Source organism: Pseudoalteromonas sp. J2K-J979 (assembly GCF_058169715.2).
On sequence record NZ_CM200281.1, the window covers coordinates 3,392,672 to 3,623,357 of the forward strand.

Consider the following 230,686-nt stretch of genomic DNA (forward strand, 5'->3'; position numbering starts at 1 on the left):
CGTAGGCCGCATCAACACGGTTCTTTGCTGATACCACCGCGGTACCTAATGTATCGCGGCCAATCGAAACGGGTTGCGAAACGCCTTGCGACTGGCCCTGACCAGATAAGGTAGGTAAGCTAACACTTAATACCCCGTAGATCAGCGCTGTTGTTAACAAAGCTAATAAAATTAGCCCTACTGTTATCCATTTAAATAGCCGTAGCATCATCGCTCCCTTATCTATTGTTATGATCTTGATTTGATTACTCACTCAAATTAACACACTTTCCTTTAATGTTAATACCAAGATTTAATGATCAAAATATGACGAAATTTTAATCTGTTGTGTGGGTTTTATTTTCTGGCTGATAACAATATTATCAGCAGCTGACACTTGCCAATTGCATCGTATCTGTAGCTCGTTTACAGTGTCAATTCAACGCATTAAGAGGCCTCATAGATGGAATTAATACTCACACCAATGCAAGCACGTGTTATTGGCTGCATGCTAGAAAAAGAAGTGACCACTCCCGAGCAATACCCGATGTCGGTAAATAGCTTAACCAATGCATGTAATCAAAAATCGAATCGCGAGCCTGTGCTCAGCTTAACTGAATCTGAAGTACAAAATGCACTCGATGAACTTGCCATGAGTCGACTTATAACAAAAGACGAAGGTTTTTCTGGCCGCGTCGATAAGTACACGCATCGTTTCTGTAATACGGAATTTGGCAGTCTAAAATTCACTGCACAGCAAAAAGCCATTATTTGTGTGATGTTACTACGTGGCCCACAAACACCGGGCGAATTACGCACCCGCACTAATCGCTTAGCTGAGTTTAATAACGTACAAGAAGTCGAACAGGCACTCAACACACTCATTGAGCAAGGGTATGTTGCCAAACATCCAAGAGAACCAGGGAAACGTGAATCTCGCTACAGTCAGCTGTTTAGTGAGACAGCACCAGCGCACACAGTAACTGAATCAGCTGAGCCAATTTCTGATCCAAACAATCACGCTTTGCATCAAGAGATCGGTGAACTTAAGCAAGAAATCGCCGAATTAAAACACCAAGTTGAACAAATTAAACTGAGTTTAGGGCTTTAACTTTTGACCATGAAGCCAGATAATACTGGCTCGTTTTTATTGTCCCCATCTATTAGGAGAGCTCATGCGCGCGCATATTTTAGCCGAAATGAAAGTGTTACCAACAATCGACCCGGCATTTGAAATCAGACGCCGTGTCGATTTTATCAAAACGAAGCTTTTAGCCTCCCATTCTCGCTCGCTGGTACTGGGCATTAGTGGGGGAGTTGATTCATCAACATGTGGCCGCTTATGTCAGCTCGCCGTTGATGAACTCAACACTGAACTCTCAACCGATAAATATCAATTTATTGCAATGCGGTTACCTTATGGTGTTCAAGCTGATGAAGATGAAGCTCAACTGGCGGTCGAATTTATTCAGCCTACAAAGCGTATTACAGTCAACATCAAAGAGGGAGCAGATGGCCTGCATGCACAAGCATTACGCGGTTTAAATCAAGCTGGACTACCTTTACCCAGCGAAAGCGCTGTTGATTTTGTGAAAGGTAATGTAAAAGCGCGTCAACGCATGGTTGCACAATATGAAATAGCTGGACTGACCGGTGGTTTGGTAGTCGGCACCGATCATAGCGCAGAAAACATCACCGGGTTTTACACTAAATTTGGCGATGGCGCATGTGACTTAGCACCGCTATTTGGCCTATCAAAACGCCAAGTTCGTTTACTTGCCCACTCCCTAGGTGCACCAGAGATCCTCGTTAAAAAAATTCCAACAGCCGACTTAGAGTGCGATAAACCAGGGCTTGCTGACGAAGAAGCGCTCGGGCTGAGTTATGATCACATCGACGATTTTCTTGAAGGGAAAGAAGTCGATAATGCGGTTGCAGACAAGCTAATTGAGATTTACACCCGAACTGAACATAAACGTCAGCCAATCCCAACGATCTATGATTAACCTTTATTCGTCCTAACTATAAGAAAGCTTGATAGTGCTGCTATCAAGCTTTTTTTTGGATAAAAATAAGGGAAATAATTCTCACAATAAGCAGGGCTCAACTACACTCAGTAACTGTAAGGATTGATTGTAAGAAGGATAACGCGTCATGTTAACAAACAATTCAAATTGGGATATCAATAAACAACAATATAATACAGTCAATCACTCTGCTGAATGCCTTCGTAAAGCTGTACCGCTGATGGTTAAATACAACATCGCAGTCACACCTGCTAATTATGCTTTATGGTACACCTATGTTTCTGGTAAACATCCTAATTTAAATGACAAACTCAATGATGCCTTAAAAAACTTCGGCACATGCCCACCGGCACTTTCTCGTGAACTATTTGAAGAATTTTTATCTGATAAAGATCTCGAACTGTATGATGAAGTCGCCAAAGAAGTCGATAACCTGGTGCAAAATATGAACGCCGATATTATCGATACCCTCGATCACACCAAAGAATTTACTCATGCGCTTAGCGAATGCAACACCAGTCTAACCGACATGAAAACAGGCACAGTCTCTACAGATGCGATTCTTGACTTAGTTTGCAAACTCAGTGAAGAGTCACAAGCCATGCAACAAAGCGCTTCAATGTTTCAAACTAAGCTCGATATCGCCCATAGAGAAATTTCTCGATTGCGGATTGAATTACAAAAAACCAAGCAAGATGCAACACATGACGCACTGACAGGCTTACTCAATCGAGGCTCATTTGATGAAGATATTGATTCATTATGTCAAAACCAAAATAAACAAAATCGGTTATTTTTAACTTTTGTAGACATTGATCACTTTAAAAAATTCAACGATGACTTTGGCCATCAAAAAGGGGATCAAGTGTTAAAAATTGTCGCCAAAATGCTCAAGGATAAATGTAATCTACTCAACACGGTTTATCGCTTTGGTGGTGAGGAATTTTGTATCATCAGTCAAAATAGCGATCCAAAAAGCTGTGAAAAATTTATCGAATCGATTCGGGTTGCCATCGAGCGCCTCACAGTCAAAGACAGTAAAACCGGCAAAAACCTCAGAAAAATTAGCGCTTCATTTGGTATTGCAGAGTACTTAAATGACAGCCCAGCTAATTTAATCGAGCAAGCTGACCAAGCGGTTTACAATGCCAAACAACAAGGGCGTAATCGGATTGAGTTTCATCGCGCCAACGCAACCCACTAATTTTCAGTGTGTTTAAACACAGTGATCGTATGTTTTTTAAACACCGTATAGCAAGATAGGTTCAACTTTGAAGGAACAGCTATGACAACCTTGATTGAAGTCCTCGCCTTACAAAGAGCGCAAAGTTTTGGCCGTGAAAATATCATTCAATCGGACATTATGTGGGCACAAGCGAATCTTGAAGAATTCGAATCCCAATGTGAATGCCTTGGTTTGCAAGGACTGGATAACGACATATTATTCGACTGTCAGCTGCGCCACTTACGCTGAACCCATTGCTTATTTTCATTTACTTTAAATGATTGAGAGCTTAGCCCACTCTAAAGCGGTAAAACCAACCTCAAGCACGATAAGCAGCAAGAGGAAACTGAGTAATGTCCCTGATTTGACTCGTGCACACACATAAGCACCAAGTGGCGCTCCAATCACTACAACAGGTATTGCAGCGAGTAAATAAGCACTTATCTCAGGCGTAATACTATCAAGGTAAAAAGCATTACACAGCGAGCCAACAATAGAAGTGACTGCCATGATCAGAACTGAGGTTGCCGTCGCTGCTTTGAGTTCTTTTTTATAAAATAGAACCATTAAAGCGAAAACCATTATGTCGGCCCCTGAGCCAACTAAGCCGCTCGCAATCCCCCCAAAAAAACCGACAATTATGATCAAATAAGGTTGAGTGAGAGACTTAGATTCCTTGAACCCTTTATGAGTAAAATGTAAGCGCAATAAGGTTAGCGAAAACAAAAGCAAAAATAAACTAAACACCGTTTTAGTTGTTAAACGTGGCAAATGTTCAGCTATAAAAATTAAACTCACTAACACGCCGGGCAACGCACCAAGCAAAGCACGCCATACAATTTCAGAATAATAGCGGATCCCGCCAAAAATAATTGTTAATGAGGCGGCCGTCATACCAAAACTTTGTATGGCCAATGAAAAAACTTTGGCTGTAGCTGGCTCGATAGCCAACAACTTAGTCATAACAGGAAACGCAACCGCCCCGCCTCCCAAGGCTGTACCGCCTGCAACGAATGACCCTACCAGCATGGTCAAAGCCACACTCATTTGCGCAACAAAATTTGCCAATGCTGATGACGGCCCTTGAGACAACAACCACCCACCATAAACCAGTAAAGTGAAGGTGATCGGTATCATTTTAGGGTTTAACTTTTGACCAACTGCTTTTAACACGATAACCATGACTACCAGATTAAGACACCGCTGTCATTATGCGTAATTAACCAACAAAATTACATCATTTATTTCACATCTATTCACCAAAAGATGCCTTCACAAAGAGATATCTCAAGATTAATTGATCGAAATACCCTGCATTGGCGTATCTTTCTCATTACAGCTAATAAACTAATGACCCATTTTGGTTTATAGTAATCAAATAGATAGAAAAGTTATTATTCATAAATGCAATCACCTATTTTAATTACAGGGGCAGGCCAACGTATAGGGTTAGCCATCGCAAAATCGCTTATTGCCCAAAAGCAGCCAATAATTGTGACCTACCGCACACGACACAACAGCATCACTGAACTCGAAGCTGCTGGGGCGGTATGTATTGAAGCAGACTTTACATGTGATGAATCCATCGTAAATTTTATAAAAAAACTAAAATGTGTAACCTCATCACTCAGAGCCATTATTCACAACGCATCGAGTTGGGATTGTGAACAAAACAATCCTGATTACGCACAACTCTTTGATAATATGATGCGCATTCACGCTAAAGTGCCTTACTTAATCAATTTAGCCTGCACAGAGTTACTACAAAATACATCGAATGGCCACAGTGATATTATCCACTTAACCGATTACGTTGTCGAAAAAGGCAGCCCAAAACACATTGCATATGCTGCAAGTAAAGCCGCACTTGATAATCTAACCAAATCATTTGCAGCCCAGCTCGCACCAAAAGTGAAAGTAAACTCAATTGCACCTTCATTAATTATTTTTAATGAGCATGACAGTGAACAATACCGTGAAAAAACCTTAAAAAAATCGATTCTAGGCCTTGAGCCAGGCAGCCAAGAGATCGTTAACACTGTGGCTCTATTACTTGACAGCCAGTACATAACAGGCCGAACTTTACCAGTCGATGGCGGCCGCCACCTTAAATAAATAATCGAATAACGAGTCTATTATGCACGACGAACTTAAAAAAAGTTACAAGCAAATCATTGAAAGCGTTGGCGAAGATGCAAACCGGGAAGGTTTACTCGACACTCCTAAACGCGCAGCAAAAGCCATGGAATATTTAACCAAAGGCTATAAAGAAACTCTCACTGAAATCACCAATAACGCAGTGTTCACCTCAGATGCAGACGATATGGTGTTAATCCAAGACATTGAACTCTATTCTATGTGTGAGCATCATTTACTGCCATTTGTAGGACGCTGTCATATTGCTTACATCCCGAATGGTAAGGTATTGGGCTTATCAAAGTTTGCCCGTATTGTTGATATGTATGCCCGTCGCTTTCAAATTCAAGAGCAGCTTACTCATCAAATTGCCAAAGCTGTAGAAGAAGTAACAGGTGCCAAAGGCGTCGGAGTTATTGTTGAAGCCAAACATATGTGCATGATGATGCGTGGAGTCGAAAAGCAAAACTCCAGTATGCGAACCTCCGTAATGCTTGGTAACTTTAGACAAGATCCAAAAACACGTAATGAGTTCTTACAATTGGTGAAAAACTAAGGATCATGATGCAAAACGCCATTATTAATATTACCAATTTGCGGCTACGAACTTTTATTGGCTTCAACCAAGAAGAAATGGAAAAAAAGCAAGATGTGGTGATCAACATTGAGATCCACTACCCTGCAGACACCGCGTGTGAGCTCGACGAAGTCGACCAAGCGCTCAATTACAAAGTAGTCACTAAAGCGGTCATCGAGTTAGTTGAGCACGGCCACTTTTTATTGCTTGAAAAACTGGTCGCTGAAATTTTAGCAGTTTGCCACCAGCATAGCAGCGTGACTTTTGCTAAAGCTCGTGTAGATAAACCCCATGCCTTACGCTTTGCTGATTCCGTGTCATTAACACTTTCTTGGCAAAAATAACCTTAATAACCTTAGCTTATCTAGGGCAGTGTCAATTAACTGAATAACTGCCCAAGTCCAACCACTGCAGCTATTACAGCCGCATAGCGAAATGCCTTTCCTATGGTGACTAACACCACAAAAAGATCAAATCGCACTTTCATAGTACCCGCGACAATTGTCAGCGGATCGCCAATAATCGGTACCCATGCCAATAACAAACTATACGTACCATAGCGTTTAAACCGCGCTTGTGTCTTTTCAAGGCTCTCACTATCGAGGGGAAACCACTTTTTATCTTTGAAACGTAAAAACTCACGCCCCAACCACCAGTTAACACAGCTGCCTAAGACATTACCTATTGTTGCCGCAAAAAAAAGCCCCCAAAGGTGATAGCCTTGAGTGACTAACCCTGTCAACAACACCTCTGAGGCACTAGGTAAAATAGTCGCGGCGATAAAAGCAGTTATAAACAGTGAAAGGTAAGGCATAGACATTTATCTACATAAAAAAGCGAGTATATCAAACTCGCTTTTTATAATTGAATTTAGTTGTGCTTATTTTATTAGTTGTAAGCTCAGCGGGTAAACAAAGCGTTTGCCATCACTGGCTTTCACCGTTGCAATAATAATCATCACTAAAGAAAACAGCCCAACTAGTGGTAGCAGTAATAACCCTATTCCAACAAAAACTAACACAAAGCACACCACATAAGCGATTAACATGGTTAATTGGAAATTCAATGAATCTCGGCCTTGCTCCGCCACTTCAACTATTTCATCACGCTTCATTAACCACACAACTAAAGGGCCGATCAATGCACCTAAAGGAATTAAAAAACCGACCAATGCACTTAAGTGGCAGGCCATACTCCAATTCTTGATTTCTGAGCGTGTAATTTCTTTTTGGACAATGATCACTTCGGGTTCTTGCTGATCCATAATGCTTCCTTTTCAATGGTTTTTAATGATTTGATAGTGCGATAATTTTTACCACTCGTCTACTAGTAAATGAATCAACTAGACACGGGTATAAAAAGCCTTGTACTCTCTCATTTAACAAAAATAATAACCATAAGCGATCACTAACAATGAAAAAAATCCTTATATTACTGGCAGGATTAACATTAACAGCATGTAGCCAAACTCCTAACTCTCCAGCTATTAATACGTCAAAATACGAAACCTATGTTGCTGCTGGCGATTCATTTAAACAGCGCACATTTACCACCATTAACGGTGATAATATCGATTTAAATGCCATCCCAAAGCGAAAGCTGGTCGTGTATTTTGCTACTTGGTGCCATGATTCCCAACGAACCATCAGCCAGATTATGGCCTCACCCTTAGCAAGTGATGAAGACTTACAAATTATCGGTATTGGTCGCGAAGAAAATTCAACAAACCTCGAAAAATTTAAACAAACGTATCAAGTAACTTTTCCACTGATCAGTGATGAAGATCGCAGTTATTATAACCTAGTTGCCAATGCTGGGGTCCCACGATTGATTCTGTTAGACAGCAATAACCAAGTGGTTAAAACCGTGATAGGTGAAATGCCCAATGCCATTGAACATTTAGTGTGGCAATAATCTAGTTCGCACACACGTCAGTCGCTCCAGCAGCCTGACGTGGCGTGCAGCCAAACCCTGTGATTAAATCAAAGTAAAATCGTGATAAAAACGTGATAACTCCGTGAGCCTTTCTTGATAGTTGTTTTGCATACTTTTTTGCACACCCACTTAAAAGGAAAACAACATGAAGGTCACCCCATTTTTAGCCGCCGGTTTTATTGCTGTTATGAGCCAACAAGCACAAGCCGCCTCACTCGACATCAAAATTACCAACCTGACCCAAGGAATATACTTCACCCCTTTACTTGTAGCCGCGCATACAAGCGAGCACCACTTATTTACTGCGGGAATGGCTGCATCTACAGAATTGCAAACCATGGCTGAAGGCGGAAATATTGCTGGCTTATCGGGCATTGTCGACGCCATTTCGGGCAATAAAGTCGAAAATCCTGCCAGTGGCTTGCTCGCCCCAGCCCAATCGACCATGGCCATGCTCGAAACCAGCGATGACAACCAATTTTTATCGATCACAGCCATGATGCTGCCCACCAACGATGGTTTTGTTGGCCTTGATAGCTGGATGATTCCGTCTACGCCTGGAAGTTACGATATTTACTTAAATGCTTATGATGCGGGTACAGAAGCCAATAATGAACTAATTATTGAAGGCTCAGGCGCGCCAGGCACACCGGGTATTCCAGCGGCTCCTGGCATGGGTGCAGGAATGAACGGCACCGGTGTCACAAACACAGAAACAAACCAGCAAATCCATATTCACCGCGGAAACTTAGGTGATGATGAGATGGAAGGTGGCCATAGTGATCTGAACAATACCGTGCACAGATGGCTTAACCCAGTCGCTAAAGTTACCGTAACGGTTAAGTAGGAGCACGATGATGAAGACGCTCAAAAAACTATGCTTACCTGCATTGCTGATCACCCTGTATGGCTGTGGAGGAAACGATAATAACAAGCCACAAGTTGTCGTTACTCCCCCTCCTCCGCCTACAGCGATGACTTATAGCTTTTCAGTATCGGTCACCAACCTCACCCACGGGCAACCGCTTTCACCCATCGGGATTGCGCTTCACCAGCAAGGTGCATTTTGGCAAATAGGCTCTGCCGCGTCGGTTGCGCTTGAGCAAATGGCTGAAGCGGGTGACCACTCCGCCTTACTTGCACAAGATAATGTGATTGCTTCGGTGAGCGACAGTGCCCCGCTAATGCCTGGCAATCAAGTCGAGTTAATGGTCGAGACACAAGCGCTTGAAAACTTAAAACTCAGTTTAGTTTCCATGATGGTGAATACCAATGACGGTTTCTCCGGTCTTAATGCTATAGATGTATCTCAGTTAGCATTAGGTGAAACGCTAAACCTGCGCACAATGGCCTATGATGCTGGCACTGAAGCCAACACTGAACAAGCAGGTACCATTCCAGGGCCTGCCGATGGCGGTGAAGGTTTCAATGCTGCACGTGACGACAATCCAATGGTGACCTTTCACCCTGGTGTGGTTGGCCAAGATGATGGTTTAACTGATTCCGTCCTCAATAATGATCATCGGTTCGATAATCCCTTGATGGCGATCACCATAACTCGGATGCAATAAACGAGGAAAACGACTGCAAGCACACCCGCTTGCAGTCGCTCACATTGGGTGACTTCCTCGCAGATCGGTAAGGTGAGGAAAATGACAGATCATATTTTGGTAGTAGAAGACGACCGCGATATTGCAAGGTTGGTACAAGTGCATTTAAATGAGTTATCCCTCAATAGCTACCATGTTGATTCTGCAGAATCTGCATTGCAATATTTGCAGAGCCATTCTTGCGACCTAATCTTGCTCGACATTATGCTGCCAAAAATGGATGGGCTCACCTTATGTCGCAAACTGAAAGATCACTCCCCCGAAACCAGCATCGTATTACTGACCTCACGTAGTTCGGAAATGGACCGCGTGATTGGCCTCGAAATGGGGGCCGATGATTATATTTGTAAACCGTTTAATACCCGAGAATTACAAGCTCGAATCAAAGCGCAATTGCGCCATATTCATTTATTACGAAACAAACACCAAGCACCTGACATTGCCAAAGTTATTGAACTAGGGCCTTTAATCATCAACCAGCAATCACATGATGTTTTCATTCACCAGGAAACTCTCAACCTCACTTCAACTGAATTTGATTTACTTAATTTTTTTACCTCTCACCCTAATCAAGTGTTTAGCCGCACACAGTTACTCGACTCAGTTTGGGGTTACCAACACAGCGGTTATGAGCATACGGTTAACTCACACATCAATCGCTTGCGGGCTAAATTAGAGCCGTATCAACTGGGTGCCGTGATCGAAACCGTGTGGGGTGTCGGCTATAAACTCAACCCATTAACCCTCACCTGTATGAGCTAATATGATGCTAAATCGCTTTTCTCTTTATCAAAAACTCGCAGCTTCATTATTTATTATTTTTAGCGCTGTGATCATACTGATTGTTAGCTGGAGTCAAACACTCGAGCAAGTCTCTCAACATCAAGCGCAACAGAAACTTCATTTACAACTCGCCGAACATTTAGTCGCTGATAATCCATTACTCAAAGAAGGCGTCTACGATTACAATGCATTGGAAAACCTGTTTCACACCTTAATGGTACTCGGCCCTGCATTTGAGTTTTACTTTGTTGACCCGAGTGGAGAAATCCTCACGTATTCAGCCCCGCAAGGAAAAGTGAAACGCAAAGATATCGATCTGGTCCCACTATTGGCACTCATCGAGCATCGCGACCAACTTCCAGTTTATGGTCAAGATCCACGCAACCTCGATAAACAAAAAATATTTTCGGTTGCGCCAGTCTATAGCCATGAAGAAGAACTACAACAAAAGCACTTACAAGGTTACCTGTATATCATTATTGGCGGCGAAGCCTACGACACGATTTTTAGTCGGATCCAAGCCAGCGATTCGTTAACGATCACTGCAATGTGGTTTGCCGCCGCTTTGACCTTTTTACTTTTGCTGCTGCTAGCCATCTTTCGCACCTTCACGAAACCGATCCAGCAACTTGCCGAGCAATTAATACAAATCGAAGCAACCCAATTTGATTTAAGTGAAATTAAATTAAAACCATGGCCTGATCACACTCACAATGAAATTCACCAATTAGGGCGTAGCGTAAACCAAATGCTGACACGCATTGATAATCAGCTTACACAACTTAAACAAAACGATTCGCAGCGCAGAGAGTTATTAGCACATTTATCGCATGACTTGCGCACGCCATTGGCTTCATTGCAAGGGTATCTAGAGCTCCTAAATCAAGCCATGCCGAGTGATGCCTGCGCACAACAAGCTGACTATTTAACGATCAGTCTCAATAACGCTAAACAACTAAAAAACCTGATCGACCAAATTTTTGAACTCGCGCACCTTGAGTCTGGCCACGTCGCCATTAATAACGAGCGCTTTAACCTCGGCGAGCTCATTTACGATTGCTTGGCTAAATTTGCCCTTAAAGCGGAGCAAGCGGGAGTGACGCTAAAAGTAGAGCCCCACATATGTGATTTTATGGTCTTAAGTGATATTGCCAAACTTGAACGCGTACTGAGTAATTTAATCGACAATGCCCTACGCCACACACCATCAGGAGGCAGCATCACACTCAGAGTCACTCCTCAGGGGCAAAAAATAAAACTGCAAGTATGTGATACCGGCAGCGGCATCAAAGCCGAAGAAATCGATTATATTTTTGATGCCCGCTACCGAGCTAGCAACGCCCAAGGTTGCAAAAAGACCCATGGCGGCTTAGGTCTCGCCATTTGTAAGCAATTACTTAAATTACTGCATAGCGATATTCAGGTGTATAGCCAATTAGGCAAAGGCACACAGTTTGAAATGGTCTTGATGAAGAGCTAAATTCATAAATTAAGCACTGCTGATTATATTACAATACACGAGTGGCACCGTTAAAAATAATCGACAGCCTATGTTTGTTCTCTAAATTAGGCTGTCTTTATGATGTTTTAAACAGATTGCTTTTTAAAGAAACCAGCTGCAAAAAATAACACGGTTGCGATAGAACTAGTAATTATACTCGCAACGATCACTCCCACTATTACCATTGGCGCATCATTACTTTGCGTCGGATTGATACGTTCAATAATGAGTGAAAAACAGTAAATGCTCATAAAAGGCAATAAGAGCAAAGTCGTAACTTGAGCAGCCTTTTTCTTAAAGTAACGAGCTAGTAGCGCGATAAACATTGCTAATATTAACAATAATAATTTACTCATTTAACATGCTCTCCTGACGTTATAATTATTTGTATTCGAATTTGGCAACTCTTCCTATTTTCTTCTAACTAGTTCACGTAACTTATATAATAACTCTCTTTCATACCCATCTAATGCCAAACAACCTTTAGCAACAAGAGCACCATTTTCATTAAATAGAGCAGCTTGGGCGGTGCTAATATATATAAATAGCACTACAAAAGTAAATTTTAAAAACTTCATAATTATTCCTGCAATCAAACCACAACCAAAAAAGGTACAGAAAGAAGGGACTTTAAACTAAATTGAAAGAACATCAATATAAATTAGAGAGATATGCGCAAATACACTTTGTATAAAAAAGCCAACCTCATTTTCATAAGGTTGGCTTTTTAAAATCTAAATTTACAACAAATTTTAAAGCGTGTTTTTCCCGGCTAAATCAAGAATAAACGCATACTCTAACGCGCTATCTTTTAAGCCTTTGAAGCGTCCAGACGCCCCGCCATGACCGGCTTCCATATCCACTTTAAATAGCAGTTTATTGTCATCGGTTTTATGCTCACGAAGCTTGGCCACCCATTTAGCTGGCTCGAAATATTGTACTTGTGAATCGTGTAGGCCCGTCGTAACTAACAAGTTTGGATACGCTTGTTTTTTAATTTGATCGTAAGGCGAATACGACAGCATGTAGTCGTAATAGGTTTTATCATTTGGATTGCCCCATTCGTCGTATTCATTGGTCGTTAGCGGAATAGTTTCATCAAGCATGGTTGTCACTACATCAACAAACGGCACATGGGCTGCCACACCTTTATACAATTCTGGTGCTTGGTTGATCACTGCCCCCATTAATAAACCACCCGCACTACCGCCTACAGCAAAGACTTGATTTTGACTCCCATAGCCCTGTGAAGTCAGCGCTTTAGTGACGTCAATAAAGTCGTTGAAGGTATTTTGTTTAGTCAGTTTTTTACCATCATCATACCAAGGACGGCCGAGCATTTGTGAACCGCGAATATGGGCAATCGCATACACAAAGCCACGGTCAAGTAAGCTTAAACGATTGCTTGAAAAGCTTGGATCCATGGTTGCACCATAAGACCCATAACCATATTGATACAGCGGGTTCGTGCCATCTTTTTTGAATTTATCTTTTCTATACACCAATGAAACAGGCACTTCGACGCCATCACGAGCTTTGATAAAAATACGTTCAGAAGCATAGTTTTCGGCATTGAAATCACCCAGCACTTCTTGCTGCTTCAGCTGGTCTTTTTCGCCGCTGACTAAATCAATGTCATAATGTGTGCCCGGTGTCGTCATGCTGGTGTAATAAACACGTAATGATGAGTTATCGAGTTCTGAATTTCCATACATATAAGCTGCGAACGCAGGGTCATTAAACGATAAACTTTGCTCTTTTTGCGTGGTTAAATCACGCACTTTAATGCTTGTTTGGCCTTTTTCACGCTCTTGATACACTAAATGATTATTAAACAGTGTGATCCCTTCTAGCTTAATGTTGGCACGATGCGGGATCACTTCTTGCCAATTAGTTTTATCACCTAGCTGATCTTGGCGCACTTTCATTAATCGGAAATTCACGGCGTCCCAGTTAGTCGTAATATAATAATACTCACCGAGCTTAGCAGCATCGTATTCTAAGCCTTTTTCACGTGGAACTAAACGCTGCGGCATAGCGGTAGGGCTATTCGCATCAATCACCGATACACCTGCAGATTCAGTGCTGCCATGGCTGATGAAAATGACGCTGCCATCTTTGCTTTTACCAATGCCGGTATAATAGCTGTTGTCTGTTTCTTCATACACTAATTGATCTTCACTTTGCGCTGTTCCTAACGTATGACGAAACACTTGATAACCCAGCAGGGTTTGAGGATCTTTTTTGATGTAATAAACCGTTTTATTATCATTGCCCCACACCACACTGCCTTGAGTGCCTTCAAGCACATCTGGCAGCATTGCTTTGGTGGTTAAATCTTGAAATTTAACTGTATAAATCCGGCGACTGACTTTGTCTTCACCATACGCCATCAACTGACCACTTGGGCTCACATTTAAACCGGCAACCTGATAATAAGTATGCTCTTTTGCTAACTCATTTACGTCCAATAAAACTTCTTTATTCGCACCTTTTACATCACTGCTACGCACATAAATTGGGTATTCGTTATCCCCGCGCATTTCTGATGAATAAAAATACTGACCTTTTTTGACCGGGACTGAATCGTCGTTTTTCTTAATGCGTGCTTTGAGTTCTTCAAACAAATTCGCTTGCAGTTTTTCGGTGTGTGCTAATTGCGCATCGGTGTAATTATTTTCAGCTTCCAAGTGCGCTAAGATTTCTGGATCTTCACGTTTGTCATCACGCATCCAATAATAATCATCGACACGTTTGTCACCGTGTATTTCCATTTCAAAAGGGACTTTTTTCGCAATAGGTGCCACGACTTGTTGCGAACTAGCAACAACGGTCGTTTGCTCTTTTTGAGCCGCGGTTTGTGTTGGAGCTTGATCTGAACACGCACTGAGTAACGCTAAAGAAAGAACAGTGAGTGAGAAAGGTAGAATTTTTGCCATGATGAGAGTGCATTCCTATTTTTATTTTTCATCGAAATTTCATCATAGAACAGAGTGAGGATTCATACTATAGACTGATGTAAATGGTTGTAAATTATTTCCTTCAACATATAAAAGGCCCATCTAAAAGATGGGCCTAATTCAAATAATTAATTAGTTATCAATTATTTTTGTTTTCTGCGGCGTAACCAAGCAAATGGTGCGGCCAACAATACAAACCAACCTAATGAACCTGATGATTTTTTGTAAACTTTAGGTGGCTCTGGCACAACTGGTTGCTCTGACGCTTCATCTAACTCGTTCGTTAGCATAATCATCACTGTTGCAGCGTCTGATGCATTACCTTGCTTATCGATTGCAACAACTTTCAGTGTAATTTCTTTATCACCTTTGTCGTAATCCAAGAAATCAGTATCAGTCACCACAACTTCACCGTTGTTATTAACACTTACACCTTGCGTTGTTTGTGAATGAACATAATATTCAACCACATCCAAATCAAGTGCTGATTCCTTAATCACTAACTGGCCAATAACCGTCCCATTAGCTGCAGTTTCAGACACTTCGAAACTCGCATCTTCTAGCATTGGTGACGCTATGCTTGGTAATGATGCTAAATCACTCGCTGTCACAACTTGAACAATATCTTGTAGAGAATTTGTGTTTAATGCAAAACTACTGTCTGCAGACACAATCGCTTTCTCACCTGGAGCAAGTGTATTGACCATTGTTGACCCGTCAGCAGTACTAAGTAATGCCACTGAAGTCGGTGAAGCAAAAGCCGTTGAACCTGACAGGTTATCTGTTTCATAGTAAACACCTAGCGTATAACTTGGGTAACCAACAGATGCATGGATATTAATTGGCGAACCAAGCTGATCAGCAGTCAAACCAATTAAATCGCTACACGCAGAGAATGTAACTGTATCTGAACCTGAAGAATGATACATTGGCGTCACATATGTCCAGTTGATGACATCATCAACAATCGGGCCTGACACTGTACGGCTTCGTCCAGGAATCGCTGCGCTGCGACCTACATCATTGTAATTTGCGAATGCATAATCGAATCGACCATCATTATCGATATCAAATAGCATCTGCGCACCTACCTGGCGTAAGTGTGCAACTGCATCACGCATCTTAATTGAGGCTGTAACCAGTACCCCAGTTGAACAGCCATCTAATGCCAAAGCATTAAAGGTGGTCGATAAGATATTAAAATCTTTACTTGCGTCAGCGTCAGCTTTAGCCACTAAGTTTTCTGCAATTGGGGTAACATCAGTAAAACCAGTATTTTCAACCACCCATTGCACTTTATCATTCACAACTTCTGCATTAACAGTTAATGCTGTCGCCGCTTTTGGTAAAACATGATAAACGACATGTAAATCATGGTCGCCATCAGTAGCCGGATCATCAAATACCAACGCACCGTCAAACTCAGAGCTTGTTAATGCTGGGCTACGTGCAGCTAAATCGTCTGCAGAGAATGGGTTTTCTAATGTCCATTCTGGTAATTTAGCAGGATCAATTGTTAATGTTACATCAAAGTTGACTGACTTACCGGCCGGTACTGTAACCGAAGCAGGTATATTCCACATCAGTGCACCGCTTTCGTCATCATTACTGTAACGCGCTTCTGTACGCAAGTTGTAAGTTTTCTCTTCTTTAGAGAAGTTTTTAACTGTGACAGTCTTCGTCATTGATGTTGTTTCTGTTAATACTTCTAAACCAAACGATAACGCTGCTTGATTTGTATCGAACTCAGCATGGTGTACCCAAGCTGCAACAGGTAAATTGACTGCTTTTTCAACATCAACTAAACCCGCACCTATCATACTAATTGGCGCAAGCTCTGACTCAGGGTTAATCTCAAGTGGCTCATTGGTCACGTTAAGGTTCGCTGAGTTCATGATTGTTGCTTTGATTTCAAATGCATTGCGATCTGGTAATGCTTCACGAATTAGCGCAACTGCACCTGCAGTCATAGGACCTGAGAATGAAGTACCTGTCGCTGGCGCTAACTGATCTTGTGTTCCCGTTGCAGCAACCAAAATACTTGTACCCGGAGCGGTGATTTCTGGCTTCAATAATCCGTCCATTGACGGGCCACGAGAAGAGAAACCAGCAACAGCACCGGCTGTTTTCTTAAGTTCAACTTTAAATGCAAATTCTGGTGCTGCCGCATCTTTAAGTGCCATACCCGCTGCATAATTTATCCCAACTGAAGGAATCGTTACTGCATCGCTAGACCCCCCCATAGGAGCTGGTGTGCCATCATCATTATTATTTGCGATGATTACAAATGCCGCACCTTTCGCTTGTGCAACAAGTACTTTAGTAACAAACGCACATGCACCACGATCAAGCAATACAGCTTTACCTGTAAAATCAACTCCATCAGCAAAGTCTTCACAGGCTGTTTGGTTCATGTCTGGATAAACAAGTTCAATTGTTTCATTGGTAAATTCAAACGCTGTTTGAGGACCAAAGCTCGCACCTTGTACAACGGTTTCTTCGCCTGCAACTTGGCCAGAGCCAGCTGCAATTTCGTTCGCAGGATGCGTCATTGCACCTACAGATAACGCGTTAGGCGTAGTACTCGGGCCACCAATACGAAATGGATGATCGCCGTCATTACCCGCAGAAATCACCATGTTCACGCCTAAATCCACTGCGCGCTGGATTAAATACTGCGTACCACCACCCGTCCACGTATCACCAAACTCACCACCTAGAGACATATTGATAACATCGACACGGTCAGAAATATCACCGTCACCATTGGGATCCATCGCGGCTTCGAGTGCTGCAGCTTGTGCTGCACCTGGGCAGCCTCCGCCACACACAGAGTACACATACAATTCAACTTCAGGCGCAATACCAGTCACTGAATGTGATACTGAGGTACCATGACCTGTTGGGGCACTTTCTGGATCGCCAAACGCTGGATCATTTTCAATTGGGTCAGCATCGTCACGCATAAAGTCGTAACCGCCTTTCACTTGGCCTTGTGGCCACGCAACACTGGCTGGATCTGATTGCGCGGCTTCATACGCTTCAACCGTTCCTTCGCCACCGAAAATGGCATGAGTATAATCAATACCCGTATCAAGAACGGCTACTTTCTGCGTCGCACCCGTCGCAACGCTACTACTTACAACCGGTGTCGCTTTGATGTAATCAGCTGATGCAGCAATGTGCAACTCACTGTCAAACATAGGTAGAACACGCTCAACACGTGCATCTTTAGCAATTGCATCAAGCGCTTCTGGCGTTGCTTCAACAATCAACGACGATGCCAATACTTTGGTGCGACCAATCACTTTAGCGTTAAAATCTAAACTCGATAACTCAAATGCAACTTCGCGCTGAGCCATTTCAATCGCCGCGATACTCGCTGAACCTTTCGCTGCACTGTATGTACCTTGATTAACCATATCCACTGATGTGGTAGCTTTTAGTACGATCATATGTGCAGATGGTGCTTTTGTTTGAATATCTTGTAATGACACCGCGGTTTCTGAATAGTGCTTAGTTACCGCTACCGCCTGTGCTAACTCAGCTGATACATTGGCAGCAAATAGCCCACCAGTGACAGCCAAAGCGATTGCTGATTTTTTCATGATTCCCTGAGACATACTTAAACCCCTAAGTAGTTTGTTAATTATATGTAGAATAATTTGCAGGTAACCACTATATAATTGCCGACTATCACAAAGCAACAATTTAGAGACAAAAAAACACAATAAAGAAACATTAAATTAACAGCGGTAATATAAGTAATAAAATAAAAAATCTAACACATTGTTACTAATCAATAATAATTGAACTCCTAATACAAAAAAGCCCAAAATGATAATAACCATTTTGGGCTTTTCAAGTGCCGGTTCAGACCGGTAAATTAATTAAACCATTAAAACGCTTGATTTAGATTTTCTAATTTCTCTAGCTTTACCGCTGTGACTAAACCAGAAGCGGCAATTTTCCCTTGTAGTTGCGTAAGATCAACTTGACTCACAGGCTTCACGATCACCACATCAATATTGAGATCTTTCACAACAGCCAAATTAAACTGCTCTAATAATGCGTTTAGATTCGCCTGATTATCAACCAATACCGCAAAGTTGCCAGTTACTACTGCAAACCCACCAGAGATATGATTTTTCATCACATCTCCTGCAAATAACCCCTCTTCAGTCGTTGGAGTTGTTCGCGCTGATTTTACAAGTGCGTACTCACCTTGCTTGCCAATCACTTCGCTTGGAGTAGCCAAAAACTCAGGAACTGCCTTCATATCAAGTACTTTTTTATAACCATCAGAGATAAGTTGGCTATCATGTTTAAAGTCACTTGCTTTGAATGTTGGTAAGTTTACATTCACATTCGCTTGAGCATCTCGTTTAAACTCAGCTGGCAGTTCTGTTGCCAATGATTGAAATGCAATACCCGAAATAGCTAGACCACTCGAAAGAGTCAGTATATTTTTAAATTTCATAATCTTAATTCCTTACTCTACACGACCAGTCACACGAACGCCCCAACCTTCAAGTACTGAAGGCGCTTCATTCGGGAAAACAACGCTTAATTGATCATTACCATTTTCATACACGATTTGCTCAGGGCTAGCGGCGTCAACCACTTTAACCGTCCATTCACCTTTACTACTTTCACCGTAAAACGCATGTGATAAGAAGCTCACACTTGGGCTATGTATGTAACCATTTAAGTAGTATTTAGAACTAGCAATTGCAGGTGTTAAGTTTGCCTGACCCGATGATAAGATGATTGCTTTCGTACCAGAAGGTGACGTTACTTCAATCGCTAAATCTGTTGCTGCAGATGACTGAATATCGCCTGAAATTTGCTCGTTACTGTAATCAAAACGTGTTTCAGGGTTAGCAATTGTGAAGCTAAATTGCATCGCCTCGACCGTTAAATCAGCATCAACCACCATTGTATGCGCTGCACCTACAACTGAGTTATTCGGTACAGTTAGTGCTAAAGACTCACCTACCGATACAAACTCAGGGCCAGCTTCACCAATAACAACATCAACAGCTTGGCCATTAAAGTACCAGTCACTTTGTACTTGTGGTGAAAGCGACGTAAAGTTTTTAGCCATTTTTACTGCTTCACCAGCATTGACACGACCTAACCCATAAAAGTTATTAAATTTATACCCTGCTGCGTTTTCAACCCAACCTAAATGAGCTGTAAAGTCGCCATCAGCCGTTTCACGAATAATAGGAGCATTATCAGGATCGGTTTGTGATGCTGTTGACGCTAAAACATGCTTGATATCACGTGCTGTTAAAGCTGGATTTGCTTCCATTACAAGTGCTACCACTCCAGAAGTATTCGGAGCCGCAGAAGACGTCCCATTCATACTATTGGTATAGTTACAGCTTGGGTTTAGTGGGTGCCCTGGAGCATCAAAAAAGTGATAGCTATATGCAAAACCTGCTGGAGTACCCCAAAATTGGCCGTACAAGCTATCCATAAAACTCAAGAAAGGAAAACCTGATGAGCCATTTAAACACGTCATATTATCAGTGGTGATCATGGCAGGTTCCCATTGACCATTTTCACCAGCTGGTGCGGTAACAAATAAGCCACTGCCTGATGTAGAATAACTGGTGCGTTTTCCATTGGCTTTTAATGCGCCAACAGTGACATGGTTTAAGCTTCTGTTTGATGCTGATACATTCATATCAATACAACCTAAGCCCAACTCATTTGTACCCGCCATTTTACAAAAATCACCATCACTGTGGCGACCCGATTCAAAGTCATTACCTGAGGCATTAACACTAATCGCCCCTTTGCCATTTCGAAGTACAGTTGGCGCATACGACGTCATCATTTCTTCAATTTGATCGTCAGGTAAAAACAACGCCGGCGTATACCCATAGCTTCGGTTAAATAACACTTCTTCGTCAGGAGTAATACCACTTCCTGGCAGGCCATTAACAATTGCTTGAACAGTAAAATCGCCCTGATTAGTCTTTTTATGAATAAAGTTCATGCCGATTAGCTGCGCATCAGGAGCCACACCGCGGCCCCCTTTTCCGTTCCAACCTTCAGCAGCAATCAAGCCAGCAACTGCAGTACCATGATCGCTGTAATCACCAAATGATTGGTAAATTCCATCTTCCGGCACCGGTTTTGTTGGATCCGTTTGGTCAAATGCACCTGGATTAAAATTGAGTGAGCGATAAGGAACAACGTTATCATCTAAGTCTTCATGGCGGATTTCTAAACCCGAATCGACCACGACAGCAATAACACCTTGACCTGTAACGCCGTGCTGATAAGCCTCAGCAACATTCATGTCTGCGCCAACACGTGTCAGATTTTCATTAAAATAGTCCAGACGCGACTGCTTATAGGCTGCAATCTCTTCATCTGTTTCTAAGCCATTTATTTTAGCCATCGCTTCTAAGAATTCATTGCTACGAGCAAAGGCACGCTGACCAGTATTGCGAAGGTGCCACTGCTCATTCGCTAACGGATCGCTCGCAACACCTGAAATATTGATTTTTGCAGAGGCTGATTTTCCATTTGCTGTTACTGTGTAGTCAATGGATGCATCTTCACCGGTTAATGAGGTATAAGTAAAGTCACGTCCATCCAAGGTCAATGTGCCGTGACTAAAGTGGTATACACCTTCAACGCCTATCACTTCTTGACCATTTTCAGCAAAACTAAAGCTTAACGCATCGCCATTAGAGTCAACGGCTTTTAATGAATCTTGAACAGGAACCCAATGCTTCAAGCTAGTTAATTCGACATTGCTTGCACGAGGTGGGACATCTTTAATTTCGACTTTTTTATCGTTATCGCCACCACAACCGGACAGCGTAACTAGGATGGCTGCAGACAGTGCAGACATTTTAAATACTGAATGTTTCATAAATTCCCTAAGATTTTATTATTTTGAGCCAAACGAAGGTACACCGCCCCTGATTAACATACAACACGCTGTTTACATTGGTTTTCAAAAAGGTTCACTCCTAAATACATCCCATAACAGCTCAATTGCAGTCCACTTACAAACAAGGCATAGTGGGATGATATTTACTAAGGCTCATATAATGACTCCTGATGCTCTGAACATTCTCACCATGGCTAAACTTATCCAAACAGCGGTCGCTCCAGTGTTTTTAATTACGGGTGTCGCTGCCACGTTAGGGGTGTTATCAAACCGTTTAGCTCGGATTACAGACAGGGCGAGGCAGCTCGAAAAAAAAGTTCGCACGACTCCAGATGATTCTCTTAAAAAACAGCTGACAATAGAGCTTCGCGCTCTTTGGAAGCGAGCTCGCTGCATTCATATTTCGTTTAGCTTAAGTGTGCTCAGTGCCTTACTCGTGTGTACTGTTGTTATGGCACTGTTTATTAGCCATTTACTTGAAATGAACCTCAACACGACAATTGGTATTAGTTTTGTGGGAGCAATGCTACTGTTAATATTCGCAATGCTGTCTTTGTTGGTTGAGGTATTTCTCGCAACTCGCTCAATGCGCAGAGGCATGATATTTACTCATATCGACCTTGATGATTAATACCAACTACAATTTCTTTCATTATGTTAAGGTAATGTATTAAACGTATTTTATTGCAGCCTTTACACGCTTAGGGTAAAAAGGTTTGTCGATTAAATAATTATTAGTTCAGGGGTGAATCTATGAAAAAAACACTTATTTTATTGGGCGCGTTACTTAGCGCACCCACTATGGCAGACACTGTATTTGAAGAACCAGCCGACGCGATTGAATACCGCCAAGCGGCCTTTTCAATGATCCGTGTCCAAATCAGCGATATGGGTGACATGTTAAAAGGAGCCGTCCCTTTTGATGCAAAGCGCTTCCAAATGCGTGCCGACAATGCCGCTGCATTATCAAAAATGCCATGGGAAGCATTTGGCCCAGGTACAGACAAAGGTGAAACCAGTGCATTAGCCGCTGTTTGGTCACAAAATGACGAGTTCATGAAAAAAGCGACCGCTTTTCAAGACTATGCAGACAAGCTAGCCGTAGCAGCGCAGTCTGGCGACAAAGCTGCCATAGGTAAAGCATTTGGCCCATGGGCGAAAGGCTGTAAAGATTGCCACAAAACATTTAAAGATTAAGCTCATTACTTAACCTTTAAATGCAGATATAAAAAAAGCGCCTAAGGCGCTTTTTTTTATATCTGGTGACCCACTAACCGATTAACGTTTTAATCGATTCCAGCCCCCAGGTTGATACTATGATGACTTCAAGAACCAGCCAGATAAAAAAGGCAACCCAGCCTGACTTTATATTGATCGCATCTGCGCTTATTGAGGCCGAAGCCGAGGTATTCATTTTGCCGGTGATCATCGCCTTAACCAGTGGCTTGCCACGCAAACGATAAATAACAATGGCCAAAATATGCAAGCCAATAGCAATCAGTAATCCATCAAAAATCAAACGATGCAAACTACTCGCCTGCTCAACCCAAGCCGAATCGACAACCGATACCAATGGACCATCTGTCAAAATATCATCGGTGGTCATCAGACCGCTGACCGCTTGAGCCAACACTAAAACAAAAAATAACAACACCATATAGCTACCTGCAGGGTTGTGGCCTATGCTTTGTTTGCCATGTTTGATTGACTGCCAGACCGCTTTGGGGCCATGAAATAAAGCACTCAACCTTGCAGTATCACTGCCGATTACCCCCCAAATTAATCGCGTAATCACTAATGTAAGGACACTAAATCCAGCAATAAAGTGAACCGCCATCCACCCCTCTTCACCACTGAAGTAAAGTAATGCAATCAAACTCACCAACGCCCAATGGAAAAAGCGAACAAATCCATCCCAAACTTTAATCGGTTGTGTGTTATCTGTATTCATATTTCAAATCTTGTCATCAAACCTGTATTTATAGTGCCATGAACTGCTGTGATTGCCTATTAAGACGCGATTAACCCGCATATATTTTCGTCGTATTGCGCAATTTTCTACAAGCTTTGTCAATTTGCTTCGATATACTGAATGTCAGCTAATCAATCGAGAGAGTGGAGTACGCATGAGTTCAGAACAATCACATTTCCATTACCATGCAGATCTAAATGGCTTAGAAGTGCTGCAAGCCAGTTTTAAGCATCAAAATTTCTCTCGCCATTGCCATGAAGGTTACACCATAGGTTTGATTGATTGTGGCGCACAAAAGTTTTTTCGTAGCGGACACGATCATATCGCCCCACAAAATAGTATTATTTTAGTCAACGCCGACCAAGTGCATAATGGCCAAACAGCTACAGAGCAAGGCTGGTCTTATCGTGCCATGTATCCAACACCAGAGCACTTTGACCAATTGGCTCATCAGCTCAGTGGCAGCCGCTGTGGCGCGCCATATTTTGATCAAGCCGTATGGCATTCACCAACGCTTGCGAACCAACTGAATGTTTTATTAGAAACACTAACTCAGCCCAGTAACACCTTACTTAAAGAAAGTTTATTCCATACCTTTATGGTGCAATTAATGCTTGCGAGTAAACACACACCACGCTCACTTAAACCTATGCCTCACAAAGCTAACCTCACCCGCGCTCAGCAGTTTTTAGATGAGCACTGTACTCAAGAAGTCAGTTTAGAACGCCTTGCTACTTTATGTCATTTGAGCCCATTTCATTTTATTCGCCAATTTAAAAAGCAGTTCTCACTTACTCCGCACGCATATCAGATCCAACGACGGTTGCATCAAGCCAAGCAGCTTTTAAAGCTCGGTAGCACGGTGATAGACACTGCAATCTCGTGCGGATTTCACGATCAAAGCCATTTTCATCGTCACTTTAAAGCCAATTTAGGCATTACACCAGGTCGATATAGCCAACTATTCAAGACCAGCTCAGTAAGGAGTGGTGAATGAAAAAGGCACTCTTAAAAGGCTTTTTTGACATGCTGCCACTCAATTTGGCTGTCATTCCATGGGGCATATTATGTGGTTCGCTCGCCATTCAAAATGGTTTTACCGCACTTGAAACCCAACTGATGTCCTTACTGGTTTTTGCAGGCTCTGCCCAATTAGTGGCGATTGAGTTGATTAGCCAAAATACCCCATTAATCACCATTGTATTTACCACCTTTATTATTAGTTCTCGGCATTTTTTATATGGTTTAAGTATTCGCCACAAAGTAATTGCACAACCTTTGCGCTGGCGACTTCCTGTTAGTTTTGTTCTTACCGATGAACTCTTTGCTTTTTCACATCACCGAAAAGCATATCAAACAAAAACCCGATTAATTTACGCACTCAGCGCCGGATTCAGTTTTTATATTTGCTGGAATATCTGGACGTTACTTGGCATTGTCGCAGGTTCTTTGCTTCCTGATTTAACCAATATGGGGCTCGACTTCGCGATTGCCACCACCTTCATTGCTTTAGTGATCCCGGGCATTAAAAGCTGGCCAATATTTGTCACGGTCTGCATTGCTGGGATCGCAGCAACCTACTTAAAATCCCTCGGCTTTGAGCTTTGGCTAGTGGGGGCGGCTTTGCTGGCAATGAGTGCGGGTTATGGTTGTGAACAATTAATTAAAAAATACAAGGCAACGCTATGCTCATCACTATCCTCTTAATGGCCTGTGTCACGTTTACGAGTCGATATTTATTTTTACATCGCGCCTTACCCTTCACTGTCGGGCAAAAGCTGCAACAGTTTTTAAGCTACAGTGCGCCTGCAGTACTGACCGCTATTTGGGTGCCGATTGTCTTATTAGAAGATGGTGCGTTAAACCTTACATGGTCTAACCCATATATTCCGGCAGCCATAGTGGCGATTGCCGTTGCAGCCAAAACAAACAATATCTACTACACATCACTGGCAGGACTGGCTGTATTCTTTTTATTGCGTTAGCATTCGAACTCTACAAAAAACGCCCTAAAACATCTGTTTTAGGGCGTTTTTTGTTTTGATCTACATGATGTTATTTAAACACTGGCTAAAAGCACTGCCTTGCTTTTTGCAAGCGTAACATCTTGATGCTCACCTAATGCAGTCATGCCATGGCGTTCAAGTTGCGTCACTATAACATCGGCGACTTCAGTCCCTAATTGGTAATCACTAAAACGAGTTGGCATTTCAACACTATGGAAAAACGCTTCTGTTTTTAAAATTACTTGGTCAATCACGGTATCAATATCTGACTGCTTGTCTGAGTCTGGTGTTAACTGCCATACACGCTCAGCATATTGCAGTAACTTACCTTGTTTGACTTCGCGTTGCGCTGCCAACATTCTGGGCAAAACAATCGCTAAAGTTTGTGCATGATCTAGCCCATACACCGCTGTAATTTCATGACCAAGCATATGGGTAGACCAATCTTGTGGCACACCTGCACCAATTAAGCCATTAAGGGCCATGGTCGCTGCCCACATCACATTAGCTCGTACCTCATAATTTTTAGGGTCACTAAATACTTTTGGCCCTTCTTCAATTAAGGTCAACAATAGCCCTTCTGCGAATCTATCTTGTACCTTAGCATTCACATCGTAAGTTAAATATTGCTCAATTGTATGAACAAATGCATCCACAATCCCATTGCTTAGTTGGCGCTGCGGCAGTGAAAAAGTCACATTTGGATCAAGAACAGCAAATTTTGGCTGCACTAATGGGCTAGCAAATGGGAGTTTGTCGTTTGTTTCAAGGTTTGATACTACGCTAAAAGTGTTCGATTCCGAACCCGTTGCCGGGAGCGTTAAAACCACTCCTAACGGGAGTGCGGCATCAATCTGGGCCCCTTTAGCTAAAATATCCCAAGGTTCGCCATCAAATAACGCGGCGGCGGCAATAAACTTGCTGCCATCAATCACTGAGCCACCACCCACAGCCAAAACATAATCAAGTTGGTGTTCTTTTATCAATGCCACCGCTTTCATTGTGGTTTGGTAACTAGGATTAGGCTCAATCCCGGAAAACTCCTGCCAAGAATGATCTTTTAATGCAGCCACAACCTGATCATACACACCATTCGATTTAATACTGCCTCCGCCATACGTCAGCAATACGCGGGCGTCTTTGGGGATTTCATGGGCTATCTGTGCGATTTGCTCGGCGCCAAAATGAATGTGCGTACTGTTTACAAAACTAAAATTTAACATGACCATCCTCAGAGTTTAACGGTATTGATATTTTTCCAACCAAATTGTAGCTGTCAAAAACAAAATGATAAGACGTAATTATGCGAATCAGTTTTGCACAGCTGCAACAATAAATGAGTTACACTTAATAAATCACGTTTTCATCAATAATAAAGATTAAGTCATGTGGCAAGGTATCGAAGAATTTTTTCATGTCGTTGAGCACGGCAGCTTCACACTAGCAGCCAAACAGATGGATGTGTCAACTTCACACATCAGCAGACAAATCAGTCAGCTCGAGCAGCGGCTCGGCACCGAATTAATCAAACGCACCACACGTAAAATTCATCTCACTGATGCCGGCCGCCAATATGTTTCAAAACTAAAAGCCATTCGCCAAGAACTCCTTGATGCCAATGCTTTGCTGCAAGGTGAGCAGCAATCTCCAACTGGGCATATTCGCATTACCGGGGCAGGTGAATTTGTCGCACGTACAGTTGCACCTTTATTGGCCGAATTTATAAAGTACCACCCACAAGTCAGCATCGAAATGGATTTTAGTAATCGCAATGTCAATTTAATTGAAGAAGGATTCGATTTGGCGATACGTTTTGGCCGGATGCAAGATTCAAATTTAATCGCTAGGCCACTGACCCATCGAGCCATGACGCTTGTTGCCAGCCCAGAGTACCTTGCATCTCATCAAGCCCCTATCCATCCAAGACAGCTCAAAGATCATAATTGTCTCATTGCGATCGGTAATCGTTGGCGTTTTAAAATAGATAACAAAATTGAAGAAGTAAAAGTGCAAGGAAACTGGCGCAGTAATCATGGCGATGCGTTAATGCATGCATGTTTAGCCGGCTTAGGCATCGCTCATCTTGCGAAAGATTTGGTCGCAGATTACCTGCAAGAAGGTCAACTTTGTTCACTGCTGGATGAATTTCAAGTCACCGACAACGCCACCTGGTTAGTCTATCCACGAAAAGACCTGATGCCCCATCGAGTGCGTTTATTAATCGAATTTTTAACACAGCACTTTAGTTAAGTTCAGTAATCACCTTAGAATCAAAAAAGAAGAAGTAGAACCATGACCACAATTTATCAATTTAAGAGTACCAGTTTACAAGGTGCATCTATCGACTTATCAGCTTATCAAGACAAAGTCGTACTGATCGTCAATACGGCCAGTCAATGCGGGCTCACGCCTCAATACGAGGGATTAGAAGCTCTTTATCAACAATATAAAGATCAAGGGTTGGTGATCCTTGGCTTCCCATGCAACCAATTTCGACAGCAAGAGCCAGGGACTGCTCAAGATATCGCTCAAGGCTGTTTGATTAATTACGGCGTAAGCTTTCCCGTGATGGAAAAAGTCGATGTGAATGGCAAACACGCAGATCCTATTTTCCAATACCTAAAAAGTGCATTGCCTGGTACTTTCGGAAATTGGATAAAGTGGAACTTTACAAAGTTTTTAATCGGACGAGACGGGCAGCCACTAAAGCGCTATGCCCCCACCACAGCACCAGAAAAAATAGAGCAAGACATCAAACAAGCGCTCAAACAAGTGACAAAAAGCTAAATAAAGCGCATGAAAAAGGGGCTATTAAAGCCCCTTTCTATAAAATTTTAGTCATTTAAGTAACTGTCGAAATCATCGTCACCGAGATTCTTTCTTAAACGCTTTTGCTCTAAGTAATCATCGATTTTACGCTTTACTTTTCGCTTTTGATTATCGTTTTGCGCCTTATTAGTTGGCTCAAAATCATCATCGCTATCGTAAGCATCATCAAAATCGTCATATGAATACGTTTTACCCACACCTATCTCCAAAAACAGGAATTTATACAGTTAACTTCTAAGTTGAATAAATAGCGCCAAATTAATAATTAGCAAAGAAAAATATTTTTATCGTATTGATAAAAATATTAAATCGAACTGTTTTTAATGACCAATTTAACTAAAAAGTAGTCAAACACATCACTTAAATTGAGTTCCTGCTTATCTAAAAAAACAATAACCAATTGAAAAACATATTAAAATATTTGTGGCATCGATATTGAAACACTCCTAACAACAAAACAGCTAAACGAACAAAATACAGGACTCGCAATTATGAAATCAATTATTTTACTGAGCTCAGCTTTAATGGTCGGATCGGCAATGGCGCACTCAAATGTGAATAACCTCACCGTTTCATCTGATTCATGCAATATCGACATTCAACAAACCCTAAAAATTACACCCAATATGCTTGAAGTCGAAAATAATGAACACCAAGTAATGCAAATCGACCAGCACGGTCAGTTATACATCAATCAACAACAAGTAAATGTCACGTCAGCTCAGCAAACAATGCTTCAGCAATATGCTGAAGGCTTACGTACTAGCATGCCACAAGTGGCCGAAATAGCCTTAGAAGGCGTTAAGATTGCAGGTGTCGCGCTTGATGAAGTCAGCACCGCCTTCGGGTTGCACAACACAGACAGTATGACGCGTTTAATGGATGAAGTGTCGGTCAAAATTAATGAGAGTTTCTATCAAGATGGGACGTTTGTGATTGATCAACATAATTTTACCAACATAGAAAATCATTTCGATGAGCAATTTGATCAAGAAATTGAACGTGCGATGGAAGAAGCCGTAATGAATTCAATTGGTAGCTTACTCGTCTCTCTCGGCTCAGAGTTATTGGGTGCAGGTGGCAATATGGAAGAATTCGAAAACCGCATGACACGTATGGGTGAACAAATTGAACTAAAAGTTGAAGCTCAAGCCCATCAACTTGAAGCCCGAGCTAATGCGTTGTGTGGTTCGATAGAACAACTCGCACAGACAGAAAAAACGTTGCAACAAAGCTTACCTATACTAAAAGGCTATGATTTATTCGCTGCAAATCACCACTAAAATAAACGGTGTTCACCAGCAAGCCTTGTCAGTCATCAGCAAGCAGCAATCGGCCACATTACGTGGCCGATTGCTTTTTAATTTGTAATGATGCAGCAAGTCCACCAAGCGTCACCAGTGCCTGCTCAATGCCTACGTGCCATGGTAAACCATAACTCAAGCGAACACAGCGTTGATATTTATTACTGGCCGAAAAAATACTCCCAGGTGTAATACTTATGTTGTGTGCGAGCGCCAGATGAAATAACCCTGTCGCATCAATGCCCGCGGGTAGCTCCACCCACAGTACACATCCTCCTTGAGGATCGCTGACACAGGTTCCTACTGGGAAATGTTTCAATACAAAATGAATCATTCGTTCTTTATTTGAACGTAAGATTTGCCGCAGCTTAACCAAGTTTCGATCGTATTCACCGCTGGCTAAAAATTCAGACAATGTCCATTGATTTAATAATGGCGAAGAGCAGCTAAACGCCCGTTTTAATCCTAGTGCTTTTTGTGCATATCGACCTGCAATTAACCAGCCGATGCGATAACTCGGAGCGGCTGTTTTAGAAAACGAAGCACACGAAATAACCAAGCCTTTTTTACTGTAATATTGAGCTGGTTTACCTCGCGGGCCATTAAAATACAAATCACCATAGACATCATCTTCAATCAATACCACATCATGGGATTCTAACAATGCAACTAAATCAGCACGTTTTTGCTCTGGCATCAACGACCCAACGGGATTATTCAAAGCTGTGGAAAAAACACAAGCAGTAATAGCGTGTTGCTGCAATGCATTGCTTAAATCCTCAAGCCAAATCCCTTTTTCACTACAAATTGGAATCTCAATCGCTTTGAGCCCAAGGTTTTCAATTAGCTCTATGATGCCAAAGTAAGTCGGCGATTCAATTGCAATCACATCTCCTGGCTTTGCGACACATTGCAACGCAATCGCAAGGGCTTCTTGTGCTCCATTCGTGATAATTAGCTCATTAAAATCCACGCCAATACCGACATCTAAATATCGATAGATAAGTTGCTTTTTTAATGGGGCAAACCCATCCATTGCACCATAATTAATGCCTTGATGCCCTGACATCGTCATCACTCTACGCATCGTACGCGCTAATGCTTTGTCGGTTGAGCAGGCCGCGATCGGATTGGCGATACCAAAAGGCACAACACCTCTACGATGTATTGCTTCATAGACTTGCTCAATCAGAGATTGTTTATTGACAGCAATGGGATGCGAAGATAAGCGGCGCCGTTTTGGTTTTTCAAACTGTGAATCCATCGCTTTTAGAAAATACCCAGATTTTGACTTAGCCTCTATCAAACCTTGGTGCTCTAATTCTAAATAAGCTTGTTTTACGGTTGGAATACTGACATTTAATTTTGCGGCCATATTGCGTAAAGAAGGCAGTTTTTGCCCTGCCTGCAAGGTATTTTGTGCTTTCATTTCACGAATGAGCTGGGCCACTTGCTGGTATAAGAATTCTGTTTTTTCACGATTAACAATAGTCGACATAAGCACAAATCTGTATAGGTCACATTTTCATTTATCTGTATATGTTAACTATACACAAAAACGGTAAACTTCCCACCATCTCCCCTGAAAAGATAAATTACGTTATGAAAACGACTTTGCTCTACCTTGTTACAGTCCTGATTTGGGGCTCAACTTGGTTCGCGATTGAGTTCCAACTCGGTGACGTTGCTGTTGAAGTGTCGTTATTTTACCGATTTGCACTCGCGGCTGCGTTGATGTGGATATTTTGCACAATCAAAAAACTGCCCATGCGTTACCCACTCAAACAGCATGGCTTCTTTGTCCTGCTTGCAGTATTTAACTTTGGTGCAAATTATTTAATCCTATACTGGGCACAAGCATACTTAACTTCAGCCATGACCTCTATTGCATTTTCACTACTGTTATTGATGAACATCATTAATACACGGATCTTTTTTGGCAAACCCATTGCGCTGAGAATTTATTTAGGTGCGTGCTTGGGTGTAATTGGGATCGTCGTACTGTTTTGGGCTGATCTGGCTGATTTAACGCTTTCGAATGGCGCAGTGATCGGGTTACTTTTATCACTGGCTGGCACATTTGCCGCATCACTTGGCAACATGATCAGTGTTCGCAATTCACATGCTCACATTCCAGTGTTGCAAGGGAATGCCTGGGGGATGTTTTATAGTGCTGTTTTATTAATGATTTATATCACTCTCAGCGGTGCTCAGGTATCACTCCCAACGACCCCGAGCTATCTTATTTCACTTGTTTATTTGTCTGTGTTTGGCACTGTAATTGCTTTTGGCTGCTACTTTGCGTTACTCAAAGAAATAGGGCCTGAAAAAGCCAGTTATGTGATTGTGCTTTTTCCACTTGTGGCCGTGGTATTAAGCACCTATTTTGAAGGGTTTATCTGGACGACGAATACGATTCTCGGCTTCAGCTGCGTGTTATTAGGCAATGCAATTGTGCTAACTCCGGTTAACAAACTCAAAGCACTCTTAGGCTCATCCCCAGTGAATGCCATAAAAGTGCATTAACCAAAAGGGCTTCGGCCCTTTTTTACGGTATCTGCAATTTAAGACCATGAGCAATAACTGTAATTGTGGCGGGGGTAACCCAACAAATTCACCATCGGCCTCTATAGCCAATCCTGCAGCATCGATTTTAAACATAGTTGCATCGCATGTTTTAACTGCACGTGCGCGCAAATGAGCACCAAAATACACTTTCATTAAATAGAGTATTTTTTTCACAACGCTCAGCTCTTCAATCATCACACAATGCATATACCCGTTCGATAGATCTGCTAACGGTGCTATTTTCATGCCGCCAGCAAAATATCGGCCATTCGCAAACACCGTCATGAAATTACGATAACGATATTGTTTATCCATTAACTTGAGGATGATACTTACCCCCTTATAAACAGTAAGCTGTTTTAATGCCAACCGTAAATAGTGAAATTTAGGCCATGCTGTCCGCTGATAACCCCCTTGGCTCGCTACCACCGCGCCATCAAAGCCAACCCCCGCAATATTAATAAATCGCCGTTGATTTATCACACCAAGATCAATGAATTGAAACTGTTCAGAAAAAACAGCTTGTTTAAATTCGGCCAAAGACCAACCTAATCCTCGGGCAAAGTCATTGCCTGTACCACAAGGAAGCAGCGCCAAAGGTACATTAAAACCAGCCATTGCGTTAATTGCAAGATGAAGGGTGCCATCCCCCCCTAAAGCCACCACTTTACAACAACGAGGTAAATGTTGAGAAAAATAGCGCTGATTTTCACTTAGCTCAGAGTGAGTTTCATAAAGCAAATAACTCAACTTCCTCACTGATAATTCATCGCATAACCAATTAAGTAAATGCCGTTTTCGGGCATGATAAAATGGGGTTGTGACAATTAAATAAAGTTCAGCCTGCACTCGATTAGATTTCTTAGCCAGTAATAAAACATTTTTAGCATACCGAGTTATGTAACAAATGCGACCTCTTTTATTGAGTAGAGATTTACTTATGCAGTTTTAAAGCTTAAAAACAGACTTTTATTCATAAAAAAACGTTAATTATTCACCTAACAAACCACCCGAAAAATCATTAGATTTTCTAATACCTAAAAAGTAAATATTCTCATTAGTAATGCAATGAACTTGTGTGCAAAATAGTCAACAAGTTAACCAACCAATATGAGAAAAGTAATGACATCAATGAATATAAATGCGCAAGATCAAGGTATCAACCAAGTAACTAAAAGCAATAGCAAACGTGCCAAGTTAATTTTAAAATTAAATAGTTATGGTAGAAAGCTTGCTTTGGCGAATGCTGTAAAATACAAATAAAAAGTAATACCAAAATTACTTTTCTTGACGATGTAATCTCGTGTGAGTGAATAATCCGCACCCAACCACAGCGATCATTCACCACATACTCCACAGGTTACATCATCATTATTTTATTTAAGGACTAACTCGTCCAAAATCAATAAATAGAATCTCACAATTGCGCTTATAAGTTTATGTCATTTCGCACAACAAAGACCCATAAAAGGTACTTTATCTCGATCATTTAAGATAAGTTTACTTTGCCATTAATAAATTTTAATACTTTCAACAAGCTATATTTACATCTTGGTCATATACTTTTGCCGCGTTCCTGTATTACCTCTCATTTTCAATGCGTAGATGTATCCCATATACACATTGATTTTGAGGGGTATTTTCAGGGGACAGGAACGCACCTAATTTTTTAATACAAAGTTACACAACGGGGAACACACCATGTCTTTTAATAAACTTGTTTTAGCGGCAAGCCTAGGGTTAGGTTTATCGATTTCATCATTTAGCACTGTTGCTGCAGTTCCTGCACAAACAGCCGCTTCACAAAGCGCAATCTCACCGGATCAAGCGCTACAAATGTTAAAAGACGGCAATAAGCGTTTTGTTTCAGGTTCAATGGTAGAGCGTGATTTAGCAAAACAAGTTGCAGCAACAGGTGCCGGCCAATACCCATATGCGACTGTTATTGGTTGTATCGATTCGCGTGTACCACATGAATTAGTGTTCGATGCAGGCATTGGTGATATCTTCTCTGCACGTATCGCAGGTAACTTTGTAAATACTGACATTCTTGGGAGTGTTGAATTTGCAACAGCAGTCGCGGGCTCAAAGGTGATTGTTGTTTTAGGCCACACTGAATGTGGCGCAGTTAAAGGCGCATGTGACAATGTTGAGTTAGGTAACTTAACTCACACTCTTAGCAACATTGCACCTGCAATTTACGCAACAACCGACATCCCAGGTGTACGCAGCTCTAAAAACAAAGCATTCGTACAAGCTGTTGCCGATAAAAATGTTGAGTTAACAGTACAAAACATTTTAGATCGCAGCCCTGTTATTGCTGATTTAGTAAAACAAGGTAAAGTAAAAGTAGTCGGTGCAATGCATAACGTAGCTACTGGTGAAGTAACATTTAACTAATTATTACTTGCCCATCAACTCGTTACTGCGCCAAATTGCACTAATGCAGTAACGAGTTTTTTATTTAATGTGCGGAACCAAGATTGAAGCCCAAACAAAAAAAACATCACCATAGTCGCCTCACACACAAGTTATTGTTTGCTTTTAGTGTGATTTTTTTGTTTAGTTGCCTGATTGGCTGGCTATATTTTGATAGTTCAGAGCGCTACAGCAAACACGCCAAACAATCAGACCTCACTCACGAGGTGCTCACACAATACTCCGAAATCGCAAAGTTAAGCCTCGAAAAGCTAATAGCCATGGGCGAAATCGTGCGCACAGGTCGAGTACAAACCCCACAATTACGTGAAGAAAACGAGCAGCAATTACGAGCCGCATTATTTTCTGTTCGAGATAACTTATTAAAAAAAATCGCCCTCAGTCATTTAGATAGCGCTAATAAAGAGCTACAAATGCTCGATCTCATCACCCAAAAAGTCGAGCAAATCATCAATACAAATAACGAAATAAAATTATTGGTCGCACAAGACAAACTGAGCGATGCAAACCAACTGTTTAATTTATTGCAAAAACAAAATGTCGACGCTGAATTCAATCAATTAATCGATAAAGCTGTTTCTCAAGAACAAGCGTTGGCTCAGCAAATTCGCAACGACGTGAATACACTGTACCACTTTAGCAATCGCGCACTCGCTGCTGCTTTGGCAGCAATGAGCTTGTTTACTTTGATGACGTTTTGGTATTTCTGGCGTCGTATTAACGATGCGACCAAACAATTACATACCGCAACCAGTCAATACAGCGAAGGCAACCTCGCTCATCGAATTAATGCCTTGAGTGACTTCGAGTTCCAATATTTAGGTGACGCCCTCAACAGCATGGCCGCACAATTAGCCAGCCAACAAGCGCAATTAAATGAAGCGAAGCGCTCACTTGAAGAAAAAGTCGCACAACGGACACACGATCTCGAGCACTCAAACCAAAAACTGGCATTAGTCGATCAGCAACGCCGCCAATTTTTAGCCGATATTAGTCACGAGCTGCGCACCCCTCTGACCATTATTCGTGGCGAATCAGAAGTGTTATTACGCAGCCAGTCTGCACAATTACCAGACTATAAAGAAGTCCTCCAACGTGTGGTTGATGAAGTCCAACATACTACAGCCTTAATTGAGGATTTAATGTTGGTTGCCCGCTCAAGTGCAGGTCAATTAAAACTCAACATTCATCAATTTGATTTAAAAAATCTGCTCAGTGATATTCTGCAAGTCTACCAACGCAAAGCCAGCACTCAGCAGCAAAAAATCACCCTATCTTTGGCTAGCCAAGAGGCGTTTATTGATGCTGATGAACGCCGTTTACGTCAGGTAATGATGATTTTATTAGAAAATGCCTTGGCTTATTCTCCCAGCCACAGTTGCACTGAAATTCATTTACTGATCCGAGAAGAGCTAATGGTTATAAAGGTTATAGACCAAGGTATGGGGATCCCAGAAGAAGAACAGCAGCAAGTTTTTGAACGCTTTTATCGTGGTAATCGTGGTCAAACCCCTGGTTCAGGGTTAGGATTACCTGTAGCTAAAGCCATTATTGATGGTCATGGCGGCCATATTTCACTACAGCCCAATAGCCATGGTCGAGGCTGTACTGCAACAGTATTGTTGCCCATTTTAGGTGTAGAAACAGCATGAGAATATTATTAGTAGAAGACGATGATCGTGTTGCGAGCTTTTTAGAGCGAGGCTTGCGCGCAGAAGGGTATTTTATTGTTCGAGCCTGTGATGGTCGAGAAGGCCTTGAATTAGCCCAAGAAGGTGACTTTCAGCTTATCTTGCTCGATATCATGTTACCAAGCTTAAATGGGCTCGAAGTCTGCCAAGCACTTCGCATCAAAAAAAACCAAGTGCCTATCATTATGCTAACGGCCATGGATGAGTCGCAAGATATTATCAAAGGTTTACGTTTAGGGGCGGATGATTATGTAACGAAACCCTTTGCATACGATGAATTACTAGCCAGAATTGAAGCTGTGACTCGGCGGACGCCTAACGAAATCAAAAATACAGATACCCTCGAATTTGGTCCGCTAAATTTTGATCGCGCCAGTTACATAGTCTCTTTGGATAATGAAGAAATTTCACTCACCGTTAAAGAGATGGCCATCTTAGAGTTATTAATGACAAATACAGGAAAATACTTAAGCCGCGAGCGTATCTTAAGTAACGTTTGGGGCATGGAAATGGACCCCATGACCAACGTAGTTGATGTCTATATCGGTAAATTACGCAAAAAACTCACCATTGAAAGCAAAGGTGAGAGTATGATTGAAACGAAACGAGGCATTGGATACCGTTTAGTGCTCGTTGATTAATGGACGTTTGCCAGACATGATTTCAACTTGCTGGCATTCGTTTTACCTATCTTGTTTTTCTATCACCACACATCGTTCGATTTTTAATATAAAACTGATTAAATTCAATAAAATCACTTTATTTGTGCAAAGTTTAAGCAAACAGTCGCTTTGACTATTTACATGCCCATAGAGGATAAGTATTATCTTCACCCACGGAGAGATGGCAGAGTGGTCGAATGCACCGGTCTTGAAAACCGGCATAGGTTTGTAGCCTATCTAGGGTTCAAATCCCTATCTCTCCGCCACATTCTACAAATTAAACGCCGGAGAGGTGGCCGAGTGGCCGAAGGCGCTCCCCTGCTAAGGGAGTATAGGGTTTGTAGCCCTATCGAGGGTTCGAATCCCTCCTTCTCCGCCATTTAATCTTATAAGGCTCAGTTGCAAATGCACCTGAGCTTTTTTGTTTCCGCCACGCTACAACACCTCAGTTTTAGAGTTAATTGCTGATTAGTTATTGCTTAATGACTAGTTGTGAACTTGAATTAGGTTAATGTACCTATCGCCATTCTATTCAATCCGGTTTTATTTAAGGCTAGCAGTGACGCAATAATGATAGAAACAAACCTTAGCGAATTGGCTGTTGGCCATTATGTTGTCAAAATCGTACAGCAAAGTGGGAATTATCATCTTGCTAAACCGAGCCATATCAAAAGCCAGCATGTGATCGATCAACTCGCAAACAAAGGCGTACAAACAGTATTAATTGATCCCGATAAAACGTTATCTCAAACTTCCCTTAACAGCCCCGCTTTAGCCAGTGATAAGTCAGATAAAAACTCTCGTCGCCAACAATTAATCAAAGCCGATGTCCTTCGCGCCAAGATGATCTTCGACGACTCGAAAGCCATTTCATCCAAAGTATTTAATGATGTGCAAAGCGGTCGCGAAATCGAACTGGCTCCAGTGTTAGATATCACTGAAACCGCCATGAAAGAGATATTTAAAAACTCCAGCGCACTGGCTTGTGTTATCAACATCCGCGAGAAAGATCATTATTTATTAGAGCACTCGGTATCGGTATCAGTGTTAATGTGCATATTTGCGCGCTATTTAGGAATAGATGCCGCTACCACACACCAACTGGCTGTTGGTGCCTTTTTACACGACATCGGAAAAATCAAAATACCCAGTCACATACTTCATAAACCTGGCAAGCTCACTGATGATGAGTTTGCAATAATGAAAACTCATGTAAATCATTCAATTGAGGCTATCGAAAAAACGCCCAATGTCAGCCAATTGAGCTTAACCGTCGCTGCGCAACATCATGAAAAACTCGATGGTAACGGCTATCCTTTCAAACTCAGCGCTGATGACATCACGTTATACGGCCGAATGATATCGATTTGCGATATCTTTGATGCACTTACGGCAAACCGCGTCTATAAAGAAGGCTACTGCCACATTAAATCATTTAGTATTTTACGAAATCTCGCCAAACTCAATCACCTTGATTCTGAGCTGGTCGATAAGTTTATTAAGTGTATGGGGGTGTATCCAATTGGATCATTAGTGGAATTACACTCACATAAACTGGCCATAATTGAAGAACACAATGCTGATGATCCGACTCGGCCGATGGTGAAAACATTTTACGATGTCGATCAAAAAGGGTACCAAGCAGCCAAAAGCATCGATTTAACCAGTGATGAAGACTATATTGTTAAAGGCGTTCGTCCTGATGATTTCAATTTAGATATGAATCAAATCGTTGAATTTTTATTAAAACAAGGTTAAATATTCGTGCTCAACTGAGCGCTTTCTCTTTGCGTCCCTGACTCATAAATGCTTAAATGTTGCCCTCCTTGATATCGCAAGAATTGGAATAATGAAAAAACTACTGATTTCACTCGCATTCACAGGGCTCAGTTTGCACGCTTCAGCCGAAGCGCTTTTCAATCAAACTCAGCTTGACCAAGTCGCGAAAATTCGCCATCAGGCCATGCAAAGCCCGCTCGCCTATGAAATATTAACTTCTTTAACGACAGAAATCGGCCCCCGTTATCCGGGCACTGAAAATGACAAGCTTGCAGTAAAATGGGCGCAAGAAAAATTCAGTAGTTTAGGCTTTGATAAGGTGTGGCTAGAGCCAGCTCATTTCCCAGATTGGCGCCGCTACAGTGAATCAGGAAAGATCATGTCTCCCAGTGAGCAGCCGCTTCATTTAACAGCTTTAGGCAACAGTGTCAGCACACCCAAAGAAGGTATCACAGCACCTGTTATCATTTTTGAAACGCTGGAAGAGCTAAAAGCCGCCCCAAACAATGCTGCCAAAGATAAAATAGTCTTTATTAACTACCGTATGAACCGCCATATCGATGGCAATGGCTATGGCCCCGCCGTACAAGCTCGAAACTCTGGTGCTGTAGAAGCGGCTAAAAAAGGCGCTATTGGTTACATGATGCGCTCAGTTAGCACATCGCATCATCGCTTTGCCCACACCGGTGGCAGCCATTACCAAGAAGGCACAGCGAAAATCCCGACCGTAGCGATTGCAAATCCTGATGCTGACCAAGTCGCACGTTTGATTGAACTAGGTAAACCGGTCACTGTGAATATCAATGTACAAGCTGAAGATCTTGGTCAAGGCAGTGGCTTTAATGTTATAGGGCAATTTAATGGCTCTGATATACCAGAGCAATACGTCCTCATTGGTGGCCACCTTGATTCATGGGATCTTGGCACTGGCGCTCTCGATGACGGCGCCGGCGTTGCCCTTACGATGGCAGCGGCCAAATTTATCAGTGATGTGAAACGGCCAAAACGGAGCATTCGGGTTGTTTTATTTGCAGCCGAAGAGCTCGGGCTGTGGGGTGCAAAAGATTACGCAAAAGCACATAAAAAAGAGCTGACGAATATTGTTGCAGCCGCTGAGTCTGACTTCGGTGCCGATGTAGTGTATGCATTTGAATCAAATGTTTCAGCTAATTCATTGCCTATTGTACGTGAAATAGCAAAACAATTGGCCCCGCTAAACATTGACTATATTGGCAAAAATAAAGCCGGTGGTGGGCCTGATTTAATCCCATTAAAAAAGACAACATCGATTCCTGTGTTTGATTTACACCAAGATGGTACTGATTACTTCGATTATCATCACACGGCTGATGATACCTTAGATAAAGTCGATCCAGACAAGTTGCAACAAAACGCTGCCGCCTATGCCATTTTTGCATTTATGGCTGCTGATGCTCCATATGCAATGCGTGGTAAGTAAGTCTTATTAATCCTATAAAAAAACCAGCTTCAGCTGGTTTTTTTATATTTAAACAAAAGATTATTAGTGCTGCTTACATTTTAATACTGCGCGTTAAGCCAGTCGCAAAACAGCCTGTTTCACGGCAAATGCCTTGACTCCTTTCGCTGACTTTAAAATCCTCACTATCACGATGAACTTGCCCAAAACTGCGCACCACAAACGGTTTAACCTGCTGTGTCGCCGTTTCAAACATTGGCAATAAATCAGCTTGTTTTAACGCTGTTACGTGCGTGATAAGCTGTTCATCACTATCAAAATTAACGGCATTGGCATTAATTTCTGACCAATAGTGAGCCGTGCGCTCATTGAGGTTTTTATCTTTGGCCGATAAATCTTTAATCAAGCCCTGCTTAAAGTCGTCGTACTGCTGCGCTGTCATTTGCGCTAGTTGCAACTTAAATTCCGTAAAAAACAACTCGACTCGGCGCTGTAGCTCAACCGGCCCGACTTTCGGGGATTGAATTAAAAAGTACAAACCCGATAAATCATCTAAAGTGGTTGCGCGGCCAGCTACAATATATCCAAGCTGCTGCTCTGTTCGAATTGACTTAAAGAATGGCGCATTAATAATGCTACCAAGTAATGCATACTGTGCTTTAGTTGACAGTGATTTATCTGGATTGACATAACTCATGATCAAAGATGAATCAGGGTGGTCAATATCTAGTTCACGGATTAGCGCGTCGCCACTTGTGTTTACGCGCACTTCTTTTGCAGTACGCATTTTAGGGGTCGCTTGAGCCATATTAAACTGATAGAGATCTTGGGCTAACGCAAGAGATTCTGAGCGCTGAATATTACCATGTGCAAGCACTTCGACTTCAATTTCCTGATGAAACGCATGAATATACGACTGTAATTGCGTGATGGTAACATCTGTCAGGGCGCTCGCTAATTGATCGGGTGAATACATTTGATTGCGCTGAATTTCGCGAAGCACAGATAACCCTTGAGAATATGGTCGATTAAATTTTGCATTACCCCAGGCACGGATTAATCTATTTTTATGTAGTTCAAATGCCGCTGGATCAATCGTTAAATTGCGCACGCGCTGATTGATTGTTGTTAACAAGTCGATTTGCTTTTCATCATAACCATTGACGCCAAAACCCATTCCTTGGTTTGTCGACCATAGGTTGTAGTTCAAACCAGCTTGTTTTGCTGGGTAACCAAACTCATTCAGGCTATCTTTTAACAGGGCATTGTACAAAAAATTCTTCGCACGAGAACCTGCATCAAGCCCAGCAAGGTCTGAGTAAATTTGCACATTGATGGAAGCTTTGGGGACTAAAAACTCACTATCTTGCTTGTGCCATAATTTAAACCCCGCTTGCTCAAACACGACTTCTGGAATGGCATTATGCGCATCGAGTGGTTTCATTGCTAAGTTTTTCGCAATAAATGGATTCGCTTTGGGTAAAGCGAACGCTGGATTGATCGCATCACTTTGATAGTAGCTCAATTGCTGCTCAGTTAACGACACCATCGCATACGGTGTATGGTATTCAGGCTGAATTTTATTAGTTTCTAACCCTTTGGCGATCAACACTTGACGCATATTCTCTGGTGTTAAATATGCCAAATACTCTTTAACTAAGTCAGCTGAAAAACGCTCATAAATATAATCTGAACTCAGTACATATTTCGGAGCAAAATATTGTAATTGCGACGAGATACTGCGGGCCGTATTGGCGGCGGAATATTTTTCTTGGAAATCAAAGTTTGTTTTAGCTATCGCTTTGAGCTCTTCAAAATACAATGGCTTTAAACCTTGCTCTGCAATCAAACGTAAATAAGAAAACATCGCCTGGGTAATTTCTTCATACTGCTCGAGCCCTAACTCAGTTAACGTCATCGTTACGGTAAACTGCTCAAAGTCATCAGGGCCATAATAATAGCTATTTAACGACTCTATAAACCCTTTGTGCTTTAAATAACTGTACAAACTTCCTGAACCTTCATTAGCCAGTAAATCGCTGATTAAGGTCAGTGGCTTTTCTTTAAAGTATTGCTGAGACGTTGGAACAGGAAAATACAACGTTAGCGCTCGGGTATCTTTCATCGGTTCAATATTGATTTTCACACCCAGCTGCTCAGGCAAAAAAGGCGTCATTTGTGACGGAGCAGACACAGTGCCATTTGTGGGCACTTGCGAAAACTTCGCTCGAACCGAGGCCTCTAGTGTGTCTAAATCTTCTTTTGCAACTACAGATAATGCCATCCGACTGGCCGAATAATAAGTCTGGTATTGTTGTTTTAAATCATCGATTAATAGGCTGCCCTCTCGATCCGCTAATGTATCAAGATTGCCGACAGAAAACTGGCTCGCAGGATGCGCTTGATTTGAGGTATCTTTAAGGACTTCACGAATACGACGTGCATCATCTTTGATTTTCATATTGTATTCTGAATCAACCGCGTTTTTTTCACGCTCAACATATTGTGGATCTAACGTCGGCGAGATAAAAAATTGGGCAAACCGGTCCAATGCTTCATCAAACGCATCTTCGTTTACTTCAAAAAAGTAATTCGTATGTTCTTGCCCAGTTCCTGCGTTAGACCAGCCGCCATTTTCTTTTAAATATTCGTTATATTCACCCACTTTAGGGTATTTTTTAGTGCCTAAAAAAAGCATGTGCTCTAAAAAGTGCGATAAGCCTTCGCGGCCTTTAGGGTCGGACATATGGCCAATGTGCACATCGAGTGATGCTGCGGCTTTATCTGCTTTGTGGTCTGAGACTAAGACCACTCTTAGGCCATTATCTAATTCTAAATAACGGTATTGGCGTTGATCATTTTGGCTTTTGATTATTTCTTGTTGTGAAGGATCTATGGATGGAGAGTGAGCACAACCGACAAGTGACGTGCCTAAAGCTGTTGCAACTAGCGCGGCGACTAAGTTTAATTTTTTATGTTCCATTCATACCTCACGTAGATCAATGAAAGACTTAACACGGCGCAATAACTCGTTACGCACTGAAAAGCAAAGACAATTTGTCCGTTTGCTACTAAGCAAAAACGAAAGGAAAAAAGATACACGTAGACGATAAAAGACGAGATGGACTACATAAAGCCCGTTTTTTACTGATATTTTTTAGTGTGTCCTACATAACAAACCGACAAATTAGCTAGGCATCATACCACAGTGATTACTATTTGTCCCGCAGCATGTTGCTCGCCAACCAAGCTGATTCTTTCACGACTCTAAATCCAGCAGGCACGCTTTACACAATTGAAGGTAATCTTGCAGGGTATTTCGCTGCCAAAGCTGTTGTTTATGCTCACTTTCTTGCGATAAAAACTGGCTAAAATCACCATAACCATATTGACCTGATTTATTAACGTACTCTTTAAACGCTTCGATAGCCGTTTTGTCATTCATACTCGTTTGTGCAATCACATGTTCAGCAGCTTCAAACAAAATAGTCGTAAAGCGTAATGTTTGGATATTGGGTGAGCCGCCCGTTTGAATTCGTGTAAAACGTTCTTTAAGGAGCACAAAATCTGCTTTTGCAAAATCATGGACTTGTTGTGCTAATCGACGCCCCACCTTTGACGCACTATCAGCTTTACGTCGATATGTAGCCAGCTCTTTTCGATAATTTTCAGCTCGAAAATATAAATAAACCAATGCAAACCCAATCACGACTGCAATGCCGACATACGTTATATTCATTTTCACCTACGCTATTTGTTGGTCCAACAGGTTTAAAACTAGACCTAAATCAAGTGTATGTCAGCAAATTACCAATTAAAAATTCCTTTTATAAACAAGCGCATTAGAGCTTAACAAACCAAGTAGCCTTCATTTTTGCACAGCCCATGATGCAGGTAACAACCACTAAACCAACTACAAACCTATACACCTTATTGAGGATGGCAAGAGCCAACCAATGTAGCAATATCGTCGAGCAAAGAAAATAAACTTGCGCCAACCATAAAAAGCCTATATTCCAATAATTGAAAATATTTCAGATACACAAAGCGTTGATAATCAGCGAGCTTTAGTGAACATTTAGTAAGCAGTAAGCTAACTCACTTTTTGAACACCCCCTATCAAATCGACAGGAATCCACCATGAATAAATCTCGTAATCTGACACTCTTACTCGCATTACTGTGCCTAACCTTACTCGGCTGTCAAACCAGCCCAAAACAAGATGACACAAATACCGTAAACACACCCATCACAACTTATGTCTACCGGTGCCCACCTGAAATTGAATTTGTTGCACGACATTCTGATAACGATCATATCTGGCTCTTTTTACCACAAGAAACTCTAAAACTCCCTCGGATGAAAAGTGGCTCAGGAGTGAAGTATCAACGCGATAACGTGATGTTTTGGCAGCATCAAGGCGACGCAATGCTTTCTATTGGTGACTTTGTCTATAAAGACTGTAAAAACAACCCAAGCGAAGCAATTTGGCAAGCTGCAAAACTCAACGGTGCTGACTTTAGGGCTGTTGGTAATGAGCCAGCTTGGCACCTCACTATTGAACAGCAGCAAAATATTACGCTGACCACACAATACGGCCAACAAATTGATCTTTTTACCAATGCAGAGATACAAACCAGCAAAACTCAAACCATTTACCGAGCAAAAAACAAACAAGATCAGTTAATTATGACTCTCTCTTTAGGCCCTTGCAAAGACAGTATGAGTGGAGAAACATTTTCAACACATGTCAGCCTAATCTTGAATGAACATTCGCTAAAAGGGTGCGGAAAATCATTACATTGAAGCACGAATATAGCGAGCCAAGCTTTCAGAATAACCCTGCTATAATAGTACAAAGGGTAAAAGTTGAGTTTTTGCTCAAAAAAAGCGTATCATTGCTGCCCAAAATAGAAGATTAACAATAATTTAAAGAAACGATTATGAGCTCAATACAATTAACTATTCGGCAAAAAATCACGCTTGGCTTTAGTACTATTGCCATTTTATTAGTGGCTGCAAGCAGTTTCTTTTATATTTCTTTAGGGCAAATAAGTCAGGCGAATAATAACGTCAAAACTATTGCTATTCCGGTTCAAGATCAAAGCAAAGCCTTACAAATCCAACTGCTAACAATGGTTAAATTGGGAGCGCTTGCTTACACCCAATCCAATCAAGCCCCGCTTTCACAAAGCCAAAAAACATATAATAATCTCGAGCAAACATTTACCCATCACACAGAAGACTTGTTAACTCGGGTACAAGACCAACAACAAATGCGTCATGAGCTAGAGCAAGCTCACACCAGCTATCAAACCTATATCAGTAATACAAAAAACATGTTTGATGCTAAGTTGCAGGCTCTAGCAGCACAAGGCCAGTTTTCTCAATTAAGCCAAAAGGTCGAACAAGCACGAATTGAGGCTAGCAGTGCCATGTTAGATTTAGAAATCATCGACCCGCAAGGGCAAGCTCGCCTATTAGATGAAGTCATCGGTACAGGAATCCGCATCGACGATTTATTATTTACTCTCGCATCATCGCTTGGAGGAATCTCACAACTGGCAAACGCCGAAACACTCCGCACCCATCAGGCCGATGTACAATTTTTACTGGGCAATATTCAAACTAATTTCGATTATCTGGGTCAACAAGCGGCCGGTCTGGATGCCGCGGAACAACTTAATCGCTTCACGCTAGCCATGAAAACGCTGACAGACGCTTTAGCTCAACCGGGTCAATTATATCAACTGCAACAGCAAAAATTACTCCAAAAGGACAACGCCGAACAAGCATACTTTCAAGCAGAACAGCACTTTACTGCTAGCTACCAATTTCTTGATAAGCTGAATGAGCTCGCTAATCAGCGCTTTGAAAATCTCCAAGCTGCAGCACAAAATGCCATCAGTCGTGGCGAAACATTAGCTATTGTCATCGCGATTGTATTTCTCGCGTTAGCCAGTTTTATTTCTTATGTGACATCAAAGGCTATGCTGGGACCGCTAGCGCTCGTTAACAAAGCGTTAGGTCAAATTGCAGCAGGCGATTTACGTCAGCGATTTGAGCAAAGAAGCAATGATGAGTTCGGTAATTTAATTTCAAATATTAATAAACTCTCAGATGACCTCACTCAATTATTAGGGGTAATTGAGCATAACGCTATTACGCTCGATCAATCAGCCAGTCAATCAAGCGAGCAAAGCCTCACCATTTCGACAGCTGCAGCAGCGCAAATTACCCGTGTTGAAAATGCCAAACATTTAGCAGAGCAAATCCAACATAGCTCTGAAACGGTACATAACGAAGCCAGCACTAGCGCACAGCATGTATCAGCAGCGTCTCAATCAAGTCAAGAAGTTCGTAATATTGCCAGTGCCAATAGCGAAAGAATTAATGCCCTTTCTGACAATTTAAAAACCACCGTTGCGACAATGAATCGTCTAGCCAATCATAGTGACAGCATTGGCAGCATTCTTGATACTATCGGCAGTATTGCTGAGCAAACAAATTTACTCGCCCTTAATGCGGCCATCGAAGCAGCCAGAGCAGGTGAACATGGTCGTGGCTTTGCTGTAGTGGCAGACGAAGTACGCTCTTTAGCCTCAAGAACACAATCTAGTACCGCTGAAATCCACGCGATGATCACCAACCTGCAAAAGGAAACCGATGGCGCACAACAGGCTATCCATCAAGGGCAAATGCAAGCAACTGAATGTGCAGAACAAAGTGTCGAATTAAATCAAGCGATTATGCAAATCGAAGCAGCCTTACACACCATAGATCAAATGAGTAAAAGCATCACTGTCGCAGCCCAACAGCAACTCGGTTTCAGCACCGATATTGCCTCGACTATGGCGCAAACCGAAACGGCAGCGCAAGGAAACGCCGAGCAGGCTAAGGGAATGACAGTGACCAGTGAAGAAGTCAGTCAATTAGCCCACTCTTTATCCTCATCGATACACCGCTTTAAACTAAATTAAATCGATTGCACATTAAAATGATCGAATAAACCTCCAGTTCGTATAAAAAGCAATAAATTGGAGGTTTTTATGCTGATACATCAACTAAAGTCATTTTTACAAGACAATCAATTCCAAGCCATTATTTTGAGTTATGCCGACAGTAACCATTACCTGGTTGGGGCTGAAGATAGACAACACAACTATTTTTTATTGCAAAACAGCAATGGGAAAACGAAACAGTTTAATTCGGTGCGCGAAGCAGAAAACGTATTAATGACTCAAGGAATTGAGCAAGTAAACCTTGTAGTCGAAACCGCCTATGATGAAATGATAGGGCGAGAATGATGCCAAGCTGTTTCCACAAAAATATCGCTCCATCCATAAACCCGTTTATTTAGTGAATGGGAGACTTCACACAGTTTCGACCATGTCGCTTTGCTAAATACAAGTGCTCATCTGCTGACAAAATAGCCTGATTTAATTGTTCAGCGGTCTTAGCTTCTGCCACTCCTAAGCTGACTGTGATATCAATACAACATGCTTTATCTTCTGTGCATCGGAATGGGTGAGCAGCGATACAAACGCGAATTTTTTCGGCCACATTCAATGCATCAGACAAGTGCGTGTAGGGTAATAGTATTAAAAACTCTTCTCCGCCAACTCTGGCGACCACATCTAAATGCCTCACATGGGATTTAAGCAAATCGGCAACATGGATCAATACCTTGTCACCTATATCGTGTCCATAGTTGTCATTTACTTTCTTAAAAAAATCTAAATCCGCCATCATCACCGTCATTGGAAAACTATTGGAGTGCTCAGCTTTCACTTTATTGAAATAGACTGAATCAAGAAAACGACGATTGGGCAACTTGGTAAGAGGATCCATATTCGCTTGTTTTTGGCGATGAAAATTAATCGATGATAATTCCTGGTGGCTACGAAAACGAAAATATTCAGCAACAAACCCCAAAAACATTGTCACTAAATAAGAAGCGATAAACCGAGATTTTTCATCAACACGGTAATCAGCAACCAACCACATCGGCTGATAAAGAAGATGAAAAATAGCAATAAATAAAATTAAGTTAATCGCCAGTCCCAGCCGGTAACCAAATAAGATGAAATACACTAATGGAAAAGGAAACAGCCAGTATAAAGCTGTATTTTCGTGCCCGCCAGTGAACACTAAGCCCAAAACTAATCCAGAAACCCCGAGCCCGGTAATGTATACAGACAACTTGAAATAATGATGGAAGTGAGAAAGCACAACATTACTTAAAACTATTGCCGCACTGGTCAACAAAATAGAGAATAATAAGCTGTTTTCATTTTCAAAATGCTGTAAAGAAAACAGTAATAAAATGAGCCCCCCAATATAGCTAGAGAAATACATAACCAGCTTCTGTCTTTTAATTTCAACACCTTGAGATGATTTCAAATCAATAAAGCTCGCCCACCAATCAGGTTTCATTTTTGTTTTTCTCTGTTATGTTTATAATTTTAGGGAATACGGTGCTCATCCTAGCGCCCCTCTGCAGTTAAATTCTCTTCTGTCGGTGAAGACTTGCCGTGCCTAGTTACACCACCCATTCTAATAGCTGAGGTGTTTGAACGCCAAATGATAAATTTTAATTTCCTTATTGTGAAAAACTCTCTAATAAGCTCTGCTATGCTGATTAAATACTTTGCAATAAAGCTATAACTGTATGACTTCCCACAGTGATTTATTTGATAATTGGATCCGTCATGACTTTATCGAACTCAATTCAGAACTTGAACAGCTTTATTGGCAACAAAGCGATCGAGCAAACGTCGAATCTGTCGGAGAAAAACATAAGCTTGCTCTCGTGCAGCAAGGTCTGCACTTTATCAATGACTTATTGGCCGAAGGAAATACGAATCAAGGCTTTGATCAGGCTTTTAACTTACTAGGGAATGTGGGTTTATATATGGCGGCCTGTCGCCGCCATGAAATCACCGAGCCCTCCAGAGAAACTCACTCTCCATTAATTGAGGCATCGACATTAGCAATGCATATTGGCGCTTCTATTGGGGTCACTCCTCGTTTTGCCACTGCTCATTTAACTACACACAACCAAGCTGTTGAGGGGGAGTATAAACGTTTTACTCATTTACCTGATGAACGCCTTTTTATCGACTTTAATACTAAAGGGATTTTAGCCTATAAACAGGCCGCTGATGCATTGATTAGAATTCAGCCTCTCGGAATATCACACCCTGCGACCGCGGACTTACTCCTTACCGCCATTGCCGCAATAAAAACAGTCCAAACCCACAACCAAACCCTCTTTCATACCTTAGATGCTGACCGTTTTTTCTATTGCGTCCGACCGTATTACAAACCGTATCGGGTTGGCAGTGTCGTCTACCGAGGAGCCAATGCCGGTGACTTTGCTGGAATTAATGTAATTGATTTACTCACAGGGCTCTGCGCTGGCAATGACAAAGCCTACTCTCAAATGTTAGTGGATAAATTTTTATATATGATGCCTGAAGATCAAGCCACACTGCGTGACTGCATGCGTCGCCCCAGTATGCTTGACCTATTTTTGCAACATCAGCACTGTGCACATCAACCTTGGTATCAAGAAAACGTGCGTTTATTTTTACGGTTATGTCACGCTCATGGACAAGCAGCTACAGAGCATCATGATCAACTCGTCGATAAGTTTATCAGCCAGCCTTCTTGCTCCTTACCTGCTCAACACCTAGATAAACTTACCGCCAGCGGTCCTGCACTCCCAACCTTAATTGACGCACTGGAAAAACTCAGAGATCGCCGAACAGCAGCCCCACGAACTGATATCAAAACTCGCTTCGATGATCTCAAGACATTAAAAGCGCTGCTCGGTAAGCACCATGGACTATAAACAAGACTTTGCCTTGAATCATCACCCCTATCTACTTAGCCATTCAGTAGGGCGGCCGCTAAAAACGGCCGAACACATCGCACACCAACAGTTCTTTCAGCCTTGGCAACAATCAACCCGTGATCCTTGGCTACACTGGCTGACTGTCATCACACAATTTCAAACTGCATTAGCTCAGTTATTTAATGCTCACTCTAATGACTTTTGCCCTCAAGTGAATTTGTCCAGCGCATTGTGTAAAATAATTACCGCGATTCCTTCTTTCAAGTCCCGAAGACCTACCATACTTATGGCTGAAGAAGACTTCCCTAGTATGGCGTTTGCCTTACAGCATGCTCTGAACCACCAGCTCGAATTACGCTTCATCCCCAAAGGCTCAGACCTCACTGATATCAGCTGCTGGCAGCATCACCTCAACTATGACATTGATCTCGTCTTTATCAGTCACGCTTATTCAAATACTGGTCAATGCGCCCCCATTCAGGATATCCTTGTTCTTTCACAACAATTTAACTGTATTAATGTAATTGATTGCGCACAATCAGCTGGGGTCATTCCATTAGACTTAAGCACATTGAAAGCCGACTTTGTCATTGGGTCATCAGTGAAATGGCTATGTGGCGGACCTGGTGCGGCATTTATATGGGTGAATGCGCAGCGAGTACTACATTGCACACCTCAAGACGTCGGCTGGTTTTCACATTGCAACCCATTTGAATTTGATATTCATCACTTTGAATTTCACAAAACTGCGCTGCGGTTTTGGGGAGGAACACCTTCGATTTTGCCTTATGCTATCGCAGCTCAAAGCATCGCTTATTTCGCCGCTATTGGGGTTAAGCAGGTACGCCAGCTTAATTACACACAATTAGAAAAAATTCACGCCGCTTTGCCAGCTTGGTGTGTGTCGCCAAAAAAGCAAGAATCTGCATCGGGCACATGTATTTTAGATTTTCAACATCAACAACCTGATGTGCTCGAAAAGTTACAACACCACAATATTAGTGTTGACGTCAGAGCCAATGGTATTCGGGTTTCCCCACATATTTATACCGATATGGATGATATAGAATTATTCCTCGCTGTCATAGCTGATGCGTTACGATAACTCAGGTGCCAAGTTAATGATAATGGCGCTCAGTAAAAGCCCAGCTGAGCCCTATGCTTTGATAAATATCTCGCGTGGCTTGTTCACCATACCATTTCACTAAAATCTCATAATAAATGGGCGAGCCTTGTAATATTTCAAATGCCTGTGTGTATTTATCGACTATTTGCTGATCTGTCTGTTTATTAAATGCCAAATAAATATCACTAGCTTTCACTTCAAGTGCGACCTCTAAGTGTTTTGGATCTTGCAAAGCAAGCTCAGCTAGGCGCTCTACGCCTAAGTTAGAGGTCAAAATCACATCATTATGATTGGCATACAATTTACGCATCCGTCCGATGTTATCTTCAGACAGGTCAAGATTTTTGAAACCCAGTGACAATAGGTAGTCTGCTTTGGCATCGTTACGTGTTGCAGCAATAGAAGCAAGCTGCTTCGCTTGTTCCAAATTGGTAATCGAAACATCTGAATCCCGATGTTTATACAAGACCCATTTAACCTTTAACAAAGGGCCAACCCAGTGAAATAACTCTTCCCGATCTGGGGTGCGAGAGATAGAAAAAATCGCCGCATTGGGTGTTTTTTGCACCTTTTGGTAAGCACGCGTCCATGGATACACATGATTCTTTACCCGATAGCCAGCCAAGCGGTTAAGTTCTTCAATCATCTCTACGCTCGAACCGACCAGAATACCCGACTCATCAAGGTAATTACCCGGAGGTGAGATTTCAGTGAAAAAATGCAATGTGGGTTTTGAAGCATAAGCAGGCAAAGCCAACCCTACCACACACATTAAAAAGACGAATCTAATCATTGTTGTCTCATTTAATTTATCAACACTTTGATGCTTGGATTTTATACATGTTTGTTAAAGATTCAGCAAATGTTTCCCCCTTTACGGGGCAGGGCATGTCTTAGGCATCCATTGCTCTGCCTCGTTGGCATACATTTTCAGCCAAAGTTGGGCCGCTTTATTTTCATCATGACCATCAGCCACCATCAATGCCGAAGCATTGGCAATCATGTCACGGGTAAAGCGCAGGTTTTTAACTAATTGATAAGCACAAGACGAATGCGAAGCTAAACCTGACCACGCAACTTTTTTTAACTGGCTTTGTGGTGGTTTACCACAATCATATTTCATGTGTGTATTAATCCCCCAACTCACATCGAGCTCACAGGCTTGCTCATACTTAGGAAACTCTACGAACTGCCCTTTCACTCTGACATCAGTCCAATTCGGCGTCCAATTCAATAACAATATCGGTTTTTCTTGTTCAACGGCTTGTTTTAGCGCAGCCCAAAGCGGACGCGCTTCATCATAGCGTTCGATGCGATACTGTAATTTTAATGCGCGAATTAAGTCTGCATCGTGAGGGTTCCAAGGGCCTGTGCGATACACGCCAACACCACGACGCTTTTTCTCTGAAAAAACATCCACACATTGATTTAATGCGCGCCAATCAGGTAAATTTGGGCACGACTGCAAAACATAAGAGGGAAACCACCAATCTTCTCGACCTTTTGCATCATGCAGGCCTAAATCTTCAAACCAATTATCAGCAAGCGCTTTCATCAACGCATCGTTTACTGAGCTTTGCCACACCTCGACTTGTATATGAACAAAGCCTTGTCTTAGCGCTCCCCATTGGTGTGAAACTGAAATATCTTGATACTCAACTTGCACTCCCATACCACTAATCATCGAGCCTACTGCTTTGGAGAGCACTCGCTGGCTCGCCCATTCATTCATCGCCATGATCACAGTGGGAGAAGAACGATCTGGTGACACAGGCGCAGCGATCGATACCTCACTCCAGCGACAGGCAAGCAACAAAATACAAAAATGCACCAACTTAACTTTATTCATCATAATAATCGAAAGATGACATCATCAGAGTATAGTCATAGATAGCATTTTACACAGGCCGGTCTGGTTTGATTTTACACTCGATGCAAACTGACATTAACCCGAGTTCCCACTCCATCTGGGTTAGGTATAACCATTAATTGGCCGCTTTGATTACGGATCAACTCCCGACTGATCACTAAACCTATACCTGCTCCTTGTTGCTTAGTTGTATAAAACGGCACAAATAAGTTATCTGGGTTTTGAATACCGATGCCTTGGTCGATAATATCAATCTCAACAGTGTTCATACCTTGTGACCATTTCAACTGCGGCACTGTTTGACCGCCCGCCTCGTAAGCATTTTTGATCAAATTAATCAGCGCTTGCTCTAACTGGCCAATGTCGACAGAAAAATAGATAACAGCTTGACAGCTAATTTCTAAATCTGGGTAGATTGCTTTTAAACGTTGGTTAATTAACTCACTACTGACTTGTTGAGGCTGCGCAGTGCCCACTTTTGAAAAAGCACTGTAGCTGGCCACGAAATCAAGTAAATTCAATGCTCGTTTTTCTATCACTTGCAGCATATCGCAGGCTAAATCATCCTTTACACCGAGTTGGCCGTTGGCTTTCATTTGCAATAAAGACTGACTCATCGAGCAGATGGGCGTTAAAGAATTACGGACCTCATGATTAATTACTCGAATAAGGCGCTGCCAAACCCGCTGTTCGTTTGCACGTAACTGCTCTTCTATCGAGAAAAAAGCCAGCAGTTCGTAACAGCGGCCCGCGCGCCAAAATTGATGGCTCGATATTTGATACCGCCCAGCTCTAGAAGCGCTTTCCACAAGGTGCCACCCCATTTCATCCTGATAAAGATCCAATGACGCAACGTCAACCCCCTCAACCTGTGTTAACTTTAAGGCGCTTAAACACGCTTGATTGGCAAAATAAACATGCTGGTGTGGGTCAATAATTATAATTGGCAGGTCAAGCATGGTCACAAATTCAAAAACAAACTCTTCAGTTTGGTTATGCTCACGTTTTTTGTCGGCTATCGTTTTTGCCACTTGATTAAAATCCGCTTTTAAACTGGCCACTCGACCACTGGAGTATTGCGCCAAATGCCAGCTATTGGTTTCTTGATAGCGCAAGGCGTCAAGTTGTAGACCGATTCGCTCAATTAAATCGATGATCCGCTGATAACCTTGCAACAATGCCCAGCCAACCACGACAAAAAAAGGCATTAATAACGTCGCACTGGTAAACCAATCAAATGACCATGAGTAAGCCAGCAAGCTACCCATTATCATCAGCACGATTAACACGATTAGGCCAAGCAAGATTAAATGCCGCTCGAAAGAGTGGACCCGCGCCATTTAACACGCACTCCCTTTGAGGTCTATAGCAAATTTTTCGATACGCCGATAAATAGCCGATTTACTGAGCCCTAAAAACTCGCCTGCCGCAATAACATTGCCATTAAATTCAGCGATGGCTTTGAGGATCATTTGTTTTTCTAGCTCATCAAGTGGCAATAGCGGTAATTCAGGCGAAGGTGACACCGCTGTTTGTTGTAGCGATAAGTCATTCTCTGTTATCACATTGTGTTCACACATAATCACCGCCCGCTCAATACAGTGGCTCAACTCTCGTACATTACCCGGCCAGCTGTAAGACGTTAAGTTTTGCTGCGCTGATGGCGAAAAAGACATGCCATTTCGTTGATATTTTTTACTATGTTGTTGCAATAAATGCAGGCTGAGTGCCTCTACATCTTCAGGTCGTTCACGCAAAGGTGCAATGTGAAGCTCGATTGTATTGAGTCGAAAAAACAAATCCCGACGAAATTCACCTTGCTCAATACAGTGCGCAAGTTCCGCATTGGTCGCGGCGATAATTCTGACATTAGCTTGTTGGGTTTTGCTCGAACCGAGCACTTCAAACTCTCGACTTTCGAGGACTCGTAACATTTTACTTTGCAGCTCAAGGGGGAGCGTGGCAATTTCATCTAAAAATAACGTGCCATCTTGTGCGATTTCAAATCGCCCGAGACGGTCTTCTTTGGCATCTGTAAAAGCCCCTTTTTTATGACCAAAGAGCTCACTTTCAAATAACGATGGGGCAATAGCACCAATATTAATGCTCACAAAGCGTTGCGTATGACGCGCTGAATGCTGGTGAATATAATGGGCAAGCAAGCTTTTTCCAGTGCCATTTTCACCCGTTATCAAGATACTTGCATCTGTTTTAGCTGCTCGACGGGCTTGCGTGAGTAACCGAACCATTGGGTCAGATTGAGCAATGTACTCCTCGGATACATCTGACTGTAACGCCTTTAAACAAGCATTGTCATGGTTGATCTGTTGCTGTTTCAACTGTTGTTGCACAATAGATATCAACCTCATGTTATTCCAAGGCTTTTCAATAAAATCAACCGCACCCAACTGCATTGCTTGCACCGCCACATCGACACTTGCCCAGGCCGTCATCACGACAACAGGAAGAGTGATGTCGTGCGCTCTCAATTGTTTTAAAAACCGCAAACCTTCTTCGCCCGATGTGGTATCGAGCTTAAAATTCATATCAAGTAAAATCAGACTGACACGGGTATGGGCTAACACCTCAAAAGCATCGTCTGGGCCTTGCGCTTCGACGCAATGGTAACCCATTTGATTCAGTGCAATAGTTGCCGACATACGTACATCAGCCTGATCATCTACAATTAAAATAGTGTCCATTTATTATTCTTTTTCTATACCAAACAACACGCAATGCGTGTTGTTTGGTGATTTAAGAACGCTAAAATCTGCCTATTCGCTTCGCAGCGAGGCCATAGGTTTAGCCTTAATTAAAATCAGTAGCGGCCTAAAACAGGCTACCAACGCAATAGTTAGCGTGATCACCCAAGCGATAATTTGCATTTGCCATTGCATCAACAACCAATGACTTAGCTGAGCTTGAAAAGCATAATAACCACCAAGCACAACCACAATGGCGACACTAAAGCCAAGCAACACTGGTACAACCGCCTCTTTACTCATCAATTTTATTAAGCGACTTTTTTTAGCTCCGAGCGCCATGCGAATACCAAATTCATAGCGACGTAAACCTAAGTTATAACTCAGCACCCCAAAAATACCGATGGCAGCCAGCAGCAAAGTAAACACCGCCAACGTACCACATAAAGCAACCGTCAAATGACTCATATACAACAAATTATCATACTCTTGTGCTAAGTCTCTAAATTGCCATAACGTCAGATGACTATTAGCCTCTGATAGCAAACTCAACACTTGCTTGCCCGTTAACTGAGCATTGTCATTTGTTTCGATGACAAACATATAACTCCAAGGTTGCGATGGCCACCAAATATGACGCCCAAATGACTCATCATAAAATTTAGGATGGTTAAAATCATCAGTGATCCCAACGATTTCAAACACTTTATCTTCTAATCCTTTGTAATTTTTGCCGATAACTTGGTTATATTCGAGATCAGGATGCAACCACTTTGCCACACTGACCGACACTAACATTTCATTTACTTCGCCCCGAATCGCCTGCTCACTGAAGGTGCGTCCAGCAAGAATACTGCTGCCGACTAAGTCAAAGTAATCAGGCCCAACCCACTGACTGGGAAAAAAAATCGAGCTTTTGCCTTCCATGTCTGTAATGGTGTTGGCGTTTTGCCTGGCTGTCACAGGGCTTTGCCCCAGCGCAACGCGTTTTATCTCCGGGCTATTTTGCAGCACACGTTGATAATGCTTTATATTGTCATAGCGCTCAGCGAGAGTCGCTTGGTTATTCGCTTGAAATAGCTGGGCAAAGTATAAATTTTCTGTCTCACTGCCTAATGGGCGATTAATGGTCTCAGTCGACTTACCCAGCACCATCATTGAAAAACTGACCAATAATGCCGCGACACACATCTGACATGCAATTAACACTTTAACCGTGCGACCAGACACTTGCGACACCCCACCTTTACCACTGTGCTGCATTTGACTATTCAGTGCTTGATAATTCACTAAGCGCGCCGTAATCAAGGCAAAGACATATGCAAGCAATACACACAAACCTATAGCCACCATGACCAAGTTTCCATCCACTGCCAAGCTATTAACTAGAGGTAAGCGTCCTTCTGCGAGGGCTTTGAAAAGTCGGATCCCCCACACAGATACAAACAGTGCGACACCGATGGAGACCACCATTAACATTAACGATTGTAACAATAAGCTCTGGAATAATGTTCGGCGCTTTGCCCCAAGCACCGCTTGTAACGCCAAGGTTTTATTCTGTGCTAACGCTCGCGAGAAAAATAAGGTACTGACGTTTAGAACCGCGATGACCAATAGCCCAACAGCGCCTGCAAGCATCATTAAACTAAGTTGATCATTATTGCCGAGTTCAACTTCGCGATACGGTGTAACAACGGGGTTTACATCCGTAATGCCGCCATTATTAAGCCACTCAGATTTAATGGTATCAATTTGGGCTTTTAAGTCGGTTTTTACTTGCTCGTTAGTGACGCCCGGATTTAATACTGCAATCAGTTTTAGATTTCTAAACGTGTTGGTCCACGGGCTTTGCCAGTCATCATTGTGGAAAAATCGACGGTCAGAACTGGTAGGATACCAAACATCAACAGAGCCTGCTTTTATCATATAGGGTGGACTGAAATTATCCGCTATAACACCTGTAATTATATGCCCATCACCTTCAATTTCACTGGCTGTTTTTAAGGATTTACCAATGACATTAGGGTCACTGTTAAAATGTTCTTTCCAAAACTTCTCTGAAATGACCGCACTATTATCAGCTTCCTCTAAGGTTTCACCCTTTTTAAAGCCATGCCCAAGTAAAAAAGGAGTATGTAAGAGCTCAAAATATTCGCCACCCACATACAGCACATCCTTTTTTGGTTGCCCGTCTAAATTTAAAAAAATATTTTCAGCGGCATTGATTATAAATGCCCGATCAAAACTCTGGTTATTCTTGAGCCAATGCACAATAGATTGATAACTCTGAAACCCTGATGAGCTGTTATCTTGATAAGTCGTTTGTTGCTCCACAACCACCATGCGGGTTTCATCAAACACATCCAGAGGCTTTAAAAAATAGCTGTTTACTAAACTCAGCACGACAAATAAACACGCCAAAGTCAGTGACAAAGTTGCAATAACCGCTGCAACAAACCCCGGCGCACTTTTTAACATCGCCCATGCAAGGCGGCATTGGCTTTTCAGTTTGACTAAATGGATCATATTACACCGCCTCAGCGACTGGGCGAGTGTTACGAGCCGTAGTGTGGCCGATAATTTCGCCATCTAATAACTTCAGTTGCGTGGTCGCACGTCCTGCATAACGTAAATCATGGGTCACCATACAAATCGTGGTGCCTTTTTGATTCAGCGCGTCGAGCAAATCCATCACTGCATCACCATTTTTTGAATCCAAATTACCGGTTGGTTCATCCACTAATAAAATGCTTGGGCTACCAGCAAGTGCCCGTGCAATGGCGATACGTTGCTGCTGTCCACCCGATAGTTGGTTGGGTTTATGTTGTGCTCGGTGACTCATTTCGACATCGCTTAATGCTTTAATGACCGCTTGTTCAATCTCTGCAGCGCTCATCGCTGGTTCACGATAAGTGAGTGGCAAAGCGACATTGTCGAACACACTCAATTCATCAATCAAATTAAACGACTGAAAAATAAAGCCGATGTGCAAATTTCTTAATTCTGCTTGCTTGTCCATATCCAAGTTAGCTGTATCAATACCTTTAATCAGATATTGCCCAGCACTTGGGCTATCAAGCAGACCAAGCAACGACAACAATGTCGATTTTCCACATCCTGAAGGGCCACTGATACAGAGGTAATCCCCTTGATTAACTTCAAGATCAATGTGCTTCAATGCATAGGTTTCAACATTTTGACTGCGGTAAACCTTGGCGATTTTTTTTAATGAAATAAGTGTCTGGGTATTCATAAACTGTCCTGTTCAATTTTTATTGTTGCCAAATGCTGCCATTTCGATAAATCAGAAATGATCAGTTGCTCACCCACCGCTGCCCCCTGAAGAAGCTGAATTTTATTGTCGCTTAGTGTACCAAATTCAATCATTTCAGGCTGAGCCAAATGGGAGTGAGGGTTAAGTTTAAAAAGGGTATTTTTAGAGTGTGCCTTGATGCCATGCGGCACATTGATGATCAGCGCTCGAGGGAGCACTTCACTAATCACATAGCCTTCAATGCTTAAATCAGGCCGAGCATTGGCTGGCAGATCCCCGTGTAAATTAAGTTCAATCAACACCCGTCCGTCGGTCACAACGGGGTCAATACGACTGACAGAGGCATCAACCTCTCGACTAAACGTGTTAACTTTAGCGGCCATATTGAGGCTAATTTTTTCGGCATCTGCCTGCTGAATGAGCAGCTCTGCTTTTAACGCAGAATCTGAGCCCACCACAGCTAAACGGGTACCGGGGGATAAGTTTTGACCGATTTCAACATTGAGCTCTTGCAGCATGCCATCGATCCCCGCTTTAACATGTAACTGGTCAACGGCCTGCTGCTGCATGGCATAATTGAGTTCAAACTGCCTTAATAACTCTTGCTGCACTTTAATGCGTTCGCGATGCATTTCTTGTAATTGCAGTGAGCGTTGCTGTTCAATTGCAACCCGTTGATTAAGTTGCTTAACATGTAAAAGGCTACGCTTGTAATCTAAACTGGAGACTATTCCTTGTTCGATTAACTTGCTTTCGGCCTCAGTTCTTAGCTGCGCATTTTCTAACTCACTTTGCAATAAAGTTAAGGTCGACTCTCGCTCTAATAGTTGACTTTTTTGGTTAATAACTTGCTCGTTATACACAGCTTTTTGCCGAGCAAGCTCCAGCCGCGCGACCGACAAGCGCTGCATTTGTTCGGGGTTTGCCAAACTCACAATCACAGTATCTTTAGTCACCCGAGTGCCCGGATACACATGAATAGCTTCGACGGTGGCCATATGTGAATTGGTTAAATAACGTTGCTGTTTAGCTTTTAAGCGACCAAACCCGCGAATTTTCACGGCAAAGTCAATCTGCTGAACCTGTGCTATTTGGACTGAGGACGCCAATAATCTCACTGGGCTTAGCCACTGTTTCAATCCATATGCAAAGAGCGCTAAACACACAATCACCATCGCCGCGATCATTTTATGCCGTTGACCTGGGGTACGTTGGCTGTTGAGCGTTAAATCAATATCCATAAAAAACACTGCTATAACTGTAAAAGTAATAACACTAGGCGAACTTCGTGCCAAACATTAAGTTATTGATAAGTAATTAATTGTTATTTTAACACTGACAAATCATTCCCTCTAAAGGGAAAATAAAATCAAAAATGGGAAGAAACTTAGACTGATTATGTTTGCTTAAATTTACTACGTAGTAAACGCAATAACTCTGATATAATAAGGGTTAAATTTTTCCCCATGCTTATCAATACAGGATAACCGCCTTGAGCCAATTAGCATTTTCATCACTCAAGTTACAACCTGCGTTACTTGAGAATTTATCGTCACTTGAATACACCTCAATGACGCCAATCCAAGCGCAAAGCCTACCGCATATTCTTGAAGGTAAAGATGTTATCGCCCAAGCCAAAACAGGCTCAGGCAAAACCGCAACATTTGCGTTAGGTTTACTCGAAAACCTCGATGTGCGTAATTATCGTATTCAAGCGCTCGTATTGTGCCCGACTCGTGAACTTGCTGACCAAGTAGCACAAGAAATTCGTAAACTCGCGCGCGGTATTCCAAATGTCAAAGTATTAACTTTATGTGGCGGGATGCCGATGGGGCCACAAATCGGATCATTAGAGCATGGTGCGCACATTATTGTAGGCACACCCGGGCGCATTGAAGATCACCTCAGCCGCCGCACTCTAAACCTACATAATGTCAATACTCTCGTGCTCGATGAAGCCGACCGGATGCTCGATATGGGTTTTGCTTCAGCACTTGATGCCGTTATCGATCAAACGCCTCATGATCGCCAAACGCTATTTTTCAGCGCGACATTCCCTGAAAAAATTCAGTCGATTGCCAATCGCACTATGCGTAGCCCGATTAAAGTAACGGTGGAAACAAGCCATAACAATGTCAATATTCGTCAATACTTTTATAAGCTAGAGCAAAACAAACAGCGTATGACCGCGTTACGCTTATTGTTGCTCAAGCATCGTCCTGAAAGCTGCGTGGTATTTTGTAATACCAAAGTAGAAACGCAAGCTGTTGCTGATGAGCTGTCTGTGTGTGGTTTTAGTGTTTTAGCCCTCCACGGTGACTTAGAACAACGAGAGCGCGACCAAACATTGGTTCGTTTTGCGAACAAAAGCATATCGATCTTGGTCGCTACTGATGTAGCAGCTCGCGGACTCGATATTAATGAGCTTGATATGGTGATTAACTACCATATCACTCAAGACCCTGAAGTGCATGTCCATCGAATTGGTCGGACAGGCCGCGCAGGCAGTAAAGGCACCGCTCATTCATTGTTTACTGACAACGAAAGTTACCGTGTTGCCGCCGTGTCAGAATACTTCGATAAACAGTTTGATATCACAGCTTTGCCTCCATTCAGTCTACTGGATAAAATTGCAGAAAAACCCCCAATGATTACCCTACAAATCGATGGCGGTAAAAAGCAAAAAGTCCGTCCGGGAGATATTTTAGGGGCGTTAACATCAAAAGACGGTATTTCAGGCAAACAAGTCGGAAAAATCAACGTACTGGATAATTTTGCTTATGTCGCTGTCGCGCGTGATGCTGCTAAACCAGCTTTACGTAAGCTTGGTGAAGATAAAATCAAAGGCAGACTATTTCGCGTGCGTCGCATAAGTTAATGCACACTTATGATGCAGCTAATCTCTGGCTGCATCACTCTTTTAGCTTCTTCTTCAATCAGTTGAATTAACAATAAACCTAACTAAACTCAAAAAGCAGCCGATACCTTAACCAGACAAAATTTGCTGATAACTCTGATTTCCCTTATTCTTGATAATTATTGGTTTGCATTAATTGCTTAATCAGCAGCATCACCTCCAACAGAGGCATTACAACCTGCGGTATGAATAAAAACAAAAAAACGTATCAAACAGCTCGCTTATCCGCTATTCCTAATATGGCCAGTGCGGTGTCGAAAAAAATTAGCTTATTTCAACAGCAACACCGCAAAGTGGTTGAAGACGCAACGCTCTTTTTTAGCACTTACCCCGATGAAATTAATCAATTAAAAAAACTAAAAAAGAAGCTTAATGCTTATGAGCAACAAATCGATATTATTGTTAAATATAAAAAAGAGCACGGTCACTTACCGACCATTGCTGGGCAAAAATCATCCGAAAAATACTTAGATCAACTGTATCGCTACGAGCAACACGATAAAAAACAATTTCAAACGCTGCGTCAACAGATGATTACCATGCAAACAAAGCGTTATGAAAATATCGATCACCTTACAGACAACATGCTCGACTTACTCAATAACCAGCGAATTTTCAGCCAGTTTTTAGGCACGATCGTACTGTCCACGCCCTTGCCTGATGAAAAAATACGCTGCGTGCGCAATGAGAAATTCAAACCGATCTATATTGCAGGTTTAATGGTGGCGCTATTTGAAGAAATCCGCATCACTCATGGCTTTAAAAACAATTACTTAAAACTTGCCATGGATGACATGTTTACCGATCCCAAAGCCAGCTTTATGGATATCGAACAAAACAACTTGTCTAACGAAGAAATGGCCGCCTACCGTGAAGAAGTGCTTAAACCTATCGCAAAAGCGGCACTCCTCCTTTCAATTGGCAGTTACTCACCTGAGGTTGAAGAGATTTTTGCCGGCGATCGCTATCGCTTATTAAGCCCAAGTGAGCGGAGCTTATTAGTCAGTACCATTAAAGAAAAATCGATGATGTATTTAAAATCTGGTATTGGTATTCCGCCTAAACGTTTTAATACACATCAAGAAAAAATCGAATATACCGACTACGAAAAAGCCAAACTCGACTTTATGCTGTCTTTTTTCAATGAAGAAGATCGCGATAACGCCGAGCTGCAGCGTTTAATGAAAATTCCTGTGGTGTATTCATCGTTTATGGTCTCAACAAAACCTGATTTTGACTATCGCCGCATTTACGATGCCTACGATACCATCAAAAAGAGCGCTGTGGACGGTGAATTAGACAGCCAATACAGTAAGCTATTTTTAGCCATGGTCGGACGGTTTCCTTTAGGCAGTGGGATCTACTTTTTAAACCCCGAAACAGAATCAATAGAACAAGCGATTGTTTCTTCCTTGTACCCAGACAATCCACACAGCCCCATCTGTAAACAAATCACCCGACGCCAGTTAAAATCGATGATGCAACAAGAAATTATTATCCCACCAGCTAATAATATATTTTTTGAAACAGCCCGACAAAACTCAGGTTACGATGATGAATACTTTCAATTAAAATACAAAGGGACCTTTGTGTGGAATGCCAATGAAGTCTGGGAAATACAAATCCCTGCCCTCGATTTTTGGAAAAAAGATGGCACCCGAAAAGTATGTACTCCCCCACCGCCTATCGAAGAGTAATCAGACCACACCTTCAAAATAACGGTACGTTAATTGCTTTATTTTGCATATATTTAGCCAAATAAAGCAATTATGAACTTAATAAACCCTTACCAGCCTAGCGCATCCGACCCTAACTCTGCTCTGCTCGGGCAAACCAAACAACCGGATCAAACACGTGCGACAAAAAGCACTCCACAATCAGATCCTCACAACTCAGCCACCAACAATCAGCACATTCATTTATCTGAGCGTGGCAAAAAACTACAGTCAATCAATGCACAGTTTTTTCATAACAACAAAATATCGTTTGACCAGTTGCCAAGCTACATCAATGAGCTACATAAAAATGGGTTGATTAATGCGGATCAATATCAGCACTTAAATGCTCACAATCCATCTACCGAACAACCAGCGAGTAACACCTCCCTGAGTGGCTTTGTCACCGAGCTTCATTCTGAACTACAAAAAGAAAACCCTAAACATCCATTGCTAGCGCCGCTGCAAACCACGGCCAATTTGTTTGAGCAACTCGAACAAGGCAAAACGATTCAAAGTGAAGAGGTGAAACACGCACAACATGGTTTCAGTCAGTTTTTTGCCTCTGATGAGTTCAAATCCCTCTCGTCTTCAGCGCAACAAGGGCTACTGAAAATAAATGAGACATTAAGCCTCATAGGGGCAACAGGCCCCTCTGCCAATGATAAAACCAGCGTTTATAAAGATATTGCCAACTTAAGTTAAACGTCGCTGAATTTATTTAAAGGCCCTCTGCTTACATAGTCTATACTGCTCTAAATAGGGTTTATATTTATAAACTTACCAAAGCATGTGCCCCACTAAATGGCGTACACGACATGGAGCGAGCCTTGCCAAAAATAAAGCTATCCCTTCATCAGCACACCTTGCTCTATACTTGTTTAATGCTCGGTTATTTTTACGCGGGCTCTGTCTTTTCTGGGCTTTCAACACAATCTCAAGTTGTTCTGATTTGGCTACCTGCTGGGGTTGCACTTTTTGGGGTGTTCTTGTGGAGCTGGCGGTTTTTACCGGCCATTTTTTTAGCCTCGGCAACATTCAACTTTACAGCTCATGAACACCTTCAATTGTCTTTGTTATTGACTCCATTAGGTGCAGAGATTGGCCTTATTGCACTGGGTTCATCGTTACAAGCCGCAGTTGGGGGGGCACTCTTACGCAAGTACATTGGTGACCCTTTGGTCAGTACCTCAAGCTTAAAAATTCTAGTCTTTATTTTTATCATTGGCATCGGGGTTAATCTCATTTCGGCCAATATTGGGGTGTATGCGCTCAGCACCTTTAACCCTAATTATAGTCAAGAGCATCATTGGCTAAACGTGCTAAATTGGTGGTTAGGGGATTCACTAGGCGTTTTGCTCGCCACTCCCTTTTTGTTCGCTTTATATCATTTATGGTTTCGACCTAAAGGTAATAAAAAAGGGCATTGGCTCATTGTTGCAACCGTGAGCATTGCACTGATTTCAGTGACTTTTACTACTGTTATTTTTCAAAAAAACAGTGAACTCAATTCACTGAAATTAAGCCAGCGTGAAACCAAAGTGATTGAAAACAGTTTATATCGGCAGCTCAACAATAGCCTTGTTCACATTCATAGTCTTGCCAGTTTCATTCAATATAGTCCTCAATTAACTTCCGAGATATTTGATAATTATGTGACCCAACTCATCGCTGATGACCCCAGTATCAAAGCGATGTCTTGGAATTCAATTAACAGCAAAGACGCCTTACCAAACCTCCAAGCACGCATGTTTGAGCACTATCAACGCCCTATTTCAATCCAAGGAGACCCCTTGGCCGACAACGACCCCTATATTGTGGTCGAATTAATTAGCCCGCTATCAGGCAATGAAAAAGCACTTGGCTTTAATGTTAACTCCAACCCGAAACGTAAGCATGTGTTATCTCAAGCTGAAAAAAAGGGAGTCCCTCAAGCTACCGCGATTATTCAACTGGTGCAATCTGATTCCCCCGAAGCCGGATTCTTATTATTTGCTCCAGTCTATCAATTAACTAGCAGTGCCAATAATACAGCAAATAAAAAACAATTAATTGGTTATGCTACTGGGGTGTTTTTAGTAAAAACATTAATTAATAACGCCCTTAGTCCTTATCAAGAACAAATGTTTCATCTCGAGCTCTATGAGCCAGGTAAAAATCGCACTTTTTATGACAATTTTGAAGATTCAGCTCATTCCGATGTGCAACGCTTGCAGTTACTCGGCAAAGAAAATGCTACCTCTCTTACTTTTAATTTCTCAGGACAAACTTGGTTAATGAATCTTCTGCCTAAAGACGATTACTTAGCGCACGGTCCAAACTATTTTTCTGTTTTATTAATTTGCTTTCAAGTGGCGATTGTTGCTTTTATCGTATTGCTGATTTTATTAATGAATAATCGACAAACTATTCTCAACCATCTTGTATCGGTGCGCACTAAAGATTTAATGCACCAAAAACAACTTTCCGAGCAAGCGAGTAAAGCGAAAAGCCGTTTTTTAGCGAATATGAGTCACGAAATTCGCACTCCACTCAATGCGGTCATCGGCTTTTCTCAATTAGCAAAAAAAACCAATGATACCGACACCATCGCGGACTATATTGACAAAATAGCCCTTTCATCGAGTTCATTGCTAAATATCGTGAACGATATTTTAGATATTTCAAAAATAGAGTCTGAAAAATTACAACTCGAAAACATCCCCTTCGATATGCTTGCAACACTCCAACGAATCGACGTCCTTTTCTCTCCTCTTGCGCAAAACAAAGGATTACAGTGGCAACTGAACAACTCACTCCCTCAGCCTCTTTGGTACTTAGGCGATCCGGTTCGAATTGAGCAAATTCTAATAAACTTATGCAGTAATGCGATTAAGTTTACTCACTCAGGAAGTGTGATGTTAACAGCGAAATTGCTTTCTCAAAGCAGTTCACAGCACACGCTTATCCTATCCGTGAAGGATACTGGAGTAGGTATTAAACCTGAAATTGCTGCGACACTTTTTAATGCCTTTATCCAAGCCGATGATTCAACATCCCGTCGTTTTGGTGGCACAGGCTTAGGTTTAGCCATTTCAAAAGAACTGGGCCTATTGATGGGAGGAGATGTCACCTTAATCAGCACTGAGGGGCAAGGCAGTACATTCAGCTTCTCTGTTACTTTAACTCCTACAGAACCTCAAATGATTCAGCAAGATGAGCCAGATATCGACTTATCGAATATGCGTATTTTAGTTGCAGAAGATAACCCTGTTAATCAAATTGTCATTCAAGAAATGTTGCGAACATTAAACATCGAAGCCGTTTTGGTAAATAATGGCCAAGAAGCTATCGATACCTTGCAGCAGCATAACTTTGATTTAATCTTGATGGATTGCCAAATGCCGGTACTTGATGGCTATGATGCAACTAAACTCATCCGCGCACTCCCAGAGTTTCAATATATTCCGATCATTGCTTTAACCGCAGATGTGATGCCAGAAGATAAAGCCCGCGCGCTTGATGTCGGGTTTAACTTCCACCTTGCTAAACCGCTTGATATAAAAAAATTGAAACGCTGCTTAAGTCAATTTAAAGTTTAATTCCTACATATACTTTGCTTAAGCAATCTTGCTAGCATTGGGATATTTAATTGCTTGTGACTGAACTTTAAGTGTTTATTATTCACACTTAATACAACAAATAGATGATAGTTTTAACATGCTCCACCACCAATTTATTGATGACCTAGCCAACATTGACCCGACTCTGTGGGATACCTTGTTTAACTCTGACCCTCTAGTCAGTCATGCTTTTTTATTGGCTTGTCAGCAAAGTGGCGCTGCCAATGAACTATCTGGCTGGCTTGCACAACATTTGGTGATTTATCAGGATAATGTAATTGTTGCTATCTTACCGGGTTACCTGAAAACTCACTCATATGGCGAATATGTGTTTGACTGGTCATGGGCTGAAGCCTACCAACAACATGGCTTAACTTATTACCCCAAATGGGTGTGTGGAGTGCCATTTAGCCCAGTGACAGGTACTCGTATAGGCTGCCAGCAGCTTGATGAGTCTTTAATCCAATATATTAGCAACACACTGCACCATCAGTGTGAACAACACGCCTGGTCAGGCTGGCACATTAACTTTTTACCTCAAGATCAAAGTACTCAGCTCAGCCATTACATGACAATGCAACGAATTGGCGTGCAATTTCAATGGTTCAACCAAGGTTATACCGACTTTGATCACTTTCTAGATCGCTTTACTGCTCGGCGACGCAAAACGCTCAAAAAGGAACGGCAAAAAGCCCTGGCTGACAACATTTCGGTGTCATGGCTTGAAGGTGACGACATTACGACCGAGGTAATGGATCAATTCACTGTTTTTTACCAGCAGACATATTTAAAACGTTCTGGTCACTTAGGTTATTTTAATCAGGTTTTTTTTCGGCAACTACAGCTAACACTACGTGATAAATTAGTCATTATGGTCGCGAAGAAAGAACAAGAGATTATCGCTGCAACCTTAAGCTTTAAAAGTCACGACACCTTGTTTGGCCGCTATTGGGGAGCAAAGGAGCACTACGATTTTCTTCATTTTGAGCTGTGTTATTACCAAGGGATCGAGTATTGCATTAAGCATGGGTTAGCCTGTTTTCATGCTGGAGCACAAGGCGAACATAAAATCATGCGCGGCTTTGCAGCAGTATTAACCTACTCCAATCATGCCATTGTCCATCCTGAATTTAAAACGGCGATTAGTCACTTTATTGATCGCGAAACCACTCATTTACACCACTACCAGCAGCAATGCCTAACTTTACTGCCGTTTAAAAAAGATGCACCTATTTAATTTATACTGCTAATGTACATATCTCTAATATCATGGAACGACAAGCGCGAATAGTGTTAATGTGTGGCCCCTTCATTCATTTATTTTTATTAATGCAGTTTGGATTAATAGCCCGTGATTTATACGACAGATTTCGACAACAAACCCGGAAAACCAGTTAAGCGCGCGTTTTCTCAAACACCAATAACTGGTTATTTGCTGGCATGGCCGTATCACTAATAAAAACTAAGCCCGCTTGTTCTGCTAAAGCAATGATGGCCTCGATATCACGTACTCCCCTTGCAGGATTATGTGATTTGAGCCACACATCAAACTCGGCGTTGCTGTCACTGGTAAATTGTCCTTGGTACTTAAAGGGACCATAAATAACCAAGCGCCCACCGCGCTGTAAATTCTCACCCACTCCTGCAAAAAATTGCTCCACAAGTGACCAAGCCATAATATGCAGCGTATTAGCACTAAAAATACCGTCAATATCAGTTACAGGCCAATCATGTGCCACATCTAACTCAACTGGTGTTAATAAGTTTGGACTTGGATGTTGTGCTATCCATGTATTAATTGCGTCATGATTAATCGCTAAGTCGCTGGTTTGCCATTTTAAGTGAGGTAAGTTTTGGGCAAAAAAGACCGCATGCTGCCCAGTGCCTGAACCAACTTCCAATACATGACGAGTATTATCCAGAACTTGAATTAATATAGATAAAATTGCACGTTTGTTATTTTCACACGCTTGAGAAAACGGAGAGAGAGACATGACAGCTTTCTTATAAAAATAACAACGAGGTTAACATAAAAAAATCAGTTCCTTGGCAACATATTTGACTGTTGGTGCACCAAAATAAATGCTGATTGCACTAAAAAATTGCATTTTTACTCGCATATTCCACTTCAAAAAAAGCATCATGATGTAAATCAGTTGGTTAGACAGTGGCACAGGATCTGCTACTGTTTAAAGGTGAATGACTTAAAAATGTCAATAACTGAGGAGCGTCATTATGGTACACATTTCACTTTGCCAAAAATTAGAAAGCTTTTACCCATTAGTCGATCAAAACTTATTTGAAACGAGCAGCGAATACCGCACCGAAGTGCTCAACCTTTTTGCCGCACAAGAGCAACAGCTTGAAGCGTTAAAAGCAGCTTATAGCGGCCAAACTTCTACTCCAGAGACTAAAGAGCCCGTTTGTGTTTTAGGATACAACTAATTGAGCCGTCAAATCTGAGCCAAACGCGCAATTTGGCTCAGTGATTTTGTAAAATATCACGATTAACTTGCTCAACATTTTCACAGCCACATAGCGCCATCGTCATTAATATTTCATCTTTCAAAATACGCAACATATGCGCTACACCGAGCGGGCCCGCAGTGGCAAGTGCATACATCAAAGGCCGCCCAATCATCACAGCATCGGCACCTAATGCTAACGCTTTTACCACGTCGGATCCTCGGCGGACCCCACTATCGAGTAACACCGTCATCTGCTGACCCACCGCTTCGCGAATCGCAAACAGAGTATTAATACTTGCAACACCGGTGTCTAAAACTCGCCCGCCATGGTTAGATACGACTATCCCTGCCACGTTAAGCTGTTTAGCCAAACATGCGTCTTCAACGCACGTAATACCTTTGAGAATAATCGGCAACTGAGTGACTGCTTGTATCTCTTTAATCGTTTGCCACGTCGGCGCTGCCGCTAAACATTGCTCAAAGCCACTTGGCTGACTCATGCCTTTGATATTGCTCGCCTCTATACCTTCAGGCAGACAAAATCCAATCCGCTGTTCACGATTTCTTAAACCATTAATAGGGGCGTCCACAGTAATCACCAACGCAGAATAACCCGCCTCTTCGGCTTGCTGAATAAGACTCAGAGTGTGCGACCAATACGGCTGTATATACAACTGAAACCAAGCGGCGTTTTTGCCTTTGTATTGAATAACCTCCGCCAACGGTGTGCTTGCCAGTGTGCTTAAAACATATCCTATGTCTTGCGCTGCTGCAGCTTGCATCACCCCAATCTCACCACTTGGATGAGCCAACTTTTGGTAAGCGACCGGGGCAAGCAATAAAGGGAACGCATGTGCCTCGCCAAATAAGCGTGTACGCGCATCAACCTGTGTTATGCCATTCAGCACCCGCTGTTTTAAATTAAACTGACTAAAAGCCTGTTGATTGCGCAGTGCCGTCACCTCATCGCCACTGCCACCATCAATATAGTGCCACGCATTAGCAGGTAAAATTTGCTCCGCATAACGACGGTAATCACTCAGCGAGGCAATGTCTTGAGGCAACGTTTGAAATGGTTTCATTAACTAGCCTGATTTTGTAGCCGCTGTAAGATCGCTATATTTTGCTTCAAATCGAGTCGATTGGGGTTATGTGCTAATACTTTATTAAGCAAAACAATCGCGCTACCATAATCTTGCTGGTTTATTTCTAATTGTGCATGACCCAGCAATGCGCGTTCTTTGACCTGATTGATCACTGCTGCGCGAATGAAGTATAACTCGGCACGACTATAAGCATTTTGCAAAGCAAAGTGCTTAGCCATGGCCAATAATACTTCACCGTTATTACCATCTAACAACAAAGATTTTTCGTACCATTTCAACGCTTGTTTGACTGCTTTTTTCTCAAAGGCTAGCTGCCCTTTAAAAGCATAATACCGGCTCTGATCAAATACGGTCAACGAGGCCACATCGCCAATAGAAGTCAGCAGTTGCTCAGCCTGTTCATAGTGATGATGCTGTAATAACCAAGCAAACGTCGTGTGTAATTGACTAAACTGTAGCGCATCTTGACCTAACACTTCTTTTAATAATGTGCTGGCACGGGCCACTGAGCCATACTGAATGTGAAGTTGAGCCGTCAATAAACGGTTGTTTAGTTCATTGTCACCTAAACGAATCGCCATTTCGAAGCTTGATAATGCATGTTCAAACTGCTGCAAATTTAAAGCTATTTGCCCACGCCTGAGCCATAAATTAGCATTGTTTTCATCCTTAGCAATTAAGTCCATGACTAATGCGTGTGCCGATGCATATTGCTGAGACTGAATGAGTGACGCCATCAGCCCTTGTTGCCATTGCGAGTTGTTTGGTTCCAATAATAATGCTCGCTGATAACCACTAATTGCCGCCCAAGGCTGATGATTTTGGATATTAATATAAGCAAGCTGACCAAATAACTGAGCATCATGATGACCCAGTGCAATCGCTTGACTAATGTGCTGCTGCGCTTTGTCATACTGTTTTTGTTGCAAGTAAATAACCGCTAAACTCCGATGCGAACGGCTTAAACCAGGATCTTGCTCCAGTGCTTTTAATAACGCTTGTTCTGCCAATTCATAACGCTCAAGCGCCAAATACACTTGCCCTGAAACTTGCCATAATGCAGAACTTTTATTGAGGTTCTGATCACTTTGTAGCACCTTTAATGCGCCTTGATAATCAGCGTTAGTCAGTAGCGGTTTGAGCTGCTCAGCAAGATATTGTTCTTGTGGCGCTAAACGAGCCTCGTGATTAGGAATGACCACGGTATCGGCTTTAAACACCCATGTAGGGGGTGCTAACGTTACGGTAACCCGCTCTCCTTGCGCGATGACAACACTCGATACTACACACGCAAGTGCGCTCAATAATCGTTTTATAATATTCAATTTCATGATTTTTTAAATTCCACTGGCCAGATAAAACGCGCTTTTACCGCTTCACCATTTTTTTTCGGGGCACTAAAACGTGATGATTTGATAATACCTTCAATCGCACTGTTTAATTCAGGGTGTGGGTTATGTGCAATCGAAATTAAGCTGATCTGGCCTTGTTCATCAATAAACACATCCAATTTAACCACAGCTTGATACACCCCTTTTCTCACCAAGCTATTGGGAAATAACGCTTTGATCGGTGTCAATAATTGTGGCAATCCATCTAGGTCATCTAAGCCAAATGCTTGCCAATCAATATCAAGTTGGCTATGCCAATCTGATTCTGTGTGCAACTCAGGAGTGGGCACATGTGCATCCATTTTCAGTTTTGGGGGAGTGACCAAGCTAATTTCCACCGCCGGTCCTTGCCCTTCAATGGCCAATGTCAAAGCTTGTGGCGGCGTTTGTTGGGACGTTGTTGGTGGTGGAGGCGGGGGGGGTGTTAATGCCACCATTTTAACCTCTCTCACCATAACGGTACGCTCTGCCTGTCCACTAAACCATTGATTAATAAATAACAGCGAAACTGCCGAGCTGACACATAATAAGGCCAGTAATACGGCATAAAGATGATGGCGCTTAAGTTTCATATTAAGGGATCGTCGCAATACTTACACTGGCTGCACCAGCCAATTTACTTTCATCCAACACTTGCACTAACAACTCGGTGGGTACCAATTTATCAGCTTGAATGACCACAGGTTGGGTACGATTTTTCAATAATTGTGCCACGGTATTTCTAACGCCTGCGACACCAATATTACTGCCATCGTAAATGACTTCACCATTGTTAGTGATGGCCAACATAATAATATTGCGCTCTAGCTTTGCCGTCGAAATAGCTTGTGGCTTGTCGACCTCAACACCCGTTTCTTTGACAAATACGGTCGTCACAATAAAGAAAATCAATAGAATAAACACCACATCCAGCAACGGTGACAAGTCAATATTCTGCTGCTGTTGCTCTAAACGATTTTTTAAATTAGCGCGCATTAGCTAAGCTCGCCTTTTGCACTAAATTATTAAAATAAGTCAGCATTAACCAAGCTGGCACCGCCAAAACTAACCCTAATTGCGTTGTCCATAACGCATTGGCAATACCTTGGCTAAGCACACTACTGGCCGAAAAACTGTCTCCCAGCGACATCGCATAAAAAGACTGCAATAACCCCATAATAGTGCCAAGCAAACCAAGCAGAGGTAACGCATTAATCAAACACCCCACTGTTTGTGACCACTGCTGCTTCTGTGCCGTAGTCAAGCCGCTTGGCCTAATTACCATCAATAAACACAACTTGTAATACACAAATAAAGCCAGTGCTAACATGGCCCAGACCACGATATTATCGAACGATTGCATTATGCTGCTTCCTGTAATGTTTGATGAGCCGATGAACCGAGTTGGCTTAAGTTCACAGCGCAACTTTCCAAATCACCGTAATACGTTTTTGCACGACGAGATAATAATGCGTGGCACAACAGCGCAGGGATCGCGACGACCAAGCCAAGTTCTGTGGTGACGAGCGCTTCGGAGATCCCACCAGAGACAGCAGCAGGATCGCCGGCCCCAAATAAGGTCATCAGCTTAAAGGTTTCGATCATGCCACTCACTGTGCCCAATAAACCCAATAAAGGCGCGACAGCTGCTGTAATGGCAATCGCCCCGAGCCAGTAGTCTAAGCGATGTTTATGATGCAATAGCGCAGCAAATAGTTGATCATCCCGACTGGGACCTATTGGCGTTTTACTTGTTATATCAAGCAATTGCCCTTGCATCGTTTCTCTTAACTGATGTTGCAGCTGCCCAAGTTCATCACTCACTTGTTGGGGATCGGGCAATGCAAAAATATGCTGTAAACGCGTGCTCAAGGCTGGCTGAACTGCAGGTAAACGCCAAAGCTGGATGCTTTTAGCAAAAGAAATGAACAAAGCAAATGCACCAAATATCAAAATCGGTAACACCCATACGCCGCCTTTTTCAATATGATCTAAGATAGATTCTTCGGCTATTTTGATGGTCAGCGCACGATCTAAAGTCGGGTCAAACAAAACGCTGCCTGCCTCCCCTTGCTGTAAGCGCTTTAGCTGCTCACTATTGGCACCATCAAACTCAAATACCACTTGCGCGATATTATTTTTCATCTGATACAGGCCGCCAATCTCTGTTTTTGGATCTATATACCAATGAACAGGCCCTAAAGATAAGCTTTGTACTTGCGTTAACTGGCCATCATTTTTTGCGAGTTCCAGCGCTTGGAAAGTCGGGCTGCTACGTAAGACTAATTGATCAAAGTGGGCACCGACCGCTGACAACGTGCGAGTTAGATCAGCCTCAGCAGTGAGACTATTTATTTTTACTTGCTGCGCAAAACGCTGTAGTTGATTATTTTGGTAACTATCTTGTTGGCGCCAGTCTTTCAAACGGGTTTGTAACTGCTCAAAGCTTAAGGTTTGCTCATCAGCGGCACGGCGTGCAACAGCCGTTTGCTGCTGTAGAGCCAACACTTTAGTTTCTAACCGTTGTATTTGCTCTCCATACTGACTACTTTTAGCAAAGATCGCCTGTTCAGTTTTATCTAAACTACGTTGAGCTTGTTTAATATCATTGAGCAGATCTTGCTGAGCAAAGGCCGCTTTCCCCCCCCAACTACAGAGGAAAAATGGGCAAGCCAACAGTAAAATCCAGCGCTTATTCATGACCACTCTCCAACTGTAATAAATGATCTTTTGGGTTTAGCGAGACTGGTAAGCGAATAAAGTCGGCTTCTTTACGCTGCTCAATCATGGCAATCGCATCACGAATATCGTCAGCTTGTAAGGCGGAATTTGAACGCCACTGCCAACCATGATCTGTGGCGAGGCCTTCAAACACTTGTTGTCCATCTAGACTGATATACCAGCCACGAGAAATCCCTAGATACAGTTGCTTCACCAATCGATGCTCTTGTTCGCCAACCTGAATTTTTGATTCAAAGGAAGCAACTCGCTGGTCAAAATCATTCAATTTCGTAAATAAACTCAATAGCAACGTCAGCTTGTCACTATTACTGGCTTGCTCTAAAGACACTGCATCAATTGCTGTTTGCCATTGCAGTGCCAGTGGGGGTGGCAATCGATAAATAATATTGTGCACTTTGCTTAATTGCTGGCTCAACCAGCCACTCATTATTTGTTGATTGGCCTCCATGTTAGTTTGCAAGGCAAGCAGTTGTTCGCGCTGCTGCTCAACCTCGCTACCTTTTTGTTGGTTGTCCGCCACCAAAGTGCTTAGCTGTTTGATTTCTTGCTCGAGTAAACCAACCCGCTGCTTTAACATTGGCTCTTGCTGGCGCCATTCACTCTGTAGACGACTTTGCTGTTGTGAAAGCCCGAGCCACTGTTGAATCAATTGATCAGCTTGATTAACTACGCCTCCATTCTGTTGCGCATCGGTTGAAGTGCTATAAAAACTCAGCATCATTGCTGTTAAACACACGACACCAACAAACCTAAACTGCTGTATTAACACCATTTTACTGTAATTCCTGCCTAATAATTTTCGTTAAAGTAAAATTTAAATTATTTTTATTTTAGATAATTGCAAATGATAACGATTAACATTAAGATGCGCAACAAATTAAATATAAATGATAACTATTATCAATTGAGTTTGGAGAAACTATGCGCGTTGTAACCAAAGGACACCCACTTCCCTTCAATAAAAAAATGATGGTTCAGGCTATTGCTGTTGGCCTAACAACGATGGCCTTTACAGCTCAAGCCAATGAGCCTGTGAAAGAGCTTGCGACCACCAAAGTAAAAGAAGAGAAAAAAAGCGATTATAAAGTTGAGAAAGCATCTTCAGAAAAATACCAAACTTCCTTATTGAATACGCCAAAAACCATTACCGTAGTCAATGAACAAGTGCTCAAAGATCAGGGCGTCACAAGCCTAAATGACGCGCTACGCAATGTTTCTGGTGTTTCTACTTTTGGTGCTGGTGAAGGCGGCGGCGGAAATGTCACCACCAATGACAAAATCACCATTCGTGGGTTTAGTGCCAATGACAATATTTATATTGATGGCATTCGTGACATTGCGGGTTATTCACGCGATATGTTTAACTTTGAGCAAGTTGAAATCACCAAAGGTGCCAGCTCAAGCATTACTGGTAAAGGGTCATCTGGCGGTAGCATCAACCTTGTCACGAAACGTGCTGAGCAGGACGAGTTTAGTATTTCTGAAGCCAGCTATGATAATGCAGAGCGCCTACGCTTAACTGTGGATCATAATACTCAAATCAATAACACTGCTGCTGTACGAGTAAACGCCTTATACACTCAAGGCGGTGATACCTTCGATAATGGCGTTGAAGAGTATCAAACCACGGCGATTGCACCGTCATTTCGTGCTCAATTAAGCGAAAAAACGGTCATTAACGCTGATCTTCTCTGGATGGAGCAAAACAACGATCCAATGCTTGGATTACCCTGGGTGAGTGCCGATGTATCCAGTCAATTAGGCTATAAAGAAGGCCCTATCGCCACTCAGTATTGGGATAATTATTATGGTGTTGCTAAACGTGACTATGAAGATGTATCGGTCAATTTAGCGACGTTATTAATTGAACATCAACTTGCTGACAATATCATGCTGCACAGCCAAACCCGTTTAGCTAAGAACGAAAAGCAATCAGTACTGGCACGCCCAATGTTTGCCAACACACGCGACCCTGAAACTCGCGAGCGGACTTATCTAGACAAAATAGATTTACGCCCGGTGCAAATTGTTGATCAAGAAAATGAATTATTTGTCACTCAGCTTGATGCAGTGATCAGCTTTTCAACCAGTAACATTAAGCACGACTTAGTGGTTGGAACGGAATATTATCAAGAATCGACCACACGTTTCACCACTCAAAATGAGATTGAACTAGAACAAAACTATGTTGATTTAGACGCTCCTCGCCCAGACATGCCCTATACAGGTGCGATCACCCGTTACAATCGACCTACCGAGGTTGAAGGCACAGGGATTGCGTTTTATGCACTCGATAGCATTACCTTTAACGACCACTGGCTGGCAACGGTAGGTCTGCGTTACGAAGACTATCAAGCCGAAGGGTCTGCTTATACCTGGAATCGAGTCGATGGTAATTGGGAGCGTTTGTTAGTCGAAGGACTTAAAGCAGACAGTGACTTTTTCAGCTGGAATAGTTCTTTATCTTATAAAGCAGACGAGCAAACCAATTATTATCTGGGTATCTCAAACTCACAAGATCCTGCTGCCGGTGATTTAGCCTTTAGCGGTCGCGGTGCTGAAGGGCTTAAAAGTGTCTCAAGCCTCGATCCTCTTGAAGCAAAAAGTTATGAACTAGGCGCCAAGTGGGATTTATTTGACAGTCAGTTACAGTTAAATGCAGCACTCTTTTTAACCGAAAAAACCGTGTTAGACCGTGATGACGATGGCAGCTACTTCTTAGCGGGTGAGCAAGAGGCCAAAGGCCTTGAGCTATCTGCAAGCGGCTCACTCACTGAACACCTCAGTGTACTGGCCAGCTATACCCATCAACAAACCGAGGTAACGAAAGATTTCAACCCAGATACCCAAGGGAACGGATTAAGCGCCGCACCTGAAGATTCTGCCAACATCTGGTTGAGTTATGAATTAGATAAATTGAGCTTAGGTGCCGGTGCGCAATATTCATCAGGTAACATTTATTGGCGTCGAAATACCGCTTACTTTGATAGCGGCAGCCAAACCTTATTAAATGTCATGGCAGGTTATGATGTGAGCGATAAATTGGCTGTACAGTTCAATATTGATAACTTAACCGATAAAGAATACATTACCGATTACAGTGCCAGAGGTCATTTCCGTCCAGGAAATCCGCGCACGATGAAGCTCACCCTACGTTATCAGTTTTAACTGACTCAATAGACAGGCAAAGCAGTGCTGCTTTGCCTGTTTTAGTAATAAAAAGGCACGTTATGCTAGTAAAAATCCCCGCAGTTTTATCCAAATCACAAGTGATTGAGTGTCGTGATATGCTGGCAAGCACACAATGGATCGACGGCCAAAGTACAGCCGGTCACTTAGCAAAAAACTGCAAGCACAACCTGCAATTACCGCAGACTGACCCAATAGGTATTGAAATAGGCCGTTTTATAGAAGCTCGGTTAGCAGACAACCCACTCTATATGGCTGCGACCTTGCCCAATAAAATTTATCCACCCATGTTTAATTGTTACCAACAAGGCGGTACGTTTGGCGAGCATGTTGATAATGCCATTCGTCGTATCAATTCAAATACCCATTCAACCACTCAAATCCGCACTGATGTATCGGCGACCTTATTTTTAAGTGAACCAGAGAGTTACCAAGGGGGCGAGCTCGTGATCCAAGATACTTATGGGGAGCAACGTGTGAAGTTAGCAGCTGGCGATATGGTTATTTACCCCTCGACTAGCCTACATCATGTGACCCCAGTCACCGAAGGACAACGTTTAGCGAGCTTTTTTTGGATTCAAAGTTTGATCCGCCTTGATGAGCAACGCAGAATTTTATTTGACCTTGATAATAGCATCCAAGCACTAACAGCCGCAGATCCATCGCAGCCAGAATTGGTTCGTTTAGCGGGGGTTTATCACAATTTACTTCGCCAGTGGAGTGAGGTTTAACCTGCATGCAACCCCGAGGCCTTTCAGCTAAGGGACTGCTACTTCAGCTTGAAACGGTAAACCGATAGGCTTTTGCATCACCTTCGTATTGCCATACGCTATAACAATGTGATTATTCTCGACTTTAATCCACTGCGCATCTTCTTCTGTCAGTGGCTCTGAACAAATCATAATACTTTGACGTTTTGGATCATCACTATAAATGACATCAACAACATCATCTATTTTGGTTACTTCTCCATGCGCATAAAACAACGAGGCTGGCTGCGAGGTTTCTAACGTCGCAAATCGGGTCGCAACGGTATGAAAACCATCAGTGATGGCAAAATTAATAAACGCGTTCGTATTTGCTCCTGCTTGCTTGCGCAACACCATAATTTCACGAATAGTCTCGACCATGGCCTGCTCAAGATCGTCGGCACTAGCTGACTCTTTAAAGCCTAACTTATCCATAAACAGCGCAAATGCATGCTCAGAATCAGTATTGCCTTTAATAAGGTTAAATGCCCGGTCAGACAACCCGTTGATTAACGCACGGCGAAAGCTATCAAACAGGTCTAAACGGCCATTATGCATCCATAAATAATGCATACACTGAAACGGATGACAATTTCCTTGGCTAACAGGCATCCCTTTTGAGGCATCACGAACATGGGCAAAGTAATGTCGAGTCGGGACTTTTTCAGCAATCGTTTTAAGGTTACGATTACTCCAAGCAGGATCGACATTAACAAACGTCGCTGGTATTACATCGTCATGCAACGCATACCACCCTAAGCCAAATCCATCAGCATTAGTGGGAACTTTGCGCTTTTGAGCATATTTACTTTGCATCACCAATGAATTTTCAGCTTCAAAGATCAATGGTGACATTAACGTTTCAGGACCCGAATAAGTTAAAAACCGACACATGCTAACACTCTCATTCTGATGGAATATTTTTTTGCAAATTTAGCCCGTTCCTCACAGAACACCAAGAAATAAAAATAGTTTTTATCCTGCCAAGCCTGCTAACACGTAAAAAGTATCATTACGCGCAAAAAAAAACCTGCTTAGCAGGTTTTTCACAAAACAATCAAGTTATTGATTTACTTGTTTATGTAATTCATTTAACGAGGCCGCCATAGTAATACCCGGAATATTTGAGCCGATAGTCGCCACAAATGAACCTTCTACTTTACCTGTTTTATAGGTAGTAAACGCTACGCGGTATAAGCCTCGTACTAACGCTTTTTCAGGCTGACTCACTTGTGATTCAATCCGAGCCAGTGAGTTATACTTAGCATGGCGTTTTTCATCATAAGTATCATCACCATCATCATCTGTATCAAGCACACTAAAGACTGATTTAGCTTCTTTTATTTTTTCTGGGCTAATGACATCCATGCGCTCGACACGGATCCAGGTATCAAACCATTGCTCTTTATCTGCTTTTAATTTCTTTTCAAAACCATCTTGAACAAAATCGTCCTTTTCAGGCGAGGCTAAGTCACCAACAGGTGAAATCATTCTCACACCCAATTCATCTAACGCCGCTGGGACCCAAATATACAGATAATAAGCCCCTTTACCTTTGATAGTCTCATCGGGTTTAGAGTCTTGGTCAATATACCCAAAATAATTGACTGTATTTGCATAAGGCACAGCCACTTTGGTAAACCCTAAGCTTTTACTCTTACTTGAAGTAAAGCTCGGTAACCCTTCGCCATCCACTAAACTATTTAAATTAAACCCTGCAAATGCAGAGCTACTCATAAATGCCATGGCAACAGCCACTAACTTTAATTTCATGATCGCTTCCTTTTTTATTTGATATGCATCCAACTGCAACCTGGACGTAAATTATCCAGCGGTTATTCTACACACTTTTTGCCTTTAGAGGATTGTTTTTTAAGACTGTTCAAAAAATTGGCATTGATTAAAATAGCCCGACAACTGATGATCTCGCAATTGATTATCTTGCTGATTCACCGGATGCGGTGGTAATGGAACCTTAATCAACACAGCAATTTGCTCGATTAAATACACAATACTGTCATTTTCCACCGCCAGATAATCATCCACAAGTCGCGGATCAAGTTGCACAGTTTTAGGTGAACTTAATACTTGATAGGCGGCATTGAGCCAAGCTAAATAAGTGCTTTGCGCTGATGATAATTGATACCGGCTTAATTTACTTTTATCTAAACGGGCAAATTCAGCTACATCATGATTAAGCAGCAAGCTACTCATCAAATTGAGAGTACTAAGAATTTGGCTATTGATTCGATTCTGCCCTTCACGTAAAAAAATCGCTTTAGTGAATAAATTCGACGCTTCCTCATAGCGTTTCTCACTGAGTAGCAACATACCTTCATTATTAGCAATACTTGCTTCCATCATTATATCAGGCTGTATTTTTAGCAGTGCTTTAGCTTGTTTAAAATACTGAATGGCTAATTTTTTATCGCCTATATAACGCGCTGCAACGGCGGCATTACTAGCATACTTAAGCTGATCTTTACTATTTGTAGCAACGTTAAGTGCACATTGATATGCCCATAATGCTTGCTGACTGTACCCAGATTTTCTAAACCAAATACCGGCTAAATTATAATAGAAATCAGTTTTAGGTTTACCGGTTGCTTGGTAACTAGGCAGCATTTCTATAAGAATCCGATGAGCATGTTTAAGGTTTCCTTGATTAAGAGCCGCACGCGCTGCGGAGGTATGCCAAAGCAACTGAATTTTAGCGGGCATCTTGGGAAGCTGTGGTTGGTATTGTTGATACAGCAATAATGCTTCGGACGGTTTATCTGCAGCCAAGACTTCAGCCCTTTTTAAATCCGCCATTATTTCACTATTACTGAAAATCAAATAAAAGAACAACGGAACAATCTGCATAACCGACTTCTTTTTTCTAAAACAATGTTTGAGTATAGACCAAGGAAAGTCTGCCTATCCGCTCTTTCATCTCTCTTTAAAAAAGATATAATCCCCCTTTGAAATCGCAGCATATAGAGAGACATCATGGCACGCCGGATCAGCTACAAATTTAAAGACCAAGCTAAAGTAATCAATTTCGCTAACGATAAATTTCACGATATGTATGAAGCCATCGCAGCTGCTGAAGGTATAGACCTAGGTAATTACTTGGCAATGGAAAAACAAATCGCCATGACCTCAAAAGGCTCTGCAGCGATTAAAAATTTTCGTGACCAAGAATTTGCTAAGTTTGGCTTTAGCGATATTCAATTCATTAAAGATGAGAAGTAATAAAAAATTTAGTAATATCAACTTGAAACTTGGATTGAAAGCTTGGAACTTGTAAAAATAAATAATAAAGACTCTAGATTGCTTTATATGCAAAAAGAGGCTTTTAACATGTTAATACACTATTTCATTACTTTAGTCGTATTAATGGCATTTAGAGTTTTTTATATTGTTAATTTTTCTGATGAAATTAAATTAGAACTTAACCCCGAAATACTATCATCATTTTTTTACATGTCTTTGAGGTTCGATATGGCTACTTTTAGCTACATCGCATTACCAATAACAATAATAAGCATTATATTAAACTCCCTTAGATTACATCAGATTTCAGCTTCAATATCAAAGTCAATATTAATATTATTTTATTTCACATTAGTAACAACCTCTATCTTATCGATTTTTTACATACAAGAATACAACTCGACATTTAATCATTTTATTTTCCTAGGAATCTATGACGACAAATGGGCTTCGTTATTAACTTTTATAAAAGAGTACAAACCAACTTTAAGTTTAATGACTATAGCATTACTCATTTTCACTCTGGTAAAAATTGTCATTTCAACTTCAAATCAGACACTATTAATACCAACAAAAAACAAAAAAATCGCAATTTTAATTTTAATTTCATTTCTTATTTTGATATTGGTAACTAAAAGAGGTGGAATATACCATCGAGAACTTTCAAGGAAATGGTCAGGTGTAACTACAGACCCATTTTTTAATAACTTAATATTAAATCCAATTAACAGCCTTTACTTTTCAATAAATGATTATAGACAGCTAATCAATGAAGGTGGCACGAGTCAAAACCCATATGCACTACCTCATAATTATCACTCTATATTACATAGAGAAACTCTAAATTCTAATTTAGAAAGACCTTCTCATATTTTTTTAATTATAATGGAAAGCTATGACTCATGGCCAAAACAGGATAAATATCGAAGCCTTAACATTAGTAACACCTATCATAATCTGTCCGAAAAAAGCAGCCATACTTTAAATACGACTCCAGCGTCTCATAGCACGTTTAATTCAGTTGCAAGTATAATCTCAGGAATACCATATTCTGGAGTGAATATGAGGCATTTTATAGGTAAGAATAGTGAGAATCCATTATCACTCCCTTCACAATTGAAAAGTCTAGGGTATTCATCACACTTTTTTTATGGGGGCTTACTGTCCTGGCAAAAGATAGGTGTATTTATGAATGAACAGGGTGTTGATCATTTACACTCTGGAGAACTATTAAAAGAAAGAGAATCCTCAGACATTTGGGGAATAAATGACAGACAACTATTTGAATTGGTCGAAGAAAAGCTAAGTAATAATAGCTTAAATATAATACTCACATCTTCTTACCACCCACCTTACAATATAGATTTATCAAAAGAAGGGTTTAACAGTAAAAAATTTAAGGAAGAATACTATAAAAACTACTCTTCACTACATAGTTTACTAGATTACAACACCCTTGGTCATCACTGGTATTCAGACAATATCCTTGGTGACTTTATAAATAAAACAAAGGAAAACCACCCCAACTCATTATTTATTATTACTGGTGATCACTATAGCCGAAGGTACCTTCACAATCAGCCAAATCTATTTGAGCTAACACAAGTCCCTATTATTTTTCATGGAAATAATTTAAAGGAAGACTGGAGCAAAAAAAATGCAAGCCATCTTGATATAGCTCCCACATTAATGGATTTTATCACACCAACTAAATATAAATATTGTAGTTTTGGCACTTCCTTATTTCAACATGATAGCAAGCCAAAAATTGGATTTAAAACTATGAGGGTTGGTAATAAAATATGGAAAGGTGACTTTAATCGACAATATAGTTACTACGACCATAAAACAGAAAATGAGAAATCATTCTACCCACCTAAATACACATGGGAACCAATAAGCGACGCCGATTTAACATATTATAATTCATATATGGGGTTAGCATGGCAGATGGTTGTTAACCCTGAAAAAGTAAACACCATGAAATTATGCAAATAGCGCAATTAGACTTTGTTAAACCAATAATTAACCCAAGGACAAACCATGACCACCATTATAATCTGTGCTTTTATTGCCGCTTTACTCCCTTATTTAGCTAAAGCGCCTGTTGCCTATGCGATGCAAAAAGAAGGCGGCTACGACAACCAGCACCCAAGAGCTCAGCAAGCGCGATTAACCGGCTTTGGGGCAAGGGCATTAGCTGCCCATCAAAATAGCTTTGAGTCCTTATTGGTTTTTTCGCTCGCTGTTGCGGTTGTCTTAGCAACCAATACAGTCGGCAACTCAGTGCAAATACTTGCTATTGTCTACTTAGTTGCGAGAGTGTTATTTTGTACTTTTTATTACCTAAATATTGATAAATTGCGCTCTTTGGTCTGGCTCATCAGCTTTTTGTGCCCACTAGGCATGATTTGGCTCAGCATCCCATAAAGCAAGCTGAGTTTTAGCTCTGCCACTCTCTGGCTTTTGGTCTGTATGAAGGTGTTTCTCCCTCCCTTCATTCATACCAAAGTGCCTGGTTAGCACTGGCTCTTTATTTGCTCCTCGTTTAGCCTTTTAAAATTGTTGGCTCACTCAAACGCGCCTACTTCACCAGGAAACACCACCGGCGATTCAAAACCATCTTGACTGACAGCAGCCACCCCAAACGTGTAATTATCTATCACTATGTTTTCGAGTGTTGCCTTATGAACCTTGCCAACATCACGGCTAAACTGCCATTGCGGCTCGCTAGTATAGCGCCAATAAATTCGGTAGCCCGCTATTGTTGGATCATTCGATTGCCGCCATGCAAAATGTGTACTTGCTTCAACCGCACCACTAATTTTCACTTCTGTTGGCGGCGCTGGCGCCCAAGCCATTGAGGCCATACTCACAGCATTGAGGGCTGTTAATTTTGCGGCATAATCAAAATCAACCCCGTCGATGGTATCGCCATAAACACGACCATTTTCTGTGCGTAAATCTTGATGTTGACGATCGTAATGCTCATTTGTTTCCATAATTCTAACAGCTGCAAAACCGACATCATTAAATGGGCGATGATGACCACCACGACCAAAGCGGTCGAGACGATAAACCAGCATTGTATCGAGGTTAGGAATATAGCGATCAGCTATAGTATCGATATAACGAGCGAGATTTCGACTCGCAGAATCAACTTCCCCGCCTGTAAAACGCCTCACTCTTGCTTGCTCTGGCGTTTCAGTAACGCGCGTGCCCTCAGAAAAAATACGTGCAGTTGTATTATCGGTTACACCATTAATACCCGTAATATTGCCAATCATGTCGTTATTAAGTACGCCATGGACTTGCCAACCTTGCTTTTGAGCGTATGCAGCAAGAATTTTTCCGCCAAACAAGCCTTGCTCTTCTCCCGATAAGGCCGCATAAACAATCGACCCATTAAATCGATGCTTTGATAACACTCTCGCAGCCTCCAGCGTGCCAGCCACTCCCGATGCATTATCATTGGCACCTGGTGAATCACGGGTAAAATCCATGACATCACTCACTCGTGAATCAATATCTCCCGACATCATCACCATCCGATTAGGCTCAACTGCACCGCGCTGAATCGCTATAATGTTCACCACTTTGGTAGGATTCGGAATGCGTTTTTCACCTGAGATTATATCTGATACTTCAATCACCTCTAAACAACTGCCGCATTGCTGAGAAATTTTTTCAAACTCTGTTTTTATCCAGCGCCGAGCCGCCCCAATCCCCCGAGTGTTTGATTGCGTCTCAGATAACGTATGGCGTGTACCAAAATCAACTAATGTTTGAATATCTTGGCCGATTCGCTCTGCAGATACAGCCTGTGCAATTTGATGAAGCTGGGCCTGATCGCGATAATTCATTTCATTCGCCAAGAGGCTTTGACTCAATATAACTGAACCGACCGTGACCGAAAGTAAAGTAATAAGTGGATACTTGGACGATGACATACAAAAGCCTATGCAGTAATTTTTATTATGTCATTTGAGACTATCGCACCTTAAATAAACGACAACTTTTTTGAGATGAACACAAAACAAACACCGTTTAAGTGGGTTCATTTGAAAAAGTTATCAGGATGATAAGTTGCAAACAAAAAATAGCCACACAACTTTCATCCGATAATCATGTCCTGTAAAGACAATTACGCGTCATCTTCAAAAATGTCTTCTATCGCTAAGCCAAATAAACGGGCGGCCTTAAATGCTAATGGTAAACTTGGATCAAATTTCCCTTTTTCGATGGCATTAACGGTTTGACGAGACACATTGAGTAGCTCTGCAAGTTTTGCTTGAGTCCAGTCTCGTTCTGCGCGCAATACTTTTAAACGGTTTTTCATTCTTCATCCTCATCACAACCATATTGCTTTTGTAAAACAAAGGTCGATATCAGATAGGTCAAGCCCATAAAAATAACTAAATGCGAAATTTTCGCATCAAAGGCAATGATATGCACGTTACTCATGGTTTCATAAGCAATTCCCATCACCAGTACTGAGCCTAAGGTAATGCCCATTGCATGCAGTTGCAGCTTTTGCTGCATCTCATCTAGCCCAAGCAGCTGACGCTTATTCGCCAAAATCATTCCCACACCAATTGCAATATTCATCAATAACGCAATCACACTCATGACCACGCTTTGCTGCCAAATAAATGTTGGCCCAAAAGACACCAAAGCTAGGCTCACTAACCATGCAAACGTCCACTTAGCTAAATTCACGGTATTGTATTTATGTTTTTGCTGCCAATTCAATTCTGTATTCATAGTCACACCTTTAAGTAAAGTAAACTTGACTAAACTATTGCGTATCGAATACATTAAGTCAAGCTTGCTTTACAAAAAGAACAGTTAATTATACTTTTATCGCGACTGAGAAGATAAAGCTTGTAGTAATTGCGCTAAATCATTGTTCACCCATTGTGGATCAAGGCACTGCGCCAAATTTTGCTCGGCAAACCGCAAAAAGCCCAATGCCGCATAGGATAAATGGCGATCATTGCGCACTATGAAGTACCAGTGGCTCTCAAGGGGCAGTCCTTCAACTGGTAAAGTGACAATGCTATTATCGTGGGCCGGTAAAACATGCCGCGACAATAACGCAAGCCCCATTCCTGAGCTAACACCCACTCGGATCGCTTCATTGCTGGCCATTTGCATACTACTCGCTAAGGTTAGTCCTCGACTTTGCAAAAAGCTTTCAAACAGCATCCGAGTCGCAGAACCTGGCTCACGCAATAAAAAACGCTCTTTCATCACATCCGGTAAACGCAGGCTCGGTTGCTGCGCCAATGGATGATTCTGCGCAGCAACCAAGACTAAGGGATTACGTAAAAAACGACCCGCGAATGCATGCTCGAGTGAAGGTGGGTGGCTAAATACATATACATCATCCATACCTTGCTCAAATCGCCTTAATACTTGCTCACGATTCCCGATTTCAACAGTCACATCAACATTAGGGTGCGATTGGCTATAAGGCCCTAGTAACCGGGGCAAGATATACTGTGCAGTATTAACCATGGCAATACTAAAGCGACCCCGCAGGCCTTCTTGCAAGGCGCCTAAAAACGAATTGTATTCAGAAAAACTCGCTAAGGTTTGCTGACAAATACGGTATAACTCTTGTCCTGCCTGCGTCACAACCAGTTTGCTATGTTGATTTTCAAATAAAGGTTCACCAATCGCTTCTTTTAAGCGTTTTAGCTGCAATGACACCGTCGGTTGTGTCAAATGTAAACGGCGAGCGCTTTCTGTGATAGAACCAGTTTGTGCAACATCGACAAACACTTGCAGTAATCGAAAAGTTAAATGACGAATATTCATTGCAACACCTATAGATAATTATCTATAACATGTTATCAATGTTTTAATTTTCATCAATTGATAAAAACTCTTACACTGCATCTAATTTCTATCTATCTCTGAGGGGTCGCATGCCTGATATTGTTGTGATGTTTTTTCTGTTAGGGTTGTTTGCGGGGATTGTCCGCTCTGATTTGAGTATTCCTAAAGCAACATATGATACGCTCAGCCTACTGTTAATGCTGACCATTGGCCTTAAAGGTGGCATGGCGTTGCATGGCAACTTAAGCTGGGGCTTACTTCCTGAGCTCCTCACTGTCGTATTACTGGGTGCGCTGATCCCGCTTACTTTATTCCCTATTCTTAGAAAATTGATTGGCTTAAGCCTTGCAAATAGCGCCAGTATCGCAGCTCATTATGGTTCAGTCAGTGCAGGAACGTTTGCGGTTGCTTTAGCTTACACCCAAACCAACAACTTAGTGATCAACCCAGAAATTACCCTTTATTTAGTCTTGATGGAACTGCCAGCGATTATTGTTGGCTTACTGCTGTACCGTCGTTATAGCGCCGCACTCCCTGATGCTAAAACAGTCTCGATGGCTGAGTTGTGGCATGAAGCCTTAACTAACAAAGGTGTGATATTACTTGTCGGTGGTGTCATCATCGGTTTTATGTACGGCCCGCAACAAGGTGCACAAGTGACCGATCTGCTAATGGGCGGCTTCAAAGCGGTGCTGGCATTATTCTTACTCGAAATGGGCTTAACAGCTGCACAAACCTTGCGCCCCTTACCACTTAAACATTGGAAATTAATGATTTTTGCCTTGATCGCACCACTTTGTTTAGGTGTGCTCGGCGTGGGAGTAGGTACTTTTCTTGGGCTAGAACAAGGTTCGATTGTTATCTTAGCCAGTTTAACAGCCAGTGCCTCATACATTGCTGCACCTGCAGCGATCAAAGCATCCATCCCAGAAGCGGATATTGGCTTAGCCATGCTTAGCTCTTTGGGTCTCACCTTTCCTTTTAATGTGATCATTGGTATTGGTCTCTACCACCAGCTCGTGCAATGGTAAGCTAACTCTCACCCAAAATTCACTTACACAACTGAAAATGGCTGACAAGGAAGGCGTCAGCCATTTTTACTTCACGTATCTTTTTTATTGGCGACTCCATCAATCATTTTCACTAAGTTCAACATATGATCAAATTTCGCATCTACTGGCTCAGCGACCTCATCACTTCGCGCTTTTATCTCTGCCAAACTTTGCTGTAATCGCAACATACTGTCTCGCAATGCGGCTATCATCGGACTTTCTTCATTCCCTGATTGAGCAAAAAAATCTCGCTCTGCTGCCAATTTGGAGTGGCTCAACTCATTGACTGCATCAATCATCTGATTGAGCTGTCCGAGTGTTTGTTCATCATTTAGCCATTCAGTAAAGCGCGATATAGACTCTTTTTCTAAGCGGGTTAACTGACTATTCTCTGGAGAAAATGGGGTCGTTTGGCTCAGAAAGGTCGTGGCTGCACGCTCGGCTAAATCAACTTGCACCATTGACGCAGCCAAACCATCTTCGCGTAAATACACGCCACTACGCTGGATAATGCCCAATTCCTGATTATGTTGATCTTTGAGCGTATAATGTGCGGCTTCACTGCCTAAATAAAGTGCGCCAACACCCGCTTGCGCTAACTGCGTCAATGTTTTTTGCCCGTGTGAGTCTAAATGCCATATTTGCAAGCGTTCAAAGACTGCGTCATTTTCATCGATCCAGCCATTCCCATCGTCATCATAATGAGCAAGCTCTTTAAACGCCTCGCCTGTTAACCCGCCGAGTAACTCTGAGCCATTATTAATGTCACCATCTTGATTTTTGTCCAGCACTAAAAAACCTGAGCCTGCAGCCGCAAAGGCTAAGGTTTCTTGTTGCCCATCAAGGTCAATATCAAAATCAAAACTCACCGTACTTAATTTGGGACCTTGCCCGGATAAATCCAGTACAAGTGGATCGTAGCGCAGAGGCTGTGTTTGCTGAGATAACTGTAGATTTTCTTGCTTAAAATAAGCCTGATCCATCTTCAAACTAAAATTAAAATCAATCTCCCGACCATCAGCCAAACTCACTTGGCCTTGAGCCTGAAACTGAAGACTACTTTGCTCATATTCTAAAAAATATGATTGCATGGTGAAATCAGCTTGGTGACTCATTGATTGTATATTTATTCCTGTGGAGCTTTGCGTGACCAGAGTCGAGGAGTTTACCGGCTCTGAGTTGATAGCTCGCACTGATATCTGTTGAGAAATCAAATTTGAAAAAAGCTGGCTGAGTTCATGCTCTTGGTGAACAACTTGCTGGCCTTGCGAGCCACTTACCTTACTATTACTCGATATGTTTTGCCGTTGGGCAGCCAATTCACGCGCTGAATAAGTGTACTCGGTCGCTGTTTGTGTACCTCGCTCTACACCTTGTTGACCAAACAATGTTGAAGGGCGACTCTGAAGCTCTGTTTGAGTTGCACGATAGGTATGCGAATCCTTCGCTAACTGTGTTGAGAGCCGATAAGTATCGATTTTCATATCAGGTTTCCTAGCTTTATCTGTTACCTAATACATCGACCGTTAAGGTTAAATATTGAGCTGTTAATCAAGGTGAAAATTAAATGGGTAGGACAAGGTATCAGGCCAATAATCGCTAGCAACATACACTCATTATCCGTTTGTTCTGTAAGATGCTAACCTACAACGAGAAAGCTTAAATTAAGGATGAAATTTGCTTGTTGTAGGTTTTTATTTGCCTTACGAATATCGTTCGTCTGTGTTTAGTACATTAATCCAATAAACCGATAAAAAAGGCCATCTCTAGTGCGCGTTCTCGCAAACTTTTAAAGCGCCCCGAAGCACCACCGTGGCCTGCATCCATATCAGTTTTAAACACTAAAACATTATTATCCGTTTTCATTTCACGCATTTTTGCAACCCACTTCATCGGTTCCCAATACTGCACTTGAGAATCATGAAAACCCGTAGTCACTAAAATATTTGGATAATCTTGGGCGCATATATTATCGTACGGTGAATAGGCTAAAATTGTCTGATACGCAGTGAGTTCATTCGGGTTACCCCATTCATCATACTCATTGGTTGTCAGTGGAATGCTTTCGTCAAGCATCGTAGTCAACACATCTAAAAAGGGCACATGACAACCGACCCCTCGATAAAGCTCTGGCGCTTGATTGACCACAGCCCCCATTAATAACCCACCCGCACTACCACCTGAAGCAAATACTTTATCGCAATGGCCATATCCCTGTGCGATCAGCGCACGAGTCACATCAATAAAGTCATTAAAAGTGTTTTGTTTGTGGGCTTTTTTACCTTGCTCATACCAATCACGACCGAGCATTTCAGAGCCGCGAATATGGGCAATCGCATACACAAAACCACGGTCAAGCAAACTTAATGCATTACTTGAAAAGCTCGCATCAATGGTGATGCCATACGCCCCATAGCCATATTGAAACAATGGATTCGTACCGTCTTTTTTAAAGCTATCTTTGCGATAAACTATCGAAACGGGCACGCGCGCACCATCTCTTGCTTCAATAAAGAGCCGCTCTGACTGATAGCGACTTGCATCAAAATCACCTAACACTTGCTGTTGTTTTAATACCGTTTGTTCGCCAGTTGCGAAATCAAACTCTAAGAGTGAACCAGGGGTCGTTAAACTTGAATAATATAGGCGTGCACATGTCGCGCTTGGTTCTGGGTTTTCAGCCATGCCTGCAAAATAACAAGGATCATTGAATTCAAGAGGAAAGGAAGTGCCATCTTGACGATAAACGATAAACTTTAATTGCCCCGCCTCGCGTTCGGTGACCACCATATACCGTTCGAACAACTCCACACATTCCAACATGATGTCATCGCGATGACCGATCACCTCTTGCCACAAAGACTGATCACCGATTTCAGATTGGTGCGCGGTCATTAAACGAAAGTTTTTCGCCTGCCAATTTGTCACAATGAAAAAAGTTTCGCCTAATTTATCCGCATCATACTCATGACCTTTTTCTCGAGGACATAATTGCACAAACTGGCCATTGCAATCGTTGGCATCCAACACCCAAGTATCACTGGTTTCGGTAGACTCTAAATCAAGCATGATTAATGATTCATCACGACTTTTACCCAGCCCCATAAAAAAGCTGGCATCCTGTTCTTCAAATACCAACACATCATCGGCTTGCTTAGTGCCAAGCACATGGCGATATACTTGATAGCCTAAGAGGGTTTTGAGATCTTTTTTTACATAAAACACGGTTTGATTATCGTTCGCCCACACCGCTTGCCCTTCAGTGTTTTCAAGCACGTCGTCAAGCAGCAAATCTGTGGTTAAATCTTTAAAACGAATTGTGTAAATACGACGGCTATCAGTGTCTTCAGAGTACGACATTAACTGATCATTGGGGCTAATAGAAAATTCCCCTAAGTCGTAATATTCATGTACTTGAGCCAAAACATTGGTATCGAGTAATAATTGCTTATTGCCCCCGAGGGCATCTTCTGAGCGATAATAACGAGCAAATTCGTCATCACCACTTATTTCAGAGTGATACCAAAACGCCCCATCTTTAACTGGCACCGTACTATCATCTTTAACGATTCGATCTTTAAGTTCATTGAATAACGCATCTTCCAGAACCTGGTGTTGCTTAAGTACAGAGTCACAATAGCGATTTTCGGCTTCTAAATGCTCGATAATCTGAGGGTTTTTTCGCTCATCATCCCGCATCCAATAATAATTATCGCATCGCGTATGCTGATGGTGAGACATTTCAAACGGTTTTTTTATCGCTATAGGTGCACTGATACTCGGGTTAGCCACAAACAATTTCCATACAGAAGATCAAATTGGCGCATATTTTAACGCAATCCATAAAAAAAGCCCGAGTTAATCAAGACTCGGGCTTTGGCTAAACCATCATAGAAATGGTTACTCAAGGGAAAAACATTATGAGAGAGCTATTAATTTTTACTCTAGCCGCTGCCAAGCTAACGGCCAATTTTTACCCACGCCGGGTTCATACTGTTCGTCCATGTGCCCTCCTAAGCGGCAAAATTCGGTATATGGCCATGGCCGACACATATAAATGGCATCAGTTTTACGATGATAAACACGATCGCCTGCGCGATAATCACTGCGGTATTGAGGAAAAATATAATCATACAACGAGTCCAAAATGACTTGTTGTCCTTTACACGTATCGGCATGCATAAAACGAACATCAACACTCACAATCCCGCTGGCTTGCAAAGCAAAAATACTGTTTTGACCATAACTTGGGATGATGCCAATTTCAGGGTAGTGCCGCCCCGCCTGCAACACTTTAAAATGTTTATTAATGTACTCGCAGAGTAGCTTAGGCCAAACATGAGGCTCTCCTTCACTCGCTTGAGCTACTTCATACTCAAACGACAGTTCAGGTAAATTACCTAATTGATCAAATAATGCAAAGTGAACTCTGTCACCTTTATTTAACCGATAATCCGTCACAAACGTATGAATAATATGCCAATCACCAGGTAATAAACCTGCCAATACATTAACCATACAAGCACCTTTTAAGGTTATTTTGTTTCATGCAACATGCCGCCAGCATACAAGTACACCTTCTAATCCTTTAATAACACGTGAGTTTATTTGGCGACCAAACACTAACAGTGCATGCACTGTGAAGGCACAATGAAGAACTCATTGCGGCAACCCCGCTGTCGTAGCCATGCAACAAGACATGACCGTAGATCGGAAGCTTTGCGTCCTAACCTTTCGATTAGTTTGCCAATATAAGCGCAGATCATAGCTTAAGTGCCATCAATATCAAACTAAAATACTACCGACAAAAATAAAACCACACTTTAGAACCAGCTAATGACCCCTTTCAACGCTATGAATCAACCCTATAATTGCATACAATAGACCAAAATAACAACCTATTGAGCATCCTATGCCGTTATATCCCCTGCTAATTGTGCGTATTTGCTTGTGCCTTTATTTACCCTTCGTATCAGCCGCTGACTTGCAACTCAATCGATACGGTTCGCCTTCTGCGATGCAACAGTTTGATCAATATGGTAATCAGCAGTTTAATCCTTTTTTCGATCTCGGTAGCTGGCATGGCTTTCTGCAACCCGCCACCACCAATGAATATGGTGGCTTTACAGGGCCAATGTTAATTGCTCAAGAATATGGCATCTTTATCGCCAAGCAACTCGAGCAAATTTCATTGCATCATCAAGACACCCAACGTCGTTTTGATCTAACAAACGCAAAGCACAGCATACAAACGTTGCCTGGCCAACTTATCCAGCACTACAAATGGCCAACGCTACACCTCTCCCTCACACTGCAGTTTATAAACTCGACCACTGCCTTAATTGAAACTCAGTTTACTAACCTCACTCAGTATCCACTGTCATTGAATCTGCAATGGCAAGGAACCTTACACAAGACATTTTCCAAAACACAAACGTACCAAGCACGCTATCCTGATTGGCAGATGCATTTTGACACAACACCCGACGTGCTTACGGTCAAGTTTTCTAAAATGAGCGCCCCTTGGCAAATGTTGTTTTCTGGCCAAGAGCAGTATCAAATTACCCGCTCTATCCGTTCTAAGACGCAGCTCAGCTCACAAAAAAACAGCTATCTCAGTCAGGCAGTTCTGGAGCTCCCTCCCCATCAAAGCAGCACAATTTATACTCAACAACGCTATATTCAACACCCTAATGAGACGCCCGCAGTAGCTTGGAAAAACATTACAGAATTAAACAACCAGCAACAAAAACGCTGGGCAACCTATCAGCAGCGCCTCAACCCTCAGTCTCAGATCCCCCTCGCGTTACAAACCAAAGCTGTTGCGACCTTAATGGGTAACTGGCGCAGCCCTCAAGGTGCTATTTTGCACGATATCGTCAGCCCTTCGACCACAGCCCGCTGGTTTAACGGCGCATGGGCTTGGGATTCATGGAAACATGCCTATGCCTTGGCCAAAATCGATCCTGAATTAGCTAAAAAGACCGTTATTTCAATGTTTGATTATCAAATCAGTGCACATGATCCAATTAGACCGCACGATGAAGGCATGGTAATAGATGCCATTTTTTATAATAAAGATCAGCAACGTGGTGGCAAAGGTGGCAACTGGAATGAACGCAATACTAAACCTCCATTGGCCAGCTGGGCTGTTTGGCAAATATACCAACAAACGCACGATCGAGACTTCATCACACAGATGTTTCCTAAACTGCTCGCGTACCATCAATGGTGGTATCGCAACCGCGATCATAACCAAAACGGCTTAGTTGAATATGGCGCCACCTTGCACCCACTTCAAACGAATGAACAAGGCGAATTACGCTTCACAGTCGATTACTTATCACCAATCACCAACCTTGCTTTAAGCCAGTGTGCACTGGAGTCTGCCACAGAATATTTTCGTTACCAATGTAGTGGTAACAACTTGTATAAACAAGTGCTAGAGGATGCGAATTACATAGCGTTAGATATCCCTGTTCAACATGGTGCTGGTTGGGAGTCTGGTATGGACAATGCTGCCCGGTTTGGTTTTATCAACCCAGAACAGCTCGCACGTTATGCCACAACCTTCCACCATGGCGACCTAAAAAAAGCCCGTCAAGACTGGCAAGTGCAGTTTTTACCCAACCAAAATAATCAGCAGCTTGTCGGGTACTCAATCAACCAAGAGTCAGTTGAACTCAATAGCTATTTAGCACAAGAAAAACGACTTCTCGCAAACATGGCGTCATTACTCGGCAACCCCCGCTTTGCACAGCAACTCAACACTGATGCCCGCACACTCACCGATAAAATTAACGCCTGCTTTTTTGATGCCCAAACTGGCTTTTATTACGACCGACAACTGAGCACTTTGTCATCCGACACCTTGTGTAGCGGCCAACTTCTCAGTCATCGCGGTAAAGGACCTGAAGGTTGGGCTCCTTTGTTTACTAAAGTGGCCAGCCCACAACACGCGCAACGCGTAGTTAAAAATATGCTCAATCCAAAAGAGTTTAATACTCATGTACCATTTCCAACCGCAGCCCTGAGCAACCCTGCCTATGATCCTAATATTTATTGGCGAGGCAGAGTATGGCTGGATCAAGTCTATTTTGCTTTAATCGCACTGCAAAACTATGGCTATTCGCAACAAGCTCAACAGCTATTAACACGGCTGATAAATCACGCAGAAGGGTTACTCGATTCGCAGCCGATTCGTGAAAATTACCATCCAGAAAACGGCCAAATGCAAGGTGCAACTAATTTTAGCTGGAGTGCTGCTCATCTGTTAATGCTAGCACAAGAGGTCAATTCACCCACCTTGCTGCCCGAACAAGTAAAAAATCAGTAAGCACTTACAATTAATTACAACTTTTCAATAGGGTGTCAGCGTATAATCGCGCGCTACACTCTATTAGTACATAACCAAACGCGGCCTCATAACATGAAATTCTATCTCTCACTTTTATTCAGCTTTTTTCTTGGGGTTATTCTCTGCTACAGTTATTTTTCTTTTTTGGGTGCCAATTCAACAACTGACGTCACCAGACCTTTTCACTCCAAAACAACAGAAACGCTCTCTCACTCCATCGAGGTCAATCCACCTTCTGAGTCTGAATCACTTAGCAATCGAGCCGTGAAAGCCAATATGCATCACTCTCACGAACGAGATGAATCGACTGATGACAACAATCACAATAATGCTGATAGCCAACAGCCCACAGGCACGGTTCCTGAACTCGACTTTACGGCTCTCGATACCCATTTTCAGAGCCTTGAGTTTGCAAAAGCAGCTGCGACCATTGAAGTCAATTTTGCTCTCACAGAAATCAGCCACACTTTATCTTTGACTGAGCAACAGTTAAGCGCACTCAGCACACTGCTACACGACAAAAATAATGCTGAGATCGAGCTTATGACACCGTATTACCAACGTATGGCCACAAATAACAATCCATTTTTATCCGCCGAACAAGACCAAATAGAACTTGAAGCAATCAACCTCGAACGCGATGCAATCCAACAACAATTCGAGCAACAATTAACTCAATATTTATCGGCTAAACAAATCGAAAGTTATCAAGCACTAGAAAAGCAGAAAATCATCCAACAACATGAACTTGAAAAGTTTTATAGCACACAAAGCTACTTTGCCATGTTGCCAGACCTACAAGAGAGTCAAAAGCAGGTCATCTTAGATATTTACCAACAAAGCTACCAACAAAACATGGCTAACTTAGACGTGAAACTTGGCGCATTTGGTACTGCTCACCGTCAGTTTTCTCAAGGTGAACACCCGATGCAAGCCGTTGAACCGCAAATTGAACAAATTTTAACGCCTGAACAATTAGCAAAAAAGAAACAGTTTGAAAACCTAGAAGCTGGGTACTAACACTCCAGCCGCTTATTTACATGCTTGTTGATATTGCTTTGGGCTTTGGCCGAACATCGCTTTAAAGCGACGACTAAAGTGACTCGGATCATTAAACCCACTATCAAAACAGGCTTGTGTCACGCTTAAGCCCTGTTTAATTTTTTTTGCCGAAAATTGTAGCCGCTGCTGCAGTAAAAAGGCCTGTGGCGTGCAATGTAAATGCTGCTTAAACATCGCATACAAGCGGCTACGACCCATACATGCCACTTTACACAGTTGTTCAATTTCGATTGGGTGCATTAAATTTTGCTCGATAAACTGCACCACAGCTTGCAACGCTGAGCCTGTAGGATCTTGTCGAGCATGGTGTAACAACATCTGTGAACTATTAAAGCGTAGCAATCGCACAATGAGTTCAGTAATCCCTAAATCAATCAGCATGCTTCTATCTGATGGTTCCTCAATAAAAACCTGACTTAGCTTGTGATACAAAGCTTGTGTAGCGGAGCTATTATCCAGCTGCATAGTCGAATACATTTGTTTAAAATCAGCTGTTTGCTCAAGCGCCATTTTATCAACGACCTGTTGAATTCGTTTGCTGTCGATCTCGATGGTTAAACAGGATGTTGGTTGTTGCCAGCTAGCCGTAGGGAAATCGATTGCGACCTGTTCACCTTGCGCAATAATGAAGCTCTGCCCGGGAAAAAAACGCTGGCCTACTTGCAAACTATGGTGATGCATCACTTTTTCGCCCTGAGTCATCGCACACAACATCAATTGCTCAGCACGAAATGGCACCGCCTTAGCCGCTTCGTAAGTATCATACACACACAACTGCACGTCATCAGCATTAAACACCGTACAGTTATCAATTAAGGTTTTGATTTTTTTATTATTAAGTTGGCTACTTCCGGTCAAAACGTGCATGGATTTTTCCTTTGTTACCTGTCGCTAGCATGGATGAGAAATGTACAAACAGTCAAGTTTTTTGCACCGAGCGACAAGTTATCGCCTTTGTTAGCTTCTAGTCTGGTAGGTCAAACAACACACAATTGGACACATAATAATGATTTATAAAAATCCAGGCCAACCCGGCGCTCTTGTTTCTTTCAAATCACACTATGGTAATTTTATTGGCGGTAAATGGATTGAGCCCGTTGACGGCCAATACTTCGACAATACGAGCCCTGTGACAGGCGAAATTATTTGTAAAATTCCACGTTCGAATGATAAAGACATTAACCTCGCACTCGATGCAGCCCATGCAGCTAAAGAAGCGTGGGGAAAAACATCCGTAACAGAGCGGAGCAACTTACTACTAAAAATAGCCGACCGAATAGAGCAAAATCTTGAGATGCTCGCCGTTGCAGAAACGTGGGATAACGGCAAAGCGGTGCGTGAAACCTTAGCGGCTGATCTGCCTTTATGTGTTGATCATTTTCGCTATTACGCAGGATGCATTCGTAGCCAAGAAGGATCGATTGGTCAGATTGATGAGCAAACAGTCGCCTATCACTTTCATGAACCCCTTGGTGTGGTCGGGCAAATCATTCCATGGAACTTCCCATTATTAATGGCCGCATGGAAACTGGCTCCTGCATTAGTAACCGGAAACTGCGTTGTGCTTAAGCCTGCAGAGCAAACACCTGTTTCAATCTTAAAGCTCATTGAAGTAATTGAAGATTTACTGCCTGCTGGCATATTAAATGTTGTTAATGGCTTTGGTAAAGAAGCAGGTGAAGCACTTGCAACCAGTAAACGTATCGCTAAAATCGCCTTTACTGGCTCAACACCTGTCGGGGCGCATATTCTTAAATGTGCAGCCGAAAACATCATTCCTTCTACCGTCGAATTGGGCGGAAAATCACCAAATATCTATTTCAACGATGTGATGGAACAAAGTGAAGAATACATTAGCAAATGCGTTGAAGGGGCAGTCTTGGCGTTTTTCAATCAAGGTGAAGTGTGCACTTGCCCGTCGCGTTTATTGATTCAAGAAGATATCTACGATGCTTTTATTGCCAAAGTGATCGAACGCACAGAGCAAATAAAACGGGGTAATCCACTGGATAGCGAGACCATGGTCGGCGCTCAAGCATCACAACAACAGTTTGATAAAATCTTAAGTTACCTTGAAATCGGTAAACAAGAAGGAGCGCAAGTTCTTGCCGGTGGCGGCATTGAAGCCATCAGCGATGATTTATCTAAAGGCTACTACGTACAACCCACGTTGTTTAAAGGCGATAATTCAATGCGAGTATTCCGCGAAGAAATTTTTGGCCCTGTCGTCAGTGTAACCACCTTTAAAGATGAAGCTGAAGCCATTGCAATTGCCAATGACACTGAATTTGGCTTAGGGGCAGGGCTGTGGACGAAAGATATGAACCTCGCTTATAGAATGGGTCGCGCCATTGAGGCTGGTCGAGTTTGGACTAATTGCTACCATCATTACCCTGCCCACGCTGCATTTGGTGGTTACAAAAAATCTGGGGTTGGCCGGGAGACCCATAAAATGATGCTTGATCATTATCAAAATACCAAAAACCTTTTAGTAAGTTATGCCGACAGCCCGCTTGGTTTTTTTTAGACCCAGCAATACGCGATAACCCCCTTTATCCCTAGTTTAAAACGTCAACGCCATGTAATGCATGGCTTTGACGTTTTAAAAAATTAAACAAACAAAAAAGCCTGCTCATTTCTGAGCAGGCTTTTTGTCCAATGCTAAAATAACCGCTAAGCGCTAGGCTTTTTGTTCTTGCGGGCGAACAGTTTTATTACGCGATAATTTAATTTTAACCCAGCTAAAAGGCTTGCGCAGGTCATACAATATTAAGTACAAGCACGGTACCAAAATTAAGGTCACAATTGTGGCAAACAGCACCGCAAAACCAAGCGCGACCGCCATAGGAATTACAAATTTTGCTTGTAAGCTAGTTTCAAACATAATCGGCAAAACCCCCACAAATGTGGTGATTGAAGTCAGGGTTATCGCCCTAAATCGCGCACAACCCGCTTCAATGACAGCCTTTTTAATCGCATAGCCTTCTTCGCGTTTTTGGTTTACATAGTCAGTCATTACCAAGCTATCATTGATCACCACGCCTGCAGCGGCAATCAAACCAAATGTCGACATCATGCTGATATCTAAACCAAAGAAGAAATGCCCCCAAATCGCACCCGTCAAACCAAACGGAATCACCGACATAATAATCAGTGGCTGAGAATAGCTCTTAAGCGGCACCGCCAGCAGAATATAAACAATGATCATGCCCGCTAAGAAAAACAGCATTTGCTCATTAGCTTGCGCTTGCTGCTCCTCAATAGCACCACCGAGCTCACTTTTCACTGAAGGGAACTCAATCGCTAACTGAGGCAATAAATCATCTTTGACCTTTTTAACTACTTCATTTGGTTCAATCACTTCTTCGTCAATTGCACCATACACATAAACGGTACGGTAGCCACCTTCACGACGAATGTAACTAATCCCTGGTTTTTCAGCTAATCCAACAACATCACCCAACATCACTTCTTGGCCACTTGGCGTGGTTACAACTGTGTATTTAAGCGACGAGAACGCTTCCCGGGTTAATTTAGGATAACGCACCATCACACGGACTTCTTCGCCATCTCGTAACACACGTTGCGCTTCACCGCCGTAAAAACTAGCGCCAACTTGATTCGCAATTGATGACAAGGTCAGGCCTAAATCATACGCAACCGGCAGCAACGTAATTTGCACTTCTTTGCTAGCCGGATCGATCGTCGAGCTAACATCGTACAAGCCTTCTTGCTGTTGCAGCATATCGATTAAACGACGACCCGCGGCATTGAGGGTATTGATATCTGAACCATACAATAAATAACCAAATTCACCATCACCACCACTACCATTAACATCATCTTGAATGCTAAATGATTTCATCCCGGGGATCTCTGGTAACGCTTCCCGCCAACGGCGTGATAACTCAAAGGTGTTAAATGGGCGCAATTCCTCATCGACCAACGGTGCTAGCAAGCGCGCTTCGGTACGCCCTTGGTTAAACGCTAAAATATCGCGGATCATACCTTGACCATATTCAGCCTTTGTTTGCTCATCAATGTCTAAAATAATCTTTTCGATGGTTTTAAGCGCATCAATGGTTTGTTGATCTGAGACATTTTCATTCATCTCAATTTCAATGCCCGGAAAGTCATGCGGCACTTTGGGTGTCGGGACCGTGCGTACATAATTGGCACTGATCAACGCAATACTAATTAAAAAGAAACCAATAAAACCACTAAACACCAACCAACGCCACTCGGTGCATTTACTTACAAAGCGTTTGTACGGGCCATTGACGAAACTAAAAAAGTTGCGGTTAAAGCGGGCACGCCAGCTTGTTTCAGGGATCGGATCAAATCGGCTATGTGCTAAATGCGCAGGCAAGATGAGTTTTGATTCAATCAAACTAAACACCAAACACAGCATGACCACCACAGCTATCCCGTAAAAAAAGGCACTTTCAGGGCCGCTCGACAATGTAAAGGGCGCAAAAACAGCGATAGTCGTCAACACCCCAAAGGTGGCAGGCGTTGCCACACGTTTAGTACCGCGTACAACGTTTTCAACTCCTCCGCCATTTTTTTCGATTTCGGTGTAGGCACTTTCACCTATGACAATCGCATCATCGACCACAATCCCAAGCACCATAATAAATGCAAAAAGAGAGACAATATTAATCGTGACACCAAATAATGGCATCATCATCACTGCACCTAAGAAACACACAGGCAAGCCAACCATCACCCAGAGCGCGAGTTTAAAGCGCAAAAATAGGCTCAACATCAACATTACCAACACAGCTCCTTGGAAGAGGTTTTTTAACATCATATCGAGGCGAGCATTAAGGTAATAAGTCATATCAACCAAGGTTTTTAGCTCAAGGCCCGGCGGCAGTGTTTTGTTGCGTTCAACAATAAAATCTTTCACCGATTGCGCAACCGGAATCATATTTTGGTCTTTGGTTGCCTTCACCGCGATATAAATAGAGTTTTGACCGCTGTACTTAAAGTAGCGCTCACCCTCCGTAAACTGATCTTTAATAATGGCGATATCTTGCAGCAACACTTTGGCACCGTTTTCACCAATTTTGATTGGTATTTGACGGAACTCTTCGCCACTATAAAACTGGTTTTCAACCCGCACAGAAATAATTCCGGCATCTGTACGAAGCTGCCCGGCTGAAAAATTGGCTGAATAACGACGAACCGCTGCAGAGACATCATTTAAAGTAAGATTATACTTACGCAGTGTTTCTGGCTGAATCTCAATGGCAATTTCATCAAGTGGCACGTCTAAATCAACTAACGAGACATTATTAAGTTGCAGTAGTTCGTCTTCGATTTTTTTCGCGATGGGTTTGAGCTCCGTGAGCGGCCAATCACCGACTAAAGACATCTCGATTACTTGCTGGCGAAACTCCGCTTGGTAAATAGTAATCGGCTCCATATCGGCTGGAAACGTCGCAATACCATCAACCCGAAGCTTAATTTTGTCGAGCACTTCTGGTAAATCTTCATCAGGGTTAATTTCTAAAGAAATTCTCCCTGAGTTACGAAACGCCCGTGACACTCCTTTTTTAACTTCGGTAATATCTTTAATCGATTCTTCGATTTTAATTAAGATACTTTCTTCAATTTCTTGTGGCGAGGCCCCAGGATAAGAGGCGTTGATATTAATGTAGTTAATTTCAACATTAGGAAACATCTGACGCTGAATCGTAAAATAACTCACAATTCCCATTACAATGATGAAAAACATCATTAAGTTTGCCGCAACCGAGTTATTGGCAAAATACGCGATAATACCTGTTTGTTTTTCAGGGGCTGCTTGAATGGTCACAATAGCGCTCCTTATAAACTATCAGTTTGGGTCGGTGCATTGACCTCTGCATTGGCGATTTTCACTTCCATGCCTTTTTGTGGGTATTCAGGTAAGGTCAACACCAACTTATCTTGACTGTCGAGACCGGCATTAATTAAGAAATACTCACCTTCTTCGCGTAAAACTTGTACTTGTTTCGGCTGTAACTGTTGCTCGTCATTGACAATCCACACCGTGCTGTTATTAACAAGCTCTTGCGGTAAACGGTAAATCTGATTTAAGGTTTGACCAGCAAAGTTCACTTCAACATAGCTGCCGAATTTAAGCGGTGGCACATCATGGGTTAATCCATAAGGATCCTCAATGCGAACCACTAAATTACTCATCCGTGTGGCACTATCAATGATCCCGAGATCACGGGCAATAAACGCTTCGCGGGTAATATTAGCGATACCTTTTTGACTGACCGTCGCTTTGAGGCCTTTAATTTGACGCGGTAAAAATGCACTATCAAACCCAGCAATAGGGATCAGCACTTCGGCAGTTTCTATATTATTGAGCGTAGCAACATGTGCACCCGTACTCACAAATTGACCCAATCCTAGGTCGCGGCTAATCACTAAGGCATCAAACGGTGCACGTACTTGGCAATTATCTAAATCGCGCTCTGCACGTTTTAAATTGGCTTGTGCAGATTTAACCGCAGCTTGCGCACTGAGAATTTGTGGTTTACGAAGATACAAATCACTATGCGCCAAGTTTGGTGAGCGCATAGCTTCTTTACGCGCCACTTCACCGGCCGCTTGCTCTTCAATTAATGCCGCTTGTGCACGTGCCAACTCCGCTTGTGCTGAGTACACTTGAGCTTGATAGTTATCTGGTTCAATACTAAACAAAATCTCGCCGCGCTTTACGAGTCCACCAGCCACAAACTCTGGGTGCCAATTGATTATTTCACCAGACACTTGTGCAGATAATTGCGTCCGTTCAAGCGGTCTGACTTCGCCATAACTCGTGATAACCACTTGGTGATCACTAGCTGCAAGCGCTTCAATTTTCACTGTTGGGCGTTTATCGACAACTTTATTTTCTTCTTTTTCGTTTGCGGTCGCGTTAATCCCGCTAAACACGCCAATCGACCCTACTAACACCACTAAGGGCAATAAACCTTTCATCCATTTACTGTTCATGTGTGACACCCTAAAAATTAACTGCTCAGATAGTAACAAATCTATGATAGTTAAAGATATTGACAATTGTAACTAGGTGTTACATTTGTCAGCGTAATTCAGATCATTTTTAAGCAATTGATAGCCACTCGCGGTGAACTTGAAACAAAACAGTAGTGAAATATTAATAAAGCAGGTAGATTTTAATCATTTGGCAGGAGCAAGCACATCTATGCGTATTTGTTTTACCGTACTTCTATTTACTTTATTGGCAGCATGTAAAAGCACACAAGCGCCCGTACCTACACCACTTAAAAACCCACTCAGCTTGGTCAATGCAAACCTTTTTACACCGGTCAGCAACCTTAATGAAAATGAGATTTTTTACCTAACAGCAGAGCAACAACAAGAGTTTTTAAACTTTTATCACCTACAAAAAAGCAAAGAGTTTCCGAGTAGTAATGAGCGCATTATTCTTAACTTTTTAGATGAAAAGCTCACCGGCTTTACTTTCCACGGCGATACGCTTAACGCTCAAGACGCTTTCGCACAAAACCGCGGTAACTGTATTTCTCTGGCCGTTTTTACTACAGCACTGGCTGATTTAATCAACAGCCCAATAGATTACCAACTCGTAATCAACGAGCCGGTCTATTTTAAAAAAGGCAGCCTCATTTTAAGCTCAAGCCATTTACGTAGCCGGGTGTATAACACTGATAATTCAGCACCGAAGGACACCCTCTTTTATATTCCCAAAAGCGTTATCATTGATTATTTTCCAACCCGAGGACAAGTCAGGGCTAAAAAGGCTCAAAGACCGCAATTAATTGCGAAGTATTACGCTAATTTAGCGGCCGAGGCGCTCGTCAAAAACAAGCTAGATTTAAGCTTTTCATATTTATTCAATGCCATGCAGCATGACCCTTACAATAACGAATTAATTAACTTACAAGCAGTATTACATCGCCGTGCGGGAGATACTGATACTGCCTCTGCATTATATCAATACGCTGTTGAGAATGACTTAGCCAATATCAACTTATATCAAAACTATTTACAGCTGGCACAAAGTCAAAACAACCAAACCTTAGTACAGACCTTAAACACCCAAATAGCGCATATTAACGACCCAAACCCCTATTCTTGGTTAGAGTTGGGGCAGCAAGCACTTAATAATCAAGATATTACCTATGCTAAGTTTTATTTTGGTAAAGCAATAAAAGCCGCGCATTATATTCCAGAACCTTATGTTGAATTAGCTAAAATCGCTTATAAAAATGGTGAATTAACACAAGCAAACCAGTTATTAGCTACCGCCATAGAACGCACTTACGACGATGAAAAGCTCACAATTTACCAAGCAAAATATCAAGCATTGCAAACTGTAGCGACAGAGAAAAATTAAAACGATAAAACATGGGGTAATTACATCAAGGGCCGCTACTCGCAGTTGTTATTCATAATTGCGCCATCCCCCGCAACTTCTATTGCTGCTACCGCGCCAAGAATGTTCGCTGCGATATCAGTTTGTGAGCATAGTGCGTTTAACACTATGCTCACAAACTGAGCTGTGTCTCGTGTTAAAACTGACTATTAAATGATAAAGCTAGCCAGCTTTGATTTTGATTCATATCAAGTCGAACATCTTGAAGTGGATGGCTATAACCCAAAGTCAGCTCTGTATGTATTTTGTCACTCAAGGCCCAATGTAAACCAGCGCCAAATTCAGCATGGTTGAGACCATCATGCTGATCAGATGCATACCCAAAATCTAAACCTAGTCCCACACTCGAGAAAAACGACAGCTGCTCATTAATCAATACAGGCTGCAAATTGGCCATCAACATAACAAAGCCCCCCTCTGCCTCGGTAGAATACACATAATCAATGCTCGGGACCCACAGCTGATAATTTGAAAAAGCCAACCCAAAAGACAACTCCGTGTCGTATTGATTAACTTCTGTAAACGCCAAACGAGCAAGACCAACGTACCCTTGCCAATGTTCATGCTGAATATTTTGCACCACACTAAGGTTAACTTCTTGATATTGTTCTTTTGTTCCTTGGCCAACCCAAAGATGTATATCAGTCTGCTCAACTGCCACACTACCTAGCACATAGCGCAATCCACCTTCAGCTAAGTTATTGCGCCCCTCCGTCACATATTTACTTTGCCACCCTGCAGATAATAACCATTCAGGTTTGAGTTCACTGGCTTCAACCCAACACATTGGAGTAATAAGTACACCTGATAACATTGCACTCTTATAGTTTTTTACATTAATCATTACTACCACCAAACAGAGTAATCATAAAAATACAGCACACTTTAACTATTACATAATTTTAACATATACTCTGATATCAACCGAACCATTTGCAACTTCAATTAAAAAATAACAAAGAGAACAATATGGATAATCAAAACGTACCTAGTACCACTCCTAAATGGCTTAAACCCTTTGCTTGGATAATGGTGATATGGAACTTACTCGGTTTGATGGCGTTTTTCATGCACATCACGATCACCCCAGAACAACTCGCCGCCTTACCTGAAGCTGAGCAATTGCTTTATCAAAACGCAGCAAGCTGGGTCGTAATTGCTTTTGCCCTTGCTGTGTGTGCTGGTACAGCCGGCTCTATCGCTCTCGCATTGGGTAAAAATCTCGCCTTCCCGTTACTTAGCTTGTCGCTGATTGGTGTGTTGCTCCAAAACTTTCATAGCTTTATATTGCAAGACAGCCTCGCAGTATATGGCACTACCGCGTTGATTATGCCTGCTGTGGTAGTCTTTTTTGCTATCGTGTTGGTGATTGTCGCAAAACAACAACACGCCAATTCTTAAACTACACCTATCATTTAAACTGCCGTCTTTTGTAACACCTAATCGTCACCCGTGTTACAAAAGCGCCTCTCATTCAAATTTTTCCATAACTCTCTCTCTGCCCTACTCTACATCACACTTACAAGCAACATGCTGTAACACTTTTTGACCCTATAGGCGTTCATCACAGCTATTGGTGCACTTAACGCAGCGAGTTTTTGTCCGTATATTGGTTCAGGTACAATTTTGAAAGTATGAACAACACACTATTAATAATAACGAGGAACTGCGCGTGAAAATTTCAAACATCGCGTTAGCGCTTACTTTAGCGTTAAGCGTATCAAACCCAGCGCTTGCTGCAGATAAAAAAGCCGATAAGAAAGATAAAAAAGAAACCACCATTGCTTCTTTAATCAAAGATAAAACCGAGTTTTCTGGTTTATTTAACCTCTATCAAGATGCCAAAACGGGCGAAAATTTGATGGTGATTAACGAATCACAACTTGATACACCGTTTGTTTATTTTGCACACACAGTTGATGGTGTCACGGATGCGGGTCACTTTCGTGGCTCATATCGTGAAACAAAGCTCATTGAGTTTCGCCGCCACTTTGATCGCATTGATATCATCAGCAAAACACCGCGTTTCTTATTTGATGAAAACAGCGCCATCGCCAAAGCCAGCGACGCCAATATTTCTGAAGCGGTGCTAGCCAGCATCAAAATCGAAAAAGCCGAAAAAGGCCAAATTGCGTTTAACGTCGATAAACTATTTTTAAGCGAAGCACTTCATAAAGTGTCACCTTGGAAAAATCCTAATGATAAAAATGCTAAAAAGCGCTTTAACCCAGGTAAGTTAGACGACAAAAAATCACGTATTTTATCAAATCGTACCTATGCTAATAATCTCGACGTAGTGGTTGATTATGTGATGAGTAACGCCAACCCCACTGTTCGTGGCTCAAGTGCAGTCTCCGATCCACGCACTGTCTCAGTGAAAGTGCAACACTCATTTGTTGCCCTGCCAGAAAACAGCTATCAGCCACGTTATGATGATGCTCGTGTGGGTTACTTTACCAACCAATTCGACCAAATGACTTCAAGTGATTGGACACCGTATCAAGATGTAATCAAGCGTTGGGATCTGCAGAAAAAAGATCCAAGTGCTGCGGTTTCTGAACCGGTTAAACCGATTACTTGGTGGATAGAAAACACCACGCCAGTCGAATGGCGCGATACCATTGAGCAAGCGGTACTGGCATGGAATACCTCGTTTGAAAAAGCAGGGTTTAAAAATGCTCTCGAAGTAAAAGTCCAACCAGATGATGCAGATTGGGATGCCGGTGATATCAACTATAACGTGTTACGTTGGACTTCTTCGCCACGCCCACCTTTTGGCGGCTATGGCCCTGCGCTAGCTAATCCATTGACGGGTGAAATTTTAGGCTCTGATATCATGTTAGAGTTTGTTTTTATGAAAAACCGTTGGATTTATGACTCGTTATTCTCACAAGGTGCCACCAGCCTAACCGACCACACCGATGATCAAGCCAACCAACTACATTGCTCATTAGGTCATGAACTACAACAAAATATGATGATGGCCAATACGTTAGCATCGGGCGCTGACATCGAAAAGAAAGCCATTTTAGCTGAAGGTTTGCGTCAACTCGTGCTACATGAAGTCGGCCATACGTTAGGTCTGAACCACAATATGAAAGCTTCAATTTTGTGGAACGAAAAAGACATTCACGACAAATCAAAAACACAAGGCGTGCTAACAGGCTCGGTGATGGACTACAGCCCAGTAAACGTTGCGCCGCTTGGCCAAACTCAAGGTGACTACTTCCAAACCAAACCAGGTCCATACGATGACTGGGCGATTGAATATGGTTACTCTGCCGCGTTAACCGATAAAGCCGCTGAGCAAGCTCGTTTAGACACGATTTTATCTCGTTCAAATGAACATGCTTTAGCGTTTGGTAACGATGCCGATGATATGCGCGCACCAGGTCGCCATATTGACCCGCGCGTGATGATTGGTGATATGTCATCTAACGCCGTGGCTTATGCAAGCGATCGCATGGATTTAATCAATCATATGCTCGATGAGCTAATTGACACTGCGCGCGTACAAGGTCAATCACATCAACAACTATTAACCTCTGCCAATATGCTGTTTGGTCAATATCGCACCCAAGCGGGCGTGATTTCTCGCTACATTGGTGGTGTGTATGTTGAGCGTAACGTGGTAGGTACGGATGATTCAGTCAAACCGTATACGCCTGTGCCAGCTGATATTCAAAAAGCAGCCATGAGTACCCTTGCGAAAAAGGTCTTTGCACCTGATACCTTAGCTAACATGAAACCGCTGTATAACTACATGCAACAGCAGCGTCGCGGCTTTAATCATTATGGAAAAAATGAAGATCCTAAAGCTCACAAAATGTTGCTTAGCCTACAGACAAACGCATTGAACCAATTGCTTCATGCCAATGTTTTACAACGGATTTCAGATACGGCCCTATACGGAAATACCTATAGCCTCACTGAATTTATGAACGACTTGACCACCAGTATTTTTGTTGAAGGCAACAGCAACTCAGTCAGCCAAAACTTACAAGTAGAGTATGTGAATCGCTTAATCGCGATAGCAGGTTCTGGTAAAGCATCTAAATATGATTACCTTGCACGTGCCGCTGCGTTAGGCCAACTTCAAGATATTGCCGATACCAGCACACCGTGGGGCGCCGATAAAGCAACCAAAGCCCATAAAGCTTACCTTGATTTGCTGATCGAAAAAGCCCTTAAAGCGTAAATAAAATGATGTAATACATTATTTTATTTAGCATCAAAAAAAACCGAGGCGCATACCATGCACCTCGGTTTTTTTCATTCCAAGCGCTACCTACTCTCAAATACTTGGAATTATTTAAGGAACAAATTACACTACCCCCGAAAAAATAAAAACATAATAATATGGATTAATATTAAGGAAAATAATGCGTTATATATTCACACTTCTCTTCGGAGTATTGATAAGCTTACCCAGTTTCGCCTCTGTTCTACCAATCGAGCTATTTAGTAAAGATGTTCGCTTTTCTAACGTCAAAATTTCACCCGATGGACGCTATATCGGTGCTATCACTAAAGAAACACCCGGGAAGGAAGGCAAAAACACCTTAATCATTCTTAATAGGGAATCCCTAAAACCTACATACCTTGTTCATTTCCCTGGTAGTGCACAAGTTGGCAACTATCAATGGTCAAACAATTCGAGGGTTGTTGTTGCCAAGGAGTACATCAAAGGTTGGCAAAATCACCCTATTTATTATGGTGAAATTTTTGCCGTCAATGCGGATGGCACACAACCACAATATGTCGTGGGCTATATTCCTGAACAACAAACCGGTTCTCACATTAGAAAACGCAAGGCGCTCAGAGCGACCTCTCATTTATTTGATCCACTTATTGATGATGAAAAACACATTTTGGTTACTGCGATTCCTTGGAACAACCAAGAAGAACCATATATTGATGTGTATAAAGTGAATACTTTTAATGGCAAGCGTAAGAAAGTTACTCGCGCACCTGCGCGGATGGCTAATTATTTAACCGACGCACAGGGTAATGTCAGGTTAGCCGTTTCAAGTGCAGATTACATTAATCAAGAGCTTTATGTTCGCGATTTAAAATCTGGAAAATGGCAGCTTAATCAATCTTTTGAAAAAACATTTAGTAATTTAACACCACAAACTTTTGATCTTTCAGGCGAGCACTTATTTGCTACTGCGTCTAAGCACGGAGAGCCTGAAGGGCTCTATAAAATCAGCCTCAAAACAGGAGAATCAACCCTAATCAGCCAGCATGACAGTGTTTCTCCAAGTAATATTTGGCTTGATAATACCAGTAAAGCAATCTGTGATGAGTCAGCGTCTAAAAAATTTACTCGCTTCACTAACCGGTCAACAAGTACGAATTGTCAGCAATTCACGCAATAATGACCTCAGTATCGTGTATGCCTTTAGCGACACTAATTCTGGTGATTATTACCTCTATGATGCCAAATTAAACAAAATGAGGTATCTGGTGTCCTCTCGTCAGGAGTTAGACCCTGCGCAAATGAGTGAAGTGAAACCACTTACTTACACTGCGCGAGATGGCTTAACTATCCATGGTTACTTGACCATCCCTAATGGAAAAAAAGCACAAAACTTACCACTTGTAGTGTTACCGCACGGAGGCCCACATGGCCCGAGAGATTGGTGGTCATTCGATCCTAAAACACAATTACTCGCCAATCGTGGCATGGCGGTTTTACAAGTCAACTTTCGGGGCTCAGGTGGCTATGGCCTTGCTTTCGAACATGCAGGACATCAAAAATGGGGCGCTGAAATCCAATATGATATTTTAGATGGCGTTATGCATTTGATTGAACAAGGCACCGTCGATAAAAACAATATCTGTATCATGGGCGCAAGCTTTGGAGGGTATTCCGCCTTACAAAGCGCAATCCTTCGACCTGACTTATTTAAGTGCGCAGTTGGCGTAATCGGGGTCTACGACTTGCCGCTGATGTTTGAGGAAGGTGATATTTCAGAGCGTGACTCAGGTCAACGGTATTTATCTAAAGTGCTCGGTAGTGATACTGAACAATTACGCAATTTTTCACCCAGTTTTAATGCTGATAAACTAAAAAGCCCTGTCCTTATCGTCCATGGTGGTGAAGATGAGCGCGCCCCTATCGAACAAGCTGAATCATTAATTAATGCCCTCGAAAAACAAGCGCACCCTTACGAATACTTACTACTTGAAGATGAAGGCCATGGTTTCTATTTACCGAAGCATCGGCAGAGATATTACGAAACGCTGCTCACTTTTTTAGACAAGCACCTTACTTTATAAGCCACAGCCTACAAAACTTGCAGGCTTAAAAACTAAAAAACCGAGGCGCATACCATGCACCTCGGTTTTTTTATCTCTCTTTCTCAGCCTGAAGCGGCAGCTTGAATAAATTAAGCCGCTTTTGCAGCGTTTATTGCGTGACGTTTAGCTTGCCAAATCCCCATGGCTCGGACCAAAAACGAGCCGCTGAGTAAGCCATACCATGCACAAACAATCAGCATAAAGAGTGGTTCGGTGGTCAAAGTGTGATCTGTTGCTTGCAAAAAAGCCACGGCGTATTTAGTGAAAAAGATTATCATCATCAGTAACAACGGGACCCAGCTTCCTTGAATCGAAAAGGTATCCTTCTTTAAATCATATTCAGCGTAACTGGTGAGTTTAAAGATCCGATTAAACAACTGCGACAGCACTAATCCCACTAACCAAAAGACTATACTTAATAAGGCGATGCCAAAACCAGAAAGTACGCCAGCTAGTGATAACACTAACATCGCAACTGGCAATGCAATGACCATTAATTGTGACACGTGGCGCGGTCGACTTTGTTTAACCCCAAAAAATACCAACACTGCAAACAGCCCATATACCCAGATTGGGGTATGAGATAAAATACCAGCCATGTTTACTTCCTCTTATTATTTTTATCATCGCTACATCACTAGCCATGTCGCATATTTTCAACAATGACCTTTGTTTATAACCTAACTTAGCGATAAAAAACAGAAAATTTTATCCCCACCTAGCGCCGCCAGGTAAAACTCACAGCTATTGCGATTTGATGTTTTGAAGACTTATAGCAACGGACGTTTTAATTACCAGCTAGCTTATTTAGCCTCAATACTGGATAAAATATTTTAACGATTTCTGAGCGGATTAACGCGTTAATGGCTGCTTGATGAGGTTAATTATTCCGTATTGAGCTTGCTTAGTTTGTGTGAGGGGGTAATAAACAATTCGTCATAAAAAAGGCCCGACCACAGCGAGCCCTTTTCTGACAATCTGAAAGCTGAGTGTTATTTACCAGCCATAAACTGTTCATCTTCAACAATGCGAAGGGCCATACAGTCACTTTTACCATTAATAATCATATTTTTATCAACACGCACACCAGACCCAGCGTATTTACCTGCAGCAGTGAAGCTGCAAATTTGCACGAAATAATCTGTCACTTTCGGTAATGCGAACAGCTGTTGGTATATTTGGTCTTGTGCCACAAAGTGCCCCTCTGTTTGCTCTAACAGGTTTTTATTTTCATCGATCAATTGGATGTTGGAGCCACAGCGTCCCACGATGGGCTTAACCACATACCCGGTTTCCATAAGCTCATCCGTCAACTTAAACGAAGTATTAAGTAGATAAGGGTGGTTTGGAAACAAGTTCCATAACACAGGCAAAATCGCTTTATTACTTGGGATCAATGTCCACAATGGTTCATAAACCATAATATGCTTGCGCAGTAGGACATCGACCAAACGAGGTACCTCTCCCACTTGCCAAAGTGGCTCAAACGTTTCAGTTTGTGGATGCTCAGACTCACATTCTTGCCTTATTTGGTCTAAAGCCGTTTCCCATGACCATGTTTTCCAAACGAAATTCAGCGTATCACCTTGACCATCAATAATACTGCCATCGGCTTCCCAGCGCAGCTCATTAAGGCCGATAATGATTCGACATTCATAACCTGCCGCTTCGATGACTCCTTTCATAAACAACGCATGATAATGCTCTTCCGCTTCATCATCTTGTAGGATATGAACGAGGCCTTTAACATCACTTTTTCGCCAAGCTTTGACCAAGTCTTTAAACAGATCTTGCCCCGCATCCACTCCTAATTTAACGCCAAAATGTTTACCCCATTTACCTTGAATCTTACCACTTTCCATATAGCATGATGCGGAGTCACAGTTGTATTCATACACTTTGAGACCTTGGGGAGTTAAGGCAAAATCAAATCGGCTAGTAATTAATTGGTTTAAACGATTATCCCAAGATTGGCGAATTTTAGGTAAAACCACATCGGGAAGATTAAACTTTTTCAAAAGCTCTGGGTGCTGCAGCACATAATCAGTGGCATGCATAAATAGCCCATGCAATTCATTAGTTGCGTGCTCAATGGTTTGCTCTCCTGTTTCTGAAACAGTAAAAAATCGATGCTGATCAGCTAAGACGGATGTCAATTTATGACCTTGCATCATGTCCACATAAGCAGCTTCATCATCATTAGCAATATTGAGCCACGACTTGGCGGTTTGCCCTGTGTCATGGCTCTGGTGAGGCTGAATGTTGAAAAGCTGACTCTCCACTTGGGGAGTCGGCTCAGAAAATTCAGTCTGGTCTGTTTGGATCATCCAACCTAAAATAGTAGCGTCACTGTACGAGCATTCGATCCAGTACTCACCTTGCTGCGTTACTTTAGCCTTTAACTCTCGGCACCAATTTTGACCTTGTGGCCACACCTGATGCCCTACATTTTGCTCGGCTAGGCGGATTTTATCAGCATGAACCTCAACAACGACCGCAACATGCCCGGTCTCTTCAAATTCCCCCCCTTCTTCCCAAATCAGTAAACTTCCCACGGTAGGATGTTGTTTTGAGCCATTTCGAAAAGCGTGTAAGGGCAAGCGATGCTGACTATTTACATCGCGTACAGATCGTAACTCAAAAATATCATACGCCATGGCGATATCATCAAAAATGTAGCCACAGTTTATGTACATCCAGCGTCTAGCAAATTCAACACACTGCCATTTATACCCCATATAAATACCGTCAAGATAACTACGAAATGCACCTCGATTTGGATACATTTTATCATCGGCACTCTCATAATCAGAGGAATAAACAGGCACATGACCAGGGGCATACCCTAGCAACTCACCAAACACACTTGCGGGGGCTGAAGATTTCATTAACGTCGCTTTTTATTTCAATAAATTATCAGCGAATATAGAAGTGAAGTGTGTTGATAGCAAGCGAAAGCAGTGCAGCTAAAACAAAATAAATGGGCCGTACTTTTAAGAGCTTAATGGCTTAATGTACATTAGCGTCAAACGCATCATCGCTATCTGTTTTTGTCGTCGCAAATTGAATGAGCTCCACCAATAAACGCCCATGCATAGGGGGGAAGCCTGTTTAGGCGAGTTTCTTTTCTAAGCAGCTTAAGACATGACTTAACCGTTCTCGGTAACTTCTCTGCTCGGATTTTAACTCACTATTTTCTTTTTCTAACTGTTGGATTTGCTCGCTACTTACACCCAATTGCTGCTCTAGAATGGTGATTTTTCGTTGTGCACTATGAAATAAATCTCGTGTATCTTTAAGCTCATCCAACATACTGGCATTTTTTAGCTTGATCCCTTGCTCAGTCGAAGCGGGCAAAGGTTTGTTGTCTTCCAAGTTTCAGTATGCTTGCGACAATGTTTGTTGAATTTTCCGCTCAATCACTTGACCCGACTTGCTACCTTTGAGCTAGACGTTTAATTCAGCAGAAATATGCTTTTGATACCACAGCTGGATCTGCTCACATTGCACTTGAGATAAATTAGCAAATGGATTTTCAGCACTGATGGGCTTATCAGACATACACATTCCTTGTTCAAATAAGGGGAAGCAACACACTTTTTACCAGCCCTGATTATACGATAGCTTTTTTAAAGTATGGGGATAGATTAACCCCAAGCTAAGAATATGCTCAGGGATGGTTCGATTTATCAATAAATACTGAAAAACGCTCAGATGACGTGAGCCATTATTTTTTAGCCATCACTTGATTAAACTCTTGTTGCACCCGTGTTGAAAAATAAGCACGCTTAATGATCTGAAATATCGTTTTCATTCTCTTTTCCTTGTGTAAGTTGATTGCCTGACACCTTAAAACCACAAGTTAACTTGAGGTAAAGCGCTTTATTCGCTAAATTAACTTTTTAGGGAGAAGAATATGAATAATGAAGCTAATTTAAGTGTGGGGCAGATCGCCAAACGTACAGGAGTCGCTGTATCAGCGCTGCATTTTTACGAGCAAAAAGGCCTGATACACAGCTTGCGAAATCACGGTAATCAAAGACGATATAAACGCGAGGTGATGCGCCGTATTGCAATTATCAAAGCAGCGCAAAAATTTGGGGTCACACTCGAAGAAATCAAACTCGCGTTTGATTCATTGCCACAAAAGCGCGACCCTACAAAAGATGATTGGTCACAACTCGCTACTCAGTGGCAAGCCATGTTAACTGAAAAAATAATCGCAATGACCCAGTTAAAAAACAATATAACCGACTGCATTGGCTGTGGGTGTTTATCACTTCATCACTGCCCCATCTACAATCAGGATGACACTCTCGCCGATCAAGGCGATGGGGCACAGCTATTATTTACTGAACATGGCCACAGCGATGAATAACACAATAACCGAGCGCCTGTTAATGGCTAAGTGTTTTACTATTAATATAATCAGTTATAGAAAACAGCACACCAGATACAACAAAGGCCATATGAATTAACACCTTCCAAAAAAGTTGTTCTTCGGTGTAATGCTGCCAATCAATAAACACTTTTAATAGCTCAACGGCCGAAATGGCGACAATAGCGCTGATCAATTTTATTTTCAAACCCGAAAAACCCACTTTCCCCATCCACGCAGGGCGGTCTTCATGTTGTTCAATATTGAGTTTAGAAACAAAGTTCTCATAACCACTAAAAATAATAATCAGCAGCAAACCAGCCAGCAGTGCGGTATCAACCAAGGTCAAAATGTTAATTAGCATTTGCTCATTCGTTGCATGAAACGTATTGAGCACCATAGTGCCCAGCAGCTTTACAAACTTAACCAATAAAAGTAAGACCGCAACAAATAATCCAAAAAAGAAAGGTGCCAGTAACCAGCGTCCAGAAAATATAAGTGCTTCAAAATTCGATTCAAGTTTTTTTCGCATCGATTTCCCTCAAAAAAGTATATGGCTGCACAATAACGAATGTACATCACAAAGCAATCTAATTTATAGATAACTGAAGCTGTTTTTATTTCTTAACTATACTAAACAATAATTTCGTGTCTTTGCAGCATTTTAGGTGAAACTGATGGCTTATTTGCGAATCTTATTATGCCTTCTTATTGTCGCAACATCACTTTGCTTACCCGCAAAAACCATTGAAGTGTATGACAAACAAATAGAACAAGCTCAAGGTGAACAACGCTTACCGCTGATCATTGCATTTCTTTCAGAGTACGCACGTTACTCAGCCCAAAAATCCATTTTGTATGGACAAGAAGCCCTTAAATACAACCCAACGCCTGAACAAAAAGCAACGATTTATGCCTATCTATCAAGAGCATACAATTATGCCGGCAATCATGCCGAGGCCCTATCGTTAGCTGAGCAGTCTTTGGTACAAGCAAAAGCAATCACCAATCTCAATGTCCACATCTTAGCTTATGATGTGAAAAGTGAAATTCAGCTAGAGCTAAGATTGTACGACAACGCACTCGATAATTTATCAGCCGCGATGGACATTGCAGAAAAACTTAACCAAACAGAAAAGCTGGCCGATCTGATTGCCAGAAAAGGGACGGTGTACCGGCAAATGACCCGCCTCGATCAAGCGTTAAAAGAATACTTAACAGCCCTAGAAATATACCGTTTTAAAGAAAACAAACTGCAAACAGCAAAAGCATTAGGCTACATAGGATCGATTTACCGTAAATCAGGGGATCACGAAACAGCCTTAAAATACCAACTTGAAGCCCTCATGCTCAAACAAGACTTAGGAGACATTCGAGCGCTCGCTATCCAATATAACAACACCGCGATTATTTATAAGGATATAGGCGATTATGATAATGCAATTGACCTCCACCTAAAATCACTGAAACTGAAAACCGAACTCAACTATCAGCGAGGGATGGTGTTTTCTTATAATAATTTAGGTGAAACTTCACGCTTAGCAGGCAAAATTGACGAGGCACTCAATTACCTTAATCAGGCGAAAGAGCTTGCTGAGATTCTCGATAATGAAGAGTTGCAAGGCTCTTCCAATCTCTACCTCGGGCGCTTATATCGTGATGAGAATCAGCTAGCAAAGGCAGAAGAATACCTCAATGCGGCTTTAAATATTTTCATCACAACCCAAGAACTTTCTCGCTTAGCTGAAACCCATCTTGATATTGGTAGGCTGCGCTTTGCACAAGGCAACTACACGACAGCCGTAGAACACGTACAGCAAAGTATTGAGTACGCAGAAAAATCAGAAAAAAACGTCGTATTGCTTGGTGCATTTAAAGCATTGTCCGAATTTAACGAATCGATGGGAAATTACCAACAAGCCTTGATGTTTTTCAAAAAGTACACCGTAAAAAATGAAGAGATATTTAGTAAAAAAGCACAATTACGTACCGGAGCGCTTAAAGTCGAATTTGAGGTTGACCAGAAACAACGCAAAATTGAAGCTCTAACCAATAAAAACACCATTTCTGGCTTACAGCTCGCCCAAGAAGCCTCAGAAAAAAACACCTTATTGTTAGTCAGTCTGTTAATCTTTTTAGCGGTGTTGTTTGGCACATTCCTACTGATCAAGTTCAAACAAGAGCAAGCGCATGCCACTATCTTAGCTGCAATAAAAGAAGGAAAAGAGCGACTCAAACTTGCACTTTGGGGCAGTGGTGATGAATTATGGGATTGGAACTTAGTGACAGGAACTATCTCCCGCGAAAATACATTCAATAATACTACACTCCCGCAAGATAAAATTGGTAGCTCAATGAGTGCAATGCAAAGCAATATCCACCCCGATGACTTTGAGCGTGCTAAAACACTGTTTGAACAACACTTAAATGGTGATGGTTGTGATTTTTTTGAGGCAAGCTACCGGATCAAAAATACACTAGGGGAATGGGTCTGGGTACTCGACCGAGGTAAGGCCGTCGAACGAGATGCAACCGGCCGAGCCACTCGAATTTCGGGTACATTAAGAGATATCTCTGCTCTGAAAAAGCAAGAAATTGCACTTATGGAACTGAATAATGAACTGGAGTTACGCGTAGAACGTCGCACTGCCGACTTGCAGGCTACCAATTCGGAGCTATCACTTACCTTAGCTGTACTGACTGATACACAAGAAAAACTTGTCGAAGTTGAAAAAATGGCCTCTTTAAGCAATTTAATCACAGGTATCGCGCACGAAATGAATACTCCAATCGGTACATGCGTCACCGCGACCTCGGTATTAAGTGATATCATCGAAGACATTGCTACGCGTGTCGAAACCAATCAGCTATCTAAGGAAAAACTTAAAAACAGCCTAACCCAACTCAAAAATAGTGAAGCGCTCATCACTAAAAATATCCATAAAAGTGCTGACTTAATCCTACAATTTAAGCAAATAGCCAATACTGACCCAACCGTTTCTGAATTTTGCCTATCAGCGATGTTAGCGCAAAAACTGCAACTCTTTGAAAAGCAACATACCCCCAATGTGAAGCTACAATTTGATTGCCCACATCCCCTAACCATCACCAGTTTTGCCATGAGCTTTGATATAATTTTAGATATTTTACTGCTTAATAGCCTCCAACACGGGCATGATATCAACTCAGTGTTAAATATTTCGGTGTCTTTAACAGTCAAGGACACCAACTTACTTTTAACCTATCAAGATGATGGGAAGGGCATTAATGAAGAGGTGGCAGATAAGATTTTTGAGCCTTTTTTCACCACTAAACGTAATCAAGGCAATATAGGCTTAGGACTCCACATCGTATACAACCAAGTCACCCAGCAGCTCAAAGGAAATATCCAATTTAAAGAAAACCATCCACAAGGTGTTATTTTTCACATTGCGGTCCCGCTGAAGCACACTTAGTTCGCATTTACCGCAAGGCGATGCTGCAAGTTGTTTTTGACAGCCAACCACTCACTATCAAGAATTGAATAGACAACAGTATCACGCACAGAACCGTCAGGCATAATCTGATGTTGTCGCAAAATACCATCTTGTTTCGCACCAAGCCGCTCAATCGCAGCTCTAGAGACATGGTTAAAAAAGTGAGTGCGAAATTCAACCGCAGAGGCCTTATGCTCTTCAAACGCAAATTGCAGCATCAACAATTTCGCTTCTGTATTCATCCCTGTTCGACACGCTTGCTTGCTGTACCACGTATAACCCAACTTAGTTCGCCGATGTGCGCTTTCTAAATCATAAAAGCGCGTTGTACCAACTAATTTATTGCTCGCTTTGCAATACACTGCATACGCAATATTGCCTGTGCGCATTGCCGCAACAGCTTGTTCTACATAATCTTTCATCTCATTTGGATGGGGCACGTTTGCGTACCACACTTGCCATAAATCGCCATCTTTAACCGCCTCAATCAATGGCTCAATATGGATGCTATCCAAAGGAATTAACTCAACGAGTTCGCCAGATAAAATCCGTTTACTCAATTTCATATACGTACCCTATAACCAGTACCTTTTATAACGGTACATTTAAATCAAAAACGGCATAGACAGTTGCACTAAACGTCAACGTTTCAGGTAAGTAACGCCCTTCAACCTGCTGTGATGCCGTTTTATATATCCCGTCTTCAAGCATGGCTCGGTTTTGTCCATATTGAAACTGTGGCGCTTGAATTTCGCTATTGATACTATAAATTTTACCCAATGAAGCATTAAATGCCTTTGCTAAAGCTTGGCCTTTTTCTGTAGCATCTTGCACCGCCAACGCGCTTGCTTGCTGCTGAAATAACTTTGCTTCGGACGATTTAAATTCAATATGATTCACCTGATCAATTTCAATACCAAGAGCAAAATTAATTAACTCACTGACTTGATCGATATGACTGAGCGATATCTTTAAATTACGATTCGCACGGTAACCCGCAACCCGCTGTTCACCGTTATCTAGATATTGGATGATGGGCGAAGTACTCAGTTGTGACGCTGACACATCGTCACTGGTTAATTTAAACTGCTCAAGCCCAGCTAAAAACAGATTCACTTTTTTATCAATTTCTTGCTTTGCAGCCAAGCTAGTTTTTTGTTGGCTTTTCACTTCTAGGTTAATCATGGCTAAATCAGGCTTTGCCTTAATTTGCGCATAACCACTGACCGATATATGACGATTATTTGGCAGCGCGGTATTCGCTAAGCTATTGAAGCTCAGAAGCATTAAGCAAAGAACAGTTATTTTTTTCATGTCACTTGTTCCTAAAAAATTTCAAACAGTATAAGGATTTGTATTATAGATGACATCAAATTAGCACAAGCTGAACAATAATTAATAAATTCCCTTTACACTGAATATAAATTCACTATTATTGCATTTTATTTCATTTGTTATTTAGGTTTGCTTTACATGGTTATCAATGCAGGTCGCACCACAGAGTTAGTTGAAGGGTTTCGCCAATCAGCGCCTTATGTGAATGCTCATCGTGGAAAAACATTTGTCTTAATGCTCGGTGGCGAAGCCGTCAACCATGCAGGATACCGCAGGATAATCAATGATATCGCGCTCCTCAATAGTTTAGGCATTAAAACGGTGCTAGTTTATGGCGCACGTCCGCAAATTGATCAAACCTTACAACAAGCCAATATAAAAAGTGAGTTTCATCAAGGGATCAGAATTACAGACGATGAATCTTTCACATTAATCAAGCAAGTGGCGGGGGCGTTACAACTCGACTTAACAGCCCGCTTATCAACCAGCTTAAGCAATACCCCGATGTCTGGCGCGCAGTTGAACGTCGTCAGTGGTAACTTTGTAATAGCGCAACCTTTAGGTGTCGCCGATGGGGTGGATTACTGCCATTCAGGTCGCGTACGCCGGATTGATGTGGATGGCATTCGTCGCCAACTCAACAACAGTGGTATCGTCTTGCTCGGTCCCATTGCCGCCTCCGTGACTGGCGAAAGCTTTAACCTAACGGCAGAGGAAGTCGCCACACAGGTCGCCATCAAATTAAAAGCCGATAAAATGATTGGCTTTTGCGCCGAAAACGGCATTTTAGACATAGATGGCGAAGTCATTCCTGAGCTTATGCCCGATGATGCCGATGCAAAACTTGCCCAATACCAAGACAAACACGACGCCTGCACCAGTACAAAAACATTTTTGTCTGCCAGCATTGAAGCGTGCCGTAACGGTATTTCTCGCTGTCATTTAGTCAGCTACCACCAAGATGGTGCACTGTTGCAAGAGCTCTTTTCTCGTGAAGGGATCGGTACGCAAATCGTAACGCAAAGTGCCGAAGTATTACGCCGCGCCACGATCAGTGATATTGGCGGTATTTTAGATTTAATTCGCCCCTTAGAAGAACAAGGCTATTTAGTTCGTCGTTCTCGTGAACAACTCGAAATCGAAATCGAGCAGTTTACTATTATCGAAAAGGAAGGACTAATTATTGGCTGCGCTGCGCTAAACCCATTTGATGAAGAACAAGCCGGTGAGTTTGCCTGTTTAGTTGTTCATCCTCACTACCGAGATGCCGATCGGGGATCAGTATTGTTGCGCACCATTATTGCACAAGCTAAGTCATTGGGGTATCAAACACTTTATGCGCTAACAACGCGCAGTATTCATTGGTTTTTAGAGCATGGCTTTGATTTTGCTTGTGTTGAAGACTTACCTGAAAAGAAAAAATCTCTGTACAACTATCAGCGTAAATCAAAGATATTAGCATTACAGCTCAGATAACCTCGGTTTATCCGTCAGGACGAAACAAACATAGCCGCTTTTGCGGCTATGTTTGTTTGTGAGGAAAAATTAAAGACTATACCACAACCCTAACCACCCCCTTATCTCATCTTCGATGGTCTCCCCTGCGACCTTGACCACACCAAAATTAATATTCAAATCATTAATCGCTGCAGGGCCTAAATCAAAGCTGACTCGCTCTTGCCATTTCACTCCATAACTATCAGCAAATTCTTGGCCGTTAATCTTATATTGTTGATAGTAAAACCAAGGCTCACCGAGGTCATAACTTATTCCAGCAGAAAATGATTCAAACTCCTCACCGGTCACTGAGAAAAATGGCAGTTCAGGCGCAATGACATATTCTGCATGCACATTCGCTTTAATTAAACTCGACTCAAAACCACCTAAACTCAGTTGACTATCAGTTCGCGAGCGCTTTTGATATTCACTGTACATAGGTAACTGCCACGCTTGACCAAATAATTTCGCCTCCAAGTCATAACCGTGCCAGCTTTCCCCTTCGATATCTCCTTCATAAACACTGGCACTAACAGACTGACCAATCGCAAACGTTTGCCAATCACGCTGCCAGCGCTGATCTATTCCGGCACGCAACCACATCGCATCACTCACCTCATAGTCACTGTAATTGTATGCTACATGGCTATTGAGTGTGAATTGATCATGGCGGTACGGGTAACTCATTTGTGTGTATATACCCGTTGCTTTAACATGCGCATTACCTGCATCTTGATGCTGATATTGCTTGTTTGCATCAAGATCGTAGCTAAAAATATGTGCGCTAAGATCTACCGGCAATGCTGAGTATGTTATTTCTGCAAACCCGCCAGATAAGGCACTTTTTGTATCAAATGCCCCTGCGAGTTGCCAGGTCAATTGGTTGAGAAAATCCCCCCCTTTGACTCCGATTTGGATTAAGGCCGTTGATGCACTGGCATAGTGTTCACCTATGCTCAATGTGATGTTTTGATCGCTTGGGTCGTAAGGCTTGGTCTCACCAATTGCTTGCTGATACACGTTAGCAGCAGGCAAAATATGTGCTTGAGCTTGGCTAGTATCTGCTATTAACATTGTCGTCCGCTCAGTCACTTCAATAAAAACAGCATCTGCGGCTAACTTATATAAATCAGGGCCATCGGAATTTACGGCCTGATATAAAAGACCGCCATCTTGCATCGGCATTGGGTAAGCGGTGACTTGCTGCCCTTGTGTCAATTGCACTAAACGATCACTGGCAAACTCATAACGATAGATATTAGTTTCGCCCGCCACACCCGCGACATAAAAAATACTTTGTCCATCAGCAGACCAAGCTGGATACGATAAAAACTGATAGCCTGCAGGCATAGGAACTTGACTGATTGTTTGATCATCAAGATTTTTAACCCACAGCGCCCAATTTTCATTTAAAGCTGTTTTTAAATAGGCTAATTTATTTTGCTGGACGACAGGAAAGTCATACACAGTGGCTAAATCATTTGAAGTGATGTCAGTCACTTGCCCCGAAGCCAAATCCACTTTAACCAACTCTGAATAACCCTGTTTCGCCCGCTCTGCATACGCCGTCGTTTTATCTTCAGTAATTGAAAAGCGGCGTATATTTGCAAACTCGGTGAGTTGCTCAACTTGGCCTGATGTCATGTCATAACGAAATAAATCTTGATGACGCGTTGATAACTCATTATTCGCTACGCTAAACGCGCCAAAGATGAGCGTCTCGTTATCGAGCCATTGTGGCGTCACTATGCCTTTTCGATCAATTTGTTGTAACGTCTTCTTTTTTTCACGATCAAACACGGTCGGAGCGACATCTACAATATCTTCAGGGTCATCTGCTAAGGTTTCTTGCTGTTTTTTATTAAATTCTTCGGCTGCCTTCTCGTTATCTGCCGTGGCATAAATATTAAGCTGAGTGTTTCCATCTCTATCCACGCTCACTAACGCGATTTTATCCTGTTGTGGTGACAAACTTGGGCTTTGTTGTACATAGTCTAAATCAAACCATAAATCAGTTTTCAACTCCGTTTGAGCTTGCTCTTTTACTAACGCTTTATGAGTATATTCAGCCACAAAACGTCGATACAACTTGTCGGGTGACCGACCAAACACCCCTGAAAACGCCTGGTTAAAATCACGGTTTTCCACTGCGCGCAAGCGCGTCCACACAGCATCAAGAGTCGCTTTATCAAAGTTGTCCTCTAACCACTGTAGATAACGCACCCCCATCAAATAGGCCATCGAGCCAGCCATATATCCGCCATCAACTGCATTGAGCTGACCATACGAAGGGAGCATGCCTTCTTTAGCAAATTGGGTGAGCAATGCCTCAACATAATTATCGTGTAAACGCCCACGACCTGTCATTTGTGACTCAAGTAAAGTCGCATAACCTTCAGCAGCCCAACGTGGTACTTGCATACCTTGTGCAACATCATACAAACCCGAGACCTCTCTTAAGGTCTGTTTCCATTCACTACGGCTTGGCTGCGCTAAGTGCACTAAATGAATATATTCATGTAGGGCAAGCAGTTGCTGCCAACCAGAGCTATTAGAAATGACTGTATCGGATTGTGGCGGAGAGGCATACAGTGCCATTAACGGATTATTACTAGCTGGAATGGCAAAACCATTGGCACGGTTAAGTGGATCAAATACCAACACATCAACTTTGGTCTCTAACGCCCGGTTTTGCTGTTCCAGCACTTTGCTTCTGACAATCTCGAGCTCATTCGCAGCTGATCGTGCCCAATCTTGATACTCTTGACTAAAGTGCACTTTAAAATTATCTGTTTCAATTGTTTGCCAGTGCGTTTGAGCTTGTGTGGTAAAACTCAATGTCAAACTCAGGGCGATGAGGGATTTTTTCATTATTATCTCGTGATTTAAAAAGCAATTAGGGCAATGCTAACCAACTAAAAAATCGAGGTAAAAACAAAGTGACAAGCGGTAATATAGATTGATAAGCGGTGAGAATGGTTTAATCCTCACCGCGGGTTGGGGGTGTGTTATTAAAATAAGTAACGGACTTTGAGGGTTAATTGATCTTGGTCTCGTTGTTGCCACATTGAATTGAGCTCACTGAGCCATGCTTTTGAACCCACTTCTTGATCAAATTGCATCGCACCTCGGTTATATACAACGTAAATGTCGGAATAGGCACCTAAGCGATAGCGCAACTTTATTTGGCTAGTAAAACGCTGATCAGTAAAACTATTATCGATTCCAGAAAGTGGATTAAGATGATTTTGACTAATGTCGTACACTGTTTTGGTATCTGCATCTAAAATCGCCCATTGCACAATTAGGCTCAGTTCTAATTGGTCGCTCAGTAAACCAGACACATTAATATAATTATGGAACAAACGACGATCATACTCTGTGATTTGACTCGGCCCTGACGCAATCACCATGCCATCGCCTTGGCGATAGAAATTATTGAACTTTAGGCTCCAATTTTCATGGGGCATCCACGTCATATCAACTGCATATTGCTGTGCAAGACCATCGATCCCTTCCTCATCAAGGCGAAAACTAGCTGCCCAACTGAACGACCCTGTATAAGGACTGCCATAAAAAAACCAACTTCTTAATAAACCTCGGTTTTCATACATGCCTAATCCACCTCCAATCAAATCATCCCAACCTGAGGTTTGATAATCAAAAGCAGTATCAAAAGAGGACCCATTATCTAAAATGAACGACGCCCAATACGATTGGGTTGCAGGCAACTTTAAACCACGATCATTGCTCTCGTAATTGAGTTGCACGTTATGTTGAATACGGTTAATAAAACCCCTGTCATAGTTGACTGACTGGCTATAATACAACTCATTAAAGCGCCAATTATTGCGCTGACGATACCCCAAATCGTTATTATCAAATTGATCATCAAGGCGTAAAAAGCGCCCTTTTAAACTCGTATTAGCATCAAATTGATAATTTACATTGGCACTGAAGCCATATCCTTGAGTGTCATGATCGTCCACAGACACATCCGACCCTAAGATAGCGGTTTGCCACGACCAAGTTTCACTTTGATATTGACTATCCCATGCCGCTGTTATCGCCTGACGATCTAACCAAGGGCGATCTGTTTGAGTCAATAAAACACCACTTTGCCAATTGTTTTGGCGATAACGAGCTCGCCCAACATAAAAGTCTTTACCTGCATCGGAATCAAGACTATCTTCAAGCGCTGCAAACCCTGCAAATTGCCAACTTTCACCTTGATGCACAAACCGCATTGCCGCATCGATAGGCGTGATGATTTTGCTGCCGTCATCACTGCCGGCACCAATTCGTCGGGTATGGATTAATTTTGTATTTTGTTCCGCATTAACGTTCAGAACTCCAATATCTTGAGTAAAAAAAGGACGTTTATCAGTCACTAAGGTTTCGACTGTTGAATAATTCAAGTCCAGCTCATCGCTATCAACTTGGCCAAAATCAGGGTTAACCGCCACACTCAGCTTTTGGTGATGATCGGGTTTATAGACTAAGTCAAAGCCAATATCAGTCTGATCATTGTCACCCACAAAATCTTGCTGATGTGTGACATAAGGAACAAAGCCCCATTGTTGTTTTTTAGGAATGGCAGCAGCGATTTGTGGCATATTCAAATAAAAATCACTATTGCCGGTTGTTTGCGGCTGAGAGCCATAAATATGGTTTGTAGCCAGTTCATACAATTGCAATGATACCCCCACATTCGCGAGGCCATTATCTGCAAGGTTGGGTTTAAAAGAAACGGATTGCCAAGGAATGAAGACTTCGGTACTCCAATAGTCTGCATGCTCATAAAAAGCCGACTCCCAAATGCCATCCCAATCATAATCAGTATTGAGTTGAGGAGTGAGAACCGCATCTTGGATACCCCCACCTAACGTCACAGCAAAAAGATAAGCGCCACTGCCATCACCCGAAAAATCGATCACAAAGCGATTAAAATCAGCCTGCATAAACGCATCTTGTAAATTGTATTGTTTTTTACGCTCACCTTGTTTTTGCCAGTTCTTAAATCCGATATAAATCCCTGCTTCTGTAGCTAGTGCGCGCCCTTCAACTTTGCTTTGAGTTTGGGTAAGTGTTGCTGGCACCACTTGATAGAAATCTTGATAAATCGTCGCTGTTTGCCATTTTGTCTCATCGAGCTTGCCATCAATCACTATTTCATTGGCTAATACGGATTGCCCACTTGCTAAAGCTAGTACAATTAAGCCTGTTCGCATCTCATTTTTCCCTTCAAAAACTTTTCTTTATCAGAGCAAATAACCACGAAAAAAAAGCTGATGATTTCCTGAATAATACTGAGTAAAGACTTATAAACATTGACTTTATGATGAATCACGGTATTTTTGGCGAACAATGCAGAGCAGGTGTGATATGACGGCGAACAATAATTTAGAACCCACTCAGTCACTCGCCAAAGAGGGGCTGCCACAGTTTCAATTTGGTGACTATACGTTTGACTTGAGTCAAGATGAGCTCAAGCATAACGAGAGCCTCAACATTACTAAGTTAGAGCCGCAAGTTTCTCAACTTTTGCACTTATTTGTGACCAACCCAGGAGAGGTGTTAAGTAAAGAATATTTACAAGAAACACTCTGGCCCAATACTGTCGTCGAACAAAATAGTTTGTATCAACTATTAACTAAAATTCGTCGCTTATTAAACGACTCTAGCCGCTCACCTAAATACATCAAAACTCTCCCCAAAAAAGGCTATTGTTTTATTGCAAGCGTCAGCTTTAAAACCGAAAACAAGTCGCAGCAAGCAATAAAGACTGACAGCATTGCTTCACCTCCAGCAGAGCCAAAGCACATTTGGTTATGGCTGGTGCCTGCTTTGATTATTTGTTTTAGCGCCTATGCTTTTTTCAGTCGCTTTGATAGTGAGCCAACAGTTCCTCGGTATGAGCTGCAAGATGTGAGCTATGATTTAGGCCTCGAGTCTGATGTCGATGTTCACACCACGGAAGATCTCATGGCCTACGTGAAAGACATTTACAGCCTGCAAATAGCGAACAAACAAGGTGAAGTTTTACATCAACTTGATTCGCCTTATCGGGTTGCGTTTCCGACCTGGCAAAAAGCTGGCAGCTTATTGGCCTACTGGCGTTATAAAGAAGACCAATGCGAGCTATTTATCATGACACCTCAAGGTGCGCAAAACCATCAAGCACCGCCCATCGCCTGCGAATCTGCCATTCGCCCTGTGTGGAAAAACACTGATGAATTAGTCTTAAGCGTACTGCAAAAAGGCCAGCTCACCCCATATTTATATCGCATCAGCCAGCAAGACTTTGTCAAACTCCCACTCGCAATGCCTCGCCAATCACTTTATAAAGGAGCGGTGAAAGCATGGAATAATGATGTATTTTATTTACTCAATCACGCTAACCATAGCAGTAGCTTAATCAAGCTCAATGGCGAAACTGTTATGAATTGGGACTTTCCAGTATGGCTGGCAGCGTATAATCCGCACACTCAAGCCATCATCAGTAATGACAGTAGTCAACGCCATGCATTAGTCGCCACTTATTTAGACGGACGTCAGTATGAGGTCTTTCAAACAGCCCAGGGACTCTTTACCAATGTGTCGATTGACCAACAAGGTGATGTTTATACGGCCATTGAAAGCTGGCAAGTGAATATTCGAGACAAAGACCAACTACCCATTTTTTCGACGTCGAGTATCGACTATCTTCCTGTTAGTAATCGCTTAGGCGAAACAGCCTTTATGTCACGCCGCAGTGGTGTGTGCGAAGTGTATTTACATGCCGATGATCAAGTGGTGCGGCTCTCTCATCATAAAGGCTATGAATATGTGCAGTTTCTTGAATGGCGACCCGATTTATCTATGTTGTTATCGAATCGAGATTTAGACTTGGCGCTATACGATAGGCAAGGTCAAGTGCTGCAATTTACCACCGAGCTCAATGAAAGAATCCGCAATATTGGTTGGTTTAATAACGACATTGTTTTTGCATTTGACGGCCACCAGCTACACTTTTATAACTTGCAAGGTCACCTGACCCACTCGCAAAATTTAGATGCGCAACTGGTGTATTTCGACGTTGCTGCACAGCGGTGGTTAGTACTAAAAAATCGCACCTTGTATAGTTATGATGAATTAAGCAATACCGGGATAAAACTGGCTGAGCTCTCAAACCAACAAAGCAATTTACTGCATAACATTCGACTTAAAAATAATACCTTGTATTGGCAATCATCATGGTCCAAACAAGATTTTATTTGGCGCCTACCATTAATAACCAAGAGTCAGGTCGAAATGGTTAAACAAGGCAACCTGATTTGGCACTTTGATATCAGTCCATATGAAGAGCTCACCATAGCAAAAATGGAGGCACTCGAAGGTGATATCAAACGTTTAGTAGTGGTAAAAAGCCCCCCTTAAATCATAAAAAAACCTTCACTCTGTGAAGGTTTTTTTTCAACTCAAACTAGCCTTAAAGCCAGTAGACAACGGTGCTTAAACGGTGGCTTTGCCCTGGTTCGAGTACCACTTTATCTTCCATCACATTGCCAGCTTCTAGGCACAGCATCGTTTTATATTCATCATCTTGAAAATTAGATAAGCGCTTAGCTTTCTCAATCCAAGGATTCCATAAAACACAGGAAGTTGAGTGCTCTCGACCCACAGCAATCGTACCCTCAGGTGTACGAATATGCTGCATTGGTGTGGCTTGGGTATAGACCATGTCTGTTTCACGAGCAAAACTAACCACATCATTTTGAGCAAATGGTCCTTCTCCAAACTCAATAAACTGTGAACCTTGCAAACCATCAACTTGAGTCGCCGTGATATCGGAGGTTGGGAAGTAAGTATGTAATGCTTGGGTTAATTCAATCGTCGACTCACCTAAATTGGTATTAATGAGCGTCACTTTTAACTGTGTTGATAAGTGAAAAACAACTTTCAACTCTGTGTTGTGTGGCCAATATGTTTTATCGACTGCACGCATTGGTAACGACAAGCTCACTTCGATATGATCATCATATTCGTTTACTTCTTCTGCACGCCACAAACTCGTACGTGCAACCCCATGAATCGGCCAGTCCTGCGTTTGACTCACTCCAAACCAAGGCCAACAAATTGGAATACCACCTCGCAAGCCTTTACCTTGTTGATAATCTTCATCTTCAGACATCCAAATTAAAGGCGCTGCGCCTTGTGGTGTAAACGATGCTAATTGTGCGCCTTGCAAAAAAATCGTCGCGCTACAAAGCGCGCTTTCAATGGCTAAATATTCAAGGCCGGTGTCGGTTTGTTGGATGGAAACGGAGGGAGATAATTGCATAAGGCATCCTATAAATAATGAGTCGACTTAGTACCAAAACGTAATTTCGATTGTGCCGTTTAGCGCCCCGAACGACAAGCTTTAGTTCACACAGTGATTTTTATTCATGTTCATTGCGCGTTACAGCATCGAAATATTCATTTTTTCAGCCAACATCTCCAACGCGTGTAAGCCAGCCACCGAATTACCATATTCATTCAACGCAGGAGACCATACACACACAGTAAACTTACCTGGTACAATCCCTATGATTCCACCGCCAACACCAGATTTACCAGGAATGCCAACACGAAACGCAAAATCCCCAGCTGCGTCATACAAGCCACTGGTAAACAATAAAGAGTTCATTTGTTGCGTCTGTTTGGCACTGAGCATGCGACGCCCACTTTGCACACACACTCCTTGGTGAGCCAAATAACTAAATGTTTTTGCCAACTCAATACTACTCATTTCTATAGCGCAGTAGCTAAAATATGCCTTCAATACGTGGTCAACTTCGCTGTTGAAATTACCAAACGATTTCATTAAATGCGCCATCGCAGCATTACGATGACGGTGTAAATATTCCGAATCCGCCACCTTTTTATTGATCAGTATTTTATCATTACCAGCCAATAAACGAGCCGTTTCAAGCATTTGATACACAGGCGCAGAAACACGCCCAACCAATGCATCACACACCACTAAAGCACCAGCATTGATGAATGGGTTACGCGGGATCCCTTTCTCAAATTCTAACTGAGCGAGTGAATTAAACGCTGTACCAGAAGGTTCTTTTCCTACTCGCTGCCATAATGCATCTCCATGATGACGCAATGCCAATGTTAACGTTAATACCTTTGATACCGATTGAATGGAAAACCGAGCTTGGTCATCTCCGGCACTGTAAGTACGGCCATCAACGGTATGGACAGCAATCGAAAATTGTTCAGGGGCCACTTCAGCTAACGCAGGAATGTAATTCGCGACCTGACCTTGCCCAAAAAATTGGCGAGCCTGTATATTAATCGAGTCGAGAATTGGTTGAATATCTTGCATTATATACGTCTATAAACCGAGTAAGAGTGAAGATAAGAGTAACAAGTTTACTCTGCAAGTGGGAGAGGCAAGCCTTTAAAATTAATCGACTGAGCCAGCTTGGTGCTCAGGTAACTGTAATGGCACACGCATTTTGACTTCAATCCCATGCCCCGGTGAAGAATAGCAGCGAATATCCCCCTTAAATAACTGCGTGATTAAGTTAAACACAATATGCATCCCAAGTCCGCTACCACCTTGACTGCGTTTTGAAGTCACAAAAGGAGTAAAAACCTGATCAACCATTGATGCAGACATCCCATGGCCGTTGTCAAAATAATCAAAGCAGATCATTTCATCGAGCACACTCACCTCTAAGCGAATGCTGCCTTGATCTACCCCCTCAAACCCATGAATTATCGAGTTATTAATCAAATTTGTACATATTTGATGCAAAGCTCCAGGGTAAGTTGTAAACAATAACTTTTCTGGGCCATTCATTTGAATGTGAATGTCTTTTTTATTCCACAAAGGCTTTAAAGAGTACACAACATCATGTAAGTATTCGGTCAGATTGATTTCACGCAAACTTTCTGAACTTTGATCCACCGCCACTTGCTTAAAGCTCGATATTAGCTGATTAGCCCGCTCAAGGTTCTTCATGATCAGTTCATAACCATTGCCTTGCATTTCTATCGATTGCTCAAGATCTGACTGTTTCAATGCTTTGTTTTCTAATTTTGCTTTTAAACTAGCCAAGCAATCTTGATTGTAAGAAATCGCGGTAATAGCAATGCCCAAAGGCGTGTTTATCTCATGAGCGACCCCTGCAACTAACCCACCTAACGAAGCCATTTTTTCACTCTGGATTAGCTCGTCTTGAGTATCTTTTAGCTGCAACATCGCTTGTTCTAACTTCAAGTTTTTACTCGAAATTTCTTCAGTACGCGCAGCCACTTTCGCTTCAAGCTTATCATTAAGCTCTTGCAAATTGTTTTCGTGTATTTTCAATTGGTTAATATCTTTGAGTGCACCGACAACTCGTAACGGCTTATGATTTTCATCTCGTTCAATCACCCGCCCTTTATCCATCACCCAGACCCAATTACCAAAAAAATCTTTAACTCTAATCGCCACCTCATAATCATCACTTTGATTTTCCATACAACGCTGCACGTCTTCAGTTAACTTTGCTCTATCTTGTGGATGAACAAAGTGACTAAATGTCGCCATATCAAAGGTATCGGTTTGGTCACCATAATCAATTCTTGAAGTGACACAATAGCGATGAATTTGATGCGAAGTGACATCCCAATCCCAAAGTTCATCACCACTGGCCCACAATGAAAGTTCTAAACGCTGCTTGAGCTCTGCCATAGCCCGGTTATCCGCAACTACTTTACGATAGGCTTTTTGCCGACTTGTAACAAATAGCCCGAGGCCCATTAGCACTGACACTAAATAGAAAAACTGACTGATGTTATTCCACCACCAAGGAGCCAGCAAATGAATGGATAGAGTGTGAATGTCCGATTGATTACCAAACTGATCGATCGCATAGGTCTCTACCTGATAATTACCTGCGGGTAATTTTAACAAGTTAACTTGACGACTCCCTTGCTCCATTTGTAGCCATGTATCAGATAAACCTAACACTCGGTAAAAATAAGATAATTGTTCAGTAGCCGAAAAGCTCAATGAGGCATATTTGAAAGACATAATATTTTGATAATAATCAAGCTTGATAGATTTTACTTGATCAGCGGGTTGCTTAATTAACGCCCCTTTATCGGAAGGGGATATGTTTTGCCCTAGAACAGAGATATCAGTGAGCACCAAATTAGCCGGCGATAAATCTGGAGCAATATCATTGGGATAAAATTGATTAAATCCTTGTGATCCACCAATAAATACCCGGCCATCATCAGCTAACCATGCTGCGCCAAAGTTGTACTCTAACCCTTGCGCACCATCACTTGGCACATAGTTTTCATAGCTAAAATTGGCCGTATTAATACGAATTAACCCACCGCTACTTCCTAACCAAACACTGTTCTTTTTGTCATATACTAATGACCAGATCGCATCGTTTTTCATGCCATCTTGCCGACTGAAAACCCGATTTAAGGTAAAATCTGAGTTAATTAAATTCACGCCCACTTCACTCGACGCCCAGATACGCTGCTGGTCATCCATTGCTAACATTAAAATCAAATTTGAGACTAAGCCATCTTCTGAGGTCAAGCGGGATAACTGCTGATCTTTAAAGCGATAGATGCCTTCACCTAATGTCCCTAGCCAAAGCACTCCCTCTTTAACCAACATGTCAGTTACTTGATCAGGCGCTGCTAATTGATCTGAAAAAAACGGCTGCAACCTTTTTTCATTCGCATCATAAAACAACACGCTATGACTGCGGGAACTCAATAGGATTTGCCCATTAAATTTCGTTACACGATTAAAATCAAGGCTAGGCGCGTTACTTAACCGAGATGAAAACAATTGTAATTCACCGCTACTTAAATTTACTGACACCACACCATCACCACGGGTAGTCAACCACATGATATCCTGATCTAAATAAAGAGAAGAAACAAACGAATGGCTAAACGGGACGAGTTGCGGATAAAGTTTTTCAGCCTTAACGAACAGGGCGCCATCGAAAATATACATCCCTCGAGTCGTTGCCACCCATAAACGGTCCTGCGGATCAGAAGCAAAACCTCTGACATCAGGGTTAATTAATGGGCCCGGTGCATATTGAAACTGGCTGATATAGCCCAGTTTATTTGCTCGAGAAGTCAAAAAATTAAGCCCACCTGACTCCGAGCCAATCCACAAATTATCGCGGTCATCAAATGCGAGTGACAACACCATGTTATCAGCTAAGCTATCAATCATGGCGGCATTATGCTGATACTGATGTTGTTGCTCACCTTGCATGTCAATTGCAAGCACCCCTTCATTGGAGCCCACCCAAATCAGGTCTTGATGTAAGATCAGACTGTGAATAACATTACTTTCTCGCTCAGTATGATCTTTCAGCCAAATCCGCGCATGAGGTGCAGATTTACTATACATTGCAATTAACCCATCATGCCGTCCGAGCACGATTTTATCTTCAACTAACAATACACTCGTTGTCGCCGAGCCAGAAAGCTGAGTCATGGTTTGCTCAAGTAAGTGAACAACCTGCACACCATCAAAACTAGCGACATACAGCAGATCATTTTCAAAAGCTAAGCTATTAACTTTCCCTTTTTGTGCTAACGATATCGGGGAAACTTGCTCACTGTGTGGCAAAAAGTGATAGACGCCATCACTTTGAGTGCCAACAAATACTTGCTGTGTATCGCAAGCAAGGCTGGTAACCTGATCAGACGGAATCGCAGGGTAAAACTGCTGCAAGTAAGATTGAAACACACCCCGATTAAAATCATAAAAGCTCAACCCAGTACTGGTACCGATCCACAAACCCACACCTTTAACCAAACAAAAATCATTAATGAAGTTCCCTGCAAGTGCGTTTTCAGTATGTGGCGTGGCAAAAAACTGCTTAAATTCATACCCATCAAAACGGTTTAATCCGGCTTGTGTTCCAACCCAAATAAACCCTTGTTGATCTTGAATGACAGCCGTAACCGACGCTTGAGATAAGCCCTGCTTCTGGCCAAAATTCACCATTGTTTGGTGGACTTCATCAAACAATGGTGAAGCAGCGAACACATTTAAGCTAAAAAATAACACGATAACGAGTTGGATTTTCAAGGTATTATCGACGTATAGGTAACAGTCAACTAACTATAGACTAAAATTCAAACAGCCCCAAAAAGTCGCATTGCTTCATGAGAATCAAAAAAGTACACTGAAACTAAGCACAGGTTGTCGTTTAATGTGGTCACAGATGACGAGTGATTTATGTTTATTTCATGTTGTGCTTCGCGATTAATTGCTAAATACCCATTTATATAACGTAAAAAGAGACTGTGCATGCCCAATAAAATGACCCTTATTACCTTACTTACTTTAATCAGTGGCTTCGCGACACAGAGCTCAGCAAAAGAAACGCAATATCAATTAACGTTTGGTGGCTTTTATGCTCAAACCGATTCCCAAATAACAGTTACAGACCCTATTATCGGTCAAGACTTTGACTTAGATTTTGAGCGCGACCTCAAGTTACGCAAAACACAGGCTCTGCCTTTTTTTGAGCTTACTTACCGCCATAATCAATCCCATAACTTTTACTTCGACTGGAAAAGCCTACACCGCACCTCCGAACAAGCTGTCATTGCCAAACCCTTTCAGGTCGAAATAAAAGATAAAATTTACGACATTCGAGCGGGCGGAAAACTACAGTCGTCACTCAACATAGACATTGCTCGCATTGGTTATGGCTATGACTTTTTACAAACCGACCATTATGCCCTTGGCATTTCGGCAGGCGTTCATGTCATGCTCATTGAAACGATCTTCAAAGGGGATATCGCAGCCTGTATTGAGAGTGAGTTAATCGACAAACGCTGTGGTAGTACTTCAACTCCGGCATTAGTCGATAACAAGTTAAGCGCCCCACTACCTGATTTTGGTTTATACGGATATTATGAATTTCAACCAAATTGGCGCTTCAAAGCTCACAGTCAGTATTTTTATATGAAACTGGATGATGTTAAAGGTGGATTAATCGACATTCGTGCCGGTTTAGAAGTTGATTTTGCCGATAATTGGTCTTTAAGCGCAGCTTACCACTATTATCAAGTGGACGTTGATATGGAGCAAACTAAAACCAAACTTGATATCCACATTGCCGACTATAATATTTATTATAGTTTTAGCGGCCCAGCCTTAGCTCTGAGCTATCACTTTTAAAGCGCCCCTCGGCGCTTTAAATTTTCTCAAAAAACCGCATGATTTGTGTATGGATATACCGACTAGTCGCACTGTACTTATAATAAGAAAGGCCCGCCACGATCGCACTCCCCCAAGCTAAAGCAGCCCCTAAACCAAGCTGCAGTTGCACTACACTATTTATCGCTAATAAAGCCAGTAACAGGGCAAACATATAATAACAATTCAAAGGTTTCTGCATTCTACAACCCCTTATTTAGTCAATGTTACTTTATCGTTAAAGTAAATGTAGCAAACACTTAAGCCAATCAATGTGTTTAATGATTAAAGGAGATATGTCGTGAAAAAAGGCAAATAACCCAATGCGAAATGACTTATACAACCATGACTGTTTAGTAAAAAATACTGATGACGAACGCAGATACAAACCAAATAAATGAGCTGACAGCCTAAAGTAACGGCTCTCAGCTGTTCATCGATGTTTTATAATGTAATGGATTTAACCGCTAACTCAGCCTTACCACCTTGTTCATCTGTCAAAGCAGGAACCAAATAAATAGCAGAGATATTAGCCAAGTTTAGGCCTTTATCTGGCGAGGTGTCAGGTGTCCATTCTGGGCGTTTAAACTGCTCAAATGTTAACGTGTGACTTTGCCATGTAGGAGCTTTGGGTAATATCGCTTGATAATGAGCATAGCTTTTATCCCCCTCTTTGCCGTAATCTGATTGCGATAATTTAACAATTAACGGCTGATCACTTTTATAATGAATTGCTATCGACCTCGCAGCACTGAGATCGCCAGCAGGTAACGTGTATATTAATTCAACCCATGAATTATTTTGCTTATCAACACGAGGTACTCGCTGAAAATCTATTGCTATCGCTTCATCTTTCAGCCCATGAAAATGCGCAGTACTACCATGAGGATCTGTCGCATAACTCCAATCATTAATATTCAGTGTCGAATGTCCATAACTGGCCACACTGCACAGTGCTAGCCCAGCTAAAAAAAGTGTTTTCAATGCCATTATTCAGTCCTTTTTATACATTTAGTCGCACTTTATCATGATTTATAGCCCACTAAAATCGGGTTCAGAATGATGCTCCAATAAAAAACCCGCCAAATGGCGGGTTAATTTACTTCAGGTTATAGCATTCGCTCTTAAAGCTTAGCGGTGACACCTGTTAAATCCGTTTTAGCTTTATAACGCGTCAACTTGGATGAAATCGTGTCAGCACCATGTATTGCTGCAAAGTCCTTGATATTAACACCATTACACTCGACACTTTTTGCGATATAACGCATGCTTTGCTGACTTTGACGTACAACGCGATGAAACTTTGCATTGTTTCCTGACGCTGCTGCAACACAGAGTTGCGTTTCAATACTATCGTTAGTTCCGGCGATGTTTGCGGCATGCGCCCCCATTGAAAGGCTTGCTGCTGCGATGGCTAATACTGCTACAGTTACTTTTTTCATATTCATTCCCTCGTTTTAAAAATACTTATGTTTTAAAGTGTTGAAGCATGTTGCTTCGTTGTTGAGGTAAGAATAGGCCAGCTTTTTCAACTGGATTTAACTTAAGTGAGTAGCGGTTAATTTTGGTGATTGAGGGTCATTTTGAGTGATAAAGCATAACCTCTATCAAAATAAATATTGATATAACCATGCTCCTTGGGTTTCACCATGATTGGTTTCTTTATCATAGTTGGCACTCAGCTCTTCAAGTTGTGCTAAGTAGTCATAACCAAGCTGATTCGCGTCCTTTTTTAACCGCTCACAATTATCATACCCAGTTAATTGATTGAGAGAATCATTGAGTTCCTTAGCTATTTTCTTAGCAAATTCGCCATGGCCTAGCTCATGTTTGTGTAAATTCACATACCAACGTTGCCAAACTTGTGTTACTGATGGTTCATCCGTTATTAATTGTGGCATGGTGTATTCCAGCGTTAAATTTGTTTCAACTTGAACTAATTTACAACTTGCCCTCGACCTCAAAAAATTATATCGCCATCGAATTGACCACTCAGTTAAGCCGTGGAAAACATCCCCATCACTTTTAATGGGGGATGCTTGGCTCACTGAAGACCCCAATTCAGATACGGAGTTAGCTTTGACGCTATAATATTGGTAGTTTTCAGAAACAATTAATTGTGCAGATAAAGAAGAGCTTGTCAGTGCAATCGCAACATACGGTAAAATCACTATCCTTCTTAAAAAGAAGTGAAATGAACGCCCATTCATTTTATAGCCCACCCGCTAAGTCTAAAAAGTTGCCGGTAGAGAATGACGCTCGATCACTGGCTAACCAAAAAATAGCCTCTGCGACTTCTTCTGGCTGCCCACCTCGCTGCATAGGAAGGGCGCTTTTGAGGCGTTCGACCCGGTTTTCTTCTCCGCCATCAGCATGCATTTGAGTATAAATCAGGCCTGGCCTGACACAATTAACACGGATCCCCTCACTCGCTACTTCTAATGACAATCCTTTAGTTAGCGTATCTATCGCCCCCTTAGAAGCAGCATAATCAATGTATTCATTTGCAGAGCCTGTACGAGCTGCTGTTGATGAGACATTCACAATCGCTCCCCCTTGCCCTCCTAATTGCGTCGACATACGCTTCACCGCTTCGCGACAACACAAAAAATAACTAGTCACATTGGTACTCAGGAGCTCATTGATGCGCGCAGCACTCATATCAACTAAGCGTGATTGAGGCTTTAAGATACCGGCATTATTAACCAAAACAGTTAAACGGCCATTTAACTGATCAATTTGAGCAAATAACTGTTCAACCACCTGCTCTTGGGCAATATCGGCCTGTATCAACATACACTGACCTCCAAGCTGATGAATTTGTTCAGCCGTCGCCTCTGCTGCGTGATGATTACTTTTATAATTAATCACCACCAAAAACCCCTGTGCAGCAAACAATTTAGCCGTTGCAGCCCCAATACCACGACCTGCTCCAGTAATCAGGACTATGTGTTGTTTTTCGTTCGACATAATATGGATCAAATGACTCCGTGGTATTACAACCAGCTTCGCTGACTGGATTCTGTTTGATAGAGCGCCAAATTGATAAAATCTGTCACTAAACAATTAGGCAAATAGGGGACGCGCAAGCGCCCGCTCGCCAATTGAATGGTCAAGGTACTCAGCCCTGCTTTTCGCATCATTGGCGTTTGGGTCTTTTGTATTTTCTGTACTTTATATAGCGAGAAAATCGTCACGGTATGACCTATAAATCCAGTACGTACAAACACTTTTTCACCATCGCAATAAAAACCATAACGCTTATATCGAACAATACAAAGAGCTAAACCCAGCAGTAACCCGATCGCGCTAAACCACCATGCCCCTTGGCTGGTTAACAAGTAATGTAATGTTGTGGCAACAAGCACAGGAAAGGCACAAAATAATACAAAGTTCTTTCGCCAAAAGTTGCTATGAATAGCAACAAAAGGAATAGCGCCAGGGGTACAGTCTTGCTTAAAAAACGATAATATTTGCTTTAGTTGTTCTTTGCTCAACGACGGAACAATTAAGCTTTGCCCTTTTTTTGCCGCAGGGTTCTGACTATTTTCGACTTGCTTACACGTGACAACAAAACGACGTAACAATAAACCAACCCAATTTTTCTTTATCTCTACCGCCTGAATTTTTGATGTGCTAATGGACATTTGATGACGCTCTAACAAGCCCGAAACCCGCTTAATTTTAACGCCCTCTACAAATAGCTGATAATTATAAAAGCGAAGTACAGCGCCCAAAACCGAAGCGCTGACAAACACAGCTATCATGCAAGTAATGACAACGACCACAGCGACAACCGATGCCCCCTTATCAGAACCCATAATTGGTCCCAAAACCGCACTTAACGGTTCAACAAAACTTGATTTACTAAACTCCACAATGTGTTCGATGAAAGGTGCAAAACCAGCCAATACCAAAAAAATCATCGAGGACATCAAACCAAATTTAGCGACTTCCGTATTGCTTAAGCTAAAAGTAGGCTGAATATCAGTTTGCTCAACGTCCACTCGATCCGTTTCGGTTTCGCTCAGTTGATATTGTTGCTTATAATTAAAAATCGTTTCGCGCATTAAGTGCCCCGCAGAGCTGATAATCCCGGGTAACCCCACTTCTTGCCCAGCAGATCCCGCAGCATCAAAGGTACAATTAACCAAATTAAACGGTGCAAAATAAAACGGTACAGCAATATTCACATTTTGAATTTTGGCGAAATTCAATGTGACTCGCTCTTTTTTGAACACACCTTTACGCAAAATCACTTCATGATCGGTGACTTTAAATCGAAAATTAAGGTAATACAGGGCGGAGTAACTAAGCAGCCCAACCGCAAATACGCCAAGTGCTATCGCGCCCCAAAAAAGTTTATTTTCTACTTGAGTAACAAAAATAACCCCGGCAGGCGCTAAATTCAGCAAACCATCTTTGACAAAACGCACAACAAAGTGCAAAACAAAATACACCAATGACAAAGGCGAGAGCTTTTGCCAAGGTTGCCCTTGAGTTTCAACGCGCGTAAGCTCACTCATCGCTTGCACCCTGTTCTTTTTTCAAGATAAATTGCCTGATTTTGCTAGCTCGATCTACATTAATGCCATTTATTTCTAAATCGGCTCCCATACCTCCGGCAGTAAACAGCTTTAAGCTCGCCAGCCCAAGTTTTCGCTCAAAAGGATTACGATGGGTTTCAATATGCTGAACCCGATTGAAAGGAACAATAATAGTTTTTTGCCAAAATACACCTTTTCGTAATAAAAAATCATGCTCCCTTAACGCGATCGCTGTTTTTTTAATGGCCAAGCTCACATAAAAAAACACCCACACATTCACTGCAACCGCTATTGCAGCCACAATCCCTACCACATCCTTTGGAACATCGGTTAAAAACCAGAGCAATAAACTCACCGCAACAGAAAAAGGCAATAAAAAAACAAAGATACTAAGAAGCGCCTCGCTCTTTGCGTTATCGTCAAGCGGGCTAAACTGCACCTCATTAAGGTGGGGTAACGTATCGAGCGCAACAGCTGAATTAGAAAACATGGGTATTCCTTTTTATTTTGATTGTTTATAACCCGTTGAAAAATGATAGCAATTAAAAATAACGATATAAATTAAACGGTTACAATAATTTCACTTTATATCGACCGTAGTTTACTGTTCAGCACTCTGCGGTGTTAACACTTGTAATTTAAACTGCTGATCTAAATAGCTTTCTTCTAGAGCTTGTGGCCATAATCCTGTGCTTCGCCCTTTGGCTCGAGCTATTTCGCCAATTCGGCCGGGATTGTACGGCAGCACCTCATCACTGATAAATGTCGCGATTTCATCTTCGTAAGCATCAAGCGGGGAAATAATTTGCCAGCCTTTACGCTTAAGCTGCGTGATCAAATCCCCCATAAATAAAGCGGTAATATCCATTTCATGCATCAGCAAAGTATGTTTTGGTGAACGGCCGAGTGCCTCAACCGCCATGGCATCATAAGCTTCGATACTCTGCATCATCATGTCGACGTAATAGTGACTCATGCGAGCTAAGTCAATATCCGTACCTTGCGCGATTGCTTGTTGAAACTGATTTTCGATGTACCAATCGTATGTATTAATCGTCACATATCCATTACGGTAGCCATTCTCTGCCAATACTTTTCGCATGCCATCACGCTTTTCTGCCGTATTTCCCTCGCGTAAATAAGGAAATCGAAATAACTTGGTCATCGTCTTAAAGGGCGATAAAGCACGGTCAGCCTGCTCAAAATTCGCTTTGTACTGCGCTAATGTTAAGGTATTAAAGTCAGGGTGATCGTGGGTATGATTGGCTATTAGATGACCGGCTTCACTGTAAGTATGTAAGCGCTCCAACCCTTCCCCTTGTAAATGGGTGCTCACACTAAAAAATACCACCTCTGGCACATCATGCATCGCTAACGCAGATAACAACATTTTGGCTCGGGCTGGGCCTGCCAAATACCCTCCCGCAGCACGCGGTGAATCATCAAGCGTCAACGCTATTTGTTTACTCGGTGCGCTGTGCACCGTTAGGCAGCACACAACTAACCAACAACCAAGGAGTAATTTCATAATACCTAGCCAAATCAAGAGTCAAAAATACAAGGTTGTATGCGTAAAATGACTAGAAACACCTAGCAAAGCCTGAAAATGTCGAAGTCGACACCAACAAACGGGTACGGTTTCACATGCCTTTTTTATTTTAAAAACACACAGCGAGAGCAAAAGATAAAAGGAATACCAATAAAAAACAAGAAAAGTTCACACACACCAACAGACTTAGCTGTTGATGTATTTGAGTTTTATTTAAAAGTTAAGCGCTGGCTTAATGAGGCTCAAAGCAGGTATAAGCTGAGGATGATGTTGATTAAACTGCTGTTGGTTTGAGCCCATAACAGGGAACTCAAACAAACTGTCTGCGTAAGTTTTTTGCGTGGTTTCTGTCAATAAGAACTGCACAAATCGATTGGCATTCATGACGTTAGGCGAATAACGAGTAATCGCAACTGTGGTGGTCGAAACAGGCGTGCTCCCTTGCGAAGTTTTAAGCCAGTGCAACTGCAACTGAGAGGTCACTTTTTGGTCTTTTTTGTTGTCAGAGGCTTTGAGCATTTCAAAATAATAGTGGTTCGCTAAAGCAAACTGACACTTCCCTTGCGCTAGGGCTTTTAACTGGTCGCGATCTCCGCCTGAAGGCCGCTTAGCTAACAAAGATTCCTTTGCACTAAGCCAAGCGATATCGTCTACATGTTGTGTGGCTTTTAAAGTGCGGATCAAGGTGGTGTTGTAACTGTGCTGCCAATCACGAATGCAAAATTGCCCCTGATACATTGGCTCACTTAACTGTGAAAAAGACAGCGGAATGGGTAAGCGAGTGTCTTTGCTCGAAAACAATGCACGACCACGAATCGATACACTGACCCAATAACGTTGCTGATCATAAAGTGCAGGGTTGAGATCTGACAACAGAGAAAATTGCTCAAACGGCTGTATCAAAGCATGTGCATGGTTCAGCTGTGCTAAATCAGAAGTTAATAACACATCGGCTTGACTGCGAGGGCCATCTTCAGCCAAGCGAGACAATAAATACTCGGACTTGCCATGAACAATATTCACCCGGATCCCTGTCTGCTGTTCAAAAGCCGACACGACAGGAGCAATCATTTCCTGCTGACGGAACGAATAAATGTTTAATTCTTGTTCCTGTTTGCTTATTGCTTCAGCAGTTGGCAGTAAAAAGAGGGTAATTAGAGATAAATGGCTTTTATTCATTGCAAATAGTAATTATTATCAATTGCAACTAGCATACTGATGAAATTGAATAAGTCTAGATCATGAGCGTATTTTATTTGAAAATGAAAAAGTTTGGCTTAGCAATTGGGTGCTACTTTAGTTTTTGTGTGATCGTTATTTACAGCGCGTACCGCCTAAACAGTCATTATCAGCAAGTAGAACAACACACATTAAACAACCAACTCATTGCCCATGCTCAGGTGTTTCAAAGCACATTAGATCATGCCGCAAATCAGCTATATGCTTTTGACAGTTACCTGATCGGTAAAGATGCGTTGACCAAAACGAGTCGCCAATTCAATCAACTTGCCGAACCCTACTTACACGGACTCAACTTTGATGCGAGTTTCGAAAAGTTAGTGGTCTTTACCTATCCGCAAATTCCACTTATTGATGAAATCGCTCAACAAAGCGGCCATTTTGATTTTCGCTTATCACTGCCAGAAAACCTAAACAACCCGCTGCTAACAATTATCAATGCCGCCCCCATGACTGAATACGGCCACAACATTGGTCAAGTTGCAGCCATTAATGCGCAACTATGGCAGCAGCTTTCTAACAAACAAAAAGTGCGCTCAATTCGTTGGCCAACACAGCAAGCTCAGTGGAGCTTACTCCTCAATCACGCCAGCCAAGATGACCTCTCTGTAATATTGGGTATCCGACTCGAACTAGCTAAGTTGTTTGAAGGTTTATATCAGCAAGTTTTTGCTGAACATCATCACCATATTCGGGTACTTGAACACGACCAAGAAATTTTTAACTCAGATTGGAACAACGCCTTTGAGTTAATGACCTTACCGGCGGCGACGCAACTCAAACTTAACTTTTTTGGCCAAGAGCTCGAATTACAACTTTATACGCAAACGAGTTTGCACCCCCCTTTGATTGGTGAGCGAATGCTGACGATTATCATCGCTACTATCATTGTACTTTTTACTGGCTTTATGATGCTCGTCTACTTGATATCACTGCATGGTCGCAACGATAAAATTAATCAACTAGTCATCGAGCGCACCGCCTCCTTAGCTCAGGCCAACCAACGGCTTACGCAATCATCTAATCAACGCGTCCATGCCCTAGAGCTCAAACTCACTGCTGAGCAAAAGTATAAAAAGCTCTTTTTAAATACCCAAGAAGGGCTTTTTTTATTGAATCAAGATGGAAAAATAATTGAGCACAATCCTGCATTTAGTACGCTACTTTTAGCGCAATACCCTCATGGTGAGCACATATTGAGTGATTTTATCTTCTGCAGTGAGCAAAAATCACAGTGGCAGCAAGTCATGCAACAAAAACAAGCCCATCCCGAAGTTGAATGGCTGGCCAAAAAGCACAACGGCGATACCATTTGGTTACGACAAAATGGTAGTTGGATCCAACAAGACGATAAATGGTTTTATGAAGGTCGTTTAACTGACATCACCCAAATTAAGCTATTTAATGAGCAATTAAAATACAAAGCTGAACACGACAATTTAACTAACCTGCTGAACAGACATCGCTTTTTAGATGAAATTAAGCGTTCGCTAACCCAAACAAATACCCGCTTTTATCTCATTTATATTGATTTAGATCGCTTTAAATTAATCAATGATACCTTAGGCCACTTAGCGGGCGATAAACTCTTAATTGAATTTGCTCGTCGGATAACATTATTGATGGGCCATTACTCCGAAATCGCTCGGTTAGGCGGCGATGAATTTGCAATATTAGTCAACGCCAAGCTCCTGCCCAACCCCATAGAAATTTTGTGTGAAGACATTTTAATTCAAGTTAGAAAACCTTTTATTTATCAAGAAAACACTTTAACCGTCAGTGGTAGCTTAGGGGTGCGATGCTTTTCCGTTCCTTGTCACAACGTCGATGCTGAAAAATTATTACACGATGCCGATATCGCCATGTACGAAGCTAAAAAAGCTGGCAAAGATGGCTTTAGCATCTTCTCTAGTCACATAGCGCGGACCGTCACTCGAAAATTGACAATTGAAAAAGCACTTCAGGATATCGACTTTAATAACGAATTATCTCTGCTCTTTCAGCCTTTATTTTGTACACGGGCAACTCATCATGTTCTAGGGTATGAGGCGCTACTACGCTGGCATCATCCAACTTTGGGCATGATCAGTCCGTGTGAGTTTATTCCTATTGCTGAGGAATCAGGCAAAATAATTCAGCTTGGCCATTGGATTTGTGAACAAGCACTCAGCTTTTATCAGCAAGCCAAACAACAAAGTCAACGCAATGATCTTTTCATTAATATCAATGTATCGCCCAAGCAACTAGAGCATGAAGGCTTTGTCGGGCACATCATCAAACAAACACAAGCACACGGACTAACCCCTCATGAAATCAATATCGAGATCACCGAATCAGCTATGATGTGTGAAGAAGATAGGCTTATTACACCGCTGAGCTATTTATATGAGCAAGGTTTTGGGATCCACATTGATGATTTTGGCACCGGCTATAGCTCATTAGCACGTTTAAAAGCCTTACCATTAAGTGGGATCAAAATAGACCGAAGCTTTATTCAAGATATCGCCCAGTGCAAAGAGTCGTTGCAATTGGTACAAGCCATTTGCGCGATTGCCGATACCTTCAATTTAAAAGTAACGGCTGAAGGCGTTGAAAATATTGAACAAGTAAATATTTTGCAAACTCTTTACTGCCAACAATTGCAGGGGTTTTTCCTAGCAAAACCACTCCTTCCAAACAGTGCGCAAGCGCTACTGCGCGTAGCCCCAAGGCTAAGCGCTTAACCTAAGTCAAACTCAGGCTAAACCTTCCCTTTGGCGCTCCATGGACGGATGCGCAGGAAAAAAACCTTGGCTAAAAAGATCCGCGCCGCAGCATGCATACTGCTTGAGCATAGAAACAGTATTGCCTACAATGACGCACAATTTATTCACTACAGATAAAGACAATGAACGATACAACAAAACCAGCCTTACCTGACCGCCTGTCAATTAATCCTCGTAGCCCATTTTATAATGCTGACGTGATCGAACACGATATCGGTATTCGCCTTAACGGCAAAGAGCGTAATGATGTTGAAGAATACTGCATTAGCGAAGGGTGGGTAAAAGTAGCCGCCCCTAAAGCACTTGATCGTCGCGGTCAGCCTCTTTTAATGACAGCTAAAGGTACTGTAGAAGCATTTTATCGTTAATATTGCGACGTTTAACCTGTTTTCGGCGATGTTACATCAAATGTTTTATCGCCGATGTTTCGGTTTTTAGTGCTTTCACCCGCTTTAGAGCAAACACTGTTGCCAACGACGACAACCAATATCCCATTCTCGCGTTTATTTATTCTCAAGCGTAAACGTCACCGCACAGTGATCGCTTAACATTCCCGCTTCGCTATTATCAGCAAAATGACGCATTTGCACATTCGCGGCGCGCATAAGAGTGAAACCACCTGCAAACAGATGGTCGATTGGCGCAGGATAACGAGGATGGCAACTCACAATCTTGTTAGTGATATGCGTAAGCGTTGATGCCGAACCATTGCTATTGCTGGCCAGCTCTTGCATTAATCGGTTATTGTCTGTTGCGAGGCGATGATTAAAGTCACCCATCACAATGTAAGGGTGTTTGCTGGCTTCTTTTGTTTCAAACCAGTTATCTAGCCAAACAGCTTGTTTAGCAAACGTTGGGCAGGCTTTGCGATCGCTTTTTTCGTAGTCATCAACAAAACAGCCACTTTTAAGATGGACATTCATCACTTCCGTCGCCCCATCAGCCGTTGCTAACGTCACAGACAAACCATAGCGTAAGCCATTTAAACCCAACGCTAAATCATCGTAGTGATGTTGTTTGAGCACTGGAATCGACTTTCGGATTGCAAAGGCGACTTTTTGCTGGGTAGATGTGTTACCGTTTTCGCGGCAACTATAGGATTCGCTGTCTGCGCGGTCAGATAAAATAATTTGCCACTGCTCAGCAGGGAAAATTTGCGCGACGGCTTTTATCGATGCGACTTCTTGCAATGCAACAACATCCGCGTTCAGCTCGGCGGCATAGGCTTTTAATGCAGCGATGTCTGCTGAAGTACGCGGTTTACATCCTGAGTTTGCAGGATAAGCCAAGTGCTCAACATTCCAAGTCGCAAACCTAAGCGCCTGCGAGGATTCATCTGGCTTAACCAATACATTGTTTTGATCCGACTCTATTGGCCCAAAACAAGCGGTCACTTGTGACAATGCCAGAACAGTGAAAAACGCTTTAATGCATTTTATCTGAGTATTTTGCATGATTTTTTCCATAAAATAAGTATCGCTGTTTGCGAACAAGAATCACAATGTACAAAGATTTTTTCTCAACCTCTCACTTTTGCGACCAAGTTAGAAGCACAAACTGTTAATCACAGCGTTTTGAAACAAAAAAGGAGCTAGCGCCCCTTCGTACTGGCGTTTAATAAACGCTAATTAATTTATCGAGTGAGATACATTATGGGTTAGTTATTACGCCAACCCGCCCAAACATCGTCTTCGGGATTGATTTGATTTTTACGTTTTTTCTTACCGGTTCCGGCAGGTTTAGCCATTGGTTTTTCAAGCGCCAACTGAGCCTCTTCACTCAACTCTTCAAGCTCGAAGCCCGCCACTTCTTCTCGCTCTAAGCGAATTTTATTTTTCTTTTCAATCACCTTAAAGTGATGCGTGTCTTCGTGATCAATCAGCGATAGAGCCAAACCGACCTCACCTGCACGGCCACTTCGACCGATGCGGTGCATGTAATCTGCAGGGCTGCGGGGTAAGTTGTAGTTAATCACCACTGGTAGCTTTTCAATATCCAATCCTCGGGCAGCGATATCGGTGGCAATTAAAATGTCCACCTCTCCGGCTTTAAATTCCTCGAGCACACGCGTTCGCGCTGATTGACCTTTATCACCATGGAAGACTTTGGCGCTAATGCCGCGCTTTTCGAGTTTTTGCGCCAAATGCTCGCAGTGCTTTTTCGCATTAACAAATATCAGTGCTTGTCGCCATTGATGCTGTTCAATTAAATGGGCGAGCACTTCGGTTTTTTGGCCTTTATTTACCGTGAAAACGCGCTGTATAACTGTGCTCGCATCAGCACTTTGTACTTGAATGTTGACCGGATTATTCAGCAAGCTTTGGGTTAACGTGTGTACTTGTAACGGAAAAGTCGCCGAAAACAGTAAGGTTTGTTTTTTCTTCGGCATTAAAGTCAGCAGCTGAGTCAGTTCTTCTGTAAACCCTAAACCTAACATGCGATCGGCTTCATCCAGCACTAAGGTGCTCACCTTATCAAGCTTTATCGCATTACTTGAAATCAAATCAAGTAATCGCCCTGGCGTCGCGACTAAAATATCCGCCCCACCGCGAAGTGCAAGCATCTGTTTATTAACCGACACACCACCAAATATCGCCACCGTTTTTATGGCTCCGTTAAAGTGCGCCGCATACGATTTAATGCTATCGGCCACTTGCACGGCCAACTCACGAGTCGGAACCAACACTAAACCTGTAACAAAATTTCCTGATTGGTCTGCCGCGATAGACTGTTTAGCCTGTAACTGTGACAACTGCTGCAACATAGGTAAAGCAAACGCCGCTGTTTTCCCCGATCCTGTATTCGCCCCAGCAATTAAGTCACGCCCTGCCAATACACTTGGAATAGCCTGCGCTTGAATAGGGGTCGGTTGTTGGTAGCCCAGCTCAGTGAGTCGCGCTAATAAAGAAGAAACAAGGCCTAGTTCGGTAAAGCTGCAGGAGATTGGGGCTGAGGTCATGGGTCAAAAGTGCTCAATGCTAAAAAATAGCCGTTAATTTTAGCGTATTTCGCCTCAGTTTGGTTAGTACTATTACAAAAACCCCGCTTTAAGAAGCGTAGAACTAGTTTGTTAATTGTTCCCCGCTAATTTATTAATGTAAAAACAGAGGGGATTGAAGCACTCGATTGGCTTTTCGATACACACTGGGTGTCATGCTTATTTTTTGGAACAGATTAAAGACCTTTAGCTATCCGGTTATCAATGCTTGTGATAGTTGCTTACGTTTCGCTTTAAAAAAAACATACTCAACAATAGCCACGTTAATCGCTATAGCCACAAGTCGTCCATAATCTTGTTGAAATTGCTTTACCACAGCGAAAGTATTGTCAAACTGGCCAAATAACAACAACTGAATAATCTCCACAAATGCCGAGGTAACAGCCGCAAGCGTGATTGCAACCGCCCTAGCCATCCATTGACGATGTAACTGAACATTACCCTTAAGAATATGTTGTAAGGCGAATGAAAATGCTAAACACATAGTAATACTCATGAGCACAAGTGACAGATAACGTGCACTAAATACGCCACCATACAACACATAATGCAGCCAAATCGCAGATAACCCCATCACATAACCTGCTATCAAAGCGACCCGCCCTGCTGCTTTATGACGCTTTACGTTATTCAACCGTAATGCTGGAGAAAACTGAAATGGCATCGTTAAGAAAAACAAAATGCCTGAACTACCATGAACAAAAAGAGCCGCATTAGACCAGTCTATCGTGGTGGAAGCGAGTATAAATATCGCGGGTATGCCTGGGATTGCGGTCAAAAAAAGTAGCATCCCAACCACTGGCCAATTAAAAGGTATGCCTTTGCCACGTTTATTTACTTCGACATCATTAATTGTCATTAACGATTCAGACTCTATGTTCATTGATAACTCCATATACAATATCTTTATAAAACCCACTTAGCAGTGATTTAAAGGGAGTGTCAGTGATAGCTTTAACAGGCCTTCAAAAAAAAGCGCTTAAATATGCATGGCGACTATCCTGACTAGATAAAAGGATATATTTTATAAGGGGTTATATCGTCCGAGACTAGAAGCACGGACACTTTTTTGTAGGGCATAAATAAACAATAGCGTAGTATCAGGTGCTTAATAGGTTAACTAGATACACCAAAGTACAATATAGCAGCGTAAATAAAAGGAGCTAAATTGACCGACCCTATAGTAATGACCCTGTCGATGATTATGGTAGGACAAATTTTATTAAGTGTTCCTATACTGCTGAGCAGGGTAAAAAAATCGCTGATATGCTTACCTTTGGCGCTATTTCTACTCGCAAATGGCGCGCTCGCAATGCTGCCTATGGTGAGCGAAAATTTCCCCAATGGTTACCAACTTTATAGCGCATTAGCCTTTCCAGCGCTTTTTGTATTATGTCCCGCGTTATGGTTTTACGTAGAAGGCATTACCGCTGAAAAACCTTGGCGATTTCACTCAAAAAAAGCCCGTCATTTTATCTTGCTGTGGCCAGCGCTATTAATCAGTATCATGATGCTGTTGTTACCAAACGACATGCACACGGCAATATTTATTGATGATGCAGATGTTGCTGATCCTTTTGCGATTACCTTAATGGTGAGCATATTAATCATCATACTGCTTTGGCTTGGGCAATGCGTATATACCATTTATCGCATTGTTCGCCGTCTGATCACCTTTAGGCAGCAACTCAAAAATGTCTTTTCAAATAACGACGACAAGGAGCTTAACTGGATAAACTGGTTAATGTTTGTTGCCATTAGCGCTTGGTTCTTTACTTTAGCTTCCTTGTTCTCTTCAAACCTGTTTGACAACTTGCTGTTTAACTTACGCACCGAGAGCTTATTATCGTTATTACTGATCTGGAGCTTGGCTCATTTTGGTTTGCAGCAAAACCCCATACTTGCTGAGTACTATGAACAATGTCATGACAAAGAGCGAAATAATGAATCCAGCGATGATGGAACTAACACCAACTTAGCGCTTGAACAAAACAATGAAAGTAAGAAGAGTAAAAATGAGAATATCGCCGCGCCAGCAAAGAAGTATCAACGCTCGGCATTAAGTAAAGAGCAAGCAGCGCGAATCGCCGATAAAATTAACCGCGTAATGAAAAACGACAAGCTCTATTTAGACGCCAGTTTATCGTTACAGAAACTCGCCAGCCATGTCGCCATTTCACCCAATTATATCTCGCAAACTCTTAATGAAACCCTCTCAATTAACTTTTTTGATTTCGTTAACCAATGGCGTATTGAAGCTGCAAAACCGAAAATAATTGCCAATGAAAATACCGTACTTGATATCGCCCTTGAGGTCGGTTTTAACGCCCGCTCTTCTTTTTACAAAGCCTTCAAGCAAGAAACAGGTCAAACACCAAGTGAATATAGAAAAATTTTAAAGGATAAATAACTTTTATCGTAAACCCACCAAGTTTCACCTATAGCGACAGACCCAGTTAAAACGATCATAAATCGTACCTCAGAGCTAACATGTAAAGCACCTCTTATTGGTGCTTTTTTGTGAACATTAAGTGCAATAAAAAAGCGACTGCTCTTAGGTTAGTCGCTTTATTAACTTTCAAATATTAATTTGCATTAAACAGTTTACCGTTGAACTGTTTAATGCACCACGAGCCATTTTATCCCTTATTGAACCAAGCAGTCGTGTTATTGACATTAGGTCAAGTCGAGGTTAATTAGCGGTGGTTAAATATTGAAAAATTTGTTAGAAAGTAAGGATGAAAAGAATATGGAATTGATATAAATGGAAATTGTTGGTGGCTTCTACAGGGAAATGTCTTTAGTTCCAGAAATTGATCAGATATTTGGTTCTGGAGGCAGGGCTGCTGCTATATTAAGTGAAATCACAAATGATGTAACACTTCATACATATACCGACAATGATTCAGATATTGCGGAATTTGAAAAAAAGTACGCTATCGAAGTAAAAAAATATCGACGAGATGATCCAATATCATTCTCATATTTTCATCCTTTATCCACACCACATATATCTAAAAGTAAAAATTTTCAGTCTTCAATCAAAGTTAGCGGTGAAGTTGTCCTTCACTTCGGTCTTATTGAAGGTGATGCGGTCGTAGATGCAAAAAGAGTTGTTTTTGACCCTCAAACATGGAAACAAAAGGCTATTTATTCAATAAATGGGTCTAAAGCTAATAACCTCGTCATTGTTCTCAATGAGTTAGAGTTAGCCCACTCGACATCCTCCAACAGTGTTATTGCACAAGCACAAGAATTGCTGGAGCTAAATAAAGCGGAAGCCATCGTAGTAAAAAGAGGTGTTAAGGGATGTTTTGTTCTGGAAAAAAATGGAAGTAAGTATTCAATACCATCATATTTATCAAACAAAGTAACCAAAATAGGCACAGGGGATGTTTTTAGTGCTATTTTTGCTTTTTATTGGGGTGTGAAAAAGAAACATCCTAGCCATGCAGCTGAATTAGCTTCAAAACATGTAGCATGTTTCTGCGAATCTGGAGGAGTAGACCTAGATTATCAGAAAATAGATAAGCTGATTCCCATAAATTTTGAATCATTTCAACCTGTCACTATATTTGCTGATCAAACAGGTCTAGGTAAAAGATATATTTTAGAAGAAGCAAAATATTTGCTTTTACAATTTGGTATCACTGCTCAGGTAGAGGATACTTTGGACAATTTAGCGAAATACAAAAACCCAATTTTAATTTTAGGGGAAACTTTTCGAAATCTAATAGCAATAGAAAATCAATTGAAAAAGAATAAATCTAGAATAGTAGTGTTTGATGCAAGCTGCGATGATTGGTTTACAGGCAATTCAACACCAGAAAATATCACTCTTGTGCAAGATTTCACTTCTGCTATCTACCAGATTGCGTGGGCTTCAGCTCAATAAATAAGTATAAAGGGAATTTAATGTGGCAGATATCTTCATAGCCTATTCAAGTAAAAATGAAACAATTGCAAAAGAACTGCATGATTGCTTGGAGCATCAATGGAACGTAGTTTATGACTACTATTCAGTTGGAGATTTTACCGAATTTATTGAAAATGAGATAAAAATTTCTAAATGTTTGATTGCTATATTTTCAGAACAATCAAAAGAGAGTCAAATTTTTAGAAATGAACTTTTATTCGCTCAAGACTGCGGTATACCTGTTCTAGGAGCAAAAATAGATGAAAGTGAAATCTCACTTATATTTCGAAGCATCAGTTACTGCGAATTTATCGACTGGGACGGTGATCTTACGTATCCTGAATTAAATAAATTAAGAGCTAGAATATCAAAAGTAATATCACCCAAATCCCCCCCACAGCGGTTAAAGCATGTTATCAGCGATAAAATACCTCTTCCGATACTCTTTCAATCAGTTTCATCATTTGAAACTCAACTACCAACACATGAAGCGGTTGAAGCTTTAGATATTTTTAAATTTCCATCGATATTGGTTTCTGCATACGATTTGGAAGAAAGAGAAGAATACAATCAAAGAGAATTTATTGAAAATATAGTAACTTACAAAGAAACTGGTGGAGTCATATTATTAGACTCAGGTAGCTATGAAAAGCATCGAAACAACAATAAATCTTGGTGCAGAGAAAAATTTCACAATTTAATAAGATCAATACCATTTGACTTAATGTTTTGTTTTGATGAATACGACTTAAAGCAAGATATACCTGAACTTGCAGCAGAAATTATTAATTCAGTTGTTAAAGACCAACAACAAACATCCGTGCCCGTTTTACCAATTATCCATGCAAGAACTAACAAAGATGGGGAGTACATATTTGATTCCTTACCTAAACTTGTTTTGGAGGTAACTAAAAGACTTAGCCCCCCATTAATAGCGATACCTGAAAGAGAATTAGGTGATGGTTTACAGGAACGCATCAAAAATATAGTTAAGATTAGAGCATTATTAAATACACTTGCTTATTACCAGCCAATTCATATTTTAGGAACCGGAGACCCGATTGTAATTCCATTTTTTATCGCAGCAGGTGCTGACAGTTTTGACGGATTAGAGTGGTGCAGAAAAGTAGTGGATAGAGACCAACATCGTCTTCATCATTTCCACCATTTTGATTTGTTTGCTTATCAGGCTGAATATGCTGACTCATCTGTAACTAGAGATGCAATAAATCAAGAAGGTGTAAAATTTATTGCCAAGGTCATCTTTCACAACTTAGATTTTTATACCGATTTCATGGCTAAACTGAGAAAATCAACGGCAAATGGCAGTATAAGAGGATTTATTACTGAAAACTTACCTAAACCAATATGGAGTGAGTTAATGAATAAGCTAAATGGAATTCTAAAAATATGAGGACAAATATTGAAAGGTTAAATGATGCAATTCAAGCTATTTATCCTGACATCGAAAATGAAGTCCAATCTGATTCTTCGACTTGTGAAATTCGTTTATGGTGGGAGCTATCGGCGTGTGTTCTAAGTAGCCAAGTTTCTTATGGTTTAGCAATTGCTATGGCAGACGAAATTACCAAAAGTAACTTATTAATCAAAAAATATTCGGACATTGAATTGTTATATGTGCAACTCAAAGAATTATTAATTACACCTGTTCGAGTGGGTGAAAAGTACATGCGACATCGCTTCTATGATGTAAAGGCAAAGCAGCTAGCGAAATGTAGTGAGCTAGTTTATGAACATGCCGGCTCTTTGCGCATGCTACTTGATAGTTTTAATAATCATTTTGAAGCGCGAGAATGGCTAGTAAAAAATATGCCAGGGCTAGGACCAAAACAAGCAAGTATGTTTTTACGAAATTCTGGTACAACATATGAGTTAGCAATTCTTGATAGGCATGTACTCAACTATATGAGTTTACTCGGAATGTATAACGAACCAGAAAAATTTATATCTAGTAAAAAAAAGTATCTATATTACGAGAAATTATTAAGCGAATATGCTGATGGTTTAAATTGTAAAATAGGACTTTTGGACTGGGCAATATGGGTAGTTATGAGAGTTATTGAAAATAAAAAGGAGTTTACCCCGCAATGCGCATAGTTACATTAGTTTCTGGAGGCCTTGATTCTACTTTGGTCGTCAAATTGGCAAAAGATGAAGGTGTAGAGATATATCCCTTATTTATCGATTACGGTCAAATTGCAAGGGAAACGGAATTAAAATCCTGTAAAGAAGCTTTGGCCGCGGTTGGTGTCCATAAATTCGAAATTGCTGAATTATCAGGCTTTGGCAAACTTATCAAATCAGGGCTGACAGATCCTATTTTAGATATAGTTAATGATGCATTTACCCCTGGTCGAAACATGCTATTTCTCTTAACGGCTGCGGCGTATGCATATCAAAATAACGCTGATGCTATATCAATCGGACTGCTCCATGAATCAACATCTTTATTTCCTGACCAATCCACTGAATTTCTTGAAAAAGCCGAAGAATTAATAGAAGTAATAATGGGCTATAAGATAAGAGTATTAGCTCCATTAAGAGAGTTTATGAAGCCTGATGTTATCGAGTTAGCAAAATTAAAGGGAATAACTAAAACATATTCATGCCATACAGGTAATTTAGAACCATGCGGTAAGTGTATTGCATGTAAAGAATTTGAGATGGAGGTATAGAGATGGGAGGCAGTTCATCAGGATCTTGGAGTAGGCTTGGCAATGTAAGAGCACTTGAAGAGAAAGCAAAGTTAGCGCTTCAGCCTAAAAAGAAAAATGTATTCATTAGCTTTTCTTCCAAAGATATGAACGAAGTAAACTTACTTCGAGGCCAAGCAAAAAATGAAAATAGTGATATAGAATTTAACGATCACTCAGTGAGAGCTGCATACAATAGTGAAGTAGCCGAGTACATAAAACGGAAAATCACAGAACGCATAAACAGAACTTCAACAACAGTTGTTTACTTGACTGAAAACATTTCTAAGAGCCAATGGGTTAAATGGGAAGTTGAAAAAAGTCATGCTCTCGGAAAGAAAGTAATTGCAGTCCATAAAGGCGATAATTTTAACGGGAATATCCCTAGCTGGCTTAACGCGTCAAAAATAGTCTCCTGGTCAAATTTATCAAACGCTCTAGATTGAGGAAAACAAATATATGGATCAAAAAGTTTGCTTTGTTGTAATGGGATTTGGTGAAAAGACAGACTATGAGTTAGGTAAGACTTTTGACTTAGATGCAACTTTTGAAGCTATAATTAAGCCCGCCGTAGAAGAGGCTGGGTTAAAGTGCGTTCGTGCTGATGAAATAGTACATTCAGGTATTATTGATACAGAAATGTATATGATGCTTTATCAAGCTGACTTAGTTATAGCAGACATCACCACTGGAAATGTAAATGCTGTATATGAGTTGGGAGTGAGGCATGCATTAAAGCCAAGTTCAACAATAATAATGAAAGAACAAGATGGAAGATTTTCATTTGACCTTGACCATACTAGTACATTCCAGTATGAACATTTGGGTAAAGATATTGGCTCAAGAGAGGCTAAACGGGCTTGTAGCGCATTAAAATGTTTAATTTTGGCTGCCTTTGATGAGCAACAAAAAGTTGATAGTCCTGTATATACATACCTTCCAGCTCTTAAGTATCCCATGCTATCTGAACAACAGTTCCAAGAAAAAGTCGAAGAATTGGAAAAAGAGGGTGATCATCTACATATGTTGTTGGAATCAGGAAAAACAGCATTGAATAATAGCGACTTCAGCTCAGCAATTGCCTTTTATAAGGCCGCAGCTGAAATGGCACAACATGAACCAAGTGTACTCCAAAAGTTAGTGTTAGCTACCTACAAGTCAGAATCTCCAACCAAAGAAGCCGCTTTAGCGAATGCATTGGACATAGCTAAACAGCTGGCTCCTTATCAATCCAATGATCCTGAAACATGTGGGTTAACGGGAGCGATTCATAAAAGGTTATGGCAAATCCATCGTAATGCTGATGATTTAAAGTTAGCAATAAAACAATACGGCAGAGGGTTCGAAATCAGGCGAGACTATTATAATGGAGAAAATTATGCCGCATGTTTAGATATGCTAGCTGATCACAGCAATGATTCAAATGAAATCATATACAACAGGATGAGAGCATATAAAGTCAGATTGACTATTATAGAATCGTTGGAAAAAATAGTCGACGACGATGAAGAGCTCGCGGAAAGAAGTGATAGAAAGTGGATATTAGCGAGTTTATCCAACTGTTTGTTAGCTGTAGGCAATAATAAAGAAGCTAACGCTTATGAAAAGCGCTTTTTAGCAGAAGAACTCGCTCATTGGGAACAAGAAACCTTTATTGAAGGAAAAGCTAATGCTCAAGAAGCATTTGCAAAGTTTCAGGGGTTGAGAAACTAATTTAATAATATCAGTATTTTACTTACATAGCATAACTAAAATAAAGTTGAAATAGTGGAAGCTCAATCAGAACTTCCACTTTCCAACTTTATTCAGTTGTTTCCATCTTTATTTAGACATTTCCAACTTTATTCAGAATCTACAGCACAAAAAGTCAAATAATTAATTTATTCAACTGTTACAGACTTTGCTAAGTTGCGTGGTTGGTCAACATCCGTACCTTTAATCACTGCTACGTAGTATGAAAGCAGTTGCAACGGAATTGTATAGACAACGGGTGCGATGATGTCATCAACGTGATTCACATTAACAGCACGCATGGTGTCATCTGATTTAAACTCTGAGTCGCTGTCAGCGAATACATAAATGATGCCGCCGCGGGCGCGCACTTCTTCAACGTTTGATTTAAGCTTTTCGAGTAACTCGTTATTTGGCGCAACCACGATGATTGGCATGTCAGCATCAATCAGTGCCAGTGGGCCGTGTTTAAGCTCACCTGCCGCGTAGGCTTCGGCGTGAATGTACGAAATTTCTTTAAGTTTCAGCGCGCCTTCCATTGCAATTGGATATTGCGAGCCACGACCTAAAAATAGCGCGTGATGTTTATCGGCAAACTCTTCGGCTAAGTCTTCAATCGACTCAGCTAAGCCCAGCGCTTCTTCTAATTTATTTGGTAACGTTTTGATGGCATGAACAATATGACTTTGTTCAAGGCCTTTTTCTTGTGCTATCGCAGCAGTTAGCATCAGTAAACCGACCAATTGCGTCGTGAAGGCTTTGGTTGACGCCACACCAATTTCGGCGCCTGCTTTGGTCATAAAGGCCAAATCAGATTCACGCACTAATGACGAGCCAGCCACATTACAAATGGTCATTGATGCCATGTAGCCTTGCTCTTTTGCCAAACGCAATGCCGCTAAAGTATCAGCTGTTTCGCCCGATTGTGAAATCGTCACAAGCAAGCTGTTTGGGTGCACATACGATGAGCGATAACGAAACTCAGAAGCAATTTCCACATTACAACTGACACCTGCGTACTGCTCAAGCCAGTAGCGAGCCACCATGCCTGAGTGATATGAGGTACCACAGGCAATAATTTGCACGTGTTTGACGTCTTTAAAAATATCGTTGGCGTTTTTGTTTTGGTTACTGCCATCAGAAAACGAGCCAAACGCATCCAATGCCACACCGTTATCAGTTAAACGGCCTTCCAAAGTATTACGCACAGCAACAGGTTGCTCATAGATTTCTTTAAGCATGTAATGGCGGTAGTCGCCTTTGCCTGAGTTATCTTGCGTGATATTTGACTCAATGATCTCACGCTCAACAACTTGACCTTGCGCATCAAAGATTTCAACTGATTCTTTAGTAATACGGGCCACATCGCCCTCTTCTAAGAAAATAAACGAACGCGTGACGGCTAATAACGCTAACTGATCAGAGGCGATAAAGTTTTCGCCTAAACCTAAACCAATGACCAACGGGCTACCAGAACGCGCAACAATAATTTCGTCTTGATTGGCTTTATCAAAAATAACCGTGCCGTACGCGCCTTCAAATAACTTAACCGCCTGTTGAACAGCGGCTAGCAATGAATCGCTGTTTTGACGTAACTGATGAATGGTATGCACCATCACTTCGGTATCGGTGTCAGACAAAAACTCATAACCCGCTGCTTTTAATTGCGAGCGCAACTTATCATGGTTTTCGATAATGCCATTATGAACCAAAGCCAACTGGTTATTTGACAAATGTGGGTGAGCATTCGCTTCGGTTACACCACCATGTGTCGCCCAGCGTGTGTGAGCAATACCAGTAGTGCCTTTTACGCCCGCTTCATTCAGCGCGTGCTCTAAATTCACCACTTTACCTACAGCTTTAACACTACTGAGCTCGCCCATTTGGCATAGCGCAACACCCGCAGAGTCATAACCACGGTATTCAAGGCGCTTCAAGCCTTCGACTAAAATTTTATTAACTGGACGTTCTGCAACGGCCCCAACGATTCCACACATAGTTTGTTCTCCTGCACGGTATGTGTTTGGTTTTTTAGTGGCAGTGTTGTCGGCTGCTCAAAGACTAAAAAACGATTTAATTAAAATATTCAGTAAAACAATGCATGCACATGCATTGTTTTATTTAGGTTATTCTGTCACCTCTGCGCAAATTAATTGCACGCCACAGTCACTAATGGCAGTTTGCATGCTCAGTGCTAAGTGGCTGTCTGTAATTAGGGTGGTCACTTTGCCCCACGGTAATTCTAAGTTAGGAATTTTTCGACCAATTTTGTCCGATTCAACTAACACTATTACCTCACGTGCCGCATCAGCCATCACTTGGCTCAGCCCAATAAGTTCATTAAAGGTTGTAGTGCCTCTTTCAACATCAATGCCATCTGCACCAATAAAGAGCTGATCGAAGTCGTATGAACGTAAGACATTTTCGGCAACTTGGCCTTGGAATGACTCAGAATGCGGATCCCATGTGCCTCCGGTCATCAATAAAGTAGGCTCATTTTCGAGGGATAACAGCCTGTTAGCGACATTAATAGCATTGGTCATTACCACTAATCCGCGCTTGCTAGCAAGCTCTGGAATTAAGGCGGCGGTTGTACGACCACTGTCGATAATAATGCGGTTATGATCTTTTATCAGTGCTGCCGCAGCTTTTGCGATTGCCATTTTGCGAAGGGAGTCGCGTTTGTCGTTGCTTTTTGCGACGATTTCTTGCGGAAGCGCCATCGCACCGCCATATCGGCGCAGCAATAAGCCACTTTTTTCAAGAGCGGTTAAATCCTTTCGAATCGTAACTTCTGACGTTTCAAATTCGACGGCTAGTTCATCAACACTCACTTCACCATGCTGATTAACACGACTTAGAATGGTATGACGACGCTGCTGAGTATTTCGTTTTGTCATAGAATAACAACTATCACCAATGAACAGATAACAAAAAATAAGAACCAAATTCAAAGCGAAATAGCTAAGTTTCGATTCGAAAGAAAAAGAGTTTAAATGAAACAAATTAAATGGCAAGCAAACGATCAAAAAAAGCGCAATAAATGCGCTTTGAATTTGAAACATCGTTGTAGGATGGATGTATACAATGACTAATACTGAATTTTAGGTACTTCGTACTCATTCAAGCCCATCACACTCCGTTGCTTTTTGCTATGGGCATTGACAAAAAGCGAGGCGATACAACCCAAATCAGTAAATTAAAAATTACATTAGTCGTTTTAGTTAAAGCAGTGCTACGTCAAGGAGCTATGGAGGTCGCAACATTTAGCAGCTACCGCCTTAACAAGGCAACGTATTACTACGCAGCCGATTTCAAAAATAAAGGATAAAACAGATTAACCGTTGCTAGATGCTGACTCACGCTTTTCACAAAGACGTGGAGAGATATAGCAAAGCTCTTGTACTTGAGAGTCTTCAACGACTATTGGCTCATTTGGGACTGGTGTAGCTGCAGTAACTAAAGGAAGCAGTACTGTAATAATAATTTGGTGTAGCATATAAATTACCTTCTTTTAAGTTGTTATTCAAAAACATCTCTGAGGTTAAATTTATTTGTAAAAGGTCAAATTAACAATAACTAAAGCGTAACTAACATCAAACTTATTGGTTATTTTATGAATCGCTAACCTTTCTGCTAATCAACTATCAATTCTACTACTTCTGAAGTCATGTTTTTTGTTTGTGACATTAAAAAACGCTTATTTCCTGCATCAATATTAAAATCGGGATCGACTTGATTATAACTAAACTCTTGAATTAATAATGTAGGGTTATTGAGGTCTGTAAGGTTGAGTTGATTAAAAGTTGTATCAACCAAATCATGAGTGCTCCAATAAACATTATCTCCCCTTACTGTCCAATGAGTATTTGGCTCTTTGGATAAAAAATGATTTAGCTGCACTTTGTCCTGCTGATTTTCATTATAGATAAATAGCTCACCTTCAGGATTACCAATAATATAATTCATTTTAAAGGGCCTGATAAACCTAACATTCTCTATCAACTGTTCAACAGCTTGAGTATCCAAATCAAACGTATAAGCACTCCATTGTTCAAAGTTTTTTGTAGTGAACAATACTTTACTTCCATCCATAGAGTACGCTGCGTCACCAATAAAATCATCACCAGAAGTTATGTATTCTAAATCTACTTTGTTTGGATCTAATAACGCAAACCGACGATTGATTCGAACCAATATTTGACCATATTTAGGACTTACATCTAGTACAGCTAACGAATACTCAGTTGCTAAAATAGAATCGAAGCTATCAGATTCCAAATCAATAAAACCTAACTGAGTAACTCCATTGCCTTTTATAAGTGCAAGATTTTTATCTCCAAAGTAACTTAAATGATAAATATCCTTCTGAATCAAACGCTTAGTTTCAAAAACATTAAATGGTAACTTCTTTTCCATAAATAATTTTTGAATAGCACCCAAATTAATAGAGATAATTCTCTTATGGCTAGAGTCTAGATTTATTAGCTCCTGACCAACTATCGGAGCAGTTACAACGTCACCATTTTTAATGTTTAACGTTATGATTTTTTTTCTTTTTAAGAGTAAAAGGTTCGAATCATCTCGCCAAGCAACATCAAAAATACCTGTTCTTTCTTGCCTTCTTAATAATACTTCTTGAGTTTTCAAATCTATAACTCTGATTTCATTGATATGACTTAAACGGCTTTTTCTTAAAACAACAAGTTTGGACCCATCAAAAGAGATATCACCTTTAATATCTAAGTTTTCTGCTTGGGATGACGATGTAATTGCACGTATATTTCCAGTATTCATGTCATATTGATAAATTAGAAATGGCTGCTCCACCGTTTTTTTAGCTGCAAAGAAAATATCGTTGGTAGTTCTGGCGGTAAATACATCTGAAATCACTGCATAGTTATCTGCAACAACCTCTTTTTTTGAGTTGTGATCATTCACTTTAATTCGATTCAGTGATGAATTATTCTGCGTCGAATCGGAAAAATACAAAAACTGATTATCGGCCGAAAACGCCAGCGCTCCAGGCAGGTGCGCTTGTTGAGTAATCGGTTTAAAGTCAAAGTCAGATTTATGTTTTACGTAAATCTGAAAACCCGACTCCTCATGCACTTGGCCCGAAAAGGCCAAATAACTGCCATCAGCCGATTGCGTGACTGCAATTTTATCACCAGGCAGGGTGTTAACAATTTGTGTTTCGATCGTCGCTGGAAATAACCAAGAAGTAGTTAGTAGGCCAAGCAAAATAACCATTGCCACTAGCAGCATCGCCACTGTTGCGATCATCCAAACCGGTTTTTTACGGACTATGTCTATTTGTTCAATATTGCCATCTAGCTGAACCTTTAATAGGTTCTGATTTTCTTCGGCTTGTTGTTGGTGCTCACTCGTTTCAGATAAAGGCGTGGTGGGCAGTGAGGTTGGTTCTTCTGCTACACCGTACTCTACAGTGCATATTAGCTTATAACCTCGCTTAGGCAGTGATTGAATATAAGTAGGGTTTTTATGGTCATCGTTCACTAACAGGCGGATTTTACTAATAATTCTTCGCACTGCCGCATCCGACACACAACGGCCTTGCCAGATGGTGTCGTGTAACTCAGCCATCGAAATATAACGATTATGGTTTTGGCAAAAGTATGTAAGCACCTCAAAGACTTTTGGCTCCAATAGCACGCGCTGGCCATCACCGCTGAGAACCATTTCTTCTTCATCTAATTGGTAGCGACCTATTTGAATCACTTCCTACCCTTTTATTATTGTTTTTATTAATAAATTTAACCGAACACAATAGTAACTTAAACGTCCCATATTTACTAACACCAATAACACAAATGAAAAAACACCTAACCAATTGAAAAACAACAAAGTTACACGTTCATTACAAACAAATCACACTCTGATTATTGTTCCTATATTTATATAGGTTAATTTTAAGTAACTTCCGTTACAGGTCTAATTCAAACAATTTTTACACGCTTTAATTGCGATTGAAAATGTATTGATTGAAAAATAGCACTAATGGATGAACATAGATTTCCCTAAGTTTGGCGTACATTTAATCTATTTTGGATTACGCCTTTTTTTATTTTTGCATGGGCACTCGTGCTATGGCCCTGTGATGGATTAGTTAATATTTTAAACAGGAAGGTTCATATCATGTCTGTGAGTAACGTTACCAATAAAGCATCCCTTGAATCGCATTACGCTCCCCAAACAATGAACCTCACTACTAGTCACATTGCGAAAATAAAAAAGTTATTACTTACATTACCTATTTTACTCTTCTGCGGCTTAATTATGGCGGTAGTGATTGCTTTAGTTTTTCAAAAAGATAATCAAATAAAAATTTCAGCTGATAACTACCACCCATTAGTAATCGCACAACCTGTGGTGGTCAAAAAACAATTACTGCAAGCAGGTGAAAAAGCAGTTAAAAACCAACCGTTATTATCACTTGAAGTCATGGGTGATCCTGCCAATTTACGCGCTATTGATTTCCACGCCCCAGACAGCGGCTATTTTTTCCATTCTCGCAGCCAAAATGGCATTATCAAACCCAACGAACCCATAGGTTATTTACTCAAACACTCTAGTGCCAATGAGTTTTCATTTTTAGTACCAAACAAACCTGATAACATGGGTTCAATTGGTGATCAAGTAAAAATAAACGTAGATGGTCAAGATATTTTTGGCAAAGTATCAATGGTCATCGGCTCTTTTTCTCAGCAAAAATGGCAGAAAATCTTTATTAAATTCAATAGTGAGCAATATTTGTCCTTGCTGTCTCCTGATGCAGCAATGACCCTTGAATTAATTAAAGATCCCCTCAATCACTAATTTCTTTTTATCGTTTATTGCCCCCTGATAGTCACCAACTAGTTGGTGACTATCAGGGTTTGCTTTATCATTACGCGACCAGATGCGTGGATGATAACCCAATGCCTAATCTAACCGCTTTTAATAGCTTAACCCCTGAACTTATCAATGCTCGTAAACATAGCCATGAAACATGCCGACTGTTCGCAAAAAGCCCAAGTAAAGGCAATTTAAAGCGCGTCAAAGCCTTGTTTGCTGATTGTGGTGAACATGTGATAATCGAGGCGCAATTTCATTGCGATTATGGGACGCATATCAGCGTGGGTGAGCACACTTTCATCAATATCAATTGCACCCTACTTGATGCTCCTATCGCTGATGGCGCGATCACTATTGGCGCAGATTGTCTGATTGGCCCAAACGTTCAACTTTTAGCGGTTTCTCATGCTATCAATCCAACAAAGCGATTAGAAAAAGGTAACTTTGCTGCTCCGATTACCATAGGCAATAACGTATGGATTGGTGCGGGTGTGATTATTCTTGCTGGCGTGACCATAGGTGATAACGCTGTAGTTGGGGCCGGCTCAGTGGTTACCAAAGATATTAGCGCCAACACAGTGGTGGCTGGTAATCCAGCGGTCAAAATTAGAGACATTTAAATTTTGCGGGTTAAAGCGCGCCCTACAACGTAGAGCGCATTAATGCAGACAATCTGTTACTCGTAACGTAAAATCAGAGACGGCCGGGTACTGGCCGCTTTAAAGGCTAACGTTGCAACCGTCAACCACGTGATACCCGCAACAACCAGCGCAGCGACACCATATACCCATAAAGTTTGATCGATCCGGTCATTAAAGTTTGCCAACCAATCACCTACCAGCATGTAAGTAAGTGGAAACGCTATTGCGACACTCAGTGCGACTAACACCAAAAACTCTTTGGCTAAAATATTCACAATACTGATGCGCGACGCACCCAGAACCTTACGAACCGCCACTTCTTTTTGACGACGCACCGTAGCAAAAGAGGCAAGCCCAAATGTACCCAACCCTGTTAATAAAAGTGCAAGTGGGCTAAATACTGCAAGCACCTTTAAGGTTTGATATTCATTTTTATGTGCCAACATAAACTCATCTTCCAGCCACCTCATGCCGACATCATTGCGCTTAAAGTGCTTTTGCACCACAGCATTAACTTGCTTAATTAATTCCCCTGGCTCTTGGTCATCAGTGTGCAAAACTACGTTGCTGATATCTGTATCTGCAAAGCCCAGAATGAAAGATGTTGGTAACTCAGCCTTATTAATAGACCCTAAACGGATATCATCGACCACACCGACCACAGTAGCTGTAAAATTCCGTCGAGGCACAGTCACCTTGACACCCACAGCCTCATGTACATTTTTATAGCCAGCCATTAGCGCCATTTTTTTCGAAATTAAAATCCCAAACTCTGCAGAACCATCAGCATTTTTAGAATACCAATCACCCCGATATTGTGTGGAAAAATCCCGACCGGCCAAAAGCGTGAGTCCCATGGTTTTAGCTGCATCAAACCCCACGCGAATCGAAGGCAACATGCCATCGTAAGTTTCACCATTAGGCCAAGTGTAATGCATGCCACCATTCATATCGGTCGCATAATCGGTATCACTTAAAGTGATACTTTTTACACCAGCTAAATTGGCAATTTCATTTAAAAATGCAGTGCCATTTTTAACAAATAGTTGTTCAGAGGGCAGTTCACGAATAATTAAGCGGTTATCTTTTTGATACCCCACATCGAGGCTATTTACCAACGACATTTGCTGGTACACAGTAACTACAGCACCAATTAAACCTATCGATACCGCGCTTTGAATACACAATGTGAATTTACGAATATAAGCAGATGACCGGCCTCGACTTAAGTCACCACTTAACACCCGCTTGGCGCTAAAAGAAGAGATAAAAAGAGCGGGGTACAAACCTGATGCCAATGCAATAACCAGTAAAGTTGCCACAACATAAGCCATAAACGCTGACCCATAACTCAGGCTCAGCTGACTATCAACAAGCTGGTTAAATGCAGGCAAAGCCATCTCTACAATTACTAATGCTATCAAGCCTGCTAACGTGACTAAGAGTAGCGACTCCAATAAAAATTGCAGTGTTAGTTGCCACTTACTCGCACCTAACGATTTACGAACGCCCACTTCTTTTGCCCGCTTCGCGGCTCCAGCAATATTAAAATTGATGAAGTTTACACTGGCGATAATAAGCAACAGCACACTTAACGCGACACTTACTTGCAAAGCTAAATAAGACCCACCTTGTTTCATCTCCCATTGGCCATTCGTGTGAAAGTGCAGCTCTGTCAATGGGACAAATACAAAGCTCACCTCAGCAAAACGATCGTTATTGGAGCGTTTAATTTGCTCATTGGTCATCTCATGGGCAAGCTCAACTGCATTTGCACCATCCACAAGGCGCACGTAAACATGACTACCAAATGGGCCTCGTTCGAGGTTTGGCATACTGGCTAAAACATCAAACGCAAAGTGTGTTTTGTGGTCTAAATCTTCAAATACTGCAGCAACTTGATAGCTTCCCGCCTCATAGCTAAGAACCTTTCCTAAAGCTGGTTCAGAGCCAAATAATCGCAGCGCCTCAGACTGACTTAAGGCAATTAGGTTAGGCTGTTGAAGTGCTTGTTTGATATCACCGGCTACAACATTGATATCAACAAAGTCCGTCAAATTGCTTGTCGCTATATAAAAATTCTGCAAACGAAATGTTTGATCCTCGACAGTGACGATATCAGCAAACGGGTGACCACTAAATTGCAAAAAGAAGCTCTCAGTAATGAGCATCATATCGTCAATTTGGGCATGATCTTTCATCAAAAGGGGCATTTTAGGGTTAATTGCCCCATCAACTGCTAAACCTAACGCGCGCATATCTTGATGAATTCTATAAACCCGCTGCGCATCTGGTTGATACTCATCAATTGATAGTTGATTACGCGCAAATAAGGCCACCAAAATAGTGGCCGCAATACCGATACTAAACCCTAAAATGTTTAGCACAGAATGCAAACGTTGTTGTTTCATCACTCTCAAAACAATTATTATGTAGGTCCCTAACATGACTTATCTCTGCTTTTGTTATTTAGTAAGCACAACGACCTAAGTGAGATCGTTGCGCACATCAAACCTAACGATTATTCATACCGTAAAATCAGAGACGGCCGGGTACTGGCCGCTTTAAAGGCTAACGTTGCAACCGTCAACCACGTGATACCCGCAACAACCAGCGCAGCGACACCATATACCCATAAAGTTTGATCGATCCGGTCATTAAAGTTTGCCAACCAATCACCTACTAGCATGTAAGTAAGTGGAAACGCTATTGCGACACTCAGTGCAACTAACATCAAAAACTCTTTGGCTAAAATATTCACAATACTGATGCGCGACGCACCCAGAACCTTACGAACCGCCACTTCTTTTTGACGACGCACCGTAGCAAACGACGCTAAACCAAAGGTGCCTAAGCAAGTTAAAAAGACTGCCAACCCAGTAAAAATAAGCACCACTTGTGAGACTCGCTCATCTGCTTTTAAGACCGCTTTATAGTTGTCTGCCAAGAGGTTGATTTTTGGTTCATAAATATTCGAGACTTCCGCTAAGGCGGCAATCACGTGTTGCTTGATATACGGTAATTGCTGTTGATTAACCGTTAAGATAACTTCAGACACTGGAGCTAAATAGTTAAAGCCACATAAAAACATAATGTTAGAGTTTGCATCTTGCGCATTGCCCACTTTGACATCAGCGACAACCCCAACCACACGCATATCCACACCTCGCCCGGTGTCTTTAATGGTTTGACCTATAATGTCAGCAACATTGTTATACCCAGCTTGTTTGGCTACCGTTTCAGTAATAATCGTACCAACCGTTGTAACCCCATTAGTGCGCGTAGCCCAATCACTGCTAAACTCTCGGCTAAAATCTCGACCTGCTAATAACTCCAGTCCTAACCCTTTGACCACATCAAAGCCCGACCCAATCACAGGCGTAATGCCCCCTGATGACTCTCCATTAGGCCAAATAGGTTGTAAGGTATTATTAATCGAAACCGTTAACCGGGTGTCAATAATTGTTGCGTGTTCGACGCCATCAATTGCGGTCAAACGATTAACCAATGCGGTAGGTTGTTGAGTAAAGGCTTCTTGCACAGGAAGCTCAGAAATCACTAAACGTTGCTGTGTTTGATACCCCAGTGGCAGGCTTTGTAAGTGCGCTAATTGATTAAACAAAGACACCGACGCAATAATCAAACCGATCGCCAGCGACGCCTGTAACGTCAATAAGCTTTTACGTACCCAAATTGCCGTATTGCCACGCTGTAGATCACCACTTAACACCCGTTTAGCGCTAAATGACGAAATAAATAACGCAGGGTATAAACCAGCCAATACCCCGACAGTCACTGCCACTAACACAATTGCCAAACCAAATTCAGAGGCGTAATTGACGAGTAAGTCACGATCGACCAGTTGATTAAAACTCGGTAATAAAAATTCGACTAACACACAGGCTATCGTCATCGATAGCAACGACACTAATACTGATTCAGCTAAAAATTGAGTCACTAACTGAGCTTTACTTGCGCCCAATGCTTTACGAACACCGACTTCTTTAGCGCGTTTAGCTGATTGCGCGACAGTCATATTGATAAAGTTAAAGCCTGCAATCAAAATAAGCAACACACTCAGACCAGCGCAAATCATAACAACTTGCTTAGCCCCGCCCGCTTTCATTTCAAACGGCGACTTTGCTGTAAAATGTAAATCTAATAATGGGTGGAGCTCAATGGCAATTTTCCCCGCCATTTCATCATAAAAATATTGCTTAGAAAGTGCATCAGCTAATGCAATTGGATCGGCCTGTGGTGTTAAGCGCACATACACATAGCTGCTATTAACCATCAAATTGCTCGGATCGTGTTTAACATACACTAAGTTTTTAAACGAAAAATGTGTGTTTGTTGGTAAATCAGCAAACACTGCGCGAACGGTATATTGACCTTGTTCATGCACCAACGTTTGACCAATAATATCTAGCGAGCCAAAAATACGTAACGCTTCTGACTCACTGAGCGCTAAGCTGTGAGGCGTGTTCAGCGCATTGTTTAAGTCACCTGTTAAGGTTTTAATATTGATAAAGTTCTCAATATTCGATGTCGCCCCATATAATTCATTGAGTTTATAACCCTGATCGCGATACTGCACATCAACCATGGCTTCACGGGTCAATGACACCATAGTCAAACCAAATACTTCTTCAACTTGGCTATATTCGATTGCCTGAGCACCCAGTGAATAATTAAAAATAGGGATCACAGCTAAGCCGAGTTTGGAGAAGTCTTGCCCAACACGATACACTCGCTCAGCATGGGGTTGCTGGCTATCGTAGGACAACTCATTTTTCGCAAATAACGCCACTAAAATTGCAGCCGCTAAGCCAACACTTAACCCAATCACATTCAGTAAAAAGTGTTGTTTTTGCTGCTTAAAAGCACGCAGCGCAGTAATGATATAATTTTTAAACATAATCAATCCCTTCTAACCCTCAGGTTCAGAATAAAAGCTGCTGATAAGCAACAAACTCAGTAATCAGTTCACTTAACTCGCCATAAGAGAAATCTTTTTTGAGCATCACAGCGCCCAAGGTGGCGAAAACAAATACTGCACTCAAACCAACTAAATCCACGCAAATCGTCGTGCCATAGTTCCTCGGAGTGCGTAGAGTAAAAGCGAGCATTACGCCACCTCGACGTTTAACTGGCTAGAAACGGCTTGCTGTGAATTTGCCTTGTCGACCATCACTTGACCGTCGAGCAAACGAACCAAACGGTCGGCATAGGCCCCTTCTTTTTCTGAGTGCGTGACCATAATGACCGTCGTGCCCTCACGATTGAGTTCGCGCAGCATCGCCATCACTTCATCACCATTTTTTGAATCGAGGTTACCCGTGGGCTCATCGGCCAAAATGAGTTTTGGGTTGATCACTAAAGCACGGGCCACCGCAACACGTTGCTGCTGACCGCCCGAAAGCTGTTGCGGTAAATGCTCGGCACGATGATCGATACCCACACGCTTTAAAATTGCTTCAACACGTTGCTTACGCTCAGCTTTTGAAATTTTTTGGTATTGCAGCGGTAATTCCACATTTTGAAAAACAGTCAACTCATCGATTAAGTTAAAGCTTTGAAATACAAAACCAATGGATGCTTTTCGTAGTTCAGCCAATTGCTTTTCGCTGTACTTGGCTATCTCGCAACATTCAAAATCAAAGCTCCCACTTGTTGGCGAGTCCAACATGCCTAAAATAGACAAAAGCGTTGATTTACCACACCCTGAAGGCCCCATAATGGCTAAGAACTCTCCTTCATTGACACTGAGGTTGATATCATTTAATGCTGTTGTTTCTACGTCTTGTGTGCGAAATACACGGCTTAAGTGCGTTAATTTAATCATGCTATTATTCCTTAATTCGGTTTAATTATTTGTTTTAAGTTCTATTCGTTACGAGGTCTGATTTAGTCGATATAAAGCTGCTGCGCTTTATCAAAATTGCTGTAACTAGAGGTAATCACCTGTTCGCCCGCCTGCAAGCCTGCAAGCACTTCAAAATAGTCTTGATTCTTTTTACCCAGACGAATATTGCGGCGGATTGCTTTATCGCTGCCTTGCTCCAGCACATACACCCAATTCCCGCCAGAGTTAGTAAAAAATGCGCCGCGACTCAACAACAATGCATTGTGTTTGTTCTCGCCCAGCATCAGTTCAATATCAATACTTTGGCCACGCTTCACCCCGTTTGTGTCGGTGGGTAAATCCACCTCAATATGAAATTGCGATTGCTGAACGCGGCTGTCTATTTTGCTCACTTTGGCCTCAATCACATCACGTTCAAGCTCAACCAGCACTGTCATATCTCGCTGCACTTGATTGAGGTAAAATTCATCTAAACGCACCACGAGTTTGTATTCATTAGGGATATCAATTTGCCCTAAACGCGCACCGCGATTTTTTGATTCGCCAATCTCCACATCCAATTCACTTAAGTAACCCGCCACTGGCGCTTTAATTAATAAATTATCAAGATTATTACGCGCAAATTGCAGGTTTTTTTCTAACATTGCCGCACTGTCTGCCAATTGCGCGACTTGCACTGCGCGAATCGAGTTTTCTTGTTTTTGGCGCTCAAGGGTCAACTCTTTGCGCGCTTTATAATAAGCTGAATCTTCTTTTAGTTCGGATAAACGCTCTTGCGCTAACACTCCTTTTGCAACCAAAGGCTCGGTTTGTTTTAAACGACGTGCCAAATGCGTAATTTGCAAATCAATTTCGAGTAAATCACGGCGTAAGTTAAGGCGACTGGTTTCCATCGTCATTTGAGTATTACGTAAAAAATTAAGTTGCTCAGTGACTTGTGCTTCGCGACTCATCACATCCAATTGCAAATTCGTATTACTTAAGCGCACTAACGGTTGGCCTTTTTCAACAAATTCACCTTGTTCAACTAAGCGCTCTTCAACTTGGCCACCAGCAATGGTATCGAGGTAAATACTAGTTTTTGGTACTACTTGTCCACGAAGACTAAGCGCGTCTTTAAACGCTCCTTGCGTCACTGTACTAATCGTTAAACTGTTTGCTGCGATATTTTGGCTTCGTCCTTGATCGCTTGTTTGGCTAAACCCATATGCAGCTGCCGCGACACTCAATGCAATTACCGCAAGCACACTCTTTTTAAAGTACTTTTGTGTTGTTGAGCGTTCGATTTTTTTATCCATGTTGCCACCTATTGAATGCAGTTCACTGTGCTAATTACCGATAGGTATTACAAACGACGTGCCAATTTTTATTTACCATATATAACAGTGATTTACATGAAAACTGGCCTTTCAGAGCATGTAAAGTGTCCACGAATAGAACACTTTTAAATTTCAAATCGTCCATTTATGGACACTTGCTACTGTTTTGCGGTAGGCTAACTAGATAGCAACATAGGTACAGACAAAAGCATGAAACAAGCTGGCTCAATTTTAATTGTCGATGACAACCCCGATATTCTGATAGCTGCGCGTTTATTACTTAAGCAGCATTATCAGAGTGTTAAAACCACCGATAACCCGTTTGATATTGAAGGCTTGATCACTCAACAAAAAAGCAGCGAACACCCAATTGATGTTATTTTGCTCGATATGAATTTCAGCCAAGATGCCATCAGCGGCAAAGAAGGATTTTATTGGTTAAAAAAAATCATCGCCCAAGACCCAAGTATTGTCGTACTGTTAATGACCGCTTATAGCGATATTCAGCTCGCTGTCGATGCAATCAAGGCTGGCGCCTCTGATTTTATTGCTAAGCCGTGGCAAAACGACCAATTAATAGCAGCTGTAGCGGCTGGCTTTTCGCACGCCAAAGATAAACAGCAAGTGGGTCAGCTAACTCGGCAAACCCAAGGGCTCAGTCAAGCTCTCAATCAAAGTGTTGCCGGTCAAAACTTTGCTTTTTTAGGGCAAAGTGCTGCGATGGCCAATGTTTTTCAAACCATTGAAAAAGCTGCGCAAACCGATGCCAACATTTTAATAACAGGCGAAAGTGGCACAGGTAAAGAGCTCGCCGCCCATGCCATTCATCAGGCCAGCCAACGCCATGATAAAACATTTATCGGCCTCGACATGGGCGCAGTGGCGCAAAGTTTATTTGAAAGTGAGTTGTTCGGGCATAAAAAAGGCGCCTTTACCGACGCTAAAACCGATCGCATTGGCAAATTTGAGTTGGCTCACGGAGGCAGCTTATTTTTAGACGAATTAGGTAATTTACCACTCGAACAGCAAGCCAAATTGCTTGCAGCCCTACAAAACCGTCAAGTCACGCCAGTCGGTGGCAGTAAAGCGATCTCGGTTGATATTCGCCTCATTTGTGCCACCAACGATAACCTTCAACACGCTGTCACTGAAGGGCGTTTTCGCCAAGATTTACTCTATCGAATCAATACGGTCGAAATTCGTTTACCCCCGCTGCGTGAGCGCAGTGACGATATTCCTCTTTTGGCCGAATACTACCTCAGCCATTTTGGGCAAAAGTATAAACGCAACCTCAGCATTCACCCCGACGATATGCAGGCTTTATGTCAGTATGCATGGCCAGGTAATGTGCGCGAACTCGCCCACGCAATTGAACGCGCCGTAATTTTAACCGAAGGAGAGGTACTCGATATCCGCTCGGTAGTCGCCAAGCAAGACTCCCAAAGCACCAGCGATCTCGAAACAGCGCCTCTCAACTACGATACCTTTGATTTAGAAATACTAGAACAACGCACAGTGCGCGCTGCACTGAAACACCACCAAGGTAATGTTAGCCATGCAGCTAAAGCACTTGGCCTGACACGCGGAGCCATGTATCGCCGCCTTGAAAAATACGGCTTATAACCATGCAAAATCAACTGACTTTAGCTATTCACCTTGCCACATTACTCTGTTTGAGCTGTTTGTCGGGGTATCTCGTGCTGCAACACGGCTTTTCTGCGAGCTTTTTTTTACTGAGCTTGATTTGCATTGCGCTGATCGGGAATATTTTTAGCTTATTTAAGCGCCAACAAAAACAAGCCGAAATGGTCATCAAAGCCCTAGCGAATGGCGACAGCACTTTAGGCCTTAGCCAGCAACACCCTATGCGCCAACAATTCGAACAAGTAAAAGATCAAATGCAAACCGCCCGCTTTAACGCCGAGCAACAAGCACAATTTTTACAAGCCTTACTCATTCATGTTGATTTGGCGGTCTTGGTGTGTGATGACTCAGGCTTAGTAATTGAGTCGAATCCAGCTGTATTTAAGCTACTTGGGCAAAGTATAAAACACCTCGACGAACTGGGTGTCATCGGCCAGCTTTTGCTCAGCAGCGAAACCAATCGGCGAACCACTAGCCAGTGGCAAAGTGGCGAACAGCAAGACACCCTGTCGATTCAACTCAGTATTGCGACTATCCAAGGTAAAAATCGCCGTGTGATCAGCATTCAATCAATCCACGATCAGCTGCAACATAAAGAACAGCAAGCTTACAAACGTTTAACTAAAGTACTGACTCACGAAATAGCCAACTCCATTACCCCGCTGTCGTCGCTGGCCACCACCTGCACCAGCTTACTTCCGACAAGCTTGTGTTTTAGCGATGATGAAGACAAACATGATCTACAACTCGCACTTAACACGTTAGCCTCACGTACACAGCATTTAGGCGATTTTATTGCCCGGTTCCGCCAAATTAGTAGCATTCCTGCACCTAACTTAGCCCCGACAAATTTAACGCCGATGCTACAGCGAGTGATTGCGTTACACCAACAGCAAGCACTCGATCACCACATCACACTGACTGCGCAGATCCACAGTCAACAATTAGTGATGCTCGACCCCGCACAAATCGAACAAGTGCTGATTAACTTAGTAAAAAACGCCCTCGATGTCTTAGCTCAGCCCATCAGAGCCAACGACGTCTTGCACGCTAATACACCCGCTCACATCACCTTAACCTTAGGTCAAAATAGCGCCCAACAATTTTACCTAGAAGTCTGCGACAGCGGCCCCGGCATCGCCGAACACGTCGTCGACATGATTTTCGTGCCTTTTTTCACCACCAAGCAACAAGGCTCCGGCATCGGCCTCAGCCTCAGTCGACAAATCATGCTCAACCACGGCGGTGACTTAATCTACTTCGCTAAAGCACAAGGTGCGTGTTTTCGATGTGTATTTGGGTGAGGGGGTGAATTTATCCGCTTTTCACCAGCGACGTTAGTGCTAAATAATCTATTATTTCAGCCAAGAAAAGCGGGGAAATGATTCGCGCATAGGGCCATTAAATGGCCCTATGCAGTACGGGGATTAAGATGGCTTTAACAAGTTTGCAATCGGGCGTTTCGTCACGGTGCGAAACCCTTGTAAGGCCAACAAAGACGATAAAGCGCTCAACAAACTAATCGCAATCAGCACAAACCACGCAGCATTGGCTGGCCAATACATGAGTTTTAAGCCAATCATAAACATACAAACGGTTGTGGCTATTGCGACCAAGTAAGGCACCTTAAATAATGCGACACAATACCTAAATAAATGTGGGTCAGGTACACCCAATGCTTGAAAGGTACCAAATCGTACAAAATCTTTTTTAATCCGCGCATTAGAATGGAAATAAAGCGTCACAATCGTCGCACACAGCAAAACCAACAATAACCCAATCGATAACGCAATAAACCATAACCGTTGCGCGTCAAATTGTTTAATTTGCAATTCAAGGCTGCCCTGTGGTTGTAATACCAAAGTTGAGTTGGCAGGCTCAAACAGCGCCGCGGTTTGGCTGCGAATAAAATGGCCACTTAAAAACGGGCTGTGAGCTTTATAGTGAACATATAAAAAAGGTACGTTTCGGTTATGTTGACCAAAGTGAGGGAAATTGCTCACCACGCCCGCCACCCGGTATGACTTACCCTTTAATTTGACTCTGACCGTGTCTAGGTTCGTTTGTGCATTTAGGCCTAGTGCATTAAAAGCGGCTTGGTTTAACATCACGCTGTGCTCATCAATTTTGCCATAGCGAATAAACTCCGCTTTTAAAATTGAAAAGTAATTATCAGAAATCGGTAGCGTATGTAATCGTCGGCTGTCATTTGGCCCTGAACCTACCACCTCAATGTCTTGATAGCTGGTATCTGGGTCGATAAAACTACTGGCTGAAAAAGCCAGCTTTGAGTCGCTCTGTAAGGTTGCATTCACCATTCCTGAGGTGACAGATAACGCCCCTTTGAGCTTGATTGAGTATTCGGTATTTTGCACATCTAGGCCTGAAATATCACGCTGCAGCCATTGTTGTTGCAAATATAAGCCGACAAAAAACAAGCTCAAGCCTGCAACCGCCATTTGCGAGGCGGCGATTAATGTTTGCATCCTTGCTTGTGTTTTTGTTTCTCCCTCACCTACTTGGCGAATAAAGAGTGTTTGTTTAAAACTATTGAGGCAAGGTGCTAAAAAAGCGCCAAAGGCAAACAATAATAATACCAAAATCGCAATACACACCACTATGACACTTGGAGTCGGTAATACCACCCCAATTACCTCAATCATTTCGTCGGACTGAGCTAATTGGCTATAAATAACCCCTAAAGTGCTGAGCGTGATCAAGCTCGTTAGAGCCAAAAATGGCAATGCTTCGAGTGAGAACTGTTTGAGTAATGCATGTAAGTGGCTGCCGCAAACCATGCGGATGGTTAGTTCTTGCTGTCGGTGAACCAACTGCCCAGAAATAAACGAGATAAGATTAAAAAACGTCACCAGCGCGAAACCTAAGATAAAAAACAGTAGCACCCACCACTGTTGGCTTAACTTAGTTTTCACTTGCGGCGCAAATTCTACTCCTGAAATAAGCCGATATTCTAACCCTCCTCCAAGCATCTGAAATTGGGTCGAACCTTGCGCTTGGTTTTGAGCTTCATTAAAGCTTGTGAGTATTTTTTCTGGGTCGGCATTGGCCACAGTAGAAATAACGATGTATCTATTTTCAACGCGAAGGGCGATTTCTTTTCTTGCATCCGCCAGAATATTCGCCACATCTTGCTCTGCCATACCCGGAGGGAGCTGCAATGAAATATTGATAAATTGAGGGTAGTGGCTGTCATTTAACCAAAAGTCTATCGACTGACTCCCTAAGCGATTCATATATTTAGGTAAAATTCCTGCTAAGGTATAGGCAACTTTCTTTTCACCTAAATAAATAACGTCTCCTATTTTCGGCAAGTTTTGCTGGTTTTTACGCCAAAAGCTTTCTGTTACCCACGCACTTGCATGCTGGGCCTTAGCATTAAAGGTTTCTCGAATCGATGGTTGTAAAAACGCGAGTAATGACTCACTGAACATTGCAAGTGAAGCACTATGTTGCTGCGGCGTATCACTCATTTGCAATGGCGTTGAAAGCAAAACCACAGAGCCAGCTTCGTTCACGTTATTTTGCTCAACCAGCAGGTTTAAGTCTCGTTTAGCGACGGGCATTAAAGTGCCATTGTCACTGCTTTTTCCCATAGTGAAAAAAGTACTGTTTTGCTCAAACCACTTTGGCCGATCAGCCAGTACTAGCTCACCCAAAGCCATCACGATGACAAATGCACTGATCACCACACTCAAACAAATCGCTAACAAAGATAGCTGTTTTATATTTTGTTTGGTTTTGCGTAACCCATAAATAAAATCAAACAGCATGAGCAACTCGATGTACAGTGTGATTACTCGCGATAACGCTGCCATCTTTTAAAATGACTTGGCTCGGGCATTTTTTAGCTTGTTCATCATCATGTGTGACCATCACAATCGTGCGGCCTTTTTGATGTAAAGACAGTAATAATTCAAAAATCAAGGTCGAGTTTTCGCTGTCTAAATTCCCAGTAGGTTCATCGGCTAAAATTAAATCGGGCTGAGTGACAATTGCTCGCGCGATTGCCACACGTTGTTGCTGTCCGCCAGATAAATTAGAAGGGTACTGCGTGACTTTGTCTTCCATACCCACTTGTCTTAGCGCTTCTAATACAGCCTGTTTGGCCTTACTTTTATCAAATTGAGCCTGATATGTTAGAGGTAACATGACATTTTCAAGTACCGTCATATCTTGTACTAAGTTAAAGTTTTGAAAAATCCACCCTATGCTGCGGTTTCTCAGTTGTGACATTTGATATCGACTTAAATTGCTCACCTCTGTGCCACACAGTAAGTACTCGCCTTGGCTATGCGTATCGAGTAAACCAATAATCGATAACAAGGTCGATTTACCTGAGCCCGAAGAACCGGTTATCGCAACAAAATCATTCGCATAAATATCGAGGTTAATTCCATTCAAAACAGGAGTACTGTTGGTGCTAGGATCAAAATGTTTAGTGAGCGCTTTTAATTCGATAAGTGGTTGTTGTGAATTCGCCATTTTATAAATACCCTACGTTAGACAACGCAACTCTATCGCCAGGCACAAGTCCTGAGATAATTTCAATTTGTGATTGAGTAATCAATCCCAGCACCGCCTCGCGCATTTGCACATCACCATTGCCGTCGATGACCCATACGGCTTGGTCACTTTTTTTATCGCTAATATAATCTGGACGCGCAACCACTAAAGCGGCTTTATCAATCACTGTGATGCGCCCTGATAACTCAATATTCAAACGCGCAGTATTGGGAAGTGTTTCTGGAACAATATAAAGTTGGACTTGATTTTCAACCACATTCGGTTCGATATGATTGACCACTCCATTAACAGCCTCACCTTTAATTTCGAGCGTAACATGCTGGCCGACCTCAAGCATTGATGCGTAACTCGCCATTACTTTTGCTTCGGCATACAGTTTATCTGCTTGCGCTACATTGCCTAGGCTATCACCGGCATTTAACCACTGTCCGACCTTAATCGTACTATCAAGGCTTTGCACGACACCATGCATCCCGGCTTTGATCAGCAAACTTTCTTTATTACTTGTTGCTACATCCAAGCGCGCTTTGGCTTGCTCTAACCGGGCGTTTTCCACTGCACGTTTTGCTTCTTTAATTTGCGAAAAATCATTGAGTTCATCAATGCCCAGTTGCGCTCCAAGCTGAGCTTGCTGGAATTCCAGTTCCGCCTTTTTAAGATCTAATTCAGATATCACCTGATTAACATACAATTTCTTCTTCGCGCTGAGCTCAACTTCATACAGAGCCTGTTTTGATTTTGCGAGAACAACATGGTTATTCAATTTACGTTGCTGACTAAGTAACTGGCTTTCTAACTCTTTCATGTTGGCCAAAACAGACATCACCGCCATTTTCGCATCTGTATATTCTTGCTCAATCTTAATATTACTGAGCTCTAAAATAACGGAGTCCGGAGTGACTATATCGCCAGGTCTAACAAGCTTGTTGACCACTGCGCCTGAAATTTTAGGAATAATACTGCGTTCCACTTCAGCTCTGAGTCGCCCATATAATGGAATGTGTTCAGAAATATTGCCTTCTTCGACATAAGCACTTTGAATCGTAACTTGATTCCCTGTCGGCCAAAACATAAACAAAGCAAGTATCAAGCAGATACCAAGGGGAATAAAAAGGACTAACTTTGAAAAGGGTGATTTTGGTTTATCTTGCGGGATCTGCATCTACTTCCATGCCTTATTTCAAACTAACAAAGGGTTATACCGATATGAGTATAACCCTTTTAATCTATCATTAATTTACGATTAACGAATGATAATAATTAAACACTCACTTGCATCACAAATAATAATGATTGCGTCAGCTGCTGCTGCACTTGCGTGTGCGCTGATTAACGCTGCTGAACCGATAGCGACTGCTGTTGCTTTTTTTAACCATGATTTCATGATACTTTTCCTTTTTTATGTTTTTGTTTCTGTTGATGTTTTATTACTTTGTTAACATCACCTCGATATGAGGTAACTCAAAATAATTCTGTTTTGCTAATAACTCACCCTGCTGCGTACAAGGAGCGCAATCTGCGACTGATTTATTAACGCCAACAGTGATCACTATCTGATCATTGCCGGCCCATTTGTTTTCTATCGTTTTGTATAATTCTGGAAAGCTATTCTTTATCGCTTCAATGTTTAGGTCAGCTTGTTTGGTTTGGCTTTTCCATGCAGTTAAATATTCTGTTTCTGACCCATAATTTAATTTGCTAAAAGCCACTGAGGAATCTTTATTAATGACATAGGTTTGTGGAAAGGAAACAGGTAAACCAGCAGAGGCCCAGCTAAAAAGTTTTACTTCTACCGGCTCGCTACTAGCAAATGCATTGCTAGTTAATAAAACAGCCGCTGCTATAAATAATTTCTTCATATTCACTCTCTTTAATACTAACTATAAAACACCATTTAAGGTACAAAACTAAAGTAAACGAGTGCGCCCAAAATGTAAACAACTTTTTAAAAAAGTTATAAAACACCTTGAAATTCATTAACAAGAAGAACTCATATCACCATTTCATAAGGTTAAAACAATAACTCCACCACCAGAGGGCTAATCAGCACCAATCCAAACCAACTTGCGACTTGTCGCTGCTTTGCGCTGTAATAACGACGTGGCTTGATGCCCAGCAGTGGACAGAGAAAATCGCTGCGACGCACAATTTCATAACACAACCAACAGCCCAAAAAGGTGAGACTAATAATAACAAAGGGTTCGATTATTGAGCCAAGTTGCATGGGAGTCAGCCAAAACGCTAAGGCAATAATGATGCTTTGATGCAGGATATAAAATGGGTAAACAGCACCATTGAGTTGACGTAATAGTGAGTGATCGTGATTTAAAAAACGCTGCGCCAAAGCCAGCATGAACATGACGCCCAGTAAGCGTTGTACAGTGTAGAGCATATCCATGCTGGTAATTTGCCACTGGGCTGCTGTCGGGCTTTGCCAAATCGTTTGATACCCAACCAGCACCAGTAAATACCCCACAATAAACAGCACCATTAACCCCCGCCAATGGCGCAGTAATTGGTTATAAAACGCTGACTGCCAGGCTAATACATACCCGTACAATAAAAATAAGGCCCCCATGGGGTAACGAAACGTCTCACTTGGCCAGCTCAACTTCAACGCACAAAGGGGTAATAAGAGCAACGCAAAAATAATATAAAGTGGCTGATTGCAACAACGCGCAAAGACCATTTGGACACAGGGGCGATGGATGAGAGGCAGTGCCAGCACCAGCAATAAAGTAAATTGCCACAATGAGCGCAAATACCACAGATGGTTAACATCAACATGAGGCCAAATACCCGCTTGGTAATCGATAAAAAGGGGATGCGACAAATCAAAAAAAGCGCGATAAAACGGCCAAAAGCTAAGGGATAGACCACTTTTTTGCGACATTTCGGCATAAAGCTGCACAGGCACGACCAACCAAATACCCACTAACAACGGTAATAAAATCAGGATACTCCGACTGCTTACAAAATATGTAAAACTCGAACGTGCGATAATAAAGCGCAGCGCCGCACCTGAAATAAACCAAATAAGCGCCATTCGCCACGGCGACAATAACAGCATCGCATTTTCAACACCTTGGCTTAAGTATTGGCTTTTAAAATGAAAGCCCCAATTTTGGCTATACAACATGCCCGTGTGATAAAAAATCAACGAGCCAAAAACCAGCACTCTCAGCCAATCGAGATCAAAACGCCTCGGCGGACTTGTCACTGTTTGGCTAAATATTTGCTGCCAAGGTGATACGATTTTTTTAAGCCCATTTACGCAGTTTGCAAGCATGATATTCTCTTCTCACACGATTAATTAAGGGACTTGATACTGATGAAAACAACGACAAACGCCAGCATAAAAAGCTGATAAAACAATCTATAGGGATAAGCGGTGGTTCAGAGGGGTGAGGAGCTTGGCCAAATAAGCTGAGCTTGTTATGCTGCGGTTTATGGTCTCGATTTACGTGACGAACGGGTCAGTTATGCGAACATTAAACAGCGATCAGCTCCACCATTTTCAGCAATTCCAAGCTTGGTATGTCGCCTTCTTTTTAGCTACGTATGTGCTGATCAATAACAGCATTAACGCAACGTCACAAATTATGGAAGCACAACGCGAAGGCAACTTCCCTTTTATGGTGTGGGAACCCTTTGTGTGGGAATATTCGAGTGCGGTGAGCACCTTACTGCTCTTTCCTGCTTTACTGTATTTATTAAAACACCAGCCTTTTAATTGGCAAGCTGTTGGGCGATCCTTGGCTAGCTATTTTGCGGCCTCAGTACTTTACTGTTTGTTGCACGTTGCCATTATGGTCGGGCTGCGTAAACTCATTTATGGGCTCCAAGGGCGCAGTTATGACTTTGGCTTAAGTTGGTTTGAACTGGTGTATGAATACCGAAAAGATCTTTGGGCATTTGTGTTTTTTATCGTGATGATCAAGGTTTTTAGCTACCTATTTGCCCAAGTTATTGGCGAAGCTTCCACCTTATCCAACAATGAAGACGACCCTATTCCAACCCAATTCGACCGCTTTTTAGTTAAAAAGCTTGGTAAAGAATTTATTGTTAAGGTCAATGACATTGATTGGCTCGAATCATCAGGCAACTATGTTAATTTACACAGCGGTGAACGTATTTATCCACTGCGTGCAACCCTGACTCAGCTAAGTAACCAACTTGAAGAACATGGCTTTTGCCGCATCCATCGCAGTCATGCAGTTAAACTGGACGCGATTGAATCAATCACTCCCTTGCCAAGCGGTGACAGCGAAGTAAGTTTATATTCGGGTAAAAAACTCAACCTTTCCAGACGATATAAAGAGCAGTTTAAATTGCAGTTTGCATAGCCAGCCCACTTCCCGCAGATACTAATGCGGCGCCCCCAGCCTCTCGATTCCAGCAAATCGATCGGCACAATAAAGTACACTTTTGGGCAAGCATTCTTTATAGTTGATGTTCTGTTCATCCGTTACTAATAAAAATAAATCACTATGGATAATCAACACTTACCGATTGATGCAGCCGCACCTAACAGCGACTTAGCAAGTCAGACCAAGCAACCTTGGTTTACCAATGAACGGTTGAATTTGTTATTGGCTATTTGTGCCATTGTTATTTCTGCCGCCTCCTTTTACGCCACGTTTATTCAAGCCAGTGCCGCCGAACGCCAAGTTAAAGCCGCCACTTGGCCTTGGCTTGAGATCAGTACCGGTAACTTTAATGAAGACGAAAAACGCGAAGAAATTTCATTTGCGCTGAAAAATTCAGGAGCGGGTCCTGCGCTGATAAAATATGTACATTTTAACTATCACGATCAAACTTATACAGATATCAATCAGTTACTCGATGCTTGTTGCTTTGATACCCAGACTTACTACCAACAACTTAAAGAATTACAGAAAAAATCGCCCGATATTGATTTTTTTAAAGAATTTGGCTGGATCATGACCTCCAGCACGCACAATCGCTTGTTAGCAAGTGGTGAAAATATCCCTGTGCTGACCTTATCAAAAACCACTCACAACAAAGTATTGTGGGAAAAATTAAATACCGCCCGCTTTAAAACCAGCACAGAACTCTGTTATTGCTCAGTGCTAGAGCAATGTTACCTCAGCGATGGTCAAGGTGAAGTGAAAGAAGTTGAGCATTGCCAGATGAGTGCTCGAGACACTCAGCTTACTCCCAATAAAAATATCACTGCTACAGCAAAAGAGAGCGCTAAAGCAACCAACAACCCTTAACCTTGTTAATTAAAGACCCACTATCGGGGCTGTTCGGTGTGCCCATTGTTCTATTGCGACTAACCCCCTTAACACAGCACACCCCAGCTAATCTCACCAAGTAACGAGATTAGCTTTTAACTCAATGATTTAAAATCATAAATACACCAAGCCATAGCTCATCATTCTGTAAATAACGCGTCTCGTCATTGCTAAAGAAGATCAGAAAGTAAAAAGTACATTTTCACCTCCCCACCAAATCAAATGATAATGATTTTCAACCTCACTTCTGTTACCATTTTTATTTGCTAAACAACCAAGAAGTAAAATAACACTCTAATGAACATAAATTACCTTACCTTTGCATTACGTACTTCTTTTTTAATTCCCCTAAGTGTTGCCAGTCACCAGTTATACGCAGAGCCGACCGATACATCTGTTAAAGACAATATTGAAAAAGTTATGGTAACCGGTCAAAAAGTGTCCAGAAGTTTACAAGAAACCACTAGTAGCGTGGCGGTTCTAACCAGTGAAGTAATCGAACAACAACAAATTAACACCTTCACCGATGCGCTTGTTCGCACAGCAAATACACATGCCGATGATTACGGATTTAGTATCCGTGGTATTGATGGTTTTAATGTCTCTGGTGGTGGCAATAGCTATTTAGCCAGTGTATATATTGATGGTGCGCCTTTGCCATCAGGCTTGATCCGTAATGGTTCATTCTCAACTTGGGATGCCAAACAGATTGAAGTATTGCGCGGCCCGCAATCAACGTTACAAGGCCGCAATGCCCTCGCTGGCGCGGTCATTTTAAATACTCAAGATCCGAGTTTTTACCAAGAGGGTAAATATCAACTAACTCTGGGCAGTAATGGCCAACAAGAAGCAGGCATCGCACTTGGTGGTGGCCTGATTGAAGAGCAACTTGCATTCAGAATCAGCGCAGAAGAAAAGCGGTATGATGGCACTGTCACCAATAGCTATAATGATTCAAACTCTGATTTTAATGATGAGCATACCTATCGCCTCAAGCTACTTTACACCCCTACCCAAGCAGAAAACTTTTCTGCCCAGTTAAGTTTGATGAATGCTGAGCGTAAATATGGTGATGCCAACTTAGCAATCGATGCGGGTACCAACCCCTTTGCATACCGAGTAACCCAATACAATGATACCCGTGAGCGAAAAATACACACTGATTTAATCGCTCTTGGACTGCATTACCATCTCAATGAAGCCGTTTCATTAGCTTCATATACCACGTATTCAGATGTCGTTGAAAACTTTGATTGGGACTCAGATTATCCACAAGGGTTGAGTAATTTGCCTGTGACCGATACTGGCAGCTCGACTCTTTACGACAACCAAGAAGACACCTTAACCCAAGAGTTTCGTATTAATTTTGAATCCGATAACTTTAGTGCCGTTGCTGGGGCGTATTATTTTAAAGGTGATTCGACGGCACTCAGCACAGGCTTTAATAATTATGTACTCGCACGTTTAGGGCTCTCGAGTAGCGCATTGCAAGCACAGTATAAACTTAGCCCGCAAATTGCTGATTTAGTTGTTAGCCAATACGATGCCTTTAACCCAGCCAAAACTGAAATCTTTTCATTAAGCACCAGTCAAGTAACAAGCTATGCTTTATTTGCTGACGGTGTTTGGCATCTAAATGATCAGTGGGATATTTTGGCTGGTATTCGCTTTGACCGAGAGAAGCAAGAAAATGCTTCGGATGCGAAATACACAATTCTCAACCAAGATAAAATGCCCCAAGCAAACCACTATATTGGCACTCCTTATGCTGCAATCGCGCCGCTAATCTCTGGGATCAATTCATTACTGTTAGGTTTAGCTGAAAACGCGTCACAAACAGCTCCTTTAAGTGACGCTTCATTCGATACTGTATTACCTAAAATAGGTGTTAGTTACCATTTTAGTGATGACATCACTTCAACATTCACCTATCAAAAAGGCTATCGTTCAGGTGGGGTTGGGGTCAATCAGGCTCGATCTGAAGTCTTTCAATACGATCCTGAGTACACCGATAACTACGAGTTTTCTGTACGCTCAAGCTGGCTAGGGGGTAAATTAACCGCCAATGCCAACCTTTTTTATCTCGATTGGCAAGATCAGCAAGTGTCTGTTCAGTTATCACCAAATAATTTCGACTTGCAGACAGTTAATGTGGGTCGCTCGACCGTAAAAGGCTTTGAGCTAGAGCTTAATTATCTTATTAATAACAATTTAAAAACTTATTTAGCGCTGGGCCACTCTGGTACAGAGTTTACTCAATTCAAAGTCGTTACCCCGAATCCTGGTGGAGGCGAAACCACCTTTAATCTGTCTGGTCGTCAATTTCCTGCTCCTGAAAATACTCATAACTTAGGAATTACATACCAAGGTGATGAAGGATTATTTGCCGATATAAACCTCAGTTATGCCAGTGAAGCCCCTAATAGTACCAACCCGTATCGAGATGGGTTAGAGCCAGGCCATATCTACTTTGACTTACACAACGATGCCCGCATTTTAGTCAATGCGCAACTTGGTTACGAATGGGAAAGTATTGGTGTGTATTTAGTCGGTAAAAACCTACTGGATGAAGAATATTTCGTAGCCAATCGCGTCCGTAACCCTCGTTTAGGCAAACCAAGAGAATTTGCTTTAACTGTACGCGGCGTTTTTGACTGGTAAACACATTCACCCTCCTAGATTAAGGTGTGCGCTATGCAAGCACCTTCACCGTCAATTTAGGAGAAGATTAATTTAACTCTGTAGTAAGGATATAAACATGGGGTTTTTCTTTCTATTACCAGCCTATTGGCTTTGCGGCATGTTACTGTACGCTACCAGCCCTAGGCAGCAATTTATTCGCAACCAAGGCTTTCAACCTCCACGTTGGTCTGCGGTATTAGCTATGTGTGTTCTGGGCTTCAGTACTGTGTACTTGCTTACCCAGGCACTATTTACGTTACCGCTTGCGCTCATCTTTACCTTGCTGGGTTTTATGTTTTTTATTCCAGCCCCGGTTTTCTTGCTTAATCACAAACCCGATTGGGCAGCAGCCAGTGCTGTTTTTGTTTGCATACTGGCAATTGTTTTAGAACTTTTGGGAGGTGCCTAATGTGGCATAAAACCTTTGCCGGCCTATTGGCTGGAATTGTGGTGATGATCTTAGTCCCCAGCACATTAAGCTTGTTGTTCCCTAATTTTATTAACTTATTTTTAGCCCTATCGCTAGTTATCGCCTTAACTGCGTGGGCAGGAATAATGACTTGGTGTTATGCGGCCAACAGCCACAAAGAGGCTTGGTTAAGAGCGGCCAAGTTAGCATTGCCTACAATCACTATTTTTGTGGCGACATTTTTTCTGGCTGCGGGGCCAACATTATGAATAAATCCACCTTAAAAAACCTGACACATGCCCATGCTTGGCTTGGTTTAATCATTTCAGGCATCTTAATGATTGTATTTGTCTGTGGTTCGATCTCTTTTTTCCGCGAAAATGTTGTCCTCTGGGATATGCAATATGATGCGCCGAACCTACAACTAACAGAGCAACGAGCCCAAGTACCCGTTGCAACTATTGCGCAAAACATCACTGAACAGGGGCACCTTTTCCCTGATGATCATGGCGTGTTTATCGAGTTTCCAACCGATGCTCAACCGTATTACGTTAGCTACTTTGAAATAGAAACACCAGAAGGTGAGCATGTTGATATCAACCAAAGCTTCGATCCTTTCACGGGTGAGCAGCTTTCACTCGATCAGGCCGATTATTATTTAGGCCATATGTTGTACAAAATGCATATCAACCTAATGCTTGATACTGGTGGGACTGAACTCGTCGGGCTAATTTCGTTATTGTTTTTTGTCATGGTGTTATCTGGTTGCTTACTGGTATTGAAAAAAATCATCAGCCATTACTACCAATACAGAACCGCAAGACGAAAAGACATTTACCTTGATGGCCATACCCTAATTGGCATCAGCGCACTCCCCTTCACGTTTATTTATGCCCTAACAGGAGTGATGTTCAATTTGAGTATCATTTTGCAGGCCGGATTTGGTTTTGCTGTTTTTAAAGGCAATATTCCGGCACTGATGGAGACCGCTGACTTTTATAGTCCCCCTAGAATTACGCAATTAGCAGGGGAGCCTTCTGATTTAACGCGCCTTGACGAAATAGTGGCTGATGCCTCCCATCGTCATCCTGATAAAAACGTGTATTTCATCAATATATTTGTGCCTAATGATGCCAACTCGCAAGTCGAAGTGGGCCTGACACAACCACACAGCTTTGAGCGAATTACCCGCCTCACTTATCAACTTAATAATGCCACATTTATTAAAGAATATGCCCCCAGCCAATCTGCCACAGCAGGCACGTATGATGTATTAAGTACCTTGCATACAGCAGAGTTTGGCAGTAATGCCTTGAAAATGCTCTATTTCATACTAGGGCTAAGCTGTTGTTATTTAATTTTAACTGGCAATTTAATCTGGCTTGAAAAGCGCGAACAAAATCGCCAACAAAGTCAACGCGGTTTGCATTTTGTCAAAGCCATGACAATTGCACTGTCGAGTGGCACCTTAATCGCCGTTGCGAGTTGCTTTATTGCGGCGCGTTTTGCACCACAATCACTGTCACAAGTCAGTCTTTTACCAGCCATATTTTGGGGCGTCTTGCTCGTTTGTTTAGTGCATGCACTACTTAGCTCTCATGTACGAAAAACCATGTTGCAGCAACTCAGCATCGCGGGTTTATTCTTTGTTATCTGCCCTGTTTATGATGCGGTAACTTGGTTATCTGGCCACTCCATGGCTCATTACCTAATCTCAGACGTAATTTTAGTAAATGTAGCCCTACTCCTAGTGAGCCTGCTATGTGTAATGCTAGTCAAACACCATAACGCACGCGTGTTAGCCTACAGTAACAAACCCGCACTCCTATAACCCTCAAAAACAAGGCAAGCGACCAAGCTTGCCTTGTTTGAGGGTTGTACATAAAAAAGCTATACACATGCATATTAATTTAAAGTTATTCAATAAAGCTTTTTGAGGTATTTAAAAAGCCAGCTCAGTGACATTCAAATTTTTAAAACAAGCAATAGGATTTTTAAGCACCCCTGCAAATTTTAAATTTTCAGCTGGAGCCGCTATATCGATCATTTGCTTGTTATTTGTTAATTGCAACCTATTTAAACAAGACAGTGCAAACTCTTCTGTAAATAAATCATATTGCATAAATTTTTCTTGTAATTCAGGGTGGGTATGCTGATACAGCAAGACAGAGTGTGCAACTTGTCGCCAAAATTGCTGCTGTGAATAATCAGGTTGTTGATCTAGAATATTAGCGATAAAACGGAAAAAACAATCAAATACATCGGTTAACAAATACAATATTTTCAGATCATCATCCATTTCGACGATAATACGTGCCACAGAATCAGTTAATAATGCTTCTTTATCTAATAGTGCGACTTCTTCGCCAATATCCTTCATGATAGCTCGTGTAGGAACATAATTGTCGAGCACCATAATTACATTTTCACCATGAGGCATAAACACTAAATTATGTCTATAAAAGCAATGTAACAGCGGGTCTAAATAACTCTTTAAATAACAAGCAACCCATTGCTCGATTCCAACCTCCGAAGCCTTAATTAGCTCAGGTAAGAATGCCACCCCTTCATCATCTATATGAAGAAACGACGCCATTGTCATTAGGCGTTGATTTGGTTTTAATCCCACGAATGGGTTATCTCGCCACAAAGCCGACAACATTTTGCGATAAGGACTTTGGCGTTCTGTCGCTGCTTCTAAGCGCTTATTATGATACCCAATTGCCGCTACCTCTCGCAAAATACTGAAACCAGACTCACTAAAGTAGGGATCTTGACTCACCAAACGAGCAACCCAATCATTAATTGCAGGTGTTGCTTTCATATAATCAGGTGATAATCCTCGCATAAATCCCATATTTAGAATCGACAAGGCCATTTTGACATAGCGCCTATTCGAATCACTTTTGTTGAAAAGTGTACGAATAGATTGCTGAGCCTGATATCTATCTTCACCATAACCTAAACAGACTAAATCCTGTTCAGCAATATCCGGTGAAAACAAAACGGCTAACTTATTAAACCATTGCCAAGGGTGAACAGGAAAAAATAAATATTGCTCAGGGTTTAGCTGGCTCTCTTTTAGTTTTTTTTCAAATTTTTCTATCTGATACTCACCCAGTTCTTGCTCCATTAATTTGGTATAATCAAGATCGGCTGTGGTCGAGAAAACCAGTTTAGCTTTATGTGCAGCAAGCCAAATCAACCGAATTGGTGCTCCGACTTCAGGCGCAAAGTGGCGATAGTCAATAGCACCAAAACCAATGCGTCCATTATTGGCAATAAAACACGGATGCCCTTCGGTCATCGCACACTCTATCTGTTGAAAATCAGCATTGACGAGCTGCCGAGCAGTCAAGGATGGTTGTGCATATTTGTAAGCGCTGCTTGATAATGTACTTGCGATCTCTTCAAGATAAGTTGGCAGCATACTTGAACTGATACCTAAGCTTTTATGTAATTCACTGATAAAAGCCATCGCATCTAATTCTGCAGGTAAGTCGTGTGACTGCTTCACTATTGAAGCTGCTTCTATCTGCCAATGGTTCAACTCAAGCAACTTAGCTTTAAAACGATACAGGACTTCCTTGTGATCTGTTTTCAATTCAAAAAATAACCATTCACCCTCTTCATTAGTCACTAAAGGTTGAATTAACCTTTCGTGAGCAAACTCACTCAACGCTTTACAAATCAAGGCGCGATTGACCTGCTGCCAATTATATATTGATAAATGTGATACAGTTTGCTCTGGGAGAGCCTCTGAATATTGCATGACCTGATTTTCCTGTTTTGTGGCTTGTTTAAATTGAGCGTGGGTACAAAATGCCAGATGCGCTGTTTTATGATCTAAATAAACAATTTTTTGGTAACAAAACCCTGCTTTTTTATTCAGGGCGTGAATTTTTTTGTTTCTCACATCAGGCTCGACAACAACACGTTTATATTGGAGTTGTTCAAGTAAGAAATGCATAGCCGTTTGGAATACCTCCCACGAAAAACCTGATATTTTGTGTTCTGGTTGTGCAATTAACAGATGCATACCAACATCTCCAGCTTGAACCTGATAATGTTCTGCAAGCGAGTCGAAATGAGGATCATAAACCTCGATTAGAAAACATGGTTGCTCAGCAAAATAGCCAATATATACCTCTGCTGTCTGGCACAGAGCTTGATACTCACGATAAACCTGCTCTCGCTCAAACCCTTGCATCCCCCAATATAGGGAATGTGCCTGATTAACCCACAAGTGTAACAAATCAGTGTCGCGCTCTAGATCGAAAGCACAAAAACTAAATATCCCCAAAGAGGTTTTACGCTGAAAAAGCGCAGAATGAGCCAATTGCATACTCATTAGAAATCCTTTTATTGTCAGTAAAGGTGCATGCCGCTTTAATTAACTGGCAGCTCGGTTTTAAAGTGCTCTAATGGCTTTCTTTCAAAAAAGAACACCAGTATTAATGTGATTCCCAAGCCTAAACTCGCTATCCAAAATGGCATTACTAAGCCTTGCCAACTCACCAATAAGCCAGCTGAGAAAGAAGATATAAGTACACCTAAATTTTGAAAAAAGTGCACTTTGCTGTAATCGCTTGCATAAGAATCAGGAGTACTAATTTGATACAAAATCAAATCTAATCTCACCATGATGACAAAAATAGCTAACCCAAATAAGCATCGCCCTATAATGAAAAGCCCAACAATCGAGGATGTTTGTAACAGCATGCCTCCCAACGCCAACAACAAAGCAGCAAATAAGCGATGTGTCTCCTTAGCAGTTCGATCTCGGTAGTTTTTCCATAACATTATCAATGCCATTAAAGCCGGTAAGGCGTAGATGACACCAGCTAACACATCCCCTCCAAATTTAACTAAAGTGTGCCAATAAGTAGCAAAAAATGGTCTTATCAAGTACACACTAAAATAAAAGCTCATCATCAAAAGGGCTAAGAAAATCACCCGACCTTTAATCTGTTTGTCCCGAGGTTGCGTCTGTTTTTCTTCACTTGATGCTAGCTTTGGTGCAATCTTTATTAAAAATAAGCACACAAGCATCTGGATGAAGTCGCCCATCGCCATAATCAAAAATACATATTTAATCTCTGTAAATTCCAAAACACTCCCGCCGATGACAGCACCAATAATCACTCCAAAATGAGCAACTACAGTTAAGAGCCCAATAGTTTGGGTGTACTTACTTTTATCTTCAAAACTCATCAAATATGGATAAACCAATAGGTAACTAGCTTTAAAAGCAATCATGGCTAACGATAAAACCCAAAAAGTGACCAATTCTTCATTCCAGTAACACGCAATGCTCAAACTAGCGGCAGCAAATTGCGTCACAACCAATAAAGGCAGCACAGCAATTTTTTTTGCTACCAGTGCCCAGAAAGGGAAAAAAAACATCACTATAATCCCTATAGAAGCTACGTATAACCCAATATCTTTAGGATCAGATACGGCAAACTCAGTGGAGAAAAACTGTGGATAAAACGGCATTAACATTGAATCGCAAATAACAGCAAATAAAGTCAATACAATTAGTGAATATTTAAATATGTGGCTCATGCGCGAAACAACTCTACTTCTTTTGATAAACCAGAACCTGGAGCTGCAAATTTTTGAAAAGCGATTTGCCTCTCCACTCGATAATACTCATGCCCAGTAATGGCCCTTAATAAACAAGCATTCCGATAACAAGCCATGCCTAAATCAGGAGTGACAAAACCATGAGTATGGTGCTCAGCATTTTGAATAAATATACGATTATGTTTTTTATCAATACTGTAATTACGCGCCACTTTTAATTGCCCTTGCTCATCACGATCAATCAAGTTTTCGATGCCACTAAGGAATTGAGGTTGCTGGGGTTGGTACCCTGTTGCAAACACAACGCCTTCGCTCTGAATTGTAAATTCTTGGAGTTGCTCATGGTGTTGAAATTGCATTTGAAATGCTTGAACGAGAGGGTTGTACTCAATGGCTGATAACACACTATTTGTATGTAAATTAACATCAAGCTCATAACTCAATTGTTTGCGATATAAACAATCAAAAATATTATTGATTAGCTCGCTGTTTATTCCTTTATAAAGATTATGCTGGCTTAAATTGAGCTGCTGGCGCTTTTCACTGGGAAGTTGATAGAAGTAATCAACATATTCAGGTGAGGTCATTTCCAAAGTAAGTTTGGTATATTCAAGAGGGTAGAATCTGGGCGAGCGTGTAACCCAATTCAATTGGTAATGGAACTGATCGATATCCTGTAACAAATCATAGAAAATTTCAGCTGCGCTTTGACCACTACCTACCACACTAATAGATTTATTATTTTGTAATTCAGTTTTATGTTTAAGATATTGACTCGAATGAACTGCATCTCTAGATAACTCTTTCGCACATTCAGGGATTCGCGCAACCGGTCCGGTGCCAATCACTAAGTGCTTAGCAAAGTAATCGCCTTGCGACGTTTGCACTACAAATAGATCTGCTGATACATCAAACTCAATATGTTGTACATCGCAATTAAATAATACATTAGGGAGTTGCTGCGTTGCCCACTGACAATACTGGTTATATTCTTGGCGTAATAAAAAGAAATTTTCACGAATATAAAATGAATAAATACGCCCTTGCTGTTTAATATAATTCAAAAAACTAAATGGGCTGGTAGGATCGGCCAAAGTGACTAAATCCGACATGAATGGAGTTTGCAAAGTAGCATCTGGCAGCATCATGCCTGGGTGCCAATTAAAGTTCGGTTGTTTATCTAAAAACAAACTTTTAACCCCTGATAGAGGTGCAGACATACACGCCAAACTTAAATTAAATGGCCCAATCCCCACTCCAATAAAATCGTAAGTATGCTCACGCATTAATTCTCTCCTTAGCTAAAATTGCACTGGCTTTAGGTTGTGAGGGAAAGTGGTTTTCTAAATACTGCTGACCATATTGCTTGATAAATCCCAGTACCTCTTGAACATCTTTGATCTGAGTCGTGTTATTTAAAAAGGTAAACTTTAAATACTGTCGGCCTTGAATTTTTGTTGCGGCTATCAGAGCGTGCCCCTGACGTGACAATTGAGAGCGGATAAAACAATTAGCATTATCTGTAACCTCCTCATCAATACTGCTTTTGGGCGAATACCGAAACACTAAAGTGCTAAGTTGTGGCTGGTGTACAACCTCAATTTCAGAGTCTGAAATTAACAGTAAATAAGCTTGCCGCGCCAAATGCATGACTTGCTCAAAAGCGATTCCCAAATTTTCAGCCCCGACAGTTCTTAAAGAAAGCCATAATTTAAGTGCATCAAATCGACGTGTTGTTTGGATACTTTTGTTACATAAATCAGGTACTCCAGCTTGTTGTTGGCTTAATGGGTTTAAATATTCAGCATGGTAAGTCACCACAGACAAGTGTTTTTTTTGTTTCGCAAAAAAAGCACTGCAGCTTACAGGTTGAAAAAATGATTTATGGTAATCGATGGTCACAGAATCGGCTTGCTCAATACCAGCTAATTTATAATGATATTTTGGAGAGATGAGTAACCCTCCCCCATACGCTGCATCTACATGGAACCAAGCTCCGTGTTGTTTGGCTAATTTAGCAACTGAACCTAGTGGATCAATACTTCCAAAGTCTGTTGTTCCTGCTGTTGCCACTACAGCCATGGCTATATCACCGTCCCGCTGGCAACGCTCAAGTGCCTTCGCAAGGTAATTTGTGTCCATCCTGAAATATGGATCACATGGCACACTAACGACTGCGTCATAACCCAGCCCTAATATAGCCGCCGCTTTTTGAATGCTAAAATGGCTGACTTGAGAGGTGAATATTTTTAAACGATGGAAATCCTTTGGCAGCCCCTGTTGTTTATTAATACCACCGAAATATTGCTGGCATTGAAAATCTCTTGCTAGCAACATGGCCATTAAGTTTGACTGTGTTCCGCCACTCGTAAAAACACCGTCAGCTAAATCACCCAAACCAATCTTTGCCACCGTCCAATCAATTAAACTTTGCTCTATAAACGTTGCACCACCACTTTGATCCCAAGTTTCAACAGCTGTATTGATAGAGGAAGCTATTAATTCCGCCAAAATTGCTTGATAAACAATAGGGCAATTTAAGTGAGCTAAGTATTTGGGCTGATGAAAATACACAGCATCTTTTAAATACAGATCTACAATTTCACTCAGTGCTTCATCAAGATTATTGAGGGGCTTTTCAAGATCTATATCTTGAAACGATAACGCTAACTCATCGGGTAAAACTCCGCTGAACGGCTGCTGGTTTTCATGTATTTGTTCTGACAATACAGCAATAACTTTTTCTATACCCTCCTGAAATAACTCGAAATTTTTATCATTAAACATCGCATCAACCATCTTTGGTTGGGAGGAAGAACTGAGTAGCTGCTTTTGCTTTGGTTGAAGCACGTTGAGTTGCGCCATAACTATTACCGCCTTAACTGTAAAAACATCTTTAACAAATGCAAATGAGAATATATACTATTCGCGTTTCCATTTTGGTGTCAACCATTGATTTTTTATCTTGACTAGGAGGTCGCTTGTTATTTAAATCTACGTTCAAACTATCCATTCTTACTCTTTGTATGGTCAACTCTTGGTGTTTTGCCGAAGAAGACAAAACAACCGAAGAATTAGAGACCATTGAAATATATGGAAAGAGCTATCGCTCAACCGGAACAAAGTCGGGGTTAACGCCGATGGAATCGCCGATGAGTTTTGAGGTTTATGACAATAAATTATTGCAACTACGCCAAGTTGATAGCGTGAATGAGGCCTTGCGATATGTGCCAGGGGTAACACCTGAAAGCCGCGGTGTAGCCACTTTATTTGACCAATATTCGATTCGAGGGTTTGAAAGTTATCGAAATTATTATGACGGACTGCCTTTACAATACAATTTAGCCTACAACCTTGCGCCACAAGTTGATGCCTTTGCCACTGAGAGTGTTGAAGTCCTAAAAGGGCCCACCTCGGTTTTATATGGTTCAGCCCCTCCAGGAGGGATGGTTAACCAAACAGCAAAAATGCCACAAGCGCACAACCAACATAATATTCGCGCCCGTATCGGGACTAAAGCTTTAGCCGAACTAGCCCTCGACAGCACGGGTGCAATGTCTGAATCTGCGAACTATCGTTTGATTGCTTTGGCACGAAGTCGCGATGGTCAGCAGCACACAACACAAGAGCAGCGCACGCTCATCGCCCCATCCGTAACTTGGGCCATCAGTGACAAAACCAGTTTAAACGTCAATTTATACTATCAAGATGACCCTGACATGCTGCCTTCATCCTCTCTCCCAGGTGTTGGTACAGTTTACAGCGCCAGCTATGGCAAATTAGATTCCAATGCGTATGCGGGTGATAAAAATTGGACGATGTTTGAACGCGAAGTCACCATGATGGGCTACAAACTCAATCATGAATTTGATGACAACAGTGCTTTTTTGCAAAATTTCCGCTACACCCAAGGTGATTCCACTTTACGTAACACTTACGGAAAAGGGTTGGCCGATGGCGATAAAATTTATAAACGCAGTGCCTATCAGACTCTTGAAGACATCGAAGGGTTTGTGATCGACAATCAATACGCATGGCAGCTCAAGACAGGTTCAATTGAGCATAACCTTTTAATCGGCTTCGAATATCAAACTCTTGATTCTACCTTTGAGTATAACGATACCTTTGGTAACAACACCCCTGCAATCGATTTATCTCAACCTAATTACGATTTATTTGATGTTGACCAATTACCATTTGATACGTACCACCAATTAAGTCGCCTCACGCAACAACAGCGTGGTTATTATCTGCAAAACGAGCTATCTCAAGATCAGTTCACCGCCATTGTTGGCTTGCGTTACGATGATTTTTCAAGCCTCAGTGACGATAATGAAGGCGGTTACGAAAGTGAAACACACATCAATCAAAATGAACTGAGCATGCGTTTAGCTGCCATTTATACCTTTAACAATGGCGTGGCTCCTTATTTAAGTTATTCCGAGTCCTTTGAGCCCACAGCCGGTAAAGACTCAATTACCGGCAAAGCCTTTAAACCCACCACTGCCAGCCAAATTGAGGCCGGTGTTAAATATCAAAATGAGTCTGATACAACACGTGTCACCGCGGCCATTTTTGATTTAGATAAGAAAAATATCATTACCAGTACCCCTGACTTTATGAAGAAAACCCAAAGTGGTGCAGTTCAATCAAGAGGTGTTGAAATTAGCGTTTTCCAACAGCTTGGCGAGCAAGTCGATCTGACCGCCAATGTGACTCAATTAGATATCACAGTCACTGAAAATCCCAATGATCCTAGCTTAATAGGCAACACGCCAATTTGGGTTGCAGAACAGCAAGCATCCTTATGGCTCAATTACTACCTCAGCTCTAATTTTGAGCTTAATGGGGGCCTGCGTTATGTGGGTGAAAGCCAACTCGATAAACACAATTCGGATGTCATTGCGGCCTATACCTTGATTGATTTTGCGGCCTCTTACGATTTCAGCGATCAATATCGACTGGGCTTAGCTGTCAGTAATCTCACTGACAAACGTTATGTTGGCAGCTGTGTTGATATCAGACGTTGTTGGATGGGGGCTGAACGCAGCATTGAATTAACACTCAACGCTTCGTTTTAATTCACACCTTAATTTAGGCAACTCATTCCTCTGAATGAGTTGCCTAAAGATTTAACCGCTCGTTCATCGGTCAACCAAGCCGTTTATCGCGAAAAAGTACACTTTATCACTTGTTCAAGTGCCGCTTTGCAGCGTTTCATACACTGCCCTTATCACCAAAAATTAGGGCGTTGTCGATATGAAATATATTTTATTAAGCGTATTACTTTGCACATTTAGCTCATTTGCAAGCACCGGTAATATCAGTGTGCGTAACCTCAATCAAATGCAAAATAGTGCCAACAGCGTGCTGTTTGCCGCCGAAGATAGCCACAGTTATTTTGTCGCCTTAGATGCTGATTATGAAAATCAAGGATTTCGTTTTGCCGCAACCGCTTGGCACGAAAAACGTGATAACCAAACCAGCGAGCATGAACTTGAGCTCGCTGAGTTTTTATATGATTTTTCGATTGCCGATTGGCAGCTCTCGCTGGGTAAAAAAAAGGTCGATTGGGGAGTGGGTTATGGCTTTCGCCCACTTGATTTATTTTCGCCAACAGATCCGCTGGCTATCAATACGGCCGTTGCAGCAGGGGCTTGGCAATTCAGCGCAGACTGGTTTAGCAGCGATGGCGTTTGGACCGTTTTGTGCAACCAAAGCCAAGCATTTTACAAAGTAGCCGGGCAGCAGCAAGATAAAAGCCTAGGTTGCGGCGCACGTTATTATGGTTACTTTGACCAATGGGAACTTCAAGGCTTAGCCCATTATGATCAAGATATGAAACTGCGCATAGGTGGGAGTGCGTTAACTGTACTCAACGATCATTTAGCAGTCCACGCTTCTATCCTTTGGCAAGATACTTATTTGGGGGCGCAATTTAACCCACCAGATTTAACCGCAACCGAGTTTGTTAATCCGGTTGAATCGCTTTGGCAGCAGGGTGCGCTACAAGGTTTAGTGGGCGTTAATTTTAGCACTTCGTATGGGGTGACTTTTATTGCTGAATATTGGTTTGATGGCCGTTCACCCTCAAAAAACCAATGGAAAAAGATGATAAAAGGCCTTGATGCCCAAGTTGCCACCCACGCAAGTAATCCGTTTAGCCGTCATTATATTGCAGCGCAGCAACAATTGTTTTCGAGCCAAAATTTATTTAAAAACAATCTGATGCTGCATGCTCGTTATAGTGCAAACAATTGGCGCCCAGAGCTCACGTTATTGCTCAACCCAGATGATTTAGGTTTATCACTCAATGCCAAATTAAATTATATTTGGCCCAATGGCCACACGGCGCAACTCGGCTTAAAGCGCTATTTAGGCCCAGCCGACAGTATTTATAAACAGCTCGATTTTGATTCCACGCTCTATGCTGGGTTTACCTTGGTTTTCTAACATCCATCGACCCAATTCCCAGCGCTAAGCCGGTTAATCTTTTGATTAACCGGCTTTTTAATTTTTAGCTCGATCACCCTAACAACTTTGGTTCTTAATTTTTTCACTATGCGTACTTTCATACTCAGCAATTTAAACAAAAAGCCTAATGTACCCAATCCGTAAGTGATAAAACCGCCCTTTGTAACGGCCTTTTATCGCCAATATTGACAGCTCATCCGCCAAAACGACAGTTTATCGCCTTGGCCAACACCGCTTGTCATTTCCTCTTATGCTTACTTCATCAACAGAAATAACACCACGACAAAACGTGGTTTACATCTAAATCAACAGGACACGAACAATGAAAAAAACAATCTCCCTTTCAATTTTAACTGCCGCTATTAGCCTCTCTTTCGCCAGTGTTGCAGTCGAAATTCCAGAGCAAATTATTATGCAACACACTGCTGGCTTAAACGGCGATGCCAATGCCAATAAAGACGCAATTGATGCATTACAAATTTTAGCTAAAGAAGACACGACCGATGCCGTGTTGTACTCACTGTTAGGCAGTAGTGAAACAGCACAAGCACGTTATGTTGACCAACCTTGGCAAAAAATGAAATTTGCTGAAAAAGGCTTAGCGCATTTAGACAAATCACTCAATTTATTAAAACGCGCTGATACAGCACCGAATGTGACATTTCAAGTCACCACGACTGCGGCTTGCACCTTTATAAAAGTACCAAAAATGTTTAATCGTTTTGAGCAAGGCTACGGTTTAATTCAAGGTTTAGTCAGCGCACCAGAGTTTACCTATGCACCAGCACGCGCCAAAGTCGGTGCTTATTTATGCGCCATTGAAGCGGCAACCGAAGCAAACAATACCAGCCAAGCCTTAGCCTTTATTGAACAAGTAAACGCCATTGCCCCACAAGGCCCACACATTGCAGTGCTTGAGAAATTTAAAGCGCAAAACACTGAACTCGCCCAAGCAGGAGAATAGCCATGTTACGCTTTGAAGAGTTAACTAAATCTTATTGTACTGCTCACAATCAGGTTCACGCTTTGAAAAGCGTACAAGGCCAGATTGAAAAAGGAACCACCGTGGCGTTATGCGGTCCTTCTGGCAGCGGTAAATCAACCCTGCTTAATATCTGCGGCCTGTTAGATCCGCAGTATCAAGGTAAAATTTACCTCGACAACCAGCTGGTACCGCACAATAAAAAAGCATTAACCCAATTACGCCGTGAAAAAATAGGCTTTATTTTTCAGCGCTATAACTTAATTCCAGTGATGACTGCATTCGAAAATATAGAATATCCATTATTAATGTTAGGCATCAGCAAAAGCGAGCGTTACCAACGCGTCGCAAAAATGATTGAAGCCGTTGGTTTAGCTAAATTTGCCAAGCAACGTCCCGACCAATTATCGGGAGGGCAACAACAGCGTGTAGCGATTGCTCGCGCCTTAGTAAAAGAACCTGCACTGATTATTGCCGATGAACCAACGGCTAATCTTGATACTGAAACAGCACACTTAGTGATTGATTTAATGCGAAATTTAGGTAAACAACTCGGCTGCACCTTTTTAATTGCAACACACGATCACCGTATGACAGAGCGCTGCGACCGAATTTTAACCTTAAGTGATGGCAACATTGTTGAGCAAACCACCACACCTTTACACCCAGTTTCAGACAACCACACTTCGGAGGCGTTATGCTTTGGTTAAACTATGCTTTTTTGAACGTATTGCGTAATGGTCGCCGTTCATTTTTCACCATTTTAGTCACGGCTATTGCCATGACAGCCATTTTAACCAGCAGCGGTTTTGCGTTATTTACCTATCACTCATTGGCCGAAAAAGCCGCGCGTGATGAAGGCAACATGACCATTAGCCACCCAAAGTTCTATACCGAGGAAGAAGATGCACCGATGGAATTTGGCCTAGCCGGGTTTGAAAGCATTCGTGACCAAATGCTCGCCGATGACGAAGTAAAAGCGGTTTTACCTCGGATTAACTTTAATGGTTTAGTGTCGAACGGCGATAAAAGCGCTATTTTTATTGGCTTAGGGGTTGAAGCGCACGAGTTTAGAGTCAAAGGGCCATTTTTGAATATGCTCGAAGGCAGCGCCTTATCAAGCTTTATTAATGAAACAGATTTACCCCAAGTTGTCTTAGCACAAGGGTTAGCCCGCAGCTTAAAAGTAAAAGTGGGTGACGTGATCACCTTACTCAGCACCACCACTGAAGGCGCCTTAAATGCCTATGACTTTAGCGTAAAAGGCATTTATACCACGGGTGTGCCCGACCTTGATAAACGCCAACTGTATATCGACATTGAAAGTGCAAAATCGCTGATTAATACCGACAAAGTGAGCAGCTTAGCTGTGTATTTATTTGATATTGAAAAAACCCAAAGCAAATTAAACGACTATGCAGCCCGTGATAGTTCACTGTTATTCACGCCTTGGTGGCAACGTGCATTTTATTATCAATCAGTACGTGATTTATATAATCGTATCTTTGGTTTACTCGGTTTCATTATGATTTTGGTGGTGTTTTTCTCCATCTCTAACACCATGGGCATGACAGTCGCTGAACGTACTCGTGAAATTGGCACGATTGCCGCAATGGGTAGCTACAAAAGCGAAATCATCCGCAACTTCGCGTTAGAGTCCTGCATTATTGGCCTGATGGGTGCGGTGTTAGGTGTGGTGTTATCGGGTGTCACGACTTGGGCATTATTGGTTTTTGGTTTAGAGATGCCACCACCACCAGGGAGCAGCCAAGGCTACCCGTTAATGATTGAGTTCTCATGGCCACTTGCCATTGCCACCAGCCTCGTTTTAACCGTGATTTGTATGTTAGCAGCCTTAAAAGCAGCGAATACTGGTTGTAATAAAAATATTACGGATGCATTGGCTCATGTTTAATCATGCGCCAAACACCCTCACATTAAAGGATAAAATTATGTTTTTCAGTCAATTAACTAAAAAAGCACGCCTGCGCACCTTATTCACCATTGGCCTATTAAGTATCGGCACTCTCGCTATCAACACAGTAGCAGCCGCACCACTTGATACGTTGCAAATTTTAGAAAAAGCAGAACAATATCGTGTTAAAAACGAATCGGCGGTGATTAACTGTGAGGTCGAAGTTTTTAAAGCCGAACAACTACAAAAAACCCGCCTTTATAAAGTATTTGCAGGCACGCAAGACCGCTCTTTAGTAGTGTTTCAATCGCCAGCTGATGCAGGACAAAAAGTATTAATGAAAGGCAAAGATTTTTGGATGTTTATGCCAAAAAGCCGCCGCCCCATTCGCATTACCCCTATGCAAAAACTACTCGGTGATGCGGCGCTTGGTGACATTGCAACATTAAGCTGGAGCAAACACTATCAAGTGGCTGCGCAGCAACACACTGATGCAACACATCATTTTACTCTTGAAGCAAAAACCGATGCCGCCAGCTACCAAAAAATTGAGCTAACCCTAAACCGCCAAGATTCATTTCCGATGAGCGCCGATTTATACCTGCGCTCTGGCATGCTCGCTAAAACCGCCACCTTTACCCGAGGCGAACGTGATGGCGAAACTCGTGTGGTAGCGATGACCTTACATGATCAAATGAAAACCGATAACAAAACCGTCATTCATTATCGCCACACTGAGGCGATGAATATCCCTGAAAAGCTGTTTAATCCGCAAATTTTAATTCGCAGCGATCTCGAGCAGTTGCTTGCAGAATAAAAATCAACAGGGTGAGTTACTCACCCCATTCATCAATTGAACGAAGACAGCCAAAGGCGAAATGAACCATGTCAATTTATTGTTAAAATCAAATGAAAAACAAAGTACTATGCAAGGAACAAGGAATTATTCACGATGAATGTTTTAGCAGGAATCTGACTGTGCAGTTACACCCAGAACGACTAAAAGATCTTAAATTATTAGTGCTATGCTGTTTAATTGGCACACTCTTATTTGTAATCGATTTATCTGCCTATCTTTGGTTATCTGTCAGCATTGCTATCACCATGGGGTTTACTATTCGTTATAGTAAAATAATGTTAACTCGGTATTTTCCAAACATACCGCTCCCTATCCAGTATGCGATAGCCTCTTTGTTTGCCATAACATTGTGCGCGTCCATTCCCGCTTGGCTCAGCAAGCAGTTTCAAATCAAAACCCTCAATTTACCCGTTGATGCGTATATCAATATCATGCTGATCACCACAGTGATTACCGCGCTCATAAGTTATCTTTATTATCGCAATGAGCAGTCATATTTATTGCAACAAGCACTAGATAAAGCAGCGCTTGAGCGCTCTGAACAAGATAAAAAACTACTCGAAACCCAATTGCGTTTATTACAGTCACAAATTGAGCCGCACTTTTTATTTAATACTTTGGCTAATATCCAAGCGCTCATTACTATCGAGCCAAAAACAGCCAGTAAAATGCTCAGTGCTCTTACTTCATTATTACGCCAAAGCCTCACTCGCACCCGCGATGAATGGCTGACCATTAATCAAGAACTCAAATTTAACCATGCTTATTTAGCCATCCAACAAATTCGTTTGGGCGATCGGCTGCAGACCCAGTTTGATATTTCAGAAAAGCTCAGCGATACCATGTTGTTGCCCCCGATGTTACTGCAGCCTCTAATTGAAAATGCAGTGGTACATGGTATTGAACCGTTAAAAAATGGCGGTTTATTAAGCTTAACGATAAAAGTGCATGAAAATAAACTGCAGTTTACCATTTACAATGACTGCCAAAAGCACGAATCACACTCACATAAAGGCCATAATATTGGCCTACAAAACATTCAAGATCGCCTCAGTAAATTGTATGGTGATGCGGCGAATTTCTCGTTCTCGTACCTTGATAATGGGGTCAAGGTTTATATGGAGGTACCCATTAATGTCACAAGTTTACACAGCGCTCATTGCAGATGATGAACCGTTATTACGCCGTCATTTAACTCATTTACTCGGCGATCTTTGGCCTGAGTTAACCATAGTTGCACAAGCCAGTGATGGCGAAGATGCATGGCAAAAGGTCAAAGAGACCCAGCCTGATATCGCGTTTTTAGATATTCGCATGCCAGCACTCGATGGCATTAGTTTGTGTAAACGCTTTGTCGAATTAGATCAAACACCGCAAGTGGTTTTTACCACCGCCTACGACCAACATGCTGTTGAAGCATTTGAAAATCAAGCCATTGATTACTTATTAAAACCTATCGAAGAAGAAAGGCTCATTAAGACCATTCAAAGATTAAAAAGCCAACTGGCCAAAAAACAGCTCCAAGATCCGGAAGAAAATCACAACTCTGAGCAACAAAAGTTACTCGCATTGCTCGAAAAAGTCATGCCAACCACTAGCCCCTCAATGCAGCTAAAATGGATTAGAGCCAGTAAAAACAAAGTAGTTCATATGATTGATATTGCCGAGGTTGACTATTTTCTGGCTGAAGACAAATACACAACGGTTAGCTGCGATGAGGAAAAATATTTAATCAAAACCACTATCACCAGCTTAGTTGAACAACTCGATCCTGATATGTTTTGGCGAGTGCACCGTAATTGCATTGTGCGTGTTAGCCAAATAGCAAAAGTTGAACGCGATTTTTCGGGTTATCTGTTTGTTTATTTGAAACAAACATCTAAAACCGTTCAGCCAGTCCGTATTAATGTGAGCCGCAGTTACCAACACCTATTTAAACAAATGTAACTGTATTTGATGAGGGCGATCTTCCCTCATCGACGGCCGTTTTTACTTAAATATTAGCCAAGAGAAAATTGATAATTGGCTTGGCCATGCTCTGCGGTGGTAAAAGAGCCCGAACCTTTTAAAGCAGCCATCTCATCCGTGCCAGAGCCTACAATTATGCTAAACGTAGAGCTTGCCACACCCGCGACAAATAGCCCTTGGTGTTGCAATACTAAGGTGCCGGTTTGGCCATTTATAGTGCCACTAAACGTTTCAAAACCAACAAACTGCGCGGTACCATCAGGCTGATAATTCATTAAATAGCGTAGTTCACTGGCGCCTTGCCAATCACCCGTGTATTGCTGGGTAATAATCGCCAAACTTTGTTTCGCACCTGTATCACTTTCGCTGTAAGGGGTTTCTTGCCAATTGGTAACCTGAAAAGTGCCTGTAAGTTGTGTTTGAGTCATTTTGCTGCCTTGTTGTTATTGTGAAGATGAAGCAGAGGCCAATTGTGGCCAAGCTTGAATGAGTGCAAAGCTGTGAATAATACCAATTACTAAGCAAATTCCAGAGCTCCACAGCCAAAATTCAGGGCTTCTTCCCATCGGTGTAGAAACGAAGAAAAACCCTGCGATTCCTCGAATTAAATACACTGCGGTGATTAAAATCAGGGCGGTTCGTAATAGAGGGAGGCGCATAATTAAGCCTGCAGCAGAAAACGCATAGGCAGCCCATCCGCTCAATACACTAAAAATAAACAAAGTTATCAATGTCGGTTTTAAGAGCCCCATTTCAGCCCACTGCGCCATCTGCTCACCCGCACCAAAAAACCGGTACCAAGCTGCGCCAAAATAAATACAGCCTAAATGCAATAACGCAGCCACCGCACTTAAGCTGCCAGCAATAATAAAGTGTGTGTTCATTTAGTTTTCAACTCAAAAAACAGGTTAATTAAAGGAGATAGTCCATTGCCGAAAAGAATAAGGGCAGCAAAACGGCCGTTAAGTCGCGTGTGGGTCAATGCATCAACCCTTTGCATTATGAACTGCATTCAATATTCCCTTAAATAAATGTGCTTAGAAAACAAACTGCCATGAATAGCGACCTAAAACAAGTTGTTCATTCTCTAAACACCTTGCTTTTAATAGCCTCATATTGACGCATTTCATCGCTGATGTTCGCTATCTCAGCGCAAATCCAGTTTTTCCGTGCACGCTCTCAATTAAAATAGTCAGATATTATCTCTTTCATGCGTGTTATGCCTCTCAACTTTGCCGTTCGTCAATGTGTCGCCGATAACCTCATCCTCTTTGAGGGAAAAACCAACCACCTTTACCTTGACTGCCAAGGCTACCCAACTATAGGAATTGGGCATTGTGTCGCCAGTCTTGATGTCTTTTTACATTTGCCGATGGTATGCATCACAGATGGCCAGCCTGCAACTAAACAACAAAAAATCGCCGAGTACCAAGCTATAAAACAAAAGCCAGTTGGCTATAAAGCCGACTGGTATGCTGCATTTTGCCAGCTTTATTTACCTGAAGCCGCCATCAATGACATTCATCAGCTGCACTTAAAAGGGTTCCATCAAGAGTTACGGTATGTATTTCAACGTAGCCGTGGTTACAGTTGTGATTTTGAACACTTGCCCAGTTCAGTACAAATTGCTTTGTTTGATTTAGCCTACAATGTTGGGACGACAAATTTACAGCACAAATGGCCCAAATTACATCAGGCAATCAAGCAACAAGATTGGCGCACAGCAGCTCAAGAAAGTCATCGTAAAAACATTCAAGCTACGCGTAATGAACATATTAAGCAGCTATTTTTAAATGCGGCGGGGGGAAAAATGCCGCGACCTTTTACCTCACAGCAAATACAAAAGCAGCCTTACACTGCATTGTTTTCATTGTTTAGTAACACGGCTGTTCAGCGGTTCCTAAAAGTGATGCGCAACTTAATCAGCCGAATCAAGTAATAACGGCGATACAACTTATCTGTATTTAAAGCTAAGTTGTATCTTTTTAAGGGTGATTAACGACACGCCACCGGATTAAAAATACATTGCCACAGCTTATCTTGTGTGGGTGTTCTCGCTTCAAAACTATTAGAGAGTTGATCCATCTCTGGGGTTCTGAGTGCGTATTCTTCACCTACCGAGAGCAAAATAATAACGCTGTTTCCTGAGCCCGCCTCTTTATGCAAGCGTACTTTTAAGTGTTGGTTTTTACTTGCACTTTTACCGATGACATCTGGGGTAAAAAACTTTGCAATGAGCTGATCTCGTGATCCACCTGGCACTGGCGGTAAAATAGAAAAAGCATAACTCGTGACCGTATCTTGTTTAATGCGCACTATCGGTGAAATAAAGTTGGTTAAATTAACCATTAACTCTGGTGGGATCGGAAACCCTTCAGGCACCACCGTCATAATATTTCGTTTTAAGTAGTTAACCGCACGCCAATAATTGTCCTCACTCACATAATTCGTAGTCGCGCCTTGTGGCACTTCAAAACGATAAAAAGAAGTCTCTACAACCTCGGATTCATAAGCTTGACTCGATGCCGCATGTGACAATGCAACCGCAGCAACCAAGCCCAATGTGATTTTTTTCAACATGTTATATTCCTTCTGTGTCATTAAAATTTAAATAAAACAAAGCGCTTATTTAGCCGCGTAAAATTCAATATAAAAACGAGTATTGTCCGTCAACAATTCAACCTGATGCCAATACTGCGGTGCACATACCCAGCTTTGACCAGCGTTAAGTATCTGTTCTTGTTCTATTTCACCACGTTTGCTCACAAAACCGATGTAGCGCAGTGAACCTTCGAGTACACAGATTTTGCCAAACACCCCTACCTTTGTGTTGTGTCGGTGCAACAAGGTTTTAGGAATGGAATGCTCAGAAAACGTGTCACTGGTTTTATAATGGATGAAGTGGTCCGGGATCTGGGTGCCTACCACTGGTAATTGACTCCCAAACTAATGCTGCGCCCTATCCCCGGTAAAAAACTCGGCTGATTAGGTTTAGATAATCCTCGAATAACATACGATGACTGATAAACGCGATCTGTCAGGTTTTCAATATCCGCATAAATGTTCAGAGTTGGACTCATTTGATACGCCATTTTTAACGACACTAGCGTAAACGCATCCTGAAATTGGCTATTTGCGTGATCGATGGCTGTTTCTTGTGGCTGCCATTGAATCGCCGGGGCAATATAAAACCCATTCGCCGCTTGATAAGCAATTTCTAGCTGGCTTGAATGTTTAGGTAAACCCGCGATTTGATTACCTTCATATTCCCCACCGGAAAAATAAAAATCGTTATAGTTATGCACCCACTTTAAATCAATGCGATCCGCGGTTTGGAATAAATCATGTCCTAAACAGGCCAATAATTGCGCCTCAACCCCCTGATGAATGGTGTTATCTGAGTAATTAATTGTTTGACCATTGACGGCAAAATCACTGACCACTGAAATAATCTCATCTTCTATTTCGCTGCGATACGCCGATATATCCCACTGAAAAACTGCAGCAGAGCCTTGGCTACCAAATTCAAACGTAGTTGAGCGCTGCTCTGATAAAGCATTTAATGTAATTGTAGCGGCCGCGGCATTTTTAGGACTCACGTTAGCCTCAACTAACTCCCAAAATGTTGGCGCTTCGGCTGTTTGGCTGATGTTGCCATAGAGCCGAATACTGGGTGAAGCTTGATAATTAACCCCTATTTTAGGGTTTAGGTATTGATAATTGTTGCTTAAGGTGTCACCTGTGGGGAGGTTTTCTTGTATATCTCGGTCGCTGTTGACCCACTGCACAGCGCTCACAACCTGCCAATGCTCATCAATTTCAGCTAACCACTGCGCCGCGATGATTTGATTGCTCGCCTGCAAATTAAGCATTGCAAATGCAGGTAGCAGCTCGCCCGTTTGGCCATGTGTAGCGCGATATTGACGATCTAAATTACTTTTATTCGCAGAGACTGCCACTAACCATTGGTCGTTTTGACTGATCGCTTGGCTTTGGTGATGAAAAGCATATTCAAGCCCAATGTCGATGCTATCGGTTATGCTATGTTTAAGCGGATCTGCAAATGTATCGGCTACTTGCTGATAAAACACCCCAAGTTCATGCTCTGATTGACCAACATGAAATTCTGTTTTATTCGAAATACGCGCCAGCTGCGAATCACGATGTGGGTCACGTACATAAACGTTAAGCAATTTATCTAATGGAGTCGTGCCATCTCCTAATACAAGGGTCGGATCCGACAAAGCTCGCGATTTAGGGACTACAAATGGAATATCAAATTGATTATCTGTCCACTGTAAAAAAGTTCGGTTTTGTACTTGCTCATTGAGCTCGACACCAAAATTAGCAGACACACTTTGCCTATCAGAGCCACTATGGTGACGATACCCGTCATATTTATCGGTACTTAGACTAACAAAAAAATCACGACCTTGATCAGCATACCCATATTGACCTTGGAACCCAACTCGTTCATCACTGCCATATTCTACTCGTGCTGAGGGCGCGGCTTCGCCATTTTTACTTAAAAAGTTAATCGCGCCGCCGAGTGTTGTCGCACCATAACGCAAGCCATTAGCCCCTCTATAAACAGAAATTAAATCTGACGATTTTGTATCTACCAGCCCGATAATAAAACTACCATCAGCCTGATTAAGCGGTAAGCCGTTGTCTAACAATTGAATACCGCGGTTAACAGGGTTACTTTGTACACCCGAACCACGAATATTGAGCCTAGGTTGATCATTGCCGCCAAAAAAGCTTTGCATCATCACCCCAGGCGCAAAACCAAGTGCATCTTGTAGCGTCGCTTGGCGCCCTTGAAGCGCCGATAAATCAATTAAATTTACGCCCCCCGCAATGGTTTGTAACTCCTGCTCTACAGCTTGAAAACGTGACTCTGTAAGGCTTGAAGCCTGCCCATTCACTTCTATTTTTTCAATATTTTTCACTGCATCGGCATATGCGCTAAAGCTCATATTTGCCATTACTAAGCTGGCTGTGAGCAACGAAACGTTAAACTTTGATGACTGAGACAACATATAAATACAATCCTGTGATTACCAAGAGATATAAAACATGTTTTTTGCCAAAAAGATGATTAACACCTGGTGGCAAAACACACTTAAATGAATATATTTGAAACGGTTACAGCCCATCTTTCCCTTTTTAGACAGATACATGGCTGTAAAAAAGTGCATCAGCACACTGGTAGCTAAGAGCATTTTAATGCTGAGCAGCTGACCAAATGCGCTACTTAGCAACAAGCGAAAATCAGGGAAGTGTTGAAGCGCCATCAGCACCCCTGAACTAAACAAAAACAACATCACAAATGGCATGATTTTACGTGCTCGGGTGGTAATCGCCGTTTGAACTTGCAACATGATCTCGGCCGGTAATTTTTTCCGGATAGACTCTAAAATCAGCACTTCAAAAAAGACAATGCCGATAAAAGTAACAGCAGCAAAAATGTGCACAGTCAATAACACGGGATATGGCATTAGCTCACACTCCTAAGGGATTTTTCTTGAATAAATTGTTGGTATTGCTGGTAGTCGGTAAACTGAAAACACTGGTTCGCACCTTTAATTACCATGGCACGATTGCACAGTGACCAAGCATCCGCTGGCTGGTGGCTGGTGTAAATCATCGCCACGTCGGGGCTTAAATGGCATTGCAAATAAGCGCTAAGCTGGTCTTTGATTGATTGATCTAACCCACTCATCGGCTCATCTAAGAGCAATAGCTGCGGCTCAATACTTAATGCTCTGGCCAATGACACCCGCTGCGCCATGCCTCCAGACAATTGATGAGGGTAATGATCAATACAGTTTTGTAATTGCATTGTACTTAACAAAGTTTGGATTCTTGATTGTCGGGCAGAGCATGAAAACTGATGTGCTTTCATAACTTCATCAATGTTTTGCCTAACCGTTAGCCAAGGCAACAGACGAGGCTCTTGAAAAACAAAGGCCATACGTTTGAACTGGTTCTGGATCTGACCTTGTTTGGGCGCGTAGATCTGTGCGATTAACTTCAATAACGTGGATTTTCCAATACCACTTGGCCCAAATAACGCCATTCTTTGCCCTGGCTCAAGCCGAAAAGTAAGCTGTTCAAACACAGTATGATCACCGTAGCCATAACAAAGGTTATTCACTGCGAGTCCTAACATTGTCGCCACCTCAATAAATAACACTGTAATGGGCGCAGCAAACAAAACTCCAAACAAGCCACCAGCAACAAACACACGAGTACCCACGCATAAAGCTCATTCATCGCAAAATGACTGCGCGCATTCGCTAACTCGTAACCTATCCCCTCATGCGCGCCTAACACTTCGGCTAGCACTAATATCCGCACTCCACTGCAGCAAATAGTCACCATAGCGATGCACAGCGGAGCTGAAATTGCCGGAATATAAATTTTTGTTACCCGCTGCCACACTGAAAACCGATACACCTTGGCAAGCTCAAGCCATTGCGGCTCAATTTGCTCGACTCCCTTTTGGGTGTGGATGTAAATACTTGGCGCAAGCAGTAAAACCACAATAAAAACCACCATCTGATCGCCCATTCCAAACCAAAGCATGGCTAACAACACAACAATCACTGGCGGTACGCTCATTAAGCTCCAACGGATCGGCTCTAAAAAGTATTTCAAGGCCGGTCTACGCCCAGATAACACCCCTAAGATAAATCCAATCAAGGCAGCAAAACTGAGCGCCCAAACTAAACGCCAAAGTGAGGTGGCTAACGTTGCCCAAAACTGTTGAGTACCTAACAATTTAACTAGCTGTTCAGCACTGTGATGAAACGAAGATAAAATCATTGGGCTTAAAACGGTTGCTAACCATTGCCACAGCAGCAGAACAAACGCTAAGCCAAATAAAGACATCCACTTGGAGGAACGCTGATTCATAAATAAAAACCTGCATCAGGCAGTTTATTGCCAATTTTTTCTGGTTGTGCCGCTAATAAAATTTGATAAAACGCTTCAATCTCATTTTGAATATCGTGCGACGTCATCACATTCAAGTCAGTGGCGTGAATGGCATCAATGAGCACCGCAACAGGCATGTTAGGTAGCTGCTTTTTGACGATATTTGCACAGGCACCGGCATTCGCTTTACACCAAGACGCCGCTTGCTGATACGCAAGGTTGACAGTGCTCAGTAGTTCGGGATTGTTATTTACACTTGTATTTGCCACCAGCCCAGCTTGGGGTAATTTAGGGCTATGTGGAAAACCCTCGCGCCACAACTCACTGATATTTAGGCTGCGTTTTAATTGTGGTTGGGCGGTTTGTTGGCTTTGATGAATAACTAACGCCGCTATAGGCTCAACTAATAGTGCATGCTGGACTTGGCCAGACAGGAGTAAATGAGCAGCATCCATTACTGAACGGCTATAGCGTATGTTGACTGTCTTTGACTCTTCGCCAAAGTGGTGACGCACGAGTTTATTCATCAAAATGGCAGGCATATCATTTTTAAAGGGCACCACGATTTCTTGCCCTTTTAGCTGCGAAAAATGAGTCAAATTTGGGTCACGACTAACGATCGATAAGATATTCCAAATAGAAATATTCATCAGTATGAGTTGATGGCCTTGATTATAAAAGGTCGCAGCGACATTACTGGGCATAGCAGCAATATCTACTTGCCCACTGAGCACCATCGCCCTAAGTTGCTCGGGGTTACGCCACAGCGTAAATTCCAGAGTGTGGCCTGCATTGGCTAACACGTTTTGCTCTGCCATCACCATCATAGGATAACTCACCACCGAAGCCGGTCCAGCTAACCGAATAGGTGTATTTGCCTCGGATGAGGGTGCTGCGCTCAACATGCACAGCCCAAATAATAGAATGCCTAAAGAAACCCAGTTCATCTAACATTAGCCTTTGATATTGTGAATGATAGTCATTATCATTCATAGGCAATCTTTCAGCACTTGATAAATATCAATTTCAATGAAAAAAGGTCATGTATGAATAATAAAAGAACGATTTTTTCATTATTAACGCCGATGCAGCAGCAAAAGCTCATGCTCAATGCAAAAACAAACACCTTAAAAGCCGGTGAAAAGCTGTTTGAATTTGGCCAATCAGCGACATCGTTTTATCAGATAGCATCTGGCAAGCTGAATTTGACACGGTTAATGTCCAGTGGCGAAGATAAAGTATTTAAGGTGTTTTCAGATAATGACTTTGTGGCTGAGTACGCCATCTTCCTACCATCTAATAGTTATCCGATGACAGCGACAGCTCACTCTGATTCTATTATTTATCAGTTTGATAAAACTGTCTTGCTCGAGATTTTAAAAGAAGCGCCAGAGCAAGCCATAAGCGTGATGAATTTAATGGCTGAACGCATTGCACAACTGATGGATACCGTTGATACACTGACACAAGTCAGTGCAGAACAAAGATTGATTATGTATTTTTCGCAGCAATATAAACTGCAAGGCCAACCCAATAATCCGGTTTATATTGATTTACTCTGCTCAAAAAAAGTCATCGCTCATCAAATAAGTGTTAAAGCCGAAACTCTTTCAAGGATTTTAAATAAACTAAAAACACTCAAACTGATTGAAGAACACCACAACCAAGTGCTCTTTCCTGATATTCGTGCTTTGTGTGAATATGTGGGCCTCGTTCCAAATGCTTTTGCCAATTTACTCGATAGTCTGAATTCTAAATAAGAGGCTTTCAAGAGGAATAAGGCACATTGACGGACCATTAGCTAGCCCATAATACCAATCGTAATAAATAACTGATCACCCTAGCTTGTTAAAACACTCGATAACTTCGTTAGATTTTTTTATTGTAAAATAACTACTTATCGAAAAAATCTAACGAAACTGCACCGTTTGGTTAGATTTATGGTAAGTCCGTGATTCGGGTGACGTCCATTGGCCATTTTTTAAGTATTGGGTTGCAACTAGCATTTTTCCATCTGCAAGCTTGCTGGTGGATTTAACTTGAGTAATGCCGTCTTCAGAGCCAGTCACAGCCTCGTAAGCGACAAATTCACCACTTTCGAGCACTTCTATTCGGCCTTGAGTGTAAAACCCTGCGGTAGTGAAATAATAAAAAATAACACTCGCTTGGCTCTTATCCCAAAAAATTAATGACTCCCCACCATACATTCCTTGATTTATCGAGTGTAATGTCCGAATAGCCGTGCCATTTAATGCACGCTCAAAGCGGCTAATATCTTGCATCGGCTCTTTGCCTTCTGGTACGGGAAAATCCGCTTGCCAAGTACCAAGATAAGGCTCAAACACTGCCAAGTGCGGATCTAAGGAACTCGCTTGTGCCGAACCACTCAAACTCACCCATGCCATCACAGCAAAAGCGACACATAAATATTTATTCATCTCAATTCCACCCAACATAGAAAGCGACCATCACTTTAGCATAGTTATAAGAAACGCCATCTGAAAGATAGCGTTTTTCATTTCAGTACTTCAGTCTTTATAATTCGATTTTAAATATTTCAACGCCATTATTTGAAAAAAGACTTTATCTACCAATTTCCATTCTTGTCTTTTTAATAAATGCCTCTAGCTCATTTAGAGTCGGTTCAATTCCTTGCTCATTATGCATTTCAAACCAATCTGCTATATCACTAATAATTACTGAACCATCTTGCAAACACAATTCGCCATTTTTAAGCCAAACATCGGGGCCTCGAAAAGAAGGGCTTGTATACCAATAACAAAAACTATACCCCTTATTTTTTAAATTAAACTCAATGATAAAACTGCTAGCGATTATTAATAAAAAACATAAAGGTATACAATAGAGCATAACTTTTACCATCAACCACAGTGTGTCTTCATTTTTATAGTTCAAAAGCTTTTGTAGAGCACCTATAGTCATCAAGCTTGTAAATGGAAGAAGAAAAATAATACCTGTAATAATTCCACTTTCCCTCACATAACTTTTTGACTCATCATAAAATACAAACTCCTTTAAGCCATAATAAAACGCATATACAATAAGAATAGATAAAAAGAAAAATGCAATAACGCCAATAGCTATACATACTCTCTCTTCCACAGTGTGCTCTGTAAATTTTTTATCCGCTTTTTTCCAATGTAATAAAGACATTATTTGTAACTCTTACTTTTTCCAAATTCAAAGGAGGGTATTCCAAAAAGTGAGTGTAAAAATCCCGCTGGGTCTTTTTGATAATTATTATCAATTACTTTTATCTGTTGATTTATTTTGATAAGTCCATAAACAATATCGTCTTCTATTTTTCTTAATTCACCTGCAATCGCTTCCACCAACGACTCTGTAGATAAAAATAATGTTAAGCCTGTAAAAGCAAAACCAACTGCTACAACAATCACTAGTGGTATAGTTGCGGAAGCAATTACCACAGTACCAAAAACAGCCGTTGCTATTTTAGTCGCAACAAATGTCGTAGCAATAGCAGCTCCAACTACAGCCATATCGACAGCAATTCCCGCAACTAAGTCATGCCATGTTTTTTTATCATTTAAAAGCTGGTCGACTGCATGAAATGTTACTGAAATAATTAAACTAATAACAAAACCACCTTTCATGGCTTTGGCCGCTTCGAGCTTACCCACACCTATGGTGAATAGCTTAGGATTACTCGCTAAATAGTGAGTTCCTGTCAAATGAGCACGTATGCCGGGATAAGAACCAATTATGATCGCGGGTGAACCATTATAAATTTTTATTTTAAACTTACCGAAAACATTACCTTGGCGCTGCATAGCGGCCGCTATAATAGCTAATGACTACATATCATCAAATAAAGGGTAAAGGCCTGCTCCTGTTTTTAAAGGATCTTTAATTCGTTTCCATTGACTAGATATAGAATTATGTTCAGCCAATATACCATCTATCCAATCAACCGCTTCAGAACGAGATTTACCTTGTTTCATTTTGACTGAAATTATGTAATCAACGAATTCGCCTGAATTCATTAGTAAAAGTGCGTGATTGTTACCGGCGAGAAGTGCTTTTATTTGATGTTGTCGTTGTTTTTGTGCAATTGCACGGCGAGCGTAAGCTGACATAGAAAGTCCTTTTATGTGTCTATTTAGTCCTTGTAAATCATATTTTTATTTAATTGAGGGACAAAGGCAACAAAAAACCACATTGTGTGGTTTTTTACTCTGTTTTAACATTACTTCTTAACTGGTCGTTGCCAGCCATCAAGGTTACGTTGCTTACCTCGGGCGACAGCAAGCTGTTCATCATTCACTGAGGTTGTGATCACTGAGCCTGCCCCCACTGTTGCTGTTGCACCTATGTGTACAGGGGCAACCAATGATGAGTTCGAACCAATAAAGGCGTTGTCGCCAATAATGGTTTTTGATTTGTTCACACCATCGTAGTTACAGGTAATGGTACCTGCACCAATATTTACTTTTTCGCCGATTTCCGCATCGCCTAAATAGGTTAAGTGATTGGCTTTTGAGCCTTTACCTAGACGGGTTTTTTTCATTTCGACGAAGTTACCCACATGCGAGTCTTCTTCCATCACAGAGCCTGGGCGCAAGCGCGCGTAAGGGCCTAAGGTACATTTAGCGGCTACAGTGGCCTCTTCAATCATGGTATTGGCTTTAATGATAGCGCCATCGCCAATGCTACAGTTTTTAAGTACACAGTTCGGGCCAATGACAACGTTATTACCTAATGTGACATTGCCTTCAAAAATCACATTAATATCAATCAGTACATCTTCACCCGTTGTTACGGTACCGCGCACATCAATTCGAGCCGGATCAGCAAGCGTTGCACCGTTGAGCATTAAGGTTTCAGCTTGCCATTGTTGAAACGCTCGCTCTAAACCTGCAAGTTGTACACGATTATTTGCGCCTTCGACTTCCATTGGGTGATCTGGGTGTGCAGAGGTGATTTCAATGCCATCGGCGTGTGCCATGGCGACGATATCGGTTAAGTAGTATTCACCTTGTGCATTGTTATTCGACAAACGGCTCAACCAACCTTTTAATAAGCCACCATTTACCGCCATAATGCCGGTATTAACTTCGGTGATTGCCATTTGCTCAGGATTCGCATCTTTTTGCTCTATGATGCCCACCAGCTTGCCGTTATCACGCAACATGCGGCCGTAACCATTTGGGTTGGTTAAATGTACGGTCAATACTGCTAAGCCATTTTTAGGCGTAACAGCAAGTAAACGCTCAAGGGTCGATTGACGTGTCAGTGGCACATCACCATATAACACGAGTACAGTGTCAGTATCCTTGATATATGGAACAGCTTGCGCAACCGCATGGCCTGTACCTAACTGCTCGGCTTGTAATACCCAATTGGCTTCATTATGTGCTAATTGTTCGAGTAGCAGCTCACCACCATGACCATAGACTAAATTAGTCGTGGTCGCGCCAAGCGCTTTAGCATTATCGATGACATGTTGCACCATCGCTTTACCCGCCACTTTATGTAGCACTTTAGGTAGCGCTGAGCGCATACGTGTTCCCTTGCCTGCAGCAAGGATGACTGTAGTTAAAGACATTAAAACAATTTCCTTTTTTCTTTGTTTTAAGCAGCAGCTTCTCTTTTTATCTATTTATCTATTTATCTATTTATCAGGGTGGTTGCCACGCCTTGTGCGCAAACCCTTTACTCATAGAAGAATAAAGCGATTAATTAGTATCAATAAGAATCAAACTGCAAAGATGGGCGCTATTGTAACGAGGATTGCTGACAGATATAAGTCTATTTTTGTTATTGCCACAATTATCATAAATTGGCTAATTAGTTTATTTTTCTAACTAGCAAATAAAAGGGTCTGCTGGGGTGGCAGACCCTTTGTTCACGGTTATAGTTCAAAAATGCTTAACTAGTTTTAAAGCGGCCGACCAAATTAGAGAGGTTATTTGCCTGACAATTTAACTCTTGGGATGAGGTTTTAACTTGAATAGATAAGGCAGCATTAGACTGCGCATACTCATCAATTGAACAAATGCTTTCTGATACAGAGTCAGCCGCAAATTTTTGTTGATTAGCCGCTTGTGCAATGGACGCGTTCATTAACGATAACCTGGCGATGACATTAGAGACTTCAACCAGTCGATTGCGTACTTGCGAGACTAAATCTATACCAGATTCAGCCATTGAGGCTGCATGATCCATCGACGATACCGCGGTGCCTGCAGCTGTTTTTAATGAATTGATACGATTTTGTATTTCAACGGTACTGACTTGCGTTCTTGCTGCTAAGCTTCTGACCTCATCAGCAACCACAGAAAACCCTCGGTCATGCTCACCCGCACGTGCCGCTTCAATTGCCGCATTTAACGCCAGTAAATTAGTTTGCTCGGCAATTTCGTCTATCACCACTAAAATCGAGTTAATTTCATCCACCTCATCATTAAGATCTGAAATAGCAATGGAGGCTTCTTTGACCCCGGTCACTAATTTATCAATTTGTTGACGAGCTTGCTCTGCAAACTCGGCACTTTGCTTCGATATCGAGTCAGCATTTTCAGAAGAGTCTGACGATTGTTCGGTATTCATTGCCACTTCACGAATTGACGCATGGAACTGCTCAACTGCGGCCGCCACCATTTCTGTCTGGGCTTTTTGCTTTGCAGCTGAGTCCATGGCTATTTCAGTGCTGCCACTGAGTTGACTAGATGACGCAGCTAGGTTTTCACTGGTGCTTTTTATATCGATAACCAGATCGCGAATAAACATATTAAATAAATTAAATGCTTTCCCTAAGTCGCCTATTTCATCTTTACGCTTAGCTTCTTCAAGCTGGCGCGTTAAATCTGCCCCACCAGTGGCAATATCTTTTAAGTTATTAATTAAATGTTGGAGTGGCTTAGTGATTGAACGGGCAAAAAACCAGCTGAGTGAAAGTGCAATTAGCGCAATCGTTATCGTCACTAAAGAGGCAATTAGCACTATGTTATCAAGTAGCACAGTTGCGCTTGAGAGCGCTTCTTTTTTATCAATTTCACTCATGATCGCCCATGTCATTCCGCCAACTTGCAAAGGCGAAAATGCAGAAAATACAGGTTCACCCCGATAATCAATGTACTCTTGGAATCCAGACTGCCCCAGCAAAGCTTGCTCAACTCCCGCACTTGTAACGGGAAGGATACCAATAGCACTTTGCTTAGTTGCAATTTTTTGAGCTGTAATGGCATCTGATTGTGACAAGCCAGCCACAAAGCCTTCGAAATCTTCAATCAAAAAACGACTTTCGGTGCGTAACCGTTTATTTGGCCCGACTAAGTAAGTTTCGCCAGACTCACCCATACCAACATTAAGCCAATTATTGTTATTGGTCATTACTGTATTAATTCGATTGAGAGGCATTTGCAATGCTAAGACAGCTATCACTTCGCTCCCCCTATAAATAGGGGTAGCAATAAATGCAGCATTATTTAAATACGAAGGAAGATAAGGCGAAAAATCACTCAGGTATGTTTGGCTTTTACTGAGGGTTAGCCCGTTTGTATATACTTTAGCTAAACCACTATTTGCTAAAATACCTTGATTGAGCGGCATCGCAAAATCAACCTCTTTATACACAGAATAAACGACATTACTTGACGCGGCATCAATGATAAATAAATCATAAAAGCCAAAGCGATCGATATAATCGCGAAATACAGGATGATATACCTCATGCCAAGTTGAGTAAGCGGTATTGCTTGCATCCTTATTCAGTAGATGTTTTTGCCCCAAAGGATGGGTGTTATTGGCGATATATTGTGTTTGCCAATACTGAGTGGTTGCATTGACGTCTTGGTAAAAATCGCGACTATTAAATTGGACATTGTTATTACGCTTTTCAAACTCTTTTTGAAAGGTATTTATATAAAACAGGGGAAGTGGCGATTGTGATATTTGTGGGCCAATATCAAAAAAAGCTTGGCTCAGGTGCTCAGCAGCATCAATCACCATAAGATTATTTGCGAGGCTGCTTGCTTGATTTTCGATATCTTTAAAATAGCTCTCGATCTGCTGCTTTTTCTGCTCGCGCGCAGCAGTGAGGGCATTTTCACTATCTTGAGTGGCTGTGGTTAAAACATTACTAATGGTGGTTTGTCCAAGTAATGCTGACAAGGTAATTAATGGCAATATCGCTAAAGCCATCATCATTAGAATGAGCTTAGTTCCGACTTTCATCTTTATTTCCTTTTCCATGACGAAAAAATACAACCGTGTATTCATAAAAAAGTATGGTTTAAATCTGTTTGTAAGCAAAAAATCGAATATGTTATTTTTTCATGTTCCTCCTATGTGGAATTTTAGACATAAAAAAAGCCACCTGCTGGTGGCTTTTTATTCGGTATGCTTGTTTACTTGCGAAGTGTTTGAAGTACTTTTAACTGCGCAATTGCACGAGACAATTCAATTGCAGCTTCTGCGTAATCAAAATCGCCGGCATCCGCTTTAGACATGTGCTCTTCAGCACGACGCTTAGCTTCTAATGCGACCTGTTCGTCAAGATCTTCGGCACGTACAGCAATATCAGATAGTACAGTTACAACGTTCGGTTGAACTTCTAATGTACCACCAGCGATGTAGATCATCTCTTCATCACCATTTTGCTTAACAACACGAACCATACCTGGTTTAAGGGCTGTCAGTAATGGAGCGTGACCCGGGTAAATACCCAACTCACCTTCACTACCTGAAACTTGGAGTGTTTCTACGCGACCAGAAAAAATAGTATTTTCTGCGCTAACTACATCCAAATGAACAGTCATAGCTGCCATATTAGCCTCCTAAATTACATGTTTTTAGCTTTTTCGATCGCTTCATCGATAGAGCCAACCATGTAGAATGCTTGCTCAGGAAGCGTATCATAGTCACCGTTTAAGATGCCTTTAAAGCCAGCAATAGTGTCTTTAAGTGAAACGTATTTACCTGACGCACCTGTAAATACCTCAGCAACGAAGAACGGCTGAGATAGGAAACGTTGGATTTTACGAGCACGAGATACTAATTGCTTATCTTCATCTGATAATTCGTCCATACCTAGAATCGCGATGATGTCTTTTAGTTCTTTATAACGCTGAAGAACTGTTTGAACACCACGAGCAGCATCATAATGCTCTTGACCAATTACTAATGGGTCAAGTTGGCGAGATGATGAATCTAGTGGATCTACCGCTGGGTAGATACCCAGTGATGCGATATCACGAGAAAGTACAACTGTTGCATCTAAGTGAGCAAAGGTTGTTGCTGGAGATGGATCCGTTAAATCATCCGCAGGTACGTATACCGCTTGGATTGAAGTAATTGAACCAGTCTTAGTAGAAGCGATACGCTCCTGTAAAACACCCATCTCTTCAGCTAGTGTAGGCTGGTAACCTACCGCTGAAGGCATACGACCTAGAAGTGCTGATACTTCAGTACCCGCTAGTGTGTAACGGTAGATGTTATCTACGAAGAAAAGTACATCGCGACCTTCGTCACGGAACTTCTCAGCCATAGTTAGACCTGTTAGAGCAACACGTAAGCGGTTACCTGGAGGCTCATTCATCTGACCGTAAACTAGCGATACTTTATCAAGTACGTTAGATTCGTTCATTTCGTGATAGAAATCGTTACCTTCACGCGTACGCTCACCAACACCAGCAAATACTGAGTAACCACTGTGCTCGATTGCGATGTTACGGATAAGTTCCATCATGTTTACGGTTTTACCAACACCCGCACCACCGAATAGACCAACTTTACCACCTTTAGCGAATGGACATACAAGGTCGATAACCTTGATACCAGTCTCTAAAAGTTCGATAGAGCTTGATTGATCTTCGTAGCTTGGTGCTGCACGGTGAATAGACATACGCTCTTCTTCACCGATTGGGCCCGCTTCATCGATTGGGTCACCAAGTACGTTCATGATACGACCTAGTGTCGCTTTACCTACAGGAACCTGAATCGCTGCACCTGTGTTTTCTACTGCTGCACCACGACGTAAACCGTCAGTAGTACCAAGTGCGATACCACGTACCACACCGCCACCTAGCTGTTGTTGAACTTCTAGAGTTAAACCAGCTAAATCGCCATCTGTAATTTTGACTGCGTCGTATACGGCAGGCACGCTATTTTGTGGAAATTCGATATCCACAACGGCGCCGATAATTTGGACGACCTTACCTAAACTCATGTCTATTCCTCTCGTTAAACTTTGCCAAAGCAGCTTAAACTGCCGCTGAACCAGCTACGATTTCACTGATTTCTTGTGTGATCGCAGCTTGACGCGCTTTGTTGTAAATAAGCTGAAGCTCATCCATCAGGTCGCCTGCATTGTCTGTTGCAGCTTTCATTGCAACCATACGAGCAGCCTGTTCTGAGGCAGCATTTTCAACCACACCTTGGTATACTTGAGACTCAATGAAACGCACCAATAAAGCTTCTAAGATAGCTTCAGGGTTTGGCTCATATAAGTAATCCCATGTGTGAGCAGATACTTCTTTTTCAGCTTTTGGCAAAGGGAGTAACTGATCGATCGCTGGCTCTTGCTTCATCGTGTTAACAAATTTATTGTAAACAACAAATAAGCGATCTATTTTACCTTCACTGTATGCATCGAGCATTACTTTAACCGGACCAATTACATCCGATAATGAAGGCACATCACCTAAACCTGAAGTTTGTGCGAGTACACTCCCACCAAAACGATTAAAAAAGCCTGATGCTTTATTGCCGATAGCAGCAAAATCAGCATCTACACCTTTTTCTTTCCACGCTTTGATTTGTAGTGCAACTTGCTTGAACTCATTTGTGTTCAAGCCACCGCACAGACCACGGTCTGTAGAGATGACGATATAACCAACTCGCTTTACTGCACGTTCTTCTAAGAACGGGTGAGTAAAATCAAGATTAGCTTGAGCAATACGACCAATCACTTTACGTATACTGTCAGCGTATGGACGGCTTGAAGCCACACGGTCTTGTGCTTTCTTCATTTTAGAAGCAGCAACCATTTCCATTGCGCTGGTGATCTTTTGAGTATTTTTAATACTCCCGATCTTGCTTTTAATCTCTTTTCCGCTGGCCATGACCTAATCTCCGAATCAATCTAGGTGACCGAAGTCACCTAATTAATAACTTACCAAGTTTGCGTTGCTTTGAACTTTTCTAAAAGCTCTTTAAGCTGCGCTTCGATCTCGGCGTTGTAGTTACCAGTTTCGTTGATTAGAGCCACAAGCTCTGCGTATGTGCTATTTGCATAAGAAAGTAATGACGCTTCGAAATCCATGATTTTAGCGATTTCGATATCTTTCAGATAACCTTTCTCAGCAGCAAATAGAGACAGAGACATTTCAGCAACAGACATTGGTGAATATTGTTTCTGTTTCATTAGCTCAGTTACGCGCTCACCGTGCTCTAATTGTGCACGAGTGGCATCATCAAGATCTGAAGCGAACTGAGAGAACGCTGCTAGTTCACGATACTGTGCTAGCGCTAGACGGATACCACCACCTAGTTTCTTAACGATTTTAGTTTGAGCTGCACCACCAACACGCGATACCGAGATACCAGCATTAACTGCCGGACGAATACCTGAGTTGAATAAGTCAGTTTCTAAGAAGATCTGACCATCGGTGATAGAGATAACGTTAGTAGGTACGAACGCAGAAACGTCACCACCTTGAGTTTCAATGATAGGCAATGCCGTCAATGAACCTGTTTTACCTTTCACTTCACCATTAGTGAACTTCTCAACGTAATCAGCGTTTACACGTGATGCACGCTCTAGAAGACGTGAGTGAAGATAGAATACGTCACCTGGGTATGCTTCACGGCCTGGCGGACGCTTAAGCAGTAATGAGATTTGACGATAAGCAACAGCTTGCTTAGATAAATCATCATATACGATTAAGGCATCTTCACCGCGGTCACGGAAATATTCACCCATAGTACAACCAGCAAATGGTGCTAGGAATTGAAGTGCAGCAGACTCAGATGCAGAAGCAACCACTACGATAGTGTTTTCTAATGCGCCGTGTTCTTCTAATTTACGTACTACGTTTGCAATCGTAGATGCTTTTTGACCAACCGCTACGTACACACATTTAACGCCTGTACCTTTTTGGTTAATTATCGCATCGATTGCTAATGCTGTTTTACCAGTTTGACGGTCACCTATTACTAGCTCACGTTGACCACGACCAACTGGAATCATCGCATCAATAGATTTATAACCAGTTTGAACTGGCTCATCTACAGATTGACGCTCGATTACACCTGGTGCAATTTTTTCTACTGGTTCAAAACCGTCGTTATCTAACGCGCCTTTACCATCGATAGGAGCACCTAGCGTGTTTACAACACGACCAAGTAAACCACGACCTACAGGCACTTCTAAGATACGACCAGTTGATAATACTTTTTGGCCTTCTGTTAGATCCGCGTAAGGACCCATAACTACCGCACCTACAGAGTCGCGCTCAAGGTTTAATGCGATAGCAAAACGGTTGCCTGGAAGCTCAATCATCTCACCTTGCATACAGTCAGCTAGACCGTGGATGCGGATGATACCATCTGTAACAGATACAATTGTACCTTCGTTACGGGCTTCACTTACAACTTCGAACTGCTCAATACGTTGTTTGATCAGATCAGAAATTTCAGTGGAATTAAGTTGCATGCTCTTTCTTCCCAATTACGATTGAAGTGTTACGGCTAGGCGGTTTAATTTACCGCGAATAGAGCCATCAATTACAGTATCGCCAGCCTTAATAATAAGACCACCAACAACTGCAGCGTCTACACTACAATTCAGCTTAACTTTGCGTGCGAAACGTTTTTCAAGTGCCGCTACCAATGATTCCTGCTTGCTAGCAGTCAGTTCAGTTGCAGAAACGACGTTCACGTCAATTTCTTTATCATAATCTGCTTTAAATTCAGCAAATAATGCAGCAACTTCAGGTAAGGCGACTAAACGTTTGTTCTCAGCCATTACTTTAACAAGGTTTTGGCCATATTCGTTGAGTTGCTCTGCACAAATTTTGATGAATACATCAGCTTGTTCAGAGGCAGTAGGTATGCCTGCTAGAACAGAAGCGGCTTGTTCATTGCTGGCTACTTGGCCAGCAAAAAACAACATTTCGTTCCAGCTTTCTACAGCACCTTTTTCAACGGCAAGTTCAAAAGCCGCTTTAGCGTATGGGCGAGCGATAGTAGTCAATTCAGACATGCTCAGACCCTCCTAATTAAAGCTCAGCAACAAGTTTTTCAACGATGTCACTGTGAGCGGCTTCATTAATCTCGCGCTCAAGAATTCTTTCAGCGCCTAAAATAGCCAATGTAGAAACTTGCTTACGCAAATCTTCTCTAACACGGTTACGTTCAGCTTCAACTTCAGAATGACCTTGAGCAATGATACTTTCGCGCTCTTCGTGACCACGAGCAGTCTCTTCGTCAACAATTTGCGTCGCACGCTTTTTAGCTTGTTCAATGATATCAGCCGCTTGAGCTTTTGCTTCTTTAAGCTGATCAGCAGCTTTCTTTTGCGCAAGTTCTAAGTCTTTTTCGGCTCTATCAGAGGCAGCTAAACCATCTTCGATTTTCTTCTGGCGAGCTTCAATTGCACCGTTTAGTGGTGGCCAAACGTATTTCATACAAAATAATACGAAGACCGTAAACGCAATTAATTCACCGATAAGAGTGGCGTTTAAATTCACAACCGCTCCTCCTTAAATAGTAAGCTGTTCAAAAAATAAAATTAAAGTACGAACAACAATACCATTGCGATACCAACACCAATCATTGCAACAGCATCGATTAGACCAGCAAGGATGAACATCTTAACCTGTAGTGAAGGAGCTAGTTCAGGTTGACGAGCACATGCTTCTAGGAATTTACCACCCATGTTACCGAAGCCGATTGCAGTACCGATAGCACCAAAACCGATAAGTAGAGCAACTGCGATAAACTTAATTGCTTCAGGCATTGATAATACTTGTTCCATTTTTTTCTCCAAAGTTTCAATTGTAAATTAAAGTTAAATATTAAAAGTAAAAATTAGTGATTGTCTGAACTAGCCATACTTAGGTAAACAATCGTCAGCATCATAAATACGAATGCTTGAAGAACGATAACTAAGATGTGGAATACAGCCCAAATAAAGTGTAACGGTAGCTGATATAAACCTACCGCGCCGATTAAGATGAAAATCAACTCACCAGCATATAAGTTACCGAACAAACGCAGTGCTAACGAGAAAGGCTTAGCCACTAATGCAATTGTTTCTAGTAATAAGTTACAAGGAATTAAGAAAATCATTGCAACTTTGTTGTTCGTGCTGAACGGGTGCAATGTAAGCTCTTTAATGAAACCCATGATTCCTTTGATTTTGATTGAATAACCAATCATCAATAAGAACACACCTAACGCAAGCGCAGCCGTTAAGTTGATATCTGTCGTTGGTACGATTTTCATGTACACGTCATGTGAATCCATACCAAATGCTGTTTCACCAACGAAACCAGCAAAAGCAGGTAAGAAATCAACCGGTATCAAGTCCATTAAATTCATTAAGAATACCCAAACGAAAATCGTTAAGGCTAATGGCGCTATCAGACTGCTTTTACCATGGTACGTATCGCGAACGTTGTCACCAACGAACTCTACGATCATTTCAATGAAACACTGAAATTTCCCAGGTACACCTGTTGTTGATTTTGTAGCGGCACTTCGGAAGATCCATAAAAATAAAAGACCTAAACCGATAGACCATGCGAGGGTATCTACATGCCATGTCCAGAACCCACTGTCGGCACATGCTTTATTGAAGGCTAGACCGGCGTCGGTCGAGCACATCTTAGCATTCGTCAAGTGGTGCTGAATATGGCTAGATAGAGTAACTTCTTCTGCAGCCATGTTATATCCCAAAAGTTAATGATTAAAAAAAACGGGCGCGAACAATCCGATAAATAACACCAGTACATAAGCACTAAAAAAGGGTAATAGCATTACCGAGTAAAACTTAAGTACAAATGCAAACATTATGATTGTTAGCAAAAATTTTAATCCGTTACCTCGTTTTAGCGAGGCATACACTTGATTTGCGCGACTGGCACCCACATAACGGAATGCATAGAGCGCAAATACAAAATTAGGGAGTACTGCAACAAGGCCACCTGCACCAGCAGACAGTCCGGCAAGAACTCCCCAACCTAAAAAAACAAATACTGCACAAATTATTGCAACACTACTCTGAAAGGCGATTAACTTTAAAGCAGCCATTCTAAATCGGTTTGTTAAATGATTGACCAATTACTAAACCCTGTTTGAATGACAATTAATCGTCAGAGTACAAAAAAACTGGCAAAATTATACCGATTTCTAGCAGTTTTGCAACTTGAGTGATACATAATTGCAGTAAATAAAAATAACTTAAACAGCCGATAAAGCCTGATATTTATTCAGTTATTTGTTCAGTTATTTGTTCAGAATTAATCCGTTCGATAATGCCATCTAATTCTTCCAAACTCGTGTAGCTGATCACCATTTTACCTTTACCTTTTTTGTTGTAGCTGATTGCTACATTCGCCCCTAAATTATCTGATAATTGACGTTCTAATTGTTCAACATCAGGATCTTTGACAACTTCAGGTTTATCAGGAGTTGGTTCGAGTGTATTTTTAACTAGCTTTTCAGTTTCTCTAACAGTTAACGCTTTTGCAACAACTACTCGAGCAGTATCAGATTGAATATCACCCGTTAGCGCGAGTAAGCAACGGGCATGGCCCATTTCAATATCGCCATATTCGAGTAATTTTTTAACATCATCATTCAGGTTATTTAAACGTAATAAATTCGTCACAGTAGTGCGAGATTTGCCTACAGCATCAGCAACTTGTTGATGAGTGAGTTCGAACTCAGTTAATAATCGCTCAAGCGCAACAGCTTCTTCCATCGCATTAAGATCTTCGCGCTGAATATTCTCAATTAGTGCTATCGCAACTGCAGCCTCATCGGGGACATCTTTAATAAGACAAGGGACAATATCTAACCCAGCTAATTGAGCGGCACGCCAGCGTCGCTCACCAGCGATAATTTCAAAGCTATTTTCAGCAATTGAGCGTACAACTATCGGTTGAATAATCCCTTGCGCACGAATAGAAGCAGCGAGCTCTTCAAGTGCTTCTTCGGACATATCACGGCGAGGCTGATATTTACCAGACTTTAAAAATTCAATGGGTAATTTTTGCAATTCACTGGGGATTTGATCAGCAGCAGAGTGTGATTCAGCTTGCTGTGGGGCGGTTGATTCTTGCTCTACAGCTGCGACTGAAGGGGGCTTAGATGACATGAGTAAAGCATCAAGGCCTCTTCCTAGCCCACGTTTTTTTGCTGACATATTTAGCACTACCTCTAATTTTTATGCGACTGCTGATTTTATTTTTTCTTTGCGGCGTAACATTTCACCAGCCAATGCTAAATAGGCTTTAGCACCTGAAGAAGAACGGTCATAATACATGGCTGGCGTACCAAAGCTTGGCGCTTCAGCAAGTCGAACGTTACGAGGGATCACAGTACGGTATACTTTTTCACCAAAATGTTGTTTGAGTTGTTCAGAAACATCATTGGCTAAGCGATTGCGTGGATCGTACATGGTTCTTAAAATACCTTCAATTTGTAATTTTGGATTTACCAATTTAGCTAATTGAGTAATGGTATCCATTAAAGCCGTTAAACCTTCAAGCGCATAATATTCACATTGCATCGGCACTAAAACTGAGTCTGCTGCAGCCATAGCATTAACCGTAAGCATGTTCAATGACGGTGGGCAATCTATAAAGATGAATTCATATCGATCACGAATCAATTCAAGTGCGTTACGCAGTCGAACTTCACGAGCAAATAGCTCCATTAATTTCACTTCAGCTGCAGTGACATCACCATTTGCTGCAATTAAATGGTATTCACCTGATGTATCTGTTTGAACGACTTCATCAAATGGCTTTTCATCCACCAAAAGATCGTAAACGGTTGCAACGTCTGAATATTTATCGACGCCACTCCCCATAGTTGCATTACCTTGAGGATCTAAGTCAATTAATAAGACCTTTCGTTTTGTTGCCGCCATTGAAGCAGCCAAATTAACCGCGGTTGTAGTTTTACCTACACCACCTTTTTGGTTAGCTATTGCGATGACTTTTGCCACAGTATCCCCTGACGCTTAGTCTTTTTTTAGTATTATTAGATGCCTTTCTGCATGCAATTCAGGCACTTCGAGTGCAATGTCTTTTTCAAATTTAATTTGCTTTGGTAAAGACGCAATCTCATCACTTGGATATTGCCCTTTTAAAGCAATAAACCGCCCTGAATGATCAATCAAGTGTCCACACCAGTCAACCATATCTTGAAGCGATGCAAAAGCTCGACTTAAAACACCATCTAGTTTAACAGGTGCTTGAAACTCTTCCACTCTAGATTGAACAGGTGAAATATTATTTAATCCAAGCTCATGTTTTACTTGAGTAAGAAAACGAACTCGCTTACCTAAACTATCAAGTAAAATAAATTGTGTATCGGGCAACGCAATTGCCAAAATGACACCTGGTAACCCAGGGCCTGTGCCAACATCAATATAATGCTTGCCAGTTAAATGCGGTGCAACCACTAAACTATCGAGAATATGTTTCACCATCATTTCATTTGGATCACGAACTGAAGTGAGGTTATACGCTTTATTCCATTTATTCAGCAACTCAACATATTTAACTAATTGCTGTTTTTGTTGCTCAGTTAGCTCAATATCAGTTTGAGCTAACAGTTTATTTAATTTTTCGAGTAACACACTAAGCCTTAACTATTTAAGCAAGTTTGCGGATCAAGCCTTGTTTCTTTAGATATACCAATAATAACGAAATAGCGGCGGGTGTGATACCTGAAATCCGAGATGCTTGACCAATGGTTTGCGGGCGAACATCTGTTAACTTAGCCACGACTTCATTAGATAAGCCTGAAACGGTC

At 41.8% G+C, this 230,686-nt stretch carries 203 protein-coding genes, 2 tRNA genes and 1 riboswitch (2 of these 206 cut by a window edge); of the genes, 88 read left to right on the forward strand and 117 right to left on the reverse strand.

What is annotated here, in order from left to right; genetic code table 11:
* Positions 1 to 208, reverse strand: the start of a protein-coding gene (locus AC3KVK_RS15500) for a penicillin acylase family protein (protein WP_490311488.1). The gene continues 2,093 nt to the left of window position 1, outside the view; only the first 208 of its 2,301 coding nucleotides appear in the window; it begins with the start codon at positions 206 to 208; its stop codon lies off the left edge, out of view.
* A gap of 234 nt (positions 209 to 442) precedes the next feature.
* On the opposite strand from AC3KVK_RS15500, the gene AC3KVK_RS15505 reads away from it, so the two are divergent.
* From AC3KVK_RS15505 to AC3KVK_RS15520, 4 genes are all read left to right on the forward strand, one after another.
* Positions 443 to 1,090, forward strand: coding sequence for a YceH family protein (locus AC3KVK_RS15505; RefSeq protein ID WP_490311473.1), 648 nt, complete (start codon positions 443 to 445; stop codon positions 1,088 to 1,090).
* A gap of 64 nt (positions 1,091 to 1,154) precedes the next feature.
* On the forward strand, positions 1,155 to 1,985 hold the full coding sequence (nadE, locus tag AC3KVK_RS15510; RefSeq protein WP_490311472.1) for an NAD(+) synthase: 831 nt from the start codon (positions 1,155 to 1,157) through the stop codon (positions 1,983 to 1,985).
* 148 nt (positions 1,986 to 2,133) lie between these two features.
* Positions 2,134 to 3,210 (forward strand): GGDEF domain-containing protein, encoded by a 1,077-nt coding sequence (locus AC3KVK_RS15515; protein WP_490311471.1) that lies wholly within the window; start codon positions 2,134 to 2,136, stop codon positions 3,208 to 3,210.
* 81 nt (positions 3,211 to 3,291) lie between these two features.
* A complete protein-coding gene (locus tag AC3KVK_RS15520; RefSeq protein WP_490311470.1) occupies positions 3,292 to 3,480 on the forward strand; it encodes a hypothetical protein in 189 nt (62 codons plus the stop codon).
* A 24-nt stretch (positions 3,481 to 3,504) separates the two neighbouring features.
* Here AC3KVK_RS15520 and AC3KVK_RS15525 read toward each other — a convergent pair whose 3' ends face one another.
* Complete coding sequence (locus AC3KVK_RS15525) at positions 3,505 to 4,368, reverse strand: TSUP family transporter (protein ID WP_518526919.1); 864 nt, start codon at positions 4,366 to 4,368, stop codon at positions 3,505 to 3,507.
* A 267-nt stretch (positions 4,369 to 4,635) separates the two neighbouring features.
* Between AC3KVK_RS15525 and folM the strand changes: the two genes are divergently transcribed.
* Genes folM through folX form a run of 3 tightly spaced genes read left to right on the forward strand, consistent with a single transcriptional unit; the run spans position 4,636 to position 6,288 of the window.
* A complete protein-coding gene (gene folM / locus AC3KVK_RS15530) occupies positions 4,636 to 5,346 on the forward strand; it encodes a dihydromonapterin reductase (RefSeq protein ID WP_490311468.1) in 711 nt (236 codons plus the stop codon).
* Between the two features lie 22 nt (positions 5,347 to 5,368).
* Positions 5,369 to 5,923, forward strand: coding sequence for a GTP cyclohydrolase I FolE (gene folE / locus AC3KVK_RS15535; protein ID WP_490311467.1), 555 nt, complete (start codon positions 5,369 to 5,371; stop codon positions 5,921 to 5,923).
* Positions 5,924 to 5,931: 8 nt separating this feature from the next.
* Positions 5,932 to 6,288, forward strand: coding sequence for a dihydroneopterin triphosphate 2'-epimerase (folX, locus tag AC3KVK_RS15540; protein ID WP_490311487.1), 357 nt, complete (start codon positions 5,932 to 5,934; stop codon positions 6,286 to 6,288).
* Between the two features lie 35 nt (positions 6,289 to 6,323).
* Here folX and AC3KVK_RS15545 read toward each other — a convergent pair whose 3' ends face one another.
* The gene (locus tag AC3KVK_RS15545; RefSeq protein WP_490311486.1) at positions 6,324 to 6,758 is read right to left on the reverse strand and encodes a YqaA family protein; all 435 of its coding nucleotides are present in this window, start codon (positions 6,756 to 6,758) and stop codon (positions 6,324 to 6,326) included.
* 66 nt (positions 6,759 to 6,824) lie between these two features.
* Complete coding sequence (locus AC3KVK_RS15550) at positions 6,825 to 7,208, reverse strand: DUF4870 domain-containing protein (protein WP_490311466.1); 384 nt, start codon at positions 7,206 to 7,208, stop codon at positions 6,825 to 6,827.
* Positions 7,209 to 7,357: 149 nt separating this feature from the next.
* Between AC3KVK_RS15550 and AC3KVK_RS15555 the strand changes: the two genes are divergently transcribed.
* The 5 genes from AC3KVK_RS15555 (at position 7,358) to AC3KVK_RS15575 (ending at position 11,752) form a co-directional block, all read left to right on the forward strand.
* A complete protein-coding gene (locus tag AC3KVK_RS15555) occupies positions 7,358 to 7,858 on the forward strand; it encodes a TlpA family protein disulfide reductase (RefSeq protein WP_490311465.1) in 501 nt (166 codons plus the stop codon).
* A gap of 166 nt (positions 7,859 to 8,024) precedes the next feature.
* Positions 8,025 to 8,726, forward strand: a complete 702-nt coding sequence (locus AC3KVK_RS15560; protein WP_490311464.1) for a spondin domain-containing protein — start codon at positions 8,025 to 8,027, stop codon at positions 8,724 to 8,726.
* A gap of 7 nt (positions 8,727 to 8,733) precedes the next feature.
* Positions 8,734 to 9,450, forward strand: a complete 717-nt coding sequence (locus AC3KVK_RS15565; protein ID WP_490311463.1) for a spondin domain-containing protein — start codon at positions 8,734 to 8,736, stop codon at positions 9,448 to 9,450.
* An 81-nt stretch (positions 9,451 to 9,531) separates the two neighbouring features.
* A complete protein-coding gene (locus AC3KVK_RS15570) occupies positions 9,532 to 10,251 on the forward strand; it encodes a response regulator transcription factor (RefSeq protein WP_490311462.1) in 720 nt (239 codons plus the stop codon).
* A 1-nt stretch (position 10,252) separates the two neighbouring features.
* Complete coding sequence (locus tag AC3KVK_RS15575) at positions 10,253 to 11,752, forward strand: sensor histidine kinase (RefSeq protein WP_490311461.1); 1,500 nt, start codon at positions 10,253 to 10,255, stop codon at positions 11,750 to 11,752.
* A 107-nt stretch (positions 11,753 to 11,859) separates the two neighbouring features.
* Here the strand turns inward: AC3KVK_RS15575 and AC3KVK_RS15580 are convergent, their stop codons facing one another.
* From AC3KVK_RS15580 to AC3KVK_RS15605, 6 genes are all read right to left on the reverse strand, one after another.
* Positions 11,860 to 12,129, reverse strand: a complete 270-nt coding sequence (locus AC3KVK_RS15580) for a hypothetical protein (RefSeq protein WP_490311460.1) — start codon at positions 12,127 to 12,129, stop codon at positions 11,860 to 11,862.
* Positions 12,130 to 12,183: 54 nt separating this feature from the next.
* Positions 12,184 to 12,351, reverse strand: coding sequence for a hypothetical protein (locus AC3KVK_RS15585; RefSeq protein WP_490311459.1), 168 nt, complete (start codon positions 12,349 to 12,351; stop codon positions 12,184 to 12,186).
* A 174-nt stretch (positions 12,352 to 12,525) separates the two neighbouring features.
* The gene (locus AC3KVK_RS15590) at positions 12,526 to 14,712 is read right to left on the reverse strand and encodes a S9 family peptidase (protein ID WP_490311458.1); all 2,187 of its coding nucleotides are present in this window, start codon (positions 14,710 to 14,712) and stop codon (positions 12,526 to 12,528) included.
* Positions 14,713 to 14,876: 164 nt separating this feature from the next.
* The gene (locus tag AC3KVK_RS15595) at positions 14,877 to 18,356 is read right to left on the reverse strand and encodes a S8 family serine peptidase (protein ID WP_490311457.1); all 3,480 of its coding nucleotides are present in this window, start codon (positions 18,354 to 18,356) and stop codon (positions 14,877 to 14,879) included.
* A 275-nt stretch (positions 18,357 to 18,631) separates the two neighbouring features.
* Positions 18,632 to 19,213, reverse strand: coding sequence for a serine protease external chaperone (locus tag AC3KVK_RS15600; RefSeq protein ID WP_490311456.1), 582 nt, complete (start codon positions 19,211 to 19,213; stop codon positions 18,632 to 18,634).
* Positions 19,214 to 19,225: 12 nt separating this feature from the next.
* Entirely contained in the window at positions 19,226 to 21,631 is a 2,406-nt protein-coding gene (locus AC3KVK_RS15605; protein WP_490311455.1) for a S8 family serine peptidase, read from the reverse strand.
* Between the two features lie 181 nt (positions 21,632 to 21,812).
* On the opposite strand from AC3KVK_RS15605, the gene AC3KVK_RS15610 reads away from it, so the two are divergent.
* Positions 21,813 to 22,283: a DUF2721 domain-containing protein gene (locus AC3KVK_RS15610; protein WP_490311454.1), complete on the forward strand. Its 471-nt coding sequence runs from the start codon at positions 21,813 to 21,815 to the stop codon at positions 22,281 to 22,283.
* A gap of 122 nt (positions 22,284 to 22,405) precedes the next feature.
* Positions 22,406 to 22,849 carry a c-type cytochrome gene (locus AC3KVK_RS15615; RefSeq protein ID WP_490311453.1) on the forward strand — a complete coding sequence of 148 codons (444 nt, stop codon included), beginning with the start codon at positions 22,406 to 22,408 and terminating at the stop codon, positions 22,847 to 22,849.
* Between the two features lie 73 nt (positions 22,850 to 22,922).
* On the opposite strand, the gene AC3KVK_RS15620 is transcribed toward AC3KVK_RS15615, so the two are convergent.
* Positions 22,923 to 23,603 (reverse strand): cytochrome b/b6 domain-containing protein, encoded by a 681-nt coding sequence (locus AC3KVK_RS15620; RefSeq protein WP_490311452.1) that lies wholly within the window; start codon positions 23,601 to 23,603, stop codon positions 22,923 to 22,925.
* Between the two features lie 175 nt (positions 23,604 to 23,778).
* Here AC3KVK_RS15620 and AC3KVK_RS15625 point away from each other — a divergent pair, with 175 nt between their 5' ends.
* The 3 genes from AC3KVK_RS15625 to AC3KVK_RS15635 are packed head-to-tail and all read left to right on the forward strand — an operon-like array spanning position 23,779 to position 25,609.
* The gene (locus tag AC3KVK_RS15625; RefSeq protein ID WP_490311451.1) at positions 23,779 to 24,621 is read left to right on the forward strand and encodes a helix-turn-helix domain-containing protein; all 843 of its coding nucleotides are present in this window, start codon (positions 23,779 to 23,781) and stop codon (positions 24,619 to 24,621) included.
* Positions 24,618 to 25,331, forward strand: a complete 714-nt coding sequence (locus AC3KVK_RS15630) for an AzlC family ABC transporter permease (RefSeq protein WP_490311450.1) — start codon at positions 24,618 to 24,620, stop codon at positions 25,329 to 25,331. Before AC3KVK_RS15625 ends, AC3KVK_RS15630 begins: the two co-directional genes overlap by 4 nt.
* Entirely contained in the window at positions 25,310 to 25,609 is a 300-nt protein-coding gene (locus tag AC3KVK_RS15635; RefSeq protein WP_490311448.1) for a branched-chain amino acid transport AzlD family protein, read from the forward strand. Before AC3KVK_RS15630 ends, AC3KVK_RS15635 begins: the two co-directional genes overlap by 22 nt.
* A gap of 74 nt (positions 25,610 to 25,683) precedes the next feature.
* Here AC3KVK_RS15635 and AC3KVK_RS15640 read toward each other — a convergent pair whose 3' ends face one another.
* Positions 25,684 to 26,853 carry an iron-containing alcohol dehydrogenase gene (locus tag AC3KVK_RS15640; protein ID WP_490311447.1) on the reverse strand — a complete coding sequence of 390 codons (1,170 nt, stop codon included), beginning with the start codon at positions 26,851 to 26,853 and terminating at the stop codon, positions 25,684 to 25,686.
* A 163-nt stretch (positions 26,854 to 27,016) separates the two neighbouring features.
* Between AC3KVK_RS15640 and AC3KVK_RS15645 the strand changes: the two genes are divergently transcribed.
* Positions 27,017 to 27,880 (forward strand): LysR family transcriptional regulator, encoded by an 864-nt coding sequence (locus AC3KVK_RS15645; protein ID WP_490311446.1) that lies wholly within the window; start codon positions 27,017 to 27,019, stop codon positions 27,878 to 27,880.
* Positions 27,881 to 27,922: 42 nt separating this feature from the next.
* Entirely contained in the window at positions 27,923 to 28,417 is a 495-nt protein-coding gene (locus AC3KVK_RS15650) for a glutathione peroxidase (protein ID WP_490311445.1), read from the forward strand.
* Between the two features lie 47 nt (positions 28,418 to 28,464).
* Here the strand turns inward: AC3KVK_RS15650 and AC3KVK_RS15655 are convergent, their stop codons facing one another.
* The gene (locus AC3KVK_RS15655) at positions 28,465 to 28,656 is read right to left on the reverse strand and encodes a PA3496 family putative envelope integrity protein (RefSeq protein WP_490311444.1); all 192 of its coding nucleotides are present in this window, start codon (positions 28,654 to 28,656) and stop codon (positions 28,465 to 28,467) included.
* 294 nt (positions 28,657 to 28,950) lie between these two features.
* Between AC3KVK_RS15655 and AC3KVK_RS15660 the strand changes: the two genes are divergently transcribed.
* Positions 28,951 to 29,742 (forward strand): YggN family protein, encoded by a 792-nt coding sequence (locus AC3KVK_RS15660; RefSeq protein WP_490311443.1) that lies wholly within the window; start codon positions 28,951 to 28,953, stop codon positions 29,740 to 29,742.
* 58 nt (positions 29,743 to 29,800) lie between these two features.
* Here the strand turns inward: AC3KVK_RS15660 and AC3KVK_RS15665 are convergent, their stop codons facing one another.
* Positions 29,801 to 31,261 carry an aminotransferase-like domain-containing protein gene (locus AC3KVK_RS15665; RefSeq protein WP_490311442.1) on the reverse strand — a complete coding sequence of 487 codons (1,461 nt, stop codon included), beginning with the start codon at positions 31,259 to 31,261 and terminating at the stop codon, positions 29,801 to 29,803.
* Positions 31,262 to 31,365: 104 nt separating this feature from the next.
* Here AC3KVK_RS15665 and AC3KVK_RS15670 point away from each other — a divergent pair, with 104 nt between their 5' ends.
* The gene (locus AC3KVK_RS15670) at positions 31,366 to 32,289 is read left to right on the forward strand and encodes a DMT family transporter (protein ID WP_490311441.1); all 924 of its coding nucleotides are present in this window, start codon (positions 31,366 to 31,368) and stop codon (positions 32,287 to 32,289) included.
* Here AC3KVK_RS15670 and AC3KVK_RS15675 read toward each other — a convergent pair.
* Positions 32,257 to 33,180 carry a diacylglycerol/lipid kinase family protein gene (locus AC3KVK_RS15675; RefSeq protein ID WP_490311440.1) on the reverse strand — a complete coding sequence of 308 codons (924 nt, stop codon included), beginning with the start codon at positions 33,178 to 33,180 and terminating at the stop codon, positions 32,257 to 32,259. The two genes, AC3KVK_RS15670 and AC3KVK_RS15675, sit on opposite strands and share 33 nt — an antisense overlap.
* A 273-nt stretch (positions 33,181 to 33,453) precedes the next feature.
* Here AC3KVK_RS15675 and AC3KVK_RS15680 point away from each other — a divergent pair, with 273 nt between their 5' ends.
* The 8 genes from AC3KVK_RS15680 to AC3KVK_RS15715 all read left to right on the forward strand — a co-directional run bounded on the left by AC3KVK_RS15680 (position 33,454) and on the right by AC3KVK_RS15715 (position 40,361).
* The gene (locus AC3KVK_RS15680; RefSeq protein ID WP_490311439.1) at positions 33,454 to 33,594 is read left to right on the forward strand and encodes a hypothetical protein; all 141 of its coding nucleotides are present in this window, start codon (positions 33,454 to 33,456) and stop codon (positions 33,592 to 33,594) included.
* A gap of 438 nt (positions 33,595 to 34,032) precedes the next feature.
* Positions 34,033 to 34,731 (forward strand): carbonic anhydrase family protein, encoded by a 699-nt coding sequence (locus tag AC3KVK_RS15685; protein WP_490311438.1) that lies wholly within the window; start codon positions 34,033 to 34,035, stop codon positions 34,729 to 34,731.
* Between the two features lie 83 nt (positions 34,732 to 34,814).
* Entirely contained in the window at positions 34,815 to 36,422 is a 1,608-nt protein-coding gene (locus tag AC3KVK_RS15690; protein WP_490311437.1) for an ATP-binding protein, read from the forward strand.
* A complete protein-coding gene (locus AC3KVK_RS15695) occupies positions 36,419 to 37,102 on the forward strand; it encodes a response regulator transcription factor (RefSeq protein ID WP_490311436.1) in 684 nt (227 codons plus the stop codon). The genes AC3KVK_RS15690 and AC3KVK_RS15695 overlap by 4 nt, the downstream gene beginning before the upstream one ends.
* Positions 37,103 to 37,298: 196 nt before the next feature.
* A tRNA-Ser gene (locus tag AC3KVK_RS15700) sits at positions 37,299 to 37,389 on the forward strand.
* A 20-nt stretch (positions 37,390 to 37,409) separates the two neighbouring features.
* Positions 37,410 to 37,502, forward strand: a tRNA-Ser gene (locus tag AC3KVK_RS15705).
* A gap of 191 nt (positions 37,503 to 37,693) precedes the next feature.
* A complete protein-coding gene (locus AC3KVK_RS15710; RefSeq protein ID WP_490311435.1) occupies positions 37,694 to 38,881 on the forward strand; it encodes a cyclic di-GMP phosphodiesterase in 1,188 nt (395 codons plus the stop codon).
* A gap of 91 nt (positions 38,882 to 38,972) precedes the next feature.
* A complete protein-coding gene (locus tag AC3KVK_RS15715) occupies positions 38,973 to 40,361 on the forward strand; it encodes a M28 family peptidase (protein WP_490311434.1) in 1,389 nt (462 codons plus the stop codon).
* A gap of 73 nt (positions 40,362 to 40,434) precedes the next feature.
* Here AC3KVK_RS15715 and AC3KVK_RS15720 read toward each other — a convergent pair whose 3' ends face one another.
* Both AC3KVK_RS15720 and AC3KVK_RS15725 read right to left on the reverse strand, forming a co-directional pair.
* Positions 40,435 to 43,323: an insulinase family protein gene (locus AC3KVK_RS15720; protein WP_490311433.1), complete on the reverse strand. Its 2,889-nt coding sequence runs from the start codon at positions 43,321 to 43,323 to the stop codon at positions 40,435 to 40,437.
* 276 nt (positions 43,324 to 43,599) lie between these two features.
* Positions 43,600 to 44,079, reverse strand: a complete 480-nt coding sequence (locus AC3KVK_RS15725) for a hypothetical protein (protein WP_490311432.1) — start codon at positions 44,077 to 44,079, stop codon at positions 43,600 to 43,602.
* A 401-nt stretch (positions 44,080 to 44,480) separates the two neighbouring features.
* Here AC3KVK_RS15725 and AC3KVK_RS15730 point away from each other — a divergent pair, with 401 nt between their 5' ends.
* The 3 genes from AC3KVK_RS15730 to AC3KVK_RS15740 all read left to right on the forward strand — a co-directional run bounded on the left by AC3KVK_RS15730 (position 44,481) and on the right by AC3KVK_RS15740 (position 47,647).
* Entirely contained in the window at positions 44,481 to 45,146 is a 666-nt protein-coding gene (locus tag AC3KVK_RS15730) for an MliC family protein (RefSeq protein ID WP_490311431.1), read from the forward strand.
* A 137-nt stretch (positions 45,147 to 45,283) separates the two neighbouring features.
* Positions 45,284 to 47,320, forward strand: coding sequence for a methyl-accepting chemotaxis protein (locus tag AC3KVK_RS15735; protein ID WP_490311430.1), 2,037 nt, complete (start codon positions 45,284 to 45,286; stop codon positions 47,318 to 47,320).
* A gap of 69 nt (positions 47,321 to 47,389) precedes the next feature.
* Positions 47,390 to 47,647, forward strand: a complete 258-nt coding sequence (locus AC3KVK_RS15740; protein ID WP_490311429.1) for a DUF6482 family protein — start codon at positions 47,390 to 47,392, stop codon at positions 47,645 to 47,647.
* Between the two features lie 49 nt (positions 47,648 to 47,696).
* On the opposite strand, the gene AC3KVK_RS15745 is transcribed toward AC3KVK_RS15740, so the two are convergent.
* Positions 47,697 to 48,776 (reverse strand): GGDEF domain-containing protein, encoded by a 1,080-nt coding sequence (locus AC3KVK_RS15745; protein ID WP_490311428.1) that lies wholly within the window; start codon positions 48,774 to 48,776, stop codon positions 47,697 to 47,699.
* A 235-nt stretch (positions 48,777 to 49,011) separates the two neighbouring features.
* On the opposite strand from AC3KVK_RS15745, the gene AC3KVK_RS15750 reads away from it, so the two are divergent.
* Both AC3KVK_RS15750 and AC3KVK_RS15755 read left to right on the forward strand, forming a co-directional pair.
* Positions 49,012 to 50,196, forward strand: coding sequence for a PrnB family protein (locus AC3KVK_RS15750; RefSeq protein WP_490311427.1), 1,185 nt, complete (start codon positions 49,012 to 49,014; stop codon positions 50,194 to 50,196).
* Complete coding sequence (locus AC3KVK_RS15755) at positions 50,186 to 51,304, forward strand: aminotransferase class V-fold PLP-dependent enzyme (protein ID WP_490311426.1); 1,119 nt, start codon at positions 50,186 to 50,188, stop codon at positions 51,302 to 51,304. Before AC3KVK_RS15750 ends, AC3KVK_RS15755 begins: the two co-directional genes overlap by 11 nt.
* Positions 51,305 to 51,317: 13 nt before the next feature.
* Here AC3KVK_RS15755 and AC3KVK_RS15760 read toward each other — a convergent pair whose 3' ends face one another.
* From AC3KVK_RS15760 to AC3KVK_RS15790, 7 genes are all read right to left on the reverse strand, one after another.
* Positions 51,318 to 52,118 (reverse strand): substrate-binding periplasmic protein, encoded by an 801-nt coding sequence (locus AC3KVK_RS15760; RefSeq protein ID WP_490311425.1) that lies wholly within the window; start codon positions 52,116 to 52,118, stop codon positions 51,318 to 51,320.
* Positions 52,119 to 52,199: 81 nt separating this feature from the next.
* Positions 52,200 to 53,177 carry an ABC transporter substrate-binding protein gene (locus AC3KVK_RS15765; RefSeq protein WP_490311424.1) on the reverse strand — a complete coding sequence of 326 codons (978 nt, stop codon included), beginning with the start codon at positions 53,175 to 53,177 and terminating at the stop codon, positions 52,200 to 52,202.
* 71 nt (positions 53,178 to 53,248) lie between these two features.
* Positions 53,249 to 54,535 carry a sensor histidine kinase gene (locus AC3KVK_RS15770; protein ID WP_490311423.1) on the reverse strand — a complete coding sequence of 429 codons (1,287 nt, stop codon included), beginning with the start codon at positions 54,533 to 54,535 and terminating at the stop codon, positions 53,249 to 53,251.
* On the reverse strand, positions 54,536 to 55,897 hold the full coding sequence (locus AC3KVK_RS15775) for a sigma-54-dependent transcriptional regulator (protein ID WP_490311422.1): 1,362 nt from the start codon (positions 55,895 to 55,897) through the stop codon (positions 54,536 to 54,538).
* A 72-nt stretch (positions 55,898 to 55,969) separates the two neighbouring features.
* On the reverse strand, positions 55,970 to 58,423 hold the full coding sequence (locus AC3KVK_RS15780) for an ABC transporter permease (RefSeq protein ID WP_490311421.1): 2,454 nt from the start codon (positions 58,421 to 58,423) through the stop codon (positions 55,970 to 55,972).
* Between the two features lies 1 nt (position 58,424).
* Positions 58,425 to 59,150 (reverse strand): ABC transporter ATP-binding protein, encoded by a 726-nt coding sequence (locus AC3KVK_RS15785; protein ID WP_490311420.1) that lies wholly within the window; start codon positions 59,148 to 59,150, stop codon positions 58,425 to 58,427.
* Complete coding sequence (locus AC3KVK_RS15790; RefSeq protein WP_490311419.1) at positions 59,147 to 60,412, reverse strand: HlyD family secretion protein; 1,266 nt, start codon at positions 60,410 to 60,412, stop codon at positions 59,147 to 59,149. The genes AC3KVK_RS15785 and AC3KVK_RS15790 overlap by 4 nt, the downstream gene beginning before the upstream one ends.
* A gap of 251 nt (positions 60,413 to 60,663) precedes the next feature.
* On the opposite strand from AC3KVK_RS15790, the gene dbpA reads away from it, so the two are divergent.
* The 5 genes from dbpA (at position 60,664) to AC3KVK_RS15815 (ending at position 68,642) form a co-directional block, all read left to right on the forward strand.
* The gene (dbpA, locus tag AC3KVK_RS15795) at positions 60,664 to 62,049 is read left to right on the forward strand and encodes an ATP-dependent RNA helicase DbpA (RefSeq protein WP_490311418.1); all 1,386 of its coding nucleotides are present in this window, start codon (positions 60,664 to 60,666) and stop codon (positions 62,047 to 62,049) included.
* A 224-nt stretch (positions 62,050 to 62,273) separates the two neighbouring features.
* Positions 62,274 to 63,785 carry a hypothetical protein gene (locus tag AC3KVK_RS15800; RefSeq protein ID WP_490311417.1) on the forward strand — a complete coding sequence of 504 codons (1,512 nt, stop codon included), beginning with the start codon at positions 62,274 to 62,276 and terminating at the stop codon, positions 63,783 to 63,785.
* A gap of 72 nt (positions 63,786 to 63,857) precedes the next feature.
* Positions 63,858 to 64,508, forward strand: coding sequence for a hypothetical protein (locus AC3KVK_RS15805; protein WP_490311416.1), 651 nt, complete (start codon positions 63,858 to 63,860; stop codon positions 64,506 to 64,508).
* Between the two features lie 125 nt (positions 64,509 to 64,633).
* The gene (locus tag AC3KVK_RS15810) at positions 64,634 to 67,384 is read left to right on the forward strand and encodes a CHASE domain-containing protein (RefSeq protein ID WP_490311415.1); all 2,751 of its coding nucleotides are present in this window, start codon (positions 64,634 to 64,636) and stop codon (positions 67,382 to 67,384) included.
* A gap of 118 nt (positions 67,385 to 67,502) precedes the next feature.
* On the forward strand, positions 67,503 to 68,642 hold the full coding sequence (locus AC3KVK_RS15815) for a GNAT family N-acetyltransferase (RefSeq protein ID WP_490311414.1): 1,140 nt from the start codon (positions 67,503 to 67,505) through the stop codon (positions 68,640 to 68,642).
* 157 nt (positions 68,643 to 68,799) lie between these two features.
* Here AC3KVK_RS15815 and AC3KVK_RS15820 read toward each other — a convergent pair whose 3' ends face one another.
* Positions 68,800 to 69,399, reverse strand: coding sequence for a DUF938 domain-containing protein (locus tag AC3KVK_RS15820; protein WP_490311413.1), 600 nt, complete (start codon positions 69,397 to 69,399; stop codon positions 68,800 to 68,802).
* 241 nt (positions 69,400 to 69,640) lie between these two features.
* Here AC3KVK_RS15820 and AC3KVK_RS15825 point away from each other — a divergent pair, with 241 nt between their 5' ends.
* Positions 69,641 to 69,850, forward strand: coding sequence for a hypothetical protein (locus AC3KVK_RS15825; protein ID WP_490311412.1), 210 nt, complete (start codon positions 69,641 to 69,643; stop codon positions 69,848 to 69,850).
* A 37-nt stretch (positions 69,851 to 69,887) separates the two neighbouring features.
* On the opposite strand, the gene AC3KVK_RS15830 is transcribed toward AC3KVK_RS15825, so the two are convergent.
* Genes AC3KVK_RS15830 through AC3KVK_RS15860 form a run of 7 tightly spaced genes read right to left on the reverse strand, consistent with a single transcriptional unit; the run spans position 69,888 to position 75,863 of the window.
* Positions 69,888 to 70,955, reverse strand: coding sequence for an alpha-hydroxy acid oxidase (locus AC3KVK_RS15830; RefSeq protein ID WP_490311411.1), 1,068 nt, complete (start codon positions 70,953 to 70,955; stop codon positions 69,888 to 69,890).
* Positions 70,955 to 72,310 (reverse strand): tetratricopeptide repeat protein, encoded by a 1,356-nt coding sequence (locus AC3KVK_RS15835; RefSeq protein WP_490311410.1) that lies wholly within the window; start codon positions 72,308 to 72,310, stop codon positions 70,955 to 70,957. Before AC3KVK_RS15835 ends, AC3KVK_RS15830 begins: the two co-directional genes overlap by 1 nt.
* Positions 72,307 to 72,942: an energy transducer TonB gene (locus AC3KVK_RS15840; RefSeq protein ID WP_490311409.1), complete on the reverse strand. Its 636-nt coding sequence runs from the start codon at positions 72,940 to 72,942 to the stop codon at positions 72,307 to 72,309. Before AC3KVK_RS15840 ends, AC3KVK_RS15835 begins: the two co-directional genes overlap by 4 nt.
* A 1-nt stretch (position 72,943) precedes the next feature.
* Positions 72,944 to 73,345 carry an ExbD/TolR family protein gene (locus AC3KVK_RS15845; protein WP_490311408.1) on the reverse strand — a complete coding sequence of 134 codons (402 nt, stop codon included), beginning with the start codon at positions 73,343 to 73,345 and terminating at the stop codon, positions 72,944 to 72,946.
* The gene (locus tag AC3KVK_RS15850) at positions 73,335 to 73,712 is read right to left on the reverse strand and encodes a MotA/TolQ/ExbB proton channel family protein (protein WP_490311407.1); all 378 of its coding nucleotides are present in this window, start codon (positions 73,710 to 73,712) and stop codon (positions 73,335 to 73,337) included. Before AC3KVK_RS15850 ends, AC3KVK_RS15845 begins: the two co-directional genes overlap by 11 nt.
* Positions 73,712 to 75,049, reverse strand: coding sequence for a MotA/TolQ/ExbB proton channel family protein (locus AC3KVK_RS15855; protein WP_490311406.1), 1,338 nt, complete (start codon positions 75,047 to 75,049; stop codon positions 73,712 to 73,714). The genes AC3KVK_RS15850 and AC3KVK_RS15855 overlap by 1 nt, the downstream gene beginning before the upstream one ends.
* Positions 75,042 to 75,863 carry a DUF3450 family protein gene (locus AC3KVK_RS15860; RefSeq protein ID WP_490311405.1) on the reverse strand — a complete coding sequence of 274 codons (822 nt, stop codon included), beginning with the start codon at positions 75,861 to 75,863 and terminating at the stop codon, positions 75,042 to 75,044. Before AC3KVK_RS15860 ends, AC3KVK_RS15855 begins: the two co-directional genes overlap by 8 nt.
* Positions 75,864 to 76,012: 149 nt before the next feature.
* On the opposite strand from AC3KVK_RS15860, the gene AC3KVK_RS15865 reads away from it, so the two are divergent.
* Both AC3KVK_RS15865 and AC3KVK_RS15870 read left to right on the forward strand, forming a co-directional pair.
* A complete protein-coding gene (locus tag AC3KVK_RS15865) occupies positions 76,013 to 78,259 on the forward strand; it encodes a TonB-dependent receptor (RefSeq protein ID WP_490311404.1) in 2,247 nt (748 codons plus the stop codon).
* A 62-nt stretch (positions 78,260 to 78,321) separates the two neighbouring features.
* The gene (locus AC3KVK_RS15870; protein WP_490311403.1) at positions 78,322 to 79,011 is read left to right on the forward strand and encodes a Fe2+-dependent dioxygenase; all 690 of its coding nucleotides are present in this window, start codon (positions 78,322 to 78,324) and stop codon (positions 79,009 to 79,011) included.
* A 27-nt stretch (positions 79,012 to 79,038) separates the two neighbouring features.
* On the opposite strand, the gene AC3KVK_RS15875 is transcribed toward AC3KVK_RS15870, so the two are convergent.
* The 3 genes from AC3KVK_RS15875 to AC3KVK_RS15885 all read right to left on the reverse strand — a co-directional run bounded on the left by AC3KVK_RS15875 (position 79,039) and on the right by AC3KVK_RS15885 (position 81,843).
* Positions 79,039 to 79,923 (reverse strand): class II glutamine amidotransferase, encoded by an 885-nt coding sequence (locus AC3KVK_RS15875; protein WP_490311402.1) that lies wholly within the window; start codon positions 79,921 to 79,923, stop codon positions 79,039 to 79,041.
* A 168-nt stretch (positions 79,924 to 80,091) separates the two neighbouring features.
* Entirely contained in the window at positions 80,092 to 80,802 is a 711-nt protein-coding gene (locus AC3KVK_RS15880) for a LipL32 family surface lipoprotein (protein WP_490311401.1), read from the reverse strand.
* Between the two features lie 99 nt (positions 80,803 to 80,901).
* On the reverse strand, positions 80,902 to 81,843 hold the full coding sequence (locus AC3KVK_RS15885; protein WP_490311400.1) for a tetratricopeptide repeat protein: 942 nt from the start codon (positions 81,841 to 81,843) through the stop codon (positions 80,902 to 80,904).
* 177 nt (positions 81,844 to 82,020) lie between these two features.
* Between AC3KVK_RS15885 and AC3KVK_RS15890 the strand changes: the two genes are divergently transcribed.
* Genes AC3KVK_RS15890 through AC3KVK_RS15900 form a run of 3 tightly spaced genes read left to right on the forward strand, consistent with a single transcriptional unit; the run spans position 82,021 to position 84,717 of the window.
* On the forward strand, positions 82,021 to 82,266 hold the full coding sequence (locus tag AC3KVK_RS15890; RefSeq protein WP_490311399.1) for a DUF2960 domain-containing protein: 246 nt from the start codon (positions 82,021 to 82,023) through the stop codon (positions 82,264 to 82,266).
* 42 nt (positions 82,267 to 82,308) lie between these two features.
* Positions 82,309 to 84,285 carry an LTA synthase family protein gene (locus tag AC3KVK_RS15895; RefSeq protein ID WP_490311398.1) on the forward strand — a complete coding sequence of 659 codons (1,977 nt, stop codon included), beginning with the start codon at positions 82,309 to 82,311 and terminating at the stop codon, positions 84,283 to 84,285.
* Positions 84,286 to 84,330: 45 nt separating this feature from the next.
* Positions 84,331 to 84,717 carry an MAPEG family protein gene (locus tag AC3KVK_RS15900; protein WP_490311397.1) on the forward strand — a complete coding sequence of 129 codons (387 nt, stop codon included), beginning with the start codon at positions 84,331 to 84,333 and terminating at the stop codon, positions 84,715 to 84,717.
* A gap of 140 nt (positions 84,718 to 84,857) precedes the next feature.
* Here the strand turns inward: AC3KVK_RS15900 and AC3KVK_RS15905 are convergent, their stop codons facing one another.
* From AC3KVK_RS15905 to AC3KVK_RS15920, 4 genes are all read right to left on the reverse strand, one after another.
* Positions 84,858 to 86,237 (reverse strand): M28 family metallopeptidase, encoded by a 1,380-nt coding sequence (locus tag AC3KVK_RS15905; RefSeq protein WP_490311396.1) that lies wholly within the window; start codon positions 86,235 to 86,237, stop codon positions 84,858 to 84,860.
* 194 nt (positions 86,238 to 86,431) lie between these two features.
* Complete coding sequence (locus tag AC3KVK_RS15910; RefSeq protein WP_490311395.1) at positions 86,432 to 86,626, reverse strand: helix-turn-helix transcriptional regulator; 195 nt, start codon at positions 86,624 to 86,626, stop codon at positions 86,432 to 86,434.
* Entirely contained in the window at positions 86,623 to 87,051 is a 429-nt protein-coding gene (locus tag AC3KVK_RS15915; RefSeq protein ID WP_490311394.1) for a hypothetical protein, read from the reverse strand. The genes AC3KVK_RS15910 and AC3KVK_RS15915 overlap by 4 nt, the downstream gene beginning before the upstream one ends.
* Before the next feature lie 96 nt (positions 87,052 to 87,147).
* Positions 87,148 to 88,110 carry a LysR family transcriptional regulator gene (locus AC3KVK_RS15920; protein WP_490311393.1) on the reverse strand — a complete coding sequence of 321 codons (963 nt, stop codon included), beginning with the start codon at positions 88,108 to 88,110 and terminating at the stop codon, positions 87,148 to 87,150.
* A 110-nt stretch (positions 88,111 to 88,220) separates the two neighbouring features.
* On the opposite strand from AC3KVK_RS15920, the gene AC3KVK_RS15925 reads away from it, so the two are divergent.
* Positions 88,221 to 89,162 (forward strand): sodium-dependent bicarbonate transport family permease, encoded by a 942-nt coding sequence (locus tag AC3KVK_RS15925; RefSeq protein ID WP_490311392.1) that lies wholly within the window; start codon positions 88,221 to 88,223, stop codon positions 89,160 to 89,162.
* 71 nt (positions 89,163 to 89,233) lie between these two features.
* On the opposite strand, the gene AC3KVK_RS15930 is transcribed toward AC3KVK_RS15925, so the two are convergent.
* The 3 genes from AC3KVK_RS15930 to AC3KVK_RS15940 all read right to left on the reverse strand — a co-directional run bounded on the left by AC3KVK_RS15930 (position 89,234) and on the right by AC3KVK_RS15940 (position 93,701).
* On the reverse strand, positions 89,234 to 90,667 hold the full coding sequence (locus AC3KVK_RS15930) for an SPM autocatalytic domain-containing protein (protein ID WP_490311391.1): 1,434 nt from the start codon (positions 90,665 to 90,667) through the stop codon (positions 89,234 to 89,236).
* Between the two features lie 250 nt (positions 90,668 to 90,917).
* Positions 90,918 to 92,924: a S9 family peptidase gene (locus AC3KVK_RS15935; protein WP_490311485.1), complete on the reverse strand. Its 2,007-nt coding sequence runs from the start codon at positions 92,922 to 92,924 to the stop codon at positions 90,918 to 90,920.
* A 198-nt stretch (positions 92,925 to 93,122) separates the two neighbouring features.
* Positions 93,123 to 93,701: a chitin-binding protein gene (locus AC3KVK_RS15940; RefSeq protein ID WP_490311390.1), complete on the reverse strand. Its 579-nt coding sequence runs from the start codon at positions 93,699 to 93,701 to the stop codon at positions 93,123 to 93,125.
* Positions 93,702 to 93,846: 145 nt separating this feature from the next.
* Positions 93,847 to 93,941: riboswitch (cyclic di-GMP riboswitch) on the reverse strand.
* Positions 93,942 to 94,095: 154 nt separating this feature from the next.
* On the opposite strand from AC3KVK_RS15940, the gene ygjK reads away from it, so the two are divergent.
* Together ygjK and AC3KVK_RS15950 are read left to right on the forward strand one after the other, a co-directional pair.
* A complete protein-coding gene (gene ygjK / locus AC3KVK_RS15945; RefSeq protein WP_490311389.1) occupies positions 94,096 to 96,519 on the forward strand; it encodes an alpha-glucosidase in 2,424 nt (807 codons plus the stop codon).
* A gap of 93 nt (positions 96,520 to 96,612) precedes the next feature.
* Entirely contained in the window at positions 96,613 to 97,560 is a 948-nt protein-coding gene (locus AC3KVK_RS15950; protein ID WP_490311388.1) for a hypothetical protein, read from the forward strand.
* Between the two features lie 12 nt (positions 97,561 to 97,572).
* Here AC3KVK_RS15950 and AC3KVK_RS15955 read toward each other — a convergent pair whose 3' ends face one another.
* Positions 97,573 to 98,469, reverse strand: coding sequence for an AraC family transcriptional regulator (locus tag AC3KVK_RS15955; protein ID WP_490311387.1), 897 nt, complete (start codon positions 98,467 to 98,469; stop codon positions 97,573 to 97,575).
* A gap of 139 nt (positions 98,470 to 98,608) precedes the next feature.
* Here AC3KVK_RS15955 and exaC point away from each other — a divergent pair, with 139 nt between their 5' ends.
* Positions 98,609 to 100,129, forward strand: coding sequence for an acetaldehyde dehydrogenase ExaC (exaC, locus tag AC3KVK_RS15960; RefSeq protein WP_490311386.1), 1,521 nt, complete (start codon positions 98,609 to 98,611; stop codon positions 100,127 to 100,129).
* A 153-nt stretch (positions 100,130 to 100,282) separates the two neighbouring features.
* On the opposite strand, the gene AC3KVK_RS15965 is transcribed toward exaC, so the two are convergent.
* Both AC3KVK_RS15965 and AC3KVK_RS15970 read right to left on the reverse strand, forming a co-directional pair.
* Positions 100,283 to 103,426, reverse strand: a complete 3,144-nt coding sequence (locus AC3KVK_RS15965; protein WP_490311385.1) for an efflux RND transporter permease subunit — start codon at positions 103,424 to 103,426, stop codon at positions 100,283 to 100,285.
* Positions 103,427 to 103,437: 11 nt separating this feature from the next.
* A complete protein-coding gene (locus AC3KVK_RS15970) occupies positions 103,438 to 104,583 on the reverse strand; it encodes an efflux RND transporter periplasmic adaptor subunit (RefSeq protein ID WP_490311484.1) in 1,146 nt (381 codons plus the stop codon).
* 226 nt (positions 104,584 to 104,809) lie between these two features.
* Between AC3KVK_RS15970 and AC3KVK_RS15975 the strand changes: the two genes are divergently transcribed.
* Positions 104,810 to 105,982, forward strand: a complete 1,173-nt coding sequence (locus AC3KVK_RS15975; protein WP_490311384.1) for a tetratricopeptide repeat protein — start codon at positions 104,810 to 104,812, stop codon at positions 105,980 to 105,982.
* 175 nt (positions 105,983 to 106,157) lie between these two features.
* On the opposite strand, the gene AC3KVK_RS15980 is transcribed toward AC3KVK_RS15975, so the two are convergent.
* Positions 106,158 to 106,865: a hypothetical protein gene (locus tag AC3KVK_RS15980; protein WP_490311383.1), complete on the reverse strand. Its 708-nt coding sequence runs from the start codon at positions 106,863 to 106,865 to the stop codon at positions 106,158 to 106,160.
* A 125-nt stretch (positions 106,866 to 106,990) separates the two neighbouring features.
* On the opposite strand from AC3KVK_RS15980, the gene AC3KVK_RS15985 reads away from it, so the two are divergent.
* From AC3KVK_RS15985 to AC3KVK_RS16000, 4 genes are all read left to right on the forward strand, one after another.
* Entirely contained in the window at positions 106,991 to 107,422 is a 432-nt protein-coding gene (locus tag AC3KVK_RS15985; RefSeq protein ID WP_490311382.1) for a hypothetical protein, read from the forward strand.
* A gap of 271 nt (positions 107,423 to 107,693) precedes the next feature.
* The gene (locus AC3KVK_RS15990; RefSeq protein ID WP_490311381.1) at positions 107,694 to 110,219 is read left to right on the forward strand and encodes a zinc-dependent metalloprotease; all 2,526 of its coding nucleotides are present in this window, start codon (positions 107,694 to 107,696) and stop codon (positions 110,217 to 110,219) included.
* A 184-nt stretch (positions 110,220 to 110,403) separates the two neighbouring features.
* Positions 110,404 to 111,402, forward strand: coding sequence for a hypothetical protein (locus tag AC3KVK_RS15995; protein WP_490311380.1), 999 nt, complete (start codon positions 110,404 to 110,406; stop codon positions 111,400 to 111,402).
* Entirely contained in the window at positions 111,326 to 112,306 is a 981-nt protein-coding gene (locus AC3KVK_RS16000; protein ID WP_490311379.1) for an alpha/beta hydrolase family protein, read from the forward strand. Before AC3KVK_RS15995 ends, AC3KVK_RS16000 begins: the two co-directional genes overlap by 77 nt.
* Before the next feature lie 110 nt (positions 112,307 to 112,416).
* On the opposite strand, the gene AC3KVK_RS16005 is transcribed toward AC3KVK_RS16000, so the two are convergent.
* From AC3KVK_RS16005 to AC3KVK_RS16015, 3 genes are all read right to left on the reverse strand, one after another.
* The gene (locus tag AC3KVK_RS16005; protein WP_490311378.1) at positions 112,417 to 112,926 is read right to left on the reverse strand and encodes a DUF6622 family protein; all 510 of its coding nucleotides are present in this window, start codon (positions 112,924 to 112,926) and stop codon (positions 112,417 to 112,419) included.
* Positions 112,927 to 113,319: 393 nt separating this feature from the next.
* Positions 113,320 to 115,215, reverse strand: a complete 1,896-nt coding sequence (gene gss / locus AC3KVK_RS16010; RefSeq protein ID WP_490311377.1) for a bifunctional glutathionylspermidine amidase/synthase — start codon at positions 115,213 to 115,215, stop codon at positions 113,320 to 113,322.
* 223 nt (positions 115,216 to 115,438) lie between these two features.
* Positions 115,439 to 115,702 carry a hypothetical protein gene (locus AC3KVK_RS16015; RefSeq protein WP_490311376.1) on the reverse strand — a complete coding sequence of 88 codons (264 nt, stop codon included), beginning with the start codon at positions 115,700 to 115,702 and terminating at the stop codon, positions 115,439 to 115,441.
* Positions 115,703 to 116,243: 541 nt separating this feature from the next.
* On the opposite strand from AC3KVK_RS16015, the gene soxR reads away from it, so the two are divergent.
* Positions 116,244 to 116,705: a redox-sensitive transcriptional activator SoxR gene (gene soxR / locus AC3KVK_RS16020; RefSeq protein ID WP_490311375.1), complete on the forward strand. Its 462-nt coding sequence runs from the start codon at positions 116,244 to 116,246 to the stop codon at positions 116,703 to 116,705.
* A 19-nt stretch (positions 116,706 to 116,724) separates the two neighbouring features.
* Here soxR and AC3KVK_RS16025 read toward each other — a convergent pair whose 3' ends face one another.
* Positions 116,725 to 117,237 carry a TIGR00645 family protein gene (locus tag AC3KVK_RS16025; protein WP_490311374.1) on the reverse strand — a complete coding sequence of 171 codons (513 nt, stop codon included), beginning with the start codon at positions 117,235 to 117,237 and terminating at the stop codon, positions 116,725 to 116,727.
* Positions 117,238 to 117,382: 145 nt separating this feature from the next.
* On the opposite strand from AC3KVK_RS16025, the gene AC3KVK_RS16030 reads away from it, so the two are divergent.
* The gene (locus tag AC3KVK_RS16030) at positions 117,383 to 120,160 is read left to right on the forward strand and encodes a tetratricopeptide repeat protein (RefSeq protein ID WP_490311373.1); all 2,778 of its coding nucleotides are present in this window, start codon (positions 117,383 to 117,385) and stop codon (positions 120,158 to 120,160) included.
* Here AC3KVK_RS16030 and AC3KVK_RS16035 read toward each other — a convergent pair.
* Both AC3KVK_RS16035 and AC3KVK_RS16040 read right to left on the reverse strand, forming a co-directional pair.
* Positions 120,157 to 120,747 carry a GNAT family N-acetyltransferase gene (locus tag AC3KVK_RS16035; RefSeq protein WP_490311372.1) on the reverse strand — a complete coding sequence of 197 codons (591 nt, stop codon included), beginning with the start codon at positions 120,745 to 120,747 and terminating at the stop codon, positions 120,157 to 120,159. The two genes, AC3KVK_RS16030 and AC3KVK_RS16035, sit on opposite strands and share 4 nt — an antisense overlap.
* A gap of 25 nt (positions 120,748 to 120,772) precedes the next feature.
* Positions 120,773 to 121,495 (reverse strand): SIMPL domain-containing protein, encoded by a 723-nt coding sequence (locus AC3KVK_RS16040; RefSeq protein WP_490311371.1) that lies wholly within the window; start codon positions 121,493 to 121,495, stop codon positions 120,773 to 120,775.
* A 159-nt stretch (positions 121,496 to 121,654) separates the two neighbouring features.
* Between AC3KVK_RS16040 and argA the strand changes: the two genes are divergently transcribed.
* On the forward strand, positions 121,655 to 122,992 hold the full coding sequence (gene argA, locus AC3KVK_RS16045) for an amino-acid N-acetyltransferase (protein ID WP_490311370.1): 1,338 nt from the start codon (positions 121,655 to 121,657) through the stop codon (positions 122,990 to 122,992).
* Between the two features lie 69 nt (positions 122,993 to 123,061).
* On the opposite strand, the gene AC3KVK_RS16050 is transcribed toward argA, so the two are convergent.
* Together AC3KVK_RS16050 and AC3KVK_RS16055 are read right to left on the reverse strand one after the other, a co-directional pair.
* The gene (locus AC3KVK_RS16050) at positions 123,062 to 125,884 is read right to left on the reverse strand and encodes a TolB family protein (RefSeq protein ID WP_490311369.1); all 2,823 of its coding nucleotides are present in this window, start codon (positions 125,882 to 125,884) and stop codon (positions 123,062 to 123,064) included.
* A 140-nt stretch (positions 125,885 to 126,024) separates the two neighbouring features.
* A complete protein-coding gene (locus tag AC3KVK_RS16055) occupies positions 126,025 to 128,244 on the reverse strand; it encodes a DUF5916 domain-containing protein (RefSeq protein ID WP_490311368.1) in 2,220 nt (739 codons plus the stop codon).
* Between the two features lie 154 nt (positions 128,245 to 128,398).
* Here AC3KVK_RS16055 and AC3KVK_RS16060 point away from each other — a divergent pair, with 154 nt between their 5' ends.
* Positions 128,399 to 130,432 (forward strand): winged helix-turn-helix domain-containing protein, encoded by a 2,034-nt coding sequence (locus tag AC3KVK_RS16060; protein ID WP_490311367.1) that lies wholly within the window; start codon positions 128,399 to 128,401, stop codon positions 130,430 to 130,432.
* Between the two features lie 52 nt (positions 130,433 to 130,484).
* On the opposite strand, the gene AC3KVK_RS16065 is transcribed toward AC3KVK_RS16060, so the two are convergent.
* The 3 genes from AC3KVK_RS16065 to AC3KVK_RS16075 all read right to left on the reverse strand — a co-directional run bounded on the left by AC3KVK_RS16065 (position 130,485) and on the right by AC3KVK_RS16075 (position 136,121).
* Positions 130,485 to 131,336 (reverse strand): D-hexose-6-phosphate mutarotase, encoded by an 852-nt coding sequence (locus AC3KVK_RS16065; RefSeq protein ID WP_490311366.1) that lies wholly within the window; start codon positions 131,334 to 131,336, stop codon positions 130,485 to 130,487.
* 120 nt (positions 131,337 to 131,456) lie between these two features.
* Positions 131,457 to 132,374 carry a glutaminase B gene (glsB, locus tag AC3KVK_RS16070; RefSeq protein ID WP_490311365.1) on the reverse strand — a complete coding sequence of 306 codons (918 nt, stop codon included), beginning with the start codon at positions 132,372 to 132,374 and terminating at the stop codon, positions 131,457 to 131,459.
* An 81-nt stretch (positions 132,375 to 132,455) separates the two neighbouring features.
* Positions 132,456 to 136,121 carry a sensor histidine kinase gene (locus AC3KVK_RS16075; protein ID WP_490311364.1) on the reverse strand — a complete coding sequence of 1,222 codons (3,666 nt, stop codon included), beginning with the start codon at positions 136,119 to 136,121 and terminating at the stop codon, positions 132,456 to 132,458.
* A gap of 222 nt (positions 136,122 to 136,343) precedes the next feature.
* Here AC3KVK_RS16075 and AC3KVK_RS16080 point away from each other — a divergent pair, with 222 nt between their 5' ends.
* Positions 136,344 to 137,222, forward strand: coding sequence for a DUF481 domain-containing protein (locus AC3KVK_RS16080; RefSeq protein ID WP_490311363.1), 879 nt, complete (start codon positions 136,344 to 136,346; stop codon positions 137,220 to 137,222).
* A gap of 16 nt (positions 137,223 to 137,238) precedes the next feature.
* On the opposite strand, the gene AC3KVK_RS16085 is transcribed toward AC3KVK_RS16080, so the two are convergent.
* The 9 genes from AC3KVK_RS16085 to AC3KVK_RS16125 all read right to left on the reverse strand — a co-directional run bounded on the left by AC3KVK_RS16085 (position 137,239) and on the right by AC3KVK_RS16125 (position 144,515).
* Positions 137,239 to 137,442, reverse strand: coding sequence for a hypothetical protein (locus tag AC3KVK_RS16085; protein WP_490311362.1), 204 nt, complete (start codon positions 137,440 to 137,442; stop codon positions 137,239 to 137,241).
* 242 nt (positions 137,443 to 137,684) lie between these two features.
* Positions 137,685 to 138,230 (reverse strand): CIA30 family protein, encoded by a 546-nt coding sequence (locus tag AC3KVK_RS16090; protein ID WP_490311361.1) that lies wholly within the window; start codon positions 138,228 to 138,230, stop codon positions 137,685 to 137,687.
* A 134-nt stretch (positions 138,231 to 138,364) separates the two neighbouring features.
* Complete coding sequence (locus tag AC3KVK_RS16095) at positions 138,365 to 138,682, reverse strand: DUF3718 domain-containing protein (protein WP_490311360.1); 318 nt, start codon at positions 138,680 to 138,682, stop codon at positions 138,365 to 138,367.
* Between the two features lie 165 nt (positions 138,683 to 138,847).
* Positions 138,848 to 139,411: a DUF922 domain-containing Zn-dependent protease gene (locus AC3KVK_RS16100; protein WP_490311359.1), complete on the reverse strand. Its 564-nt coding sequence runs from the start codon at positions 139,409 to 139,411 to the stop codon at positions 138,848 to 138,850.
* Between the two features lie 40 nt (positions 139,412 to 139,451).
* Positions 139,452 to 140,210, reverse strand: coding sequence for an SDR family oxidoreductase (locus AC3KVK_RS16105; protein ID WP_490311358.1), 759 nt, complete (start codon positions 140,208 to 140,210; stop codon positions 139,452 to 139,454).
* 26 nt (positions 140,211 to 140,236) lie between these two features.
* Positions 140,237 to 141,766: a PH domain-containing protein gene (locus AC3KVK_RS16110; RefSeq protein WP_490311357.1), complete on the reverse strand. Its 1,530-nt coding sequence runs from the start codon at positions 141,764 to 141,766 to the stop codon at positions 140,237 to 140,239.
* A complete protein-coding gene (locus tag AC3KVK_RS16115; protein ID WP_490311356.1) occupies positions 141,759 to 142,277 on the reverse strand; it encodes a PH domain-containing protein in 519 nt (172 codons plus the stop codon). Before AC3KVK_RS16115 ends, AC3KVK_RS16110 begins: the two co-directional genes overlap by 8 nt.
* 111 nt (positions 142,278 to 142,388) lie before the next feature.
* The gene (locus AC3KVK_RS16120; protein ID WP_490311355.1) at positions 142,389 to 143,315 is read right to left on the reverse strand and encodes a polysaccharide deacetylase family protein; all 927 of its coding nucleotides are present in this window, start codon (positions 143,313 to 143,315) and stop codon (positions 142,389 to 142,391) included.
* A 234-nt stretch (positions 143,316 to 143,549) separates the two neighbouring features.
* On the reverse strand, positions 143,550 to 144,515 hold the full coding sequence (locus AC3KVK_RS16125) for an extracellular solute-binding protein (RefSeq protein WP_490311354.1): 966 nt from the start codon (positions 144,513 to 144,515) through the stop codon (positions 143,550 to 143,552).
* A 62-nt stretch (positions 144,516 to 144,577) separates the two neighbouring features.
* Between AC3KVK_RS16125 and AC3KVK_RS16130 the strand changes: the two genes are divergently transcribed.
* Together AC3KVK_RS16130 and AC3KVK_RS16135 are read left to right on the forward strand one after the other, a co-directional pair.
* On the forward strand, positions 144,578 to 147,298 hold the full coding sequence (locus AC3KVK_RS16130) for a putative bifunctional diguanylate cyclase/phosphodiesterase (protein ID WP_490311353.1): 2,721 nt from the start codon (positions 144,578 to 144,580) through the stop codon (positions 147,296 to 147,298).
* A gap of 164 nt (positions 147,299 to 147,462) precedes the next feature.
* Entirely contained in the window at positions 147,463 to 147,708 is a 246-nt protein-coding gene (locus tag AC3KVK_RS16135; RefSeq protein WP_086745759.1) for a DUF3297 family protein, read from the forward strand.
* 135 nt (positions 147,709 to 147,843) lie between these two features.
* Here AC3KVK_RS16135 and AC3KVK_RS16140 read toward each other — a convergent pair whose 3' ends face one another.
* The 3 genes from AC3KVK_RS16140 to AC3KVK_RS16150 all read right to left on the reverse strand — a co-directional run bounded on the left by AC3KVK_RS16140 (position 147,844) and on the right by AC3KVK_RS16150 (position 151,221).
* Complete coding sequence (locus AC3KVK_RS16140; RefSeq protein WP_490311352.1) at positions 147,844 to 148,794, reverse strand: endonuclease/exonuclease/phosphatase family protein; 951 nt, start codon at positions 148,792 to 148,794, stop codon at positions 147,844 to 147,846.
* A gap of 203 nt (positions 148,795 to 148,997) precedes the next feature.
* The gene (locus tag AC3KVK_RS16145) at positions 148,998 to 150,299 is read right to left on the reverse strand and encodes a DEAD/DEAH box helicase (protein ID WP_490311351.1); all 1,302 of its coding nucleotides are present in this window, start codon (positions 150,297 to 150,299) and stop codon (positions 148,998 to 149,000) included.
* A gap of 229 nt (positions 150,300 to 150,528) precedes the next feature.
* Positions 150,529 to 151,221: a DUF2306 domain-containing protein gene (locus tag AC3KVK_RS16150; protein ID WP_490311350.1), complete on the reverse strand. Its 693-nt coding sequence runs from the start codon at positions 151,219 to 151,221 to the stop codon at positions 150,529 to 150,531.
* Positions 151,222 to 151,506: 285 nt separating this feature from the next.
* Between AC3KVK_RS16150 and AC3KVK_RS16155 the strand changes: the two genes are divergently transcribed.
* The 7 genes from AC3KVK_RS16155 to AC3KVK_RS16185 all read left to right on the forward strand — a co-directional run bounded on the left by AC3KVK_RS16155 (position 151,507) and on the right by AC3KVK_RS16185 (position 158,681).
* A complete protein-coding gene (locus AC3KVK_RS16155) occupies positions 151,507 to 152,748 on the forward strand; it encodes a helix-turn-helix domain-containing protein (protein ID WP_490311349.1) in 1,242 nt (413 codons plus the stop codon).
* Positions 152,749 to 153,102: 354 nt separating this feature from the next.
* Positions 153,103 to 154,233 carry a PfkB family carbohydrate kinase gene (locus tag AC3KVK_RS16160; RefSeq protein WP_490311348.1) on the forward strand — a complete coding sequence of 377 codons (1,131 nt, stop codon included), beginning with the start codon at positions 153,103 to 153,105 and terminating at the stop codon, positions 154,231 to 154,233.
* Between the two features lie 22 nt (positions 154,234 to 154,255).
* The gene (locus tag AC3KVK_RS16165; protein WP_490311347.1) at positions 154,256 to 155,668 is read left to right on the forward strand and encodes a toll/interleukin-1 receptor domain-containing protein; all 1,413 of its coding nucleotides are present in this window, start codon (positions 154,256 to 154,258) and stop codon (positions 155,666 to 155,668) included.
* A complete protein-coding gene (locus tag AC3KVK_RS16170) occupies positions 155,665 to 156,372 on the forward strand; it encodes an 8-oxoguanine DNA glycosylase (protein ID WP_490311346.1) in 708 nt (235 codons plus the stop codon). The genes AC3KVK_RS16165 and AC3KVK_RS16170 overlap by 4 nt, the downstream gene beginning before the upstream one ends.
* Complete coding sequence (locus AC3KVK_RS16175) at positions 156,363 to 156,950, forward strand: 7-cyano-7-deazaguanine synthase (RefSeq protein ID WP_490311345.1); 588 nt, start codon at positions 156,363 to 156,365, stop codon at positions 156,948 to 156,950. Before AC3KVK_RS16170 ends, AC3KVK_RS16175 begins: the two co-directional genes overlap by 10 nt.
* Before the next feature lie 2 nt (positions 156,951 to 156,952).
* On the forward strand, positions 156,953 to 157,414 hold the full coding sequence (locus AC3KVK_RS16180) for a TIR domain-containing protein (protein ID WP_490311344.1): 462 nt from the start codon (positions 156,953 to 156,955) through the stop codon (positions 157,412 to 157,414).
* 13 nt (positions 157,415 to 157,427) lie between these two features.
* The gene (locus tag AC3KVK_RS16185) at positions 157,428 to 158,681 is read left to right on the forward strand and encodes a tetratricopeptide repeat-containing protein (RefSeq protein ID WP_490311343.1); all 1,254 of its coding nucleotides are present in this window, start codon (positions 157,428 to 157,430) and stop codon (positions 158,679 to 158,681) included.
* Between the two features lie 167 nt (positions 158,682 to 158,848).
* Here AC3KVK_RS16185 and glmS read toward each other — a convergent pair whose 3' ends face one another.
* The 4 genes from glmS to AC3KVK_RS16205 all read right to left on the reverse strand — a co-directional run bounded on the left by glmS (position 158,849) and on the right by AC3KVK_RS16205 (position 164,441).
* A complete protein-coding gene (gene glmS, locus AC3KVK_RS16190; RefSeq protein ID WP_490311342.1) occupies positions 158,849 to 160,696 on the reverse strand; it encodes a glutamine--fructose-6-phosphate transaminase (isomerizing) in 1,848 nt (615 codons plus the stop codon).
* A gap of 129 nt (positions 160,697 to 160,825) precedes the next feature.
* The gene (locus AC3KVK_RS16195) at positions 160,826 to 161,599 is read right to left on the reverse strand and encodes a DeoR/GlpR family DNA-binding transcription regulator (RefSeq protein WP_490311341.1); all 774 of its coding nucleotides are present in this window, start codon (positions 161,597 to 161,599) and stop codon (positions 160,826 to 160,828) included.
* A 437-nt stretch (positions 161,600 to 162,036) separates the two neighbouring features.
* Positions 162,037 to 162,198: a hypothetical protein gene (locus AC3KVK_RS16200; protein WP_518526920.1), complete on the reverse strand. Its 162-nt coding sequence runs from the start codon at positions 162,196 to 162,198 to the stop codon at positions 162,037 to 162,039.
* 137 nt (positions 162,199 to 162,335) lie between these two features.
* Positions 162,336 to 164,441, reverse strand: a complete 2,106-nt coding sequence (locus AC3KVK_RS16205) for a winged helix-turn-helix domain-containing protein (RefSeq protein ID WP_490311340.1) — start codon at positions 164,439 to 164,441, stop codon at positions 162,336 to 162,338.
* Positions 164,442 to 164,858: 417 nt separating this feature from the next.
* On the opposite strand from AC3KVK_RS16205, the gene AC3KVK_RS16210 reads away from it, so the two are divergent.
* Both AC3KVK_RS16210 and AC3KVK_RS16215 read left to right on the forward strand, forming a co-directional pair.
* A complete protein-coding gene (locus AC3KVK_RS16210) occupies positions 164,859 to 165,539 on the forward strand; it encodes a hypothetical protein (RefSeq protein WP_490311339.1) in 681 nt (226 codons plus the stop codon).
* Positions 165,540 to 165,640: 101 nt separating this feature from the next.
* Complete coding sequence (locus AC3KVK_RS16215) at positions 165,641 to 166,177, forward strand: sugar O-acetyltransferase (protein WP_490311338.1); 537 nt, start codon at positions 165,641 to 165,643, stop codon at positions 166,175 to 166,177.
* Positions 166,178 to 166,233: 56 nt separating this feature from the next.
* On the opposite strand, the gene AC3KVK_RS16220 is transcribed toward AC3KVK_RS16215, so the two are convergent.
* The 5 genes from AC3KVK_RS16220 to AC3KVK_RS16240 form a co-directional block, all read right to left on the reverse strand.
* Positions 166,234 to 168,609: an ABC transporter permease gene (locus AC3KVK_RS16220; RefSeq protein ID WP_490311337.1), complete on the reverse strand. Its 2,376-nt coding sequence runs from the start codon at positions 168,607 to 168,609 to the stop codon at positions 166,234 to 166,236.
* Positions 168,610 to 168,719: 110 nt separating this feature from the next.
* A complete protein-coding gene (locus tag AC3KVK_RS16225) occupies positions 168,720 to 171,116 on the reverse strand; it encodes an ABC transporter permease (protein ID WP_490311336.1) in 2,397 nt (798 codons plus the stop codon).
* A gap of 25 nt (positions 171,117 to 171,141) precedes the next feature.
* A complete protein-coding gene (locus AC3KVK_RS16230; protein WP_490311335.1) occupies positions 171,142 to 171,327 on the reverse strand; it encodes a hypothetical protein in 186 nt (61 codons plus the stop codon).
* Positions 171,327 to 172,043 carry an ABC transporter ATP-binding protein gene (locus AC3KVK_RS16235; protein ID WP_490311334.1) on the reverse strand — a complete coding sequence of 239 codons (717 nt, stop codon included), beginning with the start codon at positions 172,041 to 172,043 and terminating at the stop codon, positions 171,327 to 171,329. Before AC3KVK_RS16235 ends, AC3KVK_RS16230 begins: the two co-directional genes overlap by 1 nt.
* 62 nt (positions 172,044 to 172,105) lie before the next feature.
* On the reverse strand, positions 172,106 to 173,362 hold the full coding sequence (locus tag AC3KVK_RS16240) for an efflux RND transporter periplasmic adaptor subunit (protein ID WP_490311333.1): 1,257 nt from the start codon (positions 173,360 to 173,362) through the stop codon (positions 172,106 to 172,108).
* A 231-nt stretch (positions 173,363 to 173,593) separates the two neighbouring features.
* Here AC3KVK_RS16240 and AC3KVK_RS16245 point away from each other — a divergent pair, with 231 nt between their 5' ends.
* Complete coding sequence (locus AC3KVK_RS16245) at positions 173,594 to 175,006, forward strand: sigma-54-dependent transcriptional regulator (RefSeq protein WP_490311332.1); 1,413 nt, start codon at positions 173,594 to 173,596, stop codon at positions 175,004 to 175,006.
* A gap of 2 nt (positions 175,007 to 175,008) precedes the next feature.
* Positions 175,009 to 176,331, forward strand: coding sequence for a sensor histidine kinase (locus AC3KVK_RS16250; RefSeq protein ID WP_490311331.1), 1,323 nt, complete (start codon positions 175,009 to 175,011; stop codon positions 176,329 to 176,331).
* A 123-nt stretch (positions 176,332 to 176,454) separates the two neighbouring features.
* On the opposite strand, the gene AC3KVK_RS16255 is transcribed toward AC3KVK_RS16250, so the two are convergent.
* The 6 genes from AC3KVK_RS16255 to AC3KVK_RS16280 all read right to left on the reverse strand — a co-directional run bounded on the left by AC3KVK_RS16255 (position 176,455) and on the right by AC3KVK_RS16280 (position 182,861).
* On the reverse strand, positions 176,455 to 178,818 hold the full coding sequence (locus AC3KVK_RS16255; protein WP_490311330.1) for an ABC transporter permease: 2,364 nt from the start codon (positions 178,816 to 178,818) through the stop codon (positions 176,455 to 176,457).
* Complete coding sequence (locus AC3KVK_RS16260) at positions 178,808 to 179,530, reverse strand: ABC transporter ATP-binding protein (RefSeq protein ID WP_490311329.1); 723 nt, start codon at positions 179,528 to 179,530, stop codon at positions 178,808 to 178,810. The genes AC3KVK_RS16255 and AC3KVK_RS16260 overlap by 11 nt, the downstream gene beginning before the upstream one ends.
* A gap of 1 nt (position 179,531) precedes the next feature.
* Entirely contained in the window at positions 179,532 to 180,734 is a 1,203-nt protein-coding gene (locus AC3KVK_RS16265) for an efflux RND transporter periplasmic adaptor subunit (protein WP_490311328.1), read from the reverse strand.
* 81 nt (positions 180,735 to 180,815) lie between these two features.
* Positions 180,816 to 180,956, reverse strand: coding sequence for a hypothetical protein (locus AC3KVK_RS16270; RefSeq protein WP_490311327.1), 141 nt, complete (start codon positions 180,954 to 180,956; stop codon positions 180,816 to 180,818).
* A 43-nt stretch (positions 180,957 to 180,999) separates the two neighbouring features.
* Entirely contained in the window at positions 181,000 to 181,431 is a 432-nt protein-coding gene (locus AC3KVK_RS16275) for a hypothetical protein (protein ID WP_490311326.1), read from the reverse strand.
* Between the two features lie 152 nt (positions 181,432 to 181,583).
* Positions 181,584 to 182,861: an acyltransferase family protein gene (locus AC3KVK_RS16280; RefSeq protein ID WP_490311325.1), complete on the reverse strand. Its 1,278-nt coding sequence runs from the start codon at positions 182,859 to 182,861 to the stop codon at positions 181,584 to 181,586.
* Between the two features lie 193 nt (positions 182,862 to 183,054).
* Here AC3KVK_RS16280 and AC3KVK_RS16285 point away from each other — a divergent pair, with 193 nt between their 5' ends.
* The 6 genes from AC3KVK_RS16285 (at position 183,055) to AC3KVK_RS16310 (ending at position 189,755) form a co-directional block, all read left to right on the forward strand.
* Positions 183,055 to 183,918 carry a LytR/AlgR family response regulator transcription factor gene (locus tag AC3KVK_RS16285; protein ID WP_490311324.1) on the forward strand — a complete coding sequence of 288 codons (864 nt, stop codon included), beginning with the start codon at positions 183,055 to 183,057 and terminating at the stop codon, positions 183,916 to 183,918.
* Between the two features lie 144 nt (positions 183,919 to 184,062).
* Positions 184,063 to 184,812: a hypothetical protein gene (locus AC3KVK_RS16290; protein WP_490311323.1), complete on the forward strand. Its 750-nt coding sequence runs from the start codon at positions 184,063 to 184,065 to the stop codon at positions 184,810 to 184,812.
* Positions 184,813 to 185,130: 318 nt separating this feature from the next.
* Complete coding sequence (locus AC3KVK_RS16295; protein ID WP_490311322.1) at positions 185,131 to 187,494, forward strand: TonB-dependent receptor; 2,364 nt, start codon at positions 185,131 to 185,133, stop codon at positions 187,492 to 187,494.
* Between the two features lie 97 nt (positions 187,495 to 187,591).
* The gene (locus tag AC3KVK_RS16300) at positions 187,592 to 187,924 is read left to right on the forward strand and encodes a hypothetical protein (RefSeq protein ID WP_490311321.1); all 333 of its coding nucleotides are present in this window, start codon (positions 187,592 to 187,594) and stop codon (positions 187,922 to 187,924) included.
* Positions 187,924 to 188,193, forward strand: coding sequence for a hypothetical protein (locus AC3KVK_RS16305; RefSeq protein WP_490311320.1), 270 nt, complete (start codon positions 187,924 to 187,926; stop codon positions 188,191 to 188,193). The genes AC3KVK_RS16300 and AC3KVK_RS16305 overlap by 1 nt, the downstream gene beginning before the upstream one ends.
* Positions 188,190 to 189,755 carry a PepSY-associated TM helix domain-containing protein gene (locus AC3KVK_RS16310; protein WP_490311319.1) on the forward strand — a complete coding sequence of 522 codons (1,566 nt, stop codon included), beginning with the start codon at positions 188,190 to 188,192 and terminating at the stop codon, positions 189,753 to 189,755. The genes AC3KVK_RS16305 and AC3KVK_RS16310 overlap by 4 nt, the downstream gene beginning before the upstream one ends.
* 111 nt (positions 189,756 to 189,866) lie before the next feature.
* Here AC3KVK_RS16310 and AC3KVK_RS16315 read toward each other — a convergent pair whose 3' ends face one another.
* The 4 genes from AC3KVK_RS16315 to AC3KVK_RS16330 are packed head-to-tail and all read right to left on the reverse strand — an operon-like array spanning position 189,867 to position 196,378.
* Positions 189,867 to 192,275: a GNAT family N-acetyltransferase gene (locus AC3KVK_RS16315; protein ID WP_490311318.1), complete on the reverse strand. Its 2,409-nt coding sequence runs from the start codon at positions 192,273 to 192,275 to the stop codon at positions 189,867 to 189,869.
* A gap of 38 nt (positions 192,276 to 192,313) precedes the next feature.
* A complete protein-coding gene (locus tag AC3KVK_RS16320) occupies positions 192,314 to 193,492 on the reverse strand; it encodes an MFS transporter (protein ID WP_490311317.1) in 1,179 nt (392 codons plus the stop codon).
* Positions 193,489 to 194,799, reverse strand: coding sequence for a lysine N(6)-hydroxylase/L-ornithine N(5)-oxygenase family protein (locus tag AC3KVK_RS16325; protein WP_490311316.1), 1,311 nt, complete (start codon positions 194,797 to 194,799; stop codon positions 193,489 to 193,491). Before AC3KVK_RS16325 ends, AC3KVK_RS16320 begins: the two co-directional genes overlap by 4 nt.
* On the reverse strand, positions 194,792 to 196,378 hold the full coding sequence (locus AC3KVK_RS16330; protein WP_490311315.1) for a pyridoxal phosphate-dependent decarboxylase family protein: 1,587 nt from the start codon (positions 196,376 to 196,378) through the stop codon (positions 194,792 to 194,794). Before AC3KVK_RS16330 ends, AC3KVK_RS16325 begins: the two co-directional genes overlap by 8 nt.
* 116 nt (positions 196,379 to 196,494) lie before the next feature.
* Here AC3KVK_RS16330 and AC3KVK_RS16335 point away from each other — a divergent pair, with 116 nt between their 5' ends.
* The 8 genes from AC3KVK_RS16335 (at position 196,495) to AC3KVK_RS16370 (ending at position 205,690) form a co-directional block, all read left to right on the forward strand.
* Entirely contained in the window at positions 196,495 to 198,594 is a 2,100-nt protein-coding gene (locus AC3KVK_RS16335; RefSeq protein WP_490311314.1) for a TonB-dependent siderophore receptor, read from the forward strand.
* Positions 198,595 to 198,772: 178 nt separating this feature from the next.
* Positions 198,773 to 199,966, forward strand: coding sequence for a hypothetical protein (locus AC3KVK_RS16340; RefSeq protein ID WP_490311313.1), 1,194 nt, complete (start codon positions 198,773 to 198,775; stop codon positions 199,964 to 199,966).
* Positions 199,967 to 200,309: 343 nt separating this feature from the next.
* Positions 200,310 to 200,951: a hypothetical protein gene (locus tag AC3KVK_RS16345; protein WP_490311312.1), complete on the forward strand. Its 642-nt coding sequence runs from the start codon at positions 200,310 to 200,312 to the stop codon at positions 200,949 to 200,951.
* A gap of 2 nt (positions 200,952 to 200,953) precedes the next feature.
* Positions 200,954 to 201,679, forward strand: a complete 726-nt coding sequence (locus tag AC3KVK_RS16350; RefSeq protein WP_490311311.1) for an ABC transporter ATP-binding protein — start codon at positions 200,954 to 200,956, stop codon at positions 201,677 to 201,679.
* Complete coding sequence (locus AC3KVK_RS16355) at positions 201,667 to 202,884, forward strand: ABC transporter permease (protein WP_490311310.1); 1,218 nt, start codon at positions 201,667 to 201,669, stop codon at positions 202,882 to 202,884. The genes AC3KVK_RS16350 and AC3KVK_RS16355 overlap by 13 nt, the downstream gene beginning before the upstream one ends.
* Positions 202,885 to 202,921: 37 nt before the next feature.
* Complete coding sequence (locus tag AC3KVK_RS16360; RefSeq protein WP_490311309.1) at positions 202,922 to 203,701, forward strand: outer membrane lipoprotein-sorting protein; 780 nt, start codon at positions 202,922 to 202,924, stop codon at positions 203,699 to 203,701.
* Between the two features lie 161 nt (positions 203,702 to 203,862).
* Positions 203,863 to 204,912, forward strand: a complete 1,050-nt coding sequence (locus tag AC3KVK_RS16365) for a sensor histidine kinase (protein ID WP_490311308.1) — start codon at positions 203,863 to 203,865, stop codon at positions 204,910 to 204,912.
* Positions 204,878 to 205,690: a LytR/AlgR family response regulator transcription factor gene (locus AC3KVK_RS16370; RefSeq protein ID WP_490311307.1), complete on the forward strand. Its 813-nt coding sequence runs from the start codon at positions 204,878 to 204,880 to the stop codon at positions 205,688 to 205,690. Before AC3KVK_RS16365 ends, AC3KVK_RS16370 begins: the two co-directional genes overlap by 35 nt.
* 53 nt (positions 205,691 to 205,743) lie before the next feature.
* Here AC3KVK_RS16370 and AC3KVK_RS16375 read toward each other — a convergent pair whose 3' ends face one another.
* On the reverse strand, positions 205,744 to 206,139 hold the full coding sequence (locus AC3KVK_RS16375) for a DUF3224 domain-containing protein (protein WP_490311306.1): 396 nt from the start codon (positions 206,137 to 206,139) through the stop codon (positions 205,744 to 205,746).
* Between the two features lie 15 nt (positions 206,140 to 206,154).
* On the reverse strand, positions 206,155 to 206,595 hold the full coding sequence (locus AC3KVK_RS16380) for a hypothetical protein (protein ID WP_490311305.1): 441 nt from the start codon (positions 206,593 to 206,595) through the stop codon (positions 206,155 to 206,157).
* Positions 206,596 to 206,930: 335 nt separating this feature from the next.
* Between AC3KVK_RS16380 and AC3KVK_RS16385 the strand changes: the two genes are divergently transcribed.
* The gene (locus AC3KVK_RS16385) at positions 206,931 to 207,650 is read left to right on the forward strand and encodes a lysozyme family protein (protein WP_490311304.1); all 720 of its coding nucleotides are present in this window, start codon (positions 206,931 to 206,933) and stop codon (positions 207,648 to 207,650) included.
* Positions 207,651 to 207,706: 56 nt separating this feature from the next.
* Here the strand turns inward: AC3KVK_RS16385 and AC3KVK_RS16390 are convergent, their stop codons facing one another.
* From AC3KVK_RS16390 to AC3KVK_RS16420, 7 genes are read right to left on the reverse strand one after another with little or no spacing between them, the layout of a single operon-like run.
* Positions 207,707 to 208,291: a hypothetical protein gene (locus tag AC3KVK_RS16390; protein WP_490311303.1), complete on the reverse strand. Its 585-nt coding sequence runs from the start codon at positions 208,289 to 208,291 to the stop codon at positions 207,707 to 207,709.
* Positions 208,292 to 208,336: 45 nt separating this feature from the next.
* On the reverse strand, positions 208,337 to 208,639 hold the full coding sequence (locus tag AC3KVK_RS16395) for a TehB family protein (protein ID WP_490311302.1): 303 nt from the start codon (positions 208,637 to 208,639) through the stop codon (positions 208,337 to 208,339).
* The gene (locus tag AC3KVK_RS16400; RefSeq protein WP_490311301.1) at positions 208,633 to 210,753 is read right to left on the reverse strand and encodes a TonB-dependent receptor family protein; all 2,121 of its coding nucleotides are present in this window, start codon (positions 210,751 to 210,753) and stop codon (positions 208,633 to 208,635) included. The genes AC3KVK_RS16395 and AC3KVK_RS16400 overlap by 7 nt, the downstream gene beginning before the upstream one ends.
* A gap of 18 nt (positions 210,754 to 210,771) precedes the next feature.
* On the reverse strand, positions 210,772 to 211,212 hold the full coding sequence (locus AC3KVK_RS16405; protein ID WP_490311300.1) for a CopD family copper resistance protein: 441 nt from the start codon (positions 211,210 to 211,212) through the stop codon (positions 210,772 to 210,774).
* Positions 211,212 to 211,886, reverse strand: a complete 675-nt coding sequence (locus AC3KVK_RS16410; protein WP_490311299.1) for an ATP-binding cassette domain-containing protein — start codon at positions 211,884 to 211,886, stop codon at positions 211,212 to 211,214. The genes AC3KVK_RS16405 and AC3KVK_RS16410 overlap by 1 nt, the downstream gene beginning before the upstream one ends.
* Positions 211,880 to 212,632 carry an ABC transporter permease gene (locus AC3KVK_RS16415; protein WP_490311298.1) on the reverse strand — a complete coding sequence of 251 codons (753 nt, stop codon included), beginning with the start codon at positions 212,630 to 212,632 and terminating at the stop codon, positions 211,880 to 211,882. Before AC3KVK_RS16415 ends, AC3KVK_RS16410 begins: the two co-directional genes overlap by 7 nt.
* A complete protein-coding gene (locus tag AC3KVK_RS16420) occupies positions 212,629 to 213,600 on the reverse strand; it encodes an ABC transporter substrate-binding protein (RefSeq protein ID WP_490311297.1) in 972 nt (323 codons plus the stop codon). Before AC3KVK_RS16420 ends, AC3KVK_RS16415 begins: the two co-directional genes overlap by 4 nt.
* 99 nt (positions 213,601 to 213,699) lie before the next feature.
* On the opposite strand from AC3KVK_RS16420, the gene AC3KVK_RS16425 reads away from it, so the two are divergent.
* Positions 213,700 to 214,413 carry a Crp/Fnr family transcriptional regulator gene (locus tag AC3KVK_RS16425; RefSeq protein WP_490311296.1) on the forward strand — a complete coding sequence of 238 codons (714 nt, stop codon included), beginning with the start codon at positions 213,700 to 213,702 and terminating at the stop codon, positions 214,411 to 214,413.
* A 150-nt stretch (positions 214,414 to 214,563) separates the two neighbouring features.
* Here the strand turns inward: AC3KVK_RS16425 and AC3KVK_RS16430 are convergent, their stop codons facing one another.
* From AC3KVK_RS16430 to mnmG, 19 genes are all read right to left on the reverse strand, one after another.
* Positions 214,564 to 215,091 carry a hypothetical protein gene (locus tag AC3KVK_RS16430; protein WP_490311295.1) on the reverse strand — a complete coding sequence of 176 codons (528 nt, stop codon included), beginning with the start codon at positions 215,089 to 215,091 and terminating at the stop codon, positions 214,564 to 214,566.
* A gap of 145 nt (positions 215,092 to 215,236) precedes the next feature.
* Complete coding sequence (locus AC3KVK_RS16435; RefSeq protein WP_490311294.1) at positions 215,237 to 215,827, reverse strand: DUF1240 domain-containing protein; 591 nt, start codon at positions 215,825 to 215,827, stop codon at positions 215,237 to 215,239.
* Positions 215,827 to 216,465, reverse strand: coding sequence for a hypothetical protein (locus AC3KVK_RS16440; protein WP_490311293.1), 639 nt, complete (start codon positions 216,463 to 216,465; stop codon positions 215,827 to 215,829). The genes AC3KVK_RS16435 and AC3KVK_RS16440 overlap by 1 nt, the downstream gene beginning before the upstream one ends.
* A gap of 24 nt (positions 216,466 to 216,489) precedes the next feature.
* Positions 216,490 to 216,771 (reverse strand): hypothetical protein, encoded by a 282-nt coding sequence (locus tag AC3KVK_RS16445; RefSeq protein ID WP_490311292.1) that lies wholly within the window; start codon positions 216,769 to 216,771, stop codon positions 216,490 to 216,492.
* A gap of 110 nt (positions 216,772 to 216,881) precedes the next feature.
* A complete protein-coding gene (gene glmU, locus AC3KVK_RS16450) occupies positions 216,882 to 218,240 on the reverse strand; it encodes a bifunctional UDP-N-acetylglucosamine diphosphorylase/glucosamine-1-phosphate N-acetyltransferase GlmU (protein ID WP_490311291.1) in 1,359 nt (452 codons plus the stop codon).
* A 323-nt stretch (positions 218,241 to 218,563) separates the two neighbouring features.
* Entirely contained in the window at positions 218,564 to 220,870 is a 2,307-nt protein-coding gene (locus AC3KVK_RS16455) for a methyl-accepting chemotaxis protein (protein ID WP_490311290.1), read from the reverse strand.
* Positions 220,871 to 221,043: 173 nt separating this feature from the next.
* Entirely contained in the window at positions 221,044 to 221,463 is a 420-nt protein-coding gene (locus AC3KVK_RS16460) for a F0F1 ATP synthase subunit epsilon (protein WP_490311289.1), read from the reverse strand.
* A gap of 14 nt (positions 221,464 to 221,477) precedes the next feature.
* Positions 221,478 to 222,863: a F0F1 ATP synthase subunit beta gene (atpD, locus tag AC3KVK_RS16465; protein ID WP_086745790.1), complete on the reverse strand. Its 1,386-nt coding sequence runs from the start codon at positions 222,861 to 222,863 to the stop codon at positions 221,478 to 221,480.
* A gap of 34 nt (positions 222,864 to 222,897) precedes the next feature.
* The gene (gene atpG / locus AC3KVK_RS16470) at positions 222,898 to 223,758 is read right to left on the reverse strand and encodes a F0F1 ATP synthase subunit gamma (protein WP_490311288.1); all 861 of its coding nucleotides are present in this window, start codon (positions 223,756 to 223,758) and stop codon (positions 222,898 to 222,900) included.
* 50 nt (positions 223,759 to 223,808) lie between these two features.
* Positions 223,809 to 225,350 carry a F0F1 ATP synthase subunit alpha gene (gene atpA, locus AC3KVK_RS16475; RefSeq protein ID WP_490311287.1) on the reverse strand — a complete coding sequence of 514 codons (1,542 nt, stop codon included), beginning with the start codon at positions 225,348 to 225,350 and terminating at the stop codon, positions 223,809 to 223,811.
* Between the two features lie 15 nt (positions 225,351 to 225,365).
* Positions 225,366 to 225,899 (reverse strand): F0F1 ATP synthase subunit delta, encoded by a 534-nt coding sequence (atpH, locus tag AC3KVK_RS16480; protein WP_490311286.1) that lies wholly within the window; start codon positions 225,897 to 225,899, stop codon positions 225,366 to 225,368.
* Positions 225,900 to 225,915: 16 nt separating this feature from the next.
* Complete coding sequence (atpF, locus tag AC3KVK_RS16485) at positions 225,916 to 226,386, reverse strand: F0F1 ATP synthase subunit B (protein WP_490311285.1); 471 nt, start codon at positions 226,384 to 226,386, stop codon at positions 225,916 to 225,918.
* Positions 226,387 to 226,427: 41 nt separating this feature from the next.
* Positions 226,428 to 226,673 carry a F0F1 ATP synthase subunit C gene (gene atpE / locus AC3KVK_RS16490; RefSeq protein WP_054206604.1) on the reverse strand — a complete coding sequence of 82 codons (246 nt, stop codon included), beginning with the start codon at positions 226,671 to 226,673 and terminating at the stop codon, positions 226,428 to 226,430.
* A gap of 53 nt (positions 226,674 to 226,726) precedes the next feature.
* A complete protein-coding gene (gene atpB / locus AC3KVK_RS16495) occupies positions 226,727 to 227,584 on the reverse strand; it encodes a F0F1 ATP synthase subunit A (protein WP_490311284.1) in 858 nt (285 codons plus the stop codon).
* A gap of 15 nt (positions 227,585 to 227,599) precedes the next feature.
* Positions 227,600 to 227,980 (reverse strand): ATP synthase subunit I, encoded by a 381-nt coding sequence (locus tag AC3KVK_RS16500; protein WP_490311283.1) that lies wholly within the window; start codon positions 227,978 to 227,980, stop codon positions 227,600 to 227,602.
* A gap of 145 nt (positions 227,981 to 228,125) precedes the next feature.
* Positions 228,126 to 229,067, reverse strand: coding sequence for a ParB/RepB/Spo0J family partition protein (locus tag AC3KVK_RS16505; protein ID WP_490311282.1), 942 nt, complete (start codon positions 229,065 to 229,067; stop codon positions 228,126 to 228,128).
* A gap of 21 nt (positions 229,068 to 229,088) precedes the next feature.
* Positions 229,089 to 229,874, reverse strand: coding sequence for a ParA family protein (locus tag AC3KVK_RS16510; protein WP_490311281.1), 786 nt, complete (start codon positions 229,872 to 229,874; stop codon positions 229,089 to 229,091).
* Between the two features lie 15 nt (positions 229,875 to 229,889).
* Positions 229,890 to 230,510 carry a 16S rRNA (guanine(527)-N(7))-methyltransferase RsmG gene (gene rsmG, locus AC3KVK_RS16515; RefSeq protein WP_490311280.1) on the reverse strand — a complete coding sequence of 207 codons (621 nt, stop codon included), beginning with the start codon at positions 230,508 to 230,510 and terminating at the stop codon, positions 229,890 to 229,892.
* Between the two features lie 16 nt (positions 230,511 to 230,526).
* A protein-coding gene (mnmG, locus tag AC3KVK_RS16520) for a tRNA uridine-5-carboxymethylaminomethyl(34) synthesis enzyme MnmG (protein ID WP_490311279.1) crosses the window boundary here: on the reverse strand, positions 230,527 to 230,686 show its 3' end. Its footprint extends 1,730 nt past the window's final position; 160 of the gene's 1,890 nt are visible here — the last part of the coding sequence; its start codon lies off the right edge, out of view — the gene reads right to left on this strand; the stop codon is at positions 230,527 to 230,529.

Coding starts and splice junctions, on each gene's coding strand:
- AC3KVK_RS15515 (WP_490311471.1), top strand. CDS start 2,134: ATGTTAACAAACAATTCAAATTGGGATATCAATAAACAACAATATAAT.
- AC3KVK_RS15900 (WP_490311397.1), top strand. CDS start 84,331: ATGACCACCATTATAATCTGTGCTTTTATTGCCGCTTTACTCCCTTAT.
- AC3KVK_RS15590 (WP_490311458.1), bottom strand. CDS start 14,712: ATGGCAAAAATTCTACCTTTCTCACTCACTGTTCTTTCTTTAGCGTTA.
- AC3KVK_RS16380 (WP_490311305.1), bottom strand. CDS start 206,595: ATGAACACACACTTTATTATTGCTGGCAGCTTAAGTGCGGTGGCTGCG.
- AC3KVK_RS15785 (WP_490311420.1), bottom strand. CDS start 59,150: ATGAATACCCAGACACTTATTTCATTAAAAAAAATCGCCAAGGTTTAC.
- AC3KVK_RS15745 (WP_490311428.1), bottom strand. CDS start 48,776: ATGAAACCTGATTGGTGGGCGAGCTTTATTGATTTGAAATCATCTCAA.
- AC3KVK_RS16330 (WP_490311315.1), bottom strand. CDS start 196,378: ATGGCGCAACTCAACGTGCTTCAACCAAAGCAAAAGCAGCTACTCAGT.
- AC3KVK_RS15685 (WP_490311438.1), top strand. CDS start 34,033: ATGTCTTTTAATAAACTTGTTTTAGCGGCAAGCCTAGGGTTAGGTTTA.
- AC3KVK_RS15660 (WP_490311443.1), top strand. CDS start 28,951: ATGAAATCAATTATTTTACTGAGCTCAGCTTTAATGGTCGGATCGGCA.
- AC3KVK_RS15985 (WP_490311382.1), top strand. CDS start 106,991: ATGGATAATCAAAACGTACCTAGTACCACTCCTAAATGGCTTAAACCC.
- AC3KVK_RS16375 (WP_490311306.1), bottom strand. CDS start 206,139: ATGACTCAAACACAACTTACAGGCACTTTTCAGGTTACCAATTGGCAA.
- AC3KVK_RS15525 (WP_518526919.1), bottom strand. CDS start 4,368: ATGATACCGATCACCTTCACTTTACTGGTTTATGGTGGGTGGTTGTTG.
- AC3KVK_RS15970 (WP_490311484.1), bottom strand. CDS start 104,583: ATGAAAGGTTTATTGCCCTTAGTGGTGTTAGTAGGGTCGATTGGCGTG.
- AC3KVK_RS16170 (WP_490311346.1), top strand. CDS start 155,665: ATGAGGACAAATATTGAAAGGTTAAATGATGCAATTCAAGCTATTTAT.
- AC3KVK_RS15780 (WP_490311421.1), bottom strand. CDS start 58,423: ATGATCCATTTAGTCAAACTGAAAAGCCAATGCCGCCTTGCATGGGCG.
- AC3KVK_RS16215 (WP_490311338.1), top strand. CDS start 165,641: ATGCCTAATCTAACCGCTTTTAATAGCTTAACCCCTGAACTTATCAAT.
- AC3KVK_RS15710 (WP_490311435.1), top strand. CDS start 37,694: ATGATAGAAACAAACCTTAGCGAATTGGCTGTTGGCCATTATGTTGTC.
- AC3KVK_RS16260 (WP_490311329.1), bottom strand. CDS start 179,530: ATGGCGAATTCACAACAACCACTTATCGAATTAAAAGCGCTCACTAAA.
- AC3KVK_RS16370 (WP_490311307.1), top strand. CDS start 204,878: ATGTCACAAGTTTACACAGCGCTCATTGCAGATGATGAACCGTTATTA.
- atpD (WP_086745790.1), bottom strand. CDS start 222,863: ATGAGTTTAGGTAAGGTCGTCCAAATTATCGGCGCCGTTGTGGATATC.
- AC3KVK_RS15605 (WP_490311455.1), bottom strand. CDS start 21,631: ATGAAACATTCAGTATTTAAAATGTCTGCACTGTCTGCAGCCATCCTA.
- AC3KVK_RS16125 (WP_490311354.1), bottom strand. CDS start 144,515: ATGAATAAAAGCCATTTATCTCTAATTACCCTCTTTTTACTGCCAACT.
- AC3KVK_RS15640 (WP_490311447.1), bottom strand. CDS start 26,853: ATGTTAAATTTTAGTTTTGTAAACAGTACGCACATTCATTTTGGCGCC.
- AC3KVK_RS16430 (WP_490311295.1), bottom strand. CDS start 215,091: ATGAATAAATATTTATGTGTCGCTTTTGCTGTGATGGCATGGGTGAGT.
- AC3KVK_RS16065 (WP_490311366.1), bottom strand. CDS start 131,336: ATGCAATTATCTCCCTCCGTTTCCATCCAACAAACCGACACCGGCCTT.
- AC3KVK_RS16235 (WP_490311334.1), bottom strand. CDS start 172,043: ATGATTAAATTAACGCACTTAAGCCGTGTATTTCGCACACAAGACGTA.
- AC3KVK_RS16055 (WP_490311368.1), bottom strand. CDS start 128,244: ATGCGAACAGGCTTAATTGTACTAGCTTTAGCAAGTGGGCAATCCGTA.
- AC3KVK_RS16160 (WP_490311348.1), top strand. CDS start 153,103: ATGGAAATTGTTGGTGGCTTCTACAGGGAAATGTCTTTAGTTCCAGAA.
- AC3KVK_RS16390 (WP_490311303.1), bottom strand. CDS start 208,291: ATGTTGAAAAAAATCACATTGGGCTTGGTTGCTGCGGTTGCATTGTCA.
- AC3KVK_RS15610 (WP_490311454.1), top strand. CDS start 21,813: ATGACTCCTGATGCTCTGAACATTCTCACCATGGCTAAACTTATCCAA.
- AC3KVK_RS15915 (WP_490311394.1), bottom strand. CDS start 87,051: ATGAATACAGAATTGAATTGGCAGCAAAAACATAAATACAATACCGTG.
- AC3KVK_RS16035 (WP_490311372.1), bottom strand. CDS start 120,747: ATGAAATTGAGTAAACGGATTTTATCTGGCGAACTCGTTGAGTTAATT.
- AC3KVK_RS15930 (WP_490311391.1), bottom strand. CDS start 90,667: ATGAAAATCGATACTTATCGGCTCTCAACACAGTTAGCGAAGGATTCG.
- AC3KVK_RS16270 (WP_490311327.1), bottom strand. CDS start 180,956: ATGAAATCATGGTTAAAAAAAGCAACAGCAGTCGCTATCGGTTCAGCA.
- AC3KVK_RS15760 (WP_490311425.1), bottom strand. CDS start 52,118: ATGATTAGATTCGTCTTTTTAATGTGTGTGGTAGGGTTGGCTTTGCCT.
- AC3KVK_RS15920 (WP_490311393.1), bottom strand. CDS start 88,110: ATGAATATTCGTCATTTAACTTTTCGATTACTGCAAGTGTTTGTCGAT.
- AC3KVK_RS16275 (WP_490311326.1), bottom strand. CDS start 181,431: ATGAAGAAATTATTTATAGCAGCGGCTGTTTTATTAACTAGCAATGCA.
- AC3KVK_RS16250 (WP_490311331.1), top strand. CDS start 175,009: ATGCAAAATCAACTGACTTTAGCTATTCACCTTGCCACATTACTCTGT.
- AC3KVK_RS15835 (WP_490311410.1), bottom strand. CDS start 72,310: ATGAAATTGAATATTATAAAACGATTATTGAGCGCACTTGCGTGTGTA.
- AC3KVK_RS15840 (WP_490311409.1), bottom strand. CDS start 72,942: ATGAAACTTAAGCGCCATCATCTTTATGCCGTATTACTGGCCTTATTA.
- AC3KVK_RS16060 (WP_490311367.1), top strand. CDS start 128,399: ATGACGGCGAACAATAATTTAGAACCCACTCAGTCACTCGCCAAAGAG.
- AC3KVK_RS15740 (WP_490311429.1), top strand. CDS start 47,390: ATGCTGATACATCAACTAAAGTCATTTTTACAAGACAATCAATTCCAA.
- AC3KVK_RS16080 (WP_490311363.1), top strand. CDS start 136,344: ATGCCCAATAAAATGACCCTTATTACCTTACTTACTTTAATCAGTGGC.
- folX (WP_490311487.1), top strand. CDS start 5,932: ATGCAAAACGCCATTATTAATATTACCAATTTGCGGCTACGAACTTTT.
- AC3KVK_RS15645 (WP_490311446.1), top strand. CDS start 27,017: ATGTGGCAAGGTATCGAAGAATTTTTTCATGTCGTTGAGCACGGCAGC.
- nadE (WP_490311472.1), top strand. CDS start 1,155: ATGCGCGCGCATATTTTAGCCGAAATGAAAGTGTTACCAACAATCGAC.
- AC3KVK_RS15635 (WP_490311448.1), top strand. CDS start 25,310: ATGCTCATCACTATCCTCTTAATGGCCTGTGTCACGTTTACGAGTCGA.
- AC3KVK_RS16290 (WP_490311323.1), top strand. CDS start 184,063: ATGGATAATCAACACTTACCGATTGATGCAGCCGCACCTAACAGCGAC.
- AC3KVK_RS15735 (WP_490311430.1), top strand. CDS start 45,284: ATGAGCTCAATACAATTAACTATTCGGCAAAAAATCACGCTTGGCTTT.
- AC3KVK_RS16240 (WP_490311333.1), bottom strand. CDS start 173,362: ATGGATAAAAAAATCGAACGCTCAACAACACAAAAGTACTTTAAAAAG.
- AC3KVK_RS16195 (WP_490311341.1), bottom strand. CDS start 161,599: ATGACAAAACGAAATACTCAGCAGCGTCGTCATACCATTCTAAGTCGT.
- atpH (WP_490311286.1), bottom strand. CDS start 225,899: ATGTCTGAATTGACTACTATCGCTCGCCCATACGCTAAAGCGGCTTTT.
- AC3KVK_RS15800 (WP_490311417.1), top strand. CDS start 62,274: ATGAATAAAAACAAAAAAACGTATCAAACAGCTCGCTTATCCGCTATT.
- AC3KVK_RS16405 (WP_490311300.1), bottom strand. CDS start 211,212: ATGCCATATCCCGTGTTATTGACTGTGCACATTTTTGCTGCTGTTACT.
- AC3KVK_RS15790 (WP_490311419.1), bottom strand. CDS start 60,412: ATGGATATTGATTTAACGCTCAACAGCCAACGTACCCCAGGTCAACGG.
- AC3KVK_RS15765 (WP_490311424.1), bottom strand. CDS start 53,177: ATGATGAATAAAGTTAAGTTGGTGCATTTTTGTATTTTGTTGCTTGCC.
- AC3KVK_RS16115 (WP_490311356.1), bottom strand. CDS start 142,277: ATGTTTTCTAATTCAGCTGTTGCGCTCGATACGTTACCCCACCTTAAT.
- AC3KVK_RS15680 (WP_490311439.1), top strand. CDS start 33,454: ATGACATCAATGAATATAAATGCGCAAGATCAAGGTATCAACCAAGTA.
- AC3KVK_RS16300 (WP_490311321.1), top strand. CDS start 187,592: ATGGGGTTTTTCTTTCTATTACCAGCCTATTGGCTTTGCGGCATGTTA.
- AC3KVK_RS15845 (WP_490311408.1), bottom strand. CDS start 73,345: ATGCGCGCTAATTTAAAAAATCGTTTAGAGCAACAGCAGCAGAATATT.
- AC3KVK_RS16245 (WP_490311332.1), top strand. CDS start 173,594: ATGAAACAAGCTGGCTCAATTTTAATTGTCGATGACAACCCCGATATT.
- AC3KVK_RS15975 (WP_490311384.1), top strand. CDS start 104,810: ATGCGTATTTGTTTTACCGTACTTCTATTTACTTTATTGGCAGCATGT.
- AC3KVK_RS15625 (WP_490311451.1), top strand. CDS start 23,779: ATGAGTTCAGAACAATCACATTTCCATTACCATGCAGATCTAAATGGC.
- AC3KVK_RS15825 (WP_490311412.1), top strand. CDS start 69,641: ATGGTACACATTTCACTTTGCCAAAAATTAGAAAGCTTTTACCCATTA.
- AC3KVK_RS16200 (WP_518526920.1), bottom strand. CDS start 162,198: ATGCTACACCAAATTATTATTACAGTACTGCTTCCTTTAGTTACTGCA.
- AC3KVK_RS15575 (WP_490311461.1), top strand. CDS start 10,253: ATGATGCTAAATCGCTTTTCTCTTTATCAAAAACTCGCAGCTTCATTA.
- AC3KVK_RS16410 (WP_490311299.1), bottom strand. CDS start 211,886: ATGTTAGGACTCGCAGTGAATAACCTTTGTTATGGCTACGGTGATCAT.
- AC3KVK_RS16120 (WP_490311355.1), bottom strand. CDS start 143,315: ATGAAATTACTCCTTGGTTGTTGGTTAGTTGTGTGCTGCCTAACGGTG.
- AC3KVK_RS16435 (WP_490311294.1), bottom strand. CDS start 215,827: ATGTCTTTATTACATTGGAAAAAAGCGGATAAAAAATTTACAGAGCAC.
- atpB (WP_490311284.1), bottom strand. CDS start 227,584: ATGGCTGCAGAAGAAGTTACTCTATCTAGCCATATTCAGCACCACTTG.
- AC3KVK_RS15775 (WP_490311422.1), bottom strand. CDS start 55,897: ATGGACACTATTTTAATTGTAGATGATCAGGCTGATGTACGTATGTCG.
- AC3KVK_RS15830 (WP_490311411.1), bottom strand. CDS start 70,955: ATGAAACCATTTCAAACGTTGCCTCAAGACATTGCCTCGCTGAGTGAT.
- argA (WP_490311370.1), top strand. CDS start 121,655: ATGGTTATCAATGCAGGTCGCACCACAGAGTTAGTTGAAGGGTTTCGC.
- AC3KVK_RS16140 (WP_490311352.1), bottom strand. CDS start 148,794: ATGCAAAATACTCAGATAAAATGCATTAAAGCGTTTTTCACTGTTCTG.
- AC3KVK_RS15870 (WP_490311403.1), top strand. CDS start 78,322: ATGCTAGTAAAAATCCCCGCAGTTTTATCCAAATCACAAGTGATTGAG.
- AC3KVK_RS16355 (WP_490311310.1), top strand. CDS start 201,667: ATGCTTTGGTTAAACTATGCTTTTTTGAACGTATTGCGTAATGGTCGC.
- AC3KVK_RS16180 (WP_490311344.1), top strand. CDS start 156,953: ATGGGAGGCAGTTCATCAGGATCTTGGAGTAGGCTTGGCAATGTAAGA.
- AC3KVK_RS15620 (WP_490311452.1), bottom strand. CDS start 23,603: ATGAATACAGATAACACACAACCGATTAAAGTTTGGGATGGATTTGTT.
- AC3KVK_RS15820 (WP_490311413.1), bottom strand. CDS start 69,399: ATGTCTCTCTCTCCGTTTTCTCAAGCGTGTGAAAATAACAAACGTGCA.
- AC3KVK_RS15935 (WP_490311485.1), bottom strand. CDS start 92,924: ATGTCTCACCATCAGCATACGCGATGCGATAATTATTATTGGATGCGG.
- AC3KVK_RS16220 (WP_490311337.1), bottom strand. CDS start 168,609: ATGAAACAACAACGTTTGCATTCTGTGCTAAACATTTTAGGGTTTAGT.
- AC3KVK_RS15755 (WP_490311426.1), top strand. CDS start 50,186: ATGGACTATAAACAAGACTTTGCCTTGAATCATCACCCCTATCTACTT.
- AC3KVK_RS16400 (WP_490311301.1), bottom strand. CDS start 210,753: ATGTTGTCTCAGTCATCAAAGTTTAACGTTTCGTTGCTCACAGCCAGC.
- AC3KVK_RS15730 (WP_490311431.1), top strand. CDS start 44,481: ATGAATAAATCTCGTAATCTGACACTCTTACTCGCATTACTGTGCCTA.
- AC3KVK_RS15860 (WP_490311405.1), bottom strand. CDS start 75,863: ATGGTGTTAATACAGCAGTTTAGGTTTGTTGGTGTCGTGTGTTTAACA.
- AC3KVK_RS15570 (WP_490311462.1), top strand. CDS start 9,532: ATGACAGATCATATTTTGGTAGTAGAAGACGACCGCGATATTGCAAGG.
- AC3KVK_RS15905 (WP_490311396.1), bottom strand. CDS start 86,237: ATGTCATCGTCCAAGTATCCACTTATTACTTTACTTTCGGTCACGGTC.
- glmU (WP_490311291.1), bottom strand. CDS start 218,240: ATGTCTTTAACTACAGTCATCCTTGCTGCAGGCAAGGGAACACGTATG.
- AC3KVK_RS16385 (WP_490311304.1), top strand. CDS start 206,931: ATGCCTCTCAACTTTGCCGTTCGTCAATGTGTCGCCGATAACCTCATC.
- AC3KVK_RS15940 (WP_490311390.1), bottom strand. CDS start 93,701: ATGGTTAATGTATTGGCAGGTTTATTACCTGGTGATTGGCATATTATT.
- AC3KVK_RS15885 (WP_490311400.1), bottom strand. CDS start 81,843: ATGGCGGATTTAAAAAGGGCTGAAGTCTTGGCTGCAGATAAACCGTCC.
- glsB (WP_490311365.1), bottom strand. CDS start 132,374: ATGCAAGATATTCAACCAATTCTCGACTCGATTAATATACAGGCTCGC.
- AC3KVK_RS16265 (WP_490311328.1), bottom strand. CDS start 180,734: ATGCAGATCCCGCAAGATAAACCAAAATCACCCTTTTCAAAGTTAGTC.
- AC3KVK_RS15880 (WP_490311401.1), bottom strand. CDS start 80,802: ATGAAATTAAAGTTAGTGGCTGTTGCCATGGCATTTATGAGTAGCTCT.
- AC3KVK_RS15630 (WP_490311450.1), top strand. CDS start 24,618: ATGAAAAAGGCACTCTTAAAAGGCTTTTTTGACATGCTGCCACTCAAT.
- AC3KVK_RS16505 (WP_490311282.1), bottom strand. CDS start 229,067: ATGTCAGCAAAAAAACGTGGGCTAGGAAGAGGCCTTGATGCTTTACTC.
- AC3KVK_RS15995 (WP_490311380.1), top strand. CDS start 110,404: ATGCGTTATATATTCACACTTCTCTTCGGAGTATTGATAAGCTTACCC.
- AC3KVK_RS16095 (WP_490311360.1), bottom strand. CDS start 138,682: ATGAAAAAAGTAACTGTAGCAGTATTAGCCATCGCAGCAGCAAGCCTT.
- folE (WP_490311467.1), top strand. CDS start 5,369: ATGCACGACGAACTTAAAAAAAGTTACAAGCAAATCATTGAAAGCGTT.
- atpA (WP_490311287.1), bottom strand. CDS start 225,350: ATGCAACTTAATTCCACTGAAATTTCTGATCTGATCAAACAACGTATT.
- glmS (WP_490311342.1), bottom strand. CDS start 160,696: ATGTGTGGAATCGTTGGGGCCGTTGCAGAACGTCCAGTTAATAAAATT.
- atpG (WP_490311288.1), bottom strand. CDS start 223,758: ATGGCCAGCGGAAAAGAGATTAAAAGCAAGATCGGGAGTATTAAAAAT.
- AC3KVK_RS15875 (WP_490311402.1), bottom strand. CDS start 79,923: ATGTGTCGGTTTTTAACTTATTCGGGTCCTGAAACGTTAATGTCACCA.
- AC3KVK_RS16185 (WP_490311343.1), top strand. CDS start 157,428: ATGGATCAAAAAGTTTGCTTTGTTGTAATGGGATTTGGTGAAAAGACA.
- AC3KVK_RS15505 (WP_490311473.1), top strand. CDS start 443: ATGGAATTAATACTCACACCAATGCAAGCACGTGTTATTGGCTGCATG.
- AC3KVK_RS16340 (WP_490311313.1), top strand. CDS start 198,773: ATGAAATATATTTTATTAAGCGTATTACTTTGCACATTTAGCTCATTT.
- AC3KVK_RS16030 (WP_490311373.1), top strand. CDS start 117,383: ATGGCTTATTTGCGAATCTTATTATGCCTTCTTATTGTCGCAACATCA.
- AC3KVK_RS15520 (WP_490311470.1), top strand. CDS start 3,292: ATGACAACCTTGATTGAAGTCCTCGCCTTACAAAGAGCGCAAAGTTTT.
- AC3KVK_RS16210 (WP_490311339.1), top strand. CDS start 164,859: ATGTCTGTGAGTAACGTTACCAATAAAGCATCCCTTGAATCGCATTAC.
- AC3KVK_RS15850 (WP_490311407.1), bottom strand. CDS start 73,712: ATGCAATCGTTCGATAATATCGTGGTCTGGGCCATGTTAGCACTGGCT.
- AC3KVK_RS15595 (WP_490311457.1), bottom strand. CDS start 18,356: ATGTCTCAGGGAATCATGAAAAAATCAGCAATCGCTTTGGCTGTCACT.
- AC3KVK_RS16460 (WP_490311289.1), bottom strand. CDS start 221,463: ATGGCAGCTATGACTGTTCATTTGGATGTAGTTAGCGCAGAAAATACT.
- AC3KVK_RS15955 (WP_490311387.1), bottom strand. CDS start 98,469: ATGCACGTTTTGACCGGAAGTAGCCAACTTAATAATAAAAAAATCAAA.
- AC3KVK_RS16150 (WP_490311350.1), bottom strand. CDS start 151,221: ATGAACATAGAGTCTGAATCGTTAATGACAATTAATGATGTCGAAGTA.
- AC3KVK_RS15865 (WP_490311404.1), top strand. CDS start 76,013: ATGCGCGTTGTAACCAAAGGACACCCACTTCCCTTCAATAAAAAAATG.
- AC3KVK_RS15565 (WP_490311463.1), top strand. CDS start 8,734: ATGATGAAGACGCTCAAAAAACTATGCTTACCTGCATTGCTGATCACC.
- AC3KVK_RS16345 (WP_490311312.1), top strand. CDS start 200,310: ATGAAAAAAACAATCTCCCTTTCAATTTTAACTGCCGCTATTAGCCTC.
- AC3KVK_RS15750 (WP_490311427.1), top strand. CDS start 49,012: ATGACTTCCCACAGTGATTTATTTGATAATTGGATCCGTCATGACTTT.
- AC3KVK_RS16280 (WP_490311325.1), bottom strand. CDS start 182,861: ATGCTTGCAAACTGCGTAAATGGGCTTAAAAAAATCGTATCACCTTGG.
- AC3KVK_RS15715 (WP_490311434.1), top strand. CDS start 38,973: ATGAAAAAACTACTGATTTCACTCGCATTCACAGGGCTCAGTTTGCAC.
- AC3KVK_RS16305 (WP_490311320.1), top strand. CDS start 187,924: ATGTGGCATAAAACCTTTGCCGGCCTATTGGCTGGAATTGTGGTGATG.
- AC3KVK_RS16445 (WP_490311292.1), bottom strand. CDS start 216,771: ATGTCAGCTTACGCTCGCCGTGCAATTGCACAAAAACAACGACAACAT.
- AC3KVK_RS16425 (WP_490311296.1), top strand. CDS start 213,700: ATGAATAATAAAAGAACGATTTTTTCATTATTAACGCCGATGCAGCAG.
- AC3KVK_RS15925 (WP_490311392.1), top strand. CDS start 88,221: ATGCCTGATATTGTTGTGATGTTTTTTCTGTTAGGGTTGTTTGCGGGG.
- AC3KVK_RS16135 (WP_086745759.1), top strand. CDS start 147,463: ATGAACGATACAACAAAACCAGCCTTACCTGACCGCCTGTCAATTAAT.
- AC3KVK_RS16105 (WP_490311358.1), bottom strand. CDS start 140,210: ATGTCGAACGAAAAACAACACATAGTCCTGATTACTGGAGCAGGTCGT.
- AC3KVK_RS16295 (WP_490311322.1), top strand. CDS start 185,131: ATGAACATAAATTACCTTACCTTTGCATTACGTACTTCTTTTTTAATT.
- AC3KVK_RS16090 (WP_490311361.1), bottom strand. CDS start 138,230: ATGGCATTGAAAACACTTTTTTTAGCTGGGCTAGCACTGTGCAGTGTG.
- AC3KVK_RS15555 (WP_490311465.1), top strand. CDS start 7,358: ATGAAAAAAATCCTTATATTACTGGCAGGATTAACATTAACAGCATGT.
- AC3KVK_RS16320 (WP_490311317.1), bottom strand. CDS start 193,492: ATGAGCCACATATTTAAATATTCACTAATTGTATTGACTTTATTTGCT.
- AC3KVK_RS16000 (WP_490311379.1), top strand. CDS start 111,326: ATGAGTCAGCGTCTAAAAAATTTACTCGCTTCACTAACCGGTCAACAA.
- AC3KVK_RS15550 (WP_490311466.1), bottom strand. CDS start 7,208: ATGGATCAGCAAGAACCCGAAGTGATCATTGTCCAAAAAGAAATTACA.
- AC3KVK_RS15890 (WP_490311399.1), top strand. CDS start 82,021: ATGGCACGCCGGATCAGCTACAAATTTAAAGACCAAGCTAAAGTAATC.
- AC3KVK_RS16310 (WP_490311319.1), top strand. CDS start 188,190: ATGAATAAATCCACCTTAAAAAACCTGACACATGCCCATGCTTGGCTT.
- AC3KVK_RS15615 (WP_490311453.1), top strand. CDS start 22,406: ATGAAAAAAACACTTATTTTATTGGGCGCGTTACTTAGCGCACCCACT.
- AC3KVK_RS15725 (WP_490311432.1), bottom strand. CDS start 44,079: ATGAATATAACGTATGTCGGCATTGCAGTCGTGATTGGGTTTGCATTG.
- AC3KVK_RS16175 (WP_490311345.1), top strand. CDS start 156,363: ATGCGCATAGTTACATTAGTTTCTGGAGGCCTTGATTCTACTTTGGTC.
- AC3KVK_RS15665 (WP_490311442.1), bottom strand. CDS start 31,261: ATGTCGACTATTGTTAATCGTGAAAAAACAGAATTCTTATACCAGCAA.
- AC3KVK_RS16315 (WP_490311318.1), bottom strand. CDS start 192,275: ATGAGTATGCAATTGGCTCATTCTGCGCTTTTTCAGCGTAAAACCTCT.
- AC3KVK_RS16455 (WP_490311290.1), bottom strand. CDS start 220,870: ATGAAAGTCGGAACTAAGCTCATTCTAATGATGATGGCTTTAGCGATA.
- AC3KVK_RS15720 (WP_490311433.1), bottom strand. CDS start 43,323: ATGGAACATAAAAAATTAAACTTAGTCGCCGCGCTAGTTGCAACAGCT.
- AC3KVK_RS15560 (WP_490311464.1), top strand. CDS start 8,025: ATGAAGGTCACCCCATTTTTAGCCGCCGGTTTTATTGCTGTTATGAGC.
- AC3KVK_RS16040 (WP_490311371.1), bottom strand. CDS start 121,495: ATGAAAAAAATAACTGTTCTTTGCTTAATGCTTCTGAGCTTCAATAGC.
- AC3KVK_RS16255 (WP_490311330.1), bottom strand. CDS start 178,818: ATGCTGTTTGATTTTATTTATGGGTTACGCAAAACCAAACAAAATATA.
- AC3KVK_RS15545 (WP_490311486.1), bottom strand. CDS start 6,758: ATGCCTTACCTTTCACTGTTTATAACTGCTTTTATCGCCGCGACTATT.
- ygjK (WP_490311389.1), top strand. CDS start 94,096: ATGCCGTTATATCCCCTGCTAATTGTGCGTATTTGCTTGTGCCTTTAT.
- AC3KVK_RS16110 (WP_490311357.1), bottom strand. CDS start 141,766: ATGAGTGAGCTTACGCGCGTTGAAACTCAAGGGCAACCTTGGCAAAAG.
- AC3KVK_RS16085 (WP_490311362.1), bottom strand. CDS start 137,442: ATGCAGAAACCTTTGAATTGTTATTATATGTTTGCCCTGTTACTGGCT.
- AC3KVK_RS15855 (WP_490311406.1), bottom strand. CDS start 75,049: ATGAATAAGCGCTGGATTTTACTGTTGGCTTGCCCATTTTTCCTCTGT.
- AC3KVK_RS15805 (WP_490311416.1), top strand. CDS start 63,858: ATGAACTTAATAAACCCTTACCAGCCTAGCGCATCCGACCCTAACTCT.
- AC3KVK_RS15950 (WP_490311388.1), top strand. CDS start 96,613: ATGAAATTCTATCTCTCACTTTTATTCAGCTTTTTTCTTGGGGTTATT.
- AC3KVK_RS15695 (WP_490311436.1), top strand. CDS start 36,419: ATGAGAATATTATTAGTAGAAGACGATGATCGTGTTGCGAGCTTTTTA.
- AC3KVK_RS15670 (WP_490311441.1), top strand. CDS start 31,366: ATGAAAACGACTTTGCTCTACCTTGTTACAGTCCTGATTTGGGGCTCA.
- AC3KVK_RS16420 (WP_490311297.1), bottom strand. CDS start 213,600: ATGAACTGGGTTTCTTTAGGCATTCTATTATTTGGGCTGTGCATGTTG.
- AC3KVK_RS16415 (WP_490311298.1), bottom strand. CDS start 212,632: ATGAATCAGCGTTCCTCCAAGTGGATGTCTTTATTTGGCTTAGCGTTT.
- AC3KVK_RS16230 (WP_490311335.1), bottom strand. CDS start 171,327: ATGCTCGCTTTTACTCTACGCACTCCGAGGAACTATGGCACGACGATT.
- AC3KVK_RS15770 (WP_490311423.1), bottom strand. CDS start 54,535: ATGGCGCGGGTCCACTCTTTCGAGCGGCATTTAATCTTGCTTGGCCTA.
- soxR (WP_490311375.1), top strand. CDS start 116,244: ATGAATAATGAAGCTAATTTAAGTGTGGGGCAGATCGCCAAACGTACA.
- AC3KVK_RS15815 (WP_490311414.1), top strand. CDS start 67,503: ATGCTCCACCACCAATTTATTGATGACCTAGCCAACATTGACCCGACT.
- AC3KVK_RS15585 (WP_490311459.1), bottom strand. CDS start 12,351: ATGAAGTTTTTAAAATTTACTTTTGTAGTGCTATTTATATATATTAGC.
- AC3KVK_RS16225 (WP_490311336.1), bottom strand. CDS start 171,116: ATGTTTAAAAATTATATCATTACTGCGCTGCGTGCTTTTAAGCAGCAA.
- folM (WP_490311468.1), top strand. CDS start 4,636: ATGCAATCACCTATTTTAATTACAGGGGCAGGCCAACGTATAGGGTTA.
- AC3KVK_RS16050 (WP_490311369.1), bottom strand. CDS start 125,884: ATGAAAAAATCCCTCATCGCCCTGAGTTTGACATTGAGTTTTACCACA.
- AC3KVK_RS15600 (WP_490311456.1), bottom strand. CDS start 19,213: ATGAAATTTAAAAATATACTGACTCTTTCGAGTGGTCTAGCTATTTCG.
- AC3KVK_RS15650 (WP_490311445.1), top strand. CDS start 27,923: ATGACCACAATTTATCAATTTAAGAGTACCAGTTTACAAGGTGCATCT.
- AC3KVK_RS15910 (WP_490311395.1), bottom strand. CDS start 86,626: ATGAAAAACCGTTTAAAAGTATTGCGCGCAGAACGAGACTGGACTCAA.
- AC3KVK_RS15980 (WP_490311383.1), bottom strand. CDS start 106,865: ATGATTAATGTAAAAAACTATAAGAGTGCAATGTTATCAGGTGTACTT.
- AC3KVK_RS16005 (WP_490311378.1), bottom strand. CDS start 112,926: ATGGCTGGTATTTTATCTCATACCCCAATCTGGGTATATGGGCTGTTT.
- AC3KVK_RS16440 (WP_490311293.1), bottom strand. CDS start 216,465: ATGCAGCGCCAAGGTAATGTTTTCGGTAAGTTTAAAATAAAAATTTAT.
- AC3KVK_RS16360 (WP_490311309.1), top strand. CDS start 202,922: ATGTTTTTCAGTCAATTAACTAAAAAAGCACGCCTGCGCACCTTATTC.
- AC3KVK_RS16325 (WP_490311316.1), bottom strand. CDS start 194,799: ATGCGTGAGCATACTTACGATTTTATTGGAGTGGGGATTGGGCCATTT.
- AC3KVK_RS16025 (WP_490311374.1), bottom strand. CDS start 117,237: ATGCGAAAAAAACTTGAATCGAATTTTGAAGCACTTATATTTTCTGGA.
- AC3KVK_RS16350 (WP_490311311.1), top strand. CDS start 200,954: ATGTTACGCTTTGAAGAGTTAACTAAATCTTATTGTACTGCTCACAAT.
- AC3KVK_RS16145 (WP_490311351.1), bottom strand. CDS start 150,299: ATGACCTCAGCCCCAATCTCCTGCAGCTTTACCGAACTAGGCCTTGTT.
- gss (WP_490311377.1), bottom strand. CDS start 115,215: ATGAAATCTTCAGCCCCCGCAAGTGTGTTTGGTGAGTTGCTAGGGTAT.
- atpE (WP_054206604.1), bottom strand. CDS start 226,673: ATGGAACAAGTATTATCAATGCCTGAAGCAATTAAGTTTATCGCAGTT.
- AC3KVK_RS15580 (WP_490311460.1), bottom strand. CDS start 12,129: ATGAGTAAATTATTATTGTTAATATTAGCAATGTTTATCGCGCTACTA.
- AC3KVK_RS16130 (WP_490311353.1), top strand. CDS start 144,578: ATGAGCGTATTTTATTTGAAAATGAAAAAGTTTGGCTTAGCAATTGGG.
- exaC (WP_490311386.1), top strand. CDS start 98,609: ATGATTTATAAAAATCCAGGCCAACCCGGCGCTCTTGTTTCTTTCAAA.
- AC3KVK_RS16285 (WP_490311324.1), top strand. CDS start 183,055: ATGCGAACATTAAACAGCGATCAGCTCCACCATTTTCAGCAATTCCAA.